Origin of the sequence: Streptomyces lichenis (assembly GCF_023218175.1) — a bacterium.
Classification (GTDB): Bacteria; Actinomycetota; Actinomycetes; order Streptomycetales; family Streptomycetaceae; genus Streptomyces; species Streptomyces lichenis.
Genome location: NZ_JALPTH010000004.1, coordinates 115,344 through 313,306 on the forward strand (window position 1 = coordinate 115,344; position 197,963 = coordinate 313,306).

Consider the following 197,963-nt stretch of genomic DNA (forward strand, 5'->3'; position numbering starts at 1 on the left):
GGGAGTCCCGCTGGAGACCGGCACCGTGCTGGACCGCGCCACCGTGGACCGGGTGCTGCGCGAGCACGCCGTCACCGGCATCGTGCACATCGCCGGCAAGAAGCAGGTCGCCGAGTCGGTCGCCCGCCCGCTGTACTACTACCGGGAGAACGTGGAGGGCATCCGCGTCCTGCTGGAGGCCGCCGCGGAGGCGGGCACGGGCCGGTTCCTGTTCTCCTCCTCCGCCGCGGTGTACGGCATGCCGGACGTGGACCTGGTCACCGAGGACACCCCCTGCGCGCCGATCAACCCCTACGGCGAGTCCAAGCTGGCGGGGGAGTGGCTGGTCTCCGCCGTCGGCCGCGCCCATGGCATGGCCACCGCGTCCCTGCGGTACTTCAACGTGGCCGGCGCGGCCACCCCGGAGCTGGGCGACGCCGGGGTGTTCAACCTGGTGCCGATGGTCTTCGAGCGGCTGGACGCCGGCGAGCGGCCCCGGGTCTTCGGCGACGACTACCCGACGCCGGACGGCACCTGCGTACGCGACTACATCCACGTGGAGGACATCGCCTCCGCGCACGTGGCCGCCGCCCGCCGGCTGGCCGCCGACCCGGATGCCTCGCTGGTGCTCAACATCGGCCGCGGCGAGGGCGTCTCGGTCACCGAGATGATCGACGTCATCCGCGAGGTCACCGGCCACCGGGACGCCGCCGTCGAGGTCACCGGCCGCCGCCCCGGCGACCCGGCCCGGGTGGTGGCCGCCGCCGACCGCATCCGCGCCGAACTGGACTGGACCGCCCGCCACGGGGTCAAGGAGATGGTCGCCTCGGCGTGGGCCGGCTGGCGCCGGCGCCACCCCTGACCCGCCGCCCGGCGCGGCGGTACGCGAAGGGGCCCCGGGATCGTCTCCCGGGGCCCCTTCGTCGTCGGCCGCGCCGCAGGCTAGCGGTCGCCGAGGAACAGCTCGTCGAACGCGCGGCTCACCACCGGCCAGTCCCAGGTGGACAGGGCGTGGTCGGCGGCCAGTTTGCCGGCGTCCCGCCAGGCCTCCTCGGTGGCCGTGGTCTCCAGGATGCGCTTGGCCGCCTCCTCCACCGAGCCGACGACCCAGCCCTGCGGGTACAGGGTGCGGGCGCTGTTCGGCTTGCCGGCGTAGAAGGGCCAGTCCCGGGAGACCGGAACGGCGGCGCTGGCCGCGCCCTCCATCAGGCCGACGTGGCAGCCCTCGCGCACCGACGAGGAGAGGATGACGCCGATGTCGGTGAGCGCCGAGGGCACGTCGTCGGTGGGGCCGAGCCGCAGCACGACGCCCTCCTGGACCAGCGGCTTCAGCTGCGCCTCCATGGCCCGGCGGTACACCCGGGTGGCCATGCTGGTCTTCGGGTTCATGTCCCCGCCGACCAGCAGCAGCCGGTACCGCTCGTCGTGCTCGCGGACCCGGCGCAGCACCTCCACGGCCCACAGCGGGTCCTTGGCGACCTGGCTGACGCCGACCAGGCCCAGGTTGAAGCGGGCATCGGCCGGCTTCGGGCGGCCGAAGCCGGTCAGGTCCATGGCGTTGTCGACCAGGTGCGTGCGCGGCGCGGTGTCCTCGCGCAGCTGCGGCACCAGCGACTCGACCAGGTCCCGCACGTGCGGAGCCACGTACACCAGGTCGTCGATCCGGGAGAAGTCGGTCATGTGCGGCCAGCGGGTGAACGCCTCGTAGCTGTGCAGCCGCACGATGATCCGGGTGGTGCCCGGGTCGATCGTGGTGAGCATCGCCGCCGGGCCCACCGACCAGTCCAGGAAGACGGTGTCGGCCCAGTCCAGGTAGGGCCGCATCAGCCGCTCGACCTCTTCCTGGTAGGTGCTGGTGCCGCCGGAGAGGCGGTCCTCCAGCACCCGGCGTCCGGCCCACGCTATCCGCTTGAGGCTTCTCTGTGCGGCGAGGTCCAGGTAGCGCAGCTCCACGTCCTGGTGCTTGCCGTAACGGGCCAGGATGTGGCGCAGGAAGTTGTCGTTCGCGCTGGTGGTGACCAGCAGCCGCAGCGGCCGGTCCTTCGGCGGCTCGGCGTACGGGGTGCGGCGGCCCTGCGGTCTGGCGAGCGCCCGCATCGACGGCGAGCGGTACAGCGGGGCGGTGAACCCGGCGGCGTCCTCGGCCAGCGGCGAGGACAACTGGTCGATGTGGAGCACCCGGTGGAACGCCAGGGTCAGCGCCCGGTCCAGGGCGGCCGACGCCTTCACATGGTCTTCCCTGGCGAACTCCGCGTCGGTCTCGGCCAGTCGGGCCGCGACCGTCTTGTCCATGTCGCGCGGGCTGATGCCCTTGGCCAGCTCGTTCATCGCGGCCTCGTCCAGCAGCCCCGCCCTGGTGGTCAGGTCGGGAATCCTGGACGCGGCGGCGGCCAGGGTCAGCGACGCGCCGCTGGTGCGGCCCGCCCACTGCATGCCCTCGGCGACGTACCGGGAGGTGGCGACGCGCACCCGGGGCGGGACGCCCGGCACCTGGACGGCCGTCCGCCACAGCTTGGCGCCGACCGCGGACCGCATCACCGGGCGGGCGGTGGCGTGCCGCATCACCGCGGCCGGCAGGCCGTCCATGGCGCGGCGGGCGTTGGCCTTGACGATGTCCAGCGGCGGCAGCGCCGCGCGGGTGCCGGAGGTGCCGCGCTGCTTGACCCGCTCGACCGCCTTGAGGGCCGGCGCGATGCCGAAGTGGGCTTCCTCCACACGGTAGTACTGGGCCAGCCGCCACACCGTGTACACGGCGCCGGGGTCCAGCGCCACCAGCACGTCGGCGTGCCGGGCCTGGCGGCGCAGCCAGCTGTCGCCGCGTGCCTGGAGCCACACCTTCATCCCGCCGGGCGCCTTGCGGGCCTTGCGGCGCAGCGCGGCGCTGCGGGTGTTGAGGTTGCGCGGCAGCTGGTGGGTCTCGGTCAGCGGGGTGGTGCCGAGCTCGGCGACCGACGGCAGGTGGAAGACGCCGCCCAGGTACGTGGCCGCTCCCAGCGCCTGGAACTTGCGCACCGAGTCGGCGAAGACGCCCATCTGCGGCTTGGTGCTGGCGATGAACAGGACGTTGGTCACTGGGAGGGTCCTCCGGCGGCGGGCTGGGTGTCGGCGAGGGCGGCCGCGTCCCCGGCGCTGTCCCGGTGGAGGGCCGCGTGGTCGTCGATCAGGGTCTTCACCGCGACGCTCATCACCGCCTCGCGGGTGAACCGGTCGGCGTGCGCCATCGCTTCGGCGTGCACCTCGTCGCTGGTCTCCACCGCCATGTGCGCGGCCCTGACGAACGACTCGGTCAGGCCCGCCACGTCCAGCCCGGGAGCGCCGGTCCACAGCGGGTGGCCGTCAAGGACGTTGGACGCGTCGTGCTCGACCACGTGGGCGGAGACGATCGGCAGCCCGGTCGCCATGTACTCGTAGACCTTGCCGGAGGTGACGTACCGGCCGCCGATGAGGATGAGGACCATCGCGTCCCAGCGGGCGTAGATCGAGGCGACCTCGGCCTTGGCGGCGGGGCCGCCGAAGCGGACGCCGTCCGGCTCGGCCTGCTTGAGCACCTCGGCGTGCCGGTTGGCCTCGCGCCCGGAGCCGTTGCCGATGTGGCCGCGGACCTCGAAGGTGGCGTTGGCCAGCAGCGGCTCGCGCTCCCGGGCGGCCCGCCAGGCGTCCAGCACCGTCTCCAGGTGCGGGACGGTGAAGTTGACGGTGCCCAGGTAGCCGAAGGCGAGGCCGGCGCCGGTGTCCGGGCGGTGCACCCGGCCCGGGGAGCTGTCGGCGTCGTAGCCGTTGCGCACCACGTGCACGCGGTCGGCGAACTCCGGGTAGCGGGTGCGGTAGTGCTCGGCGATCGGGTCGTTGACCACCCACAGCGAGACCGCGTGGTCCAGGATGCGCTGCTCCCAGATCCCCTCGGCGGAGTCGCGGGCGAAGCACTCCACGCCCTCGATGACGTCGATCGACCAGCCGTCGCGGAAGTCCACCGCGTACGGGACCTTCGCCTCCTCCCACAGCTTCCAGGCCGCGGCGAGGTTGACGTAGGGGACGCAGCTGGCGAGCAGCAGGTCGGCCGGCTGCTCGGCGTGCACCTTCAGCACCGCCTGCTCCAGATCGCCGCGCCAGTCGCCGAAGTTGGGCTCCGGGAAGGGCTCCATCTGGCGGCGGCGCAGCCGGGTGACCCAGCCGTTCGGGTTGAGCGCGCGCTCCTCGCTGTACAGACCGATGTCGGTCTCCAGGTCCTCGCGCGACAGGGGCAGTTCGACGATCCGGACGCGCGGGTCGACCTGCTCCAGCAGGGTGAGGTCCACGCCGGAGTCGCGCTCCCAGGACTCCTGGGCGATGGTGACCACGGTGACGTCCCAGCCCTGGCGGACGAACTGGTTGGCCGTCTCGCGCATGCGGTAGGCGCAGCTCTTGGCGGCGGGCGGGAAACCGATGGCGAGATAGATCACGTGAGGCCGCTCGCCTGCGAAGGCAGGCGGCCGGGACGTGGGAGACACTGACATAACCGGTGACGCTAGCACGGTGAGATGGACGGAAAAGTGACCCCGAGGGGTCCTTTGTCCCTCACGCGTGCCGGCTGCCTCCCTTCTGCTCGTGCAGGTCCGCGAGGATGCGCACGACGTTACGGGCGGCCTGCCCGTCCCCGTACGGGGTGCCGGGGTCGGCGGTGGGCGCCGGCCGGGTCACCGTGGCGGCCCAGTCGTCCGCGGACAGCGTGTGCGGGTCGGGTACGAGGACGTTCCAACCGGTGTCCACGGTTTCCACCCACTCGGTCTCCGGCCGGATCGTGGTGTTGACCCGCTCCAGCAGGAAGGCCTCCTTCTGCAGGCCGCCGGAGTCGGTGACCACACCGGTGGAGGCCAGCACGGCGGCGATCAGACCGGCGTACGGCAGCGGGCGGCCGACGTGCACCGAGCCCTGGGCCAGCTCGATGCCGTGCTCCTCGGCGCGGGCCACCAGCCGCGGGTGGGCCAGCAGGGCGACCGGCACCGGCAGCGCGGCCAGCGACGCGATGATGGCGGCCAGCCGCTCGGGGTCGTCGGTGTTGTCCGGGCGGTGGAGGGTGGCCAGCAGGAACGGCCGGGAGGGGTCGATGCCCTCGGGCAGCGAGGGTGCCTGGTGCTTGCCGGCCCGCACGTCGTCGCGGATGCGCAGGCAGATGTCCACCATCACGTCGCCGGCGAGCACGGCGCGGTCCTTGAGGCCCTCGTCGGCGAGGTGGCGCATGGCCTCCTCGGTCGGCGCGAGCAGCACGTCGGCGCAGTGGTCGGTGAGCACCCGGTTGTGCTCCTCGGGCATGCGCCGGTTGAACGAGCGCAGCCCGGCCTCCAGATGCGCCACCGGCAGGTGCATCTTCACGGCCGAAAGGGCGCCCGCGATGGTGGAGTTGGTGTCTCCGTAGACCAGCACCCAGTCCGGGCGCTCGCGCTCCAGCACCGGGTCGAGCGCGGCGAGCACCGTGCCGGTCTGCACGCCGTGGCTGCCGGAGCCGACCCCGAGGTGGACGTCCGGGTCGGGGATGCCCAGTCCGTCGAAGAAGACGTCGGAGAGGTCCGCGTCATAGTGCTGCCCGGTGTGCACGATGACGTGCTCGTGCTCCGTTCCGGCGAAGGCCGCCGCGATGGGGGCGAGCTTCACCAGTTGGGGACGGGCGCCGACGATGCTGATGACTTTCACTGAGCACTCTTCTTCTACTGGGTACAGGTCGATGAGGGAGACGTGCCGTGCCATCGTAGGCAATCCCGGGAAGGGGTCGGTCCGCGGCTCCGGCCATAACGATTCCGGGACAACCGCCGCCCGCCCGCCCCCTCACCCCCGCCGTGTTCCTCCGGTAGCCCTCGTGTCCCCTTCCCGTATCCCTCCCGTTCGCCTGCCGGACCGTCCCTCGGGCCCCGCGACCGGTCCCGGCCCCGCCCCGGGGCGGTGTTATCGTCACGCCAGCCCGGGGGCGGCAAGGCGCCCCCGCGTGTGTGCTGGAGAGGGTCGGCGGTGAGCCATGGCGGGACGGTCCGCGCGTAGTCCCCACGGAGAGACGGGCGTTCGCCCTTCGGACCGGGACCGAAACCGGGGCCGGAGCGGCTCCGGTCCGGGGCTGCCCGGGGCGGCGGTGCCCGCCGGCACCGACTGGCTGGTGCGCGGCAAGGACGGCCGGCTCACCGCCTACGCGGCGGTCGAGGACGCGGTGCTGCGGTGGACCGAGGCGCACCCCGGCGGGCCCGGCTGGTCCGGCCCGGACACCATCCCCGCCCCCGGCAACGACCCCTATCTGTGTATAGCCCAGGGCGCCGACGCCTATGTGCATCTGGTGGGGCTGCGCCGCACCCGCGGCGCCGGCGGGAAGCCCGCCACCGAGGTGGTCTGCGCCTTGCAGTACCAGTCCGGGCTGGCGGTGCGCTCCTGGGAGACGGTCGGCAACCCGTTCCCGGACGACCCGGAGGCGGCGGCCCGGATCGGCCCGCCCACCGCCGTCGTCGACACCACCGGCTCCCTGCACGTCTTCGTCGCCGACCCGGGCGGCGGGGTCCGGCACCGCGCCCAGGTGGCCTCCGGCAAGTGGAACCGGTGGGCCGACCTCGGGGGGTTGCGCATCACCGGCCGGGTCTCGACCGCGCTGCTGGACGACGGGCTGATGGAGCTGCTGGCGCCGACTCCCCGGCACCTGATGCGGTGGACCCAGCCCGGGCGCGGGGTGAAGTTCGTCCGCGCCGCGGACATCCCGGCCGCCCCCGAGCCCGACTCGCTGTCCCGGGTGGCGACCGCCCCGGGGCGGCTCACCCATGTGTGGCACGACCGCGGGGACCGCACGGTACGGACCTGGCGCGCCGGCCCCGACGAGGCCGCCGCCGACCCCGCCCCGCTGGGCGGTCCGGGCGGCAGCGGTCCCGTCGCGCTGCTGCGTACGCCGGTGGACGGCCACGACTGCACGGTGATGGTCCGCCGGGACGAGGCCACCGGCCGCCCGGCGATCGCCGCCTACCCCACCGAGGAGGAACCCCTGGGCGCCTCCTGGACCCTCACCGGCGACCCCTGCCTGGGTGCCCCCGCGCTCGCCCTGGACGGCCGCGGCCGGGTGGTCGTCGCCGCCTTCGGCACCGACGGCACCCTCCGCGTCGCCCGGCAGAAGTCCGAGCCCGGCCTCGCCCTGGACGCCTGGACGGCGGTCTGAGGCGGGCGGCTTGATCCCGCGTCGCCCCGGTCAGGCCGCGCCCGCCTGCGGGGTCGGCGCCCGGTCCCGTACGCCGGGAGGTGAGCGCCCGGCCTGCCGCCCGTGCGGCGCCCGGTACGCCACCGTCCCGGGCTCGGGCGCCCGTGTCGCGGGGCCGGCCCGGGGCGGAGAGGGGGGCGGGTCAGGCGGTGGGGCGTTCGGTGAGGGCGCCGTCCTGCTCGTCGTAGAGCTCACCGGTCTGCGGGCACTCCCAGACGCCCGGCTCGCCGGCGCGCTCCACCAGGCGCACGCCGGTGCGGCCGACCCAGCCGAGGCGGCGGGCCGGGACGCCGGCGACCAGGGCGAAGTCGGGGACGTCCCGGGTGACCACGGCGCCCGCGGCGACCATCGCCCAGCGGCCGACCCGGACCGGGGCGACGCACACCGAGCGGGCGCCGAGCGAGGCGCCCTCGGCGACCTTGACGCCGACCGCCTCCCAGTCGCCACCGCGCTTCTGCTTGCCGGACGGGTCCACCGAGCGCGGGTTGTGGTCGTTGGTGAGGACGACCGCCGGGCCGACGAACACGCCGTCCGCCAGCTCGGCCGGCTCGTAGACCAGCGCGTAGTTCTGCAGCTTGACGTTGTCGCCGATGCGCACTCCGGTGCCGACGTAGGCGCCGCGGCCGACCACGCAGCCCTCGCCGAGCTGGGCGTCCTCGCGGATCTGGGCGAGCTCCCACACGCTGCTGCCGGCGCCGATTCGGGCGCTCTCGGCGACCTGGGCGGTGGGCTGGACCCTGTAGTTCACGCTGCTCTGCCTTCCGGCTTCCATTGCTGCCATACGGATACGAACACGGCTGTCGCCGCCGTGAGCATACGGGGCGGGGAGGGCGGCCCGGCGGGGCGTACCGGTCGTCAGGGCGAGTGCCCGGCGACCAGCAGCAGATGGCCGCCGAAGAGCCCGGAGACCACCGCCGCCGGGAGCAGCACCGCCCACCGCACCCCCGGCCGCGCCCGGCCCAGCGCGGCGGCGACCGGCAGCAGCAGGGCGAACGCGGGCAGCAGGAAGCGCCCCTTGGAGTGGAAGTAGCCCGCCCCGCCGACGGTGATCAGCAAGGTGAGCCCGGAGTGCACCAGCAGCGGCAGCGGCCACCGCTGGAGGACGCACACCACCAGCAGCACCGCCGCGCCGGCCAGCACCGCGGCCACCGCCGCCGCGCTCAGCGGCGTCTCGGGGCGGGCGAACAGCCGGCCCAGCCGGTCCCAGGTGTACGCCCCGCCGTCCACGAACGAACCCCACCGCCGCTGCACCAGGAAGTAGCCGTCCCAGCGGCCGGCCCGGACGCCGGTCCAGGCGACCCAGCCGAGCCAGCCCAGCGGCGCCAGCGCGAGGGCCAGGGCGGGGCGCCGGGGGAGCGGCCGGGCCCGCAGCGCGAGCAGCGCGGACACTCCGACCGCCGCCGCCACCGCGATCCCGGTCGGCCGGGTCAGCCCGGCCAGGCAGGCCAGCGCCCCGGCGGCCGGCCAGCGCCCGGTCAGCACGGCGTACAGCGCCCAGGCGGCGAGCGCGGTGAACAGGCTCTCGGTGTACGCCATGGACTCCACCACGGCGTGCGGCAGGACGCCCCAGAGCACGGTGGCGACGAAGGCGGTACGCCGCCCCGCGCAGCGCTCCGCCACCGCGTACACCCCCCACGCGGCCACCCCCGACGCGGTGAGCGACAGCAGCAGCGCCGCCCACGGGGCGGGCAGCGGGGTGAGGACGGCGGCGGTGCGGATCAGCACCGGGTAGAGGGGGAAGAACGCGTACCGGCACAGCTCCCCCTGCGCCGGGCAGCTCCCGGCGTACCCCTGCTCGGCGATCAGCAGATACCACGCCGAGTCCCAGCGGCCGGCCAGCAGGTCGAGCGCGCTCCGGTCGGTGCGGGCGAGCGCCGGCGCGAGGCCGAGCGTCCGCACCGCCGCGTACGCCAGCAGCGCCGGCCGGGCGCGGGCCAGCGCGGCGGCGGCCTGCCCGGCGGCCCTCCGGCGGGCGGGCCGCCGGCCCGACGCGGGCAGCCACAGCGGCGCGTCCGCCCCGGCGGCCGCCGTGTCCACCTCGCCCCGCGGGCCGGCCTGCGGCTGCGCCATGTCTCTCCCTCCGCGCGGCCCCGTCCCCGGGAGAGGGGAGGGATGCCAGGGAGAGTCTGGGGGGAAGAGGGCAGCTTGTCCGCTTATATGATCGGCGTGCCGATCGGGCCGCACCCGAACGCCGGAAGGGGACCCGGTGCGGGGGCGCCGGCGGGTCGCGGTTCCGGTCCGGTTTGACCCCCGGCGGGGCCGTCCGTAACCTTGACCGTCGGCGTGTCTCCACGCACGCCAACTCCTGAGCATCTCCCTCCTGGGAGCCTTCGGGCGCCCGGAGAGGCCGCTCATCCCATCCGGACGGTCACGGGCCCGCTGTGGTCCGTGCGGGCGGCTGGCATCAGGGGTTCCCGTTCCGAGCGAGAGAGAGATCCGCGTGTACGCCATCGTGCGCAGCGGTGGCCGCCAGCACAAGGTTGCTGTCGGCGACATCGTTGAGGTTGACAAGATTTCCACTGCCAAGGTTGGCGACACGGTCGAGCTCTCGACCCTGCTCGTTGTCGACGGCGACGCCGTGACCAGCGACCCGTGGGTGCTGGCCGGCATCAAGGTCCAGGCCGAGATCGTGGACCACCACAAGGGCGCCAAGATCGACATCCTGCGCTACAAGAACAAGACCGGCTACCGCCGCCGCCAGGGCCACCGCCAGCAGTACACGGCGATCAAGGTCACCGGCATCCCGTCGGCCGCGAAGTAAGGGACTGAGGAGACATGGCACACAAGAAGGGCGCATCGTCCACCCGGAACGGTCGCGACTCCAACGCTCAGCGGCTCGGCGTGAAGCGCTTCGGCGGTCAGGTCGTCAACGCCGGTGAGATCCTGGTCCGCCAGCGCGGCACCCACTTCCACCCCGGTTCGGGCGTGGGCCGCGGCGGCGACGACACGCTGTTCGCCCTGCAGGCCGGCGCGGTGCAGTTCGGCACCCACCGCGGGCGCAAGGTCGTGAACATCGTTCCGGCTGCCTGATTTTCTTTCGCGGAGGCGGACCTCACTTCCCGTACGGGAAGCGGGTCCGCCTCTCGCGTGTTCCACCCTCGTGTACGTACGGACGTGTGCGTACGCACGTAGAACGACATCGGAGGCACTGACATGACCACCTTCGTGGACCGCGTCGAACTGCACGTCGCCGCGGGTAACGGAGGCCACGGCTGCGCCTCCGTGCACCGGGAGAAGTTCAAGCCGCTCGGCGGCCCCGACGGCGGCAACGGCGGCCGGGGCGGCGACGTCATCCTGGTCGTCGACCAGTCCGTCACCACGCTCCTCGACTACCACCACTCGCCGCACCGCAAGGCCACCAACGGCAAGCCCGGCGAGGGCGGCAACCGCTCCGGCAAGGACGGCCAGGACCTGATCCTGCCCGTGCCGGACGGCACCGTCGTGCTGGACAAGCGGGGCGAGGTGCTCGCCGACCTGGTCGGCCACGGCACCTCCTTCGTCGCCGCCGAGGGCGGCCGCGGCGGCCTCGGCAACGCGGCGCTGGCCTCCGCCCGCCGCAAGGCCCCCGGCTTCGCGCTGCTCGGCGAGCCCGGCCGGGCCGGCGACATCGTGCTGGAGCTCAAGACCGTCGCCGACGTGGCCCTGGTCGGCTACCCCAGCGCCGGCAAGTCCTCGCTGATCTCGGTGCTCTCCGCCGCCAAGCCGAAGATCGCCGACTACCCCTTCACCACCCTCGTCCCCAACCTGGGCGTGGTCACCGCCGGCTCCACCGTCTACACGGTCGCCGACGTGCCCGGCCTCATCCCCGGCGCCAGCCAGGGCCGCGGCCTGGGCCTGGAGTTCCTGCGCCATGTCGAGCGGTGCAGCGTCCTGGTGCACGTCCTGGACACCGCCACGCTGGAGTCCGACCGCGACCCGGTCTCCGACCTCGACGTCATCGAGGAGGAGCTGCGCCAGTACGGCGGGCTGGACGACCGGCCCCGGATCGTCGTCCTCAACAAGGTGGACATCCCCGACGGCAAGGACCTCGCCGAGATGATCCGGCCGGACCTGGAGGAGCGCGGCTACCGCGTCTTCGAGGTCTCCGCCGTCGCCCACCTCGGCCTGAGGGAGCTGTCCTTCGCGCTCGCCGAGATCGTCGCCACCGCCCGTGCCGCCCGGCCCAAGGAGGAGGCGACCCGGATCGTCATCCGCCCCAAGGCCGTGGACGACGCCGGGTTCACCGTCACCCGCGAGGACGAGGCCCTGTTCCGGGTCCGCGGCGACAAGCCCGAACGCTGGGTCCGTCAGACCGACTTCAACAACGACGAGGCCGTCGGCTACCTGGCCGACCGGCTCAACCGCCTCGGTGTCGAGGAGGAGTTGATGAAGGCGGGCGCCCGGGCCGGCGACGGCGTCGCCATCGGCCCCGAGGACGACGCGGTCGTCTTCGACTGGGAGCCGACGATGATGGCCGGCGCCGAGATGCTCGGCCGCCGCGGCGAGGACCACCGTCTGGAGGCCCCGCGCCCGGCCGCCCAGCGCCGCAAGGACCGCGACGCGGAGCGGGACGAGGCCGAGCGCGCCTACGACGACTTCGAGCCGTTCTAGGCCCGGGCCGTCTCCACGGTCACGTACGGTAGTCGGCAGGGTGCGCGGGAGGGGTGCCGCGCCCCCTCCCGTGCCGGGGAACGGCGGTCGGCCGCCCCGGCCCGTACCCCTCCGTCCCCGGCCCCGCCCTCCAGTCCCGCGCAGGTCCGGGCCGGTGGCGGGGCGGGTCCGCGGGCCGCGTGATGTCGGACACGCCGCCGCCCGCCGCCGGGCCCGCCAACGCCCCTGACCAGAGGGTGAACTCCAGGTGTCGCGGGGGTGGGTGCGGGCCGCCGTCCGCCTTGCGGGACAGTCACGCAGAGTGCGACCATCGGGCCGTCCCCCATCCCCGCAAGGTAGGTCGTTCTGTGTCAGCGCCGCGTGAAGCAAAGACCCGCACCACAGCTGTCGTGCTCGCCGGGGGCACCGGCCAGCGCGTGGGGCTCTCCATTCCGAAGCAGCTGCTGAAGATCGCGGGCAAGGCGGTCATCGAGCACACGCTGACCATCTTCGAGAACGCCGAGTCCATCGACGACGTGATCGTGCTGATGGCCCCGGGCTTCACCGGCGACGTCGAGAAGATCGTCGCCAAGGCCGGACTGACCAAGGTCAAGCGGGTCATCGAGGGCGGCTCGACCCGCAACGAGACCACCGAGCGGGCCATCGCCGTGCTCGGCGAGGGGCTGGCCGACGGCGAGGACCTCAACGTCCTCTTCCACGACGCGGTGCGCCCGCTGCTCTCCCAGCGCGTCATCCAGGACTGCGTCGACGCCCTCGACCGCTACCAGGCCGTGGACGTCGCCATCCCCTCCGCGGACACCATCATCGTCACCCGCACCCACGGCGAGGACGGCGAGTTCATCACCGACGTCCCGGACCGCTCCCGGCTGCGCCGCGGCCAGACCCCGCAGGCGTTCAAGCTCTCCACCATCCGCCGGGCCTACGAGGTCGCCGCCGGGGACCCCAACTTCCAGGCCACCGACGACTGTTCGGTGGTGCTCAAGTACCTGCCCGACGTGCCGATCCACGTGGTCTCGGGCGACGAGTACAACATGAAGGTGACCCAGCCGGTCGACGTCTTCATCGCCGACAAGCTGTTCCAGCTCGCCTCCACCGCCGCCCCCCGCCAGGCCGACGAGGCCGCCTACCGCGAACTGCTGGCCGGCAGGACCCTGGTCGTCTTCGGCGGCTCCTACGGGATCGGCGCCGACATCGCCCGGCTCGCCGAGGGCTACGGGGCCGCCGTCTACGCCCTCGGCCGCTCCAGCACCGGCACCCACGTGGAGAACCCCGAGCACGTCGAGCAGGCGCTGGCCACGGCGTACGCGGAGACCGGCCGCATCGACCACGTCATCAACACCGCCGGGGTGCTGCGCATCGGCCGGCTCGCCGAGACCGACCACGCCACCATCCGGGAAGCGCTGGACGTCAATTACCTGGCCCCCGTGCAGATCGCCCGGGCCGCCTACAAGTACCTGGTCGAGACCAAGGGGCAGCTGCTGCTCTACACCTCCTCCAGTTACACCCGGGGCCGCGCCGAGTACAGCCTTTACTCGTCCACCAAGGCCGCCATGGTGAATCTCACCCAGGCCCTCGCCGATGAATGGGCCGCCGACGGAATCCGGGTCAACTGCGTCAATCCCGAGCGCACCGCCACCCCGATGCGGACCAACGCCTTCGGCCGGGAGCCGGCCGGCTCGCTGCTCTCCTCCGAGGCCGTCGCCCGCACCTCGCTGGACGTCCTGCTCTCGGAACTGACCGGTCACGTCGTCGATGTACGCCAGCAGGACCCGACCGCCGGCGCGAGCGAGGCATCCGGCTTCGAGCAGGCCCTCGCGGCGGTCCTGGACCGCCAGGAGGATGTGTAATACTCGGCGGATATTCTTCTCGGATCCGGGTGATTTCGGTGCGGCCGCAAAGGTCCGATTTCCGATAAGGACACTGCCGGAAACAGCAGGGTCACAGGAAATTCACAGGAATGGCGTACCGGCCGGACGGGCGCTCCGGTGAACGGACCGCCCGCCGGACGCCCTGTCCTCCGAGCGCACCACCCGCTGGACGCACGATCCGCCGCGAACGACCCCTCTGGAGCAGATTCCACGTGATTTCGACCATCATCCGGCTGGCCCGCGTCGGCAGCGGGTCCGAGCTGGCCGCGGCCGTCCTGATGGGGCTCGGCTATCCGAGCGTCCTGGTCGCCGCCCTGATACCGAACCTGTGGTTCTTCGCGGCGGCCGCGGCGGTCACCTACGCCGCCGACTGGTATCTGCACCAGAAGAAGAGCTACCTGGTCAACCGGCTCGGCCAGGTGCGGCTCGGCCTGCCGATCCGCTTCCTGCTGCGCGAGCTGCTGATGGTCCTGCTGCTGGCCCGCGAAGGCCTCGCCGACCACCCGCTGTTCTACGCCGCCGTCGGCTGCCTGCTGGTCTTCTACGGCCTCCAGGCCGCGCAGGGCGCCCTCGCCACCTTCGTCCGGCTGCGCCGCACCATGCCGGTCGTCACCCGCAACGTCGACCTGCACGCGGTCCGCGTCCCCGACGCCCCGCCGCGCCCCCTGCTGGACCGCTCCGCCGAGAAGATCCTGCACTTCGACGTCCTGGCGCTGGCCGGCCTGCTGGCCGCGGTGATCACCGGGCGGGACGCCTACGGCTACGCGGGCGTCGCCGCCACCCTCGCGCTCGGCCTGCTCTACATCCTGGCCCTCGCCCCGTACCTGCGGCGCAGCCGCCGCGCCCCGGCCGCCGGCGCCGTGCTCAAGGCCGTCACCAAGTGGCTCGGCGAGTACCAGCCGACCGTCGCCCTGTACTTCTCCGGCGGCGCCGACTCCGCGTACCAGCTCAACATGTGGCTGGAGACCCTGGAGCGGCTGGACGGCCGGCCGATCATCATCATGCGCGAGCGCAACCTGGTCGAGAAGCTGCACCAGACCACCGTGCCGGTGCTCTGCGTCCCGGGCGGGCAGCACCTGATGGCCATGGACCTCTCCACCATCCGGGTCACGCTCTACCCCGCCAACGTCGGCAAGAACATCCACATGCTCCGCGAGCCCAGCACGAAGCACGTCTTCATCGGGCACGGCGACAGCGACAAGCTGGCCAGCGTCAACCCGTTCTCCAAGGTGTACGACGAGGTGTGGACCGCCGGGCAGGCCGGTCGCGACCGGTACGCCCTCGCCGAGGTCGGCGTGCGCGACGAGGACATCGTGGAGGTCGGCCGCCCGCAGCTGGCGCCCATCACCCCCGCCGCGGCCACCCCGAAGCACCTGATCCCCACCGTCCTGTACGCCCCCACCTGGGAGGGCTGGGACCACAAGGCCGGCAACACCTCGCTGCTGCTGGCCGGCGAGAACATCGTCCGGCGGCTGCTGGAGGCCGACCGCCCGGTGCGCGTCGTCTACAAGCCGCACCCCTTCACCGGGCTGGTGAACCGCAAGGCCAAGGCCGTCGACGCCCGCATCCGGCAGATGATCATCGCCGCCGCGGCGGCCCGCGCCACCGACCCCCGCTGGGCGGGCCAGGCCGCCGAGACCGCCGGGCAGCGGTCCGCCGCCCGCGCCGAACTCACCCGGATCGAGGCCCGCCTCGCCGAGCTGACCGAGACCGGCCGCCCCGGCAGTGACGAGGCCGAGACCTCCCGCACCTCGCTGGCCGACCCGCACCGCCTCGCCGAGGTCCGGCGGCTGCGCGCCGAGCGCGACGACGCCTACTGGCGCTCGCTGGGCTGGTGGGAGCACACCGTGGTGACCGGGACCGCGCCCTCGCTGTACGACTGCTTCAACGAGGCCGACGCCATGGTCTCCGACATCTCCAGCGTCGTCTCCGACTTCATCACCAGCGGCAAGCCGTACGCGGTGACCGACTCCGCCGAGCTGGGCGCCGAGGAGTTCAAGCGGCAGAACACCGCCGTACGGGCCGCGGTCGTCCTCTCCAACAGCGCGGCCGAGTTGGACGAACTGCTCGACGCCGTCGCCGACCCGGCCGCCGACCGGCTGGCCGGCGCCCGCCGGGAACTCAAGCGGTACCTGCTCGGGCCCGACCGACCGACCTCCCAGGAGCGGTTCAACGCGGCCGTGCGCGCGCTGACCGCCAAGGCCGAGGCGCGCAACGCGAGCGTCGCCCGGAAGCTGGCCGGCGAGGAGATCGCCCGGCTCGACGAGGAGGCCGCCGGCGCCGGCGCCACCGAGCCGCCCGCCGCCGTGGACACGGTCGCCGAACGGGGCGCCGCCGAGGAGCCGGAGCAGGCCGAGCGGCCCGAGCCCGGCACCCCGGCCGCCGTCGACCCGGCCGCCGTCGAGGCGGCGGAAGCCGACCCGGCGATCGCCGAGGACGCGGCCGCCGCCGGAGCGCCCGCCGAGGCCGCGGCACCGACCACCGCGGCCGCCGCCCCCTGACCCGTACGGGCCCGGAGCGCTGACCCCCCCATCGCGGGGCGGCCGGCTCCGGGTCCCTGCCGTTCCCGCGCCGCCCCGCTGCCGAGATCCCTAAGGCGTTCGATGACCGACAAGCCCTCCGCCGATCCCGCCGACCCCGCCGTTCGAGTCGCCTCCTCCGCCGATCCGGCCGCCTCCGCCGAGGCCGCCGTCCCGGAACCCGCGCCCGGCGGCCACGTCCCCGACGTCACCGTGGTGGTCGGCGCCTACCAGGCGATGCCGTACCTGGTGAAGTGCCTGGAGTCCGTGGAGGCGCAGACCCTGGGTGCCGACCGGATCGAGATCGTCGCGGTGGACGACGGTTCCACCGATGGCACCGGGGAGTACCTGGAGGAGTTCGCCGCGAAGTCCGCGGTGCCCACCCGGGTGGTGCGGCAGGCCAACTCCGGCGGCCCCGGCGGCCCCCGCAACAAGGGCCTCTCGCTGGCCCGTGGCCGGTTCGTCTTCTTCCTGGACGCCGACGACTACTTCGGCGAGGAGGCGCTGGAGCGGATGGTCGCCATGGCCGACCGGGCCGGCACCGACGTCGTGCTCGGCAAGGTCGTCGGCGTCAACCGCGGCGCCCCCAAGTCCATGTGGAAGAAGACCGTCGAGCACGCCGACGTATACGCCTCCAACGTCATGTACACGCTCAGCGCACAGAAGCTGTTCCGCCGCGAACTGCTGGTGCGGCACGGCATGCGCTTCGACACCTCCATGCGCACCGGCGAGGACGCCCTTTTCACGCTGGAGGCCTATCTGCGGGGCAGCGGCGTCTCGGTCGTCGCCGACTACACCTGCTACCACCTGGTCGGCCGGGACGACGGCGTCCACCTCACCAAGAGCGGCAGCCATGCCATCCGCTTCGAGTCGGCCCGCCGGCTGATGGAGCTGATCGCCGAACTCGTACCGCCCGGCGACCGCCGCGACCAGCTGATGGTCCGCCCGTTCACCATCACCCTGCTGCCCCAGTTCGGGCCGGTGGTGCTCAACCAGACCCGCGAGGTGCTGGCCGAGAAGTTCGAGCTGGCCGCCCCGCTGACGGCCGCCCACTTCACCCCGGGCCTGGCCCGCCGGCTCAAGCCGCAGGACCGGCTCCGGCTCACGTGCGTGTCCCTCGGCAAGCAGGACGCCCTGCTGGAGATCGTCGGCTACCTCAAGGCCGGCACCAGCCCGGAGACGGTACGCGGACTGCGCGGCGAGTACCTCGCCTACCCCCGCTTCCGCGACCGCGCCACCGGTATCCCGGACTCGGCGTACCAGCTCACGGGCCGGCCCGGAACGCTCCGGACCGCCCTTGGCGGCGCCCGGCGGCCGGCCCGCACGGTGGTCCGCCGCGCCCGCCGGCTCGCCGGCCGCACCCTGCGGTGGTTCGGGCTGCGCCGCTGACGGCTGCCATCGGCCGGCGGCCAGCTGACATCGGCCGGCGTCCGGGACCAGCGCGGTGGCGCCACGGCACCGGCGCCGACCAGCGGTCGTCCCGTCCGCCGGAATCCCATCCGCTGGAACGGGGGAGCGGCGGCCCTCCGCCCTGGCATAGGTTTCCCTTGTGAACGAGGCAGTGACTGAGGCTGTGACAGAGGCAAGGCAGCAGGTGGCGGAAGCCCGCAGGATCGTCGTCAAGGTGGGCTCCTCCTCCCTGACCACCGCCTCCGGCGGACTGGACGCCGACCGGGTGGACGCCCTGGTGGACGTGCTCGCGGCCGTGCGCGCCGGTGGCGACAAGGAGATCGTGCTGGTCTCCTCGGGCGCCATCGCCGCCGGACTCGCCCCGCTGGGCCTGGCCCGCCGCCCCAAGGACCTGGCCCGCCAGCAGGCCGCCGCGAGTGTCGGCCAGGGGCTGCTGGTCGCCCGCTACACCGCCTCCTTCGCCCGCTACGGCGTCCGCGTCGGCCAGGTGCTGCTCACCACCGACGACACCAGCCGCCGCGCCCACTACCGCAACGCGTACCGGACCCTCGACCAGCTGCTCACCATGGGCGCCCTGCCGGTGGTCAACGAGAACGACACCGTCGCCACCGACGAGATCCGCTTCGGCGACAACGACCGGCTCGCCGCGCTCGTCGCCCATCTGGTCCGCGCCGACCTGCTGGTCCTGCTCTCCGACGTGGACGGGCTCTACGACGGCAACCCGGCCAAGCCCGGCACCACCAGGATCGGCGAGGTGCGCGGCCCCGCCGACCTGGAGGGCGTGGAGATCGGCTCGGCCGGCAAGGCGGGCGTCGGCACCGGCGGGATGGTCACCAAGGTGGAGGCCGCCCGGATCGCCGCCGCCGCCGGCATCCCCGTCGTCCTGACCGCCGCCAGCCGGGCCGCCGACGCCCTCGCCGGGCGCGACACCGGGACCTGGTTCCACCGCACCGGCCGCCGCTCCGCCGACCGGCTGCTCTGGCTGGCGCACGCCTCCACCCCGCAGGGCGCGCTGGTCCTCGACGACGGGGCGGTACGGGCCGTCACCGAGCGGCGCACCTCGCTGCTCCCGGCGGGCATCGCGGCCGTCGAGGGCGAGTTCTCGGCCGGCGACCCCGTCGAACTGCGGGACACCGCCGGCCGGCCGGTCGCCCGCGGCCTGGTCTCCTTCGACGCCAAGGAGATCCCGCAACTCCTCGGCCGCTCCACCCGCGAACTGGCCCGCGCCCTCGGCCCCGCCTACGAACGCGAGGTCGTACACAGGGACGACCTGGTCGTCCTTCAGCCGTCAAACGGCTGAAACACCGGCCTTCGCACCGGCACCTTCGGAAAAACCGCCCCGCGTCCCGTGCGGGGCTGGTCAACTTTGTCTCGGAAGACGTGCCCAGGAGGCGACGGTGGCGAGGCCTCGCCCAAGGCTGTCCGAATGGCGGGCCAACCCGGTGGACCGCGTAATCGTCTACCGGTACGACAGCACGTCGAGGACAGCCAACCCTCCGCCCATCGCCAACCGCCTGTTTTTCGACATCAACGCCTGAACTGGAGGCCGCCGGTGAGACGAGCGCGCCCAGGGGGCCCGCCCCGGGGGACGACCGAACGCGCCTTGACGAGTGTCCCCGCCGGGGCCGGCACCGGGCAGTCCGCCCTCGCCGAGGCGCCGCCGGACCAGGCGGCCGGGCGGCCGGACGGCGGGCACGCCCGGCCCGCGCCCGAGCGCCCGGTCTCCAAGCTCTGGCACATCACCCTCAGCGTCTCCGGGCCCGAGGTCCCGCTGCGGGACGTCAGACGGGCGCTGGAGCAGCTCGCCCATGACCACCCCTTCCTGCTGACCAGCCGGTACGCCGGGGACCACGCCGAGATCCGGTACTGGGAGGAGGCGCGGGACCTGCACGACGCGGCGGCGGTCGCGCTGCGGCTGTGGGGCGAGCACCGCCAGACCTCCCAGCTGCCGCCGTGGGAGATCGTCGGCCTGGAGGTCATCGACCGGGAGACCTACCACCAGCGGGTCGCCGAAGGCTACGGCCCCCCACCGGCCGCCCCGGTCGGCGTACACCCCTACTGACCGGCGCCGGGGGGCTCCGCCTCGCAGCGCCTCCGTGTCCCGGTGTCCGCCCCGAGGCGGCCCCGGCCGACCGGGGCGCGCCACGGAGGCCCGGGCGGCCGGCGACCGAGGCGGGACCCCTTCCCGAGGTGCCCCCTCCCCGTCCACGTGACGGCATCGCCGTCTCGCGGAGCGGGACGACCCGGCGGGCCGCACCGGGTGCCGCATTACCCTGCGAGCATGAGCACGCACTCCGTCTCCGCGTCCACCCCGGCTTCCTCCGTCGCCGAGGCCCCTCCGGCCTCGTCCGCCGACGGCGCCGCGCCGCTGTCGGCGGTGCTCCAGACCGCCGGCCGGGCCCGGGTGGCCGCCGACGGGATCGCGCCACTTCCGCGCGCGGCCAAGGACGCCGCCCTGCTCGCCGTGGCGGACGCCCTGGAGGCGCGCGCCGCCGAGGCGGTGGCGGCCAACGCCGAGGACATCGCCCGGGCCAGGGCGGCCGGGACCAGTGAGACGGTCATCGACCGGCTGACCCTCACCCCGGAGCGGATCCGGGCCATCGCCGCCGACGTCCGGCATGTCGCGGCGCTGCCCGACCCGGTGGGCGAGGTGGTCCGCGGCTCCACCCTCCCCAACGGCATCGACCTCCGCCAGATCCGCGTCCCGCTCGGCGTCGTCGGCATCATCTACGAGGCCCGCCCCAATGTGACCGTGGACGCCGCCGCGCTCTGCCTGAAGTCCGGCAACGCGGTCCTGCTGCGCGGCTCCTCCTCCGCGTACGCCTCCAACGCCGCGCTGGTCGAGGTGGTGCGGGACGCCGTCGCGGGCGCCGGGCTGCCGGCCGACAGCGTCCAGCTGGTGCCCGGCGAGTCCCGCGACTCGGTACGCGAGCTGATGCGCGCCCGCGGCCTGGTCGACGTCCTCATCCCGCGCGGCGGCGCCTCGCTGATCCGCACGGTGGTCGAGGAGTCCACCGTCCCGGTCATCGAGACCGGCACCGGCAACTGCCATGTCTACGTGGACGCCGAGACCGACCTCGACATGGCCGTGGCCATCCTGGTCAACTCCAAGGCCCAGCGCCCCAGCGTCTGCAACGCCGCCGAGACCCTGCTCGTCCACCGGGACACCGCCGACGCCTTCCTGCCCCGCGCCCTGGACGCGCTCGCCGAGGCCGGGGTCACCGTCCACGGCGACGAGCGGGTGCGCGGATACGCCGAGGGTTCAAAGGCCACCGTGCTCGCCGCCACCGACGAGGACTGGGCGACCGAGTACCTCTCCTACGACATCGCCGCGGCCGTGGTGGACTCGCTGGACGACGCCGTCGCCCACATCCGGCGCTGGTCCTCCGGCCACACCGAGGCCATCGTCACCACCTCGCAGTCCGCCGCCCGCCGCTTCACCCGGTTGGTCGACTCCACCACGGTCGCCGTGAACGCCTCCACCCGGTTCACCGACGGCGGCCAGTTCGGCTTCGGCGCGGAGATCGGCATCTCCACCCAGAAGCTGCACGCCCGCGGCCCGATGGGCCTGCCGGAGCTGACCTCCACCAAGTACATCGTCACCGGCGACGGCCACACGCGGTAGGCCGGGAGCGCGGGTCCGAGGCCCGGATCACGGTCCGGCTTCGCCGTCCGGCTGCCGCGAACCACCTTCCAGGTCTACTCTGAACGAGTGCCGGACGACGTGGGGGGCAGGCCGTTCCCGGACGGCTGGGAGCCCGACGACGACCGCGGAGGCGCTGACCAGGACTTCGCCTCCGTGGTGTTCGACGAGGACTTCGTACGGGCCGCCGCCTTCCACGAGCCCAGCGCCGTGGAGCGGCTGCTCGCCGCCGCCGAGGCCCGGGCCGAGGCCGAGGCCCGCCGGTTCCGCTACGGCGGCGCCGACGACCAGCCGGGGTACGGGTACGGCGGCCATCCGGGCGACGACGCGTACGAGGAGTACGGCGACGAGTACGGGGACGGGCCTTACGGCGCCCACGGCGGCGCGCTGCGCCCGTACCGCCCCAGCTCCCGCTGGCACCGCCCGGTGGCCTGGATCCTGGCCGTGGTGATGGGCGTCGGGATGATCGCCCTCGCCTTCAGCGCCGTGTACCGGGGCTCTTCCTCCGGCCGCGGCGAACAGGTCCCCGCGCCCACCCGCAGCGGAGTGGACGGAGCGGCGCCCGGCGCCCCCGCGGTGCTCGCCCCACGCGGTGAACCGACCCTGACCAGCGGCCCCGGCACACCCTGACCCTCCCCGCAACTCGCCCCCGGGCAGGGCGTTTACCGGAGTGCGCCGCGACCTACCCTGAAAGTATGACCGGGCGCGGCGAGCCGCCCGAGGGGACACCCGAAGGGGCCCCCGGCGGCGGCGACGAGGAGTACCGTTCCGTCGTCTTCGACGAGACGTTCGTCCGCGCTGCCCGCCTCCAGGAGTCCTCCGCCAAGGAACGGCTGACCCAGCACGCGGCCGCCGTGCGCACCCGCCCGCTGCCCCCGGGGCGCGGCGCCGGCGGACGGAGCGCGCTGCTGCTGGTGCTGGTCGTCGCGATGGCCTTCGCCTCCGTCCTCTACCTGGGCGTACGCACCACCGCCCCGGCACCGGGGGAGCGCGCCGCCGAGCCGCTCCGCACCACCGTGGTGGCGCTGGCCCCGCGGTCCGCGGTGCCCGGCGGCCGGCCCGCCGAGCTGTTCGCCCGCAGTCCCGCCGCCCCGTACCCGAGCGGGGCCGCGGGCGTGGCGGTGCCCGCCGCCGAGGGCACCGCCCACTTCTCCGGGAACCAGGTCATGGCCGCGCTCGCCATCGCCAAGGACTACCTGGTCCGGTCCTCGCTCGACCCGGATGTGCTGTCCGGCCGGGACACCCGCCCGGTGCGGCTACTGCTCGACCCCGGGCTGCACGACCAGTTCGACCACAGCATGGACAACCCGGCCGACGACGGGCGGCACGCCGCCACCGGCTGGCTGGTCCGCTTCGAACCGGACGAGACGGCGCTCGCCGACGCGGCCGTGCGGGTGCGCGGCACCCTGCGCGCCTCCGAGGCCGCCCCCGGCGTCCTGGAGGTCGCCTCGGACCACACCTTCGTCTACGCCGTCCGGCCCGCCGGGGCGGGGGCGGCCCGGGCGGACGCCTCGCTGTTCACCGTCCGCCGTGAGCTGACCTTCCGCTTCGACCGGGACGACCTGCGGATGCACCGCGCCGAGCTGCTGAACGCCCGGGTGCTGGCCGGTCCGCAGGCCTGCGGCACCGACACGGCGGCGGCCCTGCACCCCGTACCGGCCGGCCGGAGCACCCCGCCGTCGCCGCCCGTGGCGACGGACCCCTACGCCCCCGGTGCCGCCGCCACCGCCCTCTGCGGCGCCCTCGCCCCCGGCGCCCAGCCCTCCGCCAGGCCGTAGGCCGTACCGCCGCCGGTCAGGCCGTACCGTCGCCCTCCCGGCCCTCCTTCCCGGTGCCGCTGCCGCCGCCGTTCGCGGGGCCGCTGTTGCCGCTCCCGCTCCCGGTGCCGTTGCCGGTGAAGCGGTCGCGCAGTCGGCCGCCGAGGTCGCCGGCGCCGCCCGCCAGGTCCCCGACCAGCTTCATCAGCGGGTCCTTGCTGGTGCGCACCGTGTCCGCGTAGTGCGAGGCGGACTCGCGGAACGAGTCGGTGACCGAGGTGTCCTTGTCCTCCGCGCGGCGCGGGTAGTGCCCGTCCATGATCCGCTGGTAGTCCCGGCTCTCCGCCCACTTCTTCAGCTCGGCCGCCCGGACCGTGGTGAAGGGGTGCGAACGGGGCAGTACGTTGAGGATCTTCAGCACCGAGTCCCGCAGGTCGCCGCCCGCCTCGTACTCCTCCGCCTGCGCCAGGAACGCGTCCACGTTCATCTCGTGCAGGTGGTTGCCGCCGGCGATCTTCATCAGCCCGCGCATCGAGGCCCGCAGGTCCTGGCCCACCAGCAGTCCGGCCCGGTCGGCGGAGAGCTCCGACTTGCGGAACCACTCCCGCAGCGCGGTCACGATGGCCATGATCGCCACATTGCCCAGCGGTATCCACGCCACCTTGACCGCGAGACCGGTCAGGAAGAGCAGCACCGTGCGGTAGACCGAGTGGCCGGACAGCGCGTGGCCCACCTCGTGGCCGACGACCGCGCGCATCTCCTCCTCGTCCAGCAGCTCCACCAGCCCTGTGGTGACCACGATGATCGGCTCGTCCAGGCCGATGCACATGGCGTTGGGCTTCGGGTCCTGGGTCACGTACATCGCCGGGACCTTCTCCAGGTCCAGGATGTAGCAGGCGTCCCGCAGCATCGTGTGCAGATGCGCGAACTGCTCGTCGCTCACCCGCACCGAGTCGGAGAGGAACAGCAGCCGCAGGCTACGCTCCGGCAGCAGCCCGCTCAGGGCCTTGAAGACGGTGTCGAAGCCGCTCAGCCTGCGCAGCGCGACCAGGGCGGAGCGGTCCGCCGGGTGCTCATAGGCCCGGGACGATATCCCCGGGAAACGCCCGCGCTGCCTGCCCGGCACACGCTCATGGCTGCTGTCGGTCATGCCCTGCCCCCATCGTTCGTACGCGACTCGTCGGCGCCCGCCCCCACCCGCGCGACGGCGCCGGTGCGGCCGGACGGTCTCGTCCCCCTGCCGGACCCCAGCGTAGGTGCTGCGGCTACGGTGGGAACGGGCCTGTGGACAAGCCGCCCACGGGCCTGTGGACAACCCGGAAAGGGATGCCCCGCGCACCCGAGGAGCCCCCCATGCACCAGACCGCCGCCGCCCTGCTCGCCGCCGCCTCCGGACAGCAGGGGCCGGGCAACACCCTCCGGATCGTCCTTGCCGTCTCGATCGTCGGAGCGGTGCTGCTCGCCTGGTTCCTGCTGCGCGGGTACCGGGGCGCGGGGAGTGACAACGAGGACAACGACTGAGTCGGCGTGAGCGTGCCCGGACCGCCCGCATACGATGTGCGCGACGTCTCAGCCACACCCACCCAGTCACACCCCGGCGTCACCACCCGAGTCGCGCCCCGACGGAATAGGTCCTGCCGAAGATGAGCCTCCCCACCTCCGCCACCGGTCTCGTCACGCTCGCCGCCGAGCACACCGAGCACAACCCGAGCCTCAACCCGTACCTGACCGGTATCGGCGCCCTGGTCGCCCTGGTCGCGCTGCTGTGGATCACCACCCGGTTCAACCGCGACCGCTGATCCGCCGGTCGCCGGGCCGCCGGCCGCCGGGCCGACGTCGGCGGCGGCCGTGAGGGCGACCGCCGGGACCGGCCGCGCCGCCGTGCCGTTAGGCTCTGCACGCATGGGAGACCTGGAAGTGCCCGCCAGTCCCGGCAAGCGCCGACTGGGCGTGATGGGCGGAACGTTCGACCCGATCCACCACGGACACCTGGTGGCCGCCAGTGAGGTGGCCGCCCTGTTCCATCTGGACGAGGTCGTCTTCGTGCCGACCGGGCAGCCGTGGCAGAAGAGCCACCGGACCGTCTCCCCGGCCGAGGACCGCTATCTGATGACGGTCATCGCCACCGCGTCCAACCCGCAGTTCTCGGTCAGCCGGATCGACATCGACCGGGGCGGGCCGACGTACACCGTCGACACCCTGCGGGACCTGCGCGACCTCAACGCGGACACCGACCTGTTCTTCATCACCGGCGCCGACGCCCTCTCCCAGATCATGCCGGGCTGGCGGGACGCCGAGGAGCTGTTCTCGCTCGCCCACTTCATCGGCGTGACCCGGCCCGGCCACGACCTGTCGGACGACGGCCTGCCCGAGGGCAGTGTCTCCCTGGTCGAGGTGCCCGCGCTGGCGATCTCCTCGTCCGACTGCCGCGCGCGCGTCGAGCGGGGCGACCCCGTCTGGTACCTGGTCCCGGACGGTGTGGTGCGCTACATCGACAAGCGCCAGTTGTACCGCGGCGAGTGAACCGCGGAGAGGGGCACCGGTGAACGACCAGCACAACCCGTACGGCGGACACGACCCGTACGACCCGGCGGGGCAGCCGCGGATCGTCGGCTACGACGCCTACGGGCAGCCGGTGTACGAGCAGCAGTACCAGCAGTACCACGAGTACCAGCAGGACCAGACGGCTCAGCAGTACCAGCAGCCCGACCAGTCCCAGCAGCAGTGGCAGCAGGGGGCTTCCTACGGGTCGTACGACTCGTACGACCCATACCACCCCTATGCCACGGGCCAGGCGCCGGAGCAGGACTACTCCCACGGGGCGCCGGACCCCTCCGCGTACACCGGACCGCAGGGATACGGGCAGGGGTACGGCGAGCAGTACCCGCAGTCGTACGACGGCGGCGGCTACGGGCAGCAGGGCCAGGCGGCCCCCGAGGCGGGTGCCGCCGGGTACACCGCCGCCACCGGCTCCTGGGCGCCCGCCGCGGCCCCGGCCGCCGAGCAGCCGCCCGTACCCGAGCCCCGTACCGCACCCGAGGCCGCGACCGGGGCCGGTGATCCGGCCGGCCGGGAGGCCACCGGGCGGCGGCTGCCGGGCCAGCGCCGAGCCGACGGCGACGACGCCGGTGGACCCGCGTCGGCGCCGGCCCCGGACGGCGAGGACTACCGCACCGAGCAGTTCTCCTTCGTCGAGGAGCCCGACGAGGACTCCCAGGACGTCATCGACTGGCTGAAGTTCACCGAGAGCCGCTCCGAGCGCCGCGAGGAGGCCAAGCGGCGCGGCCGCAACCGGGTCGTGGTGCTGGCCGTGGTGCTCGCCGTCGCCCTGGTCGCCGGGGTGGGCTGGCTCTGGGCGGCCGGCAGGCTCCCCTGGATCGGCGGTGAGGCGGGCACCGGTACCGGCGCCGCCGCGAGCGGACCGCAGCAGCGCGACGTCATCGTGCTGCACCTGCACTCCACCGGCGGGGACGAGACCTCCACCGCGCTGCTGGTGAACAACGCCACCACCAAGCGCGGCACCACCGTGCTGCTGCCCAACTCGCTGTCCGTCGCCGACGAGGACGGCTCCACCACCACCCTCGCCAAGTCCGTCGCCGAGGACGGCGGCACCGGCACCCGGGAGGCCGTCGGCACGCTTCTCGGCACCCGGATCACCGGCACCTGGCGGTTGGACACCCCCTATCTGGAGAACCTCGTCGAGATCCTCGGCGGCATCGAGGTGGACACCGACACCGAGGTGCCCGCCGCCACCGGCAAGAACGGCGCGCCGCGCGTCCCCCAGGGCGAGGGCCAGACCCTCAACGGCCGGATGGCCGTCGCCTACGCCACCCACCGCGCCGAGGGCGAGCCGGAGGCCAAGCAGCTCCAGCGCTTCGGCCAGGTCGTCCTCGGCACGCTGCGCAAGATCTCCGACGACCCCGCCTCCGCGACCCTCACCGTGCAGACCCTGGCCCAGGTGCTGGACCCCTCCCTGCCCGAGAAGGACCTCGGCGCCTCCCTGGCCCGGCTCGCCGAGCACGCCAAGGTCGGCGACCACGACACCGCGCTGCTGCCGGTGCGCGCCGACGGCACCCTGAGCGAGCAGTCCGCGCGGAGCGTGGTCAAGGACGTGCTGGGCGGCTCGGTCAGCGCCCCCGAGGCGGGTGCCGCCGTCCGGGTCGCCGTGCGCAACGCCTCCGGGGACCCCGGCGCGGCCGAGGAGGTCCGGATCGTGCTGGTCAACGGCGGCTACACGGTGGTCGCCGGCGGCAGCGAGGGCAGCGAGGCGACCAGCGAGGTGCGCTACGCCCAGCCGGCCGACAGAACGGTGGCCGAGGAGGTCGCCAGGACCCTGAAACTGCCGGCCTCCGCGGTCACCCAGGACTCCGGCGGAACCGGGTCGGGCGTGAGCGTGGTGCTGGGCGCCGACTATGGCGACGGCACCGGGTAGCGGTCGCGGGGCGGGGGAGTGTCATCGGTTTGCCGGGCTGTCGGCGGTACGTGAGACCCTGGGGGAGTCCCGGACCACCGACGAAAGCCAGCATGTGACCGCCACCGACCGCTCCATCGAGCTCGTGACCGCCGCCGCCCAGGCGGCTGCCGACCGGCTCGCGCACGACATCATCGCCTACGACGTCAGCGACGTGCTGTCGATCACCGACGCCTTCCTGCTCGCCTCCGCGCCCAACGACCGCCAGGTCAAGTCGATCGTGGACGAGATCGAGGAGCGCCTCAACAAGGACCTCGGCGCCAAGCCGGTCCGCCGCGAGGGGGACCGCGACGCCCGCTGGATCCTGCTCGACTACGTGGACATCGTCGTCCACGTCCAGCACAGCGAGGAGCGCGTCTTCTACGCCCTGGAGCGGCTGTGGAAGGACTGCCCCGAGCTGCCGCTGCCCGAGGACGCGGTCAAGACCCGCGGCAAGGCGGAGGAGCACGCCCGGCTCAGCGGCGCCGACGGTACGGACGGTGAGTTGAGCTGAACGGCAGCAAGGCGGGCCGGGGCCGCCGTATCGTCCTGTGGCGCCACGGCCAGACCGCGTGGAACCTGGAGCGCCGCTTCCAGGGCACCACGGACATCGAGCTGACCGAGGCCGGTTTCGGCCAGGCCCGCCGGGCCGCCCGGCTGCTCGCCGCCCTGAAGCCGGACGCGATCGTCTCCTCCGACCTGCGGCGAGCCGCCGCCACCGCCGGTGAGCTGGCCGCCGTGACCGGGCTGCCGGTCGCCCATGACGCCGTGCTGCGCGAGACCTACGCGGGCGAGTGGCAGGGGCTGACCCACGAGGAGATCGTGGCGCGGTACGGCGAGCAGTACGCCGCCTGGAAGCGCGGCGAGCCGGTGCGGCGGGGCGGCGGCGAGCTGGAGACCGAGGTCGCCGACCGGGCCGCCCCGGTGGTGCTGAGCCACGCCGACAAGCTGCCCGACGGCGGCATCCTGGTGGTGGTCAGCCACGGCGGCACCATCCGCACCACCATCGGCCGGCTGCTGGGCCTGGAGGCCCACCACTGGGAGGGCCTGGGCGGGCTCACCAACTGCTGCTGGTCGGTCCTCGGCGAGGGCGCCCGCGGCTGGCGGCTCCAGGAGCACAACGCGGGCACCCTCCCGGAGCCCGTCCTCGGCGACGACACCTGACCGGGGTGCGGGGCCCGTATCGCGAGGCCGGCCGCCCGGCCACCGGATTTCCCTTTCCGGCAGGTCACCGGCTAGAGTTCTTCTTGTTCGCAGCGCGGAGCGCGAAGAACGCGAGGGGCTATAGCTCAGTTGGTAGAGCGCCTGCATGGCATGCAGGAGGTCAGGAGTTCAATTCTCCTTAGCTCCACGTCCACGGAAATCCCGTCCCCGGTGGGGGCGGGATTCCGTCGTATACGGGCCGCCGCGTCCCCTGCCCGGCCCGGTGTCCGGCCGGGTGCCCGGTCTACTGCCGTGTCCGCTGCCCTGTGACGGTCTCGTAGCCGCCTTCCCTGCCTCGTCCCGCTGACCGCTGTGCGTGGCCATGGCAGAATCGGACGGCCGGAGGGGGATGGCGGCGGGCAGGCGTACGGGAGGGAGTTGCAGATGGCCGGCAGTGGTTCCGAGGAGGCTCCCGACCGTTCCGGCGCGGCGGACGCGGCGGACACAGCCCGGGTGCGGATCGGACTCAGCTGCCCCTCGTGCGGTTCCGCCCACGTCGCCCAGGTACTCGGTGACAACGGCGGGGTGTCCTATGTGTGCACGTCCTGCGGCCACAGCTGGAGCTGATCGATGGGTGCACACAGGCGGAAATGCGACTGGTGCGGCAGCGGTACGCCGATCGTCCGCGACATGGAACCGGTCAACGCCCGCTACCAGTACTGGTGCGAGGAATGCGCGCGGGCGCTGATCATAAAAGGCGACCCCATCGAGACCTACCGGGAACTCGAAGGGGAGCCCATCTACGGGCGCCTGCTCGACGAGCACTGCACCCTCAAGCGCTTCTACTCCTTCGCCAGGGCCTGATCGCCGGCTGTGCGGGCTGAGTCGCCCGCCGCCTGCGCGGGCAGGTGTACGCGGTCGTCCGCCGCCGGGGCCGACCGCCCGGGGGTCGTACGGTCCTCGCGGCGCAGCCGCAGCGCGAACGCCGCCAACAGGGCGAGCCCCACCAGGGTGTAGAGCCCGGACAGCAGCATCTGCCCCGGGTTCTGGTGGAGTTCGAGCCGCACCGGGGCCGGGGCGTGCGGCACCCACCACAGCGCGAACGACCCGAAGACCAGCCCCACCGCCACCGTCCAGCCCGGCCGCACCCGCGACGCCAGCAGCACCAGGGCGGGCACACACCACACCCAGTGGTGCGACCAGGAGATCGGGGACACCAGCAGCGCGGTCACCCCGCACGCCACCACCGCCACCGGCCGGTCCCCGCGCAGCGCGGCGAGGACCGCGACCGCCAGCCCCGCCGCCCCCACCACGACCGCCGCCGGCAGCCACCACACCCCCGGGTCGGTGGTGTGCAGCAGCCGGGCGATCACCCCGTTCAGCGACTGGTTGGCCGTCTCCTCCTTGCGGCCCACCCGGCTGGTCTCGAAGATCATCCGCGTCCAGAACCGGCGCGAGTCGTAGGGCAGCACCACCGCCGACACCGCCGTCACCGCCAGGAACACCGCCGTCGCCGTCACCGCCTTGCGCAGCCACGCATCCGCCCACGCCTTGCGTGGTCCTCCGTCCCGGCGCAGCCGCAGCACACCGACCACCAGCATCAGCACCACGAACAGCCCCGGCGTCAGCTTCACCGCGGTCGCCAGCCCCGTCCCGATCCCGGCCCAGCGGGCGCCCCCGTGGCCCTCGCGCCGGGTGAAGTCCCACAGCACCGCCACCGCGATCAGCAGGTTGATCTGCCCGTAGCGCAGCGTGGTCCACACCGGCTCGCACCACACCAGCACCGCGGACGCCCACAGCGCCGCCGTCCACAGCGACCGCGCCGGCGCCCCGGGCCGCACCAGGCGCAGCGACAGCCGCACCAGCGCCACCAGCAGCAGCAGGTTCCCGGCCGTCGCCAGGGTCCGCATCTCCGGTACCCCGAGCAGGGTCAGCGGGGTGAACAGCAGCGCGGCGAACGGCGGGTAGGTGGTCGGCAGGTTCGCCGAGGTGGCGCGCATCGCGTACAGGTCGCCGCCGGCGAGCACCGTCTCGCCCTCCGCCCGGTACACGGACAGGTCCAGCATCGTCACGTCGGCGGCGCGCTGCGCCAGCCAGAAGGCGGCGAGCGACAGCAGGCAGGCCGCCGCCGCGGCGAAGGGCGCCCGGGCCAGCCGGGCCCGGAGGTTCACGGTCAGGGTCACCAGAAGGACGCTACCGGGCGCCCGCTCCGGCCCGGCACCCGCCGTGGGCGGCCCGGTCTCAGGCCCGTAACCGATTTGGCGAACCACCGGGGGGACCGTGTAATGTTCTCTCTGTCGCCGCGAGGGAAACCCGAAGGGAAACCACCAGGGAAACCCGACCGGGAGGAGATCCCGGCGGTCGGCACCGCAAGGGGCTATAGCTCAGTTGGTAGAGCGCCTGCATGGCATGCAGGAGGTCAGGAGTTCAATTCTCCTTAGCTCCACAGTAGGTGGAAGGCGGGTCATCCGGTCGGATGGCCCGCCTTCCGCGTTTCCCGGGGTTGCCCGCGCCGTTTCCCGCCCGGACCGGACCCGCCACCAGGGGTGACGGGCCCGACCCGGAGTCGGCGGCTACGGGTCAACCCTGCCCGCTGCCAAGGGCCTTGCGGGTCACCGGGGGCAGCGCCGGGCGCTCCGGCCGCTCCTGCGGGGCCGCCTCCAGCCGCAGCGCCAGCTCGGGGCAGCGGCGCACCGCCAGTTGCGCACGGTCCCGCAGATGCATCGGCACCGAGGCGTCGGCCAGCACCGGGTAGCCGTCCCGGCCCATCCGCACCAGCTCCGGCACGATGTCCGCGCACAGCCCGTGCCCCTTGCAGAGTGTCCAGTCCACCGCCAGCTTCCGGCCGCTCGGAATGGACTCCACCGCGTCCTGGTAGCCGGGCCCCGGCAGCGGCAGCACCCCGGTCGTCGGACGGCCGCAACCGCCGTGCAGCACATGCGCGGCCAGGTCGTCGGTGAACGCCGACAGGGTGGAGGCGAAGAACCGGGCCGAACCGTCCGGGTGCTTGCACACCCCCCGCCCCTTCACCGCCTGGGTCACCTCCCGCAGTGCCTCCAGCGCCGCCGGGCCGCCCCCGTTGAGCACGTCCGACAGCCCGCCGGCCGCCGCCGGAAGCCCCAGCCGGCAGGGACCGCACTGCCCGGCGGTCTCCGCCGCCAGCCAGTTCGCCACCCGCTGCGCCTCACCCAGCGGACAGGTCTCCGGACCGATCGGCAGGATCGCCCCGGCCCCCAGCGAACCGCCCACCGCCGCCAGCGACTCCCGGGAGATCACCGCGTTGTCCACGGCCATCGAGTCGATCCAGTTGCCGTGGTAGCCGCCGGTCAGCACCCCCTGCGGCCGCGACGGAGCGCCGGCGAGCTGGAGCACGTACCGCAGCGGCACCCCGGTCGGCACCTCCACCACCATCGGCCGGGCCACCGCCCCGGAGATCGTCAGCATCACCGTGCCCGGCTCGCTGTCCAGCCCGCCGTGGGCGTACCGGGTCGGGCCGATCCGGGCGGCGACCGCGAGCTGCGCGTACGTCTCGGCGTTGGACAGCAGGGTCGGCGCACCGCCCACCCCGGACTCCGCGGCCCGCTCCCGGCGGCCCGGGGGCAGCGCCGGTCCGCCGCCCGCCGCCCGGATCACGGCCGAGGCCTCACCGGAGACCATCCGCTCCGGGGTGCGCACCACCCGGGCCCGCAACCGCTGCCCGCGCCGGTCGGACAGCCCGCGCTCGGCGAGCGCGGCGCGGATGGAGACCTCGGTGGAGTTGCGGGTCACCGCCACCACCAGGGTGCGCGCCCCCAGCGCCTCGGCGGCCAGCAGCGCCCCGTCCAGAATGAGGTGCGGGGCCCGGTTGAGCAGCACGGTGTCCTTGCGGCAGGCCGGTTCGCCCTCGCTGCCGTTGACCACCACGACCGGCCGCACCCCGCGCCGGATGGTCGACTTGGCCACCGCGCGCAGCTTCCGGCCGAACGGGAACCCGGCGCCGCCCCGTCCGCGCAGGGATATGTCGTCGGCGAGCTGCGCCAGCCGCTCCCCGGCGATCGGTTCGAGCGGTCCGTGCACCTTGAGGTGCATCGGCAGGTCCAGCCGCTCGACCAGGTCGAACCCCTGGGTCAGCTGCGGCAGGCCGACGACGCGGACCTCGGGGACGTCGGGGAGCGGGGCGTTCACGGGCGTTCTCCTGCGGGTGCGGTCCACGGCTCGCCGGCCGGTGGCTGCTGGAAGGTGCCCTGCGCGGGGTCGGCGAAGGGCGTGAAGGGGCTGAAGGGCGCCTGACCGGTCCCGGCGCCGGTCTCGACATCGGTGCGGACATCGGTGTCGGGGCCGGTGGCGGGGTGGCCGCCGGTGGCGCCGCGGTCGCCGTAGCCGTAGGGGAAGGCGTAGGACGGGGGCGTGGTGGACGGCGGGGAGGAGGTGAAGCCGCCCTCAAAGGGGTCGCCACCGGGCCGGCCGGAGGAGCCGGAGGACTCGGAGGAACCGAAGGAGTCGAAGGGCGAGCGGGTCGGCTGCTGGGGGATGTACGAGGAGGGCGGCGCCGGGGACTGGGCGGGCGGTGGCGGGGAGGGGGTGGGCCAGTAGCCCGGCCGGGTCGCCGGCTCCTCGGCGACCACCGGCAGCTCCTCCGTCATCGGCACCCGCTCGGCGAACGGGATCTCCTGGGTGGCCGGGCCGCCGGACGCGGCAGCGGCCGTGCCCCCCGTGGTGCCGAGGGACACGGCCCGGTAGCCGGCCGAGATGGAGGACGAACGCCGCTTCCGCGCTCTGCCGGGTGGATCGCCGGCCGGTCGCTCGGCCGTCCACACGGGGGAGACGGGTGGACGTTCGGCGGTCCACTCGGGGGAGGTGCCCGCCCGTTCGCCGCTCCACTCGGGGGAGGCGGATGGCCGTTCCGCGGTCCACTCGGGCGAGGTGGCCGGCCGTTCCGCGGTCCACTCGGGGGCGGTGGGCGGGCGGGAGGGTTCCGGGGGGTAGGGGGCGGGGCCGGCCCGGCCGGTGCCGGTCGCGGCGGTGGGGAGGTCCGCCGTACCCGGGAGCGGGGAGACCGAGAGGTCGCGGCGCCGGCGCGAGGGGGAGGCGTTCCGCTCGGCGCCGGGGCCGAGCAGGGCCAGCAGCCGCTCGGCGAGCGTGTTCTGCGTGGGGCGCGGCAGCAGCCGTACCGAGACGGCCCCCGCGACGCCCGTGAGGGCCAGGCAGTACATCGTGGTCACCCAGGCCGCGGCGGGGCGACCCGCGTAGAGTCCGTGCATCAGCGCGAAGCACCAGGCCGGATAGGCCAGCATGTGCAGCGGCCGCCAGCGGGCCGCGATCGGGCCGCGCCCGGCCAGCGCGCTGCGCGCCGCCCCGGTGGAGGCGGCGACCACCATCAGCAGCCCCGCGAGCGAGCCGAGGCCGATCAGTCCGGACGTGCCGGTCAGTCCGAGGCTGAACGGGATCAGCGCGCCGATGAGCTCCACATGGCCCAGCGACACCTTCACGGTGGCGTGCAGCAGCAGGAAGCCCAGCGAGGCCACCGCGGTGGTGCGGTGGACGGCCTGGGCGAGCAGCCGGTGCCGTACGGAGAGCAGCAGCCGGTCGGTGGCGAGCAGGCCCCAGGCGACGGACGCGGTCAGCGAGACGAGGGAGAGGACACCGGTGGTGAAGTCCAGCGCGGCGCGGAAGCGGTCGCCGCCGCCGATCGCCAGCAGGGGTATGAGGAGCAGTACGGCCGCGGCCAGTCCGCCCTGTACCGGCTTGCCGAGGCCGGGTTTCCGCGTGGGCGAGGAGCGGGTCGTGCGATGAGGAGGGTTCATAGGGGGCGACTCCAGTGGTGCGGAAAAGAGGTCCCGTGGCCGCATGCTAAGTCGACGCATACCAACCGGTACGAGAATCCGGCGTTTATGTTTCGGTCCCTCGCCAACTGACTCTGGGGTTGCCCGGGATAGGGGCGATACGCGGAGTAAGCCGGTGCCCCCGGGCGGCCGTTCGGAGCCCGCCAGTGGTCTGGACCAGGCGGTACGCGGCGGCTCGGCGCAGCTGCGCCCCGAGGTGCGGGCGGAGGCGGGTGGGCGCGGTATGGGGCGCGTACGAGGTGGTGCGCGCCGTCACGCAGGGCGTTCGCGCGGGCGCGTCCGGTGGACGGACCTCGATGCGGGCCTTGCGGGCGCTGCGGTACCCTGGCGCCATGCGTGCCGTACGCCTTCTGCTTACCGAGCCGCGCTGACCAGTCCCGACGCGGGGCTCCCACCACCCGCGCGGGGTCGGCGCGGCGTCCCCTCCTGTGCGAGGGGATTTTTCGTTTCGCGCCCCGGCCATCCGCGCGTGGAGGACTCCGCGCCCGGACCGTGCCTGGACTTCCGCGCACAGGCCGGCCGGCGGTGGGCAGAGACGACCCCGATGGAGCTTAAAGGATCATGAGCGAGACGAATCCGGCCGCCGAGCAGGCGGCCCCGCATCGTTACACGGCGGCGATGGCCGCCGACATCGAGGCACGCTGGCAGGACTTCTGGGACGCGCACGGCACCTACGAGGCGCCCAACCCCACCGGTGACCTGGCCGGGGACCCGGCCGTCGCCGCCCGGCCCAAGAAGTTCATCATGGACATGTTCCCGTACCCGTCCGGGGCGGGGCTGCACGTCGGGCACCCGCTGGGCTACATCGCCACCGACGTCTACGCCCGCCACCAGCGGATGACCGGGCACAACGTCCTGCACACCCTGGGCTTCGACGCCTTCGGCCTGCCCGCCGAGCAGTACGCGGTGCAGACCGGCACGCACCCGCGGACCTCCACCGAGGCCAACATGGCCAATATGAGGATCCAGCTGCGCCGGCTGGGCCTGGGCCACGACAAGCGCCGCTCGTTCGCCACTATCGACCCGTCCTACTACAAGTGGACGCAGTGGATCTTCCTGAAGATCTTCGACTCCTGGTACGACGAGCAGGCCGCCAAGGCCCGCCCGATCGCCGAGCTGGTCGCCCAGTTCGAGAGCGGTGAGCGCCCGGTGCCCGGCGAGGGCCGCACCTGGCAGGGGCTGACCGCCGCCGAGCGCGCCGACCTGCTGGGCGAGTACCGCCTGGCGTACGCCTCGGACGCCCCGGTCAACTGGTGCCCCGGGCTGGGCACCGTACTGGCCAACGAGGAGGTCACCGCCGAGGGCCGCTCCGAGCGCGGCAACTTCCCCGTCTTCAAGGCCAAGCTGCGCCAGTGGAACATGCGCATCACCGCCTACGCCGACCGGCTGCTGGACGACCTGGACGCGCTGGACTGGCCCGAGGCCATCAAGCTGCAGCAGCGCAACTGGATCGGCCGCTCCGAGGGCGCCCGGGTCGACTTCGCGGTCGGCGAGGACGACGCCATCACCGTCTTCACCACCCGTCAGGACACCCTGTTCGGCGCCACCTACATGGTGCTGGCGCCCGAGCACGAGCTGGTCGAGAAGATCGTCCCGGCCGCCTGGCCCGAGGGCACCCACCAGGTGTGGACCGGCGGCCACGCCACCCCCGCCGACGCCGTGGGCGCCTACCGCAAGCAGGCCGCGTCCAAGTCGGACGTCGAGCGCCAGGCCGAGGCCAAGGACAAGACCGGCGTCTTCACCGGCGCGTACGCGGTCAACCCGGTCAGCGGCGAGCGCGTCCCCGTCTTCATCGCCGACTACGTGCTGATGGGCTACGGCACCGGAGCGATCATGGCCGTCCCGGCGCACGACAGCCGCGACTTCGCCTTCGCCCGCGCCTTCGAGCTGCCGATGCGCTGCGTGGTCCAGCCCACCGACGGCCGCTCCACCGACCCGGCCGAGTGGGACGACGCCTTCTCCTCGTACGACGCCGAGCTGGTCAACTCCACGCACGGCGACATCACCCTGGACGGGCTGGGCGTGGTCGACGCCAAGGCCCGGATCACCGCCTGGCTGGCCGAGCGCGGTATCGGCGAGGGCACCGTCAACTTCCGGCTGCGCGACTGGCTGTTCAGCCGCCAGCGCTACTGGGGCGAGCCCTTCCCGATCGTCTACGACGAGGACGGTATCGCCCACCCGCTGCCCGAGTCGATGCTGCCGCTGGAGCTGCCCGAGGTCGACGACTACTCGCCGCGCACCTTCGACCCGGACGACGCCGACACCCAGCCCGAGACCCCGCTGTCCCGCAACGAGGACTGGGTCGACGTCACCCTGGACCTGGGCGACGGCCCGAAGAAGTACCGCCGCGAGACCAACACCATGCCCAACTGGGCCGGTTCCTGCTGGTACGAGCTGCGCTACCTGGACCCGCACAACGACACCGCGCTGGTCGACCCGGAGATCGAGCGCTACTGGATGGGCCCGCGCGAGGGGCAGCCGCACGGCGGCGTCGACCTGTACGTGGGCGGCGCCGAGCACGCCGTACTGCACCTGCTGTACGCCCGGTTCTGGTCCAAGGTGCTGTTCGACCTGGGGTACGTCTCCTCCGCCGAGCCGTTCCACAAGCTGTTCAACCAGGGCATGATCCAGGCCTTCGTCTACCGCGACGCGCGCGGTATCGCGGTGCCCGCCGCCGAGGTCGAGGAGCGCGACGGCGCCTACTTCTTCCAGGGCGAGAAGGTCAGCCGCGTCCTGGGCAAGATGGGCAAGTCCCTGAAGAACGCGGTCACCCCGGACGAGATCTGCGCCGAGTACGGGGCCGACACGCTGCGGCTGTACGAGATGGCGATGGGCCCGCTGGACGTCTCCCGGCCCTGGGACACCCGGGCCGTGGTCGGCCAGTTCCGGCTGCTGCAGCGGCTGTGGCGCAACATCGTCGACGAGGCGACGGGGGAGACCACCGTGGTCGACGCCGAGCCCGACGAGGAGACCCTGCGCGCCCTGCACAAGGCGGTCGACGGCGTCTCCCAGGACATGGCCGCGATGCGCTTCAACACGGCGATCGCCAAGGTCACCGAGCTGAACAACCACCTGACCAAGGCGGGCGGCGCGCTGCCCCGCACCGTCGCCGAGCGGCTGGTGCTGCTGGTCGCCCCACTGGCCCCGCACATCGCCGAGGAGCTGTGGCGCAAGCTGGGCCACACCGAGTCCCTCGTCCACCGGGACTTCCCGGTCGCCGACCCGGCGTTCGTGGTGGACGAGACGGTGACCTGCGTGGTCCAGATCAAGGGCAAGGTCAAGGCCCGGCTGGAGGTGGCCCCGTCCATCACCGACGCCGAGCTGGAGGCCCTGGCCCTGGCGGACGAAGGCGTCGTCGCCGCGCTGGGCGGCGCCGGCATCCGGAAGGTCATCGTCCGGGCGCCGAAGCTGGTGAACATCGTCCCGGCGTGACCGGGCGCGTGGCTGAGGGATGACCCCTACGGGCGGGTTGCGGGTTCCAGGGGAACCTGTGGCCCGCCCGTTCCGTTTACCGTGGAGGACGGCGGCGGCGACGCGCTCCCGGCACGGCTGGGGCGCTTCCCATTCACCCACCGCATCGACACCGAGGGGACCGGCATGGCAACGGCGATCCTGATCCTGGCGCTGCTCTTCGTCGTCTTCGTCGCGCTGGGCGCCTATCTGAGCGTCAAGGCGGTCAAGGCGGCCAAGCGCGGTGTGGACCGCACCATCGATCAGGCCCGCCGCACCGTCGAGGACACCACCCTGCGCGCCCGCAGCTACGGCCAGGCCGGGGCGCCGGCCGAGCTGGCCCGGCTGCGGCTCGCCCTGCGCACCTCGATGCGCGCCACCCAGGACGCCCTGGAGGCGGGGGCGGCCGAGGACGCCTCGCTCAAGGAGTCGCTGGCCCTCTTCGGCCGGCTCAGCGCGCACGGCAAGGAGCTGGACGCCGACCTCAGGCGGATGGAGCGCGACCCCGACCGGTCCCGGGTGGCCGCCCACCTGGACGAGGTCCGCCGGCGCACCGAGCAGGTCACGCACGCGGCCGACTCGCTGCGCTGGGCCGCCCGCGACCGGGCGCTGCGGTTCGCCGACGACGAGCTGGAGTCGCTGAGCGCCCAGATCGACATGGAGGCGGGCGCCCTACGCCACTGGGCCGTCACCGACGAACCCGCGAGCGGGACCGGGGCCCCCGACTCCCGGGCGGCGACGGCTGGTTCCTCCGGCGCCACCGCCTGGCCGGAGGCCCACACCGGACGGCAGACCACCTCCTCCGAGCAGGTATGGCCGGGCGACGAGAGCGCTCCGGCCGGCGGCGGCTCCACCGGCCGCAGGGACGACGGGGACCAGGCGGAGGGCCGATCCGAGGAGGCCGGTCCGCAGGCGATCACCGCACGCGACCCGCGGCTGCGGAGCTTCTCCTGGCAGAAGACGGCCCGCCCCGAGACGACCAACTGACTCCGAGGCGCGGGAATGGCCGGGCCAGGGGTGGCCTGCCGCCCGGCGGTCGCCGCGGGGTAACCTCCCGGTCATGTCCCGCCATGTCGCGATCGTCACCGATTCCACGGCCTACCTGCCGCCTCAGACGATGGAGCGGCACGCTATCACCGCGGTTCCGCTGACCGTCGTCCTCGGCGACCAGGCCCTTGAGGAGGGCACCGAGATCTCGGCGCGCTCACTCGCCCTCGCCCTGCAGAAGCGGCGGTCGGTGACCACCTCCCGGCCGAGCCCGGAGACCTTCGCCGCCGCCTACGCCCAGGCCGCCGAGCGGGGGGCCACCGGCATCGTGTCCCTGCACCTGTCCGCCGAGTTCTCCGGCACCTACGACGCCGCCGCGCTGGCCGCGCGCAACGCCGCGGTGCCGGTACGGGTGGTGGACACCGGAATGGTGGCGATGGCCCTGGGCTTCTGCGCCCTGGCGGCGGCCGAGGCCGCGGAGGCGGGCGCGGCCCTGGACGAGGTGGCCGCCGCCGCCGAGAAGCGCGCGGCCGGGACCTCCGCGTACTTCTACGTCGACACCCTGGAGTACCTGCGGCGTGGCGGGCGCATCGGCGCCGCCCAGGCGCTGCTGGGCTCCGCACTCGCCGTGAAACCGCTGCTGGAGCTGGAGGGCGGACGGATCGAGCTGCGGGAGAAGGTGCGCACCGCGTCCAGGGCGATCGCCCGGCTGGAGGAGATCGCCGCCGAGCGTGCGGCGGCGTGCGGCGCCGTGGACATCGCGGTCCACCATCTCGCCGCTCCGGACCGGGCCGCCGCGCTGGCCGACCGGCTGCGGGCCCGGGTGCCCGGACTGGACGAGGTGCGTGTCAGCGAGGTGGGCGCGGTGATCGGCGCACACACCGGCCCGGGACTCCTGGGCGTGGTCGTCTCCGCCCGCTGATCCCTTCCTTCTCACGGTCACTCTCCGGAGTGGCCGAAGTATCCCCATTCCAGGGGCTATCCACAGATTCGCGACCGGCCGCCCATGGATCCGCTCCGGCGTCTACCGTCCTGAGCCATGACCGTACGAACACGTTCCGTGACGACCGGCTCCACCGTCCGCCGCCGCCCCACCAGCGGCCCCGGCCGCGCCCCGGGCTCCGACGGCCGACTGCGGCGCGGGCGCGGACAGGGCGGTGGACGGGCCCGTACGACAGCGGACGCCCTGCTGGCCGCACGGCGGCGAGCGGACGGGCTCTTCGCCCCACCCGGCCCACGCCGCCACCCCCCGGACGCGGTCCTGTTCCCGTCGGCGCCGGACGACGGCGGCCCGGGTGCGGTCGGGACTGACCCCACCGCGCCCGATCCCGGTGTGCCCGGCCCGTCCGAAGGGGTCCTGGTGAGGCCGGAGGCACGACCAGCTCCCGAGCGGGCGCCCGGCCGCGGGGAGCGGTGGCGATCGGCGGTACGGGACCGGTTACCGATGTGGGTGCAGACCCGCTGCGGCCTGGAACCGCGCACGCTCGCCGCGCTGGCCGTCGTCCTCGCGGTGGCGGCGGCCCTGGCGGGACGGCACTTCTGGTCGGGCCGCCCGGAACCGGTGCGTGCCCCGGAAGTGGTGCACCACGCGGCCCCGTCCCGCCCGCCGGTCGCGGCCGGGTCGGCGGCGCCCACGGCCGGACCGCTGCCGGTGGTGGTCATCGACGTCGGCGGGGAGGTGCGCCACCCCGGGGTGCTGCGGCTGCCCGCCGGATCGCGGGTCGCCGACGCGCTGCGGGCCGCCGGCGGGGTCACCCCCGGCACCGACCTCAGCGGGCTGAACCGGGCCCGGGTGCTGCTGGACGGCGAGCAGGTCGTGGTCGGCGCGGCAGCGCAGGCGGCCGCCCCGATCGCCGGGCCTGTTCCGGGTGTGCCCGGGGCGGTCGGCACCGGTACGGGGGCGGGGCCGACCGGGCCGATCAGCCTCAGCACCGCCACCGTCGAGCAGCTGGACACCCTGCCCGGTGTCGGCCCGGTCCTCGCCCGGAAGATCGTCGACCATCGCACTCGCAGCGGCGGCTTCCGATCGGTGGAGCAGCTGCGTGAGGTGAGCGGCATCGGCGACCGCCGGTTCGCCGAACTCCAGTCGCTGGTGCGGCCATGACCAGGCCGGCCGGTGGGCCTCCGGTCGTGGGCGCGGGCGAGACAACGTCGGTGAGCCGGGCCGCGGCGGCGAATACGGCGGTCAGTGCGGCGGCCAGTGTGTCGGTGACCGCATCGACCGGCCGGGCTCCGGTCGCGGGTGCGGGTGCGGGTGCGGGTGCGGCTGCGGGAGCAGCGCACCACAGGACCCGCCGGGCCGCCGCCCCCGGTGCCGGGGATCCCGGCAGTGCGCCGAGCGGGCACCCGGTTCCCGCCGAAGGCCCGGTCGATCTGCGGCTGGTCGGGCCCGCGGTGGCCGCCTGGGTCGCGGCGGCGCTCGCGCTCGGCGCCCCCGGGGGCTGGACGGCCGCCGCCGTGGCGCTCTGCACGGCGGGTGCCCTCGCCCTGCTGCTGACCGCACGGCGGAGGAGACCGGCCGGTCCCACCCCGGGGAGGCCGAACGGCTCGGCAGAGCAGAGCCAAGCCGACCCACCGGGCCCCTTCGCGCCGGGCGGCGGCCGACGCCGAACCGGACGCACCCCCGCGGGATGGCTCCGCGCCCCCTGGTGGCGGCAGAACGCCACGGCGGCCGCGGCGGTGCTGCTGTGCGCGGCCGCCGGAGCCGCGTCCGCCGGACTGCACGGCGCCGACCTGCGCCAGGGGCCGCTGCCCGAACTGGCCGGCCACCACGCCAGGGTGACGGTCGAGGCGACCGTCACCTCGGACCCCCGGCTGACCCGCCCCGTCATGGACGGCCCGCGGACCGGACCGCCCGGCGTGATGCTGGACATCGAGGTGACCAGAGTCGAGACCGCCACCGGCACCCGCCCTCCGACCCGCGTCCGCACCCCCGTCCTGGTGATGACCTTCACCGCCCAGCAGCGATGGCGGCCCCTGCTCCCCTCCACCCGGCTACGGCTCAGCGGACGCCTGGAACCACCCGGTGAGCAGGGCGGCCGGTACGCGGCCGTACTGCGGCCCGACGCGGCGGGACCGGTCGTCACCGGAGCGCCGACCCGCCTCCAGCGCACGGCCGGAGAGCTCCGCGCCGGGCTGCGCGACGCCACCGACCAGCTGCCCCCGGACGCCCGCGCCCTGCTGCCGGGGCTCGTCGTCGGCGACACCTCCCGGATCCCGGACGACCTGCACCACGCCTTCGAGGCGACCGACCTGCTCCACCTCCTCGCCGTCAGCGGAAGCAACCTCACCTTGGTCCTGCTGCTGCTCATCGGGCCGCCCGGCCGCGCCCTGCGAGCCGAATGCGGGGGCCTGGCACCCCGGCTGGGCATCACCCTGCGCGGCACCGCGCTCCTCGGCGGGCTGCTCACCCTCGCCTTCGTCATCGTCTGCCGCCCCGAACCGAGCGTGCTGCGCGCCGCCGCCTGCGGACTGATCACCCTGCTCGCCATCGCCACCGGGCGGCGCCGCTCCCTGCTGCCCGCGCTGGCCGCCGCCGTGCTGCTGCTGGTGCTGTGGAACCCCTGGCTGGCGCGCGGGTACGGCTTCCTGCTGTCGGTGCTCGCCACCGGCGCCCTGCTCACCCTCGCTCCCCGGTGGAGCGCCGCCCTGCGGAAGCGGGGTGTCCCCGGGCGCCTGGCGGAGGCGCTGGCGGCGGCTGCGGCGGCACAGGCCGTCTGCGCCCCGGTGGTGGTCGTCTTCGCCGGCCGGATGAGCCTGGTGGCCATCCCCTGCAACCTGCTCGCCGAGCTCGCGGTGGCCCCGGCCACCGTCCTGGGGTTCGCCACCCTGGCCACGGCGCCGGTCTCCGGGGCGCTGGCCGGTTGGGTGGCCGTCTGCGCCGGCTGGCCGGCCGGGTGGATCGCGTCCGTCGCCCGGGCCGGGGCCGCCCTGCCCGGAGCGGAGGCCGCCTGGCCGGGCGGATGGGGCGGCGGCCTGCTGCTCGCCCTGGTCACCCTGCTCGCGGTGGTCGCGATACGGCGGATGCGCCGCCGGGTCTGGGCGGTGAGCGCCTGTGTGATCCTGCTGCTCCTCGCCGTGCTCCGTCCCCCACCGGTGGTCCGGCTGCTCACCGGCTGGCCGCCACCGGGCTGGGTGGCCGCGCTCTGCGATGTCGGCCAGGGCGACGCCCTGGTGCTGGCGGCCGGCCCGGGCCAGGCGCTGGTGGTGGACGCGGGCCCCGACCCGCGGCTCGTCGACCGCTGCCTCACCGAACTGGGCGTCCACCGCGTCCCGTTCCTGGTGCTCACGCACTTCCACGCCGACCATGTGCGAGGACTGCCGGGTGTGCTGGACGGCAGGCAGGTCGGCGCCATCCAGACCACCGGTCTGCGACAGCCCCCGGAGCAGGCGGAGTTCGTCCACCGGACCGCGGCCGCCGCCGGTGTGCCGGTGGTACGGGCGGTGGCAGGCGAACGCCGTCGACTCGGCCCGCTGGACTGGCACGTACTGTGGCCCCTGCCGTCCCCACCGCCCCCGAGCTGGGATCCCTCATCACCCGACCCCGGCCCCGACCTCGAACCCAACGACTCCAGCGTCACCCTCCTGGTGCGCACCGCCGGGGGACTGAGCCTGCTGCTCCTCGGCGACCTGGAGCCGCCCGCCCAGCAGGCGCTGCTCCGGGCCCACCCCCGCCTGCCGCCCGTCGACGTGCTCAAGGTCGCCCACCACGGCTCGGCCCACCAGGACCCCGGGCTGCTGGAACGGGCCCGCCCCCGGCTGGCGCTGGTGTCGGCGGGCCGGGACAACTCCTACGGCCACCCCGCCCCGCGCACCATGGCCGCGCTGGGCGCTGGGGGAGCGGCGGTGCTCAGCACCAGCGACCATGGGGCGATCGCCGTGACCACGGTCGGGCGAGGCCTCCGCGCCGTGCCACGCGGGCCGACGGCACCACCATGAGGCCCGAGCCGCGCGGGCGCCCGCCACGGAGCCCTCTAAACCGTCACCGCGACCGCCTCCACCGCACACCCTTCCGGCTCCGCAGTGCCCGGTGGTGCGCACCGGGGCCCGGGCCGGTGGCGCGATCGGCATGGCGACAATGGTCCGGTGAGCGATCTGAGACATGTGCTGGTACTGCCCGACCGGGACGCCGCCGAGGAGGCGGCGGAGGAAGTGGGGGAGCGGTTCGGCGTCACCGAGGAACCGCAGCTGGTGCGCGACGCCCTCGCCGGGGAGGACGACGCCGAGGACGCCCAATGGCTCCTGGTCCTGGAGGACCCGGACGGGCGGCTGGTCGCCGCCGAACTGGACGAGTTCGCCGCCCGCTGGGACGGCTGGCGCGAGGAGCCCTGAGACGCGACGGTGCGGGGGGAGGGGGCGAGGACGGCGGACCGCCCGCGCCGGCGGCCGTGTCCTCAGCGGGTGGCCCGTTCCGCCGCTTCCCGGGTGATGTCGGCGTACAGGCGGAACAGGACCGGGCGGGCCTCGCCATGGCCGTGCTCGGGCAGGGCCGCCCAGCAGCGGGCGATGAGCTCCCGGGCCTGGGTGCCGGGCCAGGGCTGGGGCAGGAGCTGGGGCGGCAGCAGGGGGTCGGGCTCCATGGCGCGGCTGAGTTCGGCCGCCAGCTCGACGGCGATGGTGAGCAGCTCGGACGGGGAGAGTCCGGCGGAGCCGGTGAGCCGGTCGAGGCGGGGCCGGGCGATGCGGCCGAGGCGGTGGTAGCGGTCGGCGATCTCCTGGAGGGGCCACAGATCGCGGGCGAGTTCGGCGGGCTCCCGGACGTCGCCCCTGCGCAGGTCGGTCGTGCTGAGGAGGGTGAGCGCACCGTGGACGCCGAGGCGGTGCGCGGCGTCCTCGACATACGGTTCCCAGGCGTTGGCGCAGACGTACAGCCCGCCCTGGAGCGGGGCGCCGCCGAGGTGGACCAGGGTCTCCCGCAGGGCGTCCCGGGCGGTGCGCGACGACTCGGGCACGGCGAAGGCGGCCAGGTGCCAGACGCCGTCCCAGGGGGCGAGCCCGGCGTCCTGGCGGAACGCGTGCCGCAGGAAGTCCGCGTTGGGAGCGAGCGCCTGTGCGGTGTCCTCCGTGGCGTGCAGGACCGCTCGGCGGCCGCGGCCCTCGTGGGTGAACCTCTTCTCGGCCACCAGGCGTTTGACGCACAGCCGCACCTGCTGGTCACTCATGCCGAGGGTCCCGGCGACGGTGTACAGCTCGTCCGCGCCGACCGTGCCGTCCTCCCGGATCAGCGCGTGGACCAGTAGGCGGGTGGGGATCTCGACGTGGTCGGTCACGGGGTGCGCGGTCCTCTCGGCCCGTCCGTCTCGACGGGGCGGTGCATGGTGGTCACGGCGCCGAACCCCAGCAGCCCGCGGAGGTAGGGCGTGTGCTCGGTCCGTACGGCCGCGAAGCCCCGCCGCTCGTAGAGGGCCCTGGCACGCGGGTTGGTGTCTATCACGTCCAGTCTGATCTCCCGGCAGCCCCGCTCCGCCGCGACGGCGGCCACCTCCTCAATGAGCAGGCTTCCGACGCCGAGGCCGCGCATCCGAGGGGCGACGGCGATGCCGTCCATGACGAGCTGCCCGGGGGCCGGCCGGCGCTCGAACAGGGCCAGGAGCGGGAGCCGGCGCAGTCCTCCGAGGTATCCGTACACACGCAGCACGTCCGAGGCCGATCCCCCGGTGAGGGCCCGCCCACCGAGCTGGTAGCCGGCCAGGCCGACGAGCCGCCCGTCGAGGAGCGCGCAGACCGCGCGGTCGGCGTTCAGCTGGGCGGCGATGAAGGGCACCGCCTTGCCCGGCGGGTTCAGCGCGGGGCCGAGTTTGCGGCCGAAGGCGTCCCAGTACAGCTCGGCCGCCCGCCGCTCGGCTCCGACCGGAACACCCCGTCGGACCTCCACCGGTCCGGACCTGGACCCCGCCTCAGCTTCCACGCCGTTCCCTCCCTCTCTCCACCCCGGTGATCTGAATCTATCAGATCACCTACGACCGTTCTCATGGTGATAGTTTCGCTCTCCGGAACGCATCCGAACAGAGGCGGTCTCATCCATGTGTCCGAAAACCCGGCCCCGGCGGCGCGGGCTCCGCGTCGCCGTGTGCTCGCTCGTCACGGTCCTGGTCCTGGCCGCCGGTCTCACCGGTGTGGTGCTGTGGCAGAACTCCTACGACATGGACCAGCAGCGGGTCTCGATCCGCCACGGCGGCCACACCCTCAACGGCGTACTGGCCACCCCCAGGGACGGCCGCGAGCGCCACGGCCTGGTCGTGTACGTCCACGGCGACGGCCCCGTCGACGCCACCCACGAGGACGGCTACCAGCCCCTGTGGGAAGCGAACGCCCACGCCGGTTACGCCACCCTGTCCTGGGACAAGCCCGGCGTCGCGGGCGCCCCCGGCGACTGGCTCGACCAGTCCATGGACGACCGGGCCGACGAGGCGGCCGCCGCCATCGCCTGGGCGCGCGCCCGCCCGGACATCGACGGCGACCGGATTGGGCTCTGGGGCGCCAGCCAGGCGGGCTGGGTCCTGCCGAAGATCGCGTCCAGGACCTCGGTGCGGTTCGTCATCGCCGTCTCACCCGCGATCAACTGGCTCCGGCAGGGCCGCTACAACCTCCTCGCCGAGCTGCGCGCCGACGGCGCGTCGGCGGCCCGCACCCGGGCCGCGATCGCCAGGAGCGACACCACCCGCCGGCTGCTGGAACGCCACGCGACCTTCGAGGAGTACGAGAAGGCCACGCGCGGTGACACGGACGGCATGACCGCCGACCGCTGGGGCTTCGTCGCCAGGAACCACACCGCGGACGCCACACACGACCTGCGCGCCCTGCGCGGCATACTGGTGCTGCTGACGCTCGCGGGCCATGACGTCAACGTGGACACCGCCGACACCGAGCGCGTCTACCGCGAGGTTCTGGACCCGGGCGGCGCGCTGGCGGTCAAGCATTACCCGCAGGCGACCCACTCACTGCTCAGGCAGTCGGTCGAGCAGTCGGAGGCCAGGACCGTACTCACCGCACTCTTCTCCCCCCGCTCGCTCTTCGCGGACGGCTTCTTGGACGACCAGCGGCAGTTCCTGAAGGACGCCGGTCCCTGAGGAACGGTCCCTGAGGAACCCCGGCCCCTAGGGACCCCGACCCCTGAGGAATCCGGCCCCCCGGGGAACCGCCCCCGAACGGGATGTCAGTGGGGCGTGGGATGCTGGTCGGCGATGGCCAGCAGAAAGAACCAGACCGACGACGTCCTCGCCCCCCTCACCCTCGCCGTGGGGCAGGAGGACCTGCTCCTGGACCGGGCGGTGCAGCAGGTGGTGGCCGCGGCACGGGCGGCCGACGCCGACACGGACGTCCGCGACCTCACCTCCGACCAGCTCCAGCCCGGCACGCTCGCCGAGCTGACCAGCCCCTCCCTGTTCTCCGAGCGCAAGGTCCTCGTCGTGCGGAACGCGCAGGATCTCTCCGCCGACACGGTCAAGGACGTGAAGGCCTATATCGCCTCCCCCGCCGAGGAGATCTCCCTGGTGCTGCTCCACGCGGGCGGCGCCAAGGGCAAGGGCCTGCTCGACGCGGCCCGCAAGGCCGGGGCCCGCGAGGTGGCCTGCCCCAAGACCACCAAGCCGGCCGAGCGGCTGACCTTCGTCCGCGGGGAGTTCCGCACCCTGGGCCGGTCCGCGACCCCGGAGGCCTGCCAGGCGCTGGTCGACGCGATCGGCAGCGACCTGCGCGAGCTGGCGTCCGCCGTCTCCCAGCTCACCGCCGACGTCGAGGGCACCATCGACGAGGCCGTGGTGGGCCGCTACTACACCGGCCGCGCCGAGGCCTCCAGCTTCACCATCGCCGACCGGGCGGTGGAGGGCCGCGCCGCCGAGGCCCTGGAGGCACTGCGCTGGTCGCTGGCCACCGGCGTCGCCCCTGTACTGATCACCAGCGCCCTCGCCCAGGGGGTCCGGGCGATCGGCAAGCTCTCCTCGGCGCGCGGCGGCCGCCCGGCCGACCTCGCCCGCGAGCTGGGCATGCCGCCGTGGAAGATTGACCGGGTACGGCAGCAGATGCGCGGCTGGACCCCCGACGGCGTCGCCACGGCGCTGCGCGCCGTCGCGGAGGCCGACGCCGGGGTCAAGGGCGGCGGCGACGACCCGGAGTACGCCCTGGAGAAGGCCGTCGTCGCCATCGCCCACGCCGCCCGCCCCCGCCGCTGAGCCACCCGCCGAAGCACACCGATTCGGCGGCCTCAGCGAATCCGGCGGCCCCAGCGGGACCGGCTGGTTCAGCGGTCTCAGCGATCTCAGCGGCCTCAGCGGGCGGCCGCGCCCAGCACCAGCACCGCCGCGGCCAGGCACAGGAAGCCGCCCGGGAACGCCATGTTCCGGTACACCCCGGCGCGCACATGGGCGATCACCGCGCCCGTGAAGAACAGCACCAGCCCCACCGCCGCCGCCTCACCCACCCACGGCACCCCCAGCAGGCCGAGCAGCAGCCCGGCCGCCCCCGCCCCCTTCAGCGCGCCCAGCCACCACAGCCAGTCGCGCGGCACCCCGACCTCCGCCGAGTTGGCCCGCACGAAGGCGGCCCCGCGCAGATCCGCCACGGCGATCGCGGCGTTGGCCAGCACGGTGACAAGGGTGACGATCACAAACGCCGTATCCATCGAAGGTGCCTTCCGCCAGGTGTCCCAAGGAGTCACCACCACCCTCCCCACGCCCCCGGGCACCCGTCCAATACCCGCGTCCATAACCTGGAGGCATGGATGTGGACACCCGGCTGCTCCGCTACTTCACCGCCGTCGCCGAGACGGGCACCCTCACCCGCGCCGCCGAGGAGCTGTTCGTCTCGCAGCCCGCGCTGACCAAGCAGATCCGGCAGCTGGAGACCCAGCTCGGCGTCCGGCTGTTCACCCGCTCCCGTAGCGGGATGGCCCTCACCGAGCCCGGCCGCGCCCTCGCCGAGCGGGCACCGGCCCTGCTGGCGGCCTGGGACCGGACGGTACGGGAGGCCAGGGCCGCGGCCGCCCGGGCCGACCGGGTGCTGCGGGTCGGCTTCCTGGCCAGCGCCGCCAACGAGGCCACCCCGGACATCGTGGCCGCCTTCACCGCACGGCGACCGGACTGGCGGGTGGAGATGCGGCAGGCCGCCTGGTCCGAGCCCACCGCCGGACTGGCCGACGGAGAGGTCGACGTGGCACTGCTCCGGCTGCCCTTCCCCGGCCAGGAGGCGCTGCGCACGGCCGAGCTGTTCAGCGAGGACCGCTGGGTGGCGCTCGCCGCCGGGCACCCGCTCGCCGACCGCGAGGCGATCGACTTCCGCGAGCTGTGGGACGAGCCGTTCGTCGCCGCCCCCGCCGAGTCCGGCTGGTGGCGCGACCACTGGTTGGCCGCCGACGAGCGCGAGGGCCGGCCGGTGCGTATCGGCGCGGTGACCGACCTGCCGGACGACTGGCTGAGCGCCATCGCCAACGGCTACGGGATCGCGCTCGCCCCCGCCTCGGCCGCCCGCTTCTACGCCCGCCCCGGCGTGGTCTACCGCCCGGTGCGCGGCATCGGCCCGAGCCGGGTGGGCGTCGCCTGGGCACCCGCCGACGACCACGACCCCGTCGTACGGGACTTCGTCCGCGGCTGCCTGGAGGCCGTACCGCCGCCGTGACCGTCCCCGCGACCGGCGACCGAAGGCCTCACATGCCGAAGGCCCCGGCCACCGTCCTGGGGAAGGACGGCCACCGGGGCCTCGCGGTTCGAGAAGTGTGCGCCATACCCGCGTGGCGAACGCAGGCCGCGTATGGCGCGGGGTGCCGGTCAGGAGCGGATGAGAGGGCCCGCTTGATCCGTACCGGCGGTTGTCACATCAGAAGCAGTCAGAGCGTGAGCTCAGCCCTGCAGGGTGGCGACCTTGGAAGCCAGCGCCGACTTCTTGTTGGCGGCGGCGTTCTTGTGGATGACACCCTTCGAGACGGCCTTGTCGAGCTGACGGGTGGCGGCGCGAGCGGCCGTGGTGGCCTTCTCGACGTCACCCGAGGCGGCGGCCTCGCGGGCCTTGCGGATCGCGGTCTTGAGCGAGGACTTCACGGCCTTGTTGCGCAGCCGCGCCTTCTCGTTCGTCTTGTTCCGCTTGATCTGGGACTTGATGTTCGCCACGAAAGAGCCTTTTCAGGTTCGTAAGGATTTGATCGACGCGTCTCCGGGCCGAGAGGGGCCAGGAGACACAGCTGCCCAGGCTAGCAGCCGGCGTCCGAACGGCCCAAACCGCAGCCGGCCACAGCCCCGAACCCCAGGGCCCCACGTCCCGAACCGCAGTCGGCCACGGGCGCGACCCCAAGCCGTCACGTCCCGAAACCGCAGTCGGCCACGGCCGCGAACCCAAGCCCCCACGTCCCGAAACCGCAGCCCGCGCGGCCTGGACCCAGGGCCCGCCGCCGTCCGTGGGACCATGGAACCTACGTATCGATCCGACGTCGACCCGAGCAGAGACCCCCGGCAGCGCCCGGCGTCTCGAGAATCAGGACCCTGCGTGCCCGCGACCCCTACCCATGTGCCGGAGCCGAGCCGTACCGACCCGGCGCTGATCCGCAACTTCTGCATCATCGCGCACATCGACCACGGCAAGTCCACACTCGCCGACCGGATGCTCCAGCTGACCGGTGTGGTCGAGCAGCGGCAGATGCGCGCCCAGTACCTCGACCGGATGGACATCGAGCGCGAGCGCGGCATCACGATCAAGTCCCAGGCCGTCCGGCTGCCGTGGGCGCCCACCAGCGGTGACGGCCAGGGCAGCACCCACATCCTCAACATGATCGACACGCCGGGACACGTCGACTTCACCTACGAGGTCTCGCGCTCCCTGGCCGCCTGCGAGGGCACGGTCCTGCTGGTGGACGCCGCCCAGGGCATCGAGGCGCAGACCCTCGCCAACCTCTACCTGGCGATGGAGAACGACCTCACCATCGTCCCGGTGCTCAACAAGATCGACCTCCCGGCCGCCCAGCCGGAGAAGTTCGCCGAGGAGCTGGCCAACCTGGTCGGCTGCGACCCCGACGACGTGCTGCGGGTCTCCGCCAAGACCGGCCTCGGCGTCGAGGCGCTGCTCGACCGGGTCGTCCAGGACGTGCCCGCCCCGGTCGGCGTCGCCGACGCGCCCGCCCGCGCGATGATCTTCGACTCGGTCTACGACTCGTACCGCGGTGTCGTCACCTACGTCCGGGTGGTCGACGGCCAGCTCAACAAGCGCGAGCGCATCCGGATGATGTCCACCGGCGCCACCCACGAGCTGCTGGAGATCGGCACCAACTCCCCGGAGATGCTGCCCGCCGACGGCCTCGGCGTCGGCGAGGTCGGCTACCTGATCACCGGGGTGAAGGACGTCCGCCAGTCCAAGGTCGGCGACACCATCACCCAGCAGCACAAGGGCGCCACCGACGCGCTGGGCGGCTACAAGGACCCCAAGCCGATGGTGTTCTCCGGCCTCTACCCGCTGGACGGCTCCGACTACCCGGAGCTGCGCGACGCCCTGGACAAGCTCCAGCTCAACGACGCCGCCCTGGTCTACGAGCCGGAGACCTCCGCCGCGCTCGGCTTCGGCTTCCGGGTCGGCTTCCTCGGCCTGCTCCACCTGGACGTGATCCGCGAGCGCTTGGAGCGCGAGTTCGGGCTCGACCTGATCGCCACCGCGCCGAACGTGGTCTACCGGGTGGTCATGGAGGACGGCACCGAGCACACCGTCACCAACCCCAGCGAGTTCCCCGAAGGCAAGATCGACGAGGTGTACGAGCCGGTGGTCCGGGCCACCATCCTCGCGCCGAGCGAGTTCATCGGCTCGATCATGGAGCTCTGCCAGACCCGGCGCGGCACCCTGCTCGGCATGGACTACCTCTCCGAGGACCGGGTCGAGATCCGCTACACGCTCCCCCTCGCCGAGATCGTCTTCGACTTCTTCGACCAGCTGAAGTCCAAGACCCGCGGCTACGCCTCGCTCGACTATGAGCCCACCGGCGAGCAGGCCAGCTCCCTGGTGAAGGTGGACATCCTGCTCCACGGCGACAAGGTCGACGCCTTCTCCGCCATCACCCACAAGGACGCCGCCTACGCGTACGGGGTGCGGCTCGTCGCCAAGCTGCGGGAGCTCATCCCGCGCCAGGCCTTCGAGGTGCCGATCCAGGCCGCCATCGGCTCCCGGGTGATCGCCCGCGAGACCATCCGCGCCATCCGCAAGGACGTCCTCGCCAAGTGCTACGGCGGTGACATCTCCCGTAAGCGGAAGCTGCTGGAGAAGCAGAAGGAGGGCAAGAAGCGGATGAAGATGGTCGGCTCGGTGGAGGTCCCCCAGGAGGCCTTCATCGCCGTGCTGTCCAGCGACGACTCCGCGGGCGGCGGCAAGGGCAAGAAGTAGCCCGACCGCCCGGGCGTACAGCCCGACCGTGCTTCCGAGCGCCCGTCCCCCACCAGGGGGCGGGCGCTCGCCGCGTTCACCTGTCGCGCTCGTCGTGGCGGATGGTCGCCACCCCGGCACTCCCCGGCCTGCCCGCCCGTTCCCCGATCGACCGGCCCGCTCGGCCCGCTCGCCCTCCGGTACGTGGCGAGTCCTCGCCACCCCGGCACGTTGGCCGCACTTTTTTCGTTGCCCAAAGAGGAAGGGGGCGCGGGCGGGGGGACAGCGCACAGCGGAGCGGCCACCGCACACGGGGGAGTGAGGAAGGAGACAGCACCCACGGAGCAGCGACAGCAGACCCGAGGAGCGACAGCGGACGCAGCGGCAGCAGACACGGAGCGGCGTCACGGGAGACGGTGAAGCGTTATGAAGAGGGAACCAAGCGCCGGGCCGCAGCCCCTTACGTGTCGGACCCCGGCCCTCTAACCTGGCCGCCCGAGGGTTACTCGCCAGTTAACAATCTCGACGTGCAGCCCAGAGCCCACTCGACGCGCAGCCCAGAGCCGCAAGCCGCCCGGAGGACGCCGTGAGCGACACACAGACCCTGATCGAGAACCGCCCGCCCTCGGTGGCGGCACTCTTCCTGGAGCGCGTGGCGAAGACTCCGAACGCGGAGGCGTACCGCTATCCGGTTCCCGCGCCCTCCGGCCAGGGGCCGGACGAGTGGCGGTCGCTCAGCTGGGAGCAGGCGGCCGAGCGGGTCTTCGCGATCGCGGCAGGTCTGATCGACCTCGGCGTACGGGCCGAGGAGCGGATCGCGCTCGCCTCGGGGACCCGGGTGGAGTGGATCCTCTCGGACCTGGGCGTGATGTGCGCCGGTGCCGCCACCACCACGGTCTACCCGCAGACCAACGCCGAGGAGTCCTCGTACATCCTGGCCGACTCGGAGAGCCGGGTGCTGATCGCGGAGGACGCCGCGCAGCTCGCCAAGGCCCGTGAGCGCCGCGCCGACCTGCCGCACCTCGCCCATGTCGTCGTCATCGACAACGAGGGCGTCGAGGCGGCCGGGGACGACCCGGAGGGCTGGGTGCTCTCCCTCGCCGACCTGGAGAAGCGCGGCCGGGACTACCTGGAGCAGCACCCCGAGGCGGTACGGGAGCGGGTCGGCGCGATCACCGCGGACCAGCTCGCCACCGTGATCTACACCTCCGGCACCACCGGCCGGCCCAAGGGCGTGCGGCTGCCGCACGACAACTGGTCCTACATGGCCAAGGCCATAGCGGCCACCGGGCTGGTCACCGCCGAGGACGTGCAGTACCTGTGGCTGCCGCTCGCCCATGTCTTCGGCAAGGTGCTGACCTCCGGGCAGATCGAGGTCGGGCACGTCACCGCCGTCGACGGCCGGGTCGACAAGATCATCGAGAACCTGCCGGTGGTCCAGCCGACCTATATGGCCGCGGTCCCGCGGATCTTCGAGAAGGTCTACAACGGGGTCGCGGCCAAGGCCCGGGCCGGCGGCGGCGCCAAGTACAAGATCTTCCAGTGGGCCGCCGAGGTCGCCCGCGAGTACGCGAAGACCAGCCAGGACAACTACCGCCGCACCGGCAACGCCAGCGTGCCGTTCGGACTGGCCGCCAAGCACAAAGTGGCCGACACCCTGGTCTACTCCAAGCTCCGCGAGGCCTTCGGCGGCCGGCTGCGCGCGGCCGTCTCCGGCTCCGCCGCGCTCGCCCCCGACATCGGCTACTTCTTCTCCGGCGCCGGGATCCACATCCTGGAGGGCTACGGCCTCACCGAGTCCAGCGCCGCGTCCTTCGTCAACCCGGGCGAGGCCTACCGCACCGGCACCGTCGGCAAGCCGCTGCCCGGCACTGAGGTGCGGATCGCCGACGACGGCGAGATCCTGCTGCGCGGCCCCGGGATCATGGAGGGCTACCACGGGCTCCCGGAGAAGACGGCCGAGGTGCTGGAGTCGGACGGCTGGTTCCACACCGGGGACATCGGCGAGCTGTCCGTCGACGGCTATCTCCGGATCACCGACCGCAAGAAGGACCTGATCAAGACCTCCGGCGGCAAGTACATCGCGCCCGCCGAGGTGGAGGGTCAGTTCAAGGCGGTCTGCCCGTACGTCTCCAACATCCTGGTGCACGGCGCCGACCGGAACTTCTGCACCGCCCTGATCGCGCTGGACGAGCCGGCCCTGCTCGGCTGGGCGGAGGAGAACGGCCTCGGCGGCAGGTCGTACGCGGAGGTGGTCGCCACCCCGCAGGCCGGTGCCCTGGTCCAGGGGTACGTGGACCAGCTCAACGAGGGTCTCCAGCGCTGGCAGACGATCAAGAAGTTCCGGCTGCTGCCGCGTGACCTGGACATCGAGCACGGCGAGCTGACCCCGAGCCTGAAGCTGAAGCGCCCCGTCGTGGAGCGCGAGTACAAGCACCTCATCGAGGACATGTACGCGGGCACCAAGGAGGGCTGAGGGCGCGCGGAGGCTCAGGGACGCGCGAAGGCTTAGGGCGCGCGGAGGCTGAGGACACGGGGAGGACAGGGGGTGCGCGGGAGGGGGCGGGGGCAGGTGCCCCGCCCCCTCCTTGCGCCGTGTGTGAGGGGCTGTTTTCGGCCATGAGCCGTCGTCGGCCGGGGTGGAGGGGGCGAGCCGGGGGTGCGGGCGGGGCTTGCGCACCACTCGCCCGGATGGCACCGTGAGCCACTTCGGTGACACGGTGCTTATGGGTGTGCTCCATCTGTCACCCTGTCGTTGTCCGTCCCGAGGAAACGACCAGGAGCCGACGAGGAGATGTCCATGGGGCCTCTTCCGACCCAGCGCGCGACCGGCGGCGAGTTGTCGCTGCCTCCCCGCCCGCCTCTGCCCGGGCAGTCGGTCGCCCGGACCAGCCTGCCCGGCAACCCGCTCGCGCCCGGCGCCGCGCGCCGTTTCGTCCGGGCCGCCCTCGCCGACTGGACCGGCCTGGCCCTGCCCGCGGCGGCGGCGATCACCGACCGGGCGGCCGACGACGCGGTGCTGCTCGCCGCGGAGTTGGTGACCAACGCCGTGGTCCACGCGGGCACCAACGTGGAGTTGCTGTTCCGGCTGGAGGACCCCGACCAGGGCACGCCCGCCGCGCTGGTGCTGGAGGTGTCGGACCACCACCCGACCCGGGCCCTGCGCCAGGAGCGGTCCGGGGACGGCGAGTGCGGCGGCGATCCGGACGAGTACGGGCGCGGGCTCCAGCTCGTCGCGGCGCTCGCCGAGTGCTGGGGCATCACCTACCGCCCCGGTATGAAGACGGTGTGGGCCCGGCTGCCGCTGGACGGGTGGGACGCCTGCCCCGTACCGGGTGGCGAGCCGGCCATCCAGCGCGGGCTGCGGGCCGCCGAGCTGCTGGCCCCCGCCCCGCGCCGGGCCCTGCGGGACGACGAGGAGTGGACCGGCCGCGGCGGGTTGTCGTTCCTCGCCGAGGCCTCCGACCTGCTGGCCGGGCAGCTGGACGAGGACCTGGTCGCCGCGCTCGCCGGGCAGCTGCTGGTGCCCCGGCTCGCCGACTGGTGCGCGTTCTGGCTGGAGGACACCGGCGGGGCGGGCGGCTACGGCCGGGACGGCGGCGGCACGCCCCGGCTGGCCCGGGTCTGGCACGCGGACGAGTCGGCCCTGGAGGCGCTGCGGTCGGTGCTGGAGAAGGAGCCGCCGCGGATGGCCGAGCCGCCGATCCCGGGGCCGGTGGCCGTGCCCTGGCCCGCCCCGGGCGACCTGCGAGCGGACACCGGAGACGGCACCGCGCTCGCCTACCGGCTGGTGGTCGGCGGCCACGGCCTGGGGACGCTGCTGATCGGCCGGCGCGGGGTCTCCCGTATCCCGGACGCGGTCGCCTCCCTGGTGGAGGACTTCGCCCGCCGGGTCGCCCTCGCCATCGGCGCCGCCCGCCGCTACGCCCGCCAGGTCACCATCAGCCGGGTCCTCCAGCGCGGGCTGCTGCCCAGCCAGGTCGCCCAGATCCCCGGGGTGCGCAGCTGCGTGGTGTACGAGCCGAGCGACGACGGGCTGGCCGGCGGCGACTTCTACGACGTGTTCCAGGCCGGTCCCGGGGCGCGCCGCTGGTGCTTCATGCTCGGCGACGTCCAGGGCAGCGGCCCGGAGGCGGCCGTGGTCACCGGACTGGCCCGGCCCTGGCTGCGGCTGCTGGCCCGCGAGGACCACGCCGACCACGAGGTCGGCCATGTGCTGGACCGGCTGAACCGCCTGCTGCTGGACGACGCCACCGAGGCGGCCGAGACGGCGGCCTCGGTGGTGGCCGAGGTCGCCGCCGACCCGCTGGCCGCGGAGGCCGCCGCCCAGGAGGAGGCCCCTGGGGCGACGGCGGTGGAGCCCCGGCCGCTGCCCCGCTTCCTGTCCCTGCTGTACGGCGAGCTGGTGCCGCTCACCCCGGAGGACGGCGGCGGCGCCCGCTGCACCCTGGCCTGCGCGGGCCATCCGCTGCCGCTGCTGCTGCACCCCGACGGCACGGTGACCGCCGCCGCCGTCCCGCAGGTGCTGCTGGGAGTGGTGGACGACGTCGGCTACGAGAGCCAGACCTTCCACCTCGCCCCCGGGGACACCCTGCTCTGCGTCACCGACGGGGTCACCGAGCGGCGGTCCCGGGGCGGGCGGATGTTCGACGACGGGGACGGGCTGGCCGCCGCGCTCGCGGACTGCGCCGGGCTGCCCGCCCGGGAGATCGCCGACCGGATCAGACGGGCGGTGCACGGCTTCGGCGAGGCCCCGGTCAGCGACGACCTCGCCCTGCTGGTCCTCCAGGCGGAGCCCGCCCCGGGCCCGACCACCGCGGGGACGGGGACGGGGACGGTGGGGAAGACGGTGACCGGGGCGGTGTGACGCGGAGGGGGACGGTGGCGGCGGGCCCGGACGAGCACCCGGCCCGGTGACGGACAATGGACCCCATGCCTTCCGTACTGCCCGACGGCGAACCCGTGCCCGAGGACGGCGCCCTGCCCGCGTCCGCCCTGGTCGGCGCGGGGGAGCGGCCGCTGGGGTTCTATCTGCATGTGCCGTACTGCGCGACCCGCTGCGGCTACTGCGACTTCAACACCTACACCGCCACCGAGCTGCGCTCCTCCGGCGGGGTGCTCGCCTCCCGGGACAACTACGCCGGGACGCTGGCCGAGGAGGTGCGCCTGGCCCGCAAGGTGCTGGGCGACGATCCGCGCCCGGTGCGCACCGTGTTCGTCGGGGGCGGTACGCCGACCCTGCTGGCCGCCGCCGACCTGGTGCGGATGCTGGCCGCCGTACGGGAGGAGTTCGGGCTCGCCGAGGACGCCGAGGTGACCACCGAGGCCAACCCGGAGTCCGTGGACCCGGCGTATCTGGCCGAGCTCCGGGCGGGCGGCTTCAACCGGATCTCGTTCGGCATGCAGAGCGCCCGGCAGCATGTGCTGAAGGTGCTGGACCGCACCCACACCCCGGGCCGCCCCGAGGCCTGTGTGGCCGAGGCCCGCGCGGCCGGGTTCGACCACGTCAACCTGGACCTGATCTACGGGACGCCGGGGGAGAGCGACGACGACTGGCGGGCCTCCCTCGACGCGGCCCTCGGCGCGGGGCCCGACCACATCTCGGCGTACGCGCTGATCGTGGAGGAGGGCACCGGGCTGGCCCGGCGCATCCGGCGCGGCGAGGTCCCGATGACCGACGACGACGCGCACGCCGACCGCTACCTCATCGCGGACGAGATGCTGTCCGCCGCCGGATTCGACTGGTACGAGGTGTCCAACTGGTCCACCACCGAGGCCGGGCGCTGCCTGCACAACGAGCTGTACTGGCGGGGCGCCGACTGGTGGGGCGCCGGACCCGGCGCGCACAGCCATGTCGGCGGGGTGCGCTGGTGGAACGTGAAGCACCCCGGGGCGTACGCCGGCGCACTGGCCGCCGGGCGCTCCCCGGGCGCCGGACGGGAGCTGCTGTCGGAGGAGGACCGCCGGGTCGAGCGGATCCTGCTGGAGCTGCGGCTGCGCGAGGGCTGCCCGGTGGAGCTGCTGAAGCCGGGCGGGCGGGCCGCCGCCGAGCGGGCGGTGGCGGACGGCCTGCTGGAGCCGCAGGCGTACGCCGGGCGCGGCCGGGCCGTCCTCACCCTGCGCGGCCGGCTGCTCGCCGACGCGGTGGTACGCGACCTGGTGGACTGAGGCACCGCAGGTCAGGGCTGGGAGGGCCCGCCCACCGTCACATGGTCGATCAGGTGCTCCACCGCGCCCAGCAGCGAGGGCTCCAGGTCCTTGTAGGAGCGGACCTTGGAGAGGATGTGCTGCCAGGCCGCGCCGGTGTTCTCCGGCCAGCCCAGCGCCCGGCACACCCCCGTCTTCCAGTCCTGGCCGCGCGGTACGGTGGGCCAGGCCGGGATGCCCACCGAGGCGGGCTTCACCGCCTCCCAGACGTCGATGTAGGGGTGGCCCACGATCAGGGTGTGGGCGTTCGACACCTCGGCGGCGATCCGGGACTCCTTGGAGCCGGGGACGAGGTGGTCCACCAGCACCCCGAGCCGGGCGTCCGGTCCGGGGCCGAACTCGGCGACGATGGCCGGCAGGTCGTCCACGCCCTCCAGGTACTCCACGACCACGCCCTCGATCCGCAGGTCGTCGCCCCAGACGCGCTCGACCAGTTCGGCGTCGTGCCGCCCCTCCACGTAGATCCGCCCGGCCCGCGCCACCCGGGCCCGCGCGCCGGGCACGGCGAGCGAGCCGGAGGCCGTACGGGAGGGCCGCGCCGGGCCGGCCGAGGGCCGCACCAGGGTCACCGGGCGGCCCTCCAGCAGGAAGCCGCGCGGCTCCAGCGGGAACACCCGGTGCTTGCCGAAGCGGTCCTCCAGGGTCACCGTGCCCGCCTCGCAGCCGATCACCGCCCCGCAGAACCCGGTGGCCACCTCCTCCACCACCAGATCGGGCTCGGCCGCCACCTCGGGCACCGGCGCCGAACGCTTCCACGGGGGCGTGAGATCAGAGTCGTAAGCGCGCATGCGCCAGACGCTACGACATGATCATGCCGTCATCGGCCCCATCAGCCCCCGGCGGCGCCGAAGCGGCGGGCCAGCGCGTCCCGTTGAGCCCGGACGAAGGCCGCGTCCACCACCGCGCCGTGCCCCGGCACGTACCGCGCCTCCTCGCCGCCCAGCGCCAGCAGCCGGTCCAGCGCGGCCGGCCAGCGCCCCGGCACCGCGTCCGGGCCGGCCTGCGGCTCGCCGGACTCCTCGACCAGGTCGCCGCAGAACACCACCTCGCGGGAGCCGGGCGGCGCCCCCGGGGGCGGGGGCACCAGCAGCACCAGGTCATGGGCGGTGTGCCCGGGGCCCACATTGGCCAGCAGCACCTGCCGCCCGCCCAGGTCGAGCGTCCACTCGCCGGAGACGTGGTGGCGGGGCGCGGCCAGCATGTCCACCGCCTCGGCGGCCTCCTCCTCGGGTACGCCGTGCCGGACCGCGTCCCGGCGCAGGGCGTCCCGCTCCCGGGTGCTGGCCAGCAGCGCGTCCAGGCCGACCGCCCCGAACACCTCGGCCCCGGCGAAGGCGGACGCCCCGAGGACATGGTCGAAGTGCGGGTGGCTCAGTGCGAGATGCGTCACGCGCCGCCCGTCGAGCAGCACCTCGGCCCGGGCCCGCAGCTCCGCGCCCTCCCGCAGGGTGGCGCCTGCGTCGAACAGCAGCGCGGCGTCCGTACCGGCCACCAGCCCCGCGGTGGCGTCCCAGCCGGGCAGCCGGCACCGGCCGGTGCCCGCGCCGAGCCGCTCCCAGCCCACCGCCGCCCAGTCGATGCCCGATCCGTCGCATGTGGGGGTGTCCATACCCGAGACGCTAACGGCCGGAGACGCTGATGGCCGGAGACGCTGATGGCCCGAGACGCTCATGGCCCGAGACGCTGATGGCCCGAGACGCCGATGGCCGACCGGCGCCCGCGCCACCGGCGCCCGATCGCCCCCGGCCCCGGCGCCGGGACGGCGGTACGCCGTGCGATCCGGCACGGTAGCCTGGTCGGCCGCCCTTGCCGGTGGCGCACCCCCGCCCCGTACACTGGCCGGGACATCACTGGCACTCGGGCATGGCGAGTGCCAAGCAGGGAACAGAGCCACAGGCCCGCCGCCGTGCGGGGAGGCCCCGCGAGCGACGCGCGCGGGGCGAGGACCCATCAGCTGGAGGTGTGCGCGGATGCTCAGCGAACGCAGACTCGAAGTGCTGCGCGCCATCGTCCAGGACTACGTCGGCACCGAGGAGCCCGTCGGCTCCAAGGCGCTCACCGAGCGGCACGCGCTCGGCGTCTCCCCGGCGACCGTGCGCAACGACATGGCCGTGCTGGAGGAGGAGGGCTACATCGCCCAGCCGCACACCAGCGCCGGCCGCATCCCCACCGACAAGGGCTACCGGCTCTTCGTCGACAAGCTCGCCGGGGTCAAGCCGCTGTCCTCGCCGGAGCGCCGCGCCATCCAGAACTTCATGGCCGGCGCGGTGGATCTGGACGACGTGGTCGGGCGCACCGTCCGGCTGCTCGCCCAGCTGACCCGGCAGGTCGCGGTGGTGCAGTACCCCTCGCTGACCCGCTCGACGGTGCGGCATGTGGAGCTGCTGTCGCTGGCCCCGGCCCGGCTGATGCTGGTGCTGATCACCGACACCGGCCGGGTCGAGCAGCGGATGGTCGACTGCCCGGCGCCGTTCGGCGAGGCCTCCCTCGCCGATCTGCGGGCCCGGCTCAACAGCCGCGTCGTGGGCCGCCGGTTCGCCGACGTGCCGCAGCTGGTGCAGGACCTGCCGGAGTCCTTCGAGACGGAGGACCGCGGCACGGTCTCCACGGTGCTCGCCACCCTGCTGGAGACCCTGGTGGAGGAGACCGAGGAGCGGCTGATGATCGGCGGCACCGCCAATCTCACCCGCTTCGGCCATGACTTCCCCGTGATGATCCGGCCGGTGCTGGAGGCGCTGGAGGAGCAGGTCGTGCTCCTCAAGCTGCTCGGCGAGGCCAAGGACTCGGCCATGACCGTGCGCATCGGGCATGAGAACGCCCACGAGGGGCTGAACTCCACGTCCGTCGTCGCGGTCGGCTACGGTTCGGGCGACGAGGCCGTCGCCAAACTCGGCGTGGTCGGACCGACCCGCATGGACTACCCCGGAACGATGGGAGCGGTACGCGCAGTGGCACGTTACGTCGGACAGATCCTGGCGGAGTCGTAAGTGGCCACGGACTACTACGCCGTACTCGGCGTGCGCCGCGACGCCTCCCAGGACGAGATCAAGAAGGCGTTCCGGAGGCTCGCCCGCGAGCTGCATCCGGACGTCAATCCCGATCCGAAGACGCAGGAGCGCTTCAAGGAGATCAACGCCGCCTACGAGGTGCTGTCGGACCCGCAGAAGAAGCAGGTCTACGACCTCGGCGGCGACCCGCTCTCCAGCGCCGGCGGCGGTGGCGCGGGCGGCTTCGGGGCCGGTGGCTTCGGCAACTTCAGCGACATCATGGACGCCTTCTTCGGCACGGCGTCCCAGCGCGGCCCGCGCTCGCGCACCCGGCGCGGCCAGGACGCCATGATCCGGCTGGAGATCGAGCTCGACGAGGCGGCCTTCGGCACCACGAAGGACCTCCAGGTGGACACCGCCGTGGTGTGCACCACCTGCTCCGGCGAGGGCGCGGCCCCCGGCACCTCGGCGCAGACCTGCGACATGTGCCGCGGCCGCGGTGAGGTCTCCCAGGTCACCCGGTCCTTCCTGGGCCAGGTCATGACCTCCCGCCCCTGCCCGCAGTGCCAGGGCTTCGGCACCGTGGTGCCCACCCCGTGCCCGGAGTGCGCGGGCGACGGCCGGGTCCGCTCCCGCCGCACCCTCACCGTGAAGATCCCGGCCGGTGTGGACAACGGCACCCGCATCCAGCTGGCCGGCGAGGGCGAGGTCGGCCCCGGCGGCGGCCCGGCCGGCGACCTGTACGTGGAGATCCACGAACTGCCGCACCCGATGTTCCAGCGGCGCGGGGACGACCTGCACTGCACGGTCACCATCCCGATGACGGCCGGCGCGCTGGGCACCAAGGTGCCGCTGGAGACGCTGGACGGCGTCGAGGAGATCGACATCCGGCCCGGTACGCAGTCGGGCCAGTCCATCCCGCTGCACGGCCGGGGCGTCACCCACCTGCGCGGCGGCGGCCGGGGCGACCTGATCGTCCACGTCGAGGTGCAGACCCCGACCAAGCTCGACCCCGAGCAGGAGCGGCTGCTGCGGGAGCTGTCCAAGCTGCGCGGCGAGGAGCGGCCCACCGGCCAGTTCCAGCCCGGCCAGCAGGGCCTGTTCTCCCGGCTGAAGGACGCCTTCAACGGCCGCTGAGGGGCCGCCTTAGGCCGCTGCTGACGGCAGCGGTCCGCCGGGCGGCGGTGGTGCGAGGTGTACGAGGTGAGGGACGGCGGTTCCGGGAACGGGCCGCCGCCCCTCGTCGCGTACCTCGTACCTCGTACCTCGTACCTCGTCTCGTACGGGCCCTCCCGCCGACCACCGGAACCGGGCCTTCGGGCCGGTCGGCGGGCGTGGCACGATGCACGCATGTCCACCGCACTGACCGATCTCCTCCTCCACCCGATCGTGCAGGCCCCCATGGCCGGCGGCGCCTCCCGTCCCGAGCTGGCCGCCGCCGTGAGCGAGGCGGGCGGCCTCGGCTTCCTGGCCGCCGGCTACAAGACCGCCGACGGCATGTACCAGGAGATCAGCCGGCTGCGCACCCTCACCGCGCGGCCCTTCGGCGTCAACCTGTTCCTGCCGCAGCCCGGCCACGCCGACCCCGCCGCCGTCGAGGTGTACCGCAACCAGATCGCCGGCGAGTCCGCCTTCTACGAGACGCCGCTCGGCGACCCGGACTCCGGCCGTGACGACGGCTACGAGGCCAAGCTCGCCGTCCTGCTGGACGAACCGGTCCCGGTGGTCTCCTTCACCTTCGGCTGCCCCTCCGCCGAGGCCCTGGCCGCGCTCGCCGCCGCCGGCACCCGCACCATCGTCACCGTCACCTCCGTCGAGGAGGCCCAGGCCGCCCAACGGGCCGGCGCCGACGCGCTGTGCGCCCAGGGCGTGGAGGCCGGCGGCCACCAGGGCACCCACCGGGACGACCCGGAGAACGACGGCGCCGGCACCGGACTGCTCACCCTGGTCGCCCTGATCGCCGAGGCCGTGCCGCTGCCGGTGATCGCCGCGGGCGGGCTGATGCGCGGCGGGCAGATCGCCGCCGTCCTCGCCGCGGGCGCCCGCGCCGCCCAGCTCGGCACCGCCTTCCTGGTGTGCCCCGAGTCCGGCGCCAATGCGCTGCACAAGCGGGCCATGACCGACCCGCTGTTCACCCGCACCGAGCTGACCCGGGCGTTCTCCGGGCGGCCCGCGCGCGGCCTGGTCAACCGGTTCATGTCCGAGCACGGCCCCTACGCGCCCGCCGCCTACCCCGAGGTGCACCACCTCACCAGCACCCTGCGCAAGGCCGCCGCCGCGGCCGGCGACCCGCAGGGCATGGCGCTGTGGGCCGGGCAGGGCCACCGGCTGGCCCGTGAACTGCCCGCCGCCCAGCTGGTGGACGTGCTGGCCGGTGAGCTGCGCGAGGCCGCCGGGACCCTCGCCCCGCAGGGGGCCGCCTCATGACCGCGCCCGTGTTCGTCGTCCCCGAGGACGTCTTCCGCCAGGGGATCCCCGGCGGGCGGTACGTCCTGGACGGGCCCGAGGGGCGGCACGCCGTCTCCGTGAAGCGGCTGCGCGCCGGCGAGGACGTGGTGCTCACCGACGGGGCGGGCCACTGGTCGGAAGGTGTGGTCGAGGGCAGCGAGGGCAAGGACCGGCTGCTCGTCATGGACCTGGAGTCCGTCACCGAGGAGCCGGCCGAGCAGCCCCGGATCACCGTGGTGCAGGCGCTGCCCAAGGGCGACCGGGGCGAGCTGGCGGTGGAGACCATGACCGAGACCGGTGTGGACGCGATCGTGCCGTGGACCGCCTCCCGCTGCATCACCCAGTGGAAGGGCGAGCGGGGCGCCAAGGCGCTCGCCAAGTGGCGCTCCACCGCCCGGGAGGCGGGCAAGCAGTCCCGCCGCACCCGCTTCCCGGAGGTCGCCGAGGCCGCCTCCACCGGGCAGGTGGCCCGGCTGCTGGCCACCGCCGACTTCGCCGCCGTGCTCCACGAGACCGGCGACACCTCGCTGGCCACCGCCGAGCTGCCCGCCTCCGGCGAGATCGTCCTCGTGGTCGGCCCCGAGGGCGGGGTGGCCCCCGAGGAACTGGCCGCCTTCGCCGAGGCGGGCGCCGAGCCGTACGTCCTGGGCCGCAGCGTGCTGCGCACCTCCACGGCGGGCACGGCAGCCGTCGCCCTGCTGCTGGGCCGCACCGGCCGCTGGAGCTGAGACCGGACCCTGCCGCGCCCTGAGGCGGGGGACCAGGACTGTCCCGGGGTCCGGCCCCGTCTCGGGGTTCGGTTCGGCTCCGCGTCGGGGTCCGGCTCCGCCTCGGGGTGCGGTACCGCGTCGGGGTCCGGCACCGTCCCGGGGTCCGGCACCGTCCCGGGGTCCGGCTCCGCGTCGGGGATCGGCACCGTCCCGGGGTCCGGCTCCGCGTCGGGGATCGGCACCGTCCCGGGGTCCGGCACCACCCCGGGCACCGGCACCGCCCGGAGCCCCGGCCCCCGGCCGGCGGGCGGGGCGCTGGAGCGGCCGGTGGGCGACGGGGACGTGCTGGTCACGGCCGTCCGGCGGCTCGGACGGCACCGGCTGCCCACCCTGGCCGCACTCCGCGCCCCTACGGGGACGGAGGCACCGCCCGAGGAGGTCGCCGCCGCCCCGCCGGCGGGCCAGGCCCAGCCGGGGCCGGCGGCGTGGACGGCGTACGGGAACGGGGTCCGGCGGGCCCGTCCGAGCGGCTGGCCCGGGTCTCCGCCGCGCTCACCCCCTGAGAGGGCGGCGGCCGGTGACGGGCGGCGGGGCGCGGGCCCCAGCCCGTAGAGTGCCCCCGTACCAATCGAAGATCACCCGTGACACCCACCCGTCACGTCGTGGCGCCGCCACGCGTCACGCCCCACCTCGCGAAAGGACCGCGGCATGGCCGGAGAGCCCCAGGGCGACTGCCTGTTCTGCAAGATCGTGGCCGGGGAGGTGCCCGCCACCGTCGTCCGCGAGTCGGAGACCACCCTCGCCTTCCGCGACATCAACCCGCAGGCGCCCACCCACGTCCTCGTCATCCCCAAGGCACACCACACCGACGCCGCCGCGCTCGCGGCCGAGGCGCCGGAGATCGCCGCCGACGTGCTGCGCGAGGCGGGGGAGATCGCCCGGCAGGAGAAGACCGAGGACGACGGCTACCGCATCGTCTTCAACACCGGTGCCGGCGCCGGGCAGACCGTCTTCCACGCGCACGCCCACGTCCTCGGCGGCCGCGGCCTGACCTGGCCCCCCGGCTAACCACCCACCCCCACCCCCCCCGCAGGAAGAAAGCCATGTCCGTCCGCGAACTGGTCGTGCTGGGCACCGCCAGCCAGGTGCCCACCCGGCACCGCAACCACAACGGCTATCTGCTGCGCTGGGACGGCCAGGGCATCCTGTTCGACCCCGGCGAGGGCACCCAGCGGCAGATGTTGCGCGCCGGGGTCGCCGCCCATGACATCGACCGCATCTGCGTCACCCACTTCCACGGGGACCACAGCCTGGGCCTGGCCGGGGTGATCCAGCGGATCAACCTCGACCAGGTCCCGCACCCGGTCACCGCCCACTACCCGGCCGGCGGGCAGCGCTTCTTCGAACGGCTCCGGTACGCCACCGCCTACCGGGAGACGGTCAGGCTGGCCGAGGCACCCGTGGCCGAGGACGGGGTGCTGGCCACCACCTCCTCGTACACCCTGGAGGCCCGGAAGCTGTCGCACCCGGTGGAGTCCTTCGGCTACCGGCTCACCGAGCCGGACGGCCGCCGGATGCTGCCCGAGCGGCTGGCCGCGCACGGCATCGCGGGCCCCGACGTGGGCCGCATCCAGCGCGAGGGCGCCCTCGGCGGGGTCAGCCTGGACCAGGTCAGCGAGGTGCGGCGCGGGCAGCGGTTCGCGTTCGTCATGGACACCCGGCTCTGCGACGGCGTGCACGCCCTCGCCGAGGGCTGCGACCTGCTGGTCATCGAGTCCACCTTCACCGACGAGGACGCCGCGCTCGCCGCCGACCACGGCCATCTGACGGCGGGCCAGGCCGGGGCGGTCGCCCGCGAGGCGGGGGTGCGCCATCTGGTGCTCACCCACTTCTCGCAGCGGTACCCCGACCCGGAGGTCTTCGAACGGCAGGCCCGGGCCGCCGGGTTCGACGGCGAGCTGACCGTGGCCCACGACCTCATCCGCGTACCGCTGCCCAAGCGCGACCGGTAGGTCACTCCCCGGGGCCGGTGACCCGGGCGGCGATGGTGCCCGCGCACACCAGGGACTCGGTACGGGTGGTGTCCACCTCCAGGTCGTAGACCACGCCCCGGTGCGCCGCCTCCGCCTGCCCGGCGGCCATCCCGCCGGTCCGGTCCCCGCGGGCGATCTCCCGGCCCGCCGCGACCGCCCCGTCGCACCGGACCCCGACCCACAGCACCTCCAGCCCGTCCAGGGCCGTACGCCACCGCGCCTGCGACTCCGCGCCGCCGAGGAAGACATCGTCCACCACCAGCCGGGCACCGGCCCGGGCGGTCGCGGCCACCCCCGCCATCCAGGCGGCCTCCAGCTCCCGGAAGCCCGCGCCCACCTCCACCCCGCCGTCCCCGGCGAAGCCGATGCCCTCGCCGCCCTCCCGCAGCGCGGCGGGCAGCGCGTCCACCAGACCGTCGATCGAGAAGGCCAGCCAGGGACCGGGCAGCACCGCCTGGAGACACCGGGCGATCCCCGTCTTGCCCGCGCTGGAACCCCCGTTGAGCACGATCACCTGAGTCGTCACCGCGCCACCGTAACCCCACCGCGAGACGGCCCCCGGGCTGATGGACGATGGACCCACCGGCACCGCCCCCCACCAGGAAAGACCGCACCACATGGCACTCCCCGCACCGTCCGCCCCGCTCCCCAAGGCCGAGCTCCATCTGCACATCGAGGGCACCCTCGAACCGGAGCTCGCCTTCTCCCTCGCCGCCCGCAACGGGGTGCCGCTGCCCTACGCGGACACCGGCGAGCTGCGCCGGGCCTACGACTTCGCCGACCTCCAGTCCTTCCTGGACCTGTACTACGACCTGATGGCCGTCCTGCGCACCGCCGAGGACTTCACCGACCTCGCCGAGGCCTATCTGGAGCGGGCCGCGCGCCAGGGCGTGCGGCACGCCGAGATCTTCTTCGACCCGCAGGCCCACACCGCCCGCGGGGTGCCGTTCGGCGCGGTCGTCGAGGGCCTGGGCCGGGCGCTGGACCGCGCCGAGGAGCGGCACGGCATCTCCACCCGGCTGATCATGTGCTTCCTGCGCGACCTGCCCGCCGAGTCCGCCCTGGCCACCCTGGAGGAGGCGAAGCCCCACCTGGACCGGATCACCGGCATCGGACTGGACTCCGCCGAGGTCGGCCACCCGCCGGCGAAGTTCGCCGAGGTGTACGCGGCCGCCGCCGAGCTGGGCCTTCGCCGGGTCGCCCACGCGGGGGAGGAGGGGCCGCCGGAGTATGTGCGCGAGGCGCTGGACGTGCTCGGCGTGGAGCGGATCGACCACGGGCTGCGCGCCCTGGAGGACCCGGAACTGGTGGAGCGGCTGGTACGGGAGCGGGTGCCGCTCACCCTCTGCCCGCTGTCCAACGTACGGCTGCGCACCGTCGGCACCCTCGCCGACCACCCGCTGCGCCGGATGATGGACGCCGGCCTGCTGGTCACCGTCAACTCCGACGACCCCGCCTACTTCGGCGGCTACGTGGGCGACAACTACCACGCGGTCGCCGGGGCGCTCGGCCTGGACGCCGGGCAGCTGCGCGAGCTGGCCCGCAACTCCTTCCTGGCCGCCTTCCTCGACCACGACGAGGAGCGCCGGGCCCGCTACCTCGCCGAGGTCGACGCCCACCCGGATCCGGCCGCGTGACCGGCCGTCAGCTGTCCGGGCCCACGGGGCGGTAGGCGCGGCGGCGGACCAGGCGGGCGGGCACCGAGCGGACCGGGAACTCGGCGACCGGCTGCTCGGGGGCGCCGATCTGCGGGGCGGCCAGGCCCGCGGCCGCGCCGGTGGTACCGGCCATCAGGGCGGCCGGGGCGCCACCGTGGCGCCGGATCGCGCCCGGCACCAGCGGGCGGCCCGCGGTGTGCAGGGCGACCGCGGTGAGCGGCGCCGCCAGCAGCACCAGCAGGACGGCGAGCACCAGGCCCATCCCCGCGTACCCGGCCCGCTCCGACAGCAGGCTGCCCGCCACCGGGCCGCAGGCCACGCCCAGCGAGGACGCCGACCCGGCGAACACCGCCCACCGGCCGCGCGGGTCCAGCGAGGCGGCCAGGCCGATCAGATACGACAGCACCACCGGGTAGCAGGCGTTCCACAGGATCTCGCCACCCGCGAAGGAGACCAGGCCGTCGGAGGCCGAGGTGACCGCGATGCAGACGGCGATCAGCACCGTCCCGGCACCGATCGGCACCGCCCGGCCGATCCGCCCGCCGAGCGCCCCCGCGCCCAGCACCCCCACCAGCCCGGCGCCCAGCGCGGCCGCGAACACCGCGCCCACCGCCACCTCGGTCAGCCCCGCCTGGTTCAGCCCGATCCGGCCGCTGACCCCCCACAGCGCGTTCTGCGCCAGCGCCCAGCAGGCCATCCCGCCCGCCAGCACCAGCCCCGCCCGCCGCCGGGGCAGCGGCCCCGCCGCACTCCGGGCCCCGCCGTCCCCGCCGTCGCCACCGTGCCCGCCCGCCAGTTTGCCCGTGGCCGGCCAGACCGCCGCCGCGACCAGCGCGATCGCGGCGAACGGCAGCGCGTGGCCGCCGCCCAGCCAGCCCGGCACGGTCAGGTGCGGCAGCGTCAGATACAGCACCCCGGCGGTGGCCGACACCGACAACAGGCCCACGGTGGAGGCCCGGTGCGGGTCGGGGCGGCCCGCGATCCCGGCCGCCGCCACCGCCGTGGCCGTACCCGAGCCAAAGCCGCCGGCCATGGCGCCCGCCACCACCAGCGGCACCGACCCGGCGAGCGCGGCCGCGCCGTATCCGGCCACCGCGAGCAGCAGCCCGGCGCGGGCCGGCCGGCGCGGCCCGAACCGCTCGACCCGGGAGGCCAGCGTGAACCCGGCGGCGGCCGAGGAGAGCAGCAGCAGCGAACCCGCCAGCCCGGCCTGCGCCGGACTCAGGCCCAGCCCGGCGGAGAGCCGCCCGACGATGGTGGGCAGCAGGTACGAGGCGAGGTACCCGGCCGTGAACACGGCGACGAGCGGCCACAGGGCGCGCGGGCGCGAGGACATGGGCGTTCCCGGGGAATGGCAGGGAATGACGGGGAGGGGAGAGGCGCCCGGCGGCACTGAGGCGTGCGGCATACGGCATACGGCGACAGGCGCACGACCTGCCAAGGCGCGGCGTGCGACGTGTGGTTCGCGGGGGACGCGGGCCAATTTGTATCAAGGCGCCGACGAAGCGGAGAAGCCGACTCTATGTGATCCACGTCACTATAGGTTTCCCAGCGCACTAGGTGGGTATTACGCGCCCCCTCCACGCTCCCCTCAGGCGCCCCTCGCCCCGCGAGGTCCCCGCCCCCACCCTCCCGCGATCCCCCTTTCGGCCACCGCCGTCGGGCAGACTGGCCTGATCCGCATTCCGCACCCGCCGTCCGGGGAGAGAGCGCAGTGACCACGCCCAGGGGAGAGCACCACCCGCACCAGCCGCCGCACCAGCAACACACCGCCGGGGTCGACCCCTTGGGGCCCGTGCGCGGGCCCGCCGACCCCGACTATGACGTCTTCCTCACCGGCACGGTCTTCCTCGACATCGTCTTCACCGGTCTCGACAGCGCCCCCGTGCGCGGCACCGAGACCTGGGCGCGCGGCATGGGCTCCAGCCCCGGCGGGGTCGCCAACATGGCCACCGCGCTGGCCCGGCTCGGGCTGCACACCTCCCTCGCCGCCGCGTTCGGCGACGACCACTACGGCGAATACTGCTGGGACGCCCTGGAACAGGGCGAGGGCATCGACCTCAGCCGCTCCCGCACCGTGCCCGGCTGGCACTCACCGGTGACCGTCTCCATGGCGTACGAGGGCGAGCGGACTATGGTCTCCCACGGCCACGCCGCCCCCCTCCCGGACGGGCCCCGGCCCGCCTGCCCGCCGCGTGCCCGGGCCGCCGTCGCCTCCCTGACACCCGGCCGCTCCGAGGAGTGGGTCGCTCAGGCGGCCCGGCAGGGCACCCGGATCTTCGCCGACGTCGGCTGGGACGACACCGGCCGCTGGGACCTGGCCGCCCTCGGCGACCTGGAGCACTGCGAGGCCTTCCTCCCCAACGCCGAGGAGGCGATGCGCTACACCCGCAGCTCCTGCCCGCGCGCCGCCGCCCACGCCCTGGCCGAGAAGGTGCCGCTGGCCGTCGTCACCCTCGGCGCGGAGGGCGCCTACGCCGTGGACGGCCGCACCGGCGAGTCCGCCTCGGTGCCCGCCATCGAGGTGGCCGCCCTCGACCCCACCGGCGCGGGGGACGTGTTCGTCGCCGGATTCCTCACCGGCACCCTGGCCGGCTGGCCGCTCGCCGACCGGCTCGCCTTCGCCGGACTGACCGCCGCCCTGTCCGTACAGGAGTTCGGCGGTTCGCTGTCCGCGCCCGGCTGGGTCGAGATCGCCGCCTGGTGGAACCTGGTGCAGGGTGCCGAGGGCCAGGACCCGGCGGCACTGCGCCGCTACGCCTTCCTGGTGCCCCTGCTGCCCGTCCCGCTGCGCCCCTGGCCGCTGCGCCGCGCCGTCCCCACCATCGGCTTCGGCCGCTCCGCCTGAGACCGGCGGCAGCCGGCGGCCTCCCGTTCGCAAATCCCTTCGGTGTTGTCGGTGGCACGTCGTACGCTGGAGAACCAGAGGTTGTCGATCGGCGAGAACCCTGCAACAGGAGGTATGCGCAGGCCACAAGGCCGGCCCATGACTCAGTCAGACACAGCCCAGACGCAGGCGCAGGCACAGGCCCGGTTCGCCGTCCCGGCCAAGCACCCCATGGTGACGGTCCTCGGCTCCGGAGACTCGCTGCTGCGCGTGATCGAGCAGGCGTTCCCGGCCGCCGACATCCATGTCCGGGGCAACGAGGTCAGCGCGATGGGTCCGCCGGGCGAGGTCGCCCTGATCCAGCGCCTGTTCGACGAGATGATGCTCGTGCTCCGCACCGGGCAGCCGATGACGGAGGACGCCGTGGAACGCTCGATCGCCATGCTCCGGGCGAGCGACGACGGCTCCGCGGAGCCCGGCCAGGAGACCCCGGCCGAGGTGCTCACCCAGAACATCCTCTCCAGCCGCGGCCGCACCATCCGCCCCAAGACGCTCAACCAGAAGCGCTATGTCGACGCCATCGACAAGCACACCGTGGTCTTCGGCATCGGCCCCGCCGGCACCGGCAAGACGTATCTGGCCATGGCCAAGGCGGTCCAGGCCCTGCAGTCCAAGCAGGTCACCCGGATCATCCTGACCCGGCCGGCCGTCGAGGCGGGGGAGCGGCTCGGCTTCCTGCCCGGCACGCTCTACGAGAAGATCGACCCCTATCTGCGGCCGCTGTACGACGCGCTGCACGACATGCTCGACCCCGACTCCATCCCCCGCCTGATGGCGGCGGGCACCATCGAGGTCGCGCCCCTGGCGTACATGCGGGGCAGAACTCTGAATGACGCCTTCATCATCCTGGACGAGGCGCAGAACACGAACCCCGAGCAGATGAAGATGTTCCTCACCCGCCTGGGCTTCGACTCCAAGATCGTCATCACCGGTGACGTGACCCAGATCGACCTGCCCGGCGGCACCAGGAGCGGGCTGAAGCAGGTGCAGGACATCCTGGACGGGGTACCAGACGTCCACTTCTCCCGGCTCACCTCCCAGGACGTGGTCCGGCACAAGCTCGTGGGCCGTATCGTCGACGCGTACGAGAAGTACGACACCCAGAACGGCCAGAGCGGGAAGTAGACCGAACAGCACATGTCCATCGACGTCAACAACGAGTCCGGCACCGAGGTCGACGAACAGGCGATCCTCGACATCGCCCGGTACGCGCTCACCAGGATGCGCATCCACCCCCTCTCCGAGCTGTCGGTGATCGTGGTGGACGCCGAGGCGATGGAGCAGCTCCACATCCAGTGGATGGACCTCCCCGGACCCACGGACGTCATGTCCTTCCCGATGGACGAGCTGCGTCCGCCGGCCAAGGACGAGGAGGAGCCCCCGCAGGGACTCCTCGGCGACATCGTGCTCTGCCCCGAGGTCGCGGCCCAGCAGGGCGAGCAGGCCCCCACCGGCCACTCCATGGACGAGGAGCTCCAGCTCCTCACCGTCCACGGCGTGCTCCACCTGCTGGGCTACGACCACGAGGAGCCCGACGAGAAGGCCGAGATGTTCGGCCTCCAGGCGGCGATCGTCGATGGCTGGCGCGCGGAGAAGGGCCACACCGGCCCCTCCCCGGCGCCGACCGTCTCATGACCGCCCCCCTGGTCGGCGGCGCGATCGCGCTGCTCGTGGTCGCCTGGCTGGCCGCCTGCGCCGAGGCCGGGCTCGCCCGGGTCTCCAGCTTCCGCGCCGCCGAGGCCGTACGCCAGGGCCGCCGCGGCGCCGAGAAGCTCGCCCAGGTCGCCTCCGACCCCACCCGCTACCTCAACCTCGCCCTGCTCATCCGGGTCGCCTGCGAGATGGCCGCCGGAGTGCTGGTCACCTACGCCTGCCTCGCCGAGTTCCGCGAGACCTGGGCGGCACTGCTGGTCGCCATGGGCGTGATGGTCCTCGTCTCCTACGTCGCCGTCGGCGTCTCGCCCCGCACCATCGGCCGCCAGCACCCGCTGAACACCGCGACCGCCTCCGCGTACGTCCTGCTGCCGCTGGCCCGGGTCCTCGGCCCCGTCCCCCAGCTGCTCATCCTCATCGGCAACGCCCTCACCCCCGGCAAGGGCTTCCGCAAGGGCCCCTTCGCCTCCGAGGCCGAACTGCGCGCCATGGTCGACTACGCCGAGCAGGAGTCGCTGATCGAGGCCGAGGAGCGCCGCATGGTGCACTCCGTCTTCGAACTGGGCGACACCCTGGTCCGCGAGGTCATGGTGCCGCGCACCGACCTGGTCTCCATCGAGCGGTACAAGACCGTCCGCCAGGCCCTCACCCTCGCCCTGCGCTCCGGCTTCTCCCGGATCCCGGTCACCGGGGACAGCGAGGACGACATCGTCGGCATCGTCTACCTCAAGGACCTGGTCAGGAAGACGCACGTCAACCGCGAGGCCGAGTCCGACCAGGTCGCCACCGCGATGCGCGCCGCCAGCTTCGTCCCCGACACCAAGAACGCCGGCGACCTGCTGCGCGAGATGCAGCGCGAGCGCAACCACTGCGCCGTGGTCATCGACGAGTACGGCAGCACCGCCGGGATCGTCACCATCGAGGACATCCTGGAGGAGATCGTCGGCGAGATCACCGACGAGTACGACCGCGAGCTGCCGCCCGTCGAGGAGCTGGGCGACGGCTCCTTCCGGGTCACCGCCCGCCTCGACATCGGCGACCTCGGCGAGCTGTTCGGCCTGGACGCCTACGACGACGAGGACGTGGAGACGGTCGGCGGACTGCTTGCCAAGGCCCTGGGCCGCGTCCCCATCGCCGGTGCCGCCGCCGAGGTCGAGCTGCCCGACGGGCGCGGGCTGCGGCTGACCGCCGAGTCCCCGGCCGGCCGCCGCAACAAGATCGTCACCGTGCTCGCCGAACCGGTCGGGAAGGAGCCCGCCGCATGACCTCCCGGCCCATGACCGCCGCCCGGCTCCGCGCCTTCTGCCTCTCCTTCAACGACGCGGCCGAGGAGTTCCCGTTCAGCCCGGAGACCTCGGTCTTCAAGGTCGCCGGCAAGCTGTTCGCCCTCTCCGCCCTGGACGCCCGCCCGCTCACCGTCAACCTCAAGTGCGAGCCGGAGAACGCGGTGCGGCTGCGCACCGAGCACCCCGAGGCGGTCGCCCCGGGCTACCACATGAACAAGCGCCACTGGAACACGGTCACCGTCGCCGCGCTGCCCGAGAAGACGGTGCGCGAGCTGATCGAGGACTCCTACGACCTGGTCGTCGCCGGCCTCCCCCGCGCCGTACGCCTCCGCCTGGACCGCCCGTAACCACCGGTCGTACCGGGCCTATGCTCGGGGCATGACGCAGAGCAACGAGCAGCCCCCCGCCGGTCAGGCAGCTTCCGGCGACCTCTCCGCCGAGGCCCTGTCCGCCGAGGACCGCAAGATCATCACCCTGGCGCGCAGCGCCCGCGCCCGCAACGGCGTCGCCGAGGGCGCGGCCGTCCGCGACGAGACCGGCCGCACCTATGTCGCCGGCACCGTGGACCTGCCCTCCCTGCGGCTCAGCGCGCTGCGGACCGCCGTCGCCATGGCCGTCGCCAGCGGAGCCACCTCGCTGGAGGCCGCCGCCGTGGTGTCCGGCGCCGAGACCGCCACCGAGGAGGACCGGGCCGCCGTCCGCGACCTCGGCGGCGCCGCCACCCCCGTACTGCTCGCCGGCCCCGACGGCACCCTGCGCACCCGCGTCACCGCCGGCTGACCACCCCGCCCGGCGGGGCGGACCGGACAGGGGTACGAGACGGGGCCGGGGATCGGGGACAATGACCCCCATGAGCGTTCGCACCCCTGCTTCCGAGACCTCCGACTCCGGGGCCGCCCACCGGGCCGGCTTCGCCTGCTTCGTCGGCCGCCCCAACGCCGGCAAGTCCACCCTCACGAACGCTCTGGTCGGGCAGAAGGTGGCCATCACCTCCAACCGCCCGCAGACCACCCGGCACACCGTGCGCGGCATCGTGCACCGCCCGGACGCCCAGCTGGTCCTGGTGGACACCCCCGGGCTGCACAAGCCCCGCACCCTGCTCGGCGAGCGGCTCAACGACGTGGTGCGCACCACCTGGGCCGAGGTCGACGTGATCGGCTTCTGCCTGCCCGCCGACCAGAAGGTGGGCCCCGGCGACACGTACATCGCCAAGGAGCTGGCCGGGATCAAGAAGACGCCCAAGGTCGCCATCGTCACCAAGACCGACCTGGTCGACTCCAAGCGGCTGGCCGAGCAGCTCATCGCCGTCGACCGGCTGGGCCAGGAGCTCGGCATCGAGTGGGCCGAGATCGTGCCCGTCTCGGCGACCGGCGGCAAGCAGGTCCAGCTCGTCGCCGACCTGCTGATCCCGCTGCTGCCCGAGTCCCCGCCGCTGTACCCGGAGGGCGACCTCACCGACGAGCCCGAGCAGGTCATGGTCGCCGAGCTGATCCGCGAGGCCGCGCTGGAAGGCGTACGGGACGAGCTGCCGCACTCCATCGCGGTGGTCGTCGAGGAGATGATCCCCCGCGAGGACCGCCCCGCCGACAAGCCGCTGCTCGACATCCACGCCAACGTCTACATCGAGCGCCCCAGCCAGAAGGGCATCATCATCGGCCCCAAGGGCTCCCGCCTCAAGGAGGTCGGCACCAAGTCCCGGAAGCACATCGAGGCCCTGCTCGGCACCCCGGTCTTCCTGGACCTGCACGTCAAGGTCGCCAAGGACTGGCAGCGCGACCCCAAGCAGCTCCGCAAGCTCGGCTTCTAGCCCCTCCCTCCCCCTTCCGGACCTGACGGTCGGCTCCCCGTCTCCACGGCCACTCGAAGCGCTCCGTGGTCTGCCGGAGATGGGGCGACACCGCGGGCGACCTCGCCATTCCCGGACGTGATGTCCGCCTCAGGCCACCATCAGCTGCGAAGGCGCGGCCCAGGCCGCGGTTGGCACCGGTGACAAGGGCGATGGAGTTGTTGGTGTCCATGCCCGGTACGCTGAAAGCTGACACCGACGTCAGAGGCAAGTGCCGACCGTCAGGACCTCGGCGAGAGGAATCACCATGACCGTCACGGAGGCTGCGGCCGAGCGGCTGGTCCGGATCGGCGAGGTGGCCCGGAGCGCCGGTGTCTCGGTACGCGCCGTGCGCTACTACGAGCAGCAGGGGCTGCTCACAGCGGAGCGCAGCCCGTCCGGCCAGCGCCTCTACCGGCAGGACACCGTCACCCTGGTGCGCTTCTTCCAGCAGATGTTCGCCGCCGGTCTGACCAGCCGAAGGATCGCGGAACTCCTCCCATGCTGGGACACCGGGCACACCGACGCCGAGCAACGATCCATGCTGCGTGCCGAGCGCGACCGCATCCAGGCCAAGGTCGACGACCTGCAGGCCGCCCTGGACCGCCTCGACGAGGTCATCGCGGTCACGGACACGCACCCGTAGGCCCGGCCGGCCGTCGCCCGTCAGGCGCCCTCGTTCAGTACGCGGGTGATCAGCTCGCGTTGGGCGTCGGTGAGTGCCGGGTCGGCGCAGTGCACGGTGTGTCCGTCCACCGCGATCGTGTAGCTGAAGCCGTCCGGGACGACGGAGGGAGGCATCCGGGTGCCTTCCGCGAGGACCGCCTTTGCCAGGGCGTGCCACTCGTCCGCGTCCGGGCGGGCCGTGGTGTCCACCTCCGCCTGTCGTTCGATGCCGGCGAAGCCGCCGGTGCGTGTCACTGAGATCCGCATGATGGGCGCCATGGTCGGTATCCTCCGGCGGCCCCGGTGGACCGGTCCAGTACGCCGGGGAGCGCCGTCATGACGAGAGTCGGACGAGAGTCGAAGGAAGGAAGATCACGATGACCTGGTCCATTCCGCAGATCACCGTCGGTGCGGAACGACGCCTTCTGGAGGTGGCCCTTGACCGCAACCGGAGCGAGCTGATCAACACGGTGCGCGGACTGTCCGAGGCGGAGTCCCGCCGGCGCCTCGTCGCGTCGCCGACAACTCCCATCGGGCTGCTCAAGCACGCCGCGGTGGCCGAACGGATCTGGTTCCAGCATGTGCTGGCCGGAGTGCCCAAGGACGCCATCGAGGGCGGGACGATCGCGGGTGACGCCAGCTTCGTCGTCGCCGACGGCGACACCGTGGCCGAGGTGATCGCCGAGTTCGAGCGCGTCAGCGAGCGCTCCCGTCGGATCGCCGCCGGTTTCGACCTCGACCACCTCACCATCCACCCCGACCTCGGTGACGTCACCCTGCGCTTCATCTACCTCCTCCTCATCGAGGACTTCGCACGGCACGCCGGCCACGGCGACATCCTGCGCGAGCAGATCAGACCGCCTGGCGCGCCCGCCACCATGCCCTAGGGGCCGCCGTCAGCCCGTCCGGCCCGGGAGCGCGGCGCGTCAGTCGTCCTCCTCGGCCGGTAGGCCCACCGTGGACCAGGCCTTCACCAGGGCCTCGTCCTCCGCGCCGCCGGGGCCGAAGCGGGCCCGGGCGGTCTTGACGGTCAGCCGGGAGAAGTCGGCGAACTCGGCGTCCACCGCCAGCTCGCCGCCGGTCAGGGTGTCGTACCAGACCTGTCCGGCCCGCTCCCAGGCCGGGCCGCCGAGGGCGGTGGCGAAGAGGTAGAAGGCGTGGTTGGGGATGCCGGAGTTGATGTGGACGCCGCCGTTGTCGCTGCTGGTGCGCACATAGTCGGCCATCCTCGCGGGCTGTGGGTCCTTGCCCAGGGCCGGGTCGTCGTAGGCGGTGCCGGGCGCCTTCAGGGAGCGCAGCCCCTCCCCGGAGACGTCCGGCGCCAGGATGCCCGCGCCCACCAGCCAGTCGGCCTGCTCGGCGCTCTGGCCCAGGGCGCGCTGCTTGACCAGGGAGCCGAAGACGTCGGACACCGACTCGTTGAGCGCGCCGGACTGGCCCTGGTAGGCGAGGTCGGCGGTGTACTGGGTGAGGCCGTGCGCCAGCTCGTGGGCGATGACGTCGAGCGCGAGGGTGAAGTCGAGGAAGATCCGCCCGTCCCCGTCGCCGAAGACCATCTGGCCGCCGTTCCAGAAGGCGTTGTCGTAGTCGCGGTCGTAGTGGACCGTGGCGTTCAGCGGGAGTCCGGCGCCGTCGATGGAGTCCCGGCCGTAGACCGCGCAGAGCAGGTCGTGGGTGGCGCCGAGCCCGGCGTAGGCGCGGTTGACCGTGGCGTCCCGCAGGGGCGGCTCGCCCTCGCCGCGCACCCGGGTGCCGGGCAGCGCGGTGCGGTGCTCCGCGTCGTAGACGGTGCGCCGGGGTTCCGCGGCGGCGGTGCCGGCAGAGCGGGGCGCCGGCGGCAGCGCGGGGGTCACGCCGGCCCGCCGGGCGGCCCGCAGCGCGGCGTCCCGGGCGAGGGTCCGGCGGGCGGCCTGGGCGATGTCCGCGTCCTCGGCGCTCGCCAGCCGGTCGAGGACATGCGGGGGGACGATGGTGCACAGGGTGGGGACACGGCTGTCGACGGACGACGTCCCGAAGGGGGATTGGTTCATGCACACAGCGTGACACTGCGGGGAAGTGCTGTCACCAGTGGTGACGAGTGTGCGCCACAAAGCGTGATATAGGACTAATTGACGTACCACCCCGTCGATCCCGCATACTGAAACGGCACCGCCGCTCCCCGTCCCCTCGGCTAGGCTGCTGGGCATCATGCGTTTCGGGCTGCTTCTTCTTAGCTGCCGCGGCGAGGGCCTGTAGTCGTAGGCCGACCCCCTCCCCGCGGAGTTCGGTGCTGCCAGTCGGCCGTCCTTCACGACGGAAGTCCGCGGAAGTCCTTCGCGGACGACACCCGAGGAGCCCCACGCGATGTCCCAGCCCGTAGGCCGCCCCACGCCCATCACCAACGCGGCCCACTTCCAGCAGCCGTCCGGGATGCCCATCCACAAGTACGGCCCCTACGAAGCCGTCGCCATCCCCGACCGGACCTGGCCCGAGCAGCGCATCACCAAGGCCCCGCGGTGGCTCTCCACCGACCTGCGGGACGGCAACCAGGCCCTGATCGACCCGATGAGCCCGGCCCGCAAGCGGGAGATGTTCGACCTGCTGGTGCGCATGGGCTACAAGGAGATCGAGGTCGGCTTCCCGTCCTCCGGTGAGACCGACTTCCACTTCGTGCGCTCCATCATCGAGGAGGGCGCGATCCCCGAGGACGTCACCATCTCGGTGCTGACCCAGGCGCGCGAGGAGCTGATCGAGCGCACGGTCGAGTCGCTGCGCGGGGCACACCGGGCCACCGTCCACCTGTACAACGCCACCGCCCCCACCTTCCGCCGGGTCGTCTTCCGCGGGACGAAGGAGCAGGTCAGGCAGATCGCGGTGGACGGAACCCGGCTGGTGATGGAGTACGCCGACAAGCTGCTGGGCGACGAGACCGTCTTCGGCTACCAGTACAGCCCGGAGATCTTCACCGACACCGAGCTGGACTTCGCCCTGGAGGTCTGCGAGGGCGTGATGGACGTCTGGCAGCCCGAGCAGGGCCGCGAGATCATCCTGAACCTGCCGGCCACGGTGGAGCGTTCCACCCCCTCCACGCACGCCGACCGGTTCGAGTGGATGTCCCGCCACCTGTCCCGGCGCGAGCACGTCTGCCTCTCCGTCCACCCGCACAACGACCGCGGCACGGCCGTGGCGGCGGCCGAACTGGCCATCATGGCGGGCGCCGACCGCATCGAGGGCTGCCTGTTCGGCCAGGGCGAGCGGACCGGCAACGTCGACCTGGTCACCCTGGGCATGAACCTGTTCTCCCAGGGCGTGGACCCGCAGATCGACTTCTCCCAGATCGACGAGATCCGCCGCACCAGCGAGTACTGCAACCAGATGGAGGTCCACCCGCGCCACCCCTACGCGGGCGACCTGGTCTACACCGCCTTCTCCGGCTCCCACCAGGACGCCATCAAGAAGGGCTTCGACGCGATGGAGGCCACCGCCGCCGCCGCGGGCAAGACCGTGGACGACATCGAGTGGGCCGTCCCCTACCTGCCGATCGATCCCAAGGACGTCGGCCGCTCCTACGAGGCGGTCATCCGGGTCAACTCCCAGTCCGGCAAGGGCGGCATCGCCTACGTCCTGAAGAACGACCACAAGCTGGACCTGCCGCGCCGGATGCAGATCGAGTTCTCCAAGATCATCCAGGCCAAGACCGACGCCGAGGGCGGCGAGGTCACCCCGGCGGCCATCTGGTCCGTCTTCCAGGACGAGTACCTGCCCAACCCGAACAACGCCTGGGGGCGCATCCAGCTGCGCTCCGGCCAGACCACCACCGACAAGGACGGCACGGACACCCTGACCGTCGAAGCGGTCGTGGACGGCGCCGACACCGTGCTGACCGGCACCGGCAACGGCCCCATCTCGGCCTTCTTCGACGCCCTGCAGTCCATCGGCATCGACGTACGGCTGCTGGACTACCAGGAGCACACCATGAGCGAGGGCGCCTCCGCGCAGGCCGCCTCGTACATCGAGTGCGCCATCGACGGCCAGGTGCTGTGGGGCATCGGCATCGACGCCAACACCACCCGCGCCTCCCTGAAGGCGGTCATCTCCGCCGTCAACCGCGCCGCGCGCTGACGGCCCCCGGACGGCCGCACGGCCGGACGACGAAGGCCGGCGGCCGGTACGGAGGCGGACTCCGTACCGGCCGCCGACCCCGCCACGCAGCTGCTGTTCCGGCGGTTGGAGCAGCTGCGGCAGGGGTACGAACCGACGGCGACCGCGACCCTGCGGTGATCCGCCCCGAGCCTCTTCCGGCCCGGGGCGCGGATGCGGAGGGCGAGGTTCGGCCAATGTCGGTGGCGATGTCTCGCCGAGGTGCTGACGGCACCTGACCGATGTGGCTAACATCACGCCAACGCGGCAGAGTGGCCGACGGTTCTGGGAGGTGCGACGTGCTGCCCGCACGTGGATCACATACACGCAGAGTGCACATCTGGTCCGTTTCGACCTCGTGGAACACCGTCGGCGACGGCGAGTTCTTCTGCCCCGGCTGCGGCGGCGACCGCAACTACCGGCGCCGCACGGGCCGTCGGCGGCTCACTCTTTTCGGTGTTCCCACCCTGCCGCGCGGCGAGACCGGGCCGGTGGTGGAATGCGCCGCCTGCCACGGGCACTTCTCCACCGAGACGCTCGACCACCCGACCACCGCCCGCTTCTCGGCCATGCTGCGGGATGCCGTGCACACCGTCGCGCTCGCCGTCCTCGCCGCGGGCGGCACCTCCTCCGACGCCGCGCTGCGGACCGCGGTGCACGCCGTCCGGACCGCCGGGTACGAGGACTGCACCGCCGACAGCCTCACCTCCCTGATCGCCGCCCTGGAGGCGGACACCGGCCGCTTCCTCGCCGGGACCGAGGCCCCCTGCGGCGCCGCGCTCGCCATCGAGCTGCACGAGGCGCTGGAGCCGCTCACCGGGCACCTCGCGCCCGCCGGACGGGAGTCGATCCTCTTCACCGGCGCCCGGATCGCCCTCGCCGACGGCGCCTACACCGAGGACGAGCGCGATGTGCTGGTCACCGTGGGCAGCGCGCTGCGGCTCTGCACCGACGAGACCGCCCGCCTGCTGGAGGCCGCCCAGGCGCCGCTCTAGGAAAGGGCGGGTGGTGGCCCCGTCCAGAGTGGCGGGATCGCGATATCCGTGGGCGGGCCACGGCGTACCGAACGCCGGTGCGGCGGCACTACGTTCGGCTCATGGAAGAGATCAGCTACCAGTCGGCCGACGACTGCACCCTGCACGCCGCCATCACCGGAGAGGGCCAGGCCCTGGTCCTTCTGCACGCCGGCGGCCCTGACCACCAGAGCATGCTTCCGCTGGCCGAACGGCTCGCCGATCGCTTCTCGGTCGTCCTGCCCGATCTGCGAGGCTACGGCCGGTCGGTCTGCACGGACCCGGCGCGCTATTCGTGGGACCGGTATGTCGAGGACGTGATGCGGCTCCTGGACCACATCGGCCGCTCCAGTGCCGTACTCGCCGGCGCGGGCCTGGGCTCCACGATCACCCTGCGGACGGCGGCCGCACACCCGGACCGGGTCCGGGCGGCCGTGCTCATCGGCGTCGAGGACATCGAGGACGACGAGGCCAAGAAGGCCGAGATCCGCTTCCTCGACGCGTTCGCCGCCCGTGTCGAGGCTGATGGCATCGAGGCGGGTTGGGAGCCCATCCTCGCCGGATTCCCTCCCGTCGTCGGCACCATGGTGCGCGACGCCATCCCGCGATCGGACCCTGCCAGCATCGTGGCCGCGGCCGCCATCGGCCATGACCGTTCCTTCCGGGGCGTCGACGAACTCGCGACGATCAGCACCCCGACTCTCGTCTTCCCGGGCACCGACCCCCGCCACCCCACCGCTCTCGCCGAAGCGGCCGCCGCCACCCTCCCCAACGGACAACTGGCCGCGATCCCGATCGGCGACGAGCTGCGCACGGCCACCGACCTCGCCCGCGCCACCGCCCCCGCCATCCGGGAGTTCCTGACCGGGTTGATCCCGCCTGCGGCAACGAGCGTGCCGCACAACGCCGTTGCGTCCGCTGATCACACCCGGCTAGGTTGACGCCATGACTGCCGGGTCGGCCCATAGGGGCCGTTCACAGACAGGGCACCCGGCCTCGGCGTGACGCCGGGGCGGGGCCGGGCCCCGCCACCACCGCTTTCTCCTCAGAGCATCAGCGCATCAGCGCATCCCCGCGTACGACAGCCACGCGCTCACCGAGAGAAAGCGACGACTTGCCGAACAACCCTGCCCCGAACGACTTCAACGCCGCCGTGATCGCGGAGTTCCGCGCCCACCAAGGGCGCGTCGGGGGCTACTTCGAGGGAGCCCGGCTCCTGCTGCTCACCACCACCGGCGCCCGCTCCGGCCGCCCCCACACCACCCCCGTCGGCTACTACCCCGACGGCGACGGCCGGGTCCTGGTCATCGCCTCCGCGGCCGGCGCGCCCCGCCACCCCGCCTGGTTCCACAACCTGCGCGCCCACCCCCGGGTGACCGTGGAGGCCGGGGTGTTCGTGTACGAGGCGGAGGCCACCGTCCTCGCGGGCGAGGAGCGCAACGAGGCGTTCGCCCGCGCGGTGGAGGCCGACGAGGGCTGGGCCGCGTACCAGGCGAAGACCACCCGGGTGATCCCCGTGGTGGCGCTCACCGAGATCCCCGGCCCGCCGCACTTCTCCACCGCCACCTTCGCCGAGGCCTTCACCGGCATCCACGACGGCTTCCGGCGGGAGCTGGAGCTGATCCGCGACGAGGTGCGGGAGAGGGGCACGGGCGGGCTCGGGGCGCAGCTGCGCGTCAACTGCCTCACCTTCTGCCGGGGCATGCACCAGCACCACACCGGTGAGGACGGCATGATGTTCCCCGCCCTCGCCCGGCAGCACCCCCACCTCGCCCCCGTACTGGACCGCCTCGGCACCGAGCACCGGCGGATCGCCGACCTGCTGGCCGAGCTGGAGCGCACCGTCTCGGCGCCGGACGCCGACCCGGCGGCGGTGCTGCGGGAGGTGGAGCGGCTGACCGGCGAGGTGGAGGCGCATCTGCGGTACGAGGAGGAGCAGCTGCTTCCGGTACTGGGCCGCCCCGCCACGGGCGACTGACGGAAAAGCCCACGGGCGACTGACGGAGGCCTCCGGGGCGGCCTCAGAGGGGCTGGTCCGGCCAGTCCAGCAGACGGGCGCCGATGACGGCGGTCTGGAGGGTGTAGCGGTCGACCGGGTCCGAGGGATCGGCCCCGGTCAGCCGGTGGATGCGCTCCAGCCGGTACGTCATGGCGCGGACGCTCAGGGAGAGCCGGCGCGCGGCCTCGGCGGCCACGCAGCCGCTGTCGAAGTACGCCATGAGGGTGTCCACCAGCGGCCTGGCCCCGCCCCGGGCCTCCTGGAGCGGCCCCAGCACTGTGCGCACCAGGTCGGCCATGGCCCCCCGGTCGCGCGCCAGCACCGGGTAGACCAGCAGGTCGGCGGCGTGCAGCACCGGGCCGTCCAGCCCCATCCGGGCCGCGAACTCCAGGGCGTTCAGCGCCTCCTCGTAGGACTGGACCACCCCGCCGACACCCGGGTGCGCCCGGCCGATCGCCACCCGGCCGCCCTCCGTCGCGGCGTACGCGTGCTTGGCGAAGTGGCGCAGGAACTCGCCCTGGTCGCCCGGGGCCACGCAGATCAGCCGGCCGTTCTTGGTGGTGAGCAGGATGCGGCGGTGCCCGAACCGGGCGATCAGCGCCGACTCGATGCCCCGGGTGACCGCCGAACCGTCCTCGTACGGCTCCGGGCCCTCCGCCACCGCCACCGCGTGGGCGTGGGACAGCAGCAGCCCGAACCGCTCCGCCCGCTCGGCCAGCCGCCCGGTGTCGCTGCGGCCGTGCAGCAGGTCGTCCACGAACTCGCGCCGCGCCGCCTCCTCCTTGCGGATGGCCAGCCGCTGCGCCCGTTCGTGCCCCTCGGCGAAGGCGTCCACCGCCTGGGTCACGGCGATGAGCAGATGGTCGGCGGCGGCACCCGTCAGCTGGGCCCGTACCTCCTGCGCGGCGGTCAGATGGTCCCGTACCAGCGCCCGCAGCCCCGCCCCGGCCTCGGCGGCCCGCTCGCCCTGGGCCCGCAGCGCCGCCAGCTCGTCCCGGCTCAGCCGGCGGCCGGTGGCGCAGGTGTCGCTGAGGATCCGCGCGTACCCCTCCACCAGGGGTCCGCCCCCGGCCTGCTGCCGCTCCGCCATGGCCCCTCCTCGCCGTCCCTGCCCGCCGTCCTCGGCATCAAGGCAGCGTAAAGACTGCCGGTGACCGGCAGTGCGGGCGGGGGTGGGCCCCTGCCAGGATCGGGGTGCGCCGACGGTGGCCCACGGGGGTGGCTGCCGGACTCCGGAAGCGCGGCCCGCCGGGCCGACGGCCGCCGGTAGCGCGGACGACGGCGGGGCCGTACCGGAAGTGTCTCCGGTACGGCCCCGCCGCCATGCACGACCGTCCTACAACGGCCTTGTTGGGCTCACTCCCCGCCCGTCTCCGTGCCCGCCTCGGCGACGGCGGCGGCCACGGCGGCCTTCAGCTGGGCCGGGTCGGCGCTGGCGTCCAGCATGCCCTCGCGCTCGACGATCTTCACCCGCTCGCGGCCCTGGAGCGCACCCAGCGCCTTCTCCGCCGCGTCCAGCCGGTACCAGCCGTCCCAGGTGGTGTAGTGCACGCCCTTGGCGGCGAGGAAGTCCACCACCGCGTCCTCCTCGGGGGCGCGCGGGGTGAGCAGCTTGCCCTCGGCGAAGTCGGCCAGCAGGTTGCCGATGGTCTCGTTGGCGTCGCCCTTGGTGTGGCCGATCAGACCGACCGGCCCACGGCGGATCCAGCCCGTGACATAGGTGGACGGCATCGGCTGGCCGCCCTCCTCGATCACCCGGCCGCCGGCGTCCGGCACCGTGCCCGTCGCCACGTCCCAGGGCAGCTTGACCAGCTCGTCGGAGAGGTAGCCGACCGCCCGGTAGACGGCCTGCACGTCCCAGGTGGTGAACGCGCCGGTGCCCTTGACGTTGCCGGTGCCGTCCAGCTCGGTGCGCTCGGTGCGCAGCCCGGTGACCCTGCCGTCCTCGCCGACGATCTCCGTCGGGGACTCGAAGAAGTGCAGGAACAGCTTGTGCGGCCGGTCGCCGACATCCCGGATCGCCCAGTTCTCCAGGACCTTGGCGACCATGTCGGTCTGCTTGTTGGACCGGCGCTGCTCGATCGAGCCGTCGTCGTAGTCGATGTCCTCGGGGTTGACGATGACCTCGATGTTCGGCGAGTGGTCCAGCTCGCGCAGCTCCATCGGCGAGAACTTCGCCTGCGCGGGCCCGCGCCGCCCGAAGACGTGCACCTCCAGCGCCTTGTTCTGCTTCAGGCCCTCGTAGACGTTCGGCGGGATCTCCGTCGGCAGCAGCTCGTCCGCCGTCTTCGCCAGCACCCGCGCGATGTCCAGCGCCACGTTGCCCACGCCCAGCACGGCGACCTTCTCGGCCTCCAGCGGCCAGGTGCGCGGCACGTCCGGGTGGCCGTCGTACCAGGAGACGAAGTCCGCCGCGCCGTAGGAGCCGTCCAGCTCCACACCGGGGATCTTCAGCTCGCGGTCGGCGGTCGCGCCGGTGGAGAACACCACCGCGTCGTAGAACGCGCGCAGGTCGTCCAGCGAGACGTCCTTGCCGTAGTCCACGTTGCCGAACAACCGGATCTGCGGCTTGTCCAGCACCTGGTGCAGCGCGGTGATGATGCCCTTGATCCGCGGGTGGTCCGGCGCGACGCCGTACCGGATCAGGCCGAACGGCGCGGGCATCCGCTCGAAGAGGTCGATCGACACACCGGGGTCGGCGGCGGCGTCGGACTTCAGCAGGGCGTCGGCGGCGTAGATCCCGGCGGGGCCGGCTCCGACGATCGCGACCCGCAGGGGGCGGGGCATGGCGGTTCCCTTCGAGCGAGGAGTAAGCGAGGAGAGTCGAGTGGGTCGAGTGGGTCAGGAGACGTGCGTGCTCGCGTACCAGCCTAAGTAAGGCTGCCCTCACCTCAGCACCCACCCCCGGTCTATGACCCCATAAGCGTGCTTTATGGCCGCTGCCTGTGATGGCGGCGGAAGTGACGGGGGAGGAGGGGGTGGCCAGGCGGGTGATCAATACTCGCGCCGCCGCGCCGCACGCGCCACGCTGGAACCATGAGTACCACCCGCATGCTGAACAGCTCCGTCGTCGGCATGCTGCCGTGGATGGTGTTCTCCCTGGTCAGCGGACCAGGACGGTACGGATACGGGGTCGCCGCGGCCCTCGCCGCCGCCCTCGCGCTGCTCGCCCTGCGCCGCGCCACCCGCCAGGACGCCTCCATGGGCGTCACCGAACCGACGGCCGTCGCGGTCTTCACGGCACTGGGTGTGCTCGGCCTCACCGCGCCCCCGTCGATGCAGCGATGGCTGGAGAGCTACGCCGGAGAAGTGACCAACCTCACCGTGGTGGCGCTCTGTCTGGCCTCCCTGGCGGTCCGGGCGCCCCTCACGCTCCCCTACGCGCGCCAGAAGTGCGACCGCGAGCTGTGGAGCGAGCCGGACTTCCTCCGTACCAACCGGGTGATCACCGCCTCCTGGGCGCTGGCCTTCCTGGCCGCCGCCGTCGCGGGCGCCTGCGGCGACCTGATCCTGCACAACCCGGTCAACCTCTGGACGTCCTGGCTCGTGCAGGCCGCCGCCTTCGTGACCGCCGCGCGCTTCACCGAGTGGTACCCGGCCGTCGCCCGCGCCCGGATGGGCACAGGGGAGCACGAGCCGCCGGTACGGAGCCTGCTCGCCCCGTTCGTCGCCCTGCTGATCCCCGCCGGCATCCTGAGCCTGGTCTTCGACGGCGGCCCGCGCTACTTCAGCGTGGGCCTGATCGTCGTCGGCGTGGTCCTCGCCCGCGCCCTCCGCAAGGACGCGGGCCTACGGGAGGAGGCGGCCCGGCGGCAGTTGCGCTGACGGCCCCCCGGAAGCGGGTCAGACGCGGGCGTCAGCCGCCGCCAGCCCGACGAACGCGGTCCAGGCACCGGCGCCGACGACGATGACGGGGCCCTCGGTGAGCTTGCTGTCCCGGACGGGGACGACACCGGGGAGGCCGTCGCGGACTTCGAGGCAGCTGCCGCCGTCGCCGTTGCTGTAGGTGCTCTTGCGCCAGGGGGCGGCCCCGCTGAAGTCGTACGCCACCTCGACGCAGCTCCCGCCTGAGCCGTTGCTGAAGGAGCTCTTGAACCAGTGGGCGGTGCTCAGGTCGTACGCGCGCATCGTCTGTAGTCCTCCGCCGCCGAGTCGATCAGTTTGAGAGACGCCTCCGGCGGCAATGCGGCGGCCCTCAGCAGATCGTAGGTACGTTGGGCGGTCTGCACCACCTCCGGATCGTCCAGCAACATGCCGGAGAATCCCGTCTCGGTGTAGCCCGCCGGGGGGATGTCCTCGAATTCCATGAGCGTCAGCATTCCGCCCATGGAGGCATGTGCTCCGGTCGCGCACGGGATGACGGTCAGCAGCAGCTCCCGGGCCCGCACCCGGGCCGCGATCTGCTCCAACTGCTCGGCCATCACCGCCGGACCGCCGACCGGCACCCGGAGCACGTTCTCGTGCAGGATCACCCAGTACTCGGGCCGGGTGGGGGCGGCCATGATCTTCGACCGGTCCATCCGCGAGGTCACCGTCTCCTCGACGAACTCCTCGGTGGCGAAGGGGTGGGTCGCGATCGTCACCGCACGCGCGTACTCGGCGGTCTGGAGCAGTCCGGGAACGACCGTCGGGGCGAACTCGCAGATCCTCGTCGCCACCGTCTCCAGGTGTGCCGCGTGCTTGAAATACTGGGCGTACGGCAGCATCTCGATGAGGTTGAGATACACCCGCTCGAAAATACCGTCGGTTTGCAGGACCTGATCGAGCCGGATGGACAGCTCCAACTGCGGGCGTCGAAACGCCGTTTCGAGCTGGCCGATGTAGGCCCCGGAGACGAACACCTTCTTGCCCAGCTCGTCCTGGGTCCAGCCGAGCGCGTCCCGGCGTTCCCTCAGCTCATCGCCCCAGAACTTCCAGGTCGCCAGTTTCGCTTCCTTGCTTCCTTTGGCCATGGATTAACTCCCGTGTCCTGCCGTGCTGTTGTTGGCCACCCCCATCTGCCGATGTTACGGAAACAGCGTCACCCTGGTGGTCGTAAGCGAGAAATGAACGGCGAAAGGGCAGCGTTGTGGAGAAGGCAAGCGAGTGGGCGTCCGAGGAGACCGGCATCCGGGAGGCGGTGGCAGCGGTGACGGAATTGCGCGCGGCACTGGAAAGGGCCGGGATCGCGCTGCCGTCGCTCGGTCTCGACCCCGTCACCTGTGCCGCCTCCTACGGGCGCCCGCTCGTGGAACTGGGACGTTGCACGGCGGAGACGGCGCGCCGGCTGGCCGCCGCCCTGCCGGGGAAAGGGGCCGATCGTGAGCCTGCATCCTGAGACCGGAGGCTGTCTTCTGCCAGCCGGGGCGTATGTGGTGGAGGTCCGTACCGGGCGCGTGGCCAGACTGATGGGCCAGGTCGGGCCGTACGTCCAGCTGCGGCCCCTCGGTGGGGGCCGGGAGTGGGACTGCCCGCCGGACGGGGTGCGCCGGGCGACCGACGCCGAGCGGATCAGCGCGGCGACCGCGTATGTGAACGCGCGGAGCCGGGGCGAGGTGCCGTAGCAGCGGGGGAGTCCGCTGGGCGCCGGCCACCGGACCGGGGCCCGACGGCCCCGGTCCGTCCCGGGCCGGCCCGGCGGGGCCCTCAGCCGCCCGCCCGGCCGCCACCGGCCCCGGCGACGAGGGTGGCCCAGACTCGTACGAAGTCCGCCAGCGGTGTGAGATCGCCGACCTGGCGGGCCTGGGTGGGGCGAGTGCCCGGGTCTCCCGGATACCGCCCCGGTAGGTGCGCTTGTCCAGCAGGATGCCGAGGTCCACTCCGCCTTCCTCGACCAGTCGGCGGGAGTCTTCGCTTCGGCCGGAGTCACCCGGTACCGACCCCGCCTCCCGGAGGCATCGGCGTACAGGAGAATGGGCTCCATGACCCTGTTCCGCGACGACGGCATCGTGCTGCGCACCCAGAAGCTGGGTGAGGCGGACCGCATCATCACCCTCCTCACCCGGGCGCACGGCCGGGTGAGGGCGGTGGCGCGCGGGGTGCGGCGGACCAAGTCGAAGTTCGGGGCGCGGCTGGAGCCGTTCAGCCATGTCGACGTGCAGTTCTTCGCGCGGGGCAGCGAGCTGGTCGGGCGCGGGCTGCCGCTGTGTACGCAGAGTGAGACCATCACGCCCTACGGCGGCGGGATCGTCACCGACTACGCCCGCTACACCGCCGGGACGGCCATGCTGGAGACGGCGGAGCGGTTCACCGACCACGAGGGGGAGCCCGCCGTCCAGCAGTACCTGCTGCTGGTGGGCGGGCTGCGGACGCTGGCCCGGGGCGAGCACGCCCCGCACCTCATCCTGGACGCGTTCCTGCTGCGCTCGCTCGCGGTCAACGGCTACGCGCCCTCGTTCGACGACTGCGCGCGGTGCGGGCTGCCGGGGCCGAACCGGTTCTTCTCGGTCGGCGCGGGCGGGGTGATCTGCGGCGACTGCCGCGTACCCGGCAGCGTCGTACCCTCTGCGGAGGCCGTCGGGCTGCTCAGCGCGCTGCTGACCGGCGACTGGGCGACGGCCGACGCGTGCGAGCCCCGGCACGTCCGGGAGGGCAGCGGACTGGTCTCGGCCTATCTGCACTGGCACCTGGAGCGCGGGCTGCGCTCGCTGCGCTACGTGGAGAAGTGACGTAGGCGGAGACAGCGGCGCACGCCGAGAAGTGACGCAAGTGACGACAGCAATGCATGTGCAGTGGATGACGAGGAGTGTGTGACCCGCATGGCACGACGCGGATTCCTGGGGCGGTCCCGACGCGACTACCAGGACCCCGAGCCGCACCCGTCCGGCGCCCGGCCGCCCAAGATCCCCGCCGAGCTGGTGCCGCAGCATGTGGCGGTCGTCATGGACGGCAACGGCCGCTGGGCCAAGGAGCGGGGCCTGCCGCGCACCGAGGGGCACAAGGTCGGTGAGGGCGTCGTGCTGGACGTGCTCAAGGGCTGCATCGAGATGGGCGTGAAGAACCTCTCCCTCTACGCCTTCTCCACCGAGAACTGGAAGCGGTCGCCGGAGGAGGTGCGCTTCCTGATGAACTTCAACCGGGACGTCATCCGCCGCCGCCGGGACGAGATGGACGCGCTGGGCATCCGCATCCGCTGGGTGGGCCGGATGCCGAAGATGTGGAAGTCGGTCGTCCAGGAGCTCCAGATCGCCCAGGAGCAGACCAAGGACAACGACCGGATGACGCTGTACTTCTGCGTCAACTACGGCGGCCGGGCCGAGATCGCGGACGCGGCGAAGCGGATCGCCGAGGAGGTCGCGGCGGGGCGGCTGGACCCGTCCAAGGTCAACGAGAAGACCTTCCAGAAGTACCTCTACTACCCGGACATGCCGGATGTGGACGTCTTCCTGCGGCCCAGCGGCGAGCAGCGGACCTCCAACTACCTGATCTGGCAGTCCAGCTACGCGGAGATGGTGTTCCAGGACGTGCTGTGGCCGGACTTCGACCGGCGCGACCTGTGGCGGGCCTGCCTGGAGTTCGCCCAGCGCGACCGGCGCTTCGGCGGGGCGATGCCCAACGAGGAGCAGCAGCTGACGAAGTAGGGCCCGGGTCAGGCGGGGGCGTACGCGTCGGCCCGGGGGTCTCCCGGGCCCGCGCTGCGCCGCTCGTGCGGGGCCGGCTCGCCGTGGAGGGCGGCGAACAGGGTCCCGGCGGTCGGACGCGGCCCGGGAGCCTGCCCGGGGCCCGCCATGTCCCGCCTACTCGCTCTTGGCGGCGCACTCCGCGCAGGTGCCGAAGACCTCGACGGTGTGCGCCACGTTGACGAAGCCGTGCTGCCGGGCGATGGCCTCGGACCACTGCTCGACCGCGGGGCCCTCGACCTCCACAGCCTTGCCGCACACCCGGCAAACCAGGTGGTGGTGGTGCTCGCCGGTGGAGCAGCGGCGGTAGACCGCCTCGCCGTCGCTGGTGCGCAGCACGTCGACCTCGCCGGCCTCGGCGAGGGACTGGAGGGTGCGGTACACCGTGGTGAGGCCCACCGAGTCGCCTCGGTGCTTCAGCATGTCGTGCAGGTCCTGCGCGCTGCGGAACTCGTCCACCTCGTTCAGCGCCGCCGACACGGCGGCCCGCTGCCGGGTCGACCGGCCGCGCACTCCGGGGGGTCCAGCCGTCGCCACAGGTGCCTCCTCACACTCGGCCCGCTCGGATGTACGCGGGCCATTCTGCCAGGCGCGCACCGAGGGGGGCCGGGGCATGGCGGTGGAGGCCGTCACACCCAGAGGCCCGGCCGTCACACCCGTACGACTCCCGGCGGCCGGCCCCGTCCCCGTACCGGTGCTCACACCCGTACGCCGTCGCCGTCCGTCCCGGTGCCGGCGGAGGAGCCGGACGCGGCCGCGGCGGGCGGGACGGCCACGTCGCAGGCCTGGGCCTCGGTGGCGGGCGGGGCGGCGGCCCGGGCGCGGCGGCGGGCCAGGGGGGCGGCCAGGGCCGTGAGCAGCACGAAGACGGCGATGGCCAGCAGCACGATGGTCGCCCCGGGGGGCACGTCCTGGTAGTACGAGGTGATGGTGCCGGCCAGGGTGACCCCGGTGCCGACCAGGACCGCGATCACGAAGGTGGCCCGGAAGCTGCGGGCCAGCTGCTGCGCGGCGGCCACCGGGACCACCATCAGCGCGCTGACCAGCAGCAGCCCGACGACCCGCATGGCCACGGTCACGGTGACCGCGGCGGTGACGGCGACCAGCAGGTTCAGCGCGCGCACCGGCAGCCCGGTGACCCGGGCGAACTCCTCGTCCTGGCTGACCGCGAACAGCTGCCGCCGCAGGCCCAGGGTGACCAGCACCACGAAGGCGGCGAGCAGGCAGATGGAGACGATGTCGCCCTCGGAGACCGTGGAGAGCGAGCCGAAGAGGTACGAGGTGAGGTTGGCGTTCGACCCGCCGGGGGCCAGGTTGATCAGCATCACGCCGCCCGCCATGCCGCCGTAGAACAGCAGGGCGAGGGCGATGTCGCCGTGGGTGCGGCCGTAGGAGCGGATCAGCTCCATGGCGATCGCGCCGAGCACGGCGACCAGGGTGGCCATCCACACCGGGTTGGTGGACAGCAGGAAGCCGAGGCCGACCCCGGTCATGGCGACATGGCCGATGCCGTCGCCCATCAGGGCCTGCCGCCGCTGGACCAGGTAGATGCCGACGGCGGGCGCGGTGACGCCGACCAGCACGGCCGCGAGCAGCGCCCGCTGCATGAAGGCGAACTGGAGGAATTCCATGGTCAGGTGAGCAGTCCCGTGCGGAGCGGCTCGTCGGCCGCGTGCGGATGTACATGGTCGTGGCCGGGGAGAGCATGCTGGCCGACGGCCTCGGGCGGCGGCCCGTCGTGGACCACGCAGCCGTCCCGCAGCACCACCGCGCGGTCGATCAGCGGCTCCAGGGGGCCCAGCTCGTGCAGGACGAGGAGCACGGTGGCGCCGTTCGCGACCTGCTCGCGCAGGGTGGTGGCCAGCACCCCCTGGCTGGCCAGGTCCACGCCCGCCATCGGCTCGTCCATGATCAGCAGCTCCGGTTCGGCGGCGAGCGCCCGGGCGATCAGCACCCGCTGGTGCTGGCCGCCGGAGAGCGCGCTCACCGAGTCCTTCGCCCGGTCGGCGAGGCCGACCAGCTCGATGGCCCGGTCCACGGCGGCCCGGTCGGCGCGCCGGGGCCAGCCGAGCTTCGTCCGGGACAGCCGGCCGGAGGAGACGACCTCGCGGACGGTGGCGGGCACCCCGCCGGCGGCGGTGGTGCGCTGCGGGACGTAGCCGACCCGGGCCCAGTCGCGGAAGCGCCGCAGCTCGGTGCCGAAGAGGGCGACGGAGCCGCCGGTCAGCGGCACCTGCCCGATCACCGAGCGGACGGCGGTGGACTTGCCGGAGCCGTTGGCGCCGAGCAGGGCGACCACCTCGCCGCGGTGGACGGTGAGGTCGATGCCGCGCAGCACGGGCCGCGCGCCCAGCGTGGCGGTGGCCGCGCGGAGGGCTATGACAGGCTCGGGCTCGGTTCTCTCCACTCTCTCCACGGTCTCCATGGTGTCCTCGATCGGCTCGGCGTGCGCTCCGGGGATCTTCGGCGCCGCGGACGGGCCGCCGCGCTGGCGGCCGATCCGTCCTCCGGCCGGGGCTCGGGTCATCGGGCCCCCAGTGCCTGCTTCAGGGCGGTCAGGTTGGACCGCATGACCTGGAGGTAGTCGTCGCCCTTCGAGCGGTCGGTGATGCCCTCCAGCGGGTCGAGCACCGCGGTCTTCAGCCCGGTGTCCCGGGCCAGGGTCTTCGCCGTCCGGTCGCTGGCCAGGGTCTCGAAGAAGACGGTGCCCACCTTGTCCTTCCTGGCGATGGACTGGAGCTCCTTGATCCGGGCCGGGCTGGGCTCGGCCTCGGGGCTCACCCCGGAGATGCCCTCCTGGTCCAGGCCGTAACGCTCGGCGAGGTAGCCGAAGGCGGCGTGGGTGGTGATGAAGGTGCGGGTGGAGGTGTTCTTCAGCCCGCTCGCGTACGCGGTGTCCAGGGCGGTCAGCTCCTTGACCAGGGCGGCGGTGTTCTTCCGGTAGTCCGCCGCGTGGTCCGGGTCGGCCTTGGCCAGCGAGTCCCCGACGCCCTTGGCGATCTCGGCGTACTTCACCGGGTCCAGCCAGACGTGCGGGTCGGTCCCGCCCTCGTGCTCATGGCCCTCCTCGCCATGGCCTTCTTCTTCGCTGTGCTCGTCCCCGTGCTCATGGCCGTGGCCCTCGGTGGAGGCGCCGTGCTCCTCCAGGGTGGTCAGCGAGCCGGCGTCCACCTTGGTCTTCGCCTCGGACTGGTCGATGGCCTCGTCGGCGGCGGGCTGGAGGCCCTTGAGGTAGAGGACGTAGTCGGCCTCGCCGAGCTGGCCGATCTGCCGGGGCTTGAGCTCCAGGTCGTGCGGTTCGACGCCCGGCTGGGTCAGCGTGGTGACCTCGACGTGCGTGCCGCCGATCCGCTCGGCCAGGAACTGCATGGGGTAGAAGGACGCCACCACGTCGACCTTGCCGTCCGAGCCCGCGCCCGTGCCGCTGTCGGAGCCACCGCAGGCGGTCAGGGTGAGCAGACCGAGGGCGACGGCGGCGGCGACAGCGGTGGTGGAGGCGGGGGCGGAAGGTATCGAACGGCGTACTCTCATGACAGTCATTTTCAACAATATTGGAAACGGTTGTCAACAAGAGGCCTCCGTGCCCTGAGCCACATCCCCGATCAGGCTTTGGGGGCCACCGATTTGGTCCCGGGGGTGCGCCCGCCGGTAATCTGAATCATTCGCAAGCGCCGTTCGTCACCGTCGTACTGAAGAGAGCACCGTGGCCGCCGACAAGATCGACACCATCGTCAGCCTGAGCAAGCGCCGTGGCTTCGTCTACCCCTGCAGCGAGATCTACGGCGGGCAGCGCGCCGCCTGGGACTACGGACCGCTGGGTGTCGAGCTGAAGGAGAACATCAAGCGCCAGTGGTGGCGTTACATGGTCACCTCGCGTGAGGACGTCGTGGGCATCGACTCCTCGGTCATCCTGGCCACCGAGGTCTGGGAGGCGTCCGGGCATGTCGCCACCTTCACCGACCCGCTCACCGAGTGCACCTCCTGCCACAAGCGCTACCGCGCCGACCACCTGGAGGAGGCGTACGAGGAGAAGCACGGCCGCCTCCCGGAGAACGGCCTGAAGGACCTCAACTGCCCCAACTGCGGCAACAAGGGCACCTTCACCGAGCCCAAGCAGTTCTCCGGCCTGCTCTCCACCCACCTCGGCCCGACCCAGGACTCCGGCTCCGTCGCCTACCTGCGTCCCGAGACCGCCCAGGGCATCTTCACCAACTTCGCCCAGGTGCAGCAGACTTCGCGCAAGAAGCCGCCGTTCGGCATCGCGCAGATGGGCAAGTCCTTCCGGAACGAGATCACTCCGGGCAACTTCATCTTCCGGACCCGCGAGTTCGAGCAGATGGAGATGGAGTTCTTCGTCAAGCCGGGCGAGGACGAGCAGTGGCAGGAATACTGGATGGAGCAGCGCTGGAACTGGTACCGCGACCTGGGTCTCCGCGAGGAGAACATGCGCTGGTACGAGCACCCGGCGGAGAAGCTCTCCCACTACTCCAAGCGCACCGCCGACATCGAGTACCGCTTCTCCTTCGGCGGCAGCGAGTGGGGTGAGCTGGAGGGCGTGGCCAACCGCACCGACTACGACCTCGGCGCGCACTCCAAGGCCTCCGGCACCGACCTGTCGTACTTCGACCAGGAGGCCGGCGAGCGCTGGACCCCCTACGTCATCGAGCCGGCGGCGGGCGTGGGCCGGGCCATGCTGGCCTTCCTCCTCGACGCCTACAACGAGGACGAGGCGCCCAACGCCAAGGGCGTCATGGAGAAGCGCACCGTGATGCGCCTCGACCCGCGCCTGGCGCCGGTCAAGGTCGCGGTGCTGCCGCTCTCCCGCAACCCGCAGCTCTCGCCCAAGGCCAAGGGCCTCGCCGCGGACCTGCGCAAGAACTGGAACATCGACTTCGACGACGCCGGCGCCATCGGCCGCCGCTACCGCCGCCAGGACGAGATCGGCACCCCGTTCTGCGTCACCGTCGACTTCGACACCCTGGACGACAACGCGGTCACCGTGCGCGAGCGCGACACCATGAAGCAGGAGCGCGTCTCCCTGGACCAGATCCAGGGGTACCTGGGCAGCCGCCTCCTCGGCTGCTGACCCGGCCCGGCTCCGCCGCGCGCCGCCCGAACCGAGGCCCCCGGCCCGTACCCCCGAGGTACGAGCCGGGGGCCTCGGCCGTCCGGAGTGCCATACGGGCCGCCGCCCGGCGCGTGCTCAGAGGCCCAGGCGCAGGGCCAGGCCCTCGAAGTAGCCGCGGTGCACGGCGACCAGGTCGATCCGCTCGGGGTCCAGCAGCCAGAGCAGATGGGCCCCCTCGATGAACGCGACCGCCTCCGCGGCCAGGACCGCCGGGTCCGTGCCGGGCCGGGCCGAACCGTCGGCCACGGCCCGCGCGAACAGGGCGGCCAGCCGGTCCCGCAGCACCCGGCCGCGGTCCCGGAACCAGCTGTGCAGCGCGGAGCCGGGTGCCAGGTTCTCGGCGGTGAGCGTGGTGTGCAGGGCGGCCAACTCCCGTTCGGTGGCGGCGGTGTGCCCGGCGTCCCGGACGAACCAGTCGAACGCCTGCTCAAGGGTGGGCTCGGCGTCCGGCCGTACCGACAGCCGCTCCAGGGCCCGGCGGTCGGCCTCCGCCAGGACGGCCCGGACGACCCCGTCCTTGCTGCCGAAGTGGTGGATCAGGGCGGACGGGGTGACACCGGCGCGCTCGGCGATCGCGGCCACCCCGGTGCCGCGCACGCCCTGCCGGGCGAACAGCTCGATCGCCGCGTCCACCATGGCGCGGCGCCGCTCCACACCGCGCTTCTGCACCTGCCCCTTGACTCCCACCATGGAGGCCAGGGTGCCGGGGCGGGCGCCCGCCCGTCCAACCCGTACCGGCCGGGGTGCCCCCTGCCCGGTGACAATTCCCGCGCCCCGTACGTGTGTTGCCATTAAGCTGAACGACCATGCAGGAAAATGAACGCGAGAACGCGTACCTGACCGGCCGCGAGCGGACCGTGCGCACCGCGGACCTGGAGCTGTGGGCGGAGGAGTTCGGCGACCCGGCCGACCCGGCGGTGCTGCTGGTGATGGGCGCCCAGGCGCAGGGGGTCCAGTGGAACGACGGGCTGGTGCGGCGGCTGGTCGACGGGGGCCGCCGGGTCATCCGCTACGACCACCGGGACACCGGCCGCTCCTCCACCGTCGACTTCGCCGCCCGGCCGTACACCGTCGCCGACATGGCCACCGACGCCCTCGCCGTCCTGGACGGCTTCGGGGCGGCCCGGGCGCATCTGGTGGGCGCGTCACTGGGCGGCCTCATCGCCCAGCGGCTGGCGGTCACCGCCCCGGACCGGGTGCTGACCCTGACCAGCCTGTCGTCCCAGCCCCTCGGCACGGACACCGCGGCCACGCTGCTGCGTGCCCTGTCCGGTGAGCCTCCGCTGCCCGGCGACCTTCCGCCGCCCTCCCCGGAGCTGCTGGCCGCGCTCACTTCCTCCTTCCCCGACCCGGAGGTGGGCCCCAAGGGGTACCTCGTCGCCCGGCTGCCGCTGTGGCGGGCGCTGCACGGCCGGGTGCTGCCGTTCGACGAGGAGGAGTACCGCGCGATGGAGCGCCGGGTGTACGAGCGGGCCCGCGACTACCTGGCCGCCCTCAACCACACGCTCGCCGGGACCGCCGGTACCGGCTCGACGGCGGAGCTGGCCTCGGTCACCGCGCCCACGCTGGTGCTGCACGGCACCGAGGACCCGATGTTCCCGCCCGCGCACGCCGAGGCCACCGCCGCCGCCATCCCCGGGGCCCGCCTGGTCATGGTCGAGGGAATGGGCCACACCCTGCCCCGGGTGCTGGACGCCCGCCTCGCCGACGAGATCCTGCGCCACACCGAGCCCTCCTGAGGACGGAGGCGCCACACCGAGCTCCGCTGAGGACGGAGGCGGGTCCGCCCGGGTGGCCTCACATCCGGGATCTCAGCACGTCGACCTCACAGCCCGGTGCGAACGGGTCGAAGCCGTGCTCGATCAGCCAGCGGACTGCCAGCAGGCTTCGCGACGACCACCAGGCGCGGATGACGTCGAGGTCGACGTCGGTGCCATAGCCGGTGAGGACGTCGCCGAGGTGCTCCTCGTGTCCGAGGGTGAAGGTGGCGAGGTCGTACAGAGCGTCGCCCTGGCCCGCCTCGGACCAGTCGATGATGCCGGTGACCTCGTCGCCGTCGACGAAGACGTGCGCGATCTGGAGGTCGCCATGGGTGAACGCCGGGGCCCAAGGCCGCAGCGCGGCCTCGGCGACCTGGCGGTTGCGGGTGACCAGGTCGGCGGGGAGGAGGCGGTCCGTCACGAGTCGTGCGCACTCGTCGTCGAGCTCCGCCGCCAGCGCGACGGTGCTCCGGCCGGCCCGTCCGGGCCGGGGCGGCAGCGGCGCGGCGTGCAGCTGCCGGATGGCGGCGCCCGCCGCGGCCCATGCCGCGGGCGACCCGGTGGACGGCCCGCCGAGGCGCCCGAGCGGCGCCCCCGGGAGCGCGGCGATCGCGAGCACGGGCGGCTTGCGCCACAGGACCCTCGGGGTCGGAACCGGCGCGCGGGACATCGCCTCGACCTCGGCGTCGATCCGCGCCTGATCCGCGTCCACCTTCAGGAACACGTCGCCGACGCGCAGGGTGGCGCGCTCGGCATGGGCGACCACGACCTTGACCTCATCCATGGGCGACCACTATCCCGAAGACGATCGCCGGCGTCACCGGACTTCCGGGCGGCTGCGGGGCCGGGGGCCGCGGGCGGCCCGGGGCGGCTGCGGGCCTGGGGCGGCCACGGACTCGGGGCGGTTACGGGCGCAGGCCGCGGAGGATGAGGTCGGTGACGGCGGTGAACTCGGCCTCGATGCCTTCAGAGGACCACACCGGGGCGTAGGCGGGGTCATGGAAGCGGGAGGTGGCGGCGAAGACGGCGCGGGCGGTCTGGGCCGGGTCGGCGGGGGTGAAGCGGCCGGCCTGGACGCCCTCCTCGATGATGCGGCCGACCTGTCCGAGCAGTATGTCGATATGGCGCTCCACCACCGTGCTGCTGTCGTCGATCAACGCGCTGTAGGTGGCGAACAGCTCCGGGTCGTCGCCCGCCTTGTGGCGCTTGGCGTCGAAGAGGCGGGCGAGCCAGGCCCGCAGCTTCTCCGGCCCGGGGCCGGTGTCCGGGGAGGCGGTGGTCTCGGCGAGCAGCTCCTCGGTGCGGCCCAGCCAGCGCTGGGTGACCGCCTCCCGCAGCGCCGCCTTGGTGCGGAAGTGGCGGTAGACGCTGCCATGGCTCACCCCGAGCGCCCGGGCCACGTCGACGACCGTGGCCTTGGCCGGGCCGTAGCGGCGCAGGACCTCCTCGGTGGCTTCGAGGATGCGGTCCGGGGTCAGCGCTTCACTGCTCATGGAAGGTGACGGTACCCGTCTCGCGGAGGCCGTCAGCGCTCGCTGTCCAGGTGGGCCATCTGGGCGGACGGATACCGCTCGCCCGCCGCCGCGTCCGCGGGCACCGCCTTCTCGATCGCGGCGAGGTCGCCGGCGTCCAGGGTGACCTCCAGCGCGCCGAGCGCCTCGGCCAGCCGGTCGCGGCGGCGGGCGCCGATCAGCGGGACGATGTCCTCGCCCTGGGCCAGCACCCAGGCGATGGCGGTCTGGGCGACCGAGACCCCCTTGGCGTCGGCGATCTCGCGCAGCTTGTCCACCAGGTCGAGATTGCGGTCCAGGTTGTCGCCCTGGAAGCGGGGGCTCATGGCGCGGAAGTCGCCGGCGCCCAGCTCGCGGTCCCGGCTGAAGTGCCCGCTGATCAGGCCGCGGGACAGCACCCCGTACGCGGTGATCCCGATGCCCAGCTCACGGGCGGTGGGCAGGATCTCGGCCTCGATGGAGCGGGAGATCAGGCTGTACTCGATCTGGAGGTCGGAGATCGGGGCCACGGCGGCGGCCCGGCGCAGGCTCTCGGCGCCGACCTCGGACAGCCCAATGTGGCGCACATGGCCGGACTCGACCAGCTCGGCGATGGCGCCCACGGTCTCCTCCACCGGCACGTCCGGGTCGAGGCGGGCGATCCGGTAGACGTCGATGTGGTCGGTGCCCAGGCGCTGGAGTGAGTACGCCGCGAAGTTCTTCACCGCGGCGGGGCGGCCGTCGTAGCCGAGGAAGGCGCCGTGGACGTCCCGCAGGGCGCCGAACTTCACGCTGACCAGAGCGCGGTCCCGGTCGGCGGCGGGGGCGGTGCGCAGGGCCTCGTTGATCAGCAGCTCGTTGTGGCCCATGCCGTAGAAGTCGCCGGTGTCGAGCAGGGTGACACCGGCGGCCAGGGCGGCGTGCACGGTGGCGATGGCCTCGCCGCGGTCGGCCTCGCCGTACAGCGCGGACATCCCCATGCAGCCGAGACCGAGGGCCGAGACCTCGGGGCCGGTGCGGCCGAGAGTGCGGTGGGGGAGGGGGGTGGTGGTCATGCCGGCTCCTGGGAGGGGGAGGGGGAGGGGGAGAAGAGGGGGTGGTCGGTTGGGTGTCTGTGTATGAGTGTGGGGGATGTGATGACAGATTTCAATATCTGTCAGTCACTCATTGGGGTGAAGTGGCCGGGGGGAAAATCTGGTGCGGGGAGGGGTGGGCGGGGACTAGGGTCGCCGTATGGCGAATCTCCCTCTCTACGAGTGAGCGCGCGCGGGACACACCCGCACCGCGCCCGACAGACGTCCATCCACTCGATCCCTGTGAGGGAGACACCATGGCCAAGAGCCGCAACAACCTGCTCGGCGTCGGCGGACAGCGCCGCAAGCTGTCCAAGAACGGTGAGCCCGGCTCGCCGTCCGCGCGCGCCGAGGACCGCCGTTCCGCCGACGGCCAGAAGCAGGAGCTGCTGCGCAAGATGCGTGAGCGCGCCCAGCAGTCCGAGGGGCAGGAGCAGGGGCAGCAGGCCTCCTCCGCCGCCGAGTAGGCGGGGCGGTAGGAGGAGCAGAGAGGCATCGAGGGCCCGGGACGGCACCGCTTGCGCGGGGCGTCCCGGGCCCTCACCCGTATTTCTCGCGGACCGTCAGCGGCGGTCCGCGTTCGCGGGGGCCGGGGTGGGCTCGTCGGGGCCGGTCAGGCGGCGGGCGGTGCGCTCGGCGGTGGCGCGGGCCCAGGCGCCGCTGGTCGCCGCGCCCACCAGGAGCACGGCCAGACCGCAGCCGGCCAGCACCCACCAGGCGGTGCGGCTCGCCGCCACGAAGTTCTCCATGGAGCCCGATCCGCCGCCCCCGGCGGCCATCCCCGAGGCGAGCACCGCGCCGATGACGGCCACGCCCAGTGTCGTACCGATCTGGCGGCTGGTGGACGCCACCGCGGAGGCCACCCCGGCCTGGGCGCGCGGCATCCCGGAGACGGCGGTGTTGGTGATCGGGGCGTTCACCATGCCGAAGCCCAGGCCGAACAGGACGTAGCCGGTGAAGAGGAGGGGCAGGCTGGTCTCGGCGTCCAGCGCGGCGAACAGCACCCCGCTCGCGGTCAGCGCCACCCCGGCCACCAGCAGCGGCAGCCGTGGGCCCCGGTTGCCGACCAGCCGCCCGGAGAGCGGGGCGCAGACCAGGGTGAGCGCCGCCATCGGCAGCATGTAGAGGCCGGCGTGGAGCGCGGAGAGCCCGCGCACCTCCTGGAGGTAGAGGGTGTTGACGAAGAGGAAGCCGCCCAGTGCGGCGAAGGCGCAGATCGCTGTGACCGTTGCCCCACTGAACGGGGCGCTGCGGAAGAAGCGCAGGTCGATGAGGGGTTCGGTGCGCCTCGGCTCGTAGAGGAGGAGCGCCAGGAGGCCGGCCAGGGCGAGCGCGGCGCAGCCGGCGACCAGGGGGGAGGTGAAGCCCGCGTCGGGGGCCTCGATGATGCCGAAGGTCAGCGAGCCGAGCAGCAGCATGACCAGGAGCTGGCCCACCGGATCGACCCGGCGCGGCTTGGGGGCCCGGGACTCCGGGACGTACCGCCAGGTCAGGAGGAGGGCGGCCAGTCCGACGGGCAGGTTGATCCAGAAGATCGCCCGCCAGCCGACCGTCTCGGTCAGCACCCCGCCGACCAGCGGCCCGGCGGCCATCGAGATGCCGACCACCCCGCCCCAGACGCCGATCGCCCGGGCCCGTTCGCGCGGGTCGGTGAAGGTGTTGGTGATGATCGACATCGCCACCGGGTTGAGCATGCAGCCGCCCACCGCCTGCACCATCCGGAAGACCACCAGCGCGGTGAGGCTGGGGGCCAGGGAGCAGAGCACCGAGCCGGCGGTGAACAGGGCCAGGCCGGTCATGAAGACGCGGCGGCGGCCGAGGCGGTCCGCCATGGAGCCCGCCAGCATCAGCAGCGAGGCCAGCACGACGGTGTAGGCGTCGATGGTCCACTGCATCCCGGAGACGGAGGCGTCGAACTCCCGGCGCATGGAGGGCAGCGCCACGTTCAGCACGGTGTTGTCCAGGCTGACGATCAGCAGGCTCATACAGCAGATCGCCAGCACCAGCAGCCGCCGGCGGGAGGTGAGATCGGGCATGTCTCCAACGTAACCCCTCACTAAGTACGCCTAACTAACGAACCTCCCCGGGGCGTGGGTGACAATGGACGGCATGACCGCGCTTGCTCCCTCCTCCCCGCACGCCCCGCTCGCCATCGGCCCGCACACCGTGCAGCCGCCGGTGGTGCTCGCCCCGATGGCGGGTATCACGAACGCCCCGTTCCGGACCTTGTGCCGGGAATTCGCCGAAGGCGTGCGGGGGTTCGGGGGTCGCCCCCCGAAGGGCGCCGTCTCCGGGGGCAAGGGGCTGTTCGTCAGCGAGATGATCACCACTCGGGCGCTGGTCGAGCGGAACGAGAAGACCATGCAGCTGATCCACTTCGACGCGAGCGAGACGCCGCGCTCGATCCAGCTGTACGGGGTGGACCCGGTCACCGTCGGCAAGGCGGTCCGCATGATCGTGGACGAGGACCTGGCCGACCACATCGACCTCAACTTCGGCTGCCCGGTGCCCAAGGTCACCCGCAAGGGCGGCGGCTCGGCGCTCCCGTACAAGCGGCCGCTGCTGCGGGCGATCCTGCACGAGGCGGTCACGGGCGCGGGCGAGCTGCCGGTCACCATGAAGATGCGCAAGGGCATCGACGACGACCACATCACCTTCCTGGACGCCGGGCGGATCGCCGTGGAGGAGGGCGTCACCGCGATCGCGCTGCACGGCCGCACCGCCGCCCAGCACTACGGCGGCACCGCCGACTGGGACGCCATCGCCCGGCTCAAGGAGCACGTCCCGGAGATCCCGGTGCTGGGCAACGGCGACATCTGGTGCGCCGAGGACGCGCTGCGGATGATGCGGGAGACCGGCTGCGACGGGGTGGTGGTGGGCCGCGGCTGCCTGGGCCGCCCCTGGCTGTTCGGTGACCTGGTGGCCGCCTTCGAGGGCACCGGCGGCCCGGCCGCGCCCTCGCTGCGGGAGGTGGCCGAGGTGATGGTGCGGCACGCCGCGCTGCTGGGGGAGTGGATCGGGGACGAGTCCCGCGGGGTGATCGACTTCCGCAAGCATGTGGCCTGGTATCTGAAGGGCTTCGCGGTCGGTTCGGAGATGCGGCGGCGGCTGGCGGTGACCTCCTCGCTGGACGAGCTGTCCGCTCAGTTGAGCGAGCTGGATCTGGACCAGTCCTGGCCGGTCGGCGCGGACGGCCCGCGGGGCCGGACCTCCGGCAACAACCGGGTCGTCCTGCCGGACGGCTGGCTCAAGGACCCGTACGACTGCGCGGGTGTCGGCGAGGACGCGGAGCTGGACACCTCGGGCGGGTGAGGGCCGCGCCCCACTGGCAGACTGGGGATTGGCCGATAGCGGACGTGCGCGGTCGGTGCGGCCGGGCGGGGTCGGCGGGGCGGATGGTCCGGGTGCGCTCACCTGGGGCATCCGCCCTTTTCGTGTGCTTCCCGGGCCGTCTCCGTGTCGCCGCGCGGGGCTCCGGAGGAGTCCGGATACTGGGATCGGAGCGGGGCGGAGGCGCGTGATTCTCGCCACCCCTGATCGGGTACCCGCTCATATGAGCAGCAAGAGAGTGGCTGCACCTTCTCAAGGTGTGGCACCCAGTGCCACCCTGCTTGTGTTCAATAAGTGAAATCAAATGGTCGGTCTACTCGCTCAGATGAGCGCTCAGGGCCAGCATTTCCCCAAACGGGCTTCGGGGCGTGAACGGGTGGGCCCCCTCGGTCTGTGCCCGGGCCACCTGCGATCTGCTGGCGGACGAGTGGTTAAGACCGAGCGACCGACAAGCGGACGTACCGAGAAGCCTTCGATCTGGGTATGTTCCTCGCCGTCAGGGCAGCCACCGCGTCCCGAGGAGTCGAGACCGTGTCGGAAAACAAAGATCAGAAGTTCGTGTACGACTTCACCGAGGGCAACAAGGACCTGAAGGACCTGCTCGGTGGCAAGGGCGCCAATCTGGCCGAGATGACCAATCTCGGACTGCCGGTACCCCCCGGGTTCACGATCACCACGGAGGCCTGCAAGGTCTACCTGGAGAGCGGCGAGGAGCCCGCGGCACTCCGTGCCGAGGTCAGCGCCCACCTGGAGGCGCTGGAGCAGGCCATGGGCAAGAAGCTCGGCCAGGCCGACGACCCGCTGCTGGTCTCCGTACGCTCCGGCGCCAAGTTCTCCATGCCCGGCATGATGGACACCGTCCTCAACATCGGACTCTCCGACACGTCCGTGGAGGGGCTGGCCCGGCAGGCCGGCGACGAGCGGTTCGCCTGGGACTCCTACCGCCGCCTGATCCAGATGTTCGGCAAGACCGTGCTGGACGTGGACGGCGAGCTCTTCGAGGAGGCGCTGGAGGAGGCCAAGCGGGCCAAGAAGGTCACGGTCGACACCGACCTGGCCGCCGCCGACCTGAAGAAGCTGGTCAAGCAGTTCAAGAAGATCGTCACCGCCGAGGCCGGCCGGGAGTTCCCGCAGGACCCGCGCGAGCAGATGGACCTCGCCATCGAGGCGGTCTTCAACTCCTGGAACACCGACCGGGCCAAGCTCTACCGCCGCCAGGAGCGCATCCCGCACGACCTGGGCACCGCGGTCAACGTCTGCTCGATGGTCTTCGGCAACCTCGGCCCCGACTCCGGCACCGGTGTCGCCTTCACCCGCGACCCGGCCTCCGGCCACCAGGGCGTCTACGGCGACTACCTCCAGAACGCGCAGGGTGAGGACGTCGTCGCCGGCATCCGCAACACCGTGCCGCTGGCCGACCTGGAGTCGATCGACAAGGTCTCCTACGACAAGCTGATGCAGATCATGGAGACCCTGGAGAACCACTACAAGGATCTCTGCGACATCGAGTTCACCATCGAGCGCGGCCAGCTCTGGATGCTCCAGACCCGGGTCGGCAAGCGCACCGCCGGTGCCGCCTTCCGGATCGCCACCCAGCTGGTGGACCAGGGCCTGATCGACCAGGCCGAGGCGCTCCAGCGGGTCAACGGCGCCCAGCTCGCCCAGCTGATGTTCCCGCGCTTCGACGAGAAGGCCGACGTCCAGCAGGCCGGCCGCGGCATCGCCGCCTCGCCGGGCGCGGCGGTCGGCAAGGCCGTCTTCGACTCGTACACCGCGGTGAAGTGGTCCCGCTCCGGCGAGAAGGTCATCCTGATCCGCCGCGAGACCAACCCCGACGACCTGGACGGCATGATCGCCGCCGAGGGCATCCTCACCTCCCGCGGCGGCAAGACCTCGCACGCCGCCGTGGTCGCCCGCGGCATGGGCAAGACCTGTGTCTGCGGCGCCGAGGAGCTGGAGGTCGACACCAAGCGCCGCCGGATGACCGTGCCCGGCGGGCAGGTGGTGGAGGAGGGCGACACCGTCTCCATCGACGGCTCCACCGGCAAGGTCTACCTCGGCGAGGTGCCGGTCGTGCCCTCCCCGGTGGTCGAGTACTTCGAGGGCCGGATGCACGCCGGCGCCGACGACGCCGACGAGCTGGTCGAGTCCGTGCACCGGATGATGGCCTACGCCGACCGCCGCCGTCGGCTGCGGGTGCGGGCCAACGCCGACAACGCCGAGGACGCGCTGCGCGCCCGCCGGTTCGGCGCCCAGGGCATCGGCCTGTGCCGCACCGAGCACATGTTCCTCGGCGAGCGCCGGGAGTACGTGGAGCGGCTGATCCTCGCCGACACCGACGCCGAGCGCGACGACGCCCTGAAGGCCCTGCTGCCGCTGCAGAAGCAGGACTTCGTGGAGCTGTTCGAGGCGATGGACGGGCTGCCCGTCACCGTACGGCTGCTGGACCCGCCGCTGCACGAGTTCCTGCCGGACATCACCGAGCTGTCGGTACGGGTGGCGCTGGCCGAGTCCCGCAAGGAGCCGCACGAGAACGAGCTGCGGCTGCTCCAGGCCGTGCACCGGCTGCACGAGCAGAACCCGATGCTGGGCCTGCGCGGCGTACGGCTCGGCCTGGTCATCCCCGGCCTGTTCACCATGCAGGTCCGCGCCATCGCCGAGGCGGCCGCCGAGCGGATCGAGGCCAAGGGCGACCCGCGCGCCGAGATCATGATCCCGCTGGTCGGCACCGTCCAGGAGCTGGAGATCGTCCGCGACGAGGCCGAGCAGGTCATCGCCGAGGTGCAGGCGGCCACCGGGACGGAGCTGAAGCTCGCCCTGGGCACCATGATCGAGCTGCCGCGCGCCGCGCTGACGGCCGGGCAGATCGCGGAGAGCGCCGAGTTCTTCTCCTTCGGCACCAACGACCTCACCCAGACCGTGTGGGGCTTCTCCCGGGACGACGTGGAGGCCAGCTTCTTCACCGCGTACCTGGAGAAGGGCATCTTCGGGGTGTCCCCGTTCGAGACGATCGACCGGGACGGCGTCGGCGCGCTGGTGAAGAGCGCGGTCGAGGCCGGCCGGGCCACCCGCCCGGACCTCAAGCTCGGCGTCTGCGGCGAGCACGGCGGCGACCCGGAGTCGGTGCACTTCTTCCACGAGGTCGGCCTCGACTACGTCTCCTGCTCGCCGTTCCGGATCCCGGTGGCGCGGCTGGAGGCGGGCCGGGCGGCCGCGTACTCCAACGGCAGCGACAGCCGCTAGCCGTGGACCGGCGGGCCGGTCCAGGGGCGGGGGGCCACCCGCCCCTGGACCGGCCCGCCTCGCCGGCCCGCCCGACGGGCCCACCGGGGCCGCCGCCGGCCCACCTGACCCTCACCGGCCAGGCGGCGGCCCCGGGACGCGGGGAGCGACGCGGCGGACACCTTTGTGCGGAGGTGTCCGCCGCGTCGTCGTGTGCGCGCACGCTGCCCCGGGCAGGCGGGGCGCGGGGGCCGGGAGGCCGTGCGGCGGGGAGGGCGTGTATCGTCTCGGGGGGCCTGGGGGAGCGGGTGCCGGGAAATGAGGTTCCCGGAAGGCGCATGTAGGCACATGTATTGCGGTTCGCGGTCCGTTGAATTCCCGCCTGTTGAACGGCGGACGTTTCACGGGATTCATGTGGTGTCCACCCGGTGTAATTGCGCCATTCGCCAAGCAAAGAACGGGTGAGGCGCGGCCACCGGATCCCCACCCAGTGGCCGCGCCCCATTACCCATGTCGGTCGGGAGAGCCGCAACCTTTCAGGTCCGCCGCCGGACGCGCGAAGCCCCCCACGGTCTTCTGACGCGTCACCTCGGTCCTGAAGGTTTCCCGTTCCGACGGGCTACAGCTTTTCGGCTGAACCCCCTGTTCCGCGACGCGTTTCAACTGTGGCTGAAACACCGTGGTAACGTGCTGTGATGGCATGCATACTCAATGCCGGGGGTGATTGCGGATGCAACAGGTGGGGGTTCAGTGCTGCGTATTCATTTCACCGGGAACGACCTCGCTGCCATACGGATGGCGGCCCGGCCGGATGCGTTGTGGGAAACGATTCTCAGCTTTCACAGGTTGCGGGACCGGCGCGGCCCGCTGGTCTTCGGGGCCTGGCGGGAGGAGGCCCGGGCGCGGCTGAGCGGTGAGACCAGGCTGCTCGGCGCGCTCGTCCCGCAGCGCGGGTACTTCCCCGACTTCCTCACCCCGGCGGCCGGTCTGGACGGGCTGGAGTCCGGGCTGGAGGCGATCCGGGCCACTCCGCCGGCCCGGGTCCACACCGAGCTGGCCCTGCTGGCCGCCGCCCGCCCGGTGGCCGCCCCGCTGCCCGGATGGGCGGTCGACCTCGCCCAGGGCGAGCCGGAGCCCTTCGGCCGGCTGCTGACGGCGCTGCGCGGCTACCACCGGGCGGCCATCGAGCCCTCCTGGGCCTATGTGGAATCCCGGATAGAGGCCGACCGCGCGCTGCGGGGCCGCGCCCTGCTGGACGGCGGGGCGGAGGAACTGCTCGCCTCCCTGCCGCCGATGCTGCGCTGGCAGGCGCCGGTGCTGGAGGCGGACTACCCGGTCGACCGGGACCTGCACCTCGACGGCCGGGGCCTGCTGCTCCAGCCCTCGTTCTTCTGCCGGGGCACCCCGGTGGTGCTGCGCGACCCGGACCTGCCGCCGGTGCTGGTCTACCCGGTCACCCACACCGACGCCCCGGCGGCGGTCAACCCGGACGGCGGCGCCTCCCCGCTCGGCCGGCTGGTCGGGCACACCCGCTCGGCCGTGCTGCGGGCCATCGGGCACGGCGGCACCACCAGCGAACTGGCCCGCCGCGCCGGGGTGTCGCTCGCCTCGGCCAGCCAGCACGCCGGGGTGCTGCGGGAGGCCGGGCTGGTGGTGACCATGCGCCAGGGCAGCTCGGTGCTGCACACCCTGACCCCGCTGGGCGCCGCCCTGCTGCACGGCGGCCACCCCCAGCCGGGCGCCGCGCGCCCCCTGGAGGGCGCCGGGCGGCTCAAGGAGGCCGAGGGGCGGGTCAAAGGGGCCAAGGGGGCCAAGGGCGCGGAAGGGCGGGTCAAGGGGCCCGAGGGGCGGCTGCGGGAGTCCGGCGGGCACCGCGGGGAGGGCGGTGCCCGCCGGGGCGGAGGCGGCGCCCCGCCCCCGCGCCGCCGCCACGTGTGGAACGGGCCCACCGGGCCGTGACGGCCCCGCCCGCGAGGTGCGCTAGGCGCGGAACGGGCCGGTCACCTCGTAGGTGATACCGCCCGAGGAGCTGCCGGAGGTGCCGCGCTGGCTGGAGAAGTACAGCCGCCGGCCGTCCGGTGAGAAGGCCGGTCCGGTGATCTCGGAGCCGGACTGGCCGGAGATCCGCAGGAAGGGCGCCACCGTGTCGTCCGGGGTGATCAGGCAGATCTCCATGTTGCCGCCGTCCTCCGCGATGTACAGGTCGCCGGAGGACGAGCCGGTGACGTTGTCCACCCCGGTGAGCGGCGCCGCGCCGGAGGGCACCAGCGAGTCGTCGTAGGCCAGTTCGTAGGTGCCCGCCACCAGGTTCAGCCGCCAGACCCGGTTGTCGCCCTTGGTGGTGAACCAGACGTGGTCGTTGGCGTAGTGGCAGCCCTCGCCGCCGTTGAACCGCTTGGCGCCGGACACCTGGTTCCGCGTGGTGGTGGGGGTGCCGTCCGGGTCGGGCACGTCCTGCCAGCGGAAGGTGCCGGAGGTCGCCGAGCCCGCGACCAGCACCTGGAGGGTGCCGGCGGAGAGGGTGCCCCAGGTGTTCGGCACGAAGCGGTAGAAGCAGCCGTCGGTCTCGTCCTCGGTGAGGTAGACCACCTCGCGGACCGGGTCGGCGGCGGCCGCCTCGTGCTTGAACAGTCCCATCGCGGGGTGCCGCACCGCCGCCTTCGCGCCCCAGGGGTCGGTCTCGTAGACGTAGCCGCGGCTGACCTCCTCGCAGGACAGCCAGGTGTTCCACGGGGTCCGCCCGCCCGCGCAGTTGGTGCGCGTACCGGAGAGGATCCGGTACGCGCCGGTGATCGCGCCGCTCGCCGAGAAGCGCAGCGCGCTCGCCCCGCCGTTGGGGCTCACCTCCGAGTTGGAGACATAGATCCAGCCGGTGCCGTCGGCGAAGCAGGCGCCGCCGTCGGGTGCGTCGTGCCAGGTGTACGAGGTGGTGCCGACCCGCTGCCGGGAGCGGGCGACCACCCGGCTGCCGAAGCCCTCGGGCAGCGCGATGCCGTTGGCGTCCGCCGGGCGCAGGGCGCCGTACGGCCCGGTGCCGGGCTGGGCGGGCGCCGCGTAGGCCGCACCGGCCATCAGGGCGCCGCCGAAGGCCGCCGCCGCACCGCCGCCGACCGCTCCGCGCAGAAAACCGCGACGTTCCACGTGTCTCACTCCAGGGTCCGGTGAACCCTCCGGCGCGAGTCCTCGCACCGAAGGGTGCGGCCCGCCGCACCGGCCGGCGCGGCGGGTCCCACTCGACCCCGGACCGTAGGAGGCGGGCATGGGCCCGGCATGGACACGGCCCCAACGCCCGATGAAGGCCGGACGGCGGCTGTGCGGCCGTGAACGAGGGGCCCGCGGCGATTGCGTACAACCCGCCGACACCGGCTGCCCGGGCCCCGCCTCCGGAACCTCCGGAAGGGGTGGACGTCATGAACGTCCCCTGGCTAGGGTCCTTACGTGCCCGATGTCTCCCTGGCCACCCTGGTCATGCTCTGCCTCGCCGCCCTGGTGGCCGGCTGGATCGACGCCGTGGTGGGCGGCGGCGGGCTGCTCCTGCTGCCCGCGCTGCTGCTGGGGCTGCCCCAGGTCTCCGCCGCCCATGTGCTCGGCACCAACAAGGCGGTGGCCATTGTCGGCACCACCGGCGCGGCGGTCACCTATGCCCGCAAGGCCCCGGTGAGCGTGGCGACGGCGGTGCGGATCGGGCTGATGGCGCTGGCCGGGTCGATGGGCGGGGCGTTCTTCGCCGCCGGGATCAGCAGCGAGGTGCTGCGCCCGGTCATCATGGTGGTGCTGCTCGCGGTGGCCGCCTTCGTGGTGCTGCGCCCCGGGTTCGGCACCGCCGCGGCCGCCTCCGGACCGGTCGGGCGGGGGCGCACGGTCACCGCGATCGTCCTCGTCGGCGGCGGGATCGGCTTCTACGACGGTCTGTTCGGCCCCGGCACCGGCACCTTCCTGGTGCTGGCGCTCACCGCGGTGCTCCATCTCAACCTGGTCACCGCCTCCGCGACGGCCAAGATCGTGAACGTCTGCACCAACGCGGGCGCGCTGGCGATGTTCGCCTACCAGGGCACGGTGCTCTGGCAACTGGCCGCGCTGATGGCGGTCTTCAACCTGGCGGGCGCGATGCTGGGCGCGCGGATGGCGCTGAGCCGGGGCGCCGAGTTCGTCCGCGGGGTGCTGCTGGTGGTGGTCTTCTCGCTGGTCGCCAAGCTGGCCTTCGACCAGTGGGGGTGAGCGGGCGGGAGCGGCTCATCCGCGCGATACGGCGGTGGGCACCGTCTGCCGTACGCCGATGAGGTGCCCGAAGGCGACCACATTGGCCTGGTAGCCGCCGCTCCGCCGGTCGAACGCGCCGCCGCAGGTGATCACCCTCAGCTCGGCGCGGTCGGCCCCGCCGTACACCTTGTCGTCCGGGAAGGCGTCGTTGTCGTACACCTCGACCGCGTCCACCGTGAAGACGGCGGTACGGCCGTCGGCGCGGTCCACCTCGACCCGGTGGCCCTTCCTCAGGGTGCCCAGGGAGTAGAAGACCGCGGGGCCCTGGTCGTTGTCCACATGCCCGGCCAGGACGGCGGCGCCCTCGGCCCCGGGGGCCGGCCCCTCCGCGTACCAGCCGGCGATGTTCCGGTTGGCGGCCGGCGGCACCTCCAGGCTGCCGTCGGAGGCCAGCCCCAGCCGCATGAGCGGGGCGTCCACCTTCAGGTCGGGGATGCGCACCCGGTAGGGCGCCGCGGGCGGCAGCGGGTCGGCGGCCGCGGAGGTGTGCTGGTGCGGCCCGGCCGCGAAGGCCTGCGCCGCCGAGGGCACCGGCGGGGTGGTGTCCGCGGAGCCGTTCTGAATCAGCCAGAGCCCGACGAAGGCGGCGGTCGCCAGGCCCCAGCCCTTGCCGCGGGCCTTGTCGCCGCCGGGCCGGGGCGCGGGATCGGACATGGCTGCCTCCTCGACGGGCGCGCGGGGGCGGGGCGTTCACAGAGCGGGGGGAGGGTCCATGGGGCTCCCCACCCGCGCCGCGGTCTGGAGGGACACACGCGGCGGGGGCGGGGAGCGGGGCGGGGGCTTCGGGGACGGACCCCGGTCAGCCGTTCCGCGTGCCGCTCGCCCGGCGACGCAGGAACCACAGCCCGCCCGCGGCGGAGGCGGCCAGTACGCCCGCACCCGTCGCGATCTGGGTGGTGTCCGGGCCGACGCTGCCGCCGACACCGGTCTTCACGTGGCCGCTGGGGTGGCGGCCGCCGCTCTCCTCCTGGCCCCCGGAGGACTCGTGGCCCCCGGAGGACTCGTGGCCCCCGGAGGACTCGTGGCCGCCGGACGACCCGCCGTCCCAGTCGTGCCCGCCGCTGGACCCGCCCGAGTCATGCCCGCCGGAGCCCCCCGAGTCATGGCCCCCGGAGCCGCCGGAGTCGTGCCCGCCGGAGCTGTGCCCGCCCGAGCTCTGGCCGCCGGAGTGCTTGACGATCAGATCGCCGGTGGCGGTCCTGCCATTGTCGCAGGCCACGGCTATCGCATAGGTGCCGGACTTGGTGTGCTTGGGCACGGTGAAGCGCCCGACCACGATCTCCTTCTGGGTGCCCCGCTTCAGCTTGAACTCCCCGGCCCCCAGGGACTCCGCGTCACCCACCCCGTGCCCGTCCTTGCCGCAGGCGGTGGTGTTGACGGTGACGGTGTCGCCGGGGCTCGCGGGGGAGGGGTAGACCTCCAGCGAGCCGCGGTCTCCCGCGTACGCGGTCGGTGCGGCGAGCGCGCCGAGCGCGAGGGCCGCCAGCGCGGTACCGGTCAGCGGGCGGGCAGTGGTGCGCATGGGGGTCCTCCGGGGCCGCACGATCGGACGGATGTCCTGGTGATGTCCTGGTCTTCTCCTCTCCGAGGTAACGGTCCGGGCCCGCGCCCCGCCTGCTGATCACGCATCAGTTCCGGTCGCCCGGGCTCCCCCCGGCCCGTGTCGGTGGACGTCCTCGCAGCTCAGCGCCGTCTCCGAGGGCGTACGCCGGTCATCCGGCCGAACGGGTGAGCCGGTCGCTTGACCTCGACCAAGCTTGAGGAGTGAGTCTGTGGCCCATGCAGAGCAGCAGCGCCCCGAGCGCCCCCGAGACCGCCACCCGTCCGCACCCCGACGACCGGCCGCCTACCGTTCCGCTCCGGCTCGCCGTCATCGTGGCCAGCAACCGCGAGGGGCGGTTCGGCCCCGTGGTGGCCGAGTGGTTCCTCGCCCACGCCCGGAAGCACGCGGAGTTCGCCGTCGACGTGGTCGACCTGGCCGAGGCCGACCTGCCGACCGGGCTCTCCCGCGACCCCGGCCCGGCCGCGGCGGCCACCCTGGCCGCGGTCGGCCCGGTGCTCGCCGCCGCCGACGCCTTCACCGTGGTGACCCCCGAGTACAACCACTCCTTCCCCGCCGCCCTGAAGAGCCTGATCGACTGGCACTTCACCGAGTGGCAGGCCAAGCCCGTCTCCTTCGTGTCCTACGGCGGGCTGTCCGGCGGGCTGCGGGCCGTCGAGCAACTGCGCCAGGTCTTCGCCGAGATGCACGCGGTGACCACCCGCGACACCGTCTCCTTCCACGGCGCCCACGGCCACTTCGACCAGGACGGCGCCCACCGCGACCCGGCGGTCCCCGACGCCGCCGCCAAGACGCTGCTCGACCAGCTGGCCTGGTGGGGGCACGCCCTGCGGGACGCCAAGGCGGTACGCCCGTACGGGGCGTGAGGGGGTCCGCTACCCCGCGGCGTACGGTGGGGGCGCCGCGCCCGCCCCCGCCCCCGCGTACCCCCGTACTCCCGTACTCCCGAGGAGATCAGCATGCCCCCGGTTCCGGCCCCGGCCCTGACCGTACTGACCACCACCGACAGCGCCGAGAGCGCCGAGCGGCTGGCCCGGAGCGCCGTGGAGGCCCGGCTCGCCGCCTGTGCGCAGGTCTCCGGCCCGATCACCTCGGTCTACCACTGGAACGACGCGATCGAGACCGGCCAGGAGTGGCAGGTCTCCTTCAAGACGACGGAGGAGCGCTACGAGGAGCTGGAGGCCCAGCTGACCGCCGCGCACCCCTACGAGACGCCGGAGATCATCGCCCTGCCGGTGGTCCGCGGCAGTGCCGGCTACCTGGCCTGGCTGACGGCGGAGACCTCCGCCCGATGACCGTCCCCGACCCCCTCGGGCGCCCGCTGCCCGCCCCCGGCCCGAAGGCCTTTTCGTCGGCCGCCCCCGGTCCGGACGACCGCCCGCTGCCCTTCTTCGTATACGGCACGCTCCGGCCGGGGGAGGCCAACCACGCCCGCCATCTGCGCGGCCGCACCGCCGCCGAGGAGCCCGCGCGGCTGCCCGGCACCCTGCTCTACGACGGCCCCGGCTATCCGTACCTCGCCCGTGCGGGCGCCGGGGACGGGGGCGGTGCGGCGGGGGTGCTCGGGGAGCTGGTGACGGCCGCGCCGGGGGAGTACGCGGCGCTGCTGGCCGTACTCGACGCGCTGGAGGAGTTCCTGGCGCCGGGCCATCCGCTCAACGCCTACGAGCGGGAGCGGTGCGAGGCGGTGCGGTTGGCCGACGGGGCCCGGGTGGCGGCCTGGGTGTACGTGGCCGCCCCGGCGGTGCGGCCGGGCGCCGCGATCACCGGCGGCGACTGGCTCACCCGCCCGGGCCGGGCCCCGCTCCCGCCGCCGCCCTGACCTCAGGAGCCGTGAGGATCGTCGCCTGCCGCCGCCAGCGCCTCGGCCACACCAGGCTCCTGGCGGCCCAGGAAGACCGGGTCGGGGCGGAGCGAGGCGTCCAGGGCGGCCTTCCCGGCGGCGGCCAGCTCGCGGACCCCGCCGTAGTACCAGGTCGCGTCGCGCCGCTCGTCCACCCCGACGCCGTACACGTCGATCCCGGCCGAGCGGCAGAGCGCCACCGCGCGCCGGACGTGGAAGCCCTGGGTGACCAGCACCGCCCGGTCCACCCCGAAGATCCGCTTGGCCCGGACGCAGGAGTCCCAGGTGTCGAAGCCCGCGTAGTCGCTGACGATCCGCCCGTCCGGCACCCCGCGCTCGCGCAGATAGCCGCGCATGGCGTCCGGCTCGTCATAGTCGGCGCGGCTGTTGTCGCCGGTGACCAGCACCACCTTCACCTTGCCGTCCCGGTAGAGCCCGGCCGCCGCGTCCAGCCGGTGGGCCAGATACGGGGTGGGGCGGCCCTGCCGGAGGCCCGCCCCGAACACCACCGCCACGTCATGGGCGGGCACCTCCTCGGCGGTGCGCAGCCGGCTGTCGGCGACGGCGTGCATCCAGGTCGCGGGCGCCAGGGCGAGGACGCAGCCCAGCATCGCGCCCTGCACCAGCCGCCGCTGCCCCCGCCGCCCGACCCTCCACGGCCGCCACCTCCGTACTGCCCGCATCACACCGACCCCGCCCCTTCGCTCCCGCTCGTTCCCCGTCATCGGGGGTCCCACCGGGGACGACGCGTCCGGGCGGCCATCGGTTCACCGCTGCGGCAGCCGGGAGGCCGTCGGCGGGCGGCCGCCGTAGAGGAGGGCGGCCAGGCAGGCGCCGAGCAGGCCGCCCAGGAGCTGGGCGGCGATGAAGCCGGGGAGGGAGGCGGGGGCGATGCCGGTGAACGAGTCGGTCAGCGAACGGCCCACGGTGGCCGCCGGGTTGGCGAAGGAGCCGGAGGAGGTGAACCAGATCGCGGCGGCGATGTAGGCGGCCACGGCGAGCGGGGCGAGCGCGGCGCGGCCGATCCGGTCCAGTCCCTGGATCAGCAGGACGAGCCCGGCGGTGGCCACCGTCTCCCCGATGAGCAGATGGCCGTCCGAGCGGAGCTGGGTGGACCAGGCGCCCGGCGGGCGGCCGAACATCGCCTCGGCGAGCAGCGCCCCGGCCACCGCCCCGGCGAGCTGGGCGGCGATGTAGAGGGCCACGCCCCGCCCGGTGAGCCCGGGCCCTGGTCGGGTGGGGGCGTGCCGCCCGGTCCACCAGGCCGAGAGGGTGACCACCGGGTTGAGGTGCGCCCCGGAGACGGGGGAGAAGAGGGCGATGAGCAGGCCCAGGCCGATCGCCGAGGCCAGCGAGTTGGCCAGCAGTCGCACCCCGGTGTCCTCGCTGAGCCCGCTGGCCTGGAGGCCCGAGCCGACGATGACCGCCACCAGCGCGGCGGTGCCGACGAACTCCGCCACGGCGCGCCGCGGCAGGGTCCCCTCCATACCCCCACCCACTTTCGTTCTGCGGAATGCTTATTCCGTTGAATGGAATTCATGGTACGGGGCGCGGCGGTCCGCGCCAGGCCGCGTCCCACGGTGCGACCCGGTCCGTCAACCCGCGTCCCTTTGATCACCCCTCAGGGGTTCGTTGTCGGCCCGGGCGGTTACCTTCAACGCATGAACGGCACCAACGGCCCCCGCCCCGCCCCGTCCGGCGGCACCGCCCCCGCCCCGGACGCCCCGTACGACGGGCACGCCGCCGAGCGGTACGCGTCCGAGCCGGACAAGCGGCCGGGCCGTACCGCCTTCCAGCGGGACCGGGCCCGGGTGCTGCACTCCTCGGCGCTGCGCCGGCTCGCGGGCAAGACCCAGGTGGTCACCCCCGGCTCGCGCACCCACGCCTGGGACCCCACCCCGCGCACCCGGCTCACCCACTCCCTGGAGTGCGCCCAGGTCGGCCGCGAGCTGGGCGCCGCCCTGGGCTGCGACCCCGACCTGGTCGAAGCCGCCTGCCTCTCCCACGACATGGGCCACCCGCCCTTCGGGCACAACGGCGAGCAGGCGCTCGACGAGGTCGCCAAGGACTGCGGCGGCTTCGAGGGCAACGCCCAGTCGCTGCGGCTGCTCACCCGGATCGAGCCCAAGCGGTTCGCCCCCGACCCGGCCACCGGCGAGCTGGTCAGCGTCGGGCTCAACCTCACCCGTGCCGCGCTGGACGCCGCCACCAAGTACCCCTGGGTGCGCGGCGACCACCCCACCCAGCCCGGCTCGCCCAAGTTCGGCGTCTACGAGGACGACCTGCCGGTCTTCCGCTGGGTCCGCCAGGGCGCCCCGCGCGACCGCACCTGCTTCGAGGCGCAGGTCATGGACTGGGCCGACGACGTGGCCTACTCGGTGCACGACTTCGAGGACGGGCTGCACGCCGGGCACCTGGACCCCAACCTGCTGCACGCCGAGCCCGAGCGCGCCGACATCTGGCGGGTCGCCATCGGCCGCTACGTACCGGCGGACACCGACCCGCAGGAACTGGCCGACGCCCTCGACCGGTTGATGGAGCAGGAGTGGTGGCCGCACGGCTACGACGGCACCGCGGTGGCGCAGGCCCGGCTCAAGGACGCCACCAGCCAGCTCATCGGCCGCTTCTGCCTGGCCGCCGAGAGCGCCACCCGGGCGGTGCACGGCCCCGGCCGGCTCAGCCGGTACGGCGCCGAGCTGGCCGTCCCCCGCGAGGCGCGCCACGAGTGCGCGGTGCTCAAGGCGGTCGCCGACCGGTACGTCATACAGCGCGCCGAGCAGGAGACGCTCCGCGCCGACCAGCGGATCGTCGTCGCCGAGCTGGCCGAGGCGCTCGCCGCCCGCGCCCCCGAGGGCCTGGACCCCCAGTTCCGCGCCCTGTTCGACGCGGCCCACGACGACCGGGCCCGCAAGCGGGTCGTCGTGGACCAGATCGCCTCGCTCACCGACGCCTCCGCCCGCGCCCTGCACACCCGGCTCACCCAGCGGTAGCCCCCGGGGCCGCGACCGCGGAACGTCTCCTTCCCGCCATCCCGCCGCGTACGGGACGCTGCCGGGTGGCGGCGGCGTAGCGTGGAGATCCCGTGCCGCGGCCGCCCGGCACGTATCCGGGACCCCGCCGGGCAGCCGCCAGGAGAACCGAAGGACAACAGGAGGCACCACGTGGTCGACGCAGATCAGACCTTCGTCATCGTCGGCGGAGGACTGGCCGGGGCCAAGGCCGCGGAGACGCTCCGCGCCGAGGGCTTCACCGGCCGGGTCATCCTCATCGGCGACGAACGCGACCACCCCTACGAACGGCCCCCGCTGTCCAAGGGCTACCTGTCCGGAAAGGACCCGCGCGAGGGCGCCTTCGTCCACGAGCACTCCTGGTACGCGCAACACGACATCGAACTGCACCTCGGCCAGACCGTCACCGCCCTGGACCGGCAGGCCAAGACCGTCCGCCTCGGCGACGGCACCCTCCTCGCCTACGACAAGCTGCTGCTGGCCACCGGCGCCGAACCGCGCCGCCTGGACATCCCCGGCACCGAGCTGGCCGGGGTGCACCATCTGCGCCGGCTCAGCCACGCCGACCGGCTCCAGGGCGTGCTGGCCGCGCTCGGCCGGGACAACGGCCATCTGGTGATCGCCGGCGCCGGCTGGATCGGCCTGGAGGTGGCCGCCGCCGCCCGCGGCTACGGCGCCGAGGTCACCGTGATCGAGTCCGCGCCCACCCCGCTGCACTCCGCCGTCGGCCCGGAGCTCGGCCAGCTCTTCGCCGACCTGCACGCCGAGCGCGGCGTCCGGCTCGCCTTCGGCACCCGGCTCACCGAGATCACCGGCCAGGACGGCATGGTCCTCGCCGCGCGCACCGAGGACGGCGAGGAGCACCCCGCGCACGCCGTGGTCGTCGCCATCGGCGCCGCCCCGCGCACCGCGCTCGCCGAGAACGCCGGGCTCGCCCTGGTCGACCGGGACCACGGCGGCGGCATCGCGGTGGACGCCGCGCTGCGCACCTCCGACCCGGACATCCACGCCGCCGGGGACGTGGCCGCCGCCGAGCACCCGCTGCTCGGCACCCGGCTGCGCGTCGAGCACTGGGCCAACGCCCTCAACGGCGGACCGGCCGCCGCCCGCGCGATGCTCGGCCAGGACGTCTCCTACGACCGGATCCCCTACTTCTTCTCCGACCAGTACGACCTGGGCATGGAGTACAGCGGCTGGGCCCCGCCCGGCGCCTACGACCAGGTGGTGCTGCGCGGGGACGCCGGCCGCCGCGAGTTCATCGCCTTCTGGCTGAAGGACCGCCGGGTGCTGGCCGGGATGAACGTCAACGTGTGGGACGTCACAGGGCCCATCCAGGAGCTCATCCGCTCCGGCGCCCCGGTGGACCCGCACGCCCTCGCCGACCCCGCCACCCCGCTGGACGCGGTGCTGCCCCGGGTCTGAGGACGCCTCCCGCAGGCCTTGGGTCCTTCGGGAGGCCCGGCGAGCGGGCGCCGCCGCGGCCGTAAGATTGCCGGGTGGCTGGCGGCAGGATCAACGACGAGGACGTGAAGGCGGTACGGGACGCGGTCCCGATCGACGCCGTGGTCTCCGAGTACCTCCAGCTGCGCAACGCCGGCGGCGGCAACCTCAAGGGCCTGTGCCCCTTCCACGACGAGAAGTCCCCGTCCTTCCAGGTCAGCCCGAGCAAGGGTCTCTTCCACTGCTTCGGCTGCCAGGAGGGCGGGGACACCATCGCCTTCGTGATGAAGATCGACCACCTCTCCTTCTCGGAGACGGTCGAGCGCCTGGCCGCCAAGGCCGGCATCACCCTCCGCTACGAGCAGGGCGGCTACACCCCCGGCCACCAGCGCGGCGAGCGCATCCGGCTGGTCGAGGCGCATGAGCTGGCCGCCCGGTTCTACGCCGAGCAGCTGGGCTCCCCGGAGGCCGAGGCCGGCCGGGTCTTCCTCGCCGGACGCGGCTTCGACCAGGCCGCCGCCCAGCACTTCGGCGTCGGCTACAGCCCGGCCGGCTGGGACCACCTCACCCGCTTCCTGCGCGGCAAGGGCTTCACCGACAAGGAGCTGATCCTCTCCGGGCTCTCCCAGGACAGCCGCAGCGGCAAGCCCATCGACCGCTTCCGCGGCCGACTGATGTGGCCCATCCGGGACACCGGCGGCGATGTCGTCGGCTTCGGCGCCCGCAAGCTCCGCGAGGACGACAACGGGCCCAAGTACCTCAACACCCCCGAGACCCCGATCTACCGCAAGTCCCAGGTGCTGTACGGGATCGACCTGGCCAAGAAGGAGATCGCCAAGTCCTCCCGGGCGGTGGTGGTCGAGGGCTACACCGACGTCATGGCCTGCCATCTGGCCGGGGTCACCACCGCCATCGCCACCTGCGGCACCTCCTTCGGCGGCGACCACATCAAGATCCTGCGCCGGCTGCTGATGGACAACGGCTCGGCCCGGGTGATCTTCACCTTCGACGGGGACGCCGCCGGGCAGAAGGCCGCGCTGCGGGCCTTCGAGGACGACCAGAAGTTCGCCGCCGAGACCTATATCGCCATCGCCCCCGACGGCATGGACCCCTGCGACCTGCGGCTGGCCAAGGGCGACCAGGCGGTGGCCGAGCTGGCCGAGCCGCGCACCCCGCTGTTCGAGTTCGCGCTGCGCCAGATCACCGGCCGATACGACCTGGAGACCCCGGCCGGCCGGGCCGCCGCGCTGGACGAGGCCGCCCCGGTGGTGGCCCGGATCAAGAACACCGCCTCCCAGCACGAGGTCGCCGTGCAGCTCGCGGGCATGGTCGGCATCCTGGACACCCAGTTCGTGGTCCGCCGGGTCGCCCAGCACGCCAAGTGGGCCCGCGACCGCGGCGGCCGCCCCGCGCCGGGCGCCCGTGGCGGCGCCAACCGCCCCGAGCAGCCCCACGCCGCGGCCACCACCCCCCGTACGCCCTCCGGCCCCGCGCTCACCCTGCGCAACCCGGTCTACCGCACCGAGCGCGAGCTGCTGAAGCTCGCCCTGCAGTACCCGGCGCTGGTCTCACCCGCCTTCGACGCCTACGGGGCCGACGAGTTCACCGCCGCCCCCTACGCCGTGGTCCGCCAGACCATCGCCGACGCCGGCGGCGCCGAGCAGGGCGTCAAGACCGGCTCCGACTACCTGGCCGCGGTCCGCGAGGCCGCCGCCGACGACCAGGTCCGCGCCCTGGTCACCGAGCTGGCGGTGGAGCCGCCGAACATCCGCAAGGTGGACGCGGTGTACGCCGACACCCAGCTGGTCGCGGTCCGGCTGCGCGCCGTGGACCGCCGCATCGCCGAGGTCCAGGGCTCCCTGGCCCGCCTCGCCTCGGGCGGCGACCCGCAGGCGCTGGCCGCCGTGCAGAACGAGCTCTGGGTGCTCCAGCAGTACGCCCAGTCCCTCCGCACCAACGGCGCGGCGGCGCTGTAAGGCTCCATTCCCCCGGGGCCGTGTCACCCTCCGGACCCGGCCGGTCGCAGGCCGTTCGCAGAAAAACGCCGCACGCCCCTCGTGGCCGCGATGTGTCGTACCCCACACTGAGGGCGGTGCCGCACCGCCGGGCCGCCCGAACGTCGTCGGGCCGCACGCCCCCGCTCCGGTCGCCGTCCGTGGGAGGGATCCACCCGGGACCCGCCCCGGTCCGGCCGCCGCCGCCCCGCCGCCGTACGCCACCGGCGGCGTACACCCAGGAGGTCGCCCCCGTGCAGACCCGGACCCTGAGCCTGACGCCGGTAGAGGCCGCCCCCGGCGGGCCCGTACCCCTGCCCGTACCGCCGCCGCTCACCGACGGGGGAGCGGCGGCCGAGCAGGAGCAGCCGGACCCGGAGGCGGAGGCGGTGCCGCCGCGGCGCGCCCGCGCGGCCGAGGCCGCGGGCACCGGCGGGGCGGCCGCCGACCTGTTCCGCCAGTACCTCCGCGAGATCGGCCGCATCCCGCTGCTGAGCGCCGCCGAGGAGGTGGAGCTCGCGCGCCGGGTCGAGGCGGGGCTGTTCGCCGAGGAGAAGCTGGCCCGCACCCGCGACCTGGACACCCGGCTCGCCCACGACCTGGACCGGCTGGTCGTCATGGGCCGGATCGCCAAGCGCCGCCTGATCGAGGCCAATCTGCGGCTGGTGGTCTCCGTCGCCAAGCGGTACATCGGCCGCGGGCTGACCATGCTCGACCTGGTCCAGGAGGGCAACCTCGGGCTGATCCGGGCGGTGGAGAAGTTCGACTACACCCGCGGCTACAAGTTCTCCACCTACGCCACCTGGTGGATACGGCAGGCCATGTCCCGGGCGCTCGCCGACCAGGCCCGCACCATCCGGGTCCCGGTCCATGTGGTGGAGCTGATCAACCGGGTCATCCGGGTGCAGCGCGGGCTGCTCCAGGAACGCGGCTGCGAACCCACCCGCGAGGAGGTGGCCGCCCACCTCGGCCTGGCCCCGGAGCGCGTCGGCGAGGTGCTGCGGCTCGCCCAGGAACCGGTCTCGCTGCACACCCCGGTCGGCGAGGAGGACGACGTGGCGCTCGGCGACCTCATCGAAGACGGGGACGCCCCCTCGCCGGTGGAGTCCGCCGCCTTCCTGCTGCTGCGCCAGCACCTGGAGGCGGTGCTCTCCACCCTCGGCGAGCGGGAGCGCAAGGTCGTCCATCTGCGCTACGGGCTGGACGACGGCCGCCCCCGCACCCTGGAGGAGATCGGCCGCCTCTTCGGCGTCACCCGGGAGCGGATCCGGCAGATCGAGTCCAAGACGCTGGGCAAGCTCCGCGACCACGCCTACGCCGAGCAGCTCCGCGGCTATCTGGACTGACGGCCCCCGGCGGTACGGGCCACCGGCCGTCCGTCAGGAGTCGTCGCGCCGCCGCTGCCAGGTGCTCTCCATCGCGGCGCCGAACGCCGTACCGAGGGCCATCCCCAGACCGAGGCCCAGCGCCAGGTCGCCGGCCAGGGAACCGACGCTGACCCCGAGCGCCGTCCCGATGCCCAGCCCGATCGCCATGCCCGCTCCCCGCGCCCGCCCGCCGGCGCCCGCCGCGTCGCCCTCCGGCGTACCACTGCCCTCCGGCGTACCGCCGCCCTGCCGCTCTCCGGCCATGTGTCCCCCTCGATCGCCTGCCGCCCTGGTCAGTGGGGCGGCAGTCCGCTCACCCCAGTCGCCCGCCCCGCCGCCGGGCACTCTCCAGCGCGGCGCCCAGCCCGGTCCCCAGCGCCACCCCCAGGCCGACGCCCAGCGGGGCGAGGCCGTCGAGCAGCAGGCCGAGGCCCGCGCCGAGGACCGTCCCGGCGCCCACCCCCAGCGCCATCCCCACGCCCGGCACCCGCCCGCTCCGGGCGCCCGTGCGCAGCCGCCCCAGGGGCACCCCGCCGTCCCGCCGCTTCGCCATCCCGTCCGCCCCGGCTCCCCGTCCGTGTGCGCCGCACCACCGGTCGGGGGCGGCCACGCACACCGTAGCCGCCCCCTCCGTCCGCCCCGCCGCCGGCCGGCGGCCCGCTCAGTCGACCTCCGCCACCGCCTGGGCGAACTGTGCCGAGTACAGCCGGGCGTACGCGCCCCGGGCGGCCAGCAGCTCCCGGTGCGAGCCCTGCTCCACGATCGCGCCGTCCTCCATCACCAGGATCACGTCCGCGTCCCGGATCGTGGAGAGCCGGTGCGCGATGACGAAGCTGGTCCGGCCGTGCGCCAGGCGGGCCATCGCCTTCTGGATCAGCACCTCGGTACGGGTGTCCACCGAGCTGGTGGCCTCGTCCAGGATCAGGATCAGCGGGTCCGACAGGAACGCCCGGGCGATGGTGATCAGCTGCTTCTCGCCCGCGCTGACCCCGGAGCCCTCGTCGTCTATCACCGTGTCGTAGCCGTCGGGCAGGGTGCGGATGAACCGGTCGGCGTGCGCGGCCTTCGCGGCCTCCTCGATCTCGGCCCGGCCCACCTCGCGCTCGGCGGGGGCCCCGTAGGCGATGTTCTCCGCGATGGTGCCGCCGAAGAGCCAGGTGTCCTGGAGGACCATGCCGATCCGGGCCCGCAGCTCCTCCCGGCGCATCGAGGCGATGTCGGTGCCGTCCAGCAGGATGCGGCCGCCGGTCACCTCGTAGAACCGCATCAGCAGGTTGACCAGCGTGGTCTTGCCCGCGCCGGTCGGGCCGACGATCGCCACCGTCTGCCCGGGCGCCACCGCCAGCGACAGCTCCTCGATCAGCGGCCGCTCCGGGTCGTAGCGGAACGCCACCTTCTCCAGCTCCACCCGGCCGCCGGCCGGGCGCCGGGGCTCGGCCCGGCCCGTCCCGGACCCGTCCGGCTCCTGCTCCTCCGCGTCCAACAGCTCGAAGACCCGCTCCGCCGACGCCACCCCCGACTGCACCAGGTTCGCCATCGACGCCACCTGGGTCAGCGGCATCGAGAACTGCCGCGAATACTGGATGAACGCCTGGACGTCGCCGATCGACAGCGCGCCGGTGGCCACCCGCAGTCCGCCGACCACCGCCACCAGCACGTAGTTCAGGTTCGAGATGAACATCATCAGCGGATGCATGATCCCGCTGCTGAACTGGGCGCGGAACGAGGCCTGGTACAGCTCCTCGTTCTGCTCGCGGAAGTCCTCCGCGGCCTCGCCCTGCCGGCCGAAGACCTTCACCAGCGCGTGCCCGGTGTACATCTCCTCGACATGCGCGTTCAGCCGGCCGGTGGCCCGCCACTGCTGGACGAAGTGCGGCTGGGAGCGCTTGCCGACCCGGGTCGCCACCACCACCGACAGCGGCACCGTCACCAGCGCCACCAGGGCCAGCAGCGGCGAGACGTAGAACATCATCACCAGCACGCCCAGGATGGTCAGCAGCGAGTTGACCAGCTGGCCCATGGTCTGCTGCATGGTCTGGCCGATGTTGTCGATGTCGTTGGTCGCCCGGCTGAGCACCTCACCGCGCCTGGCCCGGTCGAAGTACGCCAGCGGCAGCCGCTCCAGCTTGTGCTGCACCGCCTCCCGCATCCGGAACACCGTCCGGTTGATCACCCGGATCGACAGCCGCGAGGACACCAGCATCAGCAGCCCGGCCACCCCGTACACCGCCAGCGCCACCAGCAGCGTCCGGCCGACCGCGCCGAAGTCGATGCCCTGCCCGGGGGTGAAGGCCACCCCGGACAGCAGATCGGCCAGCCCGCCGTCCCCGTCCACCCGCAGCCGGGCCACCACCTGCTCTTTGCTGACGCCCTCCGGCGTCTGCCGCCCCACCACCCCGGCGAACACCAGGTCGGTGGCCCGGCCCAGGATCAACGGGCCGACCACCGACAGCGCCACGCCCAGCGCGCCCGCCAGCAGCATCGGCCACAGCGTCAGCCGCTCCGGGGCGAGCTGCCGCAGCAGCCGCCTGCCCGACACCTTGAAGTCCGTCGAACGCTGGTCGGGCCCGCCGCCCGCCATCATCCGTCCCGCCGGCCCCGCCATCAGGCAGCCTCCGCCTCGGTCAGCTGGGAGAGCACGATCTCCCGGTACGTCTCGTTCTCCGCCATCAGCTCGTGGTGGCGGCCCACGCCGACCACCCGGCCCTCGTCCAGCACCACGATCCGGTCGGCCTCCCGGATGGTGGAGACCCGCTGGGCCACGATCACCACCGTCGCCTCGGCCGTCTCGGCGGCCAGCGCCGCCCGCAGCGCCGCGTCCGTGGTGTAGTCCAGCGCCGAGAAGGAGTCGTCGAAGAGGTAGATCTCCGGCCGCTGCACCAGGGTCCGGGCGATCGCCAGCCGCTGGCGCTGCCCGCCGGAGAAGTTGGTCCCGCCCTGCGACACGGGGGCGTCGAGCCCGCCCTCCAGCCCGCGTACGAAGTCGGCGGCCTGCGCCACCTCCAGCGCGTGCCACAGCTCCGCGTCGCTCGCGCCGGGCCGGCCGTAGCGCAGGGTGGAGCCCACCGTCCCGGAGAACAGATACGGCCGCTGCGGCACCAGCCCCACGATCCGCGCCAGCACCGCCGGGTCCAGCCGCCGCACGTCCACCCCGTCCACCAGCACCTCGCCGCCGGTCACGTCCGACAGCCGCGGCACCAGCCCCAGCAGCGTGGACTTGCCGCTGCCGGTCGAGCCGATCACCGCCGTCACCTCACCGGGCCGTGCCTCCAGGCCGACCCCGCGCAGCACCGGCTCCTCCGCGCCCGGATAGCGGAAGTCCGCCCCCCGCACCTCCAGGTGCCCCGCCCGCTCCAGCACCGTCACCGGCTCCACCGGCGGCACCACGCTGGACTCCGTGCGCAGCACCTCCTCGATCCGCTCGGCGCACACCTCGGCCCGCGGCACCTGCATGAACATGAAGGTGGCCATCATCACGGACATCACGATCTGCATCAGATACGCCAGGAAAGCGGTCAGCGCGCCGATCTCCATCCCGCCGGAGTCGATGCGGTGCGCCCCGAACCAGACCACCACCACGCTGGAAACGTTCACCACGGTCATCACCACGGGGAACATCAGCGCCATCAGCCGCCCGGTGCCCAGCGACACCTCGGTCAGCTCCTCGTTCGCCCCGCGGAACCGGCCGCGCTCATAGCCGTCCCGGACGAAGGCGCGGATCACCCGGTTGCCGGTGATCTGCTCCCGCAGCACCCGGTTCACCGTGTCCAGCCGCTTCTGCATCAGCCGGAACAGCGGCCGCATCCGGCGCACGATCGCGTACACCGACAGCCCCAGCACCGGCACCACCGCCAGCAGCACCGCCGACAGCGGCACATCCTGCCCGAGCGCCAGCACGATCCCGCCCACGCACATGATCGGCGCCGACACCATCACGGTGAACGCCATCAGCACCAGCATCTGGATCTGCTGGACGTCATTGGTCGTCCGGGTGATCAGCGACGGCGCCCCGAACGCCGCCACCTCCCGCGAAGAGAAGGACTGCACCCGCTCGAACACGGCCGCCCGCACATCCCGCCCGAGCGCCGCCGCCGTCCGCGCGCTGAGCCGCACCGCGCCGATGCTGCACACCACCTGCGCCACCGACACCGCGACCATCACCGCCCCGAAGCGCAGGACGTAGCCGGTGTCCCCGCGCACCACCCCGTGGTCGATGATGTCGGCGTTCAGGGTCGGCAGATAGAGGGTGGCGCAGGTCTGCAGGAACTGCAGCGCCACCAGCAACGCCATCGGCCGCCGGTAGGGCCCCAGGTGGTTGCGGAGTAGTTGTCTGAGCACGGGTCAACTATCGCCCGGACCGGCCGCCGACCACGAGTCGGTTTCCTCGGACTTTGCCGTACACGGCCGTACGGGGCCGGGGGTTCCCCGTGCACCGGGGGGGCGCCCGCGTATCCGCCCCCGCCCCCTTACGCGAACGCGCCCGGATGCAGCTGCTCACGGGTGGCCGTGTACTGCTGGCGCACCGCCTGGCCCATGGCCAGCTCCTCGCCCGCCTCGAAGACCTGCGCGGAGGCCCCCTGCCAGGCCGGCGGGGCCTGCGGGGACAGGGTGCCCTGGGAGACGCCCAGCGCCCAGGCCGCCTGCCGCGCCGCACCCAGTGCCGCGTAATCGGCCGGCTGGGGGACGACCACCTGCGCGCCGAACACCGCGGGCGCCACCGCCTGCACCGCGGGCAGCTCCGCCGCCGCGCCCAGCAGGAACACCCGCCGCACCTGGACGCCCCGGCCGCGCAGCACGTCCAGCGCGTCCGCCAGCGAGCACAGCATCCCCTCGAACGCCGCCCGCGCCAGGTGCTCCGGCTTCATCGACTCGCGCCGCAGCCCGCTGAGGGTGCCCGCGGTGTGCGGCAGGTTCGGGGTGCGCTCACCCTCCAGATACGGCAGCAGCACCAGCCCCGAGGCGCCCGGCGTCGACTTCAGCGCCAGCGCCGACAGCTCCTGGAGCCCCTCCACCCCGAGCATCTCCGCCGTACCGCGCAGCGCCCGCACCGCGTTCGACGTCGAGACCACCGGCAGATGCATCCCGGTGGCGTCCGCGAACGAGGTGATCATCCCGCTGGGGTCGGCCAGCGCCTCGTGGTGCACCGCCATCACCGAGCCGGAGGCCCCCAGCGACACCACCGCGTCCCCGAGCGCCAGCCCGAGCCCGAACGCCGCCGCCATGGTCTCCCCGGTCCCGGCCGAGATCAGCAGGCCCTCCGGGGTCATCCCGGCCGCCTCGGCCGGGCCCAGCACCTCCGGCAGCGCCGCCTGGTGCCCCAGCGCCAGCTCCACCAGGTCGGGCCGGTACGCACCCGAGCCCGCCGACCAGTACCCCGTACCCGAGGCCGCGCCCCGGTCCGTGGTGCGCCGGGCGGGCCGCCCCAGCAGCTGCCAGACCAGCCAGTCGTGCGGCTGGAGCACCGTCGCCACCCGGGCCGCCGCCTCCGGCTCGCTGCGCGCCAGCCATCGCAGCTTGGCCACCGGCTGCGCCGCCTGCGGTACGCAGCCCACCGCCTCCGCCCACGCCTGACGGCCGCCGAACCCCTCGACGAGGTCGGCGGCCGCCACCTGCGCCCGCTTGTCGTTGCCCACCAGCGCGGGACGCACCAGCGCCCCTTGCCGGTCCAGCGGCACCAGCCCGTGCTGCTGGGCGGAGACGCCGATGGCCTGCACGCCCTCCAGCAGCCCGCCCGAGGCGGCCTCGCCCAGCGACAGCAGCCACGCCTGCGGATCCACCTCGGCGGCCTTCGGCTCCACCGGATGCGGTGCGTACCCCTGCCGCAGCACGGCGCCCGTGTCGGTGTCGCAGACGACGATGCGCGTGAATCCCGACGAACTGTCCAACCCGGCGACTATCCCCATGGGAATAGATTCTGCCGCACGGGCCACTGCTGCGGACGGGTCGGGCAAGCCGGATCCGCTTGTCAGGTGTTGGTCGTCCCCCACTCGTCCTCACCGGTGCGCGAGCGCTCCTTGAGCGAGCGCACCCGCTCGGCGACGGACTCCGGCATCCGGTCGCCGACCTTGTCGCTCACCTGGTGCAGCGCCTTGCCGGCCACCTCCCGCCCGGTCTGCGCGGCGGACTCCGCCGCGTTGCGCACCGCGGGGTTCTGCGAGAGCTGCCGCGCCTGCTTGCGCAACTGCTCGTACCTCTCCCGCCCTGCCCTGGTTCCGAGGACGTACCCCAGAGCCACTCCCACCACGAACGTGAGCTTGTAACGCATGGCTGCCACCCTTCCGTCGGCGTCGGTGCTGACCGCCTACCCGTCAGGAGCAGGGATCACCCCGGGTACCGATTGGCGGAGCACCCCCCTGCTTGCGCTAATGTATGTGTCGCAGCGAGCGCCCGCCCCCCGGGAGCACCCCGGCGGGTACGTTCGGTGCAACGCAGCAATCCCCTGTAGCTCAATTGGCAGAGCAGCCGGCTGTTAACCGGCAGGTTACTGGTTCGAGTCCAGTCGGGGGAGCGCGATCCCCTGTAGCTCAATTGGCAGAGCATTCGGCTGTTAACCGGAGGGTTGCTGGTTCGAGTCCAGCCGGGGGAGCTCCATCGCGAAGAGGGTCCTCCGGGGCCCTCTTCGCCGTTTCCCGCCCCTGTCCCGTCCCGCCTTCCCGAGCCCGTTTCCCCCAGGTGGGAACCGTCCGGACCGCTGCGGAGTCCTCATGGTCAGGCATGGCCGACCAGCCGGAGCAGGAGATCGTATGACCGGCTATGCTGCGGCAGACGACGCGCACACATGTACGCGACGCGCCGTGAGGGGCGGTAGCTCAGCCGGTTAGAGCAGCGGACTCATAATCCGTCGGCCGTGGGTTCGAGTCCCACCCGCCCCACCGTAAGAAACGTTCCGAGCAGTGAAAAGGCCCCGGCCGGGCGATTTCCCGTGTGGCGGGACGCCCTCGGTCCAGGCGCAGATGAGTGTGGGTTCGGCCCAGTCGGCGTGGTCGTAGTCGGGGCCGTCGACGGTGGTGGTGGCGCGCAGCTCCAGGGATTTCACCCCCTGGGTCGCCGCGGTCAGGGTGACGGCCGACTGCCCGCCGGTCCTGGCGTCGGTGTACGCGAGGAGGCGTCCGTCGCCGTAGACGCCGAACTGCGCGCTGCCGCGGCCGGCGCCGACCTCGTCGTCGATGCCGACCTTGGCGGTGAAGCGGGTGCAGGAGCCGCCCAGCCAGACGTTGACGGAGGAGTCGGCGTTGGTGCCCAGGCCCTTGGCGCAGGTGGTGCCGCCGATGGAGAGGGTGCGTCCGTCGCCGCCGGCCTGCTCACCGTTGGAGCGGTCGCGTTCGATCGGACCCCAGGGGTTGCTCTGGGACAGCCAGTCCATCGAGCCGACCTGGTGGGTGCCCGCCGGCAGGGGGGCCCGAAGGGGGCCGGTGCGCTTGATCCGGTAGGCGACGGCGTCGCGTGCGGGCACCGTCGCGGTGACGGTGCCGCTGGTGGTCGTCCTGCCGCCGCTCCACAGGTCGCTCATCGTGGCGATGTTGTCGCCCGCCATGAGCGGGGAGCCGCCCAGGGCCCACAGTGTGAACTGGGCGCGCGCCTCGTTGGCGGGCATGCCGCCGTTGCCGACCTGGAGCATGTCCCAGTCGTTCCGGCGCTCGGGGGCGCTGCGGAAGACCAGCGGGGCGGCCAGGTCGAGGGTGTTGAGGGTGCCCATGGGGTAGTGGCTGGGCTCGCTTCCCTGCGTCCACCAGGTGGTGCCCGGGTCCTCCCCGATGCGGGTGCTGTGGGCCAGGTCGCCGAAGTCGTACCGGGAGGCGTACTCGGCGTCATGCCGGGAGCCGGGGTTGATGCTGTAGACGATGGGGCGGCCGGTGGCCCGCAGGGCGTCCCGCATCAGGCCGAACTGCCGGCGCTGGTCCTCCGGGCTCCCCCGCGAGTCGCACCAGTCGTACTTGAGGTAGTCCACGCCCCAGGAGGCGAAGGTGTCGGCGTCCTGCTTCTCGTGGCCGAGGCGGCCCGCGTAGTTGGCGCAGGTGGTGGCCATGGGGGCGGCGTAGATCTCGTGCGTGCATGATGTCGACCTCTCGGGAGGAGGGAGGCATATCAGCCGTCAGACTGCGCGGGGTCCGGCGCCGCACGACCCGGAAGCGGAGCGGAACCAGTGCCGGTATCACACGCCCTCGCGCCTTCGAGGGGGTACCGTAGGGCCGGCTTCCAACAGAAGGCAATATTACCGAACAGAAAACACCGTGCTTCTCTGTGAAGGGGTGTCAGCTCCCCGAGGGTGTCCGCCGTCCGGGGCCGTGATGCGGCCGGCGGTGCGGGTAGAGCCGGGGCGGTGGGTGGTGAGCCGCGTCCAGGTTTCCGCCCAGTAGGGATTGGCATCGATAACAAGCTCTGCCATAGTTCCGGCCACCGCGCTGTCAGGGCGGCGTAGGAGAGGCGACTCGGCGGAGAGATAGCGATAACGCGGGAGTCGCCGCAGGTGCCGTGCGATCCCGTGCGGCACCGGGTCATGTGCCGTCGCTCCGCCTTCGGGCCGCGGCGTGCCCCTGGCCGCCTCCGCACCGACGATCACAGGACGGATCACTCATGTCGCGCTTGAAGAACGGCCTTCGCGCCGCGGCCGCCGCCGGGGCGGGGCTCCTGCTGTGGGCCCCCCAGTCCGCCACCGCCGCCGTCGGCGGGGGCAACGTCTCCATCGGCTGGTCGATCCCCAATGCCCCCTCGTCCGGGTTCGGCAACATCACCTTCCCGATGACGGTCAACCCCGCGACCGCGCACAACCACGGGATCTACTTCGCCCAGCAGTTCAGCTTCCAGGGAGGCCGCGGCGGGTACACGGGCCTGCAGCCGCGCCCGAACAAGGATGGCAAGGAGCGCCTGCGCGGGGTCTTCTCCCTCTTCGGTGACGGCGCCTCCCCGCAGCACCCCAACTGTTCGGGCGGTGCCGACGGGGGGTCCGGGGTCAGCTGCGGGGTGGAGTTCGACGCCGTCTACGGGCACAAGTACAACCTGAAGGTCGAGCGCGTCGGCACGGACCTGTGGAAGGGGACGGCGACCGACACGGTCACCGGCGCGGCGACGGTCATCGGGCAGTACAAGGTGCCGGCCGGCAGCGGCGGCCTCAAGGGCTCCCAGGGCGGCTTCGTCGAGTACTACCTCGGTATCGGCAGCTGCTCGACGATGCCGCGCTCCGACGCCGTCTTCGGCGGCCCCACCAGCACTGACGCGGGCGGCCGGACCGGCACCAGCAAGGCCAACTACGAGTACAGCAATTGCGTCGGCCAGGCCAACTACCAAGCCGAGCAGGTCGGCAGCGGCACGCACGTCACCCGGGGCTTCGTCACCGGGACCTCCTCCACGCTGGTGTCGAAGGGGTCCGGGAAGTGCCTGGACCACCTCAACGGCAGCGGGAACGCCGCCGGCCTCTGGACGTGCAACGGCGGCGGCAACCAGCAGTGGACCGCGACGTCGTCCAGCCAGCTCTTCGTCAACGGCAAGTGCCTGGACGCCGCGAACCACGGCACCTCGCCCGGCACCAAGGTCGCCCTCTGGGACTGCAACGGTGGCGCCAACCAGAAGTGGACCTTCGGCACGGACGGCAGCGTCCGCGGCACGGAGTCCGGGCTGTGCCTCGGCGTGAAGGGCGCCTCCACGGCCAACGGCGTGGAGGTCGAACTCCAGACGTGCGGCGGCGGCTCCAGCCAGAAGTGGACGCGCGGCTGAACGAGGCGGCACGGTTCCCGGATCCCAGCCGTGGGAGGGGGCGGCTGGGGTCCGGTCATGTTCAGGGGGTCGTGGACCCGCCGGCCGGGGCGGTACTGGCGCGGATGACGAGTTGGGGTTCGACCGTCTCCGGGAGGGCCACCGCGTCGGGGGCGGTGATGTGGCGCAGCAGGTGCGCGACGGCGAGTTCGCCGGTGCGGGTGAAGGGCTGGGCGACGGTGGTCAGCGGGGGGCTGCAGTAGGCGGCCAGGTCGATGTCGTCCACGCTGACCAGGGATACGTCCTCGGGGACCCGCCGGCCGAGCTCGGCCAGGGCCCGGATCACGCCGAAGGCCATTTCGTCGCTGGCCACGAAGACCGCGGTGGCGTCGGGGATGCGGCCGAGGATGAGGCCGTTGCGGTATCCGGAGGCGGGCGACCAGTCGCCCTCCAGCGGGGGTGGCACGGGCCGGCCGGCCTCCTCCAGTGTCGCGCGCCAGCCGTCGCGGCGGCTGCCGGCCTCCAGCCACTGCTCGGGCCCGGCGATGTGCCAGACGGTCTCGTGGCCCAGGTCGAGCAGGTGCCGGGTGGCCAGCCGGGCGGCGAGCGCCTGGTCGACGGCGACGACCTCCGTGGTGTCCGTGCGGGAGCCGTCGATGGTGATCGTGGGGATCGAGCGGGTCAGCTGCTCGATGCGCGGGCTGGTGTGGACCAGCGGTACGGAGAGGATGACGCCCTCGACGCCCTGGTCGGCCAGCCGGGACAGCGCGGCCTCGATGGCGGAGGTGTCCAGGGAGGTGGTGGTGGCGGTGCTCACCGCGTACCCGGACGCCTGGGCCGCGTGCTCGATGCCGGAGGTGACCGCGGCACGGGAGTAGAAGGTGGTCTGGAGGGTGACCACGCCGATGGTGCGGCTGCGGCCCGAGGACAGCATCCGCGCCGCGTTGTTGCGGCGGTAGCCCAGCTGCTCCACCGCGGCCAGCACCTTGGCGCGGGTGCGCTCCTGGACGTTGGGGTGGCCGGACAGGACCCGCGACACCGTCTGCGCGGACACCCCGGCCGCACGGGCCACGTCCGCCATTCCCGGCGGCCGTGCCTCGGCCTGGGCGCCCCTCTTCCCCATGAGTCCCTGTCCCCGTCGCCGCCGGCCGAATGTCGCAGGTGACTGATGGTAGCGCTCCTCCTCGGCTGCCGAGAAGGAGGGACGGGGCGGGGAAACAGAGCCGTCAGAGGTATTGGCATCGATAACATTCCCTGCCATAGTTCCGGCCATCGACGCGCACCGGCCATCGACTCGGCAGCGCACCATCCCTTCCCGCGGTCCTCTTCGAGGTGTCCTTCTCGGCCCGCCGCGGTGCTCAGGAGGAACCGTGAACCTGACCAATGCGCGCAGAGCGGGCGCCTGCGGCGTACTGGTGCTCGCTCTCGCCGCCGCCGGATGTTCCCAGTCGACGGAGGGGAAGCCGGCCGCGAGCGGCAAGGCATCGATCACATTCTGGGGCTGGGCTCCCGGGTACGCGGATGCCGTGAAGGCCTTCAACGCCTCACACCCGGACAGCCAGGTCACCTACCAGGCGGTGCAGCCGGGCGCCAAGGGCGGCTACCAGAAGATGCTGAACGCGGTGAAGGCGGGCAACGCGCCCTGTCTGGCGCAGGTGGGCTACGAGACGCTGCCCAGCTTCGCCGCCCAGGGCGCCCTGGAGAACGTCGCCGAGCACGCCGCCGCGTCGAAGGGCGACTTCCAGGAGGCGGCCTGGAAGTCGGTCACCCTGGGCGACCAGGTCTTCGGCGCCCCGGTGGACACCGGGCCGATGGCGCTCTTCTACAACAAGAAGGTCTTCGACTCCCTGAAGCTCCAGCCGCCGGCCACCTGGGCCGAGTACCGCACCGCGGCGGAGAGGATCCACGCCTCGGACCCCGACCGGTACATCTCCTCCCCGTATCTGAACTACGACTACGCGGGTCTGGCCTGGCAGACGGACGCCGAGTGGTTCGGTGTCCAGGGCGACTCCTGGAAGGTCAGCATGGCCTCCGCGGAGAACAGGAAGGTCGCCGACTACTGGCAGGGCCTGGTCGACGACAAGCTGATCAGCGGGGCCCCCATGTACGACCAGGCCTGGTACACCGGTCTGGGCAACGGGGACATCGCCACCGTGGTCGGCGCGGTCTGGCAGGCCGGGGTCATCAAGGGCGGTGCGAAGGACGGCGCCGGGCAGTGGGCGGTGGCCCCGATGCCCCAGTGGGACGCCTCCGCCCCCCGGGTGGGCAACGCCGGCGGATCGGCCACCGCCGTACTCAAGGGCTGCGGTGACGCCAAGGCCGCCTGGGAGTTCGCCCACTGGCTCTCCACCGACCGTGCGACGTACGGCGCCCTGGTGGACAAGGCCGCGCTCTACCCGGCCGCCAAGAAGCTGCTCGACCTGCCCCAACTGCGTAAGCCCGACCCGTACTTCGGCGGCCAGAACATCTACCCGGTGTTCGCCGACGCCGCGCCCAAGGTGGGCAGCGAGTGGACCTGGGGGCCGCTGATGACCAAGACGGCCGCCGACCTGGACGACGGACTGGGCAAGGCGTGGGCCGGCAAGTCCACCATCGCCGGCGCCCTGCGCACCGCCCAGGACCAGACCCTGGCGGAGATGAGGAAGCAGGGGCTGCGGACCGCCGAGTAGCCCCCTCGGACGGTGCGCTGCCGGACGCGCGCCCTGACCCCGTCCGGCAGCGCACCCCTCCACCCCCCCGCCACCACGAAGGAATCCGCACGTGTCCCATGCCAGCCCCCGCGCACACCTGCGTGCCCGCCCCCCGGCGGAGCCGCCACCCGCCCGCCCGCCGCGGCCCACCGCACCGGCGAAGGCGCCCCGCCGAAGGGCGCGGACGCCCCTGCTGTTCTGCGCGCCGTTCCTGCTGCTGTTCGCGGGCATGTACCTGGCGCCGATCGTCTACGCGGCGGTCAGCAGCCTGTACGCGGTGCGCCGCTCCGGACTCGGACTCACCGCCCCGACCCGGGTGTTCGACCCGCTGGCCAACTACGCACGGGCCTTCCAGGACAGCGCCTTCACCGGCTCCCTCGGCCGGGTCGCGCTCTTCGGCCTGGTGCAGGTGCCCGTCATGCTCGGCCTGGCCCTCGGGCTGGCCCTGCTCATCGACGCCAAGTCGGCGCGCGGCAAGGGCTTCTTCCGGCTCTCCAGCTTCGTGCCGTACGCCGTCCCGGGGGTGAGCGCGGCGCTGATCTGGTCGTTCATGTACTCGACCCAGTCCAGCCCGGTGAACCGGCTGCTGGGCCCGCTCGGGTTCACCGTCCCGTTCTTCGACGAGGACCTGGTGCTCTGGTCGGTCGCCAACATCGTCACCTGGAGCTGGGCCGGCTACAACATGATCATCATCTACGCGGCCCTGCAGTCCATCCCGGCCGAGGTGCTGGAGGCCGCCCGGATGGACGGGGCCTCGGCGCTGCGGATCGCCTGGAGCGTCAAGATCCCGGCGGTGCGCGGGGCGCTGGTGCTCACCGCCGTCTTCTCGGTCATCGGCTCGGCCCAGCTGTTCAACGAGCCCGCCGTACTGCAACCCGTCTCCGCCGGGGCCATCCCCTCCACGTACACCCCGATCATGTCCGCCCAGAGCGCCGTGGCGGCCGGCAACTACCCGTACGCGGCGGCCCAGTCGGTGGTCCTGGCCCTGCTGGTCGGCGCCGTCTCCTTCACCTTCTTCAAGCTGACCAGCCGGGGAGGGTCCGCATGAGCGCCATCGACACCGCGGGGATCGCGCGGGCCGAGGCGGCCGGCCCCGCCGGGTCCGCGCCGAACGGGCCGCGCCACCGGGCCGGTGGCGGAGGCGAGTCGCGGTCGCAGCGGCCCCCGTCCTCCGCCCGCCGGGAGAACCGCCGCGAGACGACCTTCACCAGCCGGGCCGCCGTCACCGCGCTGCTGGGGCTCTCCGCCTGCTACTTCCTTTTCCCGCTGTGGTGGCTGCTGGTGTCGGCGACCAAGCCGTTCGGCGAGCAGTTCAGCGGCAGCGGCCTGTGGTTCGACGGCTTCGACCTCTTCGGCAACATCGCCCGGCTCGGCGCCCAGGACGGCGGGATCTTCTGGCGCTGGATGCTCAACAGCCTGCTGTACTGCGGCGCCGGGGCGCTGCTGGGTACGGCGTTCTCCGCGCTCGCCGGGTACGCGCTGGCGAAGTTCGACTTCCCCGGCCGGGGCGCCGTCTTCGGGCTGGTGCTGGCCGCGGTGCTGGTGCCCAAGGTGCTGTTCACCCTGCCGCTGTATCTGATGTTCTCCGGCGCCGGGCTCATCGACAACCCGCTGGCGGTGCTGCTGCCCAGCGCGGTGAGCCCGTTCGGGGTCTATCTGGCCCGGGTGTTCGCCGCTCAGTCCATCCCCGACGAGGTGCTGGAGGCCGGCCGGCTGGACGGCGCGGGCGAACTGCGGATCTTCCGCTCCCTCGGGGTGCGGATGATGCTGCCCGCCCTGGTGACCATCTTCCTCTTCCAGTTCGTGGAGATCTGGAACAACTACCTGCTGCCCGCGATGGTCCTCGGCGACGACCGGCTGCAACCCGTCACCGTCGGCCTGGTCGGCTGGAACGCCAGCCATGTCGCGGTGCCGCCGCCGCTGGTCGTCATCGGCTCACTGGTGTCGATCGTGCCGCTGCTGATCGCCTTCCTCGCCCTCCAGCGCTTCTGGCGCGCGGGCATGACCGCCGGAGCCGTCAAATGACCGTCCAGGCCGACCCGTCCACCCCCCTGCGGACCGCGCCCGGCGGTGAGCCGCCCGCGCTCACCCACACCGGCCGCACCCTGCTGCGCCACGGCCGGCCGCACCGGGTGCTCTCCGGCTCGCTGCACTACTTCCGCGTCCACCCCGGGCAGTGGGCCGACCGCCTGGAGCGGCTGGCGGCCCTCGGACTGAACACCGTCGACACCTACGTGCCCTGGAACTTCCACGAACGCGCCCCCGGCCAGGCCCGCTTCGACGGCTGGCGCGACCTGGAGCGGTTCGCCCGGCTGGCCGGTCGGACGGGGCTGGACGTGATCGTCCGCCCCGGCCCGTACATCTGCGCCGAGTGGGACAACGGCGGGCTGCCCGCCTGGCTGACCGGCACCCCCGGGATGCGGCTGCGCACCTCCCACCTGCCCTTCCTGGACGCGGTGGGCCGCTGGTTCGACGCCCTGATCCCCCGTATCGCCTCGCTCCAGACGGCCCGCGGCGGTCCGGTGGTGGCGGTGCAGATCGAGAACGAGTACGGCAGCCACGGCGACGACGCCGGCTATCTGCGCTGGGTACGCGACGCCCTCACCACCCGCGGCATCACCGAACTGCTCTACACCGCCGACGGGCCCACCGAGCTCATGCTCGACGGCGGCACCGTCCCCGGCCACCTGGCGGCCGCCACCTTCGGCTCCCGCCCCGAGCAGGCCGCCGCGCTGCTGCGCGCCCGCCGACCGGAAGAGCCCTTCTTCTGCGCGGAGTTCTGGAACGGCTGGTTCGACCACTGGGGCGAGAAGCACCATGTACGCGGCGCCACCGACGTCGCCCGGACCGTCGGCCGCATCCTGGACGAGGACGGCTCGGTCAGCCTCTACATGGCGCACGGCGGCACCAACTTCGGCCTGTGGGCCGGCGCCAACCACGACGGGGACCGGCTCCAGCCGACCGTCACCAGCTACGACTCCGACGCCCCGGTCGCCGAACACGGCGCCCTCACCGCCAAGTTCCACGCGATCCGGGAACGGCTCCTCGACCCCGCCGCCCCGCCCCGGCCACTGCCCGCCCACCCGGTGCTGCTGCCGCCCCGCACCCTCCCGGTCACCCGCGGCGCGGGCCTCCTGGACGCGCTGCGGACGGCGGCGGAGCCGGTCACCGCCCCGCTGCCGCTCAGCTTCGAGGAGCTGGGCCAGGCCTCCGGGCTGGTGCTCTACACCGCCCACCCGCTGCTGCCCGCCGGGGAGCACCGGCTCACCGTCACCGGGTTGCACGACCGGGCGCAGGTCTTCGTGGACGGCGCCCCCGTCGCCGTACTCGACCGGGAGACCTCCGACTGCCCGGTGTCCGGGGCGGGGGAGCGGGTGCGGCTGGACCTGCTGGTGGAGAACCAGGGCCGGATCAACTACGGGCCGCTGCTCGGCCAGGGCAAGGGCATCCTCGGCGGAGTGCGCGTGGAGCGGCGGCTGGTGCACGGCTGGGAGATGCGGCGGCTCCCGCTCGACGAGTGGACCCCCGAGCAGCTGGAGCGCGCCGCCTGCCCCGCCCCGCCCGGCGGCCCCGCCGGCTTCGCCACCGCCCGCCTCACCGTCGACCGGCCGGCCGACACCTTCCTCGCCCTGCCCGGCTTCGCCAAGGGCTTCTGCTGGGTCAACGGCGAACTGCTGGGCCGCTACTGGGAGATCGGGCCCCAGACCACCCTCTATCTGCCCGGCCCCTTCCTCCGGCCCGGCGAGAACACCCTCACGGTGCTGGAACTGGAACGCCTCGGTGACCACATCGCCCTGCGCGAGCACCCCGCCCTCGGACCCACCGAGGAGTACATCGAGACCTTCGACTGAGCTGTCGGGCGATCCCACGCCCCTCGGACGCCCGGCGAACCCGACGGCCGCCCAACCCCAGGCGGCCGAAGACCCCCACGAAGGAGCAGCAGTGTCCGTCCCACGTACACGCAGAAGGATCACGGGCGGGCTGGTCGCGGCCGCGCTCGCCGCGGCCGGCAGCGCCGCGCTCACCACCCCGCCCGCCGCCACCGCCGCCGCACCCACCTACACCGTCAACGTCGGCGCCAAGGGCCCCTGGAACCGCCCCGACGACACCCCCGCCGCCCCGTACATCGACAAGGACGGCACCTTCTACTACCAGCAGGCCCACGCCCTCTACGGCGCCGACCAGGGCCGCGCCTGGTCCTTCTACTCCGGCCCCGACTTCGACAACACCACCAAGCACTCCATCAGCAACGCGGTCAACCCGGCCAACGCCAACGACAAGAACAACGACACCACCTGGCGCTGCAACAACAGCGTCACCGGCGTGAAGTCGACCAACGCCCCCGCGGGCTCCGGCTACGCCCACCGCAACTACTGCGACCCGGCCGGCGGCACCTGGGTGGACCCCGACACCGGCCACTGGTACACCCTGATCCACAACGAGTTCACCCCCCAGCCCTTCGGCGACGGCGTCCACTACGACGGCATCGACTACGCGGTCTCCACCGACCAGGGCAGGACGTGGACCATCAAGGACCACGTCATCACCTCCCCGTACAGCACCAAGCGGGGCGACACCGCCGCCTTCCCGCAGAAGACCTACCACTACGGCGACGGCGACCCCCGCCTCTTCGCCGACACCGCCTCCGGCTACTTCTACGCCTTCTACGGCTCCCGGATCGTCGACAAGAACGGCGGCTGGAAGGCGTTCCACGCCCATGTCGCCCGCTCGCCCATCTCCGCCAAGATGGCGCCGAACTCCTGGCAGAAGTGGTACGACGGGGCCTGGTCCCAGCCCGGCACCGGCGGCAAGGAGAGCAACATGGTGCCGGTCGACTCCGCCGGCAACGGCACCGGCTACACCCCCGCGAACAAGGAGTACGACCCGGCCGCCACCGGCACCACCACCGAGCAGGTCGCGGCCGGCAAGACCCCGCCGACCTCACCCCTGTTCGTCATGGACATCACCTTCAACGCCCACCTCGGCCTCTACATCGGCCAGCCCCAGGCGGTCGACCAGTCCGGCAAGGCGCCCCAGCAGTTCTACGCCACCGACAACCTCGCCACCCAGAAGTGGAAGCTGATCGGCGACACCGGCGGCTACACCAACGCCTCCTGGTACCGCTGGTTCCTCGACAGCGCCAACAAGACCAGCGCCGCCGTCGTCGGCCGCGACTTCCGCTCCTACTGCTCCTTCGGCTGCTCGAACGGAGCCTCTGCCGAGTACGTCAACCTCTCCATCGACACCAGCGCCCCCGCCGCGCCCGTCGACCCCACCCGCACCTACCGGATCGCCGGTGCCGGCGGCCGCGTCCTCGCCCAGGTCTCCGGCGGCTCCGCCACCACCTCCCAGACCGCCGGCGGCGCCTACCCGGACGTGTGGACCTTCAGCCCCAACGGCGACGGCTCCTACCGCGTCGCCAACACCGCCACCGGCCACCTGCTGGGCGTCGGCACCACGCCCGCCCAGCGCGCCTGGGGCACCAAGCCCACCGCCACCCCCGCCGGGACGGGAGGCCCCACCGTCGGCCAGCAGTGGTGGGTGATCCGCAACACCTCCGGCGGCACCTACCGCCTGGTCAACCGCCACAGCGGGCTGGTCATCGGGATATCGGCGGACTCCTCCCGGCTCGCCGAGACCACCCCGGCCCGCTTCTGGACCGGCTCCGGCACCGTCGGCGGCTCCCGCACCGCGGCCGAGCAGACCCTCACCCTCACCGCGGTCGGCACCGCTCCGGCCAACCTCAACGGCGTCCGCACCCTCACCGCCGGCGGCAAGGCCCTGGACAACCCGGGCCACAGCACCACCCCCGGCACCCAGCTGACCACCTACACGGCCAACGGCGGCGCCAACCAGCAGTGGCGCTTCACCCAGCAGACCGGCGGCTCCTACGAGATCGTCAACGCCGAGTCCGGCCTCTGCGCCGACGTCAGCGACGGCTCCACCACCGCCGGCGCCAAGGTCGTCCAGTGGACCTGCAACGGCGGCGCCAACCAGCGCTGGAACGCCACCCGCCGCTCCGACGGCACCTACACCCTGACCTCCGCCAAGAGCGGCCTGGCCCTCACCACCGCCTCCACCGCCGACGGCGCCCTTGTCACCCAGCAGAGCGACACCGGCACCACCCTCCAGAGGTGGACCGTCCGGTAGCCGAGCGGCCGCCGGGGACGAGGAGCAGGCGCCCCTCGCCCCCGGCGGCCGACGGGCCCATCCCCTCGACCCAAGGAGCCCTCCCATGTCCGTACGCTCCACCCTCACCGCGGTGTTCACGGCGGGCGTGACCGCCGCGGCCCTCGTCACCGCCCTGCCCGCCACCCCCGCCGCCGCGCACGACAACGGCGTCGCCCTGACCCCGCCGATGGGCTGGAACAGCTGGAACAGGTTCGGCTGCGGCATCACCGAGGCGAAGGTCAGGGCCCAGGCCGACGCCATCGCCACCAAGGGGCTGAAGGCGGCCGGATACCAGTACGTCGTCGTCGACGACTGCTGGATGGCCTCCCAGCGGGACGGAAACGGCAACCTCACCCACGACACCGGCCGCTTCCCCGGCGGCATGAAGGCGCTGGCCGACTACGTACACGGCAAGGGCCTGAAGTTCGGGCTGTACCAGTCGCCCACCCAGGGCACCTGTCAGAAACGTCCCGGCTCCTACGGCTACGAGCGGAAGGACGCCCAGCAGTTCGCCGCCTGGGGCGTCGACTACCTCAAGTACGACTGGTGCCAGACCAGCCCGCAGGAATCGCCCAGGATGTGGGCCGACTTCCCCGGCAAGAGCGAGAAGGACATAGCCAAGACGCTCTTCACCCGGATGAGCAACGAGCTGAAGGCCACCGACCGCCCCATCGTCTACAGCCTCTCCGCCTGCTGCTCCGCCGTGGACTTCCCCTCCTGGGCGGGCTCGGTGTCCAACCTCTGGCGCACCTCCACGGACATCGGCGACACCTGGAACCAGATGCTGCGCAACGCCGGCTCAGCCATCCCGTACTCCGGCGCGGCCAAGCGCGGGGCCTGGAACGACCCCGACATGCTGGAGGTCGGCAACGGCGGCATGACCGACACCGAGTACCGCACCCACTTCAGCGTCTGGGCCCAACTCGCCGCCCCGCTGATCGCCGGAAACGACCTCAGCACCACCGACAGCGCCACTCTGGGCATCCTGCGCGACACCGACGTCATCGCGGTCGACCAGGACTCCCTCGGCTCTCAGGCGACGGCCGTCACCAACACCGCCGACGTGCTCGTCCTCAGCAAGCCCCTCGCCAACGGCGACCGCTCGATCTCCCTGACCAACAAGGGATCCACAACCGCCACCATCAGCACCACGGCCACCGCCGCCGGGCTGCCCTCCGCCTCCTCGTACAAACTGGCCAACCTCTGGTCCAAGGCGGTCACCAGCACCAGTGGAACGATCAGCGCCACGCTGCCGGCCCACGGAACCGCCATGTTCCGGGTCGCCCCCGGCACCGGGAGCACCGTGGGAGCCACCCGCCCGCTGGTCAGCGCCTCCTCCCTGCGCTGCCTCGACGTGGCCGACCACTCCACCACCCCCGGCGCCAAGGTCGCCATCTGGGACTGCAACGGCGGCGGCAACCAGACCACCACGTTCACCGCCGCCGGCGAGCTGCGCCTGAACAACGGGACGCAGTGCCTCGACGTGCCCGGCGGCAGCACCGGCCCCGGCACCAAGGTCGTCCTGTGGACCTGCAACGGCGGCGAGAACCAGAAGTGGCAGTTCGCCGCCGACGGAACGGTCGTCGGCAAGCAGTCCGGCCTCTGCCTCGACGTCACCGGCGGAGACAAGCCGGCCGGCAACGTCAACGGCACCGAGCTGGAGATCTGGTCCTGCAACCCCGGCGCCAACCAGAAGTGGCACCTGGGCTGACGCTTCCCGGGCCCGGACAGCGCCCCGGACCCCTCCGTTCCGGACAGAAACGACAGAAACAACGGATGGGCTGACAGCGCCTCAGAGCCGGTCCTAGCGTGAGCGCCATGACCGACTCGCACCCCGACGTCCTGTCGCCCCGTGACGAAGCCCGCCTCGAACTCTCCTCGCGGGCCAGAACGGTCGCCGAGGGAGCGGCGGCCCTGGTCCCGGTCGCCATCGATCCCGAGCCCGGCTCCCTGATCACGGCGGCGGCGGATCTGCTGGCCCGGGCCGAGGAACTGCTGACCGCCGCGGCGATCGCGGAGCGTGAGCGCGGCCTTTCCCCGGAGCGGATCAAGGAGCTCGCCGGGCACCGGTACTGGGCGCGGGTGGTGCTCGACTGGGCCGAGGACGGCCGGCGCAACCGCAGTGGCATGCCCGGCCCCGTCCTCGCCGAAAGCCTCGACAAGTGGGTGACCCGGGAGACCGCCGATGCGGCCAGACCGGTCACCGACGGGCTGGACGCCACCCGTTTCCCCGGATCGGCACCGTACGAGGCGTACCAGCGTGATCGTGCCAAAGGGCCGTACGCGGCACTCGCCGAGGCCGTGAAGGAGCGGGGCGAGGCGTGGGAGGCCCTGAACGAGCTGACCGAGGAGGACGACGACGGGAACGGCGAGGACCACCCGGTGAACCTGCGGGTGGTGGCCTCCTGCCGGCGCCTGGCCTCGGCCTATCGCGAACTGTCCAGCGCCGACCCCGCCTTCGCGTACGAGTACCTGGACGAGGCCGTCTCCTTCGAGCGGACGGCGGACCGTTTCGCCAAGGAGGGCCCCTTCGCGTAGCCCGGCCGCGAGCGGCAGGTCAGCTCGCGGCGCGGCCGCCGATGCGCAGTTCGACCTCGCCGTCCAGAGGGCGGAGCTCGCGGACCGTCCAGATCCGGGCGTCGACGGAGGTGCCGGCGGCCGTGGTGTAGGCCGGGACGGCCAGCTGCGCGCCGTCCGGCTCCGGGACGCGCAGCTCGGTGTCGGTGACCACCCCGTCGGAGAAGCGCAGGTCCACCTCGATCGGCCGGGGGCGCGCCGCGAAGGCGTCGGGGTCGGGGAGGGCCTGGACGCGGAGGCGGGCACCCGCGAAGAGGTGGGTGTGCGGGGGAAACGGCCTAGCGGTCGTTGACCGCGCGCGGTCCCCGTACCGCCTGGAACAGGCCCGTCGCCACCAGCGCCCCGCCGACGCACATCAGGACCACCCCGACCTTCGTCAGGGTGACGACGGGTGTCTCCACGCCCTCCGTGAACAGCCGCAGTGCCAGTCCGGCGGCGAAGGTGGCGACGCCTTCCAGCAGGTTCCTCGGTGCCTTGCCCATGGTGCGGGGGCCCTCCTCGTGGCATGGGCGCGAGCAGGCGCAGGCCGCCGCGCACCGTTTCCGGGTCCTGACCAGCGTAGGAACCGGGCGGTGCGGACGGCCTCGTCCGGCGGGACGAACCGGGGTACACCGTTCGGCGGACCGGGGAGCCGGGGGGCCGCGCGGAATCAGGCGGCCGGGGCCCCGGCCGGGGAGACGCCGAAGATCGAGACGGCCTGGTAGTACGTCCAGGCGGTGGAGTCGCAGGAGGTCCTGGTCGCACCGGAGTAGCGGGCGCAGACCCGCTTGAGGTCCTCGTGGAAGGCCGAGTCGACGCGGGCCTTGTTGGCTTGGAAGTTCCCGGCCGCCTTGTGGTTGCGGTAGCCGAAGTCGTGGCGGGCGCAGGCGGTGGAGAAGGGGAAGCCGAACGGGTTGTCGGGGGAGGAGGAGCAGTAGTCCGTGGACCAGTCGAATCCGTACGCGGCCCACGCTCCCTGGTTCGCCCGGGCCGCGGCCCAGGCGTTGTGGCTGGCGGCGCTGGTCTGCGTCCAGGAGCTGAGGACCTGCGGCTTGTCCGCGGGGGCGGCGGACGCGGGACCGGCCAGGAGGAGGAGGGCGGGCAGGCTGAGCGCGGTGGCGAGGGGCAGGGCGAGTCTGGGGCGCATGCGTGACCTCCGTGCGGTGGGCGAAGGGGGCGGTACGCCGTGGGTTCGCTCCACGACAGCTTCATCCTGACGGTCATGGTCACGACAAGAGCAGTGCTCGACGGTGAATTGTTGGCGGCGGGTGTGTCATCTTCCGTTGAGGGGGCGGGGGTTGTGTGGAGGGCGGCGGGCGCCCGGTGGGCGGTGTGACGGCGCCCCGCCTCCCGGGGCCGGGAGACGGGGCGCCGCCGGTCAGGCCGGCGGAGGGTTACTCGACCACCAGCTCCACCGGGATGTTGCCGCGGGTGGCCTTGGAGTAGGGGCAGGTGGCGTGGGCCTTCTCCAGGAGGGCCTGGCCGGCCTCGCCCTCCAGGTGGTCGGGGAGCTCGGCGCGCAGGACGACCGCGAGGGAGAAGCCGCCGTCGGTGGCGTCCTTGCCGATGGAGACCTCGGCCGTGATGGAGACCTCCGAGACGTCGGCCTTCTCCTGGCGGGCGACCAGGCCCAGGGCGCTGGCGAAGCAGGCGGCGTAACCGGCCGCGAAGAGCTGCTCGGGGTTGGTGCCCTGGTCGTTGCCGCCCATGGCCTTGGGGAAGCCGAGCGGGAGGTCGATCCGGCCGTCGGAGCTGACGGCCCGGCCCTCGCGGCCGTTGGCGGTGGCGACGGCGGTGTACAGGGCGTCCATGTCGATCGGTCCTTCCAGTGGCGGATCGGTACGCCATCATTTGTAGCGCGCAATTCAGTTGTGCGCAACTCAATTGCTTGTGAGGGGGTGGGCGGTACGCTGGGAGGCATGGAGACCGTCGACACCGCGCCCGCCGAGGAGGTCCTCCGCCTCGACCACCAGATCTGCTTCTCGCTGCACGCCGCCGCCCGCGCCTTCAACGGCGTGTACCGCACGGCCCTGAAGGACCTCGGACTCACCTACCCGCAGTACCTGGTGATGCTGGTCCTCTGGGAGCACGGCGAACTGCCGGTGAAGCGGATCGGCGAGCGGCTGCGGCTGGACTCCGGCACCCTGTCGCCGCTGCTCAAGCGGCTGGAGGCGACCGGCTGCGTGGAGCGGCGGCGCAGCCCCGAGGACGAGCGGTCGGTCACCGTGCGCCCCACCCCGGCCGGTGCGGCGCTGCGTGAGCGGGCCCTGGACGTGCCCCGGCGGATCGGCGCCGCGACCGGGATGGAGCTGGCGGAGATCATGGAGCTGCGGGTCCGGCTGGACCGGCTGACCGAGGCGTTGGACGGCGCCGGGACGGGACTCGCGGCGGAGGAGTGCGTACGCGACTGAGATCCCCGGACGGCCCGCCCCGGGTGGTCAGACGATGCCCCGGGCCACGCCCAGCTCCACCAGGTCCTGCGGGCGCAGCCGCAGCTGGTCGGCGGTGGCCGGGGCCTGCTCCGGCGGGCGCTTGAGGATGGCCGCCGCCAGCTCGGGGGCGATGACGGAGAAGTAGCAGTCCCGGGTCACCCAGGTCCGGCCGGGCGCGGCCAGCGCCAGGGCGCCGCCCGAGCCGCCCTCGCCGATCACCAGGGTGGTCACCGGCACCCGGGCCTCCGCGATCGCCGCGAACACCTCGGCGATGGCCGGACCCGCGCCCGCCCGCTCCGCCTCGGCGCCGTTCGCCGCACCCGGGGTGTCGATGAGGGTGAGCAGGGGGAGGGCGAGCCGGTCGGCCAGCCGGATCACCCGGGCCGCGGTGCGGTAGCCGGCGGGAGTGGTGGCCGTACCGCACTGGGCCGCGTACGCCACCGCCCGGCCGTCCGCCCGCACCCCCACCCCGCAGCTGATCCCCGGGTCCACCCCGCCGCAGCGGTCCCCGGACAGCGGCAGCCGGTGGGTGAAGTAGCGGGCGAGATACGCCTCGGCGCGCGGCCGGGCCGGGTCGCGCGCGGCCCGTACCGCGTCCCAGCCGCTCACCGGGGGCTCCGCCGCCGACAGCCGCTTTGGCACCGGCGCGGGCTCCGGCGGCCCGGCGGAGTCGCGGTGCAGGGCGCCCAGCCAGCGCGCCAGCGTCCCGCGCAGACGCCCGGGCGCCACGACCTCGTCCACCTGCCCGGCCGCCCACTGGCCCTCCGCGGTGTACGCCGAGGGGTCCGCCTCCGGCGGGCGCACCCGCGACCCGGCGAACCCCACCTGCGCCCCGGCCAGCGCCAGCACCACATCCGCGCCCGCGCCGACCGTGGCCCAGCCGCCCCCGGTCGCCGGATCGCGGAGCACGGTGAGGTGCGGCACGCGGGCCGCCCGCAGCACGGCCGCCGCCCGGGCCACCCGCTGGAGCTGGCCCAGTGCGAGCATGCCCTCCTGCATCCGGCTGCCGCCGGTCGCCACCAGGGAGACCAGCGGGACGCCCGTGCGGCCCGCCAGCTCGTACGCGGCCTCCAGCCGGTCGCCCGCCCGCTGCCCGAGCGAGCCGCCCAGGAAGCCGAACTCGAAGACCAGCAGCACACAGCGGTGGCCGCCGACGACGGCCGTCCCGTACCGCACCGACTCCTCCGCACCGGTGCGCTCGGCCGCCCGGGCGCGGGCCGCGTCATACCCCGACCAGCCCAGCGGGCCGTCCGGGGCGCTGGTACGGGGCGGGGGCCGATGCTCCTCGAACACCTCGGCGACCAGGGCTATCGCCTCGTGGGAGGTCAGCCGCCCGTCCGGCCGGGAATCAGCCATGGGCCAGCGCCCGCTTCATGATCTTGCCCATGTCGTTGCGGGGCAGGGCGTCCAGATAGCGCACCGCGCGCGGACGCTTGTGCGGGGCCAGTTCGGCCGCCACCCGGTCGGCCAGCTCCTCCGGGGCGGGCGGGGCGGCCGGGTCCCGGGGAACGATCCAGGCGACCACCCGTTCCCCCAGATCGGGGTCCGGCTCACCGGTGACGGCCGCCTCGCGGACGCCGGGGTGGGCCAGCAGCACGTTCTCGATCTCCCCGGCGCCGATCTTGTAGCCACCGCTCTTGATCAGGTCGGTCGCCCGGCGGCCCACGATCCGCAGCGAGCCGCCGGCGTCCCGTACCGCCATGTCCCCGGTGCGGAACCACTGCCCGTCGAAGGCGGCGGCGGTGGCGTCCGGCCGGTTCAGATAGCCGGTGAAGAGGTTCGGGCCGCGCACCTGGATCTCGCCCACGCTCTCCCCGTCCTGGGCCGTGAGCTCCGCGCCGCCGTCGTCCACCAGCCGCAGCGCCACTTTGGGCAGCGGAGTCCCGACCGAGCCCGGCCCCGTCGCCTCGGCCCCGTCCTCCCGGACGCTGGTGATCATCAGCGTCTCCGTCATCCCGTACCGCTCCACCACCCGCCGCCCGGTGGCGGCCGTGATCCGCTGGTGGTCGGGCAGCGGCAGCGCCGCCGAGCCGGACACCAGCAGCCGCGCCCCGGCCAGCGCCGAGACCAGCGCCGGGTCCTGGTCCAGCGCCTCGGCGATCCGGTGGTACATCGTCGGCACCCCGAAGAGCAGGGTGCCGCCGCCGGCCAAGGCCTCGGCCACCGCGCCCGTACCGAACGCTCCCAGATGGCGCAGGCTCCCGCCGCGCCGCAGCGGGCCCAGCACCCCGAGCACCAGTCCGTGCACATGGAACAGCGGCAGGGCGTGCACCAGCACATCCGCCTCCGTCCACCGCCAGGCCTCCGCCACCGCGTCCAGCGTGGCGGCCAGCGCCCGGCGCGGCAGCACCGCGCCCTTGGGCGGGCCGGTGGTCCCGGAGGTGTAGACGACCAGGGCGGCGGCCTCGGGGGAGGCCCCGTCCCCGGCGAAGCCGCCGGTGGACGGGGCGTCGCCGGTGAGGGACACATCGAGGCGGGGGAGCGCGGCGAGCGGGGCCGGGAGGGTGTCACCGGGCGCCGCGAGGACCAGCGCCGGGGCGCTGTCGCTCACGACATGGGCCAGCTCGCGTTCACCGCTGCGCGGGTTGAGCGGTACCGCCGGGACCCCGGCGAGCAGCGCGGCCACCACCGCCACGGCGGTCTCCGGTGCCGGTGTCGCCCACACCGCGACCCGCCCGGCGCCGCCGAGACCGGCGGCCAGCCCGCCCGCCGCCGCGCGCAGCCCGCCGTAGGTCAGCGTCCGCTCGCCGAACCGCAGGGCGGGGCGGTCCGCTGACGCCGACCCCTTCTCGGCCGCCGCCAGCTCCGGAAACAGGATCACTGGTCGTCCTCCTCGTCTCGGATGGCCCCGCGCCGGTCGTGCACGGCCCCTGACCGGCCATTCTCCCCAGAGCCGGGCCCCGGGAAAGCACCTCCCGGCAGCTGTGGGCAACACCACGGAGGGACGGGCGGACGGCCCCCGGTCGGAGCGCAGGGGAAGGACACGAGGACGGGGGAGAGGTACGAGGGGGAGCGCCGCCTCCCGCCCGCCCCGGGCCCGGCGCTGACCCGCCCCGCCTGGGCCCGGTGCTCACCCGCCCGACCTGGGCCCCCGACGCTCACCGGCTCCGCCTCGCCCCGACGCTCACCGGCCCCGCCTCAGCCCGGCGCTGACCGGCCCCGCCTGAGCCCGGTGCTCACCCGCCCGGCCCGGGCCCCGGTGCTCACGGCCCCGCCTGGGCCCGACGCTCACCGGCTCGGCCCGGGCCCTGGTGCTCACCCGCCCGGCCAGGGCCCCGGCGCTCACCCGCCCCGTCCGGGCCCGGTGGTGCGGGCCGCCTCCCAGACCACCGTGTTGCCGCCTCCGCCTCCGCCGTCTCCTGGGGCCGCGCCCCCGTCCCGTACTCCGCCACCGCCACCGCCACCGCCTTCGCCTTCGCCCCCGTCTCCGTCCCCGTCGTCGGTGACGGTCAGCCGGACCGCCGGGGTGCCGTCCGGCAGGGTGGCGGTGGCGTCCACTTCCACCCGTACCGAGGACACCCCGGTACGACGGCAGGCGGCGTCCAGCGCCTCCCGTACCGCGTCGAGCAGCCGGGCCGCCGGCGGGCCCTCGACCAGCGCGTCCACCGCGCCGGTGAACCGCACCGAGGGCCGGAAGCCCAGCCGGGCCGCCGCCGCCCCGGTCTCCCGCAGCACCTCGCCGCGCAGGGTGCGCGGGGCCCCGGCCGGGTGCTGCTGGAGGGCGAAGATCGCGGTGCGCACCTCCTGGATGGTGGACTCCAGCTCGTCCACCGTGTGCGCCAGCAGCCCGTCCTCCGCCGGAGCGGCGCGGCGGCGGACGGACTCCAGCATCATCATGGTGGCGAACAGCCGCTGCACCACCAGGTCGTGCAGGTCCCGGGCGATCCGGTCGCGGTCCTCGTACACCGCCAGCCGCTCCCGGTCCCGCCGGGCGTCGTCCAGCACCAGCGCCAGCGCCGCCTGGGAGGCGAACTGGACGGCCAGCCGCCGGTCCAGCGCCGTGTACGGGGGCCCGCCCCGCTCCCGGGGCAGGGCGAGGGTGCCGATCAGCCGGCCGCCGCTCTGCAGCGGGAGCATCATCGAGGGGCCGAAGCGGCTGCGGACATGCGTGGTCATCCGGGGGTCGGTCGCCGAGTCCTCGACGAAGACCGGCCGGCCGCCCAGCAGGTCCACCAGCACCGGGGCGTCCGGGGCGATCGCGGTGCCGACGACGTCCCCCGGGTCGTGCGGGATGGAGGCGGCCACGATCTCCATCCCGCCCTCCTCGGTGGGCTGGAGCACCACCCCCGCGGCGGCCCCGGCCAGCACCCGGGCCCGTTCGGCGACGATCACCAGCGGATCGTCCGCCTCCGCGGTCCGGTCCGGCCCTGGTCCGGGTCCCGTCCCCGGGCGGTCCGTCAGCAGCGCCGCCGTCACCGCCGCGGCGCCCTCGATCCACCGCTCCCGCTGCCGGGCACTCTCGTACAGCCGGGCGTTGCCGATCGCGATCCCGGCCTGCGCGGCGAACGCCCGCAGCACCGCCAGGTCCTCGTCGGTGAACCGGCCGGAGCGCTTCTCGGTGAGGTAGAGGTTGCCGAACACCTCCTCGCCGACCCGCACCGGCACCCCCAGGAAGCCGTGCATCGGCGGATGGCCGGGCGGCATCCCGCAGGAGTCGGGGTGGGTGGTGAGGTCGTCCAGCCGCAGCGGCCGGGCGTCCCGGATCAGCAGTCCGAGCACCCCCGCCCGCCCGTCCGGCAGCCGGCCGATGCCCTGCCGCTCCGCCTCGTCCATCCCGGTGGTGTACAGCTCGGTCAGCACACCGCGCCCGGGGTCCAGGACCCCGAGCGCGCCATACCGTGCCCCGGTCAGCTCCGCGGCCGAGTCCACCAGCCGCTGGAGGGTGGGCCGCACCTCCAGCCCGGCACCGACGTCCAGCACCGCCCGCAGCAGCGCGGGCAGCTCCCCGGGGGCGCCGGGCTCTCCGGGCGGCTCGGTCACTCGGCCTCGGCGAGCGGGTTGAGGGTGAGCGGCTGGATACGGCCGTCCAGCATCGCGCCCAGGCCCAGCACCGCGCAGGTGTCGGGACTCTCGGCGATCCGCACGGGCATGCCGGTGGCGTCCCGCAGCAGCTCGTCCAGGCCCGGCAGCCGCGCGCTGCCGCCGACCATGGTGATGCCGCCGTCCACCAGGTCGGCGACCAGGTCCGGCGGGCAGTCCCGCAGCACCTTGCCGATGCCGTCCAGCACCGCGGTCAGCGGGGTGTGCAGGGCCTGGCGCACCGCTGCGGTCTCCACGACCACCGAGCGGGCCAGCCCGGTCGCCACGTCCCGGCCGTGGATCTCGGTGGAGGCCGGGCCGTCCGGGGTGAGCCCGGTGCCGTGCAGGGCCAGCTGGAGCGGGCGCACCGACTGGCTGGGCAGCATCAGCTCGTGCTGGTGGCGCAGGTACTGGATGACCGCGTGGTCGATGGCGTTGCCGCCGACCGGGATGCGCTCGGCGGTCACGATCGAGCCGAGCGAGAGCACCGCGACCTGGGTGGTGGCCGCCCCGCACACCAGGATCATGGTGGCGGTGGGCTCCTCCACCGGCAGCCCGCAGCCGACGGCCGCCGCGATCAGGGTGTCCACCAGCTCCACCCGGCGGGCCCCGAGGCCGACCAGGGTCTCGATGGTGGCGCGCTGCGCCAGCGGGTCGCTGTCGTGCGGGGTGGTCGCCGCCGCGCGCAGCAGGGGCTTGCGCCGCAACTGGCGGCGGAGCTTCTCGCCGAGCAGGTGCCGCAGCATCCGCTGGGCCATCTCCACGTCCACCACGGTGCCGCCGGAGACGGGCCGGGCCACCCGGATGTAGTCGGGGGTGCGGCCGGTCATCTTCTCCGCGAACTCGCCGACGGCGATCAGCGCGCCGGTACGGGTGTTGACGGCGGCGACGCTCGGCTCGTCCACGACGAGCCCGGCGCCCTTGACGAAGACCCGGGTCCTGGCGGCCCCCAGATCGACGGCGACATGGCAGCGGCGCAACTGCTCAAGACTGACGGTCACGGTGCGGATCCTCCCGGGAGGGGTGTGTCCTCGCATCGTGCGGGCGCCGCGCACCGCCCGCGCGCCGGGAGAGCTGACGGGGTGACAGAACGGCGCCGCCCGGGTGACCGGGCCCCCGGCAGCCGCCCTCCGCTCACAGCAGCCGCTGGAGCAGCCCCCAGGTGAACTCGGCGGTGCGGCGCTCCCCGCCCGGCAGGGTGAACGCCAGCCGCCAGCGGGTGGGCGCGCTGCCCTCCAGCGGCCGGGCGGGCGGGAACGCCCGGGCCACCTCGTCCACCGTGCAGCTCCACGGGCGCAGCTCGCCGGCGGTCCGCGGCTCGGCCGCCGGAGCGCCCGGCGCCCGGACCAGCCAGGCGTTCCACACCTGCCCCTTCCCGGTGGCCAGCACCTCGAAGCGGAGGTCCGGCCAGAGCGGCACCGGCCAGCACAGCGCCTCGCACTCCAGGTCCCCGAGGGTGCGGGCGGTACGGGACTCGGGCTCGCCCAGCACCCGGCGGTACCGGTTCAGCTCGCCGGGGCCCCGGGGCGAGCGGACCATCGCCTGCCAGCGCCGGTTGGCCTCCCGCATCTCGGCGAGCGAGGCGCCCAGCGCGCGGCGGGCGTCCTCCACCAGCCCGGGCTGGAAGTCCGCCATCCGGCGCAGCAGCACCAACTGGAACTCACGCGGCCCGAACGGCGCGGCGGACGGGGGAGGGGTGGTGGAGCGGGCGGCGGCCATGGCCCCATCCTGCCCGCCGGTCCCACCGGTACGCGGGCGCTGCGCCGACCGGCCGGTACGGCCGTTACGGAGCGGTACGCGCCCCGAGGTGCCGAACGGCCCGTGCGTACGAGTGCGTACGGATTGGCAGCGATACGCGGCCCCGACATGCCCCCCGACCAGCGCTTCCACACACAATCCACACAGGTGGGGAGGGCTGCGGGCCCGGAGGTCCGCATAATCTGCGGGCGCCATGGATTACTGCCACCCCTGCCGGAGGCACCTGAACGGAGCCCTGGCCTGTGCCGGCTGCGGTACGCCCGCCGAGGAGCTCCGCCGCCGCCCCGCCCCGGCCACGCCCGCCGCCGAACCGGCCCGGGTCTTCGAGCTGGACCGGCCGGACCGGTACGAGGAGACCGCACCCGGCCGGGGCCGCCGCGGCCGTGCACGGGCCCGCCGAGCCGCCGGGCGCCGGGGCCGCGGCCGGCGCGGGCGCCGGGCGGTGGTCGGGGTGGCCGGGCTGCTGCTGGCCGCCGGGGCGCTGGGGCTGGCCGAGCTGGCCGCCGAACGTCCCGGCGGCGGCGGTGGTGCCACCGCGGTGGAGGAGCAGGGCGGCGCGGGCCCGGACGTGCTGCCCGAGCAGCCGGAGGCGGACACCGCACCGGACGCCGCCCCCGGCCCGGAGGACCCGGAGGCGGTACGGACCGGTGGAGCGGTGCCGTCCGGGCGGCCGGCCCCCTCCGCCCGCCCCGTCTCCGACGCCTCCTCGGCCGCGCCCTCCGCCTCTTCCATCGAGGTGCCCGTCACGCCGGGCGGCGAGGATCCGGCCCCCGACGGACCGGCTCCCGCCCCCTCGGACGTCCCGGGGCCCTCCGGCGGTGTCTCGGACCCCGGCCCCGACGCGCCGCCGCCCGCGCCCGGGCCCGATCCGACGGACGGCGGCCCCGGGGACGGCGGTCCGCAGGAGCCGCCGGACGGCCCCGGCGACCCCGCGCCCGACCGCCCCGCCCCCAGCGCCCCGCAACCCACCCCTCCGGCCGCCGAGCCGGAGCCGGAGCCCGAGGAGGAGTGCGACCGCTTCCTCTGGTGGTGCCTGTAGGACCGGTTCCTTCGCCGGTCTCGTCCTACTCTCCCGGCGGGGTCGGCTGCTGGCCCAGCATCTGGCGCAGCAGATCGCGCAGCAGGGTGCGCTCGGTGGAGGTCAGCCGGCCCAGCGGCTCGCGGGCGAAGTCGAGCGCGTCGCGCAACTGGGCGGCGGTCTCCCGACCCTCCGGGGTGGCCGCGGCGATCTTCACCCGGCGGTCGGCCGGGTCGGGGCGGCGCTCGACCAGGCCGCGGGCCTCCAGCCGGTCCACGATCCCGGTCACATTGGACGGCTCGCAGCGCAGGGCGAGCGCCAGCCGCCGCATCGGCGTCGGCTCCAGGGCGAGCAGCCCGAGGAGCCGGGCCTGCGCGCCGGTCAGCGCGTGCCGGGCGGCGGCCTGCTCGTACTCCTCGTGGTAGCGGGCCACCACGGTGCCGATCAGCTCGGCCACCTCGCGGGTGAGCGGGTCGATACGTCTACTGGTGGCGGACATACGCCACAGGATAGCCACTTACTTGACATCATGAAATATCAAGGAGCATGGTTGTTTCACGTACTGAAGTATCTCTCTCGTTCCCCTGGAGGCTCGCACCATGTCCGCTCTTCCCGAGTCCGGCCGCGCCTGGCACCTGGTCGCCCGTCCGCACGGCTGGCCCAAGCCCGAGGACTTCGCCCTGCGGGAGGCGCCGGTCGGTGAGCCGGCCGAGGGCCGCGTCCTGGTGCGCAACCACTACTTCTCGGTCGACCCCTACATGCGCGGCCGGATGAACGACGTCAAGTCGTATGTACCCCCCTTCCGGCTGGACCAGCCGATGGACGGCGGCGCGGTCGGCGAGGTCATCGCCTCCAGCGCCGAGGGGTTCGCGGTCGGCGACCACGTCCTGCACGGCCTCGGCTGGCGCGAGTACGCGGAGGTGGGCGCCGCGCACGCGGTGAAGGTGGACGCTTCCAAGGCCCCGCTCTCGGCCTACCTCGGGGTGCTCGGCATGCCCGGGCTCACCGCGTACGCCGGGCTGTTCGAGGTCGCCTCCTTCAAGGAGGGGGACGCGGTCTTCGTCTCCGGCGCGGCCGGGGCGGTCGGCAGCCAGGTCGGCCAGATGGCGAGGCTCAAGGGCGCCTCCCGGGTGATCGGCTCGGCCGGCTCGGACGAGAAGGTCAAGCGGCTGGTGGAGGAGTACGGCTTCGACGCCGCCTTCAACTACAAGAACGGCCCGGTGGGCGAGCAGCTGAAGCAGGCCGCCCCGGACGGGATCGACGTCTACTTCGACAACGTGGGCGGCGACCACCTGGAGGCCGCGATCTCCTCCCTCAACGTGCACGGCCGCGCCACCATCTGCGGCATGATCGCCCAGTACAACGCCACCGAGCCGACCCCCGCCCCGCGCAACCTGGCGCTGGTCATCGGCAAGCGGCTGCGGCTCCAGGGCATGCTGGTCAACGACCACTCCGCGCTCCAGCCGCAGTTCGTCGAGGAGGTCTCCGGCTGGCTGGCCTCCGGCGCGCTGAAGTACGACGAGACCAAGGTCGAGTCCATCGACAAGGGCGTGGACGCCTTCCTCGGCCTCCTCCGCGGGGAGAACACCGGCAAGATGGTCGTCTCCCTCACCGGCTGACCGCGCCCGCTCCTCCGGAGAGCACACGAGCGCCGGGACCCGGATCGCGGGACGGGTCCCGGCGCTCGCCGTCGGCGTGCCGCTCCCTCCCCGCTAGGCCAGGTCGGCGGGGCGGGTGCGCAGCTTGGCGGCGATCCGGGCCAGGGCCCGCTGGTCCGCGGCGTTCAGGGGCTCCAGTACGAGTTCCCGCACGGCCTGGACATGGGTCGGCGCCGCGGCGACGACCGTCCGGTAGCCGGACTCGGTCAGGGCCGCGAGGGTGAAGCGCCCGTCCTCCGGGTCGGGGTAGCGCTCCACCCATCCGCGCGCCTCGAACCGCTTGACCACATTGGACAGCCGGGAGAGCGAGCCGTTGGCCAGATAGGCCAGCTCACTCATCCGCAGACGCCGGTCCGGAGCCTCGGAGACATGGCTGAGGACCAGATACTCGAACAGCGTCAGCCCGGACTCCCGCTGCAGCGGCGCCTCCAGCTTGCCGGGCAGCAGCAGCACCAGCGAGATCAGCCCGGTCCAGGCCTCCTTCTCAGGTGGCGTCAGCCAAAGCTCCGCCCCCTCGGGCACCTCACCCCCGGGCACCCCACCCTCCGGCATCCGGGTCTCATCGGGCGGGGAGCTGCTCATGCGCTCACCCTACCAAGCCCCCTTCGCTTCACACATGAAGTCATTCGAGGTATCTTTGACTTCAAGCGTGAAGTCAAGTGATGTCACCGGAAGGAATCCGCCATGCCCGCGACCACCCACACCCCCGAGCCGCAGTTCTTCGTCACCCCCGGATACGGCGAGAAGCTGCTCGACATGCTCCGCTACAGCCAGGCGGTCCGGGTCGGCGACCGGGTCGAGATCTCCGGACAGGGCGGCTGGGACGAGGACTTCGCCTTCCCCGACTCCCTGGAGGAGGAGATCGTCCGGGCCTTCGACAACGTCGAGCGGACCCTCGCCCAGGCGGGCGCGAGCTGGCGTGAGGTGATCGCCGTGAACTCGTACCACGTCCCCACGGCCCCGGACACGATCGGCGAGGACCACAACCGGACCATGGTCGAGCAGTTCCGCCGCCGCATGGGCGAGCGCGCGCCCATCTGGACCCAGATCGGCGTGACGGCGCTGGGCGCGCCCGGGATGCGGGTCGAGATCCGCGTCACCGCGCTCACCGGGCCCGGGGACCGCGACCACTGACCCCGCCCCCGCCCTCCTCCCTCCCGTCACCCGTTAGGCTCAGCCCAGTCCGCCGCGATCGTGGGCGCGAGTCGCGGCGCATCACAGGAGGAAGACCCGTATGTCCATCCAGCAGTCCGACGTCCTCTACACCGCCGTGGCCACCGCCGAGAACGGGCGGGACGGCCGCGTCGCGACGGACGACGGCCGGCTCGACGTCGTCGTCAACCCGCCCAAGGCGATGGGCGGCTCCGGCGCCGGCACCAACCCCGAGCAGCTCTTCGCCGCCGGGTACAGCGCCTGCTTCCAGGGCGCCCTGGGCGTCGTCGCCCGCCAGGAGGGCGCCGACATCTCCGGCTCCACGGTCACCGCCGAGGTCGGCATCGGCAAGAACGACGAGGGCTTCGGCATCATCGTCAGGATCGTCGCCTCGATCCCGAACGTGGACGCCGCCACCGCCCAGGCCCTGATCGAGAAGGCCCACCAGGTGTGCCCCTACTCCAAGGCCACCCGCGGCAACATCACGGTCGACCTCGCCGTCGCCTGACCCACCGCCGCCCGGCCAGGCGAAGGCCGCGTCCCGTACGGGGGGCGCGGCCTTCGCCGTGTGTGGGCGGGGAGCGGGGCCGGAAGGACGGCCCCTAGGCTCGGCCTGGTGAACGAAGACGCCCGCTACGAGCCGACTCCCGCGCCAAGCAGTGCCCCGCCGGAGAGCACCCAGGTCACGGTCGCGGTCGACGGTGCCGCGCTCGTCTTCGCCTGGGACTCCGACGCCCGGGTCGAGGTGCGGAACCTCGGGCGAGAGGTCGTCATCGAGGCCAATGCCGCAGGCCTCCGGACGCTGGCCGGGCACCTCCAGGTGCTGGCCGGCGACGGCGTTCCCGATGGAGCCCATGTCCACCTTGAGGAGAGCAGCGGGCTGGAGGAAGGGTCGGTCGGACTCGTGCTGGAGCGCAGCGACGAGGAGGGTGATCAGCGACGACAGGGGGCGTCGGGGTAGGCGTCGGCCGTGGCGTCCTGGTCGGCGCGGAAGGTATCCAGATCGATGCCGGGAGCGGTCCTGGACATTGCGGCGAATTCCTGACGGGACACGAACCGGCGGCGCCGCCGAAGCGGGACAAGCTGCCCGATCGGGTGTCCATCACGGGTGACGGTGAACGACCGGCCACCTTGTACGGCGTCCAGGATCTCGCGTGACCGATCGCGCATATCGCGTCGGGTGATGATCTCGGGTTGCGGGCTCATGTCGGTCACCGTAGCCCCTGGTGCCGGCCGTCGGCACCGGGGACGTCCGGGCCTCGGGGCCGCTGCCGTGGCCCCGGTTACAGTGACCGCATGCGTGATCTCGGGGCGGGTTTCCGGTACTTGCTGAAGGGCCAGCGGTGGGTGGCGACCCATGGGCGCTGGTTCGGGTTCGGGCTGCTGCCCGGGCTGGTCACCCTGGTGCTGTACGGCGGGGCGCTGTTCGGGCTGGCGTACGGGGCGGATGACCTGACCGCGTGGGCGACGCCGTTCGCGGACGACTGGGGCTCCCCGTGGCTGGGGCTGTTCCGGGGGTTCCTGACGGCGCTGGTGTTCGCGCTGGGGCTGTTCCTCGCGGTGGTGACGTTCACCGCGGTCACCCTGCTGGTCGGCCAGCCGTTCTACGAGTCGCTCTCCGAGCAGGTGGACCGGTCGGAGGGCGGGGACGTCCCGGAGTCCGGGCTGCCGCTGTGGCGGGAGTTGTGGGTGTCGGCCCGGGACAGCCTGCGGGTGCTGGTACGGGTCGCGTTCTACGGGATCGTGCTGTTCGCCCTCGGGTTCGTGCCGGTGATCGGGCAGACGGTGATCCCGGTGCTCGGGTTCTGTGTGTCCGGGTTCTTCCTCGCCGAGGAGCTGACGGCGGTCGCGCTGCAACGCCGGGGGGTGGAGTTCAAGGAGCGGCTGGCGCTGCTGCGGGGGCGGCGGATGCTGGCGCTGGGCTTCGGCGTCCCGCTCACCCTCGCCTTCCTCGTCCCCTTCGTGGCCGTCTTCCTGATGCCGGGCGCGGTGGCCGGGGCGACCCTGCTCGTCCGTGACCTGGTGGACGAGCCGGAGGCCGGGGCGCGCGACGGCGGACGGCAGCCTGCCGGGGAGCCCGCGCCGGGTGCCCCGTACACGCCCCCGTCCCCGCATCCGTACGCCGGTCCGGCGGCTCCGCAGCCGCCGAACCCCTACGCCGTGCGGCCCCCGTATCCGCAGGGCGCCCCGCAGCCGCCGCAGAACCCGGAGTGGAACGGAGGGCGGAAGGCGTGACCGAACTCGTGGCGGTGGCGGTGATCACCATCCTGGCGGTGATCAGCCCGGGCGCCGACTTCGCCATGGTGGTCCGCAACAGCTGCCTGTACGGGCGGACCACCGGGCTCCTCGGGGCCGCCGGGGTCGCGGCCGGGGTGCTGGTGCACGTCACCTACACCATGCTCGGCGTCGGGCTGGTCATCGCCGCCGACACCGCGCTGTTCACGGCGATCAAGCTGCTCGGCGCCGGGTACCTGGTCTACATCGGGCTGCGCACCTTCTTCGCCCGCGCCGATCTGACCGTGGACCTGGACGCCTCCCAAGCCGGGCTGACCCGGCTCGGGGCGCTGCGCAGCGGCTTCCTGACCAATGTGCTCAACCCGAAGACCACGCTCTTCGTGGTCTCCACCTTCACCCAGGTGGTCGGGACCGAGACCCCGCTGTGGCAGCAGGGCCTCTACGGGCTGTTCATGTCCCTGGCCCACCTGGGCTGGTTCGCCCTGGTGGCGCTGTTCTTCTCGCACGCGCGGCTGCGGACCGCCATGCTGCGCGCCCAGAAGGCGCTGAACCGGGCCATCGGCGGAACGCTGGTGGGGCTGGGCGTCGCCCTGGGCGTCACCTCCGCACCGTAAGGGGCTCCGGGGTCAGCGGCGGGCGGCCGCGACCGTGAGGATCTGCCGCACCTGGGCGGTGATGTCGGCCCGGTTGCGCAGGAACTCCGGGTCGGTCACCGCCTCGGTGTCGCCCGCGCCGAACTGGAGCACCGGGGTGTGCACATGGCCGCCGGGCAGCGAGCGCAGGCCCAGCCGGTCGCGGAGCAGGGTGGCGCGGTAGGCGATCTCGTTGGAGAGGTAGTCACCGCCGCCTCCGGCCCGCGCCGCCGAGCCCGGCGTCGGCCCGTCCGGGCGCACCACCGGGGCCGTGGAGCCCGCCGGGACCTCGGTCACCGAGGTGTTGTCGTACACCGGGAACCGCCCGGTCGCCGCCGCCGTGATCCGGGCGTACGGGAGGGTGGTCGCCGTCCACTGCGGCTGCGAGCCCGGGTGGGCGACCGGGACGGTGCCCGTCTCGGAGACGTTCAGGTTGTCGCCGAAGCCGCCGCGCCAGGCGCCGTTGAAGCGCTCCACGTCGAACTTGCCCACCCGGCCCTGGCTGACCGTGGTGAACAGGTCCACCCGGGGCAGCACCGGGCGCAGCGCCCGCTCCACCTCGCCGTCCGCGAAGTCCCGCCAGCGGACCGGGAAGACGGCCGTCTCCACCCGCGCCCAGCCGCCGTCGGCCGTGCGGATCCGGGTGCCGTCCAGCGCCAGCGCCGCCGCGCCCGACGGGTTGGAGATCCGTATGTCCCGGTCGAGAGTGAAGGGGTCGAAGCCGGTCAGCAGGATCCGCCGCACCTTCCGGCGGTCGGAGGCCGGGTAGGTCAGGGAGTCCTGGCCCCGGGAGGCGGTCTCCAAGCGGTCGGTCAGCCGGTCGGTGAGCCGCTGCCGGGCCGCCGGGGGGAGCGGGAACGACGGCTGCCAGGAGCGCAGTTCACGGGTCATCGCGAGGCGCGCCCAGTACAGCGGGCGGTCGTCGTCCCGGGCCAGGTCGCCACCGGCCGGGCCGCGCCCCTGCACCCGGTCCACGGCCCGCCGCCACAGCGCCGCCCCGTGCCGGACGACGGTCCGCTCGGCGGTCGCCGCGCTCCGGGCGTCCGCCAGGGCGGCGGCGAACTCCGGTGCCACGGAGTCGAATCCGCTGCGGTGCAGGATCTCCCTCGGCACCGCCTGGTCCAGCCGGGCCTCCTCCACGGTGACCGGTGCGGGGGCCGCCGAGGCGGGCGCGGCAGCGGCGGCCACCAGGGCCGCGAGCCCCCCGGCCACCACCGCCGACGTACGCCAACGGGCCCGTGCCGCCGCCCCCTTCCCCGTACCCCTCACCCTTGCCGTCGTCCTCGAAGCCGTCCGTGTCCATGAGCGGTCCACCGCAGGCACACCTTCCCCTTCTCTGGCCCCACCGGCACCGGGCGGCACCGGTCCCGGCACGCTAGCGCGCGCCCGAGGGCCGGAGGAACCCCCGGCCGAGCTGTCGCCCCGCCAGGGTTCCGGGCGCACCATGGCAGGGCGGATCACGGAGGCGGCGACGGCGAGGGGAGACGGCAGTGGCGGACGAGACGGCAGAGGACACGGCGAAGGCGGTGGAGGCGGCGCTGGGGGCGCTCGACCTGGACGCCAAGGCGCGGCTGCTCTCGGGGCAGGACATGTGGACGCTGCCGGCCGTCCCGGAGATCGGGTTGGCCGCGCTGGTGATGTCCGACGGGCCCATCGGGGTGCGCGGGGTGCGCTGGAGCGCCGACGACCCGTCGATCGCGCTGCCCTCGCCGACCGCGCTCGCCGCCGCCTGGGACCCGGGCCTCGCCCGCCGGGCCGGCCGGCTGCTCGCCCAGGAGGCCCGCCGCAAGGGCGTCCACGTACTGCTGGCGCCCACCGTCAACCTGCACCGCTCGCCGCTGGGCGGGCGGCACTTCGAGGCGTACAGCGAGGACCCGCTGCTCACCGGGGCGATCGGCACCGGCTATGTGCGCGGGGTGCAGGAGGGCGGGGTCGCCACCACGGTCAAGCACTTCACCGGCAACGACGCCGAGACCGACCGGTTCACCGTGGACAACCGGATCGCCCCGCGCCCGCTGCGGGAGCTGTACCTCGCCCCGTTCGAGGCGATCGTCACCGGCGCCCGCCCCTGGGGGGTGATGACCGCGTACAACCGGGTCAACGGGGTCACCATGACCGAGCACGGTGAGCTGGTGAACGGGGTGCTGCGGGGCGAGTGGGGGTTCGACGGGGTCAACGTCTCCGACTGGCTGGCCGCCCGGCACACCGTACGGGCGATCACGGGCGGCCTCGACCTGGCGATGCCCGGCCCGCGGACCGTGTACGGCGAGCCGCTGGCCGCCGCGGTGCGGGCCGGCGAGGTCCCCGAGGCGGCGGTGGACGACGCGGTACGCCGGGTGCTGCGGCTCGCCGCCCGGGTGGGCGCCCTGGCCGGGGCCCGGCCCGCCGCCCCCGAGCCGCCCGCCCCGGTGGACGGCGAGGCGCTGGCCCGGGAGATCGCCCACCGCTCCTTCGTCCTGCTGCGCAACGAGCCGCGGGAGGGGGACGACAGGGCCGGTGGCATCCTGCCGCTGGCGTCCGGTGGGAGCGTGGCGCTGATCGGGGCGGCGGCGCGGGAGCCCCGGGTGCTCGGCGGCGGCTCCGCGCAGGTCTTCCCCGACCACACCGTCTCCCCGCTGGACGGACTGGCCCGGCTGCTGCCCGAGGGGGCGCTGCGCTACGCGGTCGGGGCCGACCCCACCGACGAGCTCGCCGCCGCCGGACCGGGCTTCGCCCTGCGCGCGGTCTGCCGGGACGCCCAGGGCGCCGTCCTCGGCGAGCGCTCGCTGCCCTCCGGCCAGTTCCAGTGGATCGGGGGAGACCTGCCCGACGGGGTCGGCCACGACACCTTGGCCGAGGTCGAGGTCACCGGCACCTTCACCCCCCGGGAGAGCGGCGCCCATGCCTTCGGCACCCAGGGGCTGGGCGCCTACACGCTCACCGTGGACGGGACGGTGCTGTTCGACGGGGTGCAGCCGAGGGGGGAGGAGAGCGACCCGTTCGAGGCCCTTTTCGGGTCACCCGAGGAGCGCGGCCGGGCGGTGCTCACCGCGGGCGTACCGGTCACCGTCTCGCTGCGCCATCCGCTGGACCGGGAGCAGCAGGCCGCCGCGCCGCTGCCCGCCGTGGTGTTCTCCCTGGTCCACCTGGGCCCGCGCCGCGACCCGGACGAGCTGATCGCCGAGGCGGTCGAGGCGGCCCGGGCGGCGGACACCGCGGTGGTCGTGGTGGCCACCACCGAGCGGGTCGAGTCCGAGGGCTTCGACCGCACCACCCTCACCCTGCCCGGCCGCCAGGACGACCTGGTACGGGCGGTCGCCGCCGCCAACCGGAACACCGTGGTGGTGGTCAACTCCGGCTCCCCGGTGGAGATGGACTGGCGCGAGGAGGTGGCCGCGGTGCTGCTGAGCTGGTTCCCCGGGCAGGAGGGCGGGGCCGCGCTGGCCGACGTACTGCTCGGCGCGGAGGAGCCCGGCGGGCGGCTGCCCACCACCTGGCCCGCCGCCCTCGCCGACGCGCCCGTCACCCGGACCGCCCCCACCGACGGGCGGCTGGACTACACCGAGGGCCTGTTCATCGGCTACCGGGCCTGGGACCGGGCGGGGACGGCGCCCGCCTACGCCTTCGGCCACGGACTGACGTACACCGATTGGGCGTACGAGGCCCTGGAAGCCGCCGACGGGGCCGCCCGGGTCGGGGTGGTGAACACCGGGGAGCGGCCCGGCCGGGAGACCGTCCAGCTCTATCTGGAGCCGGTCGGCGCGGCCCGGGAGGCCGTGGAGCGCCCGCTGCGCTGGCTGGCCGGGTTCGCCGTGGTGGAGGCCGGTCCCGGCGAGAGCGCCGAGGTCCGTGTCCCGCTGCCCGAGCGGGCGTTCGAGGCGTGGGACGAGGAGCGGGGGGTATGGATCACCGTCCCGGGGCCGTACCGGCTGCACGCCGGCCGCTCGCTCGCCGACCTGCGGCTGAGCACCGAGCTGGAGCGTTGAGCACGGCGATCCGGACGCGGTCCGCGGCCCCCACCCCGGCGGCCCCGGGGCGGTCCCTGACAACCGCCCCGGGGCTCTCTGCGCGCCCTCGATCAGTCGGTGCAGAGGGTGCCGGGGGCGGGCAGGGCGCGGGTGGTGAGGTAGCGGTTGGTGGCCTCGCGGGCGCAGGCGGAGAGCAGGAACATGCTGTAGTCGTCGCCCTCGCGGCTGAGCACCACGCTGCCGGGCAGCTGGGCCGCCATGGCGGGGCCCGCGCTGTGCGGGGCGAGGGCCTGGCGGGTGGACTGGAGGATCAGCGCGGGCGGTGCGCCGTGCACCGGGGCGCCCGCCGCGACCGGCTCGGCCGGGACGGGCCAGCCGAGGCAGCCGGTCAGCGCGGTGTACGAGCGCACCGCGCCGCCGAGGTGCGGGGAGACCCGCTCCAGGCGCTTGCGCAACCGGGTCAGCTGGTCGAACGTGGTCACCGGGCGCGCGTGGTCCAGGCAAGCCGGGACGCGGACCTGGACCGGGTTCAGGGTGTCGTCCGGGTCGCGCAGGAAGTCGGACGCGTCACCGCCCCGGGCCTTGACCACGGCCTCGGCGAGCAGGGGCCAGGTGACCCCGGAGAGGGTCAGATAGTCCTGGGTGGCCTCGCGGATGTCCTCACCGGTGAGCGGCCGTCCGCCGCCGCCGACCGGGACGGGGGTGCGGTCGGCCCGGGTGACCAGCGCGTCGTACGCGGCTCCGGCGTCCTCGCCGTGCAGGGCGCACTCCGCCGAGCCGGCGCACCAGGCGGTGAAGCGGCGGAACGCCTCCTCGGCGGTGGCCGCCTCCCGGACGATCCGCTCGGTGGGCGAGGTGGTGTCGTCCAGCGCGGTGTCCAGGACCATGGTGCGCAGCCGGCCGGGGTAGAGATCGGCGTAGGTGCGGCCCAGCAGGGTGCTGTAGTGGATGCCGTACCAGTTCAGCCGGGCCTCGCCCAGTGCGATCCGCACCGCCTCGAAGTCCCGCGCGGTGGACGTCAGATCGGTGTGCGCGACCAGCGGCCCGGTGCGGCGCAGGCAGTCGGCGGCGAACGCGCGGTTGTGGGCCGCCAGTGCGTGGAACGCGGCCCGGGTGCGGGGGAAGTGGCTGACTCCGGCCGGCTTGAGGGGCTTGTCGCAGCGGATCGGCGTGCTGTGCCCCACGCCGCGCGGGTCCACCGCCACCAGGTCGAACCGCTCGGTCATCGCCCCGGCGAAGGCGGGCAGTCGCGCCCGCATGGCCAGCCGCAGCTGCTCGATGGAGGACCCGCCGGCCCCGTTGTTCAGCAGCAGGGTGCCGGTGCGGTGGCGCGGGTCGTCGGCGGGGCGGCGGACCAGGGCCAGGGTGAGGCTGCCGGAGCCCGGACGGGCGTGGTCGACCGGGACCTTGAGCGTGCCGCAGCTCAGCCCCATCTCCCGTAGCTCGGCGTCGGCGCAGCTGGTCCAGTCGATCCTGCTCGCGGCGGGTGCCCGCTCCGGGCGGTCCTGGGCCAGGGCGGTCGGGGTGGTGGCGAGGGTGGCCGCCGCCAGGGCGAGGGCGAGCACCCTGAGGCGGAGGGGACGGGCGGCGGGGCGGGGCATGGCGACTCTCCCGGAGCGTCGGCGCGCCGGACCGGCGCGGTTGAGGAGCTTCCTGCGTTGGTGAGAAGCTATAACCGCAACTCGCGAGAGTCAATAATTTAAGTGAGAAGCTATAACTATTGGTCAGGGGGCCGTGATCCGGCGGTAGGCGATCTCGGCCAGCCTGGCCTGGCCGTCCAGGCTCGGGTGGAACCAGTCGTAGGGGCTGAGCTGGTCGCCGGTGAACCTGTAGTCGAACACCGCCCCGCCGTCGTACCGGCACAGCCGGTCCCGCTCGCAGACCTCGCGCAGCGCCTCGTTGTACGCCACCACCCGCTCGTACACCTCGGTCCGGCGCCGCTCGGCGCTCGCACCGGTGTCCTCGGCGCCGCCCAGCATCGACGGGCAGAGGCCCAGCTTCCATATCTGACGGCCCATCGGGTTCTCCCAGCCGGTGGCCCACAGCCGCCGCAGGTCCGGCACGCTCGCCACATACACCCGGCTCCTGGGGGAGCCGTCCCGCAGCCGCCGCAGCGACTCCTCGAAGGAGGCCCGGTACTCCGCGACCGGGGTCATCGCCGCCACGCTGCTCCGGCAGGCGTCATTGGCCCCGGTCAGCACGGTCACCAGGTCCGGCCGGTGGGCCGCCGCACGGCTCATCTGCCCGGGCAACTCGGCCATCCGCGAACCGGATTTGGCGAGGTTCCAGGTACGGGTGGACAGGGTGGAGGGGCCGAGCAGCCGCCGGGCCAGGCTGTTCACCCGGGCATCGGTGCCGGTGGCCCAGGAGGAGTCGGGGCAGTCGGTCAGCACCCCGCAGGCGTTGAAGCTGCGGGTGATGGAGTCGCCGACGGCGGCCAGCGACGCCGGGTCCCGGTCCCAGCCGGGCGTGGGGGTAGGGGAGGGTGAAGTGCGCTCGGCCCGGGGCCGCTCGGCCGGCGCCCGGTCGCAGCCGGCCGTGCCCGCGAGCAGTGCGGCGGCCACCACCGCCGCGACCCCGGCCGCGGGTCGCGGGGGCAGGGCCGACCGGCCGGTGGTACGGGGGCTCCGTCGGCTGCGGGGCATGGGGGTCGCCCTTTCGTCGGCGTCCTGGCGGGTGAAACATCCGCCGATTCCCGTCACGTTCGGTGACGGAAGTGGCACGGTGTTCCGGTGGTGTCGCGGTGGTGTTCCGGGGCCGGGTTCCGCGGTGCGGACCTCCCGCTCGACCGTACGCCATCCCCATGCGCCCCTGCGCACGGTAGCTTTGGCCCGTCGAGGCGGGCCGGTGCCGCAGCCGGTGGCCCCGGACCCGGCAGGCGTCCCGCCGGTCGGCTCCGGTAAATTACATCACGTCACATGCTGTCCCTTTTGTGGAGTTTCACTCCTGATGCTGTTTACTGAGGCCGCTGGGAATGGCGACCCTCGTCCCACTCTGGAGGTCCCGGTGACGACACGTGGAGTCCTGTACGTACACTCCGCCCCCCGCGCGCTGTGCCCGCACGTGGAATGGGCGGTCGCCGGAGTGCTCGGCGCCAGGGTCCAGCTCGACTGGATCCGCCAACCCGCTTCACCGGGCACCTGGAGAGCCGAGTTCTCCTGGCGGGGCGAGGTGGGCACCGCCTCCAAACTCGCCTCCGCGCTGCGCGGCTGGCAGCTGCTCCGCTTCGAGGTGACCGCCGAACCGTGCGCCACCGCCGAGGGCGAGCGCTACAGCGCCACCCCCGAACTGGGCATCTTCCACGCGGTCACCGGCATCCACGGCGACATCCTGGTCCCCGAGGACCGGCTGCGCGCCGCGGTGGCCCGGGCCGCGCAGGGCGAGACCCAACTGGAGGCGGAGGTCGCCCGGCTGCTGGGCAAGCCCTGGGACGACGAGCTGGAGCCCTTCCGGTACGCGGGTGAGGGCGCCCCGGTCCGCTGGCTCCACCAGGTGGTCTGACCGCACGTCAGGACCCCGTGTGCGTACGGCTTCGGGCCCGCTCCCTTGTGGGGGCGGGCCCGTTCGCGTATCCCGGGGGCTCACTCCGCCGCGGCCCGCTCCTCGCGGTCCAGCTCGGTGAGCAGCCGGCGCAGCAGGGCGCGGGCGGCGGTGACGTCCTGCTCCGGGAGGGTCCCCAGCAGGACGCGGTGGTGGGCGGCGGCCCGCTCGGTGACCCGCTCCAGCGCGGTCCGGCCGGTGGGCGTGAGGGTCAGCAGCGGGGAGCCCCGGTGCTCGGGGTTGCCGGCGAAGGCGGCATGGCCCCGCTCCACCAGGTCGTTGGCGACCCGCTGCACGTTCTGGCGGGTGACGCCGAGGCGGCGGGCGGCCTGGGGGACGGTGACCGGCTGCTCGGAGGCCGCGCTCAGCACCTGCCAGCGGGCCTGGGTCAGGCCCTCGGTCGCCGCCGTCCGCTCGCCGAGCCGCCGCAGCGCGCCCGCCGCCTCGTAGACATCGGCCACCAGCAGGGCGAAGGCGTCGGTTCTCCCGGGCGCGGCGGGCGCCGGGGGCGGGAGGGCATCGGACATGACCGACTCCTTTGACAAGCTATTGTCTGAGTGGAAACCTGTTGTCATGCTAGTCGGGGGGTACGTACCGAGGAGAACAGCGCATGCCCAGGATCGATCTGTACCGGAATGTTCACATGGGCCAGCGGGCCCGACTCTTCGCCCTCGCCGTGGAGCTCGGCGCGGCGGACGGCGCCGACCAGGCGGTCGCCGAGGAGTTCGCCGACCGCGCCCTGGCCATGACGGCGGAGCTGCGCGAGCACGCCGACCACGAGGACACCCACATACACCCGCTGCTGCGCGAGCGGGCGCCCGCCGCGGCCGACGCCCTGGACGCCGAACACATCCGGCTGGACGCCGCGCTGGCCGCGCTGGACGAGCGGGCCCGCGCCTTCCCCAAGGCCGGATCGGACGCCCGGGCCGGATCGGAGGCCCAGGCCGGATCGGACGCCCGGGCCGGATCGGAGGCCCAGGCCGGATCGGACGCCCGGGCGGAGGCGCAGCACGCGCTGTACCTCGCGGTCAACGAGCTGATCAGCGCCTATCTGGCCCACCTGCACGCCGAGGAGACGGTGGCGATGCCCGCGCTCTGGGCGGCGTACGGCGACGGGGATCTCGGCGCGGTGTTCGGCGGCTTCCAGGCCACCCGCTCGCCCGAGCAGCGCCTCGGCGACCTGCGGGGCATGCTGCCCGCGCTGCCGCCGCGGGTGCGGGCCGCCATCGCCCGGGCCACCGTGGAGGCGCTGCCGCCCACCGAGGCCGGCTCCGGGCTGTACGCGCTGAGCACCACCCTGGCCCCGGCGCAGCGGGCCCGCCTCTACGACGACCTGGGCGCTCCGGAGGCCTGGGCGGCGCGCTGAGCTTCGTACCGGAGACGCGCCGTGCGGACACGCACCGGGGCCCGGGCCTCCCGCGAGGGGAGACCCGGGCCCCGGTGGCGTACCGGTCGATGCGGCGGTCACACGGTGCGGAAGGCCAGCACCACGTTGTGGCCGCCGAAGCCGAAGGAGTTGTTGATCGCGGCGATGGTGCCCTCGGGCAGTTCGCGGGGCTCGTCGCGCACCACGTCCGCGTCCACCTCCTCGTCCAGCTCGGTCACGTTGATGGTGGGCGGGGCGGTGCGGTGGTACAGCGCCAGGACCGTCGCCACGGTCTCGACGCCGCCGGCGCCGCCCAGCAGGTGGCCGGTCATGGACTTGGTGGCGGAGACCGCGATGTGGTCCAGCTCGTCGCCGAGCACCGAGCGCAGCGCCTTGACCTCGGCCACGTCGCCCTGCGGGGTGGAGGTGGCGTGCGCGTTGAGGTGCGCGACCTCCGCGGGCTTCAGGTCGGTGGTGTCCAGCAGGCCGCGCAGGGCGGCGGCGACACCGCGGCCGGTGGGCTCCGGCTGGGCGATGTGGTGGCTGTCCGAGGACAGGCCCTGGCCCAGCACCTCGCAGTAGGCGCGGGCGCCGCGCTTGGCGGCGTGCTCGGCAGACTCCAGGACGACGACACCGGCGCCCTCGCCGAGGACGAAGCCGTCGCGGCCCTTGTCGTAGGGGCGGGAGGCGCCCTGCGGGTCGTCGTTGTTCTTGGACATCGCCATCATGTTGGCGAACGCGGCGACCGGCAGCGGGTGGATCGCCGCCTCGGTGCCGCCCGCCACGACCACGTCGGCGCGGCCGGTGCGGATCATCTCCACGGCGTAGCCGATCGCCTCGGCGCCCGAGGCGCACGCCGAGACCGGGGTGTGCACGCCCGCCTGGGCGTTCACCTCCAGGCTCACGTTGGCGGAGGGGCTGTTGGGCATCAGCATCGGCACGGTGTGCGGGGAGACCCGGCGTACGCCCTTCTCCTTGAGCACGTCGTACTGGTCGAGCAGGGTGATCACGCCGCCGATACCGGAGGCGATCACCGTGCCCAGGCGCTCGGGGGCGACCTGCTCGTCCTCGCCGGCCCGGGCGGTGAAGCCCGCGTCGGCCCAGGCCTCACGGGCCGCGATCACCGCGAACTGGGCCGAGCGGTCCAGCTTGCGGGCGAACGGGCGGGGCAGGACGTCGCCCGGGTCCACGGCCGCGACGGCCGCGATCCGGACGGGCAGCTCGGCGAAGCGCTCGCCCTCCAGGGCGCGGGCCCCGGAGCGACCCGCCAGCATGCCCTCCCAGGTCGAGGCGGAGTCGCCACCCAGCGGTGTGGTTGCGCCGATACCGGTGACGACCACGGTGCGATTGGTCGAGTTCACAGGATTTCTCTCTCCACGAGTATCGAGGTGTGCGGAAACACGGCGCCACCGCCGGGTGGCGGTCCGATCAGCCCTGGTGCTTGGCGATGTAGTCGGCGGCGTCGCCGACGGTCTTCAGGTTCTTGACGTCCTCGTCGGGGATCTTCACGTCGAAGCGCTCCTCGGCGGCGACGACGACCTCGACCATGGACAGCGAGTCGACGTCCAGGTCGTCGGTGAAGGACTTGTCCAGCTGGACGTCCTCCGTCGGGATGCCGGCGATCTCGTTCACGATCTCCGCGAGACCTTCGACGATCTCTGCCTGCGTGGCGGCCATGTGGCGCTCCTTCGGTGTGGCCTGCCCGGTGTCTGGTGCCGGGAGGGGTATGGAGGTGTGTCCGGCCCGCCGGGCGGACCCGGCGGATCCCTCGGTGCCTCCTCCCGCCGCCCCGTCCGGGGCAGGGGAGTCGTCCCGCCGAGGGGGCGGGGTGCGGCCGGTCCGGAGGTCCGCTCCGGGGGCCTGGCGACCGGTGTGACGGACGCCGGGCCTGCCCGGGAGGACCCGAACCGTGCCTAGGGGAGGGTAACGACCGTCGCGGCGTACACGAGACCCGCCCCGAAGCCGATGACGAGCGCGGTGTCGCCGCTCTTCGCGTCGCCGGTCGCCAGAAGCCGCTCCATCGCGAGCGGGATCGAGGCGGCCGAGGTGTTGCCGGTGGTCTCCACGTCCCGGGCGACCGTGACGTGCTCCGGCAGCTTCAGGGTCTTCACCATCGAGTCGATGATCCGCATGTTGGCCTGGTGCGGGATGAAGACGTCCAGGTCGGCGGCGGTGATCCCGGCCGCGTCGAGCGCCTGCTGGGCGACCTTCGCCATCTCGAAGACGGCCCAGCGGAACACCGCCTGGCCCTCCTGCGTGATCGCGGGGAACTTGACCTCGCCGCGCTCGTCCAGCGGCAACTTCGCCGTGTCGCCGCTCCGGAAGTCGGTCCACGGCACGGTCTGCCGGATGGTCTCCGACTTGTCGCCCTCCGAGCCCCACACGGTGGGGCCGATGGCCGGCTCGTCGGCCGGGCCGACGACGACCGCGCCGGCGCCGTCACCGAACAGGAAGGCCGTCGCCCGGTCCTCCGGGTCGGTCAGGTCGCTCAGCCGCTCCACGCCGATGACCAGCACGTACTCGGCCGAGCCCTCGACCACCATGCCCTTGGCGAGGGTCAGCCCGTAGCCGAAGCCCGCACAGCCCGCCGAGATGTCGAACGCGGCCGGCTTGCCCGCGCCGAGCTTGTCGGCGATCTCGGTGGCCACCGCCGGGGTCTGGCGGAAGTTGGAGACGGTGGAGACGATCACCCCGCCGATCTGCTCCGGGGCGAGCCCGGCGTCCGCGATGGCCTTGCCGGCCGCCTCCACCGACATCGCGGCCACGGTCTCCTCCGGGCCGGCCCAGTGGCGGCTGACGATGCCGGAGCGCGAGCGGATCCACTCGTCGGAGGAGTCGATCCGCTCCAGGATCACCTCGTTGGGCACGACCCGGGTCGGACGGTAGCCGCCGACACCCATGATCCGCGCGTACGGGGCGCCCTTGCTGGGCTTGATCTTCGCCATGCTCTACGGCTCCTTGTCAGACCGCGGGCCGCGCGTGCTCGGCGATGAGCGCGCGTGCCGCGTCGAGGTCGTCCGGCGTCTTCAGGGCGACCGTCGCGACACCCTTCAGGGCCCGCTTGGCGATACCGGTGAGCGTGCCGCCCGGGCACACCTCCACCAGCGCCGTGGCGCCGAGCTGCTGGAACGTTTCCATGCACAGATCCCAGCGGACCGGGTTGGCCACCTGGCCCACCAGCCGGGCGACGACGTCGGCGCCCTCGGCCACGGTCCGGCCGTCCTTGTTCGACACATACGGTACGGCGGGATCGGCGGCCCGGAGCTCCTCGGCCGCCGCGCCGAGCACCGCCACCGCGGGCTCCATGTGGCGGGTGTGGAACGCCCCGGCCACCTTCAGCGGCACCACCCGGCGCACGCCCTGCGGCGGGTTCTCCGCCAGCGCGGCCAGCTGCTCCAGGGTGCCGGCCGCCACGATCTGGCCCGCTCCGTTGACGTTCGCCGCGGTCAGGCCCAGGCCCTCCAGGTGCGGGACGGACACCTCCGGGTCGCCGCCGAGCAGCGCCGACATCCCGGTCTCGGTGACGGCGGCCGCGTCGGCCATCGCCAGCCCGCGGGTGCGGACGAACCGCAGCGCGGCCGTCTCGTCGAGCACCCCGGCGAACACCGCCGCGGTGATCTCGCCGACACTGTGGCCCGCGACGGCGCCGGGGGAGGCGTCCCCCAGCGCGGACCCGGCCAGCAGACCCGCCGCCACCAGCAGCGGCTGGGCCACCGCGGTGTCGCGGATCTCGTCCTCATCGGCCTTCGTGCCGTAGTGGGCGAGGTCGAGCCCGATGGCGTCCGACCACGCGGCGACGCGGTCGGCGGCACCGGGGAGGTCGAGCCAGGGAGTCAGGAAGCCGGGCGTCTGAGCGCCTTGGCCGGGAGCGACGAGTACGAGCACTCTCACACTCTCTCTTGTGCGCGGCCCCCGACGCCCGTGGGGACAGGGACGAAGAACCGCTGGGGGAATTGTCGGTGTCCCACAAAGGCGGGCAGCGGGCGGCACCAGACTAGGCCTGGCCGTCCCCCTGGACCAGACGCCCGAGGATGAGCGCGATCCGCAGCGTGAACGCCGAACGGACATCGGACGGCGACCAGCCGGTGACATCCGTCACCCGGCGCAGCCGGTAGCGCACGGTGTTGGGGTGAACAAACAGCATCCGGGCCGCGCCCTCCAGGCTGCTCGCCTGCTCAAGGTAGACGCTCAGCGTCTCCAGCAGCGCCGAGCCCGCCTCCTCCAGCGGCCGGTAGATCTCCTCCACCAGCTGCTCGCGGGCCGACGGGTCCCCGGCGATCGCCCGCTCCGGCAGCAGATCGTCCGCCAGCACCGGCCGCGGCGCGTCCTGCCACGCCGAGCAGGCCTTCAGCCCGGCCGCCGCGGCCTGCGCGGACCGGGTCGCCGCCTGGAGGTCCGGCACCACCGGACCGGCCACCACCGGCCCCGCCGCGTACGGGCCGATCAGCGCCTTCGCCACATGCATCGGGTTGTCGTCGCCGCCCGCGATCACCACCAGCCGGTCGCCCAGCACCCCGGTGAGCACCTGGAGCTTGGCGTGCCGGGCGGCCCGGCGGATCGCCTCCACCGTCAGCTCGCTGTCCCCGTCCGGGGCGGTGCCCAGGATCACGCACACATGGTCCGGCGAGTTCCAGCCCAGCGCCGCCGCCCGGGACACCGCGCCCTCGTCGGCCTCCCCGGACAGCACCGCGTTGACCACCAGCGACTCCAGCCGGGCGTCCCAGGCGCCGCGCGCCTCCGCCGCCTGCGCGTACACCTGCGCCGTGGCGAAGGCGATCTCCCGCGCGTACACCAGCAGCGCCTCGCGCAGCACCGACTCGTCGCCCGGGGCGGCGACCTCCTCGATGGCGCTCTCCATCACCTCGATGGTGGTGCGCACCATCTCCACGGTCTGCCGCAGGGTGATCGCCCGGGTCAGCTCCCGCGGCGCCGTCCCGAACACGTCGGTGGAGATCGCCTGCGGGGTGTCCGGGTGCCGGAACCACTCGGTGAACGCGGCGATGCCGGCCTGCGCCACCAGCCCGATCCACGACCGGTTCTCCGGCGGCATCGCCCGGTACCAGGGCAGCGTCTCGTCCATGCGGGCGATGGCGTTCGCCGCGAGCCGCCCGGAGGACCGCTCCAAGCGCTTGAGGGTCGCGGAATGCGGGTGGGCGTCGTTCGCAGCGGGTTCAGGCACGGGGACAAGACTGCCTTATCGCGACGTCCGGGTGCGGTGGCGGGGTTCGGGGGGCGGTGCGCGGAGGGCGTTCTCCGGCCGGGGGCCGGTGGCGGGGAGCGGAGGAGGGGACCGGGGTACGGAGGCGGGTCCGGGAGCGGGGCGCGGTGGCGAGGTCCGGGGGGTCTTCCCCTGGCCGGGAGCGGGGCGCGGTGGCGAGGTTCGGGGGGTCTTCCCCTGGCCGGGAGCGGGTCGCGGTGGCGAGGTTCGGGGGGTCTTCCCCCGGGCGGGAGCGGGTCGCGGTGGCGAGGTCCGGGGGGTCTTCCCCCGGCCGGGAGCCGGTCGCGGGGGGCGTTGTCCGGCCGGGGTCCGGCCGGGGGCCGGTGACGGCGCTCCGGGGCCGGGGGCCGACGGCGGGGTTCGGGGGGCGGTGCTTCGGGGGCCGGGGGCCGATGGCGGGGTTCGGGGGGCGGTGCTTCGGGGCGGGCTACGGTACGGGGGTGAGCTCCGAGAACGCCGTCCCCGGCTGGACCGTGCACCGCGCCGGCGACCGCTACCCGGGCGGCGACCCGGCCGCCGGTATCCGCACCCGGCACGCCTTCTCCTTCGGCCCCCACTACGACCCGGACAACCTCCGCTTCGGCGCCCTGATCGCCGTCAACGAGGAGCGCCTGGCCCCCGGCGCGGGCTTCGCCGAACACCCGCACAGCCACACCGAGATCGTCACCTGGGTGACTGAGGGCACCCTCGCCCACCGCGACTCGGCCGGCCACACCACCGAGGTCCGCCCCGGCGACCTCCAGCACCTCAGCGCCGCGTCGGGCGTCCGCCACGAGGAGCGGGAGGGGGCGGGGAAGGGCGGCGACCGGGACCTGGTCTTCGTGCAGATGTGGCTGGCGCCCCGCGAGCCCGGCGGCGACCCCGGGTACACCGTCCTCCACTCCCTGCCGACCCCGATCGCCCGGTACGAGCTGCCCGCCGCCGGTGCCGTACTGCACGTCCACCGCCCCGCCGGTCCCGGCGCCGAGGTCCCGCTGCCCGCCGCCCCCTTCGTCTACGCCCATGTGGTGCGCGGCACCCTCCGGCTGGCCGGTGACGAGCTGGGTCCCGGCGACGCGGTACGCGCCCGGGGCGGCGCGCCCGCCCTCACGGCACTGGACGCGGCCGAGGTGCTGGTCTGGGAGATGGCGGGCTGAGGGCCCGGCGGGGCGCGGGGGTTCACGGGCGGGGGCGGGCGGGGCGGGCGGTGGCGTCAGCCCAGCTCGTCGGCCACTACTGCCGCGGCCTCGGCGATCAGCCGGTCGTCGGGCTCGGCGTCCTGGTCCTGCCGGTAGGACATGATCGCCACCACCAGCGGGGCCCGGCCGGGCGGCCAGATGACGGCGATGTCGTCGCGCGCGCCGTGGTGGGAGCCGGTGCCGGTCTTGTCGCCGACCTTCCAGTCGGCGGGCACCCCGGCGCGGATCGTCCGGTCGCCGGTGGTGTTCCTCAGCAGCCAGCCGGTGAGCAGCTTCCGCTCCCTGGCGCCGAGCACGTCTCCGAGGGTGAAGGCGCGCAGGTCGACGGCCAGTTGGCGCGGGGTGGTGGTGTCGCGGCGCTCACCGGGCACCCAGGTGCTCAGCTCGGGCTCGATCCGGTCGGTGCTGGTGACCCGGTCGCCGGTCGCCTCGCGCAGCGCGGCGCCGAGCGCCCGCGGGCCCCCGAGGTCCCTCAGCAGCACATTGGCGGCGGCGTTGTCGCTGTAGCGGACGGTCGCGTCGCACAGCGCGCGCAGGCTCATCTCCCCCTTGCCCGTGGCGTCCAGGTGCTTCTCGGTGATCGGCGAGTTGGCGACGAGGTCGCCGCGGCCGTAGCGCAGCACCCGGTCCATGCCGTCGGCGCCGTTCCTCTTCAGGACCACCCCGGCGAGCAGCGCCTTGAAGGTGGAGTTGTACGAGAGGCGGCTGTCGGCGTTCCAGGCCAGTTCCCGCCCGCTTCCGGTGTCCACCGCGTACACCCCGAGGTGCGCGTCGTACCTCCGCTCCAGGGCGCGCAGCGCACCCCGCCCGTCGGCCGCCGCCGAGGGGTTCTCGGCGGCGCTCGCGGTGGCGGCCGGGGCCGGACGGCCCGAGCGGTCCGCGGCGGTGCTCTGCCCGCCGCAGCCGGTGAGCGGGAGCAGAAGGAGGGCGGCGAGCCCGGTGAGCGCGGCACGGCGGCGGCCGGCCCGGGTGGGCCGGGAGCCCGGCCGGGGCGGTACGGGGGGAAGGGTGGGCTGCATGGGTGCGGGGGCTCCCGTCGTCTCGTCGTCCCGGGCACGCGGTCCGCGCCGGGGAGATGGCCGGCCGCGACCGGGTACGGGACCCGGGGCCGCGGCCGAGGCGGGCCGGCCGCCTCACCGCCACCCTCGCCGCCCGGGGAGCGCGGGCACCAATACCGCCGCGCCGGGTTTCATGCCCGATCCGCATAGAGTGGCCGGGTGGATCTGGTCGGGGCATGTCGTACCTTCGTCGCCGTCAGCGACCACGGCGGCTTCACCGGCGGGGCGGCGGCCGCCGGGGTGTCGCAGCCGGTGGCCAGCCGCCGGGTCGCCGCCCTGGAGGACCACCTCGGGGAGCCGTTGTTCGAACGCTCGGTGCGGCGGGCGGTGCTCACCCCCTTCGGCCGCGAGATGCTGCCCTACGCCCGCCGGCTGGTGGAGGACGCGGACGGCCTGCTGTACGAGGCCGCAGCCGCCCGCCGCAGACCCTGGCGGCTGGCCGTGCCGGAGACCTGCACCACGGGCGGCCTGGCCCGGCTGGTGGCCCGGGCGCGCGACCTCGGGATGAACCTGGACCCCAGGCCCGAGCGCCCGGCCCGCCGCGCCGAACTCCTGCTCGCCGGGCGGGTGCGGGCCGCCCTGCTCGCCGTCCCGGAGCACGAGGCGGTCTGGGCGGTGCCGCTCGGCCTGGCCACCGCCCAGGACCCCGGGGTGCGCCGGATCCATCTGGAGACCCTGCGGCTGGGGCGGACCACCAGGGGCCCGGCCCGGCGGGTGTGGCTCCAGCCGGAGGACGATGTGCCGCACCTCCGCGACCCGCTCACCCGGCTGCGGGACGCCCTCGGGCTGCGGCCGGGGCAGCTCGCCGTCGCCGCGGACCTGACCGCGGCCGCCGCCGAGGTCCTGGCCGTCGGCGACCTGCTGCTCTGCTCGGCCCCCGAGGCGGACCGGCTCGGCCTGCACTGGCGGCCGCTCGGCGAGACGACCCCGGTGCGGGGTTGCCTGCTGGGCGTGGCGGCCGACAGCGGGCCCGAGCCCCCGCTCTCCCGGCTGGGCGCCGAGATCGGCCGCTGTCTGGGAGTCCCGGGAGCGGAGCCGGAGGCCGTGGTCGCGGCCCGAGGGGGAGAGGGACGGGGATGAGCGGTACTGAGGCGCTGCTGCGCTCGCTGCGTGAGGAGTTGCGGGACGGGGGACTGCGCGGCTGCCTCCTCGTACGGGATCTGCGGACCGGGGAGGAGGTCGGCCTCGATCCGGACGTACCGCTGCCGTCCGCCTCGCTGGTCAAGGTGCCGCTGGCGCTGGCCACCGCGGAACGCGTCCGGCGCGGCGAGCTGGACGGGGCGCGGAGGGTCGAGGTGGCGCCCGGCCGGATCACCACCCCGGGCCCCACCGGGCTGAGCCGCTTCCGGCACCCGGCCCGGGTCGCCGTGGACGACCTGCTCTATCTGAGCCTCTGCCTGAGCGACAGCACCGCGGCCGACGCGCTCTTCGACCTCACCCCGCCGGAGCGGGTGACGGACCGGCTGAGGGAGTGGGGCCTGACCGGGATCACCGTCCGGCACCGGGTCGGCGAGCTGTCCGACACCCCCGAGGAGCGGTTCGACGGCGGGCAGGCGCATCTGGCGCACGCGCTGGCCATCGGGGCCGGCACCGGCGAGGCGGCCGGCGGCCGGGGCCACCAGCTGCCGCAGCTGGACACCACCCGGGCCAGCAGCGGCACCGCCCGCGCCTGGGCGGACCTGCTCCAGGCCCTGTGGCGGCCGTCCGCCATCCCGCCCGAGGTGGCGGCCACGGTCCGGGAGCTGATGCGGCACAACCTCAACCGCCAGCGGCTCGCCCCGGACTTCAGCTCCGACGCGACGACCTGGTCCTCCAAGACGGGCACCCTGCTGAACCTGCGCCATGAGATCGGTGTGGTCGAGCACGGTGACGGCCAGGCCTTCGCCGTGGCCGCCCTCACCGAGTCCTTCGTGCCGGCCGGCGCGCAGCCCGGCGCGGAGGCGCTGATGGCCCACGCCGCCCGCACCCTGCGGGACCATCTGCGCCAGCGCTGACGACTCCCGTCACCGGCAGCGGACTCAGCGGCAGAGGGCGTCCAGGTCCTCGACGAAGGCGGGGAACTCGGCTCTCGCCGCCGCGACGATCTCGCGGGCGGGACGGCGGGGTGTGGTGGCGTGCCGCCCGGCTATCGCCTCCAGCTCCGGGTTCGGCCGCTGGTCGTCGCCGTCCCCGATCCCGTGCTCCACGACCTCCATGGGCCCGTACCCGTCGGCCAGCACCCACAGGAAGTCCGAGAGGCTTCCGGCGACCACCCCGCGCTCGCCCTCCGAGCCCAGGAACACCACCGGCTGCTCGGCGAGCCCCCGCCCCGGCCGTACGCACCACAGGGCGGCCAGCCCGCCCGTACCGTCCTGCCCGAACACCCGGTAGGCCCCGGCGTCCGCCTCCGGGTCGCCCGTCCAGCCGCGCAGCCAGTCCGCGGTCTCCTCGGCCGAGTCGAAGGCGTCGTACGGCTCGAAGTCCACGGAGGCGAGGGCGGAGTCCGCCGCACCGTCGTACCAGGGGAACTCCACCCCGGCGATCTCCGCCAGGGCGGCCGGGAAGGCCCGGTCGCCGCCCACCGCCCGGCCGGAAGCGTTCGTCTCGATCATGCCTGAAGGCTAGACCGGGCCACTGACAACGCCCGTCCGCTACGGAAGAGGGGGCGCCGTCTCGCGCAGCTCCGCCAGCACCGCGTCGGTGAACACCGGCCAGGCCTCGACCGCCCACGGCCCGAAGTCCCGGTCGGTGAGCGCCACACAGGCGGCGCCCGCGTCCGGGTCGATCCACAGGAAGGTGCCGGACTGCCCGAAGTGGCCGAAGGTGCGGGGCGAGGAGGCGGAGCCCGTCCAGTGCGGGGACTTGCCGTCCCGGATCTCGAAGCCGAGGCCCCAGTCGTTCGGCCGCTGGTGGCCGTAGCCCGGCAGGATGCCGGTCAGCCCCGGGTACTCCACCGACATCGCGGCCAGCACCGTGCGCGGGTCGAGCAGCCGGGGGGACTGCACCTCGGCGGCGAAGCGGACCAGGTCGTCCACGGTCGAGACGGCGTCCTTGGCGGCCGAGCCGTCCAGGGTGGTGGAGCGCATACCCAGCGGCTCCAGCACGGCCTGCCGCAGATACTCGGGGAACGGGATGTCCGTCGCCTTGGCGACATGGTCGGCCAGCACCTCGAACCCGGCGTTGGAGTAGATCCGCCGGGTGCCCGGCTCGGCCTGCCGCCGGTGCTCGTCGAAGGCCAGACCGGAGGTGTGGGCGAGCAGATGGCGGACCGTGGACCCCTCGGGCCCGGCCGGCTCGTCCAGCTCGACCGCCCCCTCCTCGTACGCCACCAGCACCGCGTACGCCGCGAGCGGCTTGGTCACCGAGGCCAGCGGGAACGGCCGGCCGGTCGGGCCGTGCGCGCCCGCCACCGTCCCGTCCGCGCGCACCACGGCGGCCGCCGCGTTCGGCACCGGCCAGTTGTCGATCGTCGCCAGGCTTCGCAGGCTCCCCGGGTTTCCCATGGGGCCGAGCGTATCCCCGCCCCCGGTGCGGCCGTGCGGCCGGTCCGCGCTTGCTTGGAGTGCACTCCAAGGTTCTAGCGTGGAGGTCATGACGGTGATCCAGAGCACTCCCGTGGCCACTGGCGTGACCACCCCGGTGGACGTCTGCACCGTGGCGCCGCCCGCCCATCCGCGCCCGGACGGACAGGACCGCTACACCATCAGCGAGGTCGCCGCCTGGACCGGGCTGAGCGCGCACACCCTGCGCTGGTACGAGCGGATCGGGCTGATGCCACACGTGGACCGCTCGCACACCGGGCAGCGCCGGTTCACCAACCGCGACCTGGACTGGCTGGTCTTCGTCGGCAAGCTGCGGCTCACCGGGATGCCGGTGGCCGCCATGGTCCGCTACGCGGAACTGGTCCGCGCCGGCGAGTCCACCTTCGAGGAGCGGCGCGAGCTGCTGGAGACCACCCGGCGGGACGTGCTGGCGCGGATCGCCGAGCTCAACGGCACCCTCGCCGTACTCGACCACAAGATCGGCTTCTACGGCTCCCGGCCGCCCGCGGCGGACTGACGGCTGCCCGGAGGCACGCACCACCCGAGAGGAACACGGACGACATGAGCACCGGCACCGAGAAGATCGCGACCGTACGCCTCGGCACCCACGGCCCCCAGGTGGGCGTCCAGGGCTTCGGCGCGATGGGCATCAGCGAGTTCTACGGGGACACCGACGAGGCCGCGGCCCGGGACACCCTGGACGCCGCGCTGGAGGCAGGCGTCACCCTCATCGACACCGCCGACATCTACGGGCGGGGCGCCAACGAGGAGTTCCTCGCCCCGTTCACCGCCGCCCACCGGGACGAGATCACCCTCGCCTCCAAGTTCGCCATCCAGCGCGACGACACCGACCGGCGGGTCGTCCGCAACGACCCCGCCTACATCCGCACCGCCGTCGAGGCGAGCCTGCGCCGGCTGGGCACCGACCACCTCGACCTCTACTACATGCACCGCCGCGACCCGGCCGTGCCGCTCGCCGAGTCGGTCGGCGCGATGGGCGAACTGGTCGAGCAGGGCAAGGTCCGCTTCCTGGGCCTGAGCGAGGTGACCGGTCCCGAGCTGCGCGAGGCGCACTCGGTGCACCCCATCACCGCCCTGCAGTCCGAGTGGTCGGTGTTCTCCCGGGACGTGGAGCGCAGCGCGGTCGGCGCCGCCGCCGAACTGGGCGTGGCCTTCGTGCCGTACTCCCCGCTCGGCCGCGGCTTCCTCACCGGGGCGTTCGCCAACGCCGAGACCGACCTCTCGGCCGGTGACTTCCGCCGCTTCCAGCCGCGCTTCACCGGCGACAACGCCAAGGCCAACGCGGCCCTGCTGGAGCCGCTGCGCACCATCGCCGCCGCGCACGGGGCGACCCCCGCGCAGATCGCGCTGGCCTGGGTGCAGCAGCGCGCCCGGGTGCACGGGCTGACCGTGGTGCCCATCCCCGGCACCCGCAAGCGCTCCCGGCTGCTGGAGAACGCCGGCGCCACCCGGATCACCCTCACCGAGGCGGAGCTGGCCGAGCTGGAGCCGATCGCCGGCCGGGTCGCCGGCGACCGCTACCCGGACATGTCCACCACCTCGGCCGCCCGCGAGGGCTGAGCACCCGCCGATTGTCGGGGCGGTCATCCGAAGACGTACACCGCGAAGCCCGCCGCCAGCAGCGCCGCCGCCGTGCGGCGGGCCGGGCCGCTCCCGGTCCACGGGGCCTCCAGCCGCCGGGCGTACCGGCCGACCAGCACCAGCAGCCCGGCGAAGAGCGGCAGCCAGGCCAGCCGGGCCGCGATCCAGCCCAGGGTGTCGGGGGCGCCTGTCAGCCCGGGGACCGCGCCGAGCAGTCCGGCGGCCGGTACGGCGGCGGCCAGCATCGCCGTCTGGTGCCAGCACAGGATGGTCATCGCGCAGAGGTTGACCAGGACGACCGGCGCCCAGAGGGCGGGCCGCCGCAGCAGCCGGTTCAGCCGGCCGTGCAGCAGCACCGCCGCCCCGCTCTGCGCGGCCGCCAGGGCGAGCACCAGCAGCGAGGGCGGATGGCTGTTGGTGCGGGCCTCGCCCGGCACACCCACCATCGACGCCGGGTAGCCGCACACCAGCAGCAGGGCGGCGAACAGGGCCCCGCCCCCGGCCAGCAGCCACCAGGCCTCCCGCCGACCCAGCCGGCCCACCGCCCAGGCGGCACCGAGCTGGTAGGCGAAGAGCCAGCCGGGCAGGATGTTCAGCAGGCTCAGCCAGGACGGCACCGCCTCCGCGTACGGGCCGTAGCGCAGCGCGTCCACCACCGCGACCGTGCCGAGCAGCGGCACCGCCGCCCACACCCCCAGCCGCCGGGCCGCCCGCTCGCAGTACGGGGTGAGCGCCGTGACGACCGTGTAGACGCCGACGAACCACAGCGGCTGGACGACCAGCGTCGTCGCGGTGCGCAGAGTGTCCTGCGGCACCCCGAAGCCGTGGCCCAGTACGGGCAGCAGCACCGCCCAGACGGCGGTCACCCCCAGCACCGGCCGCCCCAGCCGGGCCACCCGGCCGCGCAGCCAGCCGGCGGTGGAGCCGGTGCGCCGCCGGTAGGAGAGGACCGAGGCGTAGCCGCCGACCAGGAAGAAGATCCCCAGCAGCTGGAGCACCCAGCTCACCGGGGCGAAGAACCCGAAGGCGGTCAGCGGGCTGGCGTTGTGCAGCCCGCCGTCGCCGGCGTCCAGGGTGAGGCCGCCGAGCATCCAGTGCCCCAGCGGCACCGCCAGCAGCGCCAGCGCCCGCAGCCCGTCGACCGCCCGGTCCCGGTGGGCGGGGGTACGGGCCTCGATGGAACCGGCGGCTCTGCGGAGGGCGTTCATCGCAGGCCCCCCTCGGTCCCGGCGGTCGCGGTCTCCTCCGTGGTCTCGTCCGCGGTGCCGTCCGCGGTGCCGTCGGCGATGGCCGCGAAGGCGCGCAGTGAGGCGGTGCCCGGGGCGAAGTAGCCGGTGTGGCCATGGGCCCCGGAGACCGGCACCGGGCGGGCGCCGAAGCCGGGGGAGGCCGGGTCGGCGCCATGGCCGAGCCCGAACAGCTCGACATGGGGTACGTCGCCGATCCAGTCGTCCGGATCCTTGGCCGCCCACACCCGGGCCCCGGTACGCAGCTCGGCCGCGCTGTCCGCGCGCATCCCGGGCGAGCCCAGCACCACCAGGTCCCGGGCGGCCAGCCGGGGCGCGGCCAGCCCGCACACCACGGAGCCGTAGCTGTGGCAGAACACCGCCGGCGCGGGCAGCCCCACCGCCGCCAGCCCCTCGGTGAACCGGACCAGCCGCTCGGCCCCGGCCTCCGCCAGCCGCCCGGTCGCCGCGTCCACGCCCACCCCGACCGGGGTGGTGTAACCGGCCCAGGCGATCACCGCGGTCCGCCCGCCGGTGGCCGCCCACAGCTCGCGCGCCATCCCGGCCGGGGTGCCGTACGGGTCGGAGCGCCGGTCGTAGGTGGCGGCGTCGATGTCCGAACCGGGCGTGATCACCGCGACGCTGTCGCTCGCCGCCAGGTCCCCGAAGACCTCGGCGACCTGGCCCCGGCCGCGCGGGTCGAAGGCGAGGACGCGCCGCCCGGTGAGCTGCCCGAACCGCCCGTCGCGCCGCACCGCCAGGGCGTTGGCCTGGTAGCGCAGGGCCAGGGGCGCGCCGTCCAGGTTGCCGACCACGGACGGGTGGCGGCGGGCCAGCGCGGTCCGCTCGGGGGCGTCCAGCCGGGCGAAGAAGGCGGCGACCTCGCGCGGGGAGGCGGTGGCCGGGTCGGGCAGCGGCCGGCCGAGCGAGGCGTCCGCCCGCCAGGCCGCGGTGCCCGGAGGCGGACCGGTGACGGCGACCTGCGCGTCCCCGGCCGCCCAGCCGGCGGTGCCCGCGACCACGCCCGCCATCACGGCGGCGCTGACCACCGCCCGGCGCAGCCCCCGGAACCTCGTTGACCGTGTGTGCGCGGATCGGCGCATGACGGCAGCCCCCCACTTCCTCGTCCGGCTCATCCGACTCGTCGGAGTCGGCCGCCCCGTGCGGTGCGGCGGGAGGAAGGTAGGAAGACGGCCGCTGACGGCACGTCACCCCGGGGAGCCAACCGGGGGGTGCTACCGGGGTAGGGGGTGGGGGAGCGGGCGGCGGCCAGGGCCGTGCGGATCACGGTCCTGACCGCCGTGCCGTCAGCAGTCGGGGACGTCAGGCAGTCGGTTGGCGGGGTAGTCGATGTAGTAGCTCGCGATCCAGCCGGTGTTGGGTGCGGTGTAGTCGTTCACCAGCACCCAGTAGGGGTTGCCCCCGACGGTCTGCCCCTGCTTCTGGCAGTAGACGTAGAGCTGATGGCTCGGTTGTACCTGCTGCCGGACGTTGGGGCAGTTCGTCGTCGAGGGGTGGCTGCTGCAGGCGGTTGGATTGCCCTCGTTGCTCCGCAGGTTCACATTGGTGGCCCAGGTGCGGTACATGCGGTCGGCCGCGGGGGCCGCGGAGGCGGTCGTGGCCGCGAGCGGTGAGGCCAGGAGCGCCGCGGCCGTCGAGGCCGTCACTGCCACGGTGCGTGCGGTGGACCAGTGGTGCCGAAGGTGCATGGTGTCTCCTCGTGTCGGGTCGATCCGACCGGTTCGGCCGTCCCGGCAGCCGGTATAGCCCACAGCCGCTGTACGGGCTCGGGAGCGGGGCGCCGAACAATCAATCGCCGTACGGAGGACTCACCGTACGGCTCCACCGTCCCGGCACCTGAGAGCCGTCGACATCGTCAACCGGCCAGAGCGGCTTGTTCCGCGGCGAGAGCACGGCAGGCGACCTTCGACTGCGAAAAGATGAAGGCGGACCGCAGCGGATGCACGGGGAAGGGGTGGCGGTGGCGCGACACGAACGCCCGCTGGACGAGGGCGACGGCCCTGAGTTGCGATTCGCGGCGTCCCTGCGAGAGCTGCGACGCGAGGCCGGTAGCCCTACCTACCGGGTACTGGCCCAGCGCGCCCACTACTCCATCGCCACCCTGTCCAGCGCGGCCGCGGGCCGTGCCCTGCCCTCGCTCTCCGTCACCCTCGCCTATGTCCGCGCCTGCGGAGGCGACGTGAGTCAGTGGGAGCGGTGGTGGCACGAGGCCGCCGCTCAGATCGCCGCGGACACTGCCCACGTGGGCACGGGGACGGCCGGCGGTGATCACGACGCAACCGCGCCGTACCCGGGACTGTCCGCGTTCCAGCCGGATGACGCCAAGCGGTTCTTCGGGCGGGAGGAGCTGACGGGTGACTTGGCCGACCGCCTGTCGCGGCGGCGGTTGGTGGCGGTCTTCGGCGCCTCCGGGTCGGGCAAGTCCTCCCTGCTGCGGGCCGGACTGCTGCCCCGGCTGCGCGCCGATGCCCACCGGGGGCTCGTGGTGCTCCTCACGCCGGGTCCGCATCCGCTGGAGGAGTGCGCGGTCAGGCTGGCCACACCGGCCGGGACCACCGTCGGGGCGTTGCAGGCGGACATCGCGGCCGATCCGGCCAACCTGCACCGGCTGGTGCGGCAGATCCTGGCCGAGCGGCCGTCCGGCGCCGAGATGTTCCTCGTCGTGGACCAGTTCGAGGAGGTCTTCACCCTGTGTCGCAGCGAGGAGGAGCGGGCCTCCTTCGTCGCGGCCCTCGTCACCGCGGCACAGGCGCCGGGCAGCCGGTGCCGCGTGGTGCTCGGCGTACGCGCGGACTTCTACGCCCACTGCACTCACTACGCGGACCTGGTCGGCGTCCTGGCCGACGCCCAGGTCGCTCTCGGCCCGATGTCGGCGGAGCAGTTGCGCCGGGCCATCGTCCAGCCGGCCGTGCGGGCGGGGCTGAGTGTCGAGGGCTCGCTGGTGGCGGCGCTGGTCGCCGAGTGCCACGGCCGGCCCGGTGTGCTGCCGCTGCTCTCGCACGCCCTGCTGGAGACCTGGCGCCGGCGCCGGGGCAACGCGCTCACGCTGGCCGGGTACCAGGCCGCCGGCGGCCTGGAGGGCGCCCTCACCCGTACCGCGGAGACCTTCTACGCCTCGCTCACCCCCTGCCGGCAGCGGCTCGCCCGCCGGCTCTTCCTGCGCCTGACCGCACTGGGCGAGGGCACCGAGGACACCAAACAACCGCTACCACGCACCGAACTGGACGACAGCGAGGATGCCGCCGCCGTCCTGGAACAGGCGGCACGCGCCCGGCTGCTCACCCTTGACGACCACCATGCCGAGATCACACACGAGGCCCTCATCCGCTGCTGGCCACGCCTGCACCAGTGGCTCACCGAGGACCGCGAGAGCCTGCGCCGCCACCGCCGGCTCAGCCACGCGGCAGCGCTCTGGGAGTCCCTGGACCACGACCCCGACGCCCTGTACCGCGGCACCCGCCTGACCCTGGCCCGGGAGTTCGCCGAGGAACCGGCCCACCGCGACGCCCTGACCGCGCGCGAGCGGGCCTTCCTCGACGCCTCCCGGCTCGCCGAAGAAGCCCGTGGGCACCGGGCCCTGCTGAGTGCCAGGCGCCTGCGGCTGCTGGTCGCCTGCCTGGCCGCCGTGACACTCGTCGCCACCTGCGCCGCCGGCTATGCCCTGCACGCCCAGCGGCGGATCACCCAGCAGCGCAACGAGATCCTCTCCCGCACCGCTGTCACCGAGGCGCGCACCCTGCGGAACACCCAGCCGGGGCTGTACGCCCAGCTGATGATGGCCGCCTACCAGCTCTCGCCCACCACCGAGGCCCGCGACGGCCTGCTCAGTGCCGCCGGCACCTCGCTGCCCGGTCGCGGCCGTCTCGTCTCGGCCGTCGCGTTCGACCCGGCGGGCCGCGCACTGGCGGCGGGTGGCGAGGACTCCGTGCAGCTGTGGGACCTGCCCGCGGCGGGCCCACCGGTCAAGGCGGGGGCGACACCGCGTACCGGTCCGGTGGCGTCCGTGGCGTTCGCGCCGGACGGCCGGACCCTGGCGGTGGGCGGCATGGACCACCGGACCCGGCTGTGGGACATCTCCGACCGGCGCCACCCGGTGCTGACCGCCACCCTCACCGCCCACACCGACGTGGTCTTCGACGTCGCCTTCAGCCCCGACGGACGCACCCTGGCCACCGGAAGCTACGACCACACCGTACGGCTCTGGGACCTCACCGCGTCCACGAGCCCCACGGCCCTGGCCGTACTGAGGGGCCACAGGCTGAACGTCAAGGCCGTGGCGTTCACCCGCGACGGCCGCACCCTGGCGACGGCGGGCGACGACCGCACCGTGCAACTGTGGGACGTCGAACGCCCTCGCCGACCCGTCCGGCTGTCCGTCCTCACCGGCCACCATGACTTCGTCACGTCCCTGGCCTTCTCCGCCGACGGCCGCACCCTGGTGTCCGGCAGCGACGACCGCACCATACGCATCTGGGACACCCACCGGCCGGACCACCCCACCGCCCGGTCCACCCTCGCCGACCACGCCGCCGTGGTGATCTCCGTGGCGCTCAGCCGGGACGGCCGACGGCTCGCCTCAGGAGGCTACGACGGCACCAGCCGCCTGTGGGACCTCACCGACCCCGGCCATCCCCAGCCGATCGGGGTCATCACCGACGCCGGCGGCGCCCTCAACGCCGTGGCGCTCTCCCCCGACGGCCAGACCCTGCTCACCGGCAGCAGCGACCCCTTCGCCCGCCTCTGGCCGACCGACCCACACCGCGCCATCGCCCAGGCCTGCACCCGAAACCCGGCCACGATCACCCGCGCCCAGTGGGACCGCTACTTCCCCGACGTGCGCTACAACCCGCCGTGCGGGGCCCGGGGCTGAGGACTCCAGGGCGCCCCGGCCCGGAGGCTCTCCGGGCCGGCCACGGTGGGTGCGGCCGCGCGGTGCCATCCCCTCCCGGGTGGCGTTTCCGCGCCGCCTCCCTCATCCGGCGGCCGTTCGCCTGGTGCCACCGCCGTCCCTCCCCGCGCGGCTCCCCGCACCGCGATTGTTCACCGTCTGTCTGTTCGGTGCCTTGCCTCCGATGCCGAACGACGCGGCCTGGTTGAGTCGCCGAGGGACGGCTCAGGCCGCCGCCACGACGTGTGTCACGACCAGGCACACCAGACACGGAGGAAACCGCATGCTGAAGAAGACCGCAGTGGTCGCAACCGCCGCCGCGATGTTCGGTGTCATCGCCTCGGCCCCCACCGCCTCCGCCGAACCCAATCCGCCCAACTGCCCCAGGGGGAACTTCTGCGCCTACAGCGGACCCAACCAAACCGGATCGCTGGTGCTGAAGACGGCGGGCAACTGGAGCGGGCGGGTGAGCTTCCAGTCCGTCTTCAACAACGGATACCGGTCACCCGGAGCCGACCACGTCGACATGACGTACTGGTACGAGGGGGACGGCACCGTCACCAGCTGCTTCCACTACAACCCCGGGCCCGGCGACTACAAATGGACCGCTCCCTACACGGAGGTGCTGTACAGCGTCCGCTGGCGAGGCGAGTGCTAGAGGCGAACGTCAGGCGCTGACGCTCGCGGCCGCAGGGCCTGAACGCGACACCGCGTCCGTGTGCACCGTCAGGCCCTCCACGGGCAGCGCCCCGGCGGGTTCCCGGGCTCCATTCCACCCGGGAACCCGCCGGCCCGGTGTCACCGGGGCTTCGGCTACACCTCGCCCGGGGTGACCAACCCCGACTCGTAGGCGAAGACCACCGCCTGCGCCCGGTCGCGCAGGTCCAGCTTGGCCAGCACCCGGCCGATATGGGTCTTCACCGTCTGCTCGGCCAGCACCAGCCGGCCGGCGATCTCCTGGTTGGACAGGCCCCGGGCGATCAGCTCCAGGACCTCCGTCTCCCGGGGCGTCAGCCCGTTCAGCCGCAGTGAGCGGTCCCGGCGCGGGGCCGGGCGGGAGGCGGCGAAGTCGGCGATCAGCCGCCGCGTCACCGAGGGTGCGAGCAGCGCCTCACCGCCCGCGACGATCCGTACCGCCGCGATCAGGTCGGCGGGCGGGGCGTCCTTCAGCAGGAACCCGGACGCGCCCGCGCGCAGCGCCTCGTAGACGTAGTCGTCCACGTCGAAGGTGGTCAGCATCAGCACCTTGGGCCGATGGACGACCCCGGGCGGCGGCGACAGGATCCCGCGGGCCGCCGCGAGCCCGTCCATCTCCGGCATGCGTACGTCCATCAGCACCACGTCCGGGTGGGTGGAGCGGGCCACCGCCACGCCCGCCCGGCCGTCCGGGGCCTCGCCGACCACGTCGATGTCCGGCTGCGCCGACAGCAGCGCGGCGAACCCCGCCCGCACCATGGCCTGGTCGTCGACGATGATCACACGGATGGTCACTCGGGATCCTCGGGTGTCTCTGGTGCTTCCGGTGTCTCGGCGTCCCGCAGTGGCATCCGGGCCGCGACCCGGAAGCCGCCGTCCGGCAGCGGGCCGGCGTCCAGGGTGCCGCCGGTCAACCGTACGCGCTCCCGCATCCCGACCAGCCCGTGCCCGGTACCCGTGCTCTCCAGCGGCGAAGTGGCCCCGTCCGCCGACCCGTTGACGACCAGCACGGTCAGCCAGCGGCCGCTGGCGGACGCCGTCACCGACACCCGGGTCGGCGCGCCGGGCGCGTGCCGCACCACATTGGCCAGGGCCTCCTGCACGATCCGGTACGCGGACACGTCCACCGCCTGAGGGACGGCGCCCAGGTCCGCGGACAGCGACGACTCGGCCGGCACCCCCGCCCGTACCGCCGCCTCCACCAGCTGCTGCACCCGGTCCAGGCCCGGCTGCGGGGCCCGTTCGCCCTCGGCGCCCTCGCTGCGGAGCACCGACAGCAGCCGCCGCATCTCGGTCAGCGACTCCCGCGCCGAGCCGGCGATGGCGGTGAACTCCTTGCGGGCCGCCTCCGGCAGGCCGGTGATCCGGTAGGGCGCGGACTCCGCCTGCACGGTGATCACCGACATGTGGTGCGCCACCACATCGTGCAACTCCCGGGCGATCCGGGCCCGTTCCTCCAGCAGGGTGCGCCGGGCGCGCTCGGCCTCGCTGACGTTCTCCTGCTCGGTCAGCCGCCGCCGGGCCTCGCCCCGCTCCCGTAGCGACCCGACGACCAGCAGCACCACACCGGTCAGCACGAAGAGCGACACCGCCACCCCGCGGTCGGCGTCCACCGGCGCCAGGACGAAGGCGAGCCCCGCGGCACCGGTGGCCAGCCAGACGGCGACCAGCGTCCGGGGCGGTTCGCGCAGGCCCACGGCGGCCATCAGCACCAGATAGCCGACCACGACCGGCGGGGTCCACGGCCAGACCGGCCCGCCGGGCGCGGCCGCCCCCAGCGAGGCCACCGCGCCCAGCACATCCGCCACCGCGACGATCCACCACGCCTGGAGCGGCCGGGTGACCGCCAGTACCAGTGGGGCGGCCTGGGCGGTGGCCAGTGCCGCGGCCATCTGGCCGCCCACCCCGTAGTCCTCCATGAGCATCACGATCGTGACGGGCAGCAGCGAGGAGACGGCCGCCAGGGCCACGGCATACGGGACCCAGCGGCGCCATGGGCCGGGAGCGTCCCCGAAGAGGGGGCGGCCGGGGTCGGTGGGGGTCGCCAGCGAGCGGCAGAGGGCCGCCACCTGGACGCCCAGCGCACGGTGCAGGGCGCGGGGAGGGGAGGAGCCGGGCGCGGGGGCGGGGCGCTGATGGCCGGTCCGCGGACCGGGGCCGCCGGTGGAAGTGGTCATGGTGCGGCCAGCGTAGGCAGTGGGCCGCCGCCCCCGCGTCGCCCCTCGGGCCCGGCCCGGCGGACCGGCTCATACCGGGGTCCCGGGCGCCATGTCGTACCGGGGTATGACCACCCCCTGGCCGCCCGCCCCTTTCAAGGCCGCCGGGACAGTCGATTCTCGGTCACCCGGCCTCCCGCACCCGGCTTCCCCGGCTGCCCGCACGGTCGGATTTCCGCCACCCGGCCACCCGGTCGTCCGGCTACAGCTCGTCCAGCAACTGGGCCTTCTTCGCGGTGAACTCCTCGTCGGTCACCAGGCCGGCCTGGTACAGCTCGCCCAGGTGGCGTATCCGCTCGGCCACCGCCGCCGGGTCGCGGCCCGCCGAGGCCGCCGCGGCGGCCACCGGGACCGGGGCGCCGCCTCCCTCCCGTACCGCCGCGAGCACCGCGGCCGCGAACGGGAGCGATTCGTGCACCGGGCCGTACCCCAGCCCGAACACCACGGCCCTCGGGTCCTGTTCCGCCGGTCCGCGCCCGCTCGGCTCCTCGCCGCGCCGCAGCAGCCGCAGATGGCCGTTGAACAGGTCGGGCGAGCTCCACTCCACCCCGGCCAGCTCGCTGACCGGAAAGAGCTGGTCGCCCGCCTTCCACTTCTCCGAGGAGGCACCGGTCCAGAACCAGCGGAACGCCACCTGGTCGCCGTCGAACACGGCCTTCCCGTCGTACGCCTTGAACTGCAACGGGGGCTTCGGGGCGGTGACCAGGAAGCGCTCCGGCCGCTCGCTGTCCCCGACCAGGCCGGGGCCGGCGGTCCGGGCCTTCTCCACCCGCCCGCGCAACTCGTCGGCGTAGAACTCGGCGAGGGTCTCCTGTTCCTGCGGCAGTACCAGCCGGTACGGGTCGGAGCTCTCCTTCAGCTGCCCCGCGGCCGCCTCCATCAGCGGGTCGGCACCCGGTCTCGGCACCGCGTGCAGCACCACCGTGCCGCGTTTGCCCGGGGAGAGGGTCACGGACGCCAACGCCTCGTAGGGGACGGTCCGTTCGCGCAGCGCCTGGTACAGCCTGGGCGCGCGGATCCCCCGTTCGAAGCGGATGAGCACGGCGTCGGTTTCGAACTCCCAGGTGGCATGAATTCCGGCCAGCACATCACCCATGCGCCCCATCGTATGCGGCGGGCGCCCGCGCGTCGCCATCGAAGTCCTGCGAGCTTCGGCACTTTCGCGACGATCTACGCGCGTCAGGTCTCGACTGTGCCGGAAGATCCCTCGTAGACGGGTTCGGAGAGCGGAAGATCGTCGCGGCAGGACCCCTCACCTGGGGCGCAGCGGACCTGTCCGTACGCTCCGACGCCTATCCCGGCGAAGTTGCGCAGACTGTCCGTTCCCGGGACGAAGTACCCGGCGTGTCCGGCCGCGTCGGCCGAGGAGACCAGCCGCGCCCCGAACTCCGGCTCCACCGGGTCCGCTCCGTGGCCGAGGCCGCCGACCTCCAGATACGGCACGTCCGCGATCCAGTCGTCGGCGTCCCGGGCGGCCCAGACCCGGGCCCGGGTGCCGAGTCCGGCGACGTCGTCCGCGCGCATCCCGGGGCTGCCCGCCACCGCGATGTCGGTGACCCGGTCGGGCAGCCGGCGCGCGGCGACCCCGCAGACCACGGAGCCGTAACTGTGGCAGAACAGGGCGACCTTGGACTTTCCGGGCAGGCCCCTCGTGAGGGTGGCGAGCCGGTCGGCCCCGGTCGCGGCGAGCCGCCCGGTGGCCGCGTCCATCCCGACGCCGGCCGGGGAGGCGTAGTCGGCCCAGGCGATGACGGCGGTACGGGTGGTGGGGGAGGTCTCGCGCTCCGCCCGGTACAGCGAACGGGCCATGCCGACCGGCGCCGTGTACGGCAGGCTCGTCTTCTGGAAGGTGAGCAGACTGGTGTCCACCCCGGGCACGACCACCGACACCCGCTCGGCCCGGCGCAGGTCGCCGAAGACCTCGGCGACCCGGCCCCGTCCGGTCGGGTCGAAGGCCAGGATCCGGCGGTCCCTGCCGAGCAGCGCCTCGAACCGGTGGGTGCGCCGTACTGCCTCCCGGTGCCCGTCCTCCGACAGCCGCCGGTCGGCGACCCGGTCCCGCTCGGCGTCCAACGCGCCGCGCAGGGCGATCCGGTTGGCCCGGTAGCGCAGGTCGATCGGGGCGCCGTCGAGGTTGCCGACGACGAACGGGTGCCTGAGGGCCAGCCTGCCCCGTTCCTTCCCGCTCAGGGAGCCGAAGAAGGCGGAGATGGCGGCCGGCCGCTCCGAGGGGTCCGGCAGCGGCCGCAGCCCGATCCGGTCGTGCCGCCAGGCGGCCAGCGCGGCCTCCCGGGGCTCCTGCGCCTCGCCGCCCAGGCGGACCGCCGTCCAGCCGGTGGTCATGAGGAGCACGAGGACCACGGCCAGCGCGAGCAGTACGCGCCACAGGGCGTGCGGGAACGGAGCGGTGTCGAAGGAAGTCACTGCGGGACACCCTAGGAGACCCGCCCCGCCCACCGCGAAGAGCGTGACCGACCTCACGCGTGAGCGGGGAAATGCGGGGAAGGGCGTGCCGATTCGTGCGCGGAGCGTGTGAGGGGGGAGTGTGTATATGGGGAGCGGGTCCGGCGTGTATCAGGGAGGGCGGACCTTGGGAGTGCGCCGCCGGATCGGGGCTCAGCCGCCGACCGCGCCGCCGGGTCGGCCGGTGGCGGAACTCCGCCAGTCCGTCGAGAGGGCCGGGCCGAGCCGGTCGAGGTAGGCCTCGGTGATGTTCCGCATCCCCGCCATGGACCGGTCCTCGCCGCGTACCCACAGCTGCCCGGTGATCCGCATGACGCCGCTGAAGGCGGCGACCGCCACCCGCGGGCGCGGGTCGGTGTCCACGTCGAGGCCCTCCCGGTCCGCGATCAGCCGGGCGATCTTCTCGTCCATCTCCATACAGCGGCGCAGATGCGCGGCGAGCAGGGTGGGCGTGGACTCGATCACCTGGAAGGTGCGCAGATAGAGCTCGACCGGCATCACCTCGCTGATCGCCTCGCTGAGGGTGTCCCAGGCGCGCAGTACGGCGTTCCGCAGGGCGTCCAGCGGCGGCTCGTGCGCCGGGCGGTCCCGCAGCGCCTCCTGGAAGTGGGCCTCCACCGTCCGCTGCACCTCGAAGACCACCTCCTCCTTGCTGGCGAAGTAGCGGAAGAAGGTGCGCTGGGAGACGTCGACCACCCGGGCGATGTCGTCGATGGTGGTCTCGTCGTAACCGCGGGTGGTGAACAGCTCGACCGCGGTGCGCAGGAGGGTTCCGCGGGTCCGCTGCTTCTTGCGTTCCCGCAGCCCCGCCGGGGCCGCCTCCGAGGGATCCGGGGCCATGTCCCGCCGGCCCGCCGAATCCCGCTCCGACTTCCCGGACCGCTCCGACGGCTCCGACTTCTCCGGCGGCTCCGGCTGCTCCGGCGGCTCCGACTTCTCCGACTTCTCCGGCGGAGTGCTCGCCGAAGGGGTCACCGGGGTGGTCACCGGAATGGTCGCCGGGGTGACCGGTGCCGCGGGGACCGGGCTCGGAGCCGACTGCCCAACCGTCACGAATACATCCTCTTCCATCCGTCCCGCGCATGCGCTCGGGATGGCGCACGGTCACGTGACAGTTACCGGCGACTCAAACACTTTGTCAATTGTCAGTGGCTGACATTAGTCTCTTCGGTATGACTAGTCAGACCACGATCGACAAGCGGCCGCACGGGCAGGAACCGCCGGTTCCCGCGGCCAAGGGACTGCGCGGACACCCCTGGCTGACGCTGTTCGCCGTGGCCGTCGGCGTGATGATGGTGGCGCTCGACGGCACGATCGTCGCCATAGCCAACCCCGCCATCCAGGCGGACCTGGGCGCCAGCCTCTCCGACGTCCAGTGGATCACCAACGGCTATCTGCTCGCCCTCGCCGTGGCGCTGATCACGGCCGGCAAGCTCGGTGACCGCTTCGGCCACCGGCAGACCTTCCTGATCGGCATCACCGGCTTCGCCGCCGCCTCCGCCGCCATCGGGTTCTCCAGCACCATCGGCCTGGTGGTGGCCTTCCGCGTGCTCCAGGGCCTCTTCGGCGCGCTGCTCATGCCGGCCGCCCTCGGACTGCTGCGCGCCACCTTCCCGGCCGAGAAGCTGAACATGGCGATCGGCATCTGGGGCATGGTCATCGGCGCCTCGACGGCCGGCGGCCCGATCCTCGGCGGTGTGCTGGTCGAGCGGGTCAGCTGGCAGTCGGTCTTCTTCATCAACGTCCCGGTCGGCGTCCTGGCGCTCGTCCTCGGCCTGGTGATCCTCAAGGACCACCGCGCGGCGAACGCCCCGCGCTCCTTCGACATCCCCGGCATCCTGCTGCTCTCCGCGGCGATGGCGGCGCTGGTGTGGGGCCTGATCAAGGCCGGCGAGAGCTGGGGCTGGGGCAGTGCCAGCACCTGGCTGTGCCTGCTCGGCTCCGTCGCCCTGTTCGTGCTGTTCGCCGTCTGGGAGACCAAGGTCAAGGAACCGCTCATCCCGCTGGCGATGTTCCGCTCCATCCCGCTGTCGGCGGGTGTGGTGCTGATGCTGCTGATGGCCTTCGCCTTTATGGGCGGGCTGTTCTTCGTGACGTTCTACCTCCAGGGTGTCAAGGGGCTGAGCCCGATCGACAGCGGTCTGCACCTGCTGCCGCTGACCGCCATGATGATCGTCTCCTCGCCGCTGGCGGGCGCGCTGATCACCAAGTTCGGGCCCAGGGTGCCGCTGGTGGGCGGCATGGTCTGCACCGCCACCGCGATGTTCGGCATGATCACCCTGTCCCCCGGCACCGGCACCTTCACCATGTCCCTCTGGTTCGCCCTGCTGGGCCTGGGTCTGGCGCCGGTGATGGTGGGCGCCACCGAGGTCATCGTCGGCAACGCCCCGCTGGAGCTGTCCGGTGTGGCCGGCGGCCTCCAGCAGGCCGCCATGCAGGTCGGCGGCGCGCTCGGCACGGCGGTGCTCGGCTCGGTCATGGCCTCCAAGGTCAGCGCCGACTTCGCCGGCAACTGGAAGGACGCGGGCATCCCGGTCCCGCCGGACCCGCGACTGGAGCAGGCGGCCGAGTTCGGCATGGTCCCGCAGGAGCTGGCCAAGACCCCGGGGATGACCCCCGAGCTCTCCGCCACAATCGGTGACGTCATCCACGACACCTTCATGTCGGGTATGGCCATGGCGTTCACGGTCGCCGGAGTGGTCGCCGTGGTCGCCGCCGCGGTCGCCATGCTCACCAAGCGCGGCGCCAACGCCGACGCCGCGGCCGGGGGTGCCCACATCTGACCCGCCTCTGATCTCCGCCCGCGGACACGGAGTGAGTGGCCCCGCGACTCCAGGGAATCCGTCGTGATTCCCGGCGAGCGCGGGGCCTTTCCGTCATCATGTGCCGGCCTTTCGCGTGCCGACCGTCAGGCCCCGTCAGGCTGATTACTCTCCGTCACTCTTATGGGTGGACTGGGCGGCCGGGGCTTCCACTCCTCCGTCACGGAGTGTCACCATTGCCGTACGTGACCGGCCTCGCCAAGCTTTCGCGAGGGCCCGCCCCCGCGGTCCCCGCCTCGCCCGTACGCCTCACAGCCTCCCGCTGTACGCGTACGACTCCCACCGCTCCTGCGCCCCTTCCCGCCGGCCCACGTGTCCTACGCACATCCGCGCCGCGGGCCCGACCCGGCCCGCGCACCGACACACGGGGGTCTCGCCATGCGTTCCACGACTCTGCTTCTCACCGCTGCGGCCGTCACCCTGACCGCGACCGCCGCCGTGGCGGCCGCCCCGGCCACCACCGCCCAGAGCCCGGCCGCGACCACCGGCGCGGCGACCACCTCCACCGTCCGGGCGGTGCCCCCGGAGAAGCCCGCCTCCCGCACCGCGGCGGCCGGCGGTCGGCTCCGCCTCGGAGCCTGTGCCCCGGGGCAGTTGTGCCTCTGGCCCAAGGAGGACTTCCGGGGCACCCGGCAAGCCCATGAACTGAGCACGGTCGACGTCGAAAGCTGCGTTCCGGTCCCGGCGGGCACCACCGCCGCGTCGCTCGCCAACCGCACCGGACGGCCCGTCACCACCTACCAGTCCGCCGAGTGCGCCGAGACCGGCGAGTTCGAGACCTATCCCGGGGGTGGCACATGGGTTCCCCAATCCCCGTATCAGGTGCGGGCCTTCAAGGTGTGGGAGAGCTGAGAGGCGGGCACCCGGGCGCCATGAACGGTTTCGGGCACGTCTCCCGTTCGCGCAGGAACCCCCGCTCGCGCGGCCGCACAAGGTCGCGGAGTGGGCCGGATCGCGCGACGCTCGGAATCGTCGGGCTGGTCTGCGCGATCGCCGGGTTCTTCGTGCTGGGGATCATCCTCGGCCCGGTGGCGGTCGTCTGCGGCTGGCTCGGCATGGGTCGGCGCTGGGCGAACGACAACCTCCCGGCGCTGGTCGCGTTCGTCCTCGGGGTGATCGTCACCGTCATGGCCCTGATATCCCTGACCGGTGGCGCCACCCTGGGCGGCGGACTGTAGCGGACAGCCGCCTACGCCTGGGCAGTCCGCGCCAGACGGCCGGTGCCGACGTCCGCGTCAGGCAGCCGCCCACGCCCCGACCGGGTGCGGCCCAGGCCCGCACGCACCACACCATCCCATGAGTGCACCCGGCACCCAGGAGGTGAGCCACCCCGAAGCCGAGCCCGCTCAGGAGGCCGGTGCGGACGGAGCCTCAGCCGCAGGGCCCCGGGCGCCCTCGGAGCCCGCCGCCCGCGCGGCAGGCTGCGGCGGTACGCCCATGGTGCTCTCCGCCAGCCGGCCCACCTCGGCCCGCAACTCCCGCACCTCCACGGTCAGTGCTTCCAGCAACTCCCGCTGCCGGCGCTCCTCCTCGTCGTCCCGCTCGAAGCGGGAGATGAACCAGGCCGCGATATTGGCGGTCACCACACCGAGCAGGGCGATGCCCGACAGCATCAACCCGACCGCGAGCAGCCGTCCGAGCCCGGTGGTCGGCGCGTGGTCCCCGTAGCCGACGGTCGTCATGGTGGTGAAGGACCACCACACCGCGTCGCCGAGCGTCTTGATGTTCCCTCCGGGTGCGTCCCGCTCCACCTGGAGCACGGCGAGCGAGCCGAACATCAGCAGCCCCACCACGGAACCGGCGACATAGGTGGTGAGGGTGACCTGCGGGGCCCTTCTGGCCCGCCGCCCGATCAGCAGCATGGTCGCCACCAGCCGCAGCAGGCGGAGCGGCTGGACCAGCGGGAGCGCCACCGCCAGCAGGTCCAGCGGGTGTTCCCGCACGAATCGCAGCCGGGTCGGCGAGAGTGCCAGCCGCATCAGGTAGTCGACGGCGAAGGCCGCCCACACGGTCCACTCGACGAGCCCGCACACCGTGTGGACCCAGGGGTCCGCGTCAGGGGCGACCACGGGGGTCGCATAGGCGAGCCCGAAGCCCACGGACAGCACCAGCAACGGCACCTGCGTGCCGGCCTCCCAGCGCGACAGGCGCGACTCGTCTTTCATGGCCGCCATGCTAGGAGGCGGCCCGACCTCGGCCGGTGGGGGCAGTGCCCGCGGCAGCAGTGCCCGCAGCGGTGGCGGGCGCTCCGTGGGGCCTGCGCTCGGCGGCCGTGGGTGCTCCGTGGGGCCTGCGCTCGGCGGCCGTGGGTGCTCTGTGGGGCCCGCGCTTGGCGGCCGTGGTGGGGGTCGTGGCGGGGCGGGGGGCGGGGGGGGGGGGGGCGGGGGGGGGGCCCGGGGCCCCGGGCGGGGGGGGGAGGGGGGGGGGTTCCCCCGCCAGACGGGAAGCGAACCCCGCAACGCCCCGCATTGCCCACCGACAGGGAA

At 73.7% G+C, this 197,963-nt stretch carries 178 protein-coding genes, 5 tRNA genes and 2 pseudogenes (1 of these 185 only partly in view); 107 read left to right on the forward strand and 78 right to left on the reverse strand.

Translation table 11 applies throughout. The features are described 5' to 3' along the window. Positions 1-841 carry the 3' portion of a UDP-glucose 4-epimerase GalE gene (gene galE, locus M1O15_RS05505; protein WP_248632078.1) on the forward strand. The gene continues 128 nt to the left of window position 1, outside the view, so the window shows 841 of its 969 coding nt (coding positions 129-969); the start codon falls outside the window, past its left edge; the stop codon is at positions 839-841. An 80-nt stretch (positions 842-921) separates the two neighbouring features. On the opposite strand, the gene M1O15_RS05510 is transcribed toward galE, so the two are convergent. The 3 genes from M1O15_RS05510 to wecB all read right to left on the reverse strand — a co-directional run bounded on the left by M1O15_RS05510 (position 922) and on the right by wecB (position 5,646). After that, positions 922-3,051: a glycosyltransferase family protein gene (locus tag M1O15_RS05510; protein WP_248632079.1), complete on the reverse strand. Its 2,130-nt coding sequence runs from the start codon at positions 3,049-3,051 to the stop codon at positions 922-924. Continuing rightward, entirely contained in the window at positions 3,048-4,418 is a 1,371-nt protein-coding gene (locus tag M1O15_RS05515; protein ID WP_248632080.1) for a glycosyltransferase, read from the reverse strand. The genes M1O15_RS05510 and M1O15_RS05515 overlap by 4 nt, the downstream gene beginning before the upstream one ends. A 115-nt stretch (positions 4,419-4,533) precedes the next feature. Further along, positions 4,534-5,646: a non-hydrolyzing UDP-N-acetylglucosamine 2-epimerase gene (gene wecB, locus M1O15_RS05520; RefSeq protein ID WP_248632081.1), complete on the reverse strand. Its 1,113-nt coding sequence runs from the start codon at positions 5,644-5,646 to the stop codon at positions 4,534-4,536. 430 nt (positions 5,647-6,076) lie between these two features. Here wecB and M1O15_RS05525 point away from each other — a divergent pair, with 430 nt between their 5' ends. Beyond that, complete coding sequence (locus tag M1O15_RS05525; RefSeq protein WP_248632082.1) at positions 6,077-7,135, forward strand: PLL family lectin; 1,059 nt, start codon at positions 6,077-6,079, stop codon at positions 7,133-7,135. A gap of 181 nt (positions 7,136-7,316) precedes the next feature. Here the strand turns inward: M1O15_RS05525 and M1O15_RS05530 are convergent, their stop codons facing one another. Further along, entirely contained in the window at positions 7,317-7,922 is a 606-nt protein-coding gene (locus tag M1O15_RS05530; protein WP_248632083.1) for an acyltransferase, read from the reverse strand. A 107-nt stretch (positions 7,923-8,029) separates the two neighbouring features. Continuing rightward, positions 8,030-9,244: a putative hexosyltransferase gene (locus M1O15_RS05535; protein ID WP_248632084.1), complete on the reverse strand. Its 1,215-nt coding sequence runs from the start codon at positions 9,242-9,244 to the stop codon at positions 8,030-8,032. A gap of 370 nt (positions 9,245-9,614) precedes the next feature. On the opposite strand from M1O15_RS05535, the gene rplU reads away from it, so the two are divergent. The 11 genes from rplU (at position 9,615) to M1O15_RS05590 (ending at position 22,982) form a co-directional block, all read left to right on the forward strand. Beyond that, entirely contained in the window at positions 9,615-9,935 is a 321-nt protein-coding gene (gene rplU, locus M1O15_RS05540; RefSeq protein WP_248632085.1) for a 50S ribosomal protein L21, read from the forward strand. A gap of 14 nt (positions 9,936-9,949) precedes the next feature. Continuing rightward, complete coding sequence (rpmA, locus tag M1O15_RS05545; RefSeq protein ID WP_031070415.1) at positions 9,950-10,204, forward strand: 50S ribosomal protein L27; 255 nt, start codon at positions 9,950-9,952, stop codon at positions 10,202-10,204. A 123-nt stretch (positions 10,205-10,327) separates the two neighbouring features. Further along, positions 10,328-11,764 carry a GTPase ObgE gene (gene obgE, locus M1O15_RS05550; RefSeq protein WP_248632086.1) on the forward strand — a complete coding sequence of 479 codons (1,437 nt, stop codon included), beginning with the start codon at positions 10,328-10,330 and terminating at the stop codon, positions 11,762-11,764. A 347-nt stretch (positions 11,765-12,111) separates the two neighbouring features. Beyond that, positions 12,112-13,611 carry an SDR family NAD(P)-dependent oxidoreductase gene (locus M1O15_RS05555; RefSeq protein WP_248632087.1) on the forward strand — a complete coding sequence of 500 codons (1,500 nt, stop codon included), beginning with the start codon at positions 12,112-12,114 and terminating at the stop codon, positions 13,609-13,611. A 233-nt stretch (positions 13,612-13,844) separates the two neighbouring features. After that, a complete protein-coding gene (locus M1O15_RS05560; RefSeq protein WP_248632088.1) occupies positions 13,845-16,133 on the forward strand; it encodes a prolipoprotein diacylglyceryl transferase in 2,289 nt (762 codons plus the stop codon). A gap of 102 nt (positions 16,134-16,235) precedes the next feature. Then, positions 16,236-17,540, forward strand: coding sequence for a glycosyltransferase family 2 protein (locus tag M1O15_RS05565; protein ID WP_372499353.1), 1,305 nt, complete (start codon positions 16,236-16,238; stop codon positions 17,538-17,540). Positions 17,541-17,745: 205 nt separating this feature from the next. After that, the gene (proB, locus tag M1O15_RS05570; RefSeq protein WP_248632258.1) at positions 17,746-18,861 is read left to right on the forward strand and encodes a glutamate 5-kinase; all 1,116 of its coding nucleotides are present in this window, start codon (positions 17,746-17,748) and stop codon (positions 18,859-18,861) included. A 252-nt stretch (positions 18,862-19,113) separates the two neighbouring features. Further along, positions 19,114-19,623: a DUF8830 family protein gene (locus tag M1O15_RS05575; protein ID WP_248632089.1), complete on the forward strand. Its 510-nt coding sequence runs from the start codon at positions 19,114-19,116 to the stop codon at positions 19,621-19,623. A gap of 219 nt (positions 19,624-19,842) precedes the next feature. After that, on the forward strand, positions 19,843-21,186 hold the full coding sequence (locus M1O15_RS05580; RefSeq protein WP_248632090.1) for a glutamate-5-semialdehyde dehydrogenase: 1,344 nt from the start codon (positions 19,843-19,845) through the stop codon (positions 21,184-21,186). A gap of 87 nt (positions 21,187-21,273) precedes the next feature. Next, positions 21,274-21,834, forward strand: a complete 561-nt coding sequence (locus M1O15_RS05585; protein ID WP_248632091.1) for an SCO2584 family spore wall biosynthesis protein — start codon at positions 21,274-21,276, stop codon at positions 21,832-21,834. Between the two features lie 65 nt (positions 21,835-21,899). Continuing rightward, positions 21,900-22,982, forward strand: coding sequence for an SCO2583 family membrane protein (locus tag M1O15_RS05590; RefSeq protein ID WP_248632092.1), 1,083 nt, complete (start codon positions 21,900-21,902; stop codon positions 22,980-22,982). 16 nt (positions 22,983-22,998) lie between these two features. Here the strand turns inward: M1O15_RS05590 and M1O15_RS05595 are convergent, their stop codons facing one another. Beyond that, entirely contained in the window at positions 22,999-24,111 is a 1,113-nt protein-coding gene (locus M1O15_RS05595) for a M48 family metallopeptidase (protein WP_248632093.1), read from the reverse strand. A gap of 203 nt (positions 24,112-24,314) precedes the next feature. Between M1O15_RS05595 and M1O15_RS05600 the strand changes: the two genes are divergently transcribed. The 9 genes from M1O15_RS05600 (at position 24,315) to M1O15_RS05640 (ending at position 29,418) form a co-directional block, all read left to right on the forward strand. Next, positions 24,315-24,482, forward strand: coding sequence for a hypothetical protein (locus tag M1O15_RS05600; RefSeq protein WP_248632094.1), 168 nt, complete (start codon positions 24,315-24,317; stop codon positions 24,480-24,482). Between the two features lie 122 nt (positions 24,483-24,604). After that, a complete protein-coding gene (locus M1O15_RS05605) occupies positions 24,605-24,760 on the forward strand; it encodes a hypothetical protein (RefSeq protein ID WP_248632095.1) in 156 nt (51 codons plus the stop codon). A gap of 103 nt (positions 24,761-24,863) precedes the next feature. After that, a complete protein-coding gene (gene nadD / locus M1O15_RS05610) occupies positions 24,864-25,484 on the forward strand; it encodes a nicotinate-nucleotide adenylyltransferase (protein ID WP_248632096.1) in 621 nt (206 codons plus the stop codon). Positions 25,485-25,503: 19 nt separating this feature from the next. After that, positions 25,504-27,393 carry an LCP family protein gene (locus tag M1O15_RS05615; RefSeq protein ID WP_308282231.1) on the forward strand — a complete coding sequence of 630 codons (1,890 nt, stop codon included), beginning with the start codon at positions 25,504-25,506 and terminating at the stop codon, positions 27,391-27,393. 94 nt (positions 27,394-27,487) lie between these two features. Further along, positions 27,488-27,925: a ribosome silencing factor gene (gene rsfS, locus M1O15_RS05620; RefSeq protein WP_248632097.1), complete on the forward strand. Its 438-nt coding sequence runs from the start codon at positions 27,488-27,490 to the stop codon at positions 27,923-27,925. Beyond that, positions 27,922-28,575, forward strand: coding sequence for a histidine phosphatase family protein (locus M1O15_RS05625; RefSeq protein WP_248632260.1), 654 nt, complete (start codon positions 27,922-27,924; stop codon positions 28,573-28,575). The genes rsfS and M1O15_RS05625 overlap by 4 nt, the downstream gene beginning before the upstream one ends. Positions 28,576-28,689: 114 nt before the next feature. Continuing rightward, a tRNA-Ala gene (locus M1O15_RS05630) sits at positions 28,690-28,762 on the forward strand. Positions 28,763-28,998: 236 nt separating this feature from the next. After that, a complete protein-coding gene (locus M1O15_RS05635) occupies positions 28,999-29,181 on the forward strand; it encodes a hypothetical protein (protein WP_248632098.1) in 183 nt (60 codons plus the stop codon). A 3-nt stretch (positions 29,182-29,184) separates the two neighbouring features. Beyond that, positions 29,185-29,418 (forward strand): hypothetical protein, encoded by a 234-nt coding sequence (locus M1O15_RS05640; protein WP_248632099.1) that lies wholly within the window; start codon positions 29,185-29,187, stop codon positions 29,416-29,418. Here the strand turns inward: M1O15_RS05640 and M1O15_RS05645 are convergent. Continuing rightward, positions 29,397-30,731: a glycosyltransferase 87 family protein gene (locus M1O15_RS05645; RefSeq protein WP_282576346.1), complete on the reverse strand. Its 1,335-nt coding sequence runs from the start codon at positions 30,729-30,731 to the stop codon at positions 29,397-29,399. The two genes, M1O15_RS05640 and M1O15_RS05645, sit on opposite strands and share 22 nt — an antisense overlap. 196 nt (positions 30,732-30,927) lie before the next feature. Between M1O15_RS05645 and M1O15_RS05650 the strand changes: the two genes are divergently transcribed. Next, positions 30,928-31,000 (forward strand) — tRNA-Ala (locus M1O15_RS05650). 134 nt (positions 31,001-31,134) lie between these two features. On the opposite strand, the gene M1O15_RS05655 is transcribed toward M1O15_RS05650, so the two are convergent. Further along, on the reverse strand, positions 31,135-32,718 hold the full coding sequence (locus M1O15_RS05655; RefSeq protein ID WP_248632101.1) for an NADH-ubiquinone oxidoreductase-F iron-sulfur binding region domain-containing protein: 1,584 nt from the start codon (positions 32,716-32,718) through the stop codon (positions 31,135-31,137). Continuing rightward, entirely contained in the window at positions 32,715-34,337 is a 1,623-nt protein-coding gene (locus M1O15_RS05660; protein ID WP_248632102.1) for a ferric reductase-like transmembrane domain-containing protein, read from the reverse strand. Before M1O15_RS05660 ends, M1O15_RS05655 begins: the two co-directional genes overlap by 4 nt. A 600-nt stretch (positions 34,338-34,937) precedes the next feature. On the opposite strand from M1O15_RS05660, the gene leuS reads away from it, so the two are divergent. The 6 genes from leuS to M1O15_RS05690 all read left to right on the forward strand — a co-directional run bounded on the left by leuS (position 34,938) and on the right by M1O15_RS05690 (position 44,144). Further along, positions 34,938-37,808 carry a leucine--tRNA ligase gene (leuS, locus tag M1O15_RS05665; protein WP_248632103.1) on the forward strand — a complete coding sequence of 957 codons (2,871 nt, stop codon included), beginning with the start codon at positions 34,938-34,940 and terminating at the stop codon, positions 37,806-37,808. A gap of 165 nt (positions 37,809-37,973) precedes the next feature. Then, entirely contained in the window at positions 37,974-38,813 is an 840-nt protein-coding gene (locus tag M1O15_RS05670) for a hypothetical protein (RefSeq protein ID WP_248632104.1), read from the forward strand. Between the two features lie 73 nt (positions 38,814-38,886). Continuing rightward, on the forward strand, positions 38,887-39,735 hold the full coding sequence (locus tag M1O15_RS05675; protein WP_248632105.1) for a DegV family protein: 849 nt from the start codon (positions 38,887-38,889) through the stop codon (positions 39,733-39,735). Between the two features lie 117 nt (positions 39,736-39,852). Further along, on the forward strand, positions 39,853-40,917 hold the full coding sequence (locus tag M1O15_RS05680; protein WP_248632106.1) for a ComEA family DNA-binding protein: 1,065 nt from the start codon (positions 39,853-39,855) through the stop codon (positions 40,915-40,917). A gap of 269 nt (positions 40,918-41,186) precedes the next feature. Further along, positions 41,187-43,751, forward strand: coding sequence for a ComEC/Rec2 family competence protein (locus M1O15_RS05685; protein WP_248632261.1), 2,565 nt, complete (start codon positions 41,187-41,189; stop codon positions 43,749-43,751). A gap of 147 nt (positions 43,752-43,898) precedes the next feature. After that, on the forward strand, positions 43,899-44,144 hold the full coding sequence (locus M1O15_RS05690) for a hypothetical protein (protein ID WP_248632107.1): 246 nt from the start codon (positions 43,899-43,901) through the stop codon (positions 44,142-44,144). A gap of 62 nt (positions 44,145-44,206) precedes the next feature. Here the strand turns inward: M1O15_RS05690 and M1O15_RS05695 are convergent, their stop codons facing one another. Then, entirely contained in the window at positions 44,207-45,082 is an 876-nt protein-coding gene (locus M1O15_RS05695) for a PaaX family transcriptional regulator C-terminal domain-containing protein (protein ID WP_248632108.1), read from the reverse strand. Continuing rightward, the gene (locus tag M1O15_RS05700) at positions 45,079-45,687 is read right to left on the reverse strand and encodes a GNAT family N-acetyltransferase (protein WP_248632109.1); all 609 of its coding nucleotides are present in this window, start codon (positions 45,685-45,687) and stop codon (positions 45,079-45,081) included. Before M1O15_RS05700 ends, M1O15_RS05695 begins: the two co-directional genes overlap by 4 nt. A 148-nt stretch (positions 45,688-45,835) precedes the next feature. Here M1O15_RS05700 and M1O15_RS05705 point away from each other — a divergent pair, with 148 nt between their 5' ends. Together M1O15_RS05705 and holA are read left to right on the forward strand one after the other, a co-directional pair. After that, entirely contained in the window at positions 45,836-46,882 is a 1,047-nt protein-coding gene (locus M1O15_RS05705) for an alpha/beta hydrolase family protein (RefSeq protein ID WP_248632110.1), read from the forward strand. Positions 46,883-46,996: 114 nt separating this feature from the next. Further along, positions 46,997-47,983, forward strand: coding sequence for a DNA polymerase III subunit delta (holA, locus tag M1O15_RS05710; protein ID WP_248632111.1), 987 nt, complete (start codon positions 46,997-46,999; stop codon positions 47,981-47,983). 95 nt (positions 47,984-48,078) lie between these two features. Here the strand turns inward: holA and M1O15_RS05715 are convergent, their stop codons facing one another. Beyond that, positions 48,079-48,432 (reverse strand): DoxX family protein, encoded by a 354-nt coding sequence (locus M1O15_RS05715; protein ID WP_248632112.1) that lies wholly within the window; start codon positions 48,430-48,432, stop codon positions 48,079-48,081. 95 nt (positions 48,433-48,527) lie between these two features. On the opposite strand from M1O15_RS05715, the gene M1O15_RS05720 reads away from it, so the two are divergent. Continuing rightward, a complete protein-coding gene (locus tag M1O15_RS05720; protein ID WP_248632113.1) occupies positions 48,528-49,424 on the forward strand; it encodes a LysR family transcriptional regulator in 897 nt (298 codons plus the stop codon). Positions 49,425-49,645: 221 nt separating this feature from the next. Here the strand turns inward: M1O15_RS05720 and rpsT are convergent, their stop codons facing one another. Further along, positions 49,646-49,912 carry a 30S ribosomal protein S20 gene (rpsT, locus tag M1O15_RS05725; protein ID WP_248632114.1) on the reverse strand — a complete coding sequence of 89 codons (267 nt, stop codon included), beginning with the start codon at positions 49,910-49,912 and terminating at the stop codon, positions 49,646-49,648. Between the two features lie 373 nt (positions 49,913-50,285). Between rpsT and lepA the strand changes: the two genes are divergently transcribed. The 4 genes from lepA to hemW all read left to right on the forward strand — a co-directional run bounded on the left by lepA (position 50,286) and on the right by hemW (position 58,307). Continuing rightward, entirely contained in the window at positions 50,286-52,160 is a 1,875-nt protein-coding gene (gene lepA / locus M1O15_RS05730) for a translation elongation factor 4 (protein ID WP_248632115.1), read from the forward strand. A gap of 565 nt (positions 52,161-52,725) precedes the next feature. Beyond that, the gene (locus M1O15_RS05735) at positions 52,726-54,615 is read left to right on the forward strand and encodes an AMP-dependent synthetase/ligase (protein WP_248632116.1); all 1,890 of its coding nucleotides are present in this window, start codon (positions 52,726-52,728) and stop codon (positions 54,613-54,615) included. A gap of 324 nt (positions 54,616-54,939) precedes the next feature. Continuing rightward, positions 54,940-57,006 carry an ATP-binding SpoIIE family protein phosphatase gene (locus M1O15_RS05740; protein WP_248632117.1) on the forward strand — a complete coding sequence of 689 codons (2,067 nt, stop codon included), beginning with the start codon at positions 54,940-54,942 and terminating at the stop codon, positions 57,004-57,006. Between the two features lie 56 nt (positions 57,007-57,062). After that, positions 57,063-58,307, forward strand: a complete 1,245-nt coding sequence (gene hemW, locus M1O15_RS05745; RefSeq protein ID WP_248632119.1) for a radical SAM family heme chaperone HemW — start codon at positions 57,063-57,065, stop codon at positions 58,305-58,307. Between the two features lie 11 nt (positions 58,308-58,318). On the opposite strand, the gene M1O15_RS05750 is transcribed toward hemW, so the two are convergent. Together M1O15_RS05750 and M1O15_RS05755 are read right to left on the reverse strand one after the other, a co-directional pair. Then, entirely contained in the window at positions 58,319-59,134 is an 816-nt protein-coding gene (locus M1O15_RS05750; protein WP_248632121.1) for a DUF3097 domain-containing protein, read from the reverse strand. A gap of 41 nt (positions 59,135-59,175) precedes the next feature. Next, a complete protein-coding gene (locus M1O15_RS05755; protein ID WP_248632122.1) occupies positions 59,176-59,955 on the reverse strand; it encodes an MBL fold metallo-hydrolase in 780 nt (259 codons plus the stop codon). 361 nt (positions 59,956-60,316) lie between these two features. On the opposite strand from M1O15_RS05755, the gene hrcA reads away from it, so the two are divergent. From hrcA to M1O15_RS05785, 6 genes are all read left to right on the forward strand, one after another. After that, a complete protein-coding gene (gene hrcA / locus M1O15_RS05760; protein WP_248632123.1) occupies positions 60,317-61,333 on the forward strand; it encodes a heat-inducible transcriptional repressor HrcA in 1,017 nt (338 codons plus the stop codon). Further along, positions 61,334-62,470, forward strand: a complete 1,137-nt coding sequence (gene dnaJ, locus M1O15_RS05765) for a molecular chaperone DnaJ (protein ID WP_248632125.1) — start codon at positions 61,334-61,336, stop codon at positions 62,468-62,470. It abuts the gene before it with no gap. Positions 62,471-62,683: 213 nt separating this feature from the next. Further along, positions 62,684-63,760: a nitronate monooxygenase gene (locus tag M1O15_RS05770; protein WP_248632127.1), complete on the forward strand. Its 1,077-nt coding sequence runs from the start codon at positions 62,684-62,686 to the stop codon at positions 63,758-63,760. Then, a complete protein-coding gene (locus M1O15_RS05775; protein WP_248632128.1) occupies positions 63,757-64,509 on the forward strand; it encodes a 16S rRNA (uracil(1498)-N(3))-methyltransferase in 753 nt (250 codons plus the stop codon). Before M1O15_RS05770 ends, M1O15_RS05775 begins: the two co-directional genes overlap by 4 nt. A 690-nt stretch (positions 64,510-65,199) precedes the next feature. Beyond that, a complete protein-coding gene (locus M1O15_RS05780; RefSeq protein WP_248632129.1) occupies positions 65,200-65,559 on the forward strand; it encodes a histidine triad nucleotide-binding protein in 360 nt (119 codons plus the stop codon). A gap of 35 nt (positions 65,560-65,594) precedes the next feature. Then, the gene (locus M1O15_RS05785; protein ID WP_248632131.1) at positions 65,595-66,503 is read left to right on the forward strand and encodes a ribonuclease Z; all 909 of its coding nucleotides are present in this window, start codon (positions 65,595-65,597) and stop codon (positions 66,501-66,503) included. A gap of 1 nt (position 66,504) precedes the next feature. Here M1O15_RS05785 and cpt read toward each other — a convergent pair whose 3' ends face one another. After that, positions 66,505-67,050, reverse strand: a complete 546-nt coding sequence (gene cpt / locus M1O15_RS05790; RefSeq protein ID WP_248632133.1) for a chloramphenicol phosphotransferase CPT — start codon at positions 67,048-67,050, stop codon at positions 66,505-66,507. Between the two features lie 91 nt (positions 67,051-67,141). Between cpt and M1O15_RS05795 the strand changes: the two genes are divergently transcribed. After that, the gene (locus M1O15_RS05795; protein WP_248632134.1) at positions 67,142-68,161 is read left to right on the forward strand and encodes an adenosine deaminase; all 1,020 of its coding nucleotides are present in this window, start codon (positions 67,142-67,144) and stop codon (positions 68,159-68,161) included. Positions 68,162-68,168: 7 nt separating this feature from the next. Here the strand turns inward: M1O15_RS05795 and M1O15_RS05800 are convergent, their stop codons facing one another. Next, a complete protein-coding gene (locus M1O15_RS05800; protein WP_248632136.1) occupies positions 68,169-69,518 on the reverse strand; it encodes an MFS transporter in 1,350 nt (449 codons plus the stop codon). A 378-nt stretch (positions 69,519-69,896) separates the two neighbouring features. On the opposite strand from M1O15_RS05800, the gene M1O15_RS05805 reads away from it, so the two are divergent. The 8 genes from M1O15_RS05805 (at position 69,897) to M1O15_RS05840 (ending at position 76,479) form a co-directional block, all read left to right on the forward strand. Further along, positions 69,897-71,030 carry a carbohydrate kinase family protein gene (locus tag M1O15_RS05805; protein ID WP_372499354.1) on the forward strand — a complete coding sequence of 378 codons (1,134 nt, stop codon included), beginning with the start codon at positions 69,897-69,899 and terminating at the stop codon, positions 71,028-71,030. 138 nt (positions 71,031-71,168) lie between these two features. Further along, on the forward strand, positions 71,169-72,194 hold the full coding sequence (locus tag M1O15_RS05810; RefSeq protein WP_248632138.1) for a PhoH family protein: 1,026 nt from the start codon (positions 71,169-71,171) through the stop codon (positions 72,192-72,194). A gap of 12 nt (positions 72,195-72,206) precedes the next feature. Beyond that, entirely contained in the window at positions 72,207-72,704 is a 498-nt protein-coding gene (gene ybeY, locus M1O15_RS05815) for an rRNA maturation RNase YbeY (RefSeq protein ID WP_248632142.1), read from the forward strand. Continuing rightward, positions 72,701-73,987 carry a hemolysin family protein gene (locus M1O15_RS05820; RefSeq protein ID WP_248632143.1) on the forward strand — a complete coding sequence of 429 codons (1,287 nt, stop codon included), beginning with the start codon at positions 72,701-72,703 and terminating at the stop codon, positions 73,985-73,987. Before ybeY ends, M1O15_RS05820 begins: the two co-directional genes overlap by 4 nt. An 11-nt stretch (positions 73,988-73,998) precedes the next feature. Beyond that, a complete protein-coding gene (locus tag M1O15_RS05825; RefSeq protein WP_248632263.1) occupies positions 73,999-74,355 on the forward strand; it encodes an MmcQ/YjbR family DNA-binding protein in 357 nt (118 codons plus the stop codon). Between the two features lie 31 nt (positions 74,356-74,386). After that, positions 74,387-74,788, forward strand: a complete 402-nt coding sequence (locus tag M1O15_RS05830; protein ID WP_248632144.1) for a cytidine deaminase-like protein — start codon at positions 74,387-74,389, stop codon at positions 74,786-74,788. A 61-nt stretch (positions 74,789-74,849) separates the two neighbouring features. Beyond that, positions 74,850-75,815: a GTPase Era gene (gene era / locus M1O15_RS05835; protein ID WP_248632146.1), complete on the forward strand. Its 966-nt coding sequence runs from the start codon at positions 74,850-74,852 to the stop codon at positions 75,813-75,815. Between the two features lie 286 nt (positions 75,816-76,101). Beyond that, positions 76,102-76,479, forward strand: coding sequence for a MerR family transcriptional regulator (locus tag M1O15_RS05840; RefSeq protein ID WP_248632148.1), 378 nt, complete (start codon positions 76,102-76,104; stop codon positions 76,477-76,479). A gap of 20 nt (positions 76,480-76,499) precedes the next feature. Here the strand turns inward: M1O15_RS05840 and M1O15_RS05845 are convergent, their stop codons facing one another. Then, positions 76,500-76,766: a protealysin inhibitor emfourin gene (locus M1O15_RS05845; protein WP_248632264.1), complete on the reverse strand. Its 267-nt coding sequence runs from the start codon at positions 76,764-76,766 to the stop codon at positions 76,500-76,502. A 110-nt stretch (positions 76,767-76,876) separates the two neighbouring features. Between M1O15_RS05845 and M1O15_RS05850 the strand changes: the two genes are divergently transcribed. Beyond that, a complete protein-coding gene (locus tag M1O15_RS05850) occupies positions 76,877-77,386 on the forward strand; it encodes a DinB family protein (RefSeq protein WP_248632150.1) in 510 nt (169 codons plus the stop codon). A gap of 39 nt (positions 77,387-77,425) precedes the next feature. Here the strand turns inward: M1O15_RS05850 and M1O15_RS05855 are convergent, their stop codons facing one another. Continuing rightward, entirely contained in the window at positions 77,426-78,529 is a 1,104-nt protein-coding gene (locus M1O15_RS05855) for a M4 family metallopeptidase (protein WP_248632152.1), read from the reverse strand. 313 nt (positions 78,530-78,842) lie between these two features. Here M1O15_RS05855 and leuA point away from each other — a divergent pair, with 313 nt between their 5' ends. From leuA to M1O15_RS05875, 4 genes are all read left to right on the forward strand, one after another. Then, on the forward strand, positions 78,843-80,600 hold the full coding sequence (gene leuA / locus M1O15_RS05860) for a 2-isopropylmalate synthase (RefSeq protein ID WP_248632153.1): 1,758 nt from the start codon (positions 78,843-78,845) through the stop codon (positions 80,598-80,600). Positions 80,601-80,917: 317 nt separating this feature from the next. Continuing rightward, positions 80,918-81,613 carry a TerB family tellurite resistance protein gene (locus M1O15_RS05865; protein WP_372499355.1) on the forward strand — a complete coding sequence of 232 codons (696 nt, stop codon included), beginning with the start codon at positions 80,918-80,920 and terminating at the stop codon, positions 81,611-81,613. Positions 81,614-81,714: 101 nt separating this feature from the next. Continuing rightward, positions 81,715-82,572 (forward strand): alpha/beta fold hydrolase, encoded by an 858-nt coding sequence (locus M1O15_RS05870; RefSeq protein ID WP_248632155.1) that lies wholly within the window; start codon positions 81,715-81,717, stop codon positions 82,570-82,572. 173 nt (positions 82,573-82,745) lie between these two features. Beyond that, positions 82,746-83,609 carry a nitroreductase/quinone reductase family protein gene (locus M1O15_RS05875; protein ID WP_248632156.1) on the forward strand — a complete coding sequence of 288 codons (864 nt, stop codon included), beginning with the start codon at positions 82,746-82,748 and terminating at the stop codon, positions 83,607-83,609. 43 nt (positions 83,610-83,652) lie between these two features. On the opposite strand, the gene M1O15_RS05880 is transcribed toward M1O15_RS05875, so the two are convergent. Both M1O15_RS05880 and M1O15_RS05885 read right to left on the reverse strand, forming a co-directional pair. Next, positions 83,653-84,720 carry a PucR family transcriptional regulator gene (locus tag M1O15_RS05880; protein ID WP_248632157.1) on the reverse strand — a complete coding sequence of 356 codons (1,068 nt, stop codon included), beginning with the start codon at positions 84,718-84,720 and terminating at the stop codon, positions 83,653-83,655. 341 nt (positions 84,721-85,061) lie between these two features. Further along, positions 85,062-86,417 (reverse strand): annotated as a pseudogene (locus M1O15_RS05885) (FAD-dependent oxidoreductase); the annotation flags it as partial. Positions 86,418-86,666: 249 nt separating this feature from the next. Between M1O15_RS05885 and M1O15_RS05890 the strand changes: the two are divergent. Further along, positions 86,667-87,455: a hypothetical protein gene (locus tag M1O15_RS05890; RefSeq protein WP_248632158.1), complete on the forward strand. Its 789-nt coding sequence runs from the start codon at positions 86,667-86,669 to the stop codon at positions 87,453-87,455. Between the two features lie 18 nt (positions 87,456-87,473). On the opposite strand, the gene M1O15_RS05895 is transcribed toward M1O15_RS05890, so the two are convergent. After that, positions 87,474-87,758: a DUF397 domain-containing protein gene (locus M1O15_RS05895; protein ID WP_248632159.1), complete on the reverse strand. Its 285-nt coding sequence runs from the start codon at positions 87,756-87,758 to the stop codon at positions 87,474-87,476. Further along, positions 87,740-88,582, reverse strand: a complete 843-nt coding sequence (locus M1O15_RS05900) for a helix-turn-helix domain-containing protein (RefSeq protein ID WP_248632160.1) — start codon at positions 88,580-88,582, stop codon at positions 87,740-87,742. The genes M1O15_RS05895 and M1O15_RS05900 overlap by 19 nt, the downstream gene beginning before the upstream one ends. A gap of 116 nt (positions 88,583-88,698) precedes the next feature. Between M1O15_RS05900 and M1O15_RS05905 the strand changes: the two genes are divergently transcribed. From M1O15_RS05905 to M1O15_RS05920, 4 genes are all read left to right on the forward strand, one after another. Beyond that, the gene (locus M1O15_RS05905; RefSeq protein WP_248632161.1) at positions 88,699-88,947 is read left to right on the forward strand and encodes a hypothetical protein; all 249 of its coding nucleotides are present in this window, start codon (positions 88,699-88,701) and stop codon (positions 88,945-88,947) included. Between the two features lie 58 nt (positions 88,948-89,005). Beyond that, entirely contained in the window at positions 89,006-89,173 is a 168-nt protein-coding gene (locus tag M1O15_RS05910; RefSeq protein ID WP_248632275.1) for a hypothetical protein, read from the forward strand. 357 nt (positions 89,174-89,530) lie between these two features. Further along, positions 89,531-90,277 carry a DNA repair protein RecO gene (gene recO / locus M1O15_RS05915; protein ID WP_248632162.1) on the forward strand — a complete coding sequence of 249 codons (747 nt, stop codon included), beginning with the start codon at positions 89,531-89,533 and terminating at the stop codon, positions 90,275-90,277. 90 nt (positions 90,278-90,367) lie between these two features. After that, positions 90,368-91,189 (forward strand): isoprenyl transferase, encoded by an 822-nt coding sequence (locus M1O15_RS05920; protein WP_248632163.1) that lies wholly within the window; start codon positions 90,368-90,370, stop codon positions 91,187-91,189. 156 nt (positions 91,190-91,345) lie between these two features. Here M1O15_RS05920 and M1O15_RS05925 read toward each other — a convergent pair whose 3' ends face one another. From M1O15_RS05925 to M1O15_RS05940, 4 genes are all read right to left on the reverse strand, one after another. Further along, positions 91,346-91,765, reverse strand: coding sequence for a Fur family transcriptional regulator (locus M1O15_RS05925; RefSeq protein ID WP_248632164.1), 420 nt, complete (start codon positions 91,763-91,765; stop codon positions 91,346-91,348). A gap of 161 nt (positions 91,766-91,926) precedes the next feature. Beyond that, positions 91,927-92,859: a metal ABC transporter permease gene (locus M1O15_RS05930; RefSeq protein ID WP_248632165.1), complete on the reverse strand. Its 933-nt coding sequence runs from the start codon at positions 92,857-92,859 to the stop codon at positions 91,927-91,929. Between the two features lie 2 nt (positions 92,860-92,861). Beyond that, positions 92,862-93,653, reverse strand: coding sequence for a metal ABC transporter ATP-binding protein (locus M1O15_RS05935; protein ID WP_248632265.1), 792 nt, complete (start codon positions 93,651-93,653; stop codon positions 92,862-92,864). A 98-nt stretch (positions 93,654-93,751) separates the two neighbouring features. Continuing rightward, complete coding sequence (locus tag M1O15_RS05940; RefSeq protein ID WP_248632166.1) at positions 93,752-94,759, reverse strand: metal ABC transporter substrate-binding protein; 1,008 nt, start codon at positions 94,757-94,759, stop codon at positions 93,752-93,754. Positions 94,760-94,931: 172 nt separating this feature from the next. Here M1O15_RS05940 and M1O15_RS05945 point away from each other — a divergent pair, with 172 nt between their 5' ends. Further along, positions 94,932-96,314: a glycine--tRNA ligase gene (locus tag M1O15_RS05945; RefSeq protein WP_248632167.1), complete on the forward strand. Its 1,383-nt coding sequence runs from the start codon at positions 94,932-94,934 to the stop codon at positions 96,312-96,314. A 117-nt stretch (positions 96,315-96,431) separates the two neighbouring features. Here M1O15_RS05945 and M1O15_RS05950 read toward each other — a convergent pair whose 3' ends face one another. Further along, on the reverse strand, positions 96,432-97,046 hold the full coding sequence (locus tag M1O15_RS05950) for a TetR family transcriptional regulator (RefSeq protein WP_248632168.1): 615 nt from the start codon (positions 97,044-97,046) through the stop codon (positions 96,432-96,434). Between the two features lie 116 nt (positions 97,047-97,162). On the opposite strand from M1O15_RS05950, the gene M1O15_RS05955 reads away from it, so the two are divergent. After that, positions 97,163-98,095, forward strand: coding sequence for an alpha/beta fold hydrolase (locus tag M1O15_RS05955; protein WP_248632169.1), 933 nt, complete (start codon positions 97,163-97,165; stop codon positions 98,093-98,095). Positions 98,096-98,153: 58 nt separating this feature from the next. Here the strand turns inward: M1O15_RS05955 and M1O15_RS05960 are convergent, their stop codons facing one another. The 3 genes from M1O15_RS05960 to M1O15_RS05970 form a co-directional block, all read right to left on the reverse strand. Continuing rightward, complete coding sequence (locus tag M1O15_RS05960) at positions 98,154-98,900, reverse strand: phosphotransferase family protein (protein ID WP_248632170.1); 747 nt, start codon at positions 98,898-98,900, stop codon at positions 98,154-98,156. 121 nt (positions 98,901-99,021) lie between these two features. Beyond that, a complete protein-coding gene (locus M1O15_RS05965; RefSeq protein WP_248632171.1) occupies positions 99,022-99,609 on the reverse strand; it encodes a TetR/AcrR family transcriptional regulator in 588 nt (195 codons plus the stop codon). A 32-nt stretch (positions 99,610-99,641) separates the two neighbouring features. Then, the gene (locus M1O15_RS05970; protein ID WP_248632172.1) at positions 99,642-100,661 is read right to left on the reverse strand and encodes an aldo/keto reductase; all 1,020 of its coding nucleotides are present in this window, start codon (positions 100,659-100,661) and stop codon (positions 99,642-99,644) included. 275 nt (positions 100,662-100,936) lie between these two features. On the opposite strand from M1O15_RS05970, the gene M1O15_RS05975 reads away from it, so the two are divergent. After that, complete coding sequence (locus M1O15_RS05975) at positions 100,937-101,146, forward strand: DUF6243 family protein (RefSeq protein WP_248632173.1); 210 nt, start codon at positions 100,937-100,939, stop codon at positions 101,144-101,146. A gap of 96 nt (positions 101,147-101,242) precedes the next feature. On the opposite strand, the gene M1O15_RS05980 is transcribed toward M1O15_RS05975, so the two are convergent. Next, a complete protein-coding gene (locus M1O15_RS05980; protein WP_248632174.1) occupies positions 101,243-102,715 on the reverse strand; it encodes an MFS transporter in 1,473 nt (490 codons plus the stop codon). A gap of 73 nt (positions 102,716-102,788) precedes the next feature. Between M1O15_RS05980 and dusB the strand changes: the two genes are divergently transcribed. The 3 genes from dusB (at position 102,789) to M1O15_RS05995 (ending at position 109,190) form a co-directional block, all read left to right on the forward strand. Next, positions 102,789-103,991 (forward strand): tRNA dihydrouridine synthase DusB, encoded by a 1,203-nt coding sequence (dusB, locus tag M1O15_RS05985; RefSeq protein ID WP_248632175.1) that lies wholly within the window; start codon positions 102,789-102,791, stop codon positions 103,989-103,991. Between the two features lie 549 nt (positions 103,992-104,540). Continuing rightward, positions 104,541-107,252 (forward strand): pyruvate, phosphate dikinase, encoded by a 2,712-nt coding sequence (gene ppdK, locus M1O15_RS05990; protein ID WP_248632176.1) that lies wholly within the window; start codon positions 104,541-104,543, stop codon positions 107,250-107,252. A 729-nt stretch (positions 107,253-107,981) separates the two neighbouring features. Next, on the forward strand, positions 107,982-109,190 hold the full coding sequence (locus tag M1O15_RS05995) for an ArsR/SmtB family transcription factor (RefSeq protein ID WP_372499356.1): 1,209 nt from the start codon (positions 107,982-107,984) through the stop codon (positions 109,188-109,190). Between the two features lie 21 nt (positions 109,191-109,211). On the opposite strand, the gene M1O15_RS06000 is transcribed toward M1O15_RS05995, so the two are convergent. Then, positions 109,212-110,372 carry an alkaline phosphatase PhoX gene (locus tag M1O15_RS06000; RefSeq protein ID WP_248632177.1) on the reverse strand — a complete coding sequence of 387 codons (1,161 nt, stop codon included), beginning with the start codon at positions 110,370-110,372 and terminating at the stop codon, positions 109,212-109,214. Between the two features lie 297 nt (positions 110,373-110,669). On the opposite strand from M1O15_RS06000, the gene M1O15_RS06005 reads away from it, so the two are divergent. Beyond that, positions 110,670-111,449, forward strand: a complete 780-nt coding sequence (locus tag M1O15_RS06005; RefSeq protein ID WP_248632178.1) for a TSUP family transporter — start codon at positions 110,670-110,672, stop codon at positions 111,447-111,449. Between the two features lie 15 nt (positions 111,450-111,464). Here the strand turns inward: M1O15_RS06005 and M1O15_RS06010 are convergent, their stop codons facing one another. Then, complete coding sequence (locus M1O15_RS06010; RefSeq protein ID WP_248632179.1) at positions 111,465-112,145, reverse strand: class F sortase; 681 nt, start codon at positions 112,143-112,145, stop codon at positions 111,465-111,467. A gap of 145 nt (positions 112,146-112,290) precedes the next feature. Further along, positions 112,291-113,013 (reverse strand): GVDTG sorting domain-containing protein, encoded by a 723-nt coding sequence (locus M1O15_RS06015; RefSeq protein ID WP_372499357.1) that lies wholly within the window; start codon positions 113,011-113,013, stop codon positions 112,291-112,293. A gap of 257 nt (positions 113,014-113,270) precedes the next feature. On the opposite strand from M1O15_RS06015, the gene M1O15_RS06020 reads away from it, so the two are divergent. From M1O15_RS06020 to M1O15_RS06030, 3 genes are all read left to right on the forward strand, one after another. Next, entirely contained in the window at positions 113,271-113,918 is a 648-nt protein-coding gene (locus tag M1O15_RS06020) for an NADPH-dependent FMN reductase (RefSeq protein WP_248632180.1), read from the forward strand. Between the two features lie 93 nt (positions 113,919-114,011). Then, a complete protein-coding gene (gene cutA, locus M1O15_RS06025) occupies positions 114,012-114,347 on the forward strand; it encodes a divalent-cation tolerance protein CutA (RefSeq protein ID WP_248632181.1) in 336 nt (111 codons plus the stop codon). Next, on the forward strand, positions 114,344-114,874 hold the full coding sequence (locus M1O15_RS06030; protein WP_248632182.1) for a gamma-glutamylcyclotransferase family protein: 531 nt from the start codon (positions 114,344-114,346) through the stop codon (positions 114,872-114,874). The genes cutA and M1O15_RS06030 overlap by 4 nt, the downstream gene beginning before the upstream one ends. A 2-nt stretch (positions 114,875-114,876) precedes the next feature. Here the strand turns inward: M1O15_RS06030 and M1O15_RS06035 are convergent, their stop codons facing one another. Both M1O15_RS06035 and M1O15_RS06040 read right to left on the reverse strand, forming a co-directional pair. Then, on the reverse strand, positions 114,877-115,578 hold the full coding sequence (locus M1O15_RS06035) for a SanA/YdcF family protein (protein WP_248632267.1): 702 nt from the start codon (positions 115,576-115,578) through the stop codon (positions 114,877-114,879). Between the two features lie 84 nt (positions 115,579-115,662). Then, on the reverse strand, positions 115,663-116,382 hold the full coding sequence (locus M1O15_RS06040; RefSeq protein ID WP_248632183.1) for an aquaporin: 720 nt from the start codon (positions 116,380-116,382) through the stop codon (positions 115,663-115,665). Positions 116,383-116,556: 174 nt separating this feature from the next. Here M1O15_RS06040 and M1O15_RS06045 point away from each other — a divergent pair, with 174 nt between their 5' ends. The 4 genes from M1O15_RS06045 (at position 116,557) to M1O15_RS06060 (ending at position 122,683) form a co-directional block, all read left to right on the forward strand. Then, a complete protein-coding gene (locus tag M1O15_RS06045; protein ID WP_248632184.1) occupies positions 116,557-117,885 on the forward strand; it encodes a deoxyguanosinetriphosphate triphosphohydrolase in 1,329 nt (442 codons plus the stop codon). Positions 117,886-118,056: 171 nt separating this feature from the next. Next, complete coding sequence (locus tag M1O15_RS06050) at positions 118,057-119,325, forward strand: NAD(P)/FAD-dependent oxidoreductase (protein ID WP_248632185.1); 1,269 nt, start codon at positions 118,057-118,059, stop codon at positions 119,323-119,325. Positions 119,326-119,399: 74 nt separating this feature from the next. Beyond that, on the forward strand, positions 119,400-121,319 hold the full coding sequence (gene dnaG, locus M1O15_RS06055; RefSeq protein ID WP_248632186.1) for a DNA primase: 1,920 nt from the start codon (positions 119,400-119,402) through the stop codon (positions 121,317-121,319). Between the two features lie 179 nt (positions 121,320-121,498). Beyond that, complete coding sequence (locus M1O15_RS06060; protein ID WP_372499358.1) at positions 121,499-122,683, forward strand: RNA polymerase sigma factor; 1,185 nt, start codon at positions 121,499-121,501, stop codon at positions 122,681-122,683. Between the two features lie 33 nt (positions 122,684-122,716). Here M1O15_RS06060 and M1O15_RS06065 read toward each other — a convergent pair whose 3' ends face one another. The 6 genes from M1O15_RS06065 to M1O15_RS06090 all read right to left on the reverse strand — a co-directional run bounded on the left by M1O15_RS06065 (position 122,717) and on the right by M1O15_RS06090 (position 128,969). Beyond that, positions 122,717-122,968, reverse strand: a complete 252-nt coding sequence (locus M1O15_RS06065) for a hypothetical protein (RefSeq protein WP_248632187.1) — start codon at positions 122,966-122,968, stop codon at positions 122,717-122,719. A 49-nt stretch (positions 122,969-123,017) separates the two neighbouring features. Beyond that, positions 123,018-123,257 (reverse strand): hypothetical protein, encoded by a 240-nt coding sequence (locus M1O15_RS06070; protein WP_248632188.1) that lies wholly within the window; start codon positions 123,255-123,257, stop codon positions 123,018-123,020. A 108-nt stretch (positions 123,258-123,365) separates the two neighbouring features. Continuing rightward, positions 123,366-125,309 (reverse strand): ABC transporter ATP-binding protein, encoded by a 1,944-nt coding sequence (locus M1O15_RS06075; protein WP_248632189.1) that lies wholly within the window; start codon positions 125,307-125,309, stop codon positions 123,366-123,368. Next, positions 125,309-127,042, reverse strand: a complete 1,734-nt coding sequence (locus M1O15_RS06080) for an ABC transporter ATP-binding protein (protein ID WP_248632190.1) — start codon at positions 127,040-127,042, stop codon at positions 125,309-125,311. Before M1O15_RS06080 ends, M1O15_RS06075 begins: the two co-directional genes overlap by 1 nt. Before the next feature lie 128 nt (positions 127,043-127,170). After that, complete coding sequence (locus tag M1O15_RS06085) at positions 127,171-128,607, reverse strand: FGGY family carbohydrate kinase (RefSeq protein WP_248632191.1); 1,437 nt, start codon at positions 128,605-128,607, stop codon at positions 127,171-127,173. 62 nt (positions 128,608-128,669) lie between these two features. After that, the gene (locus M1O15_RS06090; RefSeq protein ID WP_248632192.1) at positions 128,670-128,969 is read right to left on the reverse strand and encodes a YtxH domain-containing protein; all 300 of its coding nucleotides are present in this window, start codon (positions 128,967-128,969) and stop codon (positions 128,670-128,672) included. Between the two features lie 170 nt (positions 128,970-129,139). Here M1O15_RS06090 and M1O15_RS06095 point away from each other — a divergent pair. The 3 genes from M1O15_RS06095 (at position 129,140) to M1O15_RS06105 (ending at position 129,576) form a co-directional block, all read left to right on the forward strand. After that, a tRNA-Asn gene (locus M1O15_RS06095) sits at positions 129,140-129,212 on the forward strand. Positions 129,213-129,217: 5 nt separating this feature from the next. Beyond that, a tRNA-Asn gene (locus tag M1O15_RS06100) sits at positions 129,218-129,290 on the forward strand. Positions 129,291-129,502: 212 nt separating this feature from the next. Continuing rightward, positions 129,503-129,576: transfer RNA gene (locus M1O15_RS06105), tRNA-Ile, on the forward strand. Positions 129,577-129,671: 95 nt separating this feature from the next. On the opposite strand, the pseudogene M1O15_RS31805 reads toward M1O15_RS06105, so the two are convergent. After that, positions 129,672-130,793, reverse strand: a pseudogene (locus M1O15_RS31805) (NPCBM/NEW2 domain-containing protein); the annotation flags it as partial. 485 nt (positions 130,794-131,278) lie between these two features. Between M1O15_RS31805 and M1O15_RS06110 the strand changes: the two are divergent. Beyond that, a complete protein-coding gene (locus tag M1O15_RS06110; RefSeq protein WP_248632193.1) occupies positions 131,279-132,415 on the forward strand; it encodes an RICIN domain-containing protein in 1,137 nt (378 codons plus the stop codon). 61 nt (positions 132,416-132,476) lie between these two features. Here M1O15_RS06110 and M1O15_RS06115 read toward each other — a convergent pair whose 3' ends face one another. Continuing rightward, a complete protein-coding gene (locus M1O15_RS06115; protein WP_248632194.1) occupies positions 132,477-133,517 on the reverse strand; it encodes a LacI family DNA-binding transcriptional regulator in 1,041 nt (346 codons plus the stop codon). A 247-nt stretch (positions 133,518-133,764) separates the two neighbouring features. Here M1O15_RS06115 and M1O15_RS06120 point away from each other — a divergent pair, with 247 nt between their 5' ends. The 7 genes from M1O15_RS06120 (at position 133,765) to M1O15_RS06150 (ending at position 143,793) form a co-directional block, all read left to right on the forward strand. Continuing rightward, positions 133,765-135,063 carry an ABC transporter substrate-binding protein gene (locus M1O15_RS06120; protein ID WP_248632195.1) on the forward strand — a complete coding sequence of 433 codons (1,299 nt, stop codon included), beginning with the start codon at positions 133,765-133,767 and terminating at the stop codon, positions 135,061-135,063. A 91-nt stretch (positions 135,064-135,154) separates the two neighbouring features. Next, positions 135,155-136,132 (forward strand): carbohydrate ABC transporter permease, encoded by a 978-nt coding sequence (locus tag M1O15_RS06125; protein ID WP_308282234.1) that lies wholly within the window; start codon positions 135,155-135,157, stop codon positions 136,130-136,132. After that, positions 136,129-137,109, forward strand: a complete 981-nt coding sequence (locus M1O15_RS06130; RefSeq protein WP_248632196.1) for a carbohydrate ABC transporter permease — start codon at positions 136,129-136,131, stop codon at positions 137,107-137,109. Before M1O15_RS06125 ends, M1O15_RS06130 begins: the two co-directional genes overlap by 4 nt. After that, positions 137,106-138,935 carry a glycoside hydrolase family 35 protein gene (locus tag M1O15_RS06135; protein ID WP_248632197.1) on the forward strand — a complete coding sequence of 610 codons (1,830 nt, stop codon included), beginning with the start codon at positions 137,106-137,108 and terminating at the stop codon, positions 138,933-138,935. Before M1O15_RS06130 ends, M1O15_RS06135 begins: the two co-directional genes overlap by 4 nt. Positions 138,936-139,026: 91 nt before the next feature. Further along, complete coding sequence (locus M1O15_RS06140) at positions 139,027-141,234, forward strand: RICIN domain-containing protein (protein ID WP_248632198.1); 2,208 nt, start codon at positions 139,027-139,029, stop codon at positions 141,232-141,234. 85 nt (positions 141,235-141,319) lie between these two features. Next, complete coding sequence (locus M1O15_RS06145; RefSeq protein WP_248632199.1) at positions 141,320-142,966, forward strand: glycoside hydrolase family 27 protein; 1,647 nt, start codon at positions 141,320-141,322, stop codon at positions 142,964-142,966. A gap of 107 nt (positions 142,967-143,073) precedes the next feature. Then, on the forward strand, positions 143,074-143,793 hold the full coding sequence (locus M1O15_RS06150; RefSeq protein WP_248632200.1) for a hypothetical protein: 720 nt from the start codon (positions 143,074-143,076) through the stop codon (positions 143,791-143,793). A gap of 19 nt (positions 143,794-143,812) precedes the next feature. Here M1O15_RS06150 and M1O15_RS06155 read toward each other — a convergent pair whose 3' ends face one another. From M1O15_RS06155 to M1O15_RS06170, 4 genes are all read right to left on the reverse strand, one after another. Then, positions 143,813-144,010 (reverse strand): hypothetical protein, encoded by a 198-nt coding sequence (locus M1O15_RS06155; protein WP_372499359.1) that lies wholly within the window; start codon positions 144,008-144,010, stop codon positions 143,813-143,815. Between the two features lie 100 nt (positions 144,011-144,110). Continuing rightward, the gene (locus tag M1O15_RS06160; protein WP_248632201.1) at positions 144,111-144,314 is read right to left on the reverse strand and encodes a DUF5708 family protein; all 204 of its coding nucleotides are present in this window, start codon (positions 144,312-144,314) and stop codon (positions 144,111-144,113) included. A gap of 167 nt (positions 144,315-144,481) precedes the next feature. Next, entirely contained in the window at positions 144,482-144,958 is a 477-nt protein-coding gene (locus M1O15_RS06165) for a phospholipase (protein WP_248632202.1), read from the reverse strand. Between the two features lie 247 nt (positions 144,959-145,205). Next, positions 145,206-145,622, reverse strand: a complete 417-nt coding sequence (locus tag M1O15_RS06170; protein ID WP_248632203.1) for an organic hydroperoxide resistance protein — start codon at positions 145,620-145,622, stop codon at positions 145,206-145,208. Between the two features lie 108 nt (positions 145,623-145,730). On the opposite strand from M1O15_RS06170, the gene M1O15_RS06175 reads away from it, so the two are divergent. Beyond that, positions 145,731-146,222: a MarR family winged helix-turn-helix transcriptional regulator gene (locus tag M1O15_RS06175; RefSeq protein ID WP_248632204.1), complete on the forward strand. Its 492-nt coding sequence runs from the start codon at positions 145,731-145,733 to the stop codon at positions 146,220-146,222. Positions 146,223-146,249: 27 nt separating this feature from the next. On the opposite strand, the gene M1O15_RS06180 is transcribed toward M1O15_RS06175, so the two are convergent. From M1O15_RS06180 to M1O15_RS06200, 5 genes are all read right to left on the reverse strand, one after another. Then, on the reverse strand, positions 146,250-147,599 hold the full coding sequence (locus tag M1O15_RS06180; RefSeq protein ID WP_248632205.1) for a carboxyl transferase domain-containing protein: 1,350 nt from the start codon (positions 147,597-147,599) through the stop codon (positions 146,250-146,252). Beyond that, positions 147,592-149,064: an acyl-CoA synthetase gene (locus M1O15_RS06185; RefSeq protein WP_248632206.1), complete on the reverse strand. Its 1,473-nt coding sequence runs from the start codon at positions 149,062-149,064 to the stop codon at positions 147,592-147,594. The genes M1O15_RS06180 and M1O15_RS06185 overlap by 8 nt, the downstream gene beginning before the upstream one ends. 461 nt (positions 149,065-149,525) lie before the next feature. After that, a complete protein-coding gene (locus M1O15_RS06190; protein WP_248632207.1) occupies positions 149,526-151,223 on the reverse strand; it encodes a GAF domain-containing sensor histidine kinase in 1,698 nt (565 codons plus the stop codon). Further along, positions 151,220-152,263 carry a rod shape-determining protein gene (locus M1O15_RS06195; protein WP_248632208.1) on the reverse strand — a complete coding sequence of 348 codons (1,044 nt, stop codon included), beginning with the start codon at positions 152,261-152,263 and terminating at the stop codon, positions 151,220-151,222. The genes M1O15_RS06190 and M1O15_RS06195 overlap by 4 nt, the downstream gene beginning before the upstream one ends. 133 nt (positions 152,264-152,396) lie before the next feature. Beyond that, on the reverse strand, positions 152,397-152,981 hold the full coding sequence (locus tag M1O15_RS06200; RefSeq protein WP_248632209.1) for a hypothetical protein: 585 nt from the start codon (positions 152,979-152,981) through the stop codon (positions 152,397-152,399). Between the two features lie 232 nt (positions 152,982-153,213). Between M1O15_RS06200 and M1O15_RS06205 the strand changes: the two genes are divergently transcribed. Further along, positions 153,214-154,059, forward strand: a complete 846-nt coding sequence (locus tag M1O15_RS06205) for an SCO2400 family protein (protein WP_248632210.1) — start codon at positions 153,214-153,216, stop codon at positions 154,057-154,059. 25 nt (positions 154,060-154,084) lie between these two features. Here M1O15_RS06205 and M1O15_RS06210 read toward each other — a convergent pair whose 3' ends face one another. After that, complete coding sequence (locus M1O15_RS06210; RefSeq protein ID WP_248632211.1) at positions 154,085-154,537, reverse strand: MarR family winged helix-turn-helix transcriptional regulator; 453 nt, start codon at positions 154,535-154,537, stop codon at positions 154,085-154,087. Between the two features lie 100 nt (positions 154,538-154,637). Between M1O15_RS06210 and M1O15_RS06215 the strand changes: the two genes are divergently transcribed. Further along, entirely contained in the window at positions 154,638-155,657 is a 1,020-nt protein-coding gene (locus M1O15_RS06215) for an NADP-dependent oxidoreductase (RefSeq protein ID WP_248632212.1), read from the forward strand. A 93-nt stretch (positions 155,658-155,750) separates the two neighbouring features. On the opposite strand, the gene M1O15_RS06220 is transcribed toward M1O15_RS06215, so the two are convergent. After that, positions 155,751-156,278, reverse strand: a complete 528-nt coding sequence (locus M1O15_RS06220; RefSeq protein WP_372499360.1) for a MarR family winged helix-turn-helix transcriptional regulator — start codon at positions 156,276-156,278, stop codon at positions 155,751-155,753. A gap of 102 nt (positions 156,279-156,380) precedes the next feature. Here M1O15_RS06220 and M1O15_RS06225 point away from each other — a divergent pair, with 102 nt between their 5' ends. The 3 genes from M1O15_RS06225 (at position 156,381) to M1O15_RS06235 (ending at position 157,809) form a co-directional block, all read left to right on the forward strand. After that, positions 156,381-156,830, forward strand: coding sequence for a Rid family hydrolase (locus tag M1O15_RS06225; RefSeq protein ID WP_248632213.1), 450 nt, complete (start codon positions 156,381-156,383; stop codon positions 156,828-156,830). Between the two features lie 100 nt (positions 156,831-156,930). Then, entirely contained in the window at positions 156,931-157,356 is a 426-nt protein-coding gene (locus tag M1O15_RS06230; protein WP_248632214.1) for an organic hydroperoxide resistance protein, read from the forward strand. Positions 157,357-157,464: 108 nt separating this feature from the next. Next, a complete protein-coding gene (locus M1O15_RS06235; RefSeq protein ID WP_248632215.1) occupies positions 157,465-157,809 on the forward strand; it encodes an Imm32 family immunity protein in 345 nt (114 codons plus the stop codon). Here the strand turns inward: M1O15_RS06235 and M1O15_RS06240 are convergent. Beyond that, positions 157,782-158,054 carry a type II toxin-antitoxin system Phd/YefM family antitoxin gene (locus M1O15_RS06240; protein ID WP_248632271.1) on the reverse strand — a complete coding sequence of 91 codons (273 nt, stop codon included), beginning with the start codon at positions 158,052-158,054 and terminating at the stop codon, positions 157,782-157,784. The two genes, M1O15_RS06235 and M1O15_RS06240, sit on opposite strands and share 28 nt — an antisense overlap. A gap of 90 nt (positions 158,055-158,144) precedes the next feature. On the opposite strand from M1O15_RS06240, the gene M1O15_RS06245 reads away from it, so the two are divergent. Both M1O15_RS06245 and M1O15_RS06250 read left to right on the forward strand, forming a co-directional pair. Beyond that, positions 158,145-159,083, forward strand: coding sequence for an EI24 domain-containing protein (locus M1O15_RS06245; protein WP_248632216.1), 939 nt, complete (start codon positions 158,145-158,147; stop codon positions 159,081-159,083). Next, the gene (locus tag M1O15_RS06250) at positions 159,080-159,697 is read left to right on the forward strand and encodes a LysE family transporter (RefSeq protein ID WP_248632217.1); all 618 of its coding nucleotides are present in this window, start codon (positions 159,080-159,082) and stop codon (positions 159,695-159,697) included. The genes M1O15_RS06245 and M1O15_RS06250 overlap by 4 nt, the downstream gene beginning before the upstream one ends. Before the next feature lie 12 nt (positions 159,698-159,709). Here the strand turns inward: M1O15_RS06250 and M1O15_RS06255 are convergent, their stop codons facing one another. Beyond that, positions 159,710-160,927 (reverse strand): pyroglutamyl-peptidase I, encoded by a 1,218-nt coding sequence (locus M1O15_RS06255; protein WP_248632218.1) that lies wholly within the window; start codon positions 160,925-160,927, stop codon positions 159,710-159,712. A gap of 278 nt (positions 160,928-161,205) precedes the next feature. Between M1O15_RS06255 and M1O15_RS06260 the strand changes: the two genes are divergently transcribed. Beyond that, positions 161,206-163,680 carry a glycoside hydrolase family 3 protein gene (locus M1O15_RS06260; protein WP_248632219.1) on the forward strand — a complete coding sequence of 825 codons (2,475 nt, stop codon included), beginning with the start codon at positions 161,206-161,208 and terminating at the stop codon, positions 163,678-163,680. A 92-nt stretch (positions 163,681-163,772) separates the two neighbouring features. On the opposite strand, the gene M1O15_RS06265 is transcribed toward M1O15_RS06260, so the two are convergent. Then, the gene (locus tag M1O15_RS06265; protein WP_248632220.1) at positions 163,773-165,263 is read right to left on the reverse strand and encodes an alpha/beta fold hydrolase; all 1,491 of its coding nucleotides are present in this window, start codon (positions 165,261-165,263) and stop codon (positions 163,773-163,775) included. Positions 165,264-165,386: 123 nt separating this feature from the next. Then, a complete protein-coding gene (locus M1O15_RS06270) occupies positions 165,387-166,307 on the reverse strand; it encodes an SGNH/GDSL hydrolase family protein (RefSeq protein ID WP_248632221.1) in 921 nt (306 codons plus the stop codon). A gap of 361 nt (positions 166,308-166,668) precedes the next feature. On the opposite strand from M1O15_RS06270, the gene M1O15_RS06275 reads away from it, so the two are divergent. Then, positions 166,669-167,163 (forward strand): DUF3145 domain-containing protein, encoded by a 495-nt coding sequence (locus M1O15_RS06275; protein WP_248632222.1) that lies wholly within the window; start codon positions 166,669-166,671, stop codon positions 167,161-167,163. Positions 167,164-167,243: 80 nt separating this feature from the next. Here the strand turns inward: M1O15_RS06275 and M1O15_RS06280 are convergent, their stop codons facing one another. Beyond that, the gene (locus tag M1O15_RS06280; RefSeq protein WP_248632223.1) at positions 167,244-167,729 is read right to left on the reverse strand and encodes a MarR family winged helix-turn-helix transcriptional regulator; all 486 of its coding nucleotides are present in this window, start codon (positions 167,727-167,729) and stop codon (positions 167,244-167,246) included. 83 nt (positions 167,730-167,812) lie between these two features. Here M1O15_RS06280 and M1O15_RS06285 point away from each other — a divergent pair, with 83 nt between their 5' ends. Then, entirely contained in the window at positions 167,813-168,568 is a 756-nt protein-coding gene (locus M1O15_RS06285) for a hemerythrin domain-containing protein (protein ID WP_248632224.1), read from the forward strand. A 98-nt stretch (positions 168,569-168,666) separates the two neighbouring features. Here M1O15_RS06285 and fabF read toward each other — a convergent pair whose 3' ends face one another. From fabF to M1O15_RS06310, 5 genes are all read right to left on the reverse strand, one after another. After that, a complete protein-coding gene (gene fabF / locus M1O15_RS06290; RefSeq protein ID WP_248632225.1) occupies positions 168,667-169,929 on the reverse strand; it encodes a beta-ketoacyl-ACP synthase II in 1,263 nt (420 codons plus the stop codon). A 67-nt stretch (positions 169,930-169,996) separates the two neighbouring features. Continuing rightward, positions 169,997-170,245: an acyl carrier protein gene (locus tag M1O15_RS06295; protein ID WP_105866898.1), complete on the reverse strand. Its 249-nt coding sequence runs from the start codon at positions 170,243-170,245 to the stop codon at positions 169,997-169,999. 236 nt (positions 170,246-170,481) lie between these two features. Beyond that, positions 170,482-171,513 (reverse strand): ketoacyl-ACP synthase III, encoded by a 1,032-nt coding sequence (locus M1O15_RS06300; protein ID WP_248632226.1) that lies wholly within the window; start codon positions 171,511-171,513, stop codon positions 170,482-170,484. A 16-nt stretch (positions 171,514-171,529) separates the two neighbouring features. After that, on the reverse strand, positions 171,530-172,453 hold the full coding sequence (locus M1O15_RS06305; RefSeq protein WP_248632227.1) for an ACP S-malonyltransferase: 924 nt from the start codon (positions 172,451-172,453) through the stop codon (positions 171,530-171,532). 109 nt (positions 172,454-172,562) lie between these two features. Next, positions 172,563-173,747 (reverse strand): PucR family transcriptional regulator, encoded by a 1,185-nt coding sequence (locus M1O15_RS06310; RefSeq protein ID WP_248632228.1) that lies wholly within the window; start codon positions 173,745-173,747, stop codon positions 172,563-172,565. Positions 173,748-174,226: 479 nt separating this feature from the next. On the opposite strand from M1O15_RS06310, the gene M1O15_RS06315 reads away from it, so the two are divergent. Then, on the forward strand, positions 174,227-174,922 hold the full coding sequence (locus tag M1O15_RS06315; RefSeq protein WP_248632229.1) for a pirin family protein: 696 nt from the start codon (positions 174,227-174,229) through the stop codon (positions 174,920-174,922). A gap of 56 nt (positions 174,923-174,978) precedes the next feature. On the opposite strand, the gene bla is transcribed toward M1O15_RS06315, so the two are convergent. Further along, positions 174,979-175,983, reverse strand: coding sequence for a class A beta-lactamase (bla, locus tag M1O15_RS06320; protein ID WP_248632230.1), 1,005 nt, complete (start codon positions 175,981-175,983; stop codon positions 174,979-174,981). 198 nt (positions 175,984-176,181) lie between these two features. Between bla and M1O15_RS06325 the strand changes: the two genes are divergently transcribed. Both M1O15_RS06325 and M1O15_RS06330 read left to right on the forward strand, forming a co-directional pair. Beyond that, positions 176,182-177,102 carry a LysR family transcriptional regulator gene (locus tag M1O15_RS06325; RefSeq protein WP_248632231.1) on the forward strand — a complete coding sequence of 307 codons (921 nt, stop codon included), beginning with the start codon at positions 176,182-176,184 and terminating at the stop codon, positions 177,100-177,102. Continuing rightward, positions 177,099-178,016: a serine hydrolase gene (locus M1O15_RS06330; protein WP_248632232.1), complete on the forward strand. Its 918-nt coding sequence runs from the start codon at positions 177,099-177,101 to the stop codon at positions 178,014-178,016. Before M1O15_RS06325 ends, M1O15_RS06330 begins: the two co-directional genes overlap by 4 nt. Before the next feature lie 24 nt (positions 178,017-178,040). Here M1O15_RS06330 and M1O15_RS06335 read toward each other — a convergent pair whose 3' ends face one another. After that, positions 178,041-178,613 carry an SMI1/KNR4 family protein gene (locus M1O15_RS06335; RefSeq protein WP_248632233.1) on the reverse strand — a complete coding sequence of 191 codons (573 nt, stop codon included), beginning with the start codon at positions 178,611-178,613 and terminating at the stop codon, positions 178,041-178,043. A 39-nt stretch (positions 178,614-178,652) separates the two neighbouring features. Beyond that, positions 178,653-179,504 (reverse strand): serine hydrolase domain-containing protein, encoded by an 852-nt coding sequence (locus M1O15_RS06340; protein WP_248632234.1) that lies wholly within the window; start codon positions 179,502-179,504, stop codon positions 178,653-178,655. An 88-nt stretch (positions 179,505-179,592) separates the two neighbouring features. Here M1O15_RS06340 and M1O15_RS06345 point away from each other — a divergent pair, with 88 nt between their 5' ends. Together M1O15_RS06345 and M1O15_RS06350 are read left to right on the forward strand one after the other, a co-directional pair. Continuing rightward, positions 179,593-180,060, forward strand: a complete 468-nt coding sequence (locus tag M1O15_RS06345) for a MerR family transcriptional regulator (RefSeq protein ID WP_248632235.1) — start codon at positions 179,593-179,595, stop codon at positions 180,058-180,060. A 44-nt stretch (positions 180,061-180,104) separates the two neighbouring features. Continuing rightward, positions 180,105-181,124 (forward strand): aldo/keto reductase, encoded by a 1,020-nt coding sequence (locus M1O15_RS06350; RefSeq protein ID WP_248632236.1) that lies wholly within the window; start codon positions 180,105-180,107, stop codon positions 181,122-181,124. Between the two features lie 23 nt (positions 181,125-181,147). Here the strand turns inward: M1O15_RS06350 and M1O15_RS06355 are convergent, their stop codons facing one another. From M1O15_RS06355 to M1O15_RS06365, 3 genes are all read right to left on the reverse strand, one after another. After that, entirely contained in the window at positions 181,148-182,353 is a 1,206-nt protein-coding gene (locus M1O15_RS06355) for an acyltransferase family protein (protein ID WP_248632237.1), read from the reverse strand. Further along, positions 182,350-183,474, reverse strand: a complete 1,125-nt coding sequence (locus tag M1O15_RS06360; protein WP_248632238.1) for an alpha/beta hydrolase — start codon at positions 183,472-183,474, stop codon at positions 182,350-182,352. Before M1O15_RS06360 ends, M1O15_RS06355 begins: the two co-directional genes overlap by 4 nt. Before the next feature lie 204 nt (positions 183,475-183,678). Further along, positions 183,679-184,080: a hypothetical protein gene (locus M1O15_RS06365; RefSeq protein ID WP_248632239.1), complete on the reverse strand. Its 402-nt coding sequence runs from the start codon at positions 184,078-184,080 to the stop codon at positions 183,679-183,681. A 272-nt stretch (positions 184,081-184,352) separates the two neighbouring features. Here M1O15_RS06365 and M1O15_RS06370 point away from each other — a divergent pair, with 272 nt between their 5' ends. Next, a complete protein-coding gene (locus M1O15_RS06370; protein WP_248632240.1) occupies positions 184,353-187,262 on the forward strand; it encodes an nSTAND1 domain-containing NTPase in 2,910 nt (969 codons plus the stop codon). A gap of 301 nt (positions 187,263-187,563) precedes the next feature. After that, on the forward strand, positions 187,564-187,938 hold the full coding sequence (locus tag M1O15_RS06375) for a peptidase inhibitor family I36 protein (RefSeq protein ID WP_248632241.1): 375 nt from the start codon (positions 187,564-187,566) through the stop codon (positions 187,936-187,938). A gap of 155 nt (positions 187,939-188,093) precedes the next feature. Here M1O15_RS06375 and M1O15_RS06380 read toward each other — a convergent pair whose 3' ends face one another. The 5 genes from M1O15_RS06380 to M1O15_RS06400 form a co-directional block, all read right to left on the reverse strand. Then, positions 188,094-188,771, reverse strand: coding sequence for a response regulator (locus M1O15_RS06380; protein ID WP_248632242.1), 678 nt, complete (start codon positions 188,769-188,771; stop codon positions 188,094-188,096). Further along, entirely contained in the window at positions 188,768-190,153 is a 1,386-nt protein-coding gene (locus M1O15_RS06385; RefSeq protein ID WP_248632243.1) for a sensor histidine kinase, read from the reverse strand. Before M1O15_RS06385 ends, M1O15_RS06380 begins: the two co-directional genes overlap by 4 nt. A 241-nt stretch (positions 190,154-190,394) precedes the next feature. Further along, positions 190,395-191,288, reverse strand: a complete 894-nt coding sequence (locus M1O15_RS06390; protein ID WP_248632244.1) for a DUF4429 domain-containing protein — start codon at positions 191,286-191,288, stop codon at positions 190,395-190,397. Positions 191,289-191,371: 83 nt separating this feature from the next. Next, positions 191,372-192,616, reverse strand: coding sequence for an alpha/beta hydrolase (locus tag M1O15_RS06395; protein ID WP_248632245.1), 1,245 nt, complete (start codon positions 192,614-192,616; stop codon positions 191,372-191,374). Between the two features lie 192 nt (positions 192,617-192,808). Then, positions 192,809-193,708, reverse strand: coding sequence for a TetR/AcrR family transcriptional regulator (locus M1O15_RS06400; protein ID WP_308282235.1), 900 nt, complete (start codon positions 193,706-193,708; stop codon positions 192,809-192,811). A 119-nt stretch (positions 193,709-193,827) separates the two neighbouring features. Here M1O15_RS06400 and M1O15_RS06405 point away from each other — a divergent pair, with 119 nt between their 5' ends. From M1O15_RS06405 to M1O15_RS06415, 3 genes are all read left to right on the forward strand, one after another. After that, complete coding sequence (locus M1O15_RS06405) at positions 193,828-195,438, forward strand: MFS transporter (RefSeq protein ID WP_248632246.1); 1,611 nt, start codon at positions 193,828-193,830, stop codon at positions 195,436-195,438. A gap of 417 nt (positions 195,439-195,855) precedes the next feature. Then, entirely contained in the window at positions 195,856-196,329 is a 474-nt protein-coding gene (locus M1O15_RS06410) for a peptidase inhibitor family I36 protein (protein WP_248632247.1), read from the forward strand. 20 nt (positions 196,330-196,349) lie between these two features. Next, entirely contained in the window at positions 196,350-196,655 is a 306-nt protein-coding gene (locus tag M1O15_RS06415; RefSeq protein ID WP_248632248.1) for a small hydrophobic protein, read from the forward strand. Between the two features lie 168 nt (positions 196,656-196,823). Here M1O15_RS06415 and M1O15_RS06420 read toward each other — a convergent pair whose 3' ends face one another. Continuing rightward, entirely contained in the window at positions 196,824-197,642 is an 819-nt protein-coding gene (locus tag M1O15_RS06420; RefSeq protein ID WP_248632273.1) for a potassium channel family protein, read from the reverse strand. Positions 197,643-197,963 lie beyond the last annotated feature (321 nt).

What these genes read in the sequence shown, in the direction of transcription:
- M1O15_RS05535 (WP_248632084.1), bottom strand. Translation starts at nt 9,244, where the DNA reads ATGGCGCAGCCGCAGGCCGGCCCGCGGGGCGAGGTGGACACGGCGGCC.
- rpmA (WP_031070415.1), top strand. Translation starts at nt 9,950, where the DNA reads ATGGCACACAAGAAGGGCGCATCGTCCACCCGGAACGGTCGCGACTCC.
- obgE (WP_248632086.1), top strand. Translation starts at nt 10,328, where the DNA reads ATGACCACCTTCGTGGACCGCGTCGAACTGCACGTCGCCGCGGGTAAC.
- M1O15_RS05565 (WP_372499353.1), top strand. Translation starts at nt 16,236, where the DNA reads ATGACCGACAAGCCCTCCGCCGATCCCGCCGACCCCGCCGTTCGAGTC.
- M1O15_RS05580 (WP_248632090.1), top strand. Translation starts at nt 19,843, where the DNA reads ATGAGCACGCACTCCGTCTCCGCGTCCACCCCGGCTTCCTCCGTCGCC.
- M1O15_RS05590 (WP_248632092.1), top strand. Translation starts at nt 21,900, where the DNA reads ATGACCGGGCGCGGCGAGCCGCCCGAGGGGACACCCGAAGGGGCCCCC.
- M1O15_RS05595 (WP_248632093.1), bottom strand. Translation starts at nt 24,111, where the DNA reads ATGACCGACAGCAGCCATGAGCGTGTGCCGGGCAGGCAGCGCGGGCGT.
- M1O15_RS05600 (WP_248632094.1), top strand. Translation starts at nt 24,315, where the DNA reads ATGCACCAGACCGCCGCCGCCCTGCTCGCCGCCGCCTCCGGACAGCAG.
- M1O15_RS05605 (WP_248632095.1), top strand. Translation starts at nt 24,605, where the DNA reads ATGAGCCTCCCCACCTCCGCCACCGGTCTCGTCACGCTCGCCGCCGAG.
- nadD (WP_248632096.1), top strand. Translation starts at nt 24,864, where the DNA reads ATGGGAGACCTGGAAGTGCCCGCCAGTCCCGGCAAGCGCCGACTGGGC.
- M1O15_RS05635 (WP_248632098.1), top strand. Translation starts at nt 28,999, where the DNA reads ATGGCCGGCAGTGGTTCCGAGGAGGCTCCCGACCGTTCCGGCGCGGCG.
- M1O15_RS05640 (WP_248632099.1), top strand. Translation starts at nt 29,185, where the DNA reads ATGGGTGCACACAGGCGGAAATGCGACTGGTGCGGCAGCGGTACGCCG.
- M1O15_RS05660 (WP_248632102.1), bottom strand. Translation starts at nt 34,337, where the DNA reads ATGAACCCTCCTCATCGCACGACCCGCTCCTCGCCCACGCGGAAACCC.
- leuS (WP_248632103.1), top strand. Translation starts at nt 34,938, where the DNA reads ATGAGCGAGACGAATCCGGCCGCCGAGCAGGCGGCCCCGCATCGTTAC.
- M1O15_RS05670 (WP_248632104.1), top strand. Translation starts at nt 37,974, where the DNA reads ATGGCAACGGCGATCCTGATCCTGGCGCTGCTCTTCGTCGTCTTCGTC.
- M1O15_RS05675 (WP_248632105.1), top strand. Translation starts at nt 38,887, where the DNA reads ATGTCCCGCCATGTCGCGATCGTCACCGATTCCACGGCCTACCTGCCG.
- M1O15_RS05680 (WP_248632106.1), top strand. Translation starts at nt 39,853, where the DNA reads ATGACCGTACGAACACGTTCCGTGACGACCGGCTCCACCGTCCGCCGC.
- M1O15_RS05705 (WP_248632110.1), top strand. Translation starts at nt 45,836, where the DNA reads ATGTGTCCGAAAACCCGGCCCCGGCGGCGCGGGCTCCGCGTCGCCGTG.
- holA (WP_248632111.1), top strand. Translation starts at nt 46,997, where the DNA reads ATGGCCAGCAGAAAGAACCAGACCGACGACGTCCTCGCCCCCCTCACC.
- M1O15_RS05715 (WP_248632112.1), bottom strand. Translation starts at nt 48,432, where the DNA reads ATGGATACGGCGTTTGTGATCGTCACCCTTGTCACCGTGCTGGCCAAC.
- M1O15_RS05720 (WP_248632113.1), top strand. Translation starts at nt 48,528, where the DNA reads ATGGATGTGGACACCCGGCTGCTCCGCTACTTCACCGCCGTCGCCGAG.
- M1O15_RS05740 (WP_248632117.1), top strand. Translation starts at nt 54,940, where the DNA reads ATGGGGCCTCTTCCGACCCAGCGCGCGACCGGCGGCGAGTTGTCGCTG.
- hemW (WP_248632119.1), top strand. Translation starts at nt 57,063, where the DNA reads ATGGACCCCATGCCTTCCGTACTGCCCGACGGCGAACCCGTGCCCGAG.
- M1O15_RS05750 (WP_248632121.1), bottom strand. Translation starts at nt 59,134, where the DNA reads ATGCGCGCTTACGACTCTGATCTCACGCCCCCGTGGAAGCGTTCGGCG.
- M1O15_RS05755 (WP_248632122.1), bottom strand. Translation starts at nt 59,955, where the DNA reads ATGGACACCCCCACATGCGACGGATCGGGCATCGACTGGGCGGCGGTG.
- hrcA (WP_248632123.1), top strand. Translation starts at nt 60,317, where the DNA reads ATGCTCAGCGAACGCAGACTCGAAGTGCTGCGCGCCATCGTCCAGGAC.
- M1O15_RS05770 (WP_248632127.1), top strand. Translation starts at nt 62,684, where the DNA reads ATGTCCACCGCACTGACCGATCTCCTCCTCCACCCGATCGTGCAGGCC.
- M1O15_RS05775 (WP_248632128.1), top strand. Translation starts at nt 63,757, where the DNA reads ATGACCGCGCCCGTGTTCGTCGTCCCCGAGGACGTCTTCCGCCAGGGG.
- M1O15_RS05780 (WP_248632129.1), top strand. Translation starts at nt 65,200, where the DNA reads ATGGCCGGAGAGCCCCAGGGCGACTGCCTGTTCTGCAAGATCGTGGCC.
- M1O15_RS05785 (WP_248632131.1), top strand. Translation starts at nt 65,595, where the DNA reads ATGTCCGTCCGCGAACTGGTCGTGCTGGGCACCGCCAGCCAGGTGCCC.
- M1O15_RS05795 (WP_248632134.1), top strand. Translation starts at nt 67,142, where the DNA reads ATGGCACTCCCCGCACCGTCCGCCCCGCTCCCCAAGGCCGAGCTCCAT.
- M1O15_RS05800 (WP_248632136.1), bottom strand. Translation starts at nt 69,518, where the DNA reads ATGTCCTCGCGCCCGCGCGCCCTGTGGCCGCTCGTCGCCGTGTTCACG.
- M1O15_RS05810 (WP_248632138.1), top strand. Translation starts at nt 71,169, where the DNA reads ATGACTCAGTCAGACACAGCCCAGACGCAGGCGCAGGCACAGGCCCGG.
- ybeY (WP_248632142.1), top strand. Translation starts at nt 72,207, where the DNA reads ATGTCCATCGACGTCAACAACGAGTCCGGCACCGAGGTCGACGAACAG.
- M1O15_RS05820 (WP_248632143.1), top strand. Translation starts at nt 72,701, where the DNA reads ATGACCGCCCCCCTGGTCGGCGGCGCGATCGCGCTGCTCGTGGTCGCC.
- M1O15_RS05825 (WP_248632263.1), top strand. Translation starts at nt 73,999, where the DNA reads ATGACCGCCGCCCGGCTCCGCGCCTTCTGCCTCTCCTTCAACGACGCG.
- M1O15_RS05830 (WP_248632144.1), top strand. Translation starts at nt 74,387, where the DNA reads ATGACGCAGAGCAACGAGCAGCCCCCCGCCGGTCAGGCAGCTTCCGGC.
- era (WP_248632146.1), top strand. Translation starts at nt 74,850, where the DNA reads ATGACCCCCATGAGCGTTCGCACCCCTGCTTCCGAGACCTCCGACTCC.
- M1O15_RS05840 (WP_248632148.1), top strand. Translation starts at nt 76,102, where the DNA reads ATGACCGTCACGGAGGCTGCGGCCGAGCGGCTGGTCCGGATCGGCGAG.
- M1O15_RS05845 (WP_248632264.1), bottom strand. Translation starts at nt 76,766, where the DNA reads ATGCGGATCTCAGTGACACGCACCGGCGGCTTCGCCGGCATCGAACGA.
- M1O15_RS05850 (WP_248632150.1), top strand. Translation starts at nt 76,877, where the DNA reads ATGACCTGGTCCATTCCGCAGATCACCGTCGGTGCGGAACGACGCCTT.
- M1O15_RS05855 (WP_248632152.1), bottom strand. Translation starts at nt 78,529, where the DNA reads ATGAACCAATCCCCCTTCGGGACGTCGTCCGTCGACAGCCGTGTCCCC.
- leuA (WP_248632153.1), top strand. Translation starts at nt 78,843, where the DNA reads ATGTCCCAGCCCGTAGGCCGCCCCACGCCCATCACCAACGCGGCCCAC.
- M1O15_RS05870 (WP_248632155.1), top strand. Translation starts at nt 81,715, where the DNA reads ATGGAAGAGATCAGCTACCAGTCGGCCGACGACTGCACCCTGCACGCC.
- M1O15_RS05880 (WP_248632157.1), bottom strand. Translation starts at nt 84,720, where the DNA reads ATGGCGGAGCGGCAGCAGGCCGGGGGCGGACCCCTGGTGGAGGGGTAC.
- M1O15_RS05890 (WP_248632158.1), top strand. Translation starts at nt 86,667, where the DNA reads ATGAGTACCACCCGCATGCTGAACAGCTCCGTCGTCGGCATGCTGCCG.
- M1O15_RS05895 (WP_248632159.1), bottom strand. Translation starts at nt 87,758, where the DNA reads ATGCGCGCGTACGACCTGAGCACCGCCCACTGGTTCAAGAGCTCCTTC.
- M1O15_RS05900 (WP_248632160.1), bottom strand. Translation starts at nt 88,582, where the DNA reads ATGGCCAAAGGAAGCAAGGAAGCGAAACTGGCGACCTGGAAGTTCTGG.
- recO (WP_248632162.1), top strand. Translation starts at nt 89,531, where the DNA reads ATGACCCTGTTCCGCGACGACGGCATCGTGCTGCGCACCCAGAAGCTG.
- M1O15_RS05920 (WP_248632163.1), top strand. Translation starts at nt 90,368, where the DNA reads ATGGCACGACGCGGATTCCTGGGGCGGTCCCGACGCGACTACCAGGAC.
- M1O15_RS05930 (WP_248632165.1), bottom strand. Translation starts at nt 92,859, where the DNA reads ATGGAATTCCTCCAGTTCGCCTTCATGCAGCGGGCGCTGCTCGCGGCC.
- M1O15_RS05935 (WP_248632265.1), bottom strand. Translation starts at nt 93,653, where the DNA reads ATGGAGACCGTGGAGAGAGTGGAGAGAACCGAGCCCGAGCCTGTCATA.
- M1O15_RS05940 (WP_248632166.1), bottom strand. Translation starts at nt 94,759, where the DNA reads ATGAGAGTACGCCGTTCGATACCTTCCGCCCCCGCCTCCACCACCGCT.
- M1O15_RS05950 (WP_248632168.1), bottom strand. Translation starts at nt 97,046, where the DNA reads ATGGTGGGAGTCAAGGGGCAGGTGCAGAAGCGCGGTGTGGAGCGGCGC.
- M1O15_RS05955 (WP_248632169.1), top strand. Translation starts at nt 97,163, where the DNA reads ATGCAGGAAAATGAACGCGAGAACGCGTACCTGACCGGCCGCGAGCGG.
- M1O15_RS05960 (WP_248632170.1), bottom strand. Translation starts at nt 98,900, where the DNA reads ATGGATGAGGTCAAGGTCGTGGTCGCCCATGCCGAGCGCGCCACCCTG.
- M1O15_RS05965 (WP_248632171.1), bottom strand. Translation starts at nt 99,609, where the DNA reads ATGAGCAGTGAAGCGCTGACCCCGGACCGCATCCTCGAAGCCACCGAG.
- M1O15_RS05970 (WP_248632172.1), bottom strand. Translation starts at nt 100,661, where the DNA reads ATGACCACCACCCCCCTCCCCCACCGCACTCTCGGCCGCACCGGCCCC.
- M1O15_RS05975 (WP_248632173.1), top strand. Translation starts at nt 100,937, where the DNA reads ATGGCCAAGAGCCGCAACAACCTGCTCGGCGTCGGCGGACAGCGCCGC.
- M1O15_RS05980 (WP_248632174.1), bottom strand. Translation starts at nt 102,715, where the DNA reads ATGCCCGATCTCACCTCCCGCCGGCGGCTGCTGGTGCTGGCGATCTGC.
- dusB (WP_248632175.1), top strand. Translation starts at nt 102,789, where the DNA reads ATGACCGCGCTTGCTCCCTCCTCCCCGCACGCCCCGCTCGCCATCGGC.
- M1O15_RS06010 (WP_248632179.1), bottom strand. Translation starts at nt 112,145, where the DNA reads ATGTCCGATCCCGCGCCCCGGCCCGGCGGCGACAAGGCCCGCGGCAAG.
- M1O15_RS06015 (WP_372499357.1), bottom strand. Translation starts at nt 113,013, where the DNA reads ATGCGCACCACTGCCCGCCCGCTGACCGGTACCGCGCTGGCGGCCCTC.
- M1O15_RS06020 (WP_248632180.1), top strand. Translation starts at nt 113,271, where the DNA reads ATGCAGAGCAGCAGCGCCCCGAGCGCCCCCGAGACCGCCACCCGTCCG.
- cutA (WP_248632181.1), top strand. Translation starts at nt 114,012, where the DNA reads ATGCCCCCGGTTCCGGCCCCGGCCCTGACCGTACTGACCACCACCGAC.
- M1O15_RS06030 (WP_248632182.1), top strand. Translation starts at nt 114,344, where the DNA reads ATGACCGTCCCCGACCCCCTCGGGCGCCCGCTGCCCGCCCCCGGCCCG.
- M1O15_RS06035 (WP_248632267.1), bottom strand. Translation starts at nt 115,578, where the DNA reads ATGCGGGCAGTACGGAGGTGGCGGCCGTGGAGGGTCGGGCGGCGGGGG.
- M1O15_RS06040 (WP_248632183.1), bottom strand. Translation starts at nt 116,382, where the DNA reads ATGGAGGGGACCCTGCCGCGGCGCGCCGTGGCGGAGTTCGTCGGCACC.
- M1O15_RS06045 (WP_248632184.1), top strand. Translation starts at nt 116,557, where the DNA reads ATGAACGGCACCAACGGCCCCCGCCCCGCCCCGTCCGGCGGCACCGCC.
- M1O15_RS06065 (WP_248632187.1), bottom strand. Translation starts at nt 122,968, where the DNA reads ATGGCCGGAGAGCGGCAGGGCGGCGGTACGCCGGAGGGCAGTGGTACG.
- M1O15_RS06070 (WP_248632188.1), bottom strand. Translation starts at nt 123,257, where the DNA reads ATGGCGAAGCGGCGGGACGGCGGGGTGCCCCTGGGGCGGCTGCGCACG.
- M1O15_RS06075 (WP_248632189.1), bottom strand. Translation starts at nt 125,309, where the DNA reads ATGGCGGGGCCGGCGGGACGGATGATGGCGGGCGGCGGGCCCGACCAG.
- M1O15_RS06085 (WP_248632191.1), bottom strand. Translation starts at nt 128,607, where the DNA reads ATGGGGATAGTCGCCGGGTTGGACAGTTCGTCGGGATTCACGCGCATC.
- M1O15_RS06090 (WP_248632192.1), bottom strand. Translation starts at nt 128,969, where the DNA reads ATGCGTTACAAGCTCACGTTCGTGGTGGGAGTGGCTCTGGGGTACGTC.
- M1O15_RS06110 (WP_248632193.1), top strand. Translation starts at nt 131,279, where the DNA reads ATGTCGCGCTTGAAGAACGGCCTTCGCGCCGCGGCCGCCGCCGGGGCG.
- M1O15_RS06115 (WP_248632194.1), bottom strand. Translation starts at nt 133,517, where the DNA reads ATGGGGAAGAGGGGCGCCCAGGCCGAGGCACGGCCGCCGGGAATGGCG.
- M1O15_RS06130 (WP_248632196.1), top strand. Translation starts at nt 136,129, where the DNA reads ATGAGCGCCATCGACACCGCGGGGATCGCGCGGGCCGAGGCGGCCGGC.
- M1O15_RS06135 (WP_248632197.1), top strand. Translation starts at nt 137,106, where the DNA reads ATGACCGTCCAGGCCGACCCGTCCACCCCCCTGCGGACCGCGCCCGGC.
- M1O15_RS06145 (WP_248632199.1), top strand. Translation starts at nt 141,320, where the DNA reads ATGTCCGTACGCTCCACCCTCACCGCGGTGTTCACGGCGGGCGTGACC.
- M1O15_RS06150 (WP_248632200.1), top strand. Translation starts at nt 143,074, where the DNA reads ATGACCGACTCGCACCCCGACGTCCTGTCGCCCCGTGACGAAGCCCGC.
- M1O15_RS06160 (WP_248632201.1), bottom strand. Translation starts at nt 144,314, where the DNA reads ATGGGCAAGGCACCGAGGAACCTGCTGGAAGGCGTCGCCACCTTCGCC.
- M1O15_RS06165 (WP_248632202.1), bottom strand. Translation starts at nt 144,958, where the DNA reads ATGCGCCCCAGACTCGCCCTGCCCCTCGCCACCGCGCTCAGCCTGCCC.
- M1O15_RS06170 (WP_248632203.1), bottom strand. Translation starts at nt 145,622, where the DNA reads ATGGACGCCCTGTACACCGCCGTCGCCACCGCCAACGGCCGCGAGGGC.
- M1O15_RS06175 (WP_248632204.1), top strand. Translation starts at nt 145,731, where the DNA reads ATGGAGACCGTCGACACCGCGCCCGCCGAGGAGGTCCTCCGCCTCGAC.
- M1O15_RS06180 (WP_248632205.1), bottom strand. Translation starts at nt 147,599, where the DNA reads ATGGCTGATTCCCGGCCGGACGGGCGGCTGACCTCCCACGAGGCGATA.
- M1O15_RS06200 (WP_248632209.1), bottom strand. Translation starts at nt 152,981, where the DNA reads ATGGCCGCCGCCCGCTCCACCACCCCTCCCCCGTCCGCCGCGCCGTTC.
- M1O15_RS06205 (WP_248632210.1), top strand. Translation starts at nt 153,214, where the DNA reads ATGGATTACTGCCACCCCTGCCGGAGGCACCTGAACGGAGCCCTGGCC.
- M1O15_RS06210 (WP_248632211.1), bottom strand. Translation starts at nt 154,537, where the DNA reads ATGTCCGCCACCAGTAGACGTATCGACCCGCTCACCCGCGAGGTGGCC.
- M1O15_RS06215 (WP_248632212.1), top strand. Translation starts at nt 154,638, where the DNA reads ATGTCCGCTCTTCCCGAGTCCGGCCGCGCCTGGCACCTGGTCGCCCGT.
- M1O15_RS06220 (WP_372499360.1), bottom strand. Translation starts at nt 156,278, where the DNA reads ATGAGCAGCTCCCCGCCCGATGAGACCCGGATGCCGGAGGGTGGGGTG.
- M1O15_RS06225 (WP_248632213.1), top strand. Translation starts at nt 156,381, where the DNA reads ATGCCCGCGACCACCCACACCCCCGAGCCGCAGTTCTTCGTCACCCCC.
- M1O15_RS06230 (WP_248632214.1), top strand. Translation starts at nt 156,931, where the DNA reads ATGTCCATCCAGCAGTCCGACGTCCTCTACACCGCCGTGGCCACCGCC.
- M1O15_RS06240 (WP_248632271.1), bottom strand. Translation starts at nt 158,054, where the DNA reads ATGAGCCCGCAACCCGAGATCATCACCCGACGCGATATGCGCGATCGG.
- M1O15_RS06245 (WP_248632216.1), top strand. Translation starts at nt 158,145, where the DNA reads ATGCGTGATCTCGGGGCGGGTTTCCGGTACTTGCTGAAGGGCCAGCGG.
- M1O15_RS06265 (WP_248632220.1), bottom strand. Translation starts at nt 165,263, where the DNA reads ATGCCCCGCCCCGCCGCCCGTCCCCTCCGCCTCAGGGTGCTCGCCCTC.
- M1O15_RS06270 (WP_248632221.1), bottom strand. Translation starts at nt 166,307, where the DNA reads ATGCCCCGCAGCCGACGGAGCCCCCGTACCACCGGCCGGTCGGCCCTG.
- M1O15_RS06280 (WP_248632223.1), bottom strand. Translation starts at nt 167,729, where the DNA reads ATGTCCGATGCCCTCCCGCCCCCGGCGCCCGCCGCGCCCGGGAGAACC.
- M1O15_RS06285 (WP_248632224.1), top strand. Translation starts at nt 167,813, where the DNA reads ATGCCCAGGATCGATCTGTACCGGAATGTTCACATGGGCCAGCGGGCC.
- M1O15_RS06295 (WP_105866898.1), bottom strand. Translation starts at nt 170,245, where the DNA reads ATGGCCGCCACGCAGGCAGAGATCGTCGAAGGTCTCGCGGAGATCGTG.
- M1O15_RS06300 (WP_248632226.1), bottom strand. Translation starts at nt 171,513, where the DNA reads ATGGCGAAGATCAAGCCCAGCAAGGGCGCCCCGTACGCGCGGATCATG.
- bla (WP_248632230.1), bottom strand. Translation starts at nt 175,983, where the DNA reads ATGCAGCCCACCCTTCCCCCCGTACCGCCCCGGCCGGGCTCCCGGCCC.
- M1O15_RS06330 (WP_248632232.1), top strand. Translation starts at nt 177,099, where the DNA reads ATGAGCGGTACTGAGGCGCTGCTGCGCTCGCTGCGTGAGGAGTTGCGG.
- M1O15_RS06335 (WP_248632233.1), bottom strand. Translation starts at nt 178,613, where the DNA reads ATGATCGAGACGAACGCTTCCGGCCGGGCGGTGGGCGGCGACCGGGCC.
- M1O15_RS06340 (WP_248632234.1), bottom strand. Translation starts at nt 179,504, where the DNA reads ATGGGAAACCCGGGGAGCCTGCGAAGCCTGGCGACGATCGACAACTGG.
- M1O15_RS06345 (WP_248632235.1), top strand. Translation starts at nt 179,593, where the DNA reads ATGACGGTGATCCAGAGCACTCCCGTGGCCACTGGCGTGACCACCCCG.
- M1O15_RS06350 (WP_248632236.1), top strand. Translation starts at nt 180,105, where the DNA reads ATGAGCACCGGCACCGAGAAGATCGCGACCGTACGCCTCGGCACCCAC.
- M1O15_RS06355 (WP_248632237.1), bottom strand. Translation starts at nt 182,353, where the DNA reads ATGAACGCCCTCCGCAGAGCCGCCGGTTCCATCGAGGCCCGTACCCCC.
- M1O15_RS06360 (WP_248632238.1), bottom strand. Translation starts at nt 183,474, where the DNA reads ATGCGCCGATCCGCGCACACACGGTCAACGAGGTTCCGGGGGCTGCGC.
- M1O15_RS06365 (WP_248632239.1), bottom strand. Translation starts at nt 184,080, where the DNA reads ATGCACCTTCGGCACCACTGGTCCACCGCACGCACCGTGGCAGTGACG.
- M1O15_RS06375 (WP_248632241.1), top strand. Translation starts at nt 187,564, where the DNA reads ATGCTGAAGAAGACCGCAGTGGTCGCAACCGCCGCCGCGATGTTCGGT.
- M1O15_RS06385 (WP_248632243.1), bottom strand. Translation starts at nt 190,153, where the DNA reads ATGACCACTTCCACCGGCGGCCCCGGTCCGCGGACCGGCCATCAGCGC.
- M1O15_RS06390 (WP_248632244.1), bottom strand. Translation starts at nt 191,288, where the DNA reads ATGGGTGATGTGCTGGCCGGAATTCATGCCACCTGGGAGTTCGAAACC.
- M1O15_RS06405 (WP_248632246.1), top strand. Translation starts at nt 193,828, where the DNA reads ATGACTAGTCAGACCACGATCGACAAGCGGCCGCACGGGCAGGAACCG.
- M1O15_RS06410 (WP_248632247.1), top strand. Translation starts at nt 195,856, where the DNA reads ATGCGTTCCACGACTCTGCTTCTCACCGCTGCGGCCGTCACCCTGACC.
- M1O15_RS06415 (WP_248632248.1), top strand. Translation starts at nt 196,350, where the DNA reads ATGAACGGTTTCGGGCACGTCTCCCGTTCGCGCAGGAACCCCCGCTCG.
- M1O15_RS06420 (WP_248632273.1), bottom strand. Translation starts at nt 197,642, where the DNA reads ATGAAAGACGAGTCGCGCCTGTCGCGCTGGGAGGCCGGCACGCAGGTG.